Below are 230,686 nucleotides of genomic sequence, written 5' to 3' on the forward strand. Positions count from 1 at the left end.
ATTTTGTTTTAACCGGCAACTTTTGAGCAGCTAACCTTAAAGCTTCTTTTGCAGTCTCAAGTGGTACACCTGAAATTTCAAACAAAATTCTACCTGGCTTAACTACGGCCGCCCAATATTCTACTGCACCTTTTCCCTTACCCATACGAACCTCAAGTGGCTTCTTAGTTATAGGTTTATCCGGAAAAATTTTAATCCATAAGGATCCTTCTCTCTTCATATAACGAGTCGCTGCAATACGAGCAGCTTCTATCTGACGCGAATTAATGAATTCAGAATCTAATGATTTGATACCAAAGGTACCATACGCTAGCTGATTACCGCGTCCGGAATTACCCTTCATGCGACCCTTCTGCTGTTTTCTAAACTTTGTCTTTCTAGGTTGTAACATCTCTAGCTATTATTTTCTACGACGGCGATTTCCTCCTCTGTTTCCAGAGCCACCATCTGATTTACTTTGTTTTTTAGATAAGCCTACTAACGGAGATAACTCACGCTTCCCATAAACCTCTCCTTTCATGATCCAGACCTTTACACCTAAACGACCGTAAGTCGTATGAGCTTCTACTAAGGCGTAATCAATATCAGCACGGAATGTAGATAAAGGAATCCTTCCATCTTTGTAAGACTCAGAACGAGCCATTTCAGCCCCATTCAATCTACCAGAAATCTGGATTTTTATGCCTTCCGCGTTCATTCGCATTGCAGCAGCGATAGCCATTTTGATTGCGCGTCTATAAGAAATCCTATTCTCTATCTGACGAGCAACACTAGCTCCTACTAAAAATGCATCAAGCTCAGGACGTTTAATTTCATGAATATTAATCTGAACATCCTTGCCAGTAATTTTCTTAAGTTCCTCTTTAAGACGATCTACCTCTTGACCACCCTTACCTATAATAATACCAGGCCTAGCAGTAGTAATTGTTACTGTAACAAGTTTAAGCGTACGCTCAATAATAACTCGTGAAACACTAGCCTTAGAAAGACGAGCATGTATATACTTACGTATTTTATCATCCTCTGCAAGCTTATCTCCATAATCATTACCACCATACCAGTTAGATTCCCATCCTCTGATAATACCTAAACGATTTCCTATCGGATTAGTTTTTTGTCCCATATCCTTTTTTAGTTAACCTCTGTGTTATTAGTTTGACCTAACACAACAGTAACGTGGTTCGATCTTTTTCTTATTCTATGTGCTCTACCTTGTGGCGCTGGACGCAACCTTTTCAACATAGATCCACCATCAACTCTTATCTCCTTAATAAAAAGACCAGCCTCAGCGACATCAGAATCCTCATTCTTAGCCTGCCAATTAGCAATAGCCGATAAAACAAGCTTATCCAGTCTACGCGCAGCCTCCTTAGAAGAAAACTTTAAAATATTTAAAGAATCTTCAACCTTTTTACCTCTGATAATATCAGCTACTAACCTCATCTTACGAGGACTTGTAGGACAGTTATTAAGCTTAGCAAATGCGACGCTCTTTTTCTCCTCCTTAAGCCTTTCAGCCATTTGTTTTTTACGAACTCCCATAGCCTAGATTACTTTTTTCCTTTATTCTTAGCTCCTGCGTGACCTCTAAAAGATCTTGTCGGAGAGAATTCACCTAATTTATGACCTACCATATTCTCAGTAACATAAACAGGAATAAATTGTTTCCCATTATGAACACCAATTGTCTGCCCCACAAAATCTGGAGTAATCATTGATGCACGAGACCATGTTTTAATAACAGTCTTTTTTCCGGACTCAACATTTTGAGCCACCTTAGCTTCCAACTTATGGAATACATAAGGTCCTTTTTTTAATGAACGAGCCATAATTATTTCTTTCTACGTTCTAAAATATATTGAGTACTTGCTTTATTTTTATCTCGTGTGCGATAACCCTTCGCAGGAATACCATTACGAGAACGTGGATGCCCACCTGAAGACTTACCTTCACCACCACCCATTGGGTGATCAACTGGATTCATAACCACCGGACGAGTTCGAGGCCTTCTACCTAACCAACGAGATCTTCCAGCTTTACCACTAACCACTAACTGATGATCACTATTAGAGACAGCACCAATTGTAGCTAAACACTCCTGCAACACCAATCTAGTTTCACCAGAAGGCATTTTAACAGTAGCATACTTACCATCCCTAGCCATTAACTGCGCGAACGAACCAGCACTACGAGCTATAACAGCTCCTTGACCTGGATGTAACTCAATACAACTAATAATACTACCTAATGGAATATTTGATAACTTCATTGCATTACCGACCTCAGGAGCAACAGAGTCTCCAGAAACTATATTCTGACCTACCTGCAAACCATTCTGAGCAATAACATAACGTTTCTCACCATCCTGATAATTCACTAAAGCAATAAAAGCAGTCCTATTAGGATCATACTCAATAGAAGCGATAGTAGCAGGAACACCTTGCTTATCTCTTTTGAAATCGATAATACGGTAGCGTCTTTTATGACCACCACCTTTGTAACGCATAGTCATACGACCACTTGCGTTACGACCACCTGAACGTTTTTTCGGAGCAAGCAAGCTCTTCTCCGGCTTATCAGTTGTTATGGCATCATAACCATTAACAACTCTAAATCGCTGTCCAGGAGTAACAGGTTTTAATTTTCTAACTGACATCTTTTGTCTGTATTATTTATAGATTACTATAAAGGTCGATGGTATCTCCATCTTGCAGCTGTACAAAAGCTTTTTTACCAGCCTTAGTTTTACCAATCTGCATCCCTGATTTTGTAAATTTAGTCTTGCGCTCAACACGTACATTCATAGTCCTTACTTTAGTAACAGTAACTCCATATGTAGCTTCGACCGCGTTTTTAATTTGAATCTTATTAGCAGTAGGCATAACCTCAAACCCATAACGATTCAATAGCTCACTATCGCTAGTAGCCTTTTCTGTAATGATTGGTTTTATCAAGATATTCATGTCCTATTTGCTTAAAGTTTCCTCAATTCCTTCTAATGAGCTCTCCAACACTACCACACTATTAGCGTGTAAAATTTTATAAGTGTTTAATTCTGAGTTAGTTACTACTTCAGAACCCTTGAAATTTCGAGAAGACAAATATACATTATTATTTGAACCACCCAACACAAAAAGAGATTTTTTATTATCTAATCCTAAAGACTTTAAAACGTCAATAAAATTCTTTGTTTTTGGAGCATCAAAACTAAAGTCTTCAACGATATGCAAATTACCTTCAGCCATTTTTTGACTAAGGACAGATTTACGAGCTAAACGCTTTTGACCTTTATTAAGCTTGAAAGAATAATCTCTCGGAGTTGGACCAAAAATACGTCCACCACCTCTAAAAACACCAGACTTAATAGATCCAGCTCTAGCTGTACCAGTACCTTTTTGCTTCTTAATCTTACGGGTACTACCAGTAATTTCGGCACGCTGTTTTGCCTTATGTGTACCTTGACGTTGATTTGCTAGATATTGCTTAACATCTAAATAAATCGCATGATCATTAGGCTCAATTGCGAAAATGCTATCAGATAACTCTACCTGACGACCAGTTTCTTTTCCTTTAATGTCTATAACTGATACCTTCATTACTTCTGTAAGATTACGTAAGAATTCTTATGACCAGGAACACAACCCTTAACAACTAAAAGGTTTTTCTCTGGAACCACTTTAAGAACTCTTAAATTTTCAACTTTAACTTTTGCATTACCCATCTGTCCAGCCATGCGCATTCCTTTGAATACACGTGCAGGATAAGATGCTGCTCCAATAGATCCAGGTGCACGCAAACGATTGTGCTGACCATGTGTAGCTTGACCTACACCAGCAAAACCATGACGCTTTACTACACCTTGAAATCCTTTTCCCTTTGATGTTCCAGAAACATCTATAAATTCACCTTCTGTGAATATATCTACAGAGATTGAATCTCCTAATTTGTAAACCTCATCAAAACCTTGAAACTCTACAACTTTTCTCTTGACACCAGTACCTGCTTTCTTAAAATGACCTTGAGCCGCTTTAGATGCATTTTTGTCTGATTTGTCATCGAAACCAAGTTGAAGGGCAGTATAACCATCCACTTCTTCAGTTCTGACTTGGGTAACAACGCAAGGACCTGCTTCTATGATAGTACATGGCATATTTTTACCATTTTCATCATAAATACTAGTCATTCCGATTTTTCTTCCTATTAACCCAGACATATTTATTATTTATTATATTAATACTATTTTAAGACCTACGCTTTCGCGAAAGCGTAGATCTTAAAAACTTTTTTATTACACTTTAATTTCAACCTCAACACCACTTGGCAACTCCAACTTCATTAAAGCATCAATAGTTTTACTTGAAGAACTATAAATATCTAACAACCTCTTATAAGAGCTTAGTTGAAATTGTTCACGTGACTTTTTATTTACGTGAGGTGATCTTAATACTGTAAAGATCTTTTTGTGAGTTGGTAATGGAATTGGACCAGTTACAACCGCACCTGTACTCTTTACTGTTTTAACGATTTTTTCAGCAGATTTATCTACCAGCATGTAATCGTAAGACTTTAACTTTATTCTGATTTTTTGACTCATCTTTTGAAAATTAATTAGTTGCACCTTTAGCTGCTGCGATAACTTCTTCACTAATGTTAGAAGGCGTTTCAGCATAGTGTGAAAATTCCATTGTTGATGTCGCTCGACCTGAAGATAGAGTACGTAACGTAGTCACGTAACCAAACATTTCAGATAAAGGCACTTCAGCTTTAACAACTTTTGCGCCAGCACGATCACCCATGTCGTTCACTTGACCACGACGACGATTTAAGTCACCAACTATATCACCCATGTTTTCTTCTGGTGTGATAACTTCAAGTTTCATGATAGGCTCAAGAATTACAGCACCAGCAGATTTTGCTGAAGCCTTATAACCCATCCTAGCCGCAAGCTCAAAGGAAAGCGCATCTGAATCTACAGGGTGGAAAGATCCATCCTTTAGTGTAACTTTCATGCTATCCATTTCAAATCCTGCAAGCGGACCTGCCTTCATAGCTTCACGGAAACCTTTCTCGATAGCTGGAATAAATTCCTTAGGAACATTTCCACCTTTAATTTGGTTTACAAACTGAAGACCTTCTTCTACCTTGCCTTCTTCATTCTCCTCTGCCGGCTCAATGGTAAATACAATATCACCAAATTTACCGCGACCACCAGATTGTTTTTTATACGTTTCTCTATGATCAGCAGCTCTAGTAATCGCCTCCTTGTACTCAACTTGTGGAGCACCTTGATTAAGCTCAACCTTAAACTCGCGACGCATACGGTCTACGATAATATCTAAATGAAGCTCACCCATTCCAGAAATAATAGTTTGACCAGAAGCCTCATCAGTTCTCACTTGGAATGTTGGATCTTCTTCTGCAAGTTTTGCTAAAGCCATACCCATTTTATCAACATCAGCCTTAGTCTTAGGTTCTACCGCAATACCTATTACCGGATCAGGGAAGTCCATTGACTCAAGAACTATAGGATGCTTCTCATCAGACATAGTATCACCAGTCTTGATATCTTTAAATCCTACAGCTGCACCTATATCTCCAGCTTCGATAAAGTCGATAGCATTTTGTTTATTAGAATGCATTTGATAGATACGAGAAATACGCTCTTTCTTACCTGAACGATTGTTCAAAATATAAGAACCTGCATCTAAACGTCCAGAATATGCACGGAAGAATGCTAAACGTCCAACGAAAGGATCTGTTGCAATCTTAAATGCAAGAGCAGCAAACGGCTCTTTTACATCTGGCTTTCTTATCTCTTCTTTCTCAGTATCTGGGTTCATCCCTTTAATACCTTCCTTATCAGTAGGTGAAGGTAAATAACGACATACAGCATCTAACAAGAACTGAACACCTTTATTTTTAAAAGCCGAACCACAAATCATAGGAATTATAGACATATCCATTACGGCAGCACGAAGAGCAGCATGCACTTCATCCTCAGTAATAGAATCCTCGTCTTCCATAAATTTCTCTAGAAGATTTTCATCATAAGCTGCAACCTCTTCTATAAGTAAAGCACGGTATTTTTTAGCTTCTGCCTTCATATCCTCAGGAATATCAATCACATCAAATGTGGACCCTTGAGTATTATCATGCCATACTATAGCACGGTTTTTCACTAAATCTACGATACCTTTAAAATCTGCCTCATCACCGATATTCAATACAATCGGCACAGCATTAGACTTCAACATATCCTTCACTTGTTGACATACTGCCAAAAAGTTAGAACCTTGACGGTCCATTTTATTTACAAAACCTATACGAGGAACCTTATAGTTATCTGCAAGTCTCCAGTTAGTTTCCGATTGTGGCTCAACACCATCAACAGCACTAAACAAGAACACTAAACCATCTAAAACACGTAATGATCTATTCACCTCTACAGTAAAATCTACGTGACCAGGTGTGTCTATAATATTAAAGTGATAATCCTTTGTATCAGGTGTAGGCTGTGCATTTTCTAAAGGAAACTTCCATGTACATGTAGTTGCAGCAGAAGTAATTGTAATACCACGCTCCTGCTCTTGCTCCATCCAGTCCATGGTAGCAGCACCATCATGCACCTCACCAATCTTATGAGAAACTCCAGTATAGTAAAGAATACGCTCTGTTGTAGTCGTTTTTCCTGCATCAATATGCGCAGCAATACCTATATTTCTTGTGTATTTTAAATCTCTAGCCATTGTTTCTTAGAATCTAAAGTGAGAGAATGCCTTGTTTGCCTCGGCCATCTTGTGAGTATCTGTCTTCTTTTTAACAGCAGCACCTTCTTCCTTTGCAGCAGCTAGTATCTCAGAAGCTAATTTTTGAGAAAAACTTTTCTCATTACGCTTACGTGAGTATCCTATCAACCACTTCATTGCAGTAGATATTTTTCTGTCTGGACGAATTTGCATTGGAATCTGAAAAGTAGCTCCACCTACACGGCGGCTACGAACCTCTACATGAGGCATTACATTAGATAATGCATCTTTCCATAATTCAAGTGCCGTTTTCTCGTCATCTTGTTTTTTCTCTTCTACAATGTCAATAGCATCATAAAAAAGCTTAAAAGCTGTTGACTTCTTTCCGTGTAACATCATCATGTTCACAAAACGCGTCACTAGCTGGTCGTTAAAACGTGGATCCGGAAGGATAGGACGTTTCTTGGCCTGTCTTTTTCTCATTTCTTCTCTTTGAGTTGTTAATTAAAGCCCCTGAACTGAGTATAGCTCATAGCTTAATAAAAATTTACTTCTTAGGGCGTTTTGCACCATATTTAGATCTACGTTGTGTACGGCCTGCAACACCTGCTGTGTCCAGTGCACCACGCACTATGTGATATCTAACTCCTGGCAAATCCTTTACCCTTCCACCTCTAACCAATACTATCGAGTGCTCTTGTAGATTGTGTCCTTCTCCTGGAATGTATGCATTTACTTCCTTACCGTTAGTAAGTCTAACCCTTGCAACCTTTCTCATCGCTGAGTTAGGCTTCTTAGGTGTAGTTGTGTAAACACGAGTACATACTCCACGACGTTGAGGACAAGAATCTAAAGCAGCCGATTTACTCTTCTTGGTTATTTTGGCTCTTCCTTTACGTACTAATTGTGAAATCGTTGGCATATTGTTTTACGCTAATAAATTAATCCCCTATTTTAGGGTCGGCAAAGGTATAAATAAAATTGAGTTATTCAAACCTCAGTTTCAAGTTTTTACAATATCTTTTTTGACAAATAAGAATCGCATCATTTAAAACGTTATTTAGAGACGTACAACCCCACTAACAACACAATATATTGAACAACAAAATAGTCCTTATTATCTATATACTATCATGTTTTTATGGTAACGCACAGAATTTGCGCTTAATATACAAAGCAGGCAACTTAAAAAATCAAGCTAGTTTAGATAGCCTAACGACATTCAATAATTTTAAAGATTACAAAACATTAAAAAAGTCAAACGACAGTACAATTAATGAATTATATCAAAAAGGTTATATAAATCTATTGACTCAACCTTTAAAAAAAATAAATGAAAACACTTATACCCAACTTATAATTCTCAATAAGAAATACAACACTATAGAATTAATTGCAAATCCATTAAATACAGAAATCGACAGCTTAATTGAAATTGCGCTTTCGCGAAAGCGTAACCAAAATTATATACCCATATCGGACATAGAAAAAAAATTAAATGAAATCCATTCATTCATAATAAATAAAGGCTTTTCATTTCTAAAAATAGAATCGCAACTTTATCAACCTAAAAAAGGAGACACTTTAACTTTATATATAAATTTATCTGTAGAAGGAAAAAGAAAAATTAACAAAATAAAAATAAAAGGCTATGAAGACTTTCCAAGAAAATACCTCAACAGAATCAATCGTCAACAACTTTTACTTAACAACAAAAATCTTGATAACATTACAACAGACATAAAAAAAATCCCTTTCATTAAAATAACGAAAGAACCCGAGATTCTTTTTAAAAAAGACTCGACAATAGTATATATATACCTAGAGAGAAAAAACAACAATACAGCAGACGGGTTGATAGGCTTCAACAATTCTGTTAACGGTAAATTAGAACTAAATGGATATATTGATCTGTCGCTTCACAACAATCTAAACAAAGGTGAGAAACTAACCATTGTATACAGAGGTGAAAATGAAGACCAAACAAGATTAGATATCCAAACAGAATACCCTTATCTTTTCAAAACCAACATAGGAGTTACGGCAAGCCTAAATTTATTAAGAAGAGACAGCACATACCAAAACTCAACTATTACAACGGGATTATTCTACACTATCAATCCACTAACTAACCTAGGTCTATCATACAAAAAAACGAATCCACTGTCAATGAAATAAGCCAGACTTCTAATAACTTCACAAGCGACAATATATTTCTAGGCATCTCGCACAAAAAACCTAGCAACGAAGATATCTTTACTAACGACTTTATAGCATCGATACAAATTGGTATCGGAAATCGAACATTAGAAAACAACACAAGTAGACAAACATTTATAAATTCCACTGTGCATCAAAACATCTATATAGACCCTAAACAAAGTATACATTTAGAAAACCATATAAAATATATCGGTAGCAAGAACATACTTTTTAACGAGCTTTTTCAAGTTGGTGGCAATAATAGCATCAGAGGATTTAATCAAAATAGTATAGACACTTCTTTCTTTACATCAATTAATACTGAATATAGATACCGTCTAGCTAACGGAATTTACCTACACAGCATCGTTGATTATGCTGTTTTTGAAGACTACAACACAAAACAAACACAAAATTTATACGGAATTGGCTTTGGTACAGCAATTTTAACACAGTCCGGTATATTGAGATTGAGTGTAGCAAACGGATCATTTTCTGGAGCTAACATGGACTTTTCCAGCACAGTAGCTCATATAAACCTCCAAATTAAATTCTAGAATGTTACCTTAATGTTAACTATCACTTAATTAATTGCATAATTTGATAGGATAAAAGTTGTTTTATTAACTATTATTTGTGACTTTTGGCTTTGGCTAATTCAAATAAATCAAAAATGAAAACAAAATTAAATGGAATTTTGACGCTGTTCTTAGCGTTAGTTGTGCAATTTGCTATTGCACAGACAGTGACCGGTAAGGTTACTGATTTAGCAGGTGAACCAGTATTAGGAGCGACCGTCTTGATTAAAGGTAGTTCAAACGCTACGACAACAGATTTTGATGGTAACTATTCCATCAACGCAAGTAATGGCGATGTATTAGTTTATTCTTTTGTAGGCTATGAAGCCCAAGAAATAGCTTTTACAGGTCAATCTACAATCAATGTTACTTTAAAGGCTTCCTTAGACACTGTGGTTATCACGGCTTATGGTAGTCAAAAAAGGGAAGACCTAACATCAGCGGTAACTGTAGTTGGTGGTGAAGCGATTGAACAAGTGCCAATTGCATCTGTTGACCAAGCTTTACAAGGTTTAGCACCAGGTGTAGATGTATCTGTTTCTTCAGGACAACCGGGACGTAGAGGTAACGTTATTATTAGAGGTAGAGCTTCGATTAGTGGAGGAGTTAACCCTTTATATATCATTGATGGTGTACCTGTAGATGCTGATACTTTTAGAAGTATTAATAATAATGACATCGAATCTCTTTCTATTCTAAAAGATGCTGCCGCGACTGCTCCTTATGGAAACAGAGCAGCAAATGGTGTTATTTTGATTACCACTAAACGAGGTAAATTTAATTCTCCTTTAAAGATTCAATATAGAGCATTATCAGGATTTTCAACCTTAGTATCACCACAGTTTGAAGTTATGAATAATGAGCAGTATTTAAGATTTTCAAGAGATCAGTTAGGATCTGGATTTGGTGTAGGATTATCAGATGCAGATATTGCAGCTACTCCAAACGCAAATTGGTTAGATGTACTAACAAGAGATGGAAACACTAATAGCCATGAGGTTAATTTCACACAAGGAACTGACAAAACAAGAAGCTATACATCTTTGGCTTATTTTAATCAAGAAGGTGTAACTAATAGAAGTAAATTAGAACGTTTTTCTTTTAGAACTAATTACACTAATCAGTCATCTGATAAGTTTCACTACAACACTCAATTAAGTGTTAGTTATAGTAAAAACGACTTTGTAGTTGATAGAGATAGATCTTCAAGTTTATTTGGAGCAAATAGTGGAGGTCAATTAGACAACCCTTTTATTGTACCTTACCTAGCCTTACCATTCTTAGACCCTTACAATGCAGATGGATCTATTAATTATATAGGAACTCAACAAAGTGGTGCTCTTGATGCAAATGGAAATATTAATCCTGATGGAGCGAATGGATTTGTAAACACTCCATATCTTGCATTAAATACACAAAGATTTAATACAGACCGCGAGTCTGAATTTAAAGCAATCGGTACTGCTGATGCGAAGTGGTTAATAAATGATAAATTTGATCTAGGTGCAAGAATTGGACTAGATTACAATAATTCTCAAGAATTAAATATAGTGTCTCCAAACAGCCTTAGAGGTTTAGTTTCACCAGACGTTACTGCAGAATTTAAAGGTTCTCAAACAGAAGGTTATATTAGAAGTTTTGTTGCTAACGTAAATCCTTATTTAAGTTATAATGACCAATTTAATGATGTTCACAATGTTAACGCATCAATTAACACTGAGTATAATTACACTAATTTTCAGACTGCGTTTTTCCAAGCATTTGGATTAAATCCTAACTTACCAGGTAGTGGTAGCGGTTTTACTGATGGAAACGTGGACCCATTGTATATTCCTAATGTAGGTTCTTCTGAGTCAGAATTAGCTTTATTTAGTGCTTTTATATTAGCTAACTATAATTATGATAACAAGTATGGTCTTAATGTAAACTTAAGACGTGATGGATCATCTAGATTCTCTGAAGAAAACAGATGGGGTACATTCTGGTCAGTTGGTGGATATTGGAATGCTCATAAAGAAGACTTTATGCAAGACCAAGATTTATTTAACACTTTGAAACTTAGAGCCTCTTACGGAAGAGTTGGAAATCAAGCAGTAGGCGGATTCTATGTAGGATTAGAGCGTGTATCAAATGTAACAGGTTACCAAGGACTACCTGGATACCGACCAACATCATTAGTTGCAGATGATTTAGTATGGGAAATCACTAAGCAAGCCAATTTAGGTGTTGAATTTGGTATGTGGAAAGATAGATTAACAGGAGTTGTTGAGATTTATAGAAATCAAACTGACAATCTTTTCTTTGCCTCGCCAGTTAGTTTATCTTCTGGATTTGCCACTGTTACTAAAAACGTTGCTGGATTAAGAAACGAAGGTGTTGAAATCGGATTAGATTATAAGTTGATAAACAACGATGATTTAAGATGGAGTGTATTTGTTAATGCTGCATTTAATCAAAATGAAATTACAAGTTTAGCTCCAGGATCTGAATTTTTAGATCAAGGAACTACAGCATTACAAGTTGGTGAGTCTTTAAGAACATTTCACTTAGTTGAATGGGCAGGAGTTAACCCAGCTACTGGTAATCCTCTGTATCGTGATATTGATGGTAACTTAACCGAAACATTTAATGAAGGTAGAGATAAGAAATTTACTGGAAAAACAGCAGATCCAAAATGGACAGGTGGTTTCGGTACAAATATTTCTTATAAAGGATTCCAACTTAATTCTTTATTCTCATTTGTAACTGATAGATGGAGAACTAATGGATCATTGGGTATTTTAGAGGATGTTAGCTTAGCTGGATTTGCTAATCAATCAACTAGTATGTTAGATGCATGGCAACAGCCAGGAGATATCACTGATACTCCATCAATTGCTTCAGGATCTACACGTTTACAATTACATGACAGATATCTAGAAGATGCATCTTATTTAAGATTAAGAAACGTTACTTTATCTTATTCTCTTCAAGATAACGCTCTAGATAAAATTGGATTCTTAAAAGGATTAAGAGTATATGCACAAGGTACTAATCTCGTTACATTTACTAAATGGAGAGGATTTGATCCAGAATCAACATTCACTTCTTCGTTCTTTGACTATCCTGCTGTTAGACAATACACTTTCGGTCTAGATATAACATTATAAAAAAGCAAAATGAAAAATTTAATTAAATTATTATTTGTTGCCGCAGCTCTAGTGAGCTGTGACGACTCATTAGACAGATTGCCTGTCGACCAACTTGTTCCTGCAACTGCTTATAATACAGTTGAAGATTTACAATTAGGTGTTTCAGGAATGTATGATACTTACCCTACATTCTCAGAGCTATTGGTAAACTCACTAGCTACAGATAATACGGTAATTGGTGAAGATAACGGTGGACAAGATGTTCAATTACACAATCTAAACCTGAACCCATCTGGTGGAGATCAAGGTATCTATTCAAGCTATAGTAGATTAGCTAATCTTGCGTCACGTGTTATTGAAAACGCAAGCTTTTTAAACATCGATTCAGCAAATACTGATGACATAGCTACAAGAGATAATCTTGTTGGACAGGCATATGCAACTAGAGCATTTGCACACCTAAAGATGTTTGAATACTTTACACCTGACTACACAAATCCAAGTGGTCTTTCTGTACCTTACGTTGATTTTGTAGCTTTAAGTAGTGATTTCCCTGCAAGAGAAACTGTTGCTGACTTTGCAGCTAAAATAGATGCAGACTTTACCCAAGCTGAAACTTTATTAGCTGACAACAATGGAATCGATGTATTCAATAAGAATTCTGTAACTTTCATGAGAGCAAGATTTGCACTAGCTACTGGAGCAAATATCGATGCTATCAATTTTGCAACTACATTGATTTCTAATTCTGGTACTTCTCTAGCAAATCAAACTGCTTATGTTAACATGTTTTCAGATTTAGATCAGTCTGAGGTTATATTCCAAAGAGTATATACTCAAGCAGATGCTGCGAGAATAGCTGGCCCATGGTTCTTTACTGGTACTGGAGGAGAGAAATGGGAAGTTTCTAATGATCTATTAGCTGAAATTGACCCTATTAATGATCCTGCGAGAGCACAAGTTTTAGTTTTAAACGGAGCAACTAGCGCACCATTCGGAGTTGGAAAATATCCTGGAAGTAATGGATTGAACTTCTTAAACAACATGAAAGAAATGAGAATATCTGAACTTTACTTGATACGTGCAGAAGCTCATGCAAGAGAAAATCAACTAGGACAAGCAGCTAGCTCAATTCAATCTTTAAGAGATCAGAGATTAGTGTCTAGTCCAGTTGTAGCTTATACTACTCAAGCAGAGGCTTTGGATGATATCTTGGCTGAGAGAAGACTTGAATTAGCTTTTGAAGGACATAGATGGAAAGACCTGAAAAGATTTAACCAAGGATTTACAAGAAATGCTATGGATTGTGGTGGAGCTACACCTTGTCAATTAAACGCAGGTGATTTTAGATTCACGCTTCCTCTTCCTCTAACTGAAGTACTAAATAATCCTAACATCACAGAAAACAATCCTGGATACTAAAACTTATAATTATGAAAAAAATAAAATATATATCACTTGCTCTAGCTTTTATAGCTGCATTGAGTAGCTGTGATGAAACAGAACCAATTATATATAACGGTGGAGGTGATGCCTTAATTACCTTTAGTCAATCTCAATATAATCTTGAGATAGTTATTGATGATGTAGGTGATTTAGAGGTGCCAGTGAACGCCTCTACCCTTTCTTCTGAAGATAGAACATTCAATATAGAAGTAGTAATGGATGGGACAACTGCTCTTGACGGTTCATACAGCGTAGCAAGTTCTGTTACCATTCCTGCAAATCAATATCAAGGTACATTTACTATTAATGGAACTGACATCGCAGGAGTTGATACAAATCCTTTAGATTTAGTTATAGGTATTACTGATGGAGATGGATACGTAACTGGAAGTAATTCAATCGTAAAAGTTTTACAAATTTGTCCAGTTGATGAAACATTCTTTACAGGTGATTATCAGATGTTACATTTAGTTTTTAATGGTTTTGGTGTACCTACTTTTGGGTCTGGCAAAATGGTTGAATTAGAAAGACCTGCTGGTAATACTAGAACTTTTGACGCTCCTTACGGACCAGATCTAGGAACATTTAGCACGGTAACTTGGGAATTCAATTTATCTTGTAATGAAATTGTATGGTCAGCTAGTCAGGATGCTTTAGTAGGCTGTGCTGCAACAGCTGCAAACATAGAACTTAGTACTGCTGATCCTGCTTTTGGTAATGGTACATATGACCCACTTAATGATGCTACATTTACAATGAATTTTGTTGATGATGATGTAGATGACTGTGGAGCAAGAACAAACGTTTCTATTCTTATGACTAAAATCTAGTCTTAGATTTATATTTATCAAAACGCCTCAACCATTGGTTGGGGCGTTTTTTATTTACATACATTTGCAATATGGAAAAGACTACATACATTTATGGCTTGCGTGCGATTATAGAAGCTATAGAAAGCGGACAAAACTTAGGTAAGATCTATTTACTTAGAGAGGCTGAAGGTGTTCTAATGGGACAACTAAAAACGTTAGTAAATAAACATAAAATAACCAACTCTTTTGTACCGGCAGAGAAATTAGATAAGATATCAAATCATGGAAATCACCAAGGTGCTGTAGCCTCCATATCTCCTATAGATTTTGCTTCACTTGAAGAGATTCTAGAAAAACGCAATGTTGAATCTAAAGAAATCTACCTTCTATTAGATGGCGTTACAGATGTAAGAAATTTTGGTGCTATCATAAGAACAGCAGAGTGTACTGGCGTTAGCGCTATAATTATTGGAGAAAGTGGATCGGCACCAATTAATCCAGCTACGATTAAAACTAGTGCAGGGGCTGTATTTAATATACCCATCTGTAAAGTCTCACATATAAAAGATGCCGTTTTCCTAATGAAAGCTTACGGTATTACCACCATAGGCGCCACTGAAAAGTCAGCCAAAGTAGTATATGATGTTGACCTTAATCAATCCATAGCACTTATCATGGGAAGTGAAGATCGTGGTATTAACCCTTCAACTCTGAAGGTGATTGACGAGCCTATTAAACTACCTATGAAAGGAGATATCGCCTCTCTTAATGTATCAGTAGCATGTGGAGCAATCTTATATGAAATTGTAAGGCAGCAAGGATAGGATAGGATACTATTCTTCTTCATCCAATTCAATGAAGTTGCCATTCTCGTCAAATTGCCGCATGAATGGATCATCATCTATATTAAAGTCAGGATTCTCCCATTGGTATTTCATTTTTTCGGGCAATTTATTTTTAGTCACAATAGCTAGAATTATTCCTACTACTCCACCACTCAAATGGCCTTCCCAAGAAATACCCGTTTTTAACGGCAATACATACCATACCATACTACCATAAAAAAAAGTAACTACAAAACTTAATGCAAGCATTCTATAGTGCTTAGTAAATACGCCTTTAAAAAATAAGAAGCTAGCTAGCAAGTATATTAAACCACTTGCTCCTATATGATATGATGGTCTACCGATAATCCAAGTCATTAAACCACTAAAGATTAAACCTAAGCATAAAACTTTAAAACTAATACTTCTATAAAAGTAACTGAGTGCAGTAACTAAAACTAAAGATGGTAACGTATTGCTCCATAGGTGTCCCAGATCTGCATGTATGAATGGGCTAAAAATCACTCCTTTTAATCCACTCCATTTACCAGGTCTAATACCTAAATTTGTGAAGTTAAAATGATATTTAACCTCGATAGTATAAACCAACCAGATCAAAATTATAAACACTAGTGCTGGTAAAACGGTATAGATATCAAATTTAAAATATTGAGAATCTTTCATACTTAAGAGATATCAAGAACACAGCCAAAAGGAAATCTAGAAAAAGTGTCATGACAATATAGTTTTTGGATTTAAATCGTAATAATAAATTACAGCTATTCCTATCTTCGTACAATGCTTAATTCACCACTTGCCGAACGTATAAGACCTCAAAATCTTAATGACTATTTAAGTCAAAATCATTTAATAGGAGAAAAAGGTACACTGAGACAACATATTCTTAATGGGACTATACCTTCATTAATTTTATGGGGACCACCAGGCACAGGTAAAACAACACTAGCAAACATCATCGCTCAAGAAAGTAAACGTCCGTTTTACACTCTCAGTGCTATTAATAGCGGTGTCAAAGATGTTAGAGAAGTCATAGACAAGGCAAAAAATTCTGGAGGTTTGTTTACAGCAAAAAACCCAATATTATTTATAGACGAGATTCATCGTTTTAGTAAATCACAACAAGATTCTTTGCTAGCAGCTGTTGAAAAAGGATGGGTTACCCTAATAGGCGCAACGACTGAGAATCCAAGCTTTGAAGTCATCCCTGCATTATTATCCAGATGTCAAGTTTATGTATTAGACGCTTTCGCGAAAGCGGACCTAGAAGAACTACTACATAGGGCTATAAAGGTAGATGAAGTATTAAGTAATAAAGATATCACACTTGCCGAAACAGAGGCTCTACTGCGCATAAGCGGCGGTGATGCTAGAAAGCTGCTCAACATATTTGAATTAGTGATTAACAGTCAACCATTAGGCCCTATTGTAATTACTAATGAATTAGTTTTTGAACAAGTACAATCTAATCCTGCTAGATATGATAAGACTGGAGAACAGCATTATGACATTATAAGTGCTTTTATTAAATCTATAAGAGGAAGTGATCCCAATGCTTCAGTATACTGGCTAGCAAGGATGATTGAAGGTGGAGAGGATTTAAAATTTATAGCACGACGTATGCTTATTCTTGCCAGTGAAGATATAGGGAATGCAAATCCAACAGCTCTTATTATGGCTAATAACGCATTTCAAGCGGTCTCTACGATAGGTTATCCAGAATCTAGAATCATCTTGAGTCAATGTGCTATTTACCTCGCAACATCAATTAAAAGTAACGCTTCTTATCTAGCCATAGGACAGGCTCAACAAATTGTTAAGCAAACAGGTGACTTACCAGTTCCATTAGGCTTAAGAAATGCTCCTACAAAGTTGATGAAAGAACTAGGATATGGTCAGGAATATAAATATGCTCACGATCATCCTGGCAACTTTGCTCAGTATGACTTTTTACCTAAAGAGATTAGTAAAACAAAATTTTTTGAACCAGGTAATAATCCTAGAGAGCAAGCTCAAAGAGAGTTTTTAGAGAAACGCTGGAAGGATCATTATGATTATAAGCCTAATAAAGGTTGAATAGACATTAAATCGTGAACAACGACCTCATCTTGTGGTATTTGTTGATTTGTAGTATGAAACCAAATCGTTTTTAAACCTATGCGTTGAGCTCCTAGTATATCTGCTGCATAACTATCTCCTATCATTAAACTATTTTCCACACTTGCTCCAGCCATTTCTAAAGCTTGATAGAAAATTTGAGGCGCAGGCTTTTTATATCCGGCAGCCTCTGCAGTGAGAACAACATTGAAATAATCACTCAACCCAGCTTTATCAATCTTATTTTGTTGTACGCCATTAAAACCATTAGTTATTAAATGCATTTTAAACTTACCTTTAAGATTATCTAATAGTTCCGTACATCCAGGAAAGAGATGATTATTATTAGGCAAGTATTGAATGTATAAATCTGCAAAAAGATTTATTTGATCATCATTTATAGTATAGTTACAAGCCTCAAAAGCAGTTTTTAATCGTTGATAACGCAATTCTTCTTTTGTAATTAGATTTTCCCTAAATTTTCTCCAAAACTCTAAATTGAGAGGTTCATAAATATTGATGAATGTATCTAAATCGAGTTTAATATCATGTTCTTCAAAAATTTGTTTGTAAGCTAACTTACTATTCAAGTCAAAATCCCATAACGTGTGATCTAAGTCAAAAAAAAGATGCTCTATATTTTTAAACATGATATGTCAATAATTTTTAATGATGGTGTATATATGAGACCGCTTTTTTAAATCCAATTGAGCGTTATCAAAAATTACTATAAAATTACCCGTGACAGAATGTGCATATTTGAGTAGCTTATCAATAATGGCTTGCTGACCATTAAGCATAAAATGTTCTATGCTTCTATAATGTAACGCATATGGATAAACCCTTAAAGGAGTTTGCACCTCATAATCTAAATCATAAAAGTAAAACGAATGACTGGTACTAGCTCTATAACCTGGTATGTTTGTATATCCCATACTATAATCTTCTATCGTATCCATATCTACTAATTGTTTGTAATGTCCAGGCATTGAGATCTTAGAAAATGCAGTCATCGTTTTAGATAGAGGTCGATTAGTAATGCTCTCATATCTTTCTGTTTCATTAGTAATTTTATTTTCTCCATTTGCATAAGAGAACCTCAACCCTATTTCTACATAGTCTGATATATGCTTAATAAGTTCGCGATGAATTCTAGAGCGATATGAGACTCCATTATCAATATAATTGTAATCTCCTAGATGAAATAAAAACAGTACTCGCCTGCTGTATTTAAGCCTTTTGGGGAGTTTAGCTATGCTTTCTCTGTAAATCCTGAGAATGATATCATAAACATCATAGGGATCCTTAGTAAGTCTTAAATGAACTCCTATTTGTCTAAATAATTTCCTTAACCTTAACTGACGTAAATTTTCATATAGGGAATGGATGACGGGTACAATCGCTCTATTTTTATATTGAAAAATGCTAGCCGTTTCAAAGGCAGTGATGATTTGTGTTTCTCGCTTTCGCGGAAGCGTAATGTCAAATCGCTTTTCTAGTTCTTCACCAAGTCGATTAACCCATAAGTCTAATAGTGGTACTTCTAAAAAGTGATGTTGTGCAGCGATACTAGCTGAGGCTGTAAAACGACCTAAACTATCTTTTACTTGAGGTAAATATTCTTCATACCTAGTTAGTAAATAAAAACTAGCCGCAAATACATCAAATGGTAAATCACTTCTGTCTGGCGCCTTAAAAAATATGGGCAATTGACCCCATTTATGTACTTCTATTTTATGATCGTCTATACCTACCTCATTTAAAAGTCCATAGGACCATATAAAAAATTCATCACCTAAAGGCTTTTTACCATAAGAAAACTTAGGTCCTTCATGTGCTATAAATTCACTAAGATCTGATGTGAAATCAAACGGTATCTCTAGCAATCTTTTAAAGATATGCTTAAATATATATTGTTTGCGAGAAGATAATTTATTAGTAAAAATTAAAACCATTACATCAAATTATGATCTGCAAAACTGTAAAAGTTCTCGCAAGTGATTATAAGATGATCGAGTACTTTAACATCCATTATTTTACCAGCTTCTATCAACTTTTGTGTGAGTCGCTTATCATCCATGCTAGGCATTAATTTCCCGCTAGGATGATTGTGCGCTAGAATCATTGCTACGGCAGCTTCTTCAACCGCTTTTTGAAATACAATGCGTGTATCTACCATAGTACCTGTAAAACCACCTTTACTTATTTGATGTTTTGCTAATACTTTATGGCTATTGTTAAGATATAAGATCCAAAATTCTTCATGTGGTAAATCACCTATAATAGGTTGTAATACATTAAAGGCATCATCACTGCAGGTAATAACAGGTTTAGAAATAGGTATTTCACTAGCTCGTCGTTTACCTAACTCCATGGCAGCGGCTATAGTTATTGCCTTTGCCTCTCCTATTCCCTTAAACTTCATTAATTCTTTAACACTCAATTTTCCTAATTTATCAAGTGAATTACCTGCATGATTGAGGATTAACCTACTTAATTCTACCGCACTCATTTCTCTACTACCACTACCTATTAAAATAGCTATTAATTCTGCATCTGATAATGCACTACTACCATTAACTAGTAATTTTTCACGTGGTCTATCATTTTCAGACCAATTTTTTATAGAGAATGAAGTGGATTCTTGAGTCATGCTATAAATATAGCGCTTACCTTATAAATACAGGCTCATTTTCCTTTATAGTGTCTTTTTCTGAATAACGATAATCATCCATTTGAAAAGCTAAAACATCTGATAAACTACTAGCCTTACTCTCAATTAAAAATCGTGCCATGGTACCACGAGCTTTCTTTGCAAAAAAAGAAATCACTTTAAGTTTATCATTTTTATAGTCCTTAAAAATTGGACTTATTAAATGTCCATTCAAAGACTTCTTTTCTATCACTTTAAAATATTCATTACTTGCTAGATTCACTACTACTTCATCTTCTTTTATCTCTTTATTAAGTGAAGGAGTTACAATATCTTTCCAGAAGGCATAAAGGTTTTTATCTTTTCCTATAGAAAGTTTAGTTCCCATCTCAAGTCGATATGGTTGCAACAAGTCTAGTGGCCTTAAATATCCATACAACCCAGATAGTATGCGCACCATGGACTGCATGTCATCGATGTGATTTGATTGTAATGTATAAGCATCTAAACCTGTATAAACGTCACCAGCAAATGCATATACTGCTGGCCTGCTATTAGCGGCAGTAAATTCTACTTCAAAGTCTTGATTACGTTGGTAATTTAAATCTGCAAGCGTATCTGAAATATGCATTAATTCACCTATTTCTTTAGCAGACATTTTTTTTAAAACTTTATTAAGTTTTGTAGCTTCTTTTATAAATACAGGCTGTGTATGATCTTTAATAGGAAGTTCTGTTTTATAATCAAGGGTTTTTGCTGGCGATAGTAAAATTTTCATGGCGCTTAAATTTAAGACTCAAAAATAAGAGTAGAAATTTCTTTTATCACATAAAGGCTAGTTAACTTATCAATACAATAATTGATAATCCTTATCTAATAAAAAAGTCCAAATGACATAATGATATCATTTGGACTTTTTTTAAGCATCCTTAGAATTTGCAGCATACACACGCCATTTTTCGATACAATTTTTCATATCATCTGGTATGTCGCAATTAAAACTCATCCATTGTTTAGTTACCGGATGTTCAAAACCTAGTGTTTTTGCATGAAGTGCCTGACGTGGTAATACCTTCATGCAGTTATCTACAAACTGTTTATATTTAGTAAAACTAGTTCCTTTTAAAATCTTATCTCCGCCATAGCGTTCATCATTAAATAACGTATGACCTATGTGCTTCATATGAACACGTATTTGATGTGTTCTACCAGTTTCAAGTTTGCAAGAGATCATAGTTACATAACCTAGTCCTTCAATCACATTCCAGTGTGTAACAGCTGGCTTTCCTTTGTAAGCTTCTTCACCAGACCAGACATAGTTTTGCAATCTATTTTTAGGATGTCTACCTATATTACCTTCGACAGTTCCACTTTCTTCATCAAAATTCCCCCAGACTATAGCAATATACTCACGTTCACTTGTCTTTGCAGCAAATTGAGCACTTAAATATGACATCGCGTTTTCTGTCTTTGCAACGACTAGTAGTCCACTGGTATCTTTGTCTATACGATGTACTAGACCAGGACGATTACTGCTATTATTAGGCAGGTTTTCAAAATGATGTATCAGCGCATTGATAAGTGTCCCAGAATAGTTACCATGACCAGGATGAACAACCATACCTGCAGGTTTATTTACAACAACTAAAGAATCATCTTCATATACGATGTCTAATGGAATATCTTCAGCAACTAATAAATTCTCATGTGGTGGATGCTTAAATAATACACGTATGCGATCACCAGCCTTAACCTTATAGTTAGATTTTACAACCTCATCATTTACTCTTACAGCACCATCTTTGATACTTTGCTGTATCTTACTACGAGTCGCATTTTCTATAAAATTCATTAAATACTTATCGACTCTTAATGGCTCTTGTCCATCACTAGCAGTAAATTGATGATGTTCAAATAAATCATCGTCGTGAGCGTCATCCAGCTCTTCTGTATTAGTTACCTGTGGCATCTTCTGTTGTATCTTGAGCAGCTGGCTCTTCTCTATTGAGTAATGATTTATCTCCTAGTACTAAATCTATAACTGACGTTTTCATGAGAGATGCACCTGGCTCTATTTTATCACCTTTATAGCGCAACTCCAGTACCATATCAGTAGCTATATGTGGTCTGTAAGTAACATTACCTACCTTAAACCCTAAAGCTTTTAAAGTTGGTTCAGCTTGTCTTCTTGTTCTATTAATCAGGTTAGGTATTTTAACCTCACCATATCCTGATGGATTTAATTTTATATAAATCTGTCTATTCTCTTTAACAAATTTTCCAGCAGCAGGATCTTGTTCGATAACACTACGCGGTGGAAACTCTGGATTATAGCTTGAACTATCAATTAATTTACGTCTCAAATCTAATTCTTCAAGCTGCTCGTCAACTTCAACAAGTGATAACTTTGCGAGATTAGGAACTTGAATTTTTTGACCATGATTCGTGTAAGAACTCAACCAAAATAAATAGACAAAGCACAAAGCAACTATTAAAGCTATCGCTAATAATAAATGCTTCAAAAATGTTTTTGTAAAAAGAAATTTAATAAAACTCATGTAATTAATTCAAATCGTTTAAAAATGTCGTAAAATTAATACTAACTCTTTTAGAACCATTAGTTTGTAAATAATAACGATCTCTAGCCGCATTCATATTCCCTATCTCTAACATAAATGCCGGTGCATTAACCTTTTCTAATAACGCTGTACCATTCACTTCAGTACGTATAGTAGAAAAATAAGCGTCTTTAGTCAAATGTGTGATTAAAGAACTAGCATGCTCTTTACTTTTTGCAAACTCCATGTTTTTATCATTAAGTACTATAGCAGCTTGTCTAGGACCATTATTTGAAAAACCCATGTGTATGGAAATGACTAAATCAGGTTTTAAAGCATTTATCTGGGCTGCACGTTCTTCTATAGATAAATGTACACCTGTAGGGTTATGATAAATAACATTTACATCACTAGTTAATTCACCAGTAATCTCGGCGACCAAAGCATAAAGTATTTCAAACTCGCTTTCATCCTCGACTATTGCTCCTCTATCGACATCATCATGCCCACGATCTATTACAACCGTAAAAGTTTTAACATCATCATCACTTGCTTTCACCATAATACTAACGGTGCAAAACAGTATAAAAAGAAGATATTTTTTCATCTTAAATATTTGTTCAAATATAATCATTGAAAACATACTTAGAACCAGTTCTTTTTTAACTTTGTTGTTCACGCTTTTGCGAAAAGTTAATCTATGAAAAACATTGCGGTATTAATGGGCGGCTATTCTAGTGAGTGGCAAATCTCTATGAAAAGTGGAGCTGTAATCGCAGAGCACCTAGACCGGAACTTATACAATGTATTCCCAATTGCTATTTTACAGGAAGGTTGGTATTATAAAGATACTTCAGGTAAACGCTATGAGGTGGATAAAAATGATTTTAGCATTACCGTAGACGGTAAACATATCACCTTTGATTGCATATACAATACCATACACGGTACACCAGGAGAAGATGGGAGAATCCAGGCTTATCTTGAATTGTTACATATACCACAAACTTCATGCGACTCTTATCAAAGCGCCATAACCTTTAATAAAAGAGATTGTATTGCCGTATTAAAACCATGGGGTATTTATACTGGTAAACACATCTACCTTAACAAAGGCGCAGATTATAATGCAGAAGATATCTCTAAAAGACTAGGATTACCTTACTTTGTAAAAGCAAATCGTAGCGGCAGTAGCTTTGGGGTTTCTAAAGTATATGAAACAAGTGAACTAGAAAAAGCCCTGGAAGTTGCCTTTGCAGTTGATGATGAAGTAATACTAGAATCCTTTTTAGACGGTACTGAAGTATCTGTAGGTATATATCAAATTGACGATGAAATAATTGCGCTACCACCTACAGAGATTGTAAGTGAGAACGACTTCTTTGATTATGAAGCAAAATATCAAGGTAAATCTCAAGAAATAACACCTGCTAGAATATCTCTAGAACTTACTCTCGCGGTACAAGAACAAAGTAAAAGAATATATAGTGTACTCAAATGTAAAGGAATCGCCAGAGCTGACTTTATCTTTCATGATGGTACACCACATTTTATAGAAATAAATACTAATCCCGGAATGAGTACAGAAAGTATTATTCCTCAACAAATAAAAGCTACTCATAAAACGCTTCAACAAGTATTTACAGACGTTATAGAGAACACCATAAAACACCATTCATGAAAAGAGCCGTATTCCCAGGAAGTTTTGACCCTATAACATTAGGCCATTATGACATTATAGAACGTGGTCTAGGCCTTTTTGATGAAATTATTATCGCCATAGGTGTTAACGCAGATAAAAAATACATGTTCTCTCTTGAGCAACGTAAAGAATTTATAGAAAAAGCTTTCATTAACCAACCCAAGATTAAAGTCATGACCTACTCTGGATTGACTATTGATTTCTGTAAAGAAAATGATGCCAGCTTTATTTTACGTGGACTACGTAATCCTGGTGACTTTGAGTTTGAAAAAGCGATTGCACATACTAATCGTAAATTATCAGAAATAGAAACCGTGTTTCTATTAACTAGCTCTGGTAAATCATACATATCATCATCAATCGTTAGAGATGTGATAAGAAATAATGGAGACTTCACTAGTCTCGTACCAGATACCGTAAAGTTATGAGACTACTCACCTACTTCTTATTAATTACCATAGTTATATCGTGCCAGCAATCTGATAAGCAAATCGCCGAGGAAATAAAAGACTGGCAAACACCTTTTGAAAAAGGTAACGGAAATCAAACGGCTACATACCAAGAAGTAATTACGTTTTATAAAGATTTAGCTTCATCATATTCTACAATAGAGATAGAAGAAATAGGATTGACCGACAGCGGTTTACCACTTCACCTTATTAGTTTTTCAAAAAGCAATATAGATTGGAAATCCGTTAATGAGGACAAGATTAAAATACTCGTTAATAATGGTATTCATCCAGGAGAAAGTGACGGTATAGATGCTACCATGATGTTGATGAGAGATCTAGCTACTGGTAAAATCGACGCGCCAGATAATCTCATTTTTTCGGCCATCGCGATTTATAATGTAGGAGGCTCTTTAAATCGTAACAGTCATACTAGAACTAATCAAAATGGACCAGAATCATACGGTTTTAGAGGTAATGCTCGCAATTATGATTTAAATAGAGATTTCATAAAAGCAGACAGCCGCAATGCTCAATCTTTTTATCAGGTCTATCATAAAGTAAACCCAGATATATTCATAGACAATCATGTAAGTAATGGCGCAGACTATCAATACACATTAACACACCTATTTACACAACATAACAAGCTGGGCAAATCTGCAGGAAACTACCTTTACAACCATCTTCAAAAAGATCTAGAACAACGCATGCAAGACCGTGATCATTCTATGACGCCTTATGTAAATGTTTATGGTGTATCACCAGAAAACGGATTTTCTCAATTCATGGATCATCCACGTTACAGTACTGGATATACCACACTGTGGAACACCTTAGGCTTTATGATAGAAACACACATGCTTAAGCCGTATAAAGACAGAGTTCTGGGTACAAAAGCTATAATGGAAGAAACCATTGCTCTAGGTACTGAGAATATAAACGCCATAAAAGCAGCCAGATCTTCATCTTTTAAAGAATTTAATGACGCTAGATATTATGCACTTAACCATATAGTAGACAGAGATAAAGCAGACACGCTACTTTTTAAAGGCTATAAAGCGCAACGCAATATTAGCGAGGTAACTGGACAGGAACTACTCACATATGATCGTAATCAACCTTTTGAAAAAAACACACCATATTACAATCATTTTATCGCCACAGATTCAATTAAAATACCTTCCTTTTATGTGATACCACAAGGGCAATGGGAGATTATCGAATTAATGCGCATGAATAATATTCAAATGGAAGTTTTACCTAAGGACAGTACAATAACGGTCACACAATACCGCATAGAAGATTTTAATACGTCTAGTAACGCTTATGAAGGACACTATCCTCATTCTGACGTTGTTTTAAGTAAGAAAAATATAGAATTACGCTTTCGCGAAAGCGATATCATCATTCCTACTGCACAACCAGGAATAAGATACATTATTGAGACTTTAGAACCGCAGGGACAAGATTCTTTTTTTAAATGGAACTTTTTTGATACAATTCTACAGCAAAAAGAAGGCTTTTCTTCATACGTATTTGAGAATACAGCAAAAGGAATGCTATCAAGTAATGCTAATCTCAAAAAAGAGTTTGACTCTATTAAAAAATCAAACGATAATTTTGCACAAAGTAATTATGCACAATTAAAGTGGCTGCACGATCGCTCTCCTAACTATGAAAAAGCTCATTTAAATTATCCAATCTATAAAGTTCATTACAATGATTAAAAATATTCTTATTCTTTTAATAGCATGCGCATTTATCTCTTGTAAAAAAGATAAAGAAATTATCGATTTAAATGTACAAGGTGCTGTAAAGACAACGCGTCTTATTGCAGACTTTAATTGCAATAACATCTCTTATGTTTTTCAAGTACCATTTTATGAAGGTGACACCGATACCCAAAAACGACTTAATAAAGCAATAAAAAATCTTATTACTCAAGACTTTATTGATGTTACATACAATAAAGATGCAGACCTAGAAGAAATATGGTCTATTTTCATATCTCATCGCGAGCAAAAGATATGTAGTGGTGATATGAGTGGTATATCAAATATTAATATAGAACATACTACACAAACAGATGCACTAATAAGTTATGAGCTTACCTATACTAGAAATGGTCAACATAAAAGATTGATCAATACGTTTAAAAAGCCAGAGCTTACTACTTTAACAACCCTAGACCTTACTAAAGATCAAAAGGAAGATGACGTGAGAACTATTTTTGACATTAATTTACAACAGTCTGTTGCTAATCTTGCTCTTGAGGTAAAAATGGATGACCAGACTGCTTTTAGAAACTATGTGCAAAACAAAGTTTTCAAATTTGAAAAAGAAGAATTTGAAAACGCGACTATAGGTATTAAAGAACTAGGTGTAGATTCTTTAACACTACAGTTAACAAAGCACATAGAGCTACCAGAAACGTTTATGTACTTGAATCCAGATGTAAAAGTGGAGATTAGAGCTAAAGAGATGGAATATTATCTAGACCTATCGCCTCTTAAAATTTAAAGTCTGATCTGGAAACAGTTCCTTAATATTACTATAGGAAGATTCTAGAGCCTTCTCTGCCTCTTCTTGATCAAGCCATGTGGCAATATCAATTCCTTCTTCTTCTTGAGGCGCTAGTTTACCCTTATAATTGGTCTCTAGGAGGTACCAGTGTGTAAGCTTTAATTTTAGAGAGGATTTTCTATTAAATACATGGTAAGTACATCCCAGCTTATCAACGATTTTCAATTTCTTTACACCAGTTTCTTCTTCTATTTCCCTTTTTGCGGTTTTTTTCATTCCTTCAAAACGATTGGACTTTCCTTTTGGGAGATCCCATTTACCGTTGCGATGTATGAATAAAAACTTATTCTCTTTATTAATTACAAGGCCGCCACCAGCTTTCACTAGTGGTAACTTTTTATGTAATCTTTTTAATATTTTTTTTCATTTTTTGAATAAAGCAATACTTTTTTAAGCTTGCCCTTCTCAATTTTCTTAATAATCTTGAGCAAGTCAACATCTTTAAGAGAAAAAACTCCATAATCGGGATAATCATCCCTATTTGATGTCACGATAATTGCGACGTCTTTCACAAAAACTTTATACATTTGCGCCATGGTTATAAATAAGGATATCGCAATTAAAACGGCTGAATTATTATTGCAAATTAAAGCAATAAAATTGCAACCACAAGAACCTTTTACATGGGCTAGCGGCTGGAGATCACCAATCTATTGTGATAACCGCGTAACGCTTTCATACCCAACGATTCGCAATTTCTTAAGAGAACAACTCTCAAATCAAATTGAAGAATTATACGGTAAGCCAGATGTTATTGCTGGAGTGGCAACAGGAGCTATAGGTATAGGTATGCTAGTAGCAGACTACTTAAATCTTCCATTTGTATATGTTAGACCCGAAGCAAAGAAGCATGGCCGTCAAAATCAAATTGAAGGACATCTAGAAGCAGGTCAATCAGTAGTTGTTATAGAAGATTTAATAAGCACTGGTAAAAGCAGTTTAAATGCCGTAAACGCACTTAAAGAAAGTGGTGCAACTGTGAAAGGTATGTTGGCATTGTTTTCGTATGGCTTTGAATTTGCACAAGAAAACTTTGAAAAACATGATTTGAACTTACACACATTAAGTGATTATAACCACTTAATATTACAAGCTCAAAATACTGGACATTTCTCAGTGCAAGAAATTGAATTATTAAAAAGCTGGAGAAAAGATCCTAGCGCCTGGACAGGTAAATAAAATATTATGAATTTAGAAAGCCGTACGGTACAGACACAAAAAACACCGCAAGAGTTATTTGAATTTTTAACCCAAGTTGAAAATTATAAGCAGTTAATGCCAGATGACACAAAATTTGAAACTCATGGAGATGACAAATTTTTGTTCGGTCTTAAAGGTATGCCAGAAATAAAACTAGGTCTTCAAGAATCCATACCTTTTACTAATGTCACACTAGGCTCCACTAGTGACAAACTAGCATTTACATTAAGTTGTAATATTGAACAAGTTGCAAATGGCTCTCAAGCGCAATTAATCTTTAATGGAGAATTTAATGCAATGATGGCCATGATGATTAAAGGTCCAATAAAAAAATTCCTAGAACAACTGGCTAGTGGCCTAGAGAAACTCTAGTAGTTCCACCTCACTTGTTTTAAATCATAAGCGGTGATTTGCCCTTCTTTTTCAAGGAGCAATTCACCGTTTTCTGTTACACCATATACCATTGCAACGATATCTTGCCCATTAATTTTAAAACTCATTTGTTGACGATACTTAAATAGATATTTAAGATACTTTTCAATAGTTTGATTCTTATTTTTAAGAGCCTTATCTAGATGAGAAAGAAATTGCACTAACAACACTTCTAGCTTAAAAGTTTGCCCGGTAAGATTTTTTAAAGAAACTGCTCGCGGTAGATCTTCAAATTCTTCTTGATTAACATTAAGACCTATTCCTACTATCGAGTGCGTCCATTTACCTTTTTGATAAGTATTTTCAATAAGAATGCCTGCTAATTTCATTTGAACTGACAGGATGTCGTTAGGCCATTTTATTTTGGCCTGTACATTTAAATCCTTTTTAAGCCACTGCACCATCGCAACAGACACAATTTGATTAAGCTCAAAAGGAGTTATTCCAGAAATATTTTCTGTTACTAAAACACTAAATGTCAGGTTTTTACCGTTTTCAGAAGACCACGTAGATCCACGATTACCACGACCTTGTGACTGCGATAAACTATAAATAGCAGTGAGGTGTTGTGTTTCGCTTTCGCGAAAGCGTGCTCTCAATTCATCATTAGTTGATGTAGTGGCATGTAATTTGACTATTTGCAAGAGACTATTTATCTAGAGATTAAGTTTTATTTTGTAAAACCACTGGTAAAAAAAGAATAAATTTGTCATAACAAAAAATATTTGATGACTAAAGAAAAAGTTTCTACTGATGCGTTAATCGCTCAAATGATCGCTGGAATAGAAGATGTTAAAGGTAATGACATCACTATCATGGATTTAAGAGAAATTGAAAACACCGTAACAAGCTATTTTATTATCTGCAACGGTAACTCCAATACACAAGTAAACGCAATCGTAAACTCCATACAAAGAAAAGTAAGTAAAGAATTGCAAGAAAATCCATGGCATGTTGAAGGTTCTTCACAAGCAGAATGGGTTCTAATGGATTATGTTGATGTTGTTGTACATGTTTTTCAAAAACATGTAAGAGAATATTATGACCTAGAAGGATTATGGGGCGATGCTAAAACTACCGTTATAGAAAGCACTTACTAATAACAAGATTATACAAGCTAATGTCTGAACAAAATAAATCAAATCAAAAACCTGGAAATGGGAAACCTATATTACCAGGAGGCGGAAAACCTAAATTTAGTGTATGGTGGATTGCAGTACCTATTGTACTAGCTTTTCTGGCTTATTCACTGATAAGCGATGCCGTTAACTCTCCAAAAGAAACTAATAAGTCTGAGTTCTTTAATTATCTAGAAGATGGAGATGTAAAAGAAGTCATCGTTTGGAATGGCAGGTATGCTGAAGTATTTCTTACTAAAGAAGCCTTAAGCAACGAGACAAAGCACAAAGATGCTTTGAAGCCTAGTGCTATGAATCAAGGTAAAGTACCGCAGTATAAATTTGAATTTGGTGATTTAGAAATTTTTCAACCACAACTAGAAGAAGCCGTTCAGAACAACAACCTAGAGACTAAAGTTTTATATAAAACACAGGATAACACGTTCATGAACGCGATATGGAGTTTCTTGCCTATTATTTTATTAATAGGTGTATGGATTTTCATTATGCGTCGCATGAGTGGTGGCGGTGCTGGTGGTGGCGGTGGCCAGATATTTAACATAGGAAAGTCTAAGGCAAAACTTTTTGACCAAAAAACTGATGTAAAGACAACTTTTAAAGATGTTGCCGGATTAGAAGGTGCAAAAGAAGAAATACAAGAAATAGTAGACTTCTTGAAAAACCCAGAAAAATACACGTCTTTAGGTGGTAAAATCCCTAAAGGTGCCTTATTAATAGGTTCTCCAGGTACAGGTAAAACGTTACTTGCAAAAGCTGTTGCTGGTGAGGCAAAAGTTCCATTTTTCTCATTAAGCGGATCGGATTTTGTAGAAATGTTTGTAGGAGTAGGTGCCAGTAGAGTGCGCGATCTTTTCAAGCAGGCAAAAGAAAAGTCCCCATCCATTATTTTCATTGATGAAATAGACGCCATAGGACGAGCAAGAGGTAAATCTAATTTTTCTGGTTCCAATGATGAACGTGAAAACACGCTGAATCAATTACTAACTGAAATGGATGGTTTTGGCACAAATACAAACGTAATTGTACTTGCAGCAACAAACCGTGCAGACATACTGGATAAAGCATTAATGCGCGCTGGTCGTTTTGACAGGCAAATTTATGTTGACCTTCCAGACGTAAATGAACGTGAAGAAATTTTTGAAGTGCACTTGCGACCTCTTAAAAAGGTGGATAATGAATTAGATACCTCATTCCTAGCAAAACAAACACCTGGATTCTCAGGTGCAGACATTGCTAATGTGTGTAATGAAGCTGCTCTTATTGCCGCTAGAAAAGGTAAAAAGGCTGTTGATAAGCAAGATTTTCTAGATGCTGTGGATCGTATCGTAGGTGGACTAGAAAAGAAAAATAAACTTATCACACCGTCAGAAAAGAAAACTATTGCATATCATGAAGCTGGTCACGCTACTGTAAGCTGGATGACAGAACATGCTGCGCCATTAATTAAAGTTACTATTGTACCGCGTGGTCAATCTTTAGGTGCTGCATGGTACTTACCAGAAGAGAGGCAAATTGTACGACCAGAACAAATGCTGGATGAGATGTGTGCCACTATGGGTGGACGTGCTGCAGAGAAAGTTATTTTTAATAACATTTCTACAGGTGCTTTAAGTGATCTAGAAAAAGTCACTAAACAAGCTCGTGCTATGGTTACTATATATGGGCTTAATGATAAAGTAGGTAACATTACATATTATGATTCTAGCGGACAGCAAGAATATAGTATGTCTAAGCCTTATAGTGAAGAAACAGCTGTGATCATTGATCAAGAAATTTCTAAAATTATTGAAGCACAATACCAAAGAGCAATTAAAATTCTAGAAGAAAATAAGGATAAATTAACGCAACTTGCAGAAGTTTTACTTGAAAAAGAAGTAATCTTTAAAGATGATTTAGAAAATATCTTTGGAAAAAGACCTTTTATAAAAGAAGAAGCAGTTGCATTAAAATCATCAACTAGAACTATTGCACCAGTAACTAATTCAAAGGAGGAAGAAGAATAGTTTGTAACTACTATAATTAGTAAGTATATTTACCTTATCCCTAATATTAATGCGTCTAACATAGATGAGTATTTTTAAAAAACTCTTCAAAAAATCAACTGATTCTGAGTCTTCTCAGAACAAGGATGCTGGGCGCTCTAAATATATGCCAGAGGAAAAACTGCCGCTGGATGAGAGGTTTATACACAATTTCACTACTCAAGGTGGTAGGTTCCTTTACTCACTAGATGAATCTGAAGTGCAAGCTAATTTTGAGGACGTACTTGTAGAACATGACTTTTTTGAAACTAAAGTACTTTGTACGGATTCTAATTTGAGAAATAGATTTAACAGTTATAATCTTCAATTTTCAGACATTCATGATGATTGCAGTTTTTTCTTAACTACTTGCGAATACATCATTGCTGATAATGGTGCTATTTTATTTTCTTCTAATCAATTAAAAGAAAAAAAGCCCGTTGACTTCCCAGAAACTATGATTGTACTAGCAACAGCAAGTCAAATCGTTGAGTCTATAGGTGAAGGATTAAGAGGAATTAAACATCGTAGTGGATCTAATATACCTACTAATATTACTACTCTTAAGAATTTTGAGGAACCTAAGGTTCAAGAGAAAAAAGACCTAATGAATTATGGAGTTCCTAACAAACGTGTCTACCTCATATTATTAGAAGATTTATAAGATGCGTGAATTATTAGTACGTTCCGTCTCAGGAATCATGTATGTTTCATTAGTAGTTCTAAGCGCCTTATATTCTAGGGATGTTTTTATTCTCCTATTTTGTGTTTTTGCATTTATTTGTTTAATCGAATTAATGCCCATGATACGCTTGAAGCAATGGTTAATATACCCTATGCTGCCTATCAGCTATATTCTGTTAGTATGGTATGACTGGCCAGCAACTTATCAACCTTACTACAGTTATGCCATATATAGTTTATTGGGCGCTACCCTATTAGTAAACCTCTATTTAATTAGAGATTTAGTTTTATTAAATAGGATACCCTTATTTAATACTAAAAAGCACATTATAGCATTGTTATATTTAATAGGCAGTAGTTTATTTCTGGCCTTAATACCAGATGTCGTGGAAGAGTACAAACCAGAATTATTGATAGGCATCTTTAGCATTATATGGGTTAACGACAGTTTTGCTTATATCACAGGGAAAAACTTTGGTAAGCACAAATTACTAGAACGTATTTCTCCAAAAAAAACAATAGAAGGATTTTTAGGAGGTTTATTCATGGCATTACTAGCCGGTGTAGCACTACATTTTTATGTAGGTGTATATGGATTATGGCAGTGGATTATGTTAGCATTTATCGTTGCATTTTTTGGCACGATAGGCGATTTAATACAATCTAAAATAAAACGTCAAGCTGCTGTTAAAGATAGCGGTAGTATCATGCCTGGTCATGGAGGTATCTTTGATAGAATGGACAGTATTATATTTGCAGCTCCATTTGCTTATTTATTCTTTACAATACTTAACTATGTTTCATAAAGAAGGAACCGTTTCTATACTTATAGGAATAGCCGTTGCAGGTATACTTACCGCAATAGCCACACAAATCAGTATGCCTAACTGGCTATCGTATATATTAATTGGATTAGGTTTAATTTTTTTAATTATAATCTTACAATTTTTTAGAAACCCTAAAAGAATAACAATACTAGATGACGCAACTATTGTATCTCCAGTTGACGGTAAAGTAGTAGTTATTGAAAAAGTGCAAGAAAACGAATATTTTAAAGGTGAACGGCTAATGATTTCAGTATTTATGTCACCTATTAATGTACACGTAACTCGCTACCCTATAGGTGGCCAGGTAAGTTATAGTAAATACCATCCAGGCAAGTACCTTGTCGCATGGCATCCTAAAGCTAGTGAAGAAAATGAGAGGACTACTGTTGTGGTTGATCACAAAAACGGACAACAAGTTATGCATCGTCAAATTGCCGGCGCATTAGCAAAACGTATTGTAAATTATGCCGTAGAAAACGAATCAGTAGGTCAAGGCGGTGAAAGCGGCTTTATTAAATTTGGATCAAGAGTAGATGTCTATTTACCAGTGGACACACCTGTTAATGTTGAACTTAATCAAAAGGTAAAAGGTGGTGTTACCGTATTAGCACAGTTTTAATGACAAAAGAAGAACTCGATAAAAAGTTTCAAGAGGCCTTTGAAAAAGCCAGTAAAGAAGAACAGTCATTAGTTCCTCTAGAGCTTCAATTGCATCTTTATGCCTATTATAAAAGAGCTATTGATGAGCCTTATGTCAATAATCGCAGCTTTGAAACAAACGATTTACGCAGTGCTTTTAAAATGAATGCCATTATACAAGTCCAACAAATCTCTAAAGAAGAAGCTAAACAACGATACGTTAAGATTATAGAAGACCTATATCCTAAACCATGGTAAATTAACTATCTTTCTTTTTACCCTTATGAGGCTTTAAAAGATAACGCATAAGCCATATTGATGCTTTTATTAACAGGACTAGAACAACGATTGCTGTCACCAGAATAACGATAGGGTGCTCCATAAATGAGCGTATTATTATCATAACGACATATATTTAATATTCATATTTACGATTATTCATGAACAATCTTAAATATAAAAAAAACGACCTTCATGGGAAAGTCGTTTTTTATTTGATATAATTAAGATGCTTTATCCATTTAAAGCCTTCATGCTGGCCTGTATCGTCTCGATTTTTGCTAGAGTATCTGCTTCTTTTTGTTTTTCTTTCTCAACAATCTCTACAGCTGCATTATTTACAAAACGTTCATTACCCAGTTTCTTTTGAACACCTATTAAAAATCCTTGAGCTCTTTTCAATTCACCAGCAAGTTTTTCAAGTTCAGCAGCAACATCAATATTGCCTTCAAGAGGTATAAAGTATTCATTTGATTTTACACGATAACTAGCTGCACCAGCAACTTGTTCTTTTACAATTTCAATTTGAGATACGTTACCCATCTTCATAATTAGACTATCGTACTCACTAGACAGCTGTTCATTATTAATAACACTTAGGGAAATCTCATTTTTAAAAGCGATTTGTTTTTCTTTACGAACTGTACGTATTCCAGAAATAACATCTTGAACGAGTATAAAATCGTTTAGTAAATCTACATTCATAACATCAGCAACTGGCCATGTGTTTACACACAATGCATCATTTACATCTCTAACTGCAATCGATTGCCATAACTCTTCAGTAATAAAAGGCGTAAATGGATGCATTAATCGCAAATTATCTTCAAATAGTCTAATCACCTGATGAAGGGTTTTAGGATCAATAGGTTTTTGATATTCTGGCTTAATAATTTCTAATAACCATCCACAAAAGTCATCATATATTAACTTATAGCTAGTCATCAATACATCGCTTATTCTATATTTAGAATAATGATCCTCTACCTCATTTAAAACTTGGGCAAATCTAGACTTATACCAGTTTAGACCTTGTAGTGCATATGTAGGTTGTGATAGTGTCTCATCAACTTCCCATCCATCTATTAACCTATAGGCATTCCACATTTTATTTACAAAACCTTTTCCTTGTTGACATAAGTCCTCATCAAACATAATGTCATTTCCTGCTGCTGCGCTTAATAAAAGGCCTACTCTCACACCATCTGCTCCATAATCATCTATTAACCCTAGTGCATCGGGAGAATTCCCTAAAGACTTAGACATCTTGCGACGTTGTTTATCACGTACTAAACCAGTAAGGTAAACTTTATCAAATGGCTTTTCATCTCTCAATTCATATCCCGCAACAATCATACGTGCTACCCAGAAAAACAGAATATCGGGCCCAGTAACTAAATCTCTTGTTGGGTAATAATAATTGATTTCTTCGTTTTCTGGCTCCAGCACACCATTAAACACGCTTATTGGCCATAGCCAGCTCGAGAACCATGTATCTAGAACATCGTTTTCCTGTCGTAGATCTTTGGCTTGCAAGTTTTCGTTTTTAGTTCGCTTTCGCGAAAGCGTAACAGCATCTTCAATACAAGTAGCTACAACAAAATCCTCTTTACCATCACCATAGAAGTATGCTGGTATGCGTTGTCCCCACATCAATTGACGTGAGATATTCCAGTCTCTTACGTTTTCCATCCAGTGAAAGTAAGTACTCTTGAATTTTGCTGGCAATAGCTCTACTATATCCTCGCGTACTGCTTTAATTGCAGGCTGGGCAAGATCTTCCATTTTTAAAAACCATTGATCACTCAATCGTGGTTCAATAACGGCACCTGTGCGCTCGCTCGTACCTACTTTATGAACATGATTTTCTTTATTAATTAAAAAACCTTTTTCTTCTAATTCATTAGAAATTTCTTTACGAACTACAAAGCGATCTTTGCCTTCATAATGTAATCCATAGCTATTTAATGTCGCATCTGCATTAAAAATATCTATTACCTCAAGATGATGCGTCTCTCCTATTTTCTTATCATTTTCATCGTGTGCAGGTGTAATTTTAAGTGCTCCTGTACCAAACTCCATATCTACATACTCATCAGCTATTATAGGTATCTCACGATTAACAATAGGAACGATTACAGTTTTGCCTACTAGGGCCGTATAACGTTCATCTTCTGGATGTACACAGATCGCAGTGTCTCCAAGTATAGTCTCAGGTCTTGTAGTAGCAATTGAAATATAATCATCGCTTCCTTTTATTTGATATTTTAAGTGATATAGATGACCGTTACGTTCTTCATAGATGACTTCTTCATCACTAAGAGTAGTCTGTGCCTCGGGATCCCAGTTAACCATACGGAAACCACGATAAATCATATCCTTATTAAATAAATCAACAAATACTTTTATCACAGATGCTGACATGTCGTCATCGAGAGTAAACTTAGTGCGAGACCAATCACAACTGGCGCCTATTTTTTTAAGTTGATCTAAGATAATACCACCGTACTCATCAGTCCAATCCCATGCATGTTTTAAAAACTCTTCTCTAGTTAAATCATTCTTATCAATGCCTTGTTCTTTAAGTTTTTTAACAACTTTAGCTTCAGTAGCAATGGATGCATGATCTGTACCTGGAACCCAACATGCGTTGAAACCTTTCAAACGTGCTCTTCTTATAAGTACATCCTGAATAGTATTGTTAAGCATATGCCCCATATGCAGTACACCTGTAACATTAGGTGGCGGAATAACAATCGTGTAACTCTCACGCTCATCTGGGACTGACTTAAAAAAATCATTCTCCATCCAGTACTTATACCACTTATCTTCTGTGGTTTTAGAATCATATTTTGCTGCTAAGGACATTTTTGGCTTAGTTTTTGAAATTTCATCGACAAAAGTACTATTTACTTAAATTATACACATCATTAACAGAGGCTTTAAGTAGTAATAATTACTTTTAATCACGATAAAGAATAATGGACATGAAAAATATCTTCTTATTATTAATAGCAATTGGATTTGGACAATTTTTAAATGCGCAAGATGAGTCTACGCTTGATAAAAATACCTCCGTAAAATTTGTTGAAACTACAATCGATTATGGAAGGATAGAAAAAGGCAGTGATGGAGTACGCACGTTTACTTTTACTAATACTGGCGACCATCCTTTAAAGATTTATAATATCTATTCGGCATGTAATTGTGATATAGTAGCACAACCTGAGGAGCCTATAGCACCTGGAGAAAAAGGTGAAATAAAAGTGAAATATGACACTGAAAAGGTGGGACCTATTGTTAAAACAATAACGGCCAATACAAATACTAAAGAAAAACTTATCCCTTTAAATTTAATTGGAGAAGTGCTACCTGCGAGTGCAGACAACAAGGATGAGGAAGAAAAAATGAAGATGTAAAATTATTCTATTAATGGGATAAGTTGCAATTTTGTTTTATATACTATTCCATTTCTCACATACTTAATTTTTAAAATGCTATAAGGGTTTTGGTAAAAATAATTGGTGGCACTTTTAAGTGTCAAGCTTAAACCTGTCCTAGAATTTATTTTAACGATTTGATCACCTATTTTAAGCCCAGCCCTAGATGCAGGTGAATTATAGTTCACTGAAGACACTATTAATTTTGGTGATAGTCTTAAACTATTCTCAACACTAGAAGAATATATTTTTATCCCTTTTTGATTTTCAAATTCGATATTATTATTATTATTAAAATTTGAATATTTAATATCAAAACCTTTTGATTTTATTTGCATGCCAGACATGTTATAATAAAATTCATTTTTAAAATATTTATTTGGTATTAAGACTAGTTTTTCATTTTTATAATCAAACAAAATTCTAAATCGCCGTAACATCCCTCCTCCTATAGAGCCGTTTGAAAAATCATCTTTTAGATAATTGAGATTCTCAGTCGACAGATTGGGATATGAGACAGTAGGTCTGGTTAATGAAAAATCGCCTATTTGAAAAGAATGAAGTTTTGATCTAAGCCCATCAATCTCACCCAGCAATCCATATCCCAAATAATCCTTAAAACCCTTATCAGGTAATGATACCTTAATCTTATTAGATGAATACAACCATAATGCATCACTATTACCAGTGTCTATCATTAAATTTAAACTAATCGAATCGTTATTTATCAAAGAATTGACATAGGGCTTGTTTTCAACAATATTCAATGGTATACGATCATATTTTTTAAATCTTCTATAATTTTTTTATTAGATCTATAAAAAATGAGTTGTTCTCTTTGATAATCAACTTCTACGAGTAATTCGTTAAATAAATCTGAACCTATCAATCCATGTATAGGTATTCCTATTTGAGCACTAAGATCAAATTTATCATCAGTTAAAATTAAAAGCTCTGAGTCATTATTAAATAAATCATTATTCAACGAAATTTTATTTCCTTTACTTAGATAAGCCTCAAAATAACCATCTCGATCAGCACCTTGATACCTCATAAGTTTACCTCGATTAACTTCGATTGAATCAACGCCTACAAAACCAAAAATTAAAGTTCTATCAGATCCCGTATCTACTATGAAATTAAGTGGCACATTATTGAGCTCAGCTTTAACGATTATCAAATTTGCACTCGAAACGAATGGTACTTTAACTTTATCTACTTTATTAGACAAATCGAAGTATGACTGAGCAATTACTGTTGAACTAAAGAATAAGATATAGTAAAAGATTAGTTTACTTTTCATAAAACATAAATATAAGGAAATCATAATCACTTTTATATAGAGCTTAGTCGTATTACATTTGCAAAACAAAATAGAAATTCATGCCAGCAATATCTCATAAGGGTGCCATAATGCCCTCATCACCGGTTAGAAAACTAGTTCCATTTGCAGAAGCAGCAAAAAAGAGAGGAATTCATATCTATCCTTTGAACATAGGTCAACCAGATATAAAAACTCCTAGTCAAGCTATACAAGCGGTTAAAGACACTGACATGGAAATTTTAGCATATAGTCATAGTGCTGGAAATGAGTCGTATCGCACAAAATTAGTTACCCATTATAATAAAATAGAAATGGGATTAACTATAGATGACGTGATTGTATCTACAGGTGGTAGTGAAGCATTACTGTTCACTATGGGTAGCATATGTGATTATGGTGATGAGGTAATCATACCAGAACCATTTTATGCAAACTATAATGGTTTTGCAACAGCAAGTGGAGTTACCGTTAGACCGATACCTACAAAAATTGAAAATAATTTTGCATTACCTTCTATAAGTGATTTTGAAGAGCTCATCTCTGATAAAACTAAAGCAATTTTAATTTGTAATCCTGGCAATCCAACAGGATATCTATATACACAAGAAGAAATGAATCAACTAGCAGCGCTGGTAAAAAAACATGATTTATTCCTTGTGGCAGATGAAGTTTATCGTGAGTTTGCATATGATGGTCGTGAGCACTTGTCAGTCATGAATATACCAGGTTTAGAACAACATGCCATCATGATAGATTCTGTATCTAAAAGGTATAGTATGTGTGGTGCTCGTATAGGATGTATGGTTTCTAAAAACAAAGAAGTTATGGCTACCGCAATGAAATTTGCTCAAGCTAGATTAAGTCCTCCAACATTTGCTCAAATTGCTGCCGAAGCTGCACTAGATACCCCACAAGCTTACTTTAATGAAGTTATAGGAGAATACATAGAACGTAGAGATATCCTTATAGCAGGTCTAAAAAACATACCAGGTGTCGAGGTTGCAAATCCAGGTGGCGCATTTTATTGTGTCGCTCAATTACCTGTAGATGACACAGATGCATTTGCCCAATGGATGCTAGAATCTTTTCAACTAGATAATGAAACTATAATGGTGGCTCCAGCAGCTGGTTTTTACAGCACTGCTGGAGTAGGTAAAAATCAAATCAGAATAGCTTACGTTCTCGAAAAAGAATCTTTAATAAAAGCAGTTCAAATCTTAGCAGAAGCTCTTAAAGCATATAACGCGTGATTGAAATAAGATCACACTTCTCTCTTAAGGAGCATAACACCTTTGGAATATCTGCTTTTGCAAAAGCATATACATCTGTATCCACTATACAGCAACTTAAAGAAGCTCTTGCATATTATCACAACGAGGAAGTATTTCTTCTAGGTGGTGGCAGCAATATGTTATTACTTAATAATATTGAGAGACCTGTTGTACATGTAAACATCAAGGGTATTAACCTTTTAAAGCAAGAGAATCAACATGTATATATAACAGCAATGGCAGGAGAAAATTGGCACGACTTTGTCATTTTTTGCATTGAAAATAATTGGGCTGGAATTGAGAACATGGCTCTCATACCTGGTAATGTAGGCACCTCTCCTATTCAAAATATAGGTGCATATGGCGTGGAATTAAAGGATACATTTGTTTCATGCACCGTTATGAATATTAAAACAGGTGATGTAACAACACTCCATTTAGAAGATTGTAAATTCGGTTACAGAGATTCCATTTTTAAGAATGAAGCATTAGGAAAATATGTCATTACCTCTGTAACATTTAAATTGACAAACCTCTCAAAGAAAAATGAGTATCAACTAAAAACTAGTTATGGTGCAATAAAAGATGAATTAGAGAACCTTCAAATAGAGCCATCCATACAAGCTGTTGCACAAGCTGTAATTAATATAAGAAGTAGCAAATTACCTGACCCAAAAGTGATAGGTAATAGTGGTAGTTTTTTCAAAAACCCTATTATTGAAAAAAGTTATTATGAAGACCTTATAAGAATGCATCCATCTATACCGCATTACCCAGTAAATGAAAAGCAAGTAAAAGTACCTGCCGGCTGGCTTATAGATCAATGTGGTTTTAAGGGTAAACGACGTGGTGATGCTGGTGTGCATGATAAACAAGCGCTAGTTCTTGTAAACCATGGCAACGCTACTGGACAAGAAATTATTGCTCTCGCAAAAGAGATTCAGGCAATGGTTCAAGACAGATATGGGATCACTATTGAAACAGAAGTGAATTTAATCCAGAATTAAGAATACATCACTTATTATTATTAAATTTGCACTATGGAATTACTCTTTATAACGATAGGATTATTAGCTCTCGCATTTGGCGGTATTGCAATAAAAATCTGGGGAAAAAAAGACGGTAAATTTGCGGGCACTTGTGCTAGTCAAAGCCCATTTCTTAATAAAGAAGGTGAAGCTTGCGGTATGTGCGGTAAATTACCAGAAGAGCAAGATTGTAAAAACCCTTCTTTAGAATCTTAATTAGAAGATGGAAATAGGCATAGCGTTCATAGTCCTAGCTGGATTTGTGCTTATTAATATAATTTATCATTTCTTTTTGGCACGAGTTGGTTTTTACAAAACAACCCAACAAGTCAAGTCACAGGATGCCGTTTCTATAATTGTATGCTCAAAAAACGAACAAGAAAATCTTAAAACTCTTGTTCCCTTACTGCTTCAACAAAATCATCCCAATTTTGAAATTATATTAATCAACGATGCTTCAATTGACAACACTCTGGAAGTCATAGAAGAGTTTCAGGCAATAGACGATAGAGTAAAAAAAGTTGATGTTGTTAATAATGAGAGTTTCTGGGGCAACAAAAAGTATGCGCTCACTTTAGGTATTAAAAAAGCTATTAACGATAAACTTATTTTTATTGATGCAGATTGTAAACCGGCTAGTAATAGCTGGCTACAAATAATGGCTGATGGTTTTGCCGAGAACAAAAGTATAATTTTAGGCTATGGAGCTTATGAGAAAAAGAAATACTCCATTCTCAATGCCTTAATTAGATATGAAACTGGTATCACTGCAATACAATATATGAGTTATGCACTACATGGAAATCCATATATGGGTGTAGGTCGCAACCTAGCTTATACTTCAAAACAATTTTATGATGTGAGTGGCTTCATAGATCATATGAAAGTTTTAGGTGGTGACGATGACCTCTTTGTTAATCAAGCAGCTACTAAAGACAATACTACGGTAATTATTGAACCAGATGCCTTCACAATAAGTAAACCTAAAAACACTTGGTCTAATTGGTGGACTCAAAAGCGACGTCACATTAACACCGCATCACATTACAAGGCAAAACATAAATTCTTATTAAGTCTTTACTTTATATCTCAGATAGGCTTTTTAACAGCAGCAATTCTTGGCTTTATCATAGGTATGAATTGGATGTTTATATTGGGATTAGTTCTTTTAAGATATTTAATTGTGTGGCTAGTCATAGGGAAAGGTTTATCTCGCTTTCGCGAAAGCGATATCATACCATTCATTCCATTACTAGAGATAATTTTAATATTTACACAATTGGGACTGTTCCTTGCTAATGCGGGAAAACAACCAAAACGCTGGAAATAGTCAGTTTGACAGATTTTTAACGACTACATCACTGCTCACAGAAGCATTATACCTAAATTTGTAGTATGAATACAGTAAAAGAATCCATCGCTCCACCTGCAAAAGGAAAACCTAAATGGTTGCGCGTTAAACTTCCTGTAGGGAAGAAATATAAAGAATTACGTGGTCTGGTTGATAAATACGACTTGCATACTATATGTACATCTGGTAGCTGTCCTAACATGGGCGAATGCTGGACTGAAGGGACTGCGACCTTTATGATATTGGGTAACACTTGCACAAGATCGTGCGGTTTTTGTGGTGTAAAAACTGGTCGTCCGGACGATATTGATTGGGCAGAACCTGAAAAAGTTGCTCGTTCTATAAAATTAATGGGTATAAAACACGCCGTTGTAACCAGTGTAGACCGCGACGACTTAAAAGATATGGGATCAATCATATGGAAAGAGACAGTCGCTGCGATACGTCGCATGAATCCAGAAACTACTCTAGAAACATTAATTCCAGATTTTCAAGGCAACAAACGCAATATAGATCGTATTGTTGAAGCAAATCCAGAAGTAGTATCACATAACATGGAAACTGTACGACGTTTAACTCGTGAAGTAAGAATCCAGGCTAAATATGATACCAGTCTAGAAGTATTGCGTTATTTAAAAGAGCAAGGAATTAATAGGACTAAGTCTGGTATCATGCTAGGTTTAGGTGAACGTGAAGAGGAAGTTATACAGACTATGCAAGATCTACGAGATAATAATGTAGATGTTGTTACGATAGGTCAATATTTACAGCCTTCTAAAAAACATTTGCCTGTAAAAGAATTCATTACTCCAGAGCAATTTAAAAAATACGAAACAATAGGTCTGGAAATGGGTTTCCGTCATGTGGAAAGTGGCGCTCTAGTTAGAAGTTCTTATAAAGCACATAAACACATCTTATAATCTTTTTTAGATTGTAATATCAAAATAAGTAACTTATTCCATTCAACTTGCACTAATACATCAAACTATATTGATGATGAGCCTAGAAGAAGCACAACTGACTATAAACTCTTATCGAGTATTAACTACTGATCGTAAGTCATTAAAATTACTTGATAAATGGAATGAACTTCTTATAGAAGTTAAGAATCTAGATTTAAAACAAAACGAATTAGACATTCTTAACCAAGAACTAGAAGTTCAATTCTGTCGTATCAATGACTCTAATATCAATAGAAAAGTTATTAAAGAGAGTTTGAAATCTACTCTTCTATTAATGCAAAATATGCTAAGAATTAAAGATTCATATCAGTATACCACTATAGGATGTTTTGCAGGATTATTAGTACCATTAATATCAAACATAAGCATCATATTTGGGTTTTTAATAGGCATGGGAATAGGCTTTATCTTAGATAATTATTTCAATAATACTCAACGCAACATCAAGACCAATCTGCACGACACATGGTAAGAATTAAAGTAGCTATTAATGGGTTTGGTCGCATAGGTCGCACATTTTTAAGAACAGTTTTAGACAACGATGATATCGATGTTGTGGCTATTAATGATCTAGCGCCTACAAATGTGATGGCACATTTATTAAAATATGATTCTATACACGGGACCTTATCACACGATGTAACCTATACTAAGGACTCAATTGTTATAAACGATAAATCGATATTATTTACACATCATAAAAATTTAGAAGATCTTGATTGGACAGGAGTTGATATCGTGATAGAATCTACAGGTAAATTTAAAACGCTAGCGCAACTACAAAAGCATCGTGATGCTGGTGCAAGAAAAGTGATTCTAAGTGCTCCACCAGTTGATGATGATATAAAAACAGTGGTACTAGGTGTTAATGACCATACAATAAATGAAGATGATGTAATATTATCTAATGCAAGTTGCACAACTAACAATGCAGCTCCTTTTATTAAAGTATTAGATGAATTATGCGGAGTTGAACAAGCATATATCACCACGGTACATAGTTACACGTCTGACCAAAGTCTACATGACCAACCGCATAATGATTTAAGACGTGCTAGAGCCGCTGGTCAGTCTATAGTACCTACTACAACTGGTGCCGCAAAGGCACTTACTAAAATTTTCCCACATCTTAGTGAGGTTATAGGTGGCTGTGGCATACGTGTCCCTGTACCCAATGGTAGTTTAACAGACATGACTATCAATGTAAAAAGAGACACTAGCATTGAAGAAGTAAATGCTGCTTTTCTAGCTTTTGCAAATTCAAATCCAAGTACTTTCTCCTATACTGATGTACCATTAGTCTCTATTGACATATCAGGTAGTCCATATTCTTGCATCTTTGATTCACAAATGACATCTGTAATAGGCAAGCTTATCAAAGTGATAGGCTGGTATGATAATGAAAGTGGATACAGCAATAGATTAAAAGACCTTATTTTAAAAATTAGTTCTCTAGACTAAATTTCAATTGCTTATTCTATATCCTGTTAACTACTTGTAATTTCACAGTAAAATGTATTACCTATGTTAAATTGCCAGATACCGTTTCATAGAAAATATCGACGAAATACATAGTTAAGTAGCTAAATCGACAGTTTTTAAGGCTTTTAGCTAGCGTAATTCTATATTTGTTTGTTAGCAAATTAAATAATTGATCTCTCCAATTAATAAAATACTTCTAATATTCGCCATTATTATGGGTGGATTGTGCGTCGCTCAAAGCGATGATGACGTCTCTTTATCCATTAACAGTCAACAGATTGCAGTTGAAGCGATGTTAGAAAAAGCACGTTTAGCACTTCAAAAATCAGACTACGATAAAGCTCAAAACATAGTATCTAGCGCTATAGAAATAGCAAAAGATTCTTCGTTATTTGCAAGCACTCAACTAGTGCAAGCTGAATATCTTCTTATATGTAATCAATTAGACCTTGCGAGAATCAAATTATCTGACATAGAGCAACTGATACAAGATAAGTCAGACAGCCAGATTAGATTATACTTATTAAAATCTGATTTATTTATAAAAAACAAAAAATTCGTTGACGCTGATCAAACCCTTAATAGTGCCAAAATATTAATACAAAACTCTACAAATCAAGAGTTAAGAGCACTGCATTTATTTCTACGAGCTCAACTTAATCTAGAAACAAACAACTTATATGAAACCGTTAATGGTTTTAGAAATGTAATTCCATTACTTCAAAAACAACAATTGTATTTTTATGAATCGCGTGCCACACTAGGTCTGGCCAAAGCTTATTTTGAAAAACAGGAATTAGATGAAGCAAACGCAGCTACAAATGAAGCCATAAGAATTAGTAAAGATTATAGCTTTATATCTACAGAACTAGAAACTTACAGCCTTAAATCCTCTATTGCTCGCGCTCAAGGCGATTACCAGAAAGGTCTAGAATACATGGATCGCTATATAGAATTAAAAGAATCTATTGTTAAAAATGGAGATAGTGGTAATGCTCTTGCCATAAGAAATAAAGAAAATAAAAGTCTTAAGGAAGAACTTGCAAAAAAACAAAAGGATCTAGACAGGCACGATTACACTAATATCTTATTTTTTGTACTTCTTACTTTATTGTCTTTGTTAACCATGTCACTCTTTAAAAACAATAAATTCAGATTAAGAGCTAACAAAACATTAATCGTAAAGAACAAGTCTTTAATAGAAGAGCGCGATAGAGCACAAGATGCTGCAAAGATTAAAGCAGATTTTCTATCTACAATAACTCACGAACTTAGAACACCTATGTATGCGGTGACTGGTCTTACTCATTTATTATTAGAAAACACACCTAGGGCAGATCAAAAAGAACACTTAGAAACATTGCAATCTTCTGGTGAATACCTACTTTCATTGATTGACAACATTCTTAACTTTAATAAATTAGAAGCAAATAAAGTAGAACTAGAATCTATTCCTTTCAGCCTCAAAAAACGCATACAAGACCTTACCACATCATTAGAAAGTCAGTCCAAAGATCGTAATAATAAACTACAATTAGAATTTGATGATGCGATCCCTAGTCGCATCAACGGTGATCCAGTTAAAATCACTCAAATTTTGATTAATCTAATAGGTAACGCTATCAAATTCACTCAAAACGGTAATATATGGATAAGAGCTAATCGCTTAAAACAAGCAGACAACCGTTGTTTAATTAGATTTGAAGTTGAAGATAATGGTAAAGGTATATCTGATGAAAAACAAGTCGCTATTTTTGAAAACTTTGCGCAAGAAGAATCTAGTACAACTAGAGAATACGGAGGAACTGGGCTAGGACTAGCCATAGTAAAGAATCTAGTAGAATTAATGCAAAGTGATATAAAACTAGATAGTAAACTAGGCCGTGGTAGTATATTCTCATTTGACATCTGGTTTGATCTACCTGATTCTAATAAGTTTTATGACGATTATCAACCACTACAACCTATTTCAAAAACACTTACATCTAATCATGAGGAAATAGTTTTCCCTTCTGAACCAGTTGAACCTATAGAAGCTGTAAAATCCAATTCGATAAGTGAAGTACTAACAGAAAAACCACTCGCTCCAGGAGAACACTTAGAGAAAAAAATCTTAGTCGTAGAAGATAATAAAATCAACCAGATGATTACTCGCAAAATTCTTGAAGGAAAAAATTTTAATTGCGACGTCGCAAACCATGGAGCCGAAGCCTTGCAAAAAGTCCAAGAAACAGAGTATGATTTAATTTTGATGGACATACACATGCCTGTAATGGACGGTAAAAAGGCCACGACCGAGATCCGCAAATTAAACAGAGAAATCCCAATAATTGCACTTACGGCAGTCACCTTAAATGATTCTGAAAAAGAACTTTATCAAATAGGTTTTGATGATATTATTCCTAAACCTTTCAAAATGGATGAGTTTTTTGAAAAGATTCAAAAAGCCTTTACTAATTATCAGGTACTATAAATCAGGTGCATCACCTTTAAATTTCACTTTAATAGGTAAATAGTAAACGTTTTGTAATTTCCACTGAGACAATCTAGTAAAATCTTTTTCTGTAGTAACAACGACCTTATGAGACGCTATAGTTTTAATTTCGCTTTCGCGGAAGCGGTGATGATCACTATACTCTATATGATTAACAGTAAAATATTTTTCTAAATGATTGATGAAAGGTGCTGGTTTTGCAATTCCAGTAACCGCTGTGACGCTATTAAATCTCATATGGACTAAAGACATCGATTTACCTGACTGATATATTTTCTCATCATAGACGATGGTAGAAAAATAAACTTTTTGATTACTTAATGGATGTAGGCGCTTGGTAATCAACTTCATTTCTGATTCAGAAATACAGTCAGGACATTTAGTTACAACTATAGTATGTGCTCTATTAGCTCCTTTCCTAGACTCTCTTAAATTACCAGCAGGCAACAAGTAGTCGTTTGAATATAGCTTATCATAACTGGTAAGCAAGATATAATGACTGGCTTTTACATACCGGTGTTGAAAAGCGTCATCTAGTAAAATAACATCTAGTTTGTGATCTTTTAATAACTGCTCTATTCCATTGACACGCTTTTCACAAACAGCGCTAGTAATTATATCTCCATACTTAAGTTTAATCTGTAAGGGCTCATCTCCTACTTGCGCTGCCGTATGATTTTCATTAATTTCAATATAACCTTTGGTATCACGGCCATATCCACGACTTAACACTGCAATACGTTTACCTTGATGATGTTCAATTAGCCACTCAATCATGGGTGTTTTACCAGTGCCACCTGTACTTAAATTACCTACAGCTATAATAGGAATATCAAATGAATGTTGCATAAGATATCCTTTATCAAAAGCCCAATTACGGACTCTTGTAACTCCATCATATAAGACTGAAAACGGAAATAATAATTTTCTAAGCGATTGCATGTTTCAAAAGTAGGTTAATTTTATCTTTAGCTTTTTAAATCACATACATGAAAATCCAAGAAGTTCTATCCTACATTGAACAATTAGCTCCTAGACATTATGCAGAAGATTTTGACAATACAGGCTTGTTAACAGGCAATTCCCAAGAAGAGGTTAAGGGAATATTAGTAACCCTAGATTGCTTAGAAAATGTGATAGATGAAGCTATATTGAAAAAATGTAATTTAATAGTCACCTTCCACCCTATTATTTTCAGTGGGCTTAAAAACTTAAGACCAGATAATTACGTAAAAAAGGCTGTGATAAAAGCCATCAAAAATGACATTGCGATTTATGCAACACACACCGCACTTGATAACGCAAAAAATGGTGTAAGTTATCGTATGGCTCAAGAATTAGGATTGTGCGACATCAAAACATTAATACCTAAAAAAGAGCTTATTAAAAAACTAATCACTTATATACCGCATGATGATTTTGAAACAGTGAAGGAAGAACTGTTTAAAGTAGGTGCTGGACAGTTAGGTAATTATAAAGAATGTAGTTTTACAATCAATGGCACAGGTACTTTTTTAGGTGGTGAGAATAGTAATCCCGCTATCGGTAAAAAAGGAAATCGAACAACCGTTGAAGAAAAGCTTTTATCAATCACATTTTTACCGCATCTAGAATCTCAGCTACTTAAAACACTATTCAAATGTCATCCATATGAAGAAGTCGCTTATGAAATTACCACCTTAAATAATCAATATGATCATATAGGCATGGGCGCGATAGGAGAATTTAAAAAAGATTTAAGCATTAATGAATTTTTAAAACTATCTAAAGAAAGGTTTAAAACAGGTATTGTTAGACATTCTAATTCTAAAGTCAAAAAAATAAAAAGAGTTGCATTATTAGGTGGTTCGGGAGCATTTGGAATTAAAAATGCAATCCAATCGGGTGCAGATGCTTACATAACGGCAGACTTAAAATACCACGACTTTTTTCTAGGTGATTCCATTCTATTGTGTGATGTTGGGCATTTTGAAAGTGAACAGTTTACAAAAAACCTTTTACACGAATATCTTAGCAAAAAATTTAGTAATTTTGCAATCCTTTGTGCAGATGCGCAAACAAACCCTGTAAACTATTATTAAACAGATGGCAAAAAAGACTGAAGCTACTGTAGAAGATAAGCTTAGAGAGCTTTACAATCTACAATTAATCGATTCCAGAATAGATGAGATTCGCAATGTGCGCGGTGAATTACCTCTTGAGGTAAAAGATCTAGAAGATGAAGTGGAAGGATTAAACACACGTGTGGTTAAGCTTAGCGCTAAACTTGAAGAACTGAACGAATCTATCAAGGATAAGAAAAATAGAATTGAAGAATCTAAATCTCTTATCAAAAAGTATACAGAACAACAAAAGAATGTACGCAACAATCGTGAATTCAACTCTCTATCTAAAGAAATCGAATTTCAAGAGTTAGAGATTGAACTTGCAGAAAAGCACATTCGTGAGTTCAAAGCTCAAATAGAGCAGCAAAACGAAGTTGTAAATGCTAGCAAAGAGCGTATGTCACAACGTACTGAGCATTTAAAGCACAAAAAATCTGAGTTAGAAGAAATTCTAAAAGAGACAGAAAAAGAAGAGCAAGCTCTTATGAAAATGTCTCAAGATCATGCAACTACTGTTGAGCCTCGATTGATCAAAGCTTATACACGTATTAGAACTAGTGTACGTAATGGTCTTGCTGTTGTGCCTATTGAGCGTGGTGCCTCTGGAGGTTCTTATTTTACCATACCACCTCAAGTACAAGTGGAGATTGCTAGTCGTAAAAAAATTATTACTGATGAGCACTCAGGACGTATCTTAGTAGATGCTGCTCTTGCAGAAGAGCAAGTTGAAGCTATGGAAAAAGTATTTGCTAAACTGTAACTTCTTAGTAAACTACATAGAAATCCCTTATCTAAGCATAGTTAAGGGATTTTTTATTTAACGAGGTTTTAATATATATACTTTCCTCAAAAGGTAATTTTACTCTTTAAAACATTAAATCATGAAACTAATAAGCACATTAATTTTAATAATTTTAGCTTCTACCTGTAATACACCAGTTGAGAAAAAGACAGATAAAAAAGAAGCTATACCAGTTCAAGTTAATACTCAAGATGGATTAGAGAGAGCTTACTTTTCTAGCGGCTGTTTTTGGTGTGTTGAGGAAATATATGAAAGCGTTGTAGGAGTTCAAGAAGCTATCTCTGGTTATAGCGGCGGCACTACTGAAAATCCTACATATAGAAATCATTCTGACCATGCCGAGGCAAATGAAATTATATATGATCCTAAAATCGTAAGCTTTAAAACATTGGTAGATGTTTATTTTGCCTCTCAAAATATAGAGCAAGTCAATGGTCAAGGTCCAGACATAGGTGAATCGTACCGCAGCATTATTTTCTACCAGAACCAAGAGCAAAAGAAAATAATAGAAGATAAAATTGCCGCATTAACTAATGATGGTTTTAAAGTCGCTGCAGAAGTAAAGGCATTTGAAAAATTCTGGATAGCCGAAGATTATCATCAAGACTATGCAAAATTGCACCCCAACCAAGGCTATATACAAGGCGTATCTATTCCACGGTGGAGAAAATTTGCTTCTAAAATGCCCGATGTAATTAAACCTACGGTAAGTCATTAACAGTTCTAAGGTAAATTGTAGAATACATATTTAGAAATTTAAATTTGTTTCTTAAAAGAATTTATATACATTTACAGTATTATGATAAAAAATAATAATATCAGCTTCAATAATAATTCTTTACTGACGTAAAGTAGTATCTGGTATTTTAAAAAATTCAAAAGGTCTACTTCACAGTAGGCCTTTTTTCATTTAAACAATTTAATTATGTGTGGAATAGTAGGGATGTTTCAGCTGAAGAAAGACAGCCAAGAGCAACGAGAAAAAGTTTTAGAACTTTCAAAAAAATTAAGACATAGAGGACCTGACTGGTCGGGAATCTATTGTGGCGACAATGCCATACTTGCTCATGAACGATTAACCATTGTAGATCCTCAATCTGGAGGTCAACCTTTATATAGTCCAGACGGTAAAATCGTACTTGCCGTTAATGGAGAGATCTATAACCATCAAAAAATACGCGATCATTATAAAGATAGTTATGATTTTAAAACTAAAAGTGACTGTGAGGTCATATTAGCGCTTTATCAAGATAAAGGTGTAGACTTTATGGATGAGCTTACAGGAATGTACGGCTTTGCACTTTATGACAGTGAAAAAGATGTTTTCCTTTGTGCAAGGGACCATCAGGGAATTATTCCTCTTTACTACGGTACAGATGAACTTGGGCAATTCTATGTTGCAAGTGAGCTTAAAGCTTTAGAAGGAACTTGTAATCAAATCAATCCATTTCCTCCAGGGCACTATTATTATAGTAAGGATAATAGTTTTACAAAGTGGTATGATCGCGAGTGGAAAAATTATGATGCCGTAAAAGGCAATACAAGCTCTGTCGCAGATCTTAAAAAAGCCATGGAAGATTCTGTTCATAGACATTTAATGAGTGACGTACCCTATGGAGTATTGCTATCTGGTGGATTAGATAGCTCTATAGTTAGTGCAGTTGCAAAAAAATATGCTGCAAAACGTATAGAAACTGGTGATAACAGTGATGCTTGGTGGCCGCAACTTCACTCGTTTGCTATAGGTTTAGAAGGATCACCAGATCTAGCAGCTGCACAAAAAGTTGCTGATCATATAGGAACTGTACACCACAGTGTAAATTTTACAATTCAAGAAGGATTAGACGCCATTAAGGATGTGGTATATTTCTTAGAGACCTATGACGTAACAACCATTAGAGCTTCAACTCCTATGTATTTACTAGCTAGGGTCATAAAATCTATGGGTATCAAAATGGTACTTTCTGGAGAAGGTAGTGATGAAATTTTTGGTGGATATTTATACTTTCACAAAGCACCTAATGCCGAGGAGTTTCATAAAGAAACAGTTCGTAAACTTGACACATTACATCTTTATGACAACTTAAGAGCAAATAAATCGCTGGCTGCATGGGGAATAGAAGGTCGTGTACCTTTTCTTGATAAAGAATTTATTGATGTTGCAATGCGACTTAATCCCCAAGACAAAATGTGTGGTGGTGGCAAAATGGAAAAGCACATACTTAGAGAAGCTTTTGAGGATTATTTACCTGAAAGTGTCGCATGGCGTCAAAAAGAACAATTTAGCGATGGTGTAGGCTACAGCTGGATAGACACCTTAAAAGAAGTCGTAAACGACGTTGTTACTGATGAGATGATGGAAGCAGCTCCATATAAATACAAAATCAATCCACCACAAAATAAAGAAGAGTATTACTACCGCAGTATTTTTAGTGAACACTTCCCTAGTGATACGGCCGCAAATTGTGTCCCTTCTTTAAAATCTGTAGCCTGTTCAACACCGGTTGCACTGGAATGGGATGAGGCATTTAAAAACATGAATGACCCATCTGGACGTGCTGTAAGCGGTGTACATGATGAAGGTTATTAAAAAAATGTTAGATACTTGTAGGATTTAAAATGCCTACTTACATTTACAACTTCTATGAGAAACGCAAATCATACTTGGTGGTGGAATTATACAGCTCAACAGCCGTAAAGTCACCCGTATGTTTATATAACTAAAGGTCTGCTTAACGGCAGACCTTTTTCTTTTACCCATTTTTAGAAGTCATAATGCAAAAACATAAAGCAACTACCACACAAGAATCTATTCTAGCAGACATGCTTACTCCTGTAGCCATATACATGCGATTGCGTGATAAATATCCTGGTAGTATCTTACTAGAAAGTAACGAGTATGGAGAACGCAGTAATAGCTATTCTTTTATTTGCTGTAATCCAGTAGCTCAATTTTCAGTCACAAATTCTAGTATAGATAGCCAGTTTCCAGATGGCACTTTTCAACAATCATCTTATGATTCAGGCTATGATTTAGCAGCTGGACTTACACAATTTAAGGATTCATTCTCTCATACACTCTCAGATTTACCATTTCCTAATCACGGCCTCTTCGGTTATTTAGGATATGATGCTGTGCAGTTATTTGAGTCATTAGAGTTTCGCTTTCGCGAAAGCGAAAACAACATACCTCTTGCCCATTATCAAGTATTTCAAAATGTAATGGTATTTGATCATTACCACAACCAACTACATATTTTTGAACATCTTTATGATGGTAAGAATTCTAAAATGAATGAACTGCTTAGTGTCATCAAACATAAAGATGTTGCGCAGTATAGTTTTAATACTACTGGCGCCGAAACATCAGAAATGAATGATGATGCCTTTAAAAATTTAATTGAAAAAGGAAAAGAACATTGTCGACGTGGTGATGTATTTCAAATTGTATTATCTCGTAAATTTTCTCAAGATTTTCAAGGAGATGATTTCAACGTATACCGTGAATTAAGAGCCATTAATCCTAGTCCATATTTATTCTATTTTGACTACGGTAATTATAGAATATTTGGATCTTCACCTGAAGCTCAATTAATTATTAAAGAAAATCATGCCAGCATTCAACCTATTGCCGGAACTTATAAAAGAACAGGTAATGACAGTGCCGATCTAAAAGCCGCCGAGGAATTGAAAAAAGACCCTAAAGAAACTGCAGAACATGTAATGTTAGTTGATCTAGCGCGCAATGATCTAAGCAGACACGCAAGAGATGTTTCTGTTACTGATTATCAAAATATTCATTTCTACTCTCATGTTATACACATGGTTAGTAAAGTTACAGGATTAATTAACGAAGAAGATAAAATACGTTTAATAGGTGATACCTTTCCAGCTGGCACCTTGAGTGGCGCTCCTAAATATAAGGCCATGCAACTCATTGATCAATATGAATCATCTAGTCGCAGTTTTTATGGTGGAGCCATAGGATACCTAGGATTTGATGGTAATTTTAATCATGCCATTATAATACGCAGTATTTTATCACAAGGAAAGACTCTTAACTTTAGAGCTGGAGCAGGTGTAGTTGTACACAGTAATATTGATGACGAGACACAAGAAGTATATAATAAAACTAACGCCTTGCGGAAGGCCATTAATCAAGCAACTCAAAACCATTCTATAAAATGAGAACAAAAACATTAAAATTTTTATCAAGCTTAATCCTCGCTGTAATTTTTATTTCTTGTGATTCAAACGATGTTATTTATGAAGCCTCACCATCAACAAAGAATTTAAAATTAAACGTTACTGATGCTATTGATTTTAAAACAAATCATAAAAACATCAATGATTATCTAACATCATCAGAGGCTTATAACGCTACGGCTGTTCAATATCGTTTGGGAAGTACTATAGGATTTAAGGAACTATATTTTATCAAACCTATGATGAAAAATTTCAAAGCAGAAGAAGGTATGAGGACAGTACTAACTTTAAGAAGTTATAACCATTCAAATGCCTTAATTGACGAATTAGTTTTATCTAGAACTGATAATGACACTATTTTTTCAGGTAAAGTTTTTAAAGACCTCACTATTGAAAAAATGGTGAATCAAAATAAAACAAGGTATTCTATTGACTCAAAAGGTAAATTTCAAATTATTAAATAATGAAAAGCATTCTTATCATAGATAATTACGACTCTTTTACCTTCAATCTAGTTCACTATTTAGAAGATTTAGATGTAAATGTCACCGTAGTACGTAACGATAAAATAACACCAGAAGAGTGTGTTAATTATGATGCTATCGTACTATCTCCAGGACCAGGAATACCAAGTGAAGCTGGTAATCTTATACCCATCATTGATTTTTTAAAAGATAAAAAGCCGCTACTAGGAATATGTTTAGGACATCAGGCCATTACTGAAGTCTTTGGTGGAGAAATTATTAACCTTGATAAGGTATATCATGGGATTTCAACACAAATGACACACACGGGTAATGAGCTTTTTGAAAACATTGACACTAATTTTGAGGCTGGACGTTACCATTCATGGGCTGCTCAAGCCAGTAGTTTTCCAGATGTTTTAGAAATAACTGCAACTGATGAAAATGGTCAAATTATGGCTTTAAAACATAAAGAACTACCTATTTACGGACTACAATTTCATCCAGAAAGTATCATGACTCCGCAGGGAAAAACGATGCTCAAGAACTTTATAGACACCTTATAGCATGAAAGAAATTCTAAATGAATTATTTAATCATGGCACGCTTTCGCGACAAGCGGCATACGATATCCTTACTGCTATCACAAGTGGTGCTGTAAATGATGCGCAAATTGCTGCCTTCTTAACTGTTTATGGCATGCGCAGCATCACCGTAGAAGAATTAGCAGGCTTTAGAGATGCCATGTTAGAACAAGCAAATCTTATAGACCTTTCAGAATTCAATCCTATAGATTTATGTGGTACTGGTGGTGACGGAAAAGACACTTTTAACATCAGTACTTTAGCGAGTTTTGTAACCGCTGGAGCTGGTGTACCAGTTGCAAAACACGGTAACTATGGAGTCAGTTCTGTAAGTGGTTCTTCTAACGTTATGGAACATCTAGGATTTGTATTTACAAATGATCATGAAGTTTTAAGAAAACAAATAACTGAGGCTAACATCACTTTCTTACATGCACCTTTATTTCATCCTGCGATGAAGGCAGTGGCACCCATAAGAAAGCAATTAGGGGTAAAAACCTTCTTTAATATGTTAGGCCCATTAGTAAATCCAGCCAAACCTAAATTACAAAGTGTAGGCGTTTTTAATTTACAACTAGCTCGTAATTACGAGTATCTTTTTCAATCAGAGACTGATAAAAAATATGCCATATTACATGCGCATGAAGGTTATGATGAAGTAAGCTTGACAGGTAAAGTACGCTTGGCTAGAAATAATGGAGTTAGCGATCTATCGGCTAGTGATTTTGATATGATACCTCTTAAACAATCAGATATTTATGGCGGTGATACCGTAGAAGATGCTGCGTTGATTTTTATGAAAGTACTTGAAAATAAAGCGACCGATGCACAAAAGAATGTAGTTATAGCAAATGCAGCAACCGCAATAGCCGTTGCAAAAAGCATTTCTATTAAAGAAGCAGTAGTTGTAGCTAGAGAATCATTAGAATCCGGAAAAGCCTTAAAAAGCTTTCAGAAACTTATGGAGCTTAAAGTTTAGAACTACAATCCATTCATAATTTAATTTAGAGTTCAATTTTACTTCTCATGGAAGATATTCTTAAGAAAATAACCAATCAAACTGCTCAAGACTTAAAAGTTAGAAAAAATAAAACATCTCTTTCTCAATTAAGAGAGATGCCATTCTATTCTAGACAAGCTTTTTCATTACATAATGGTTTAAAGAATGGCAGCGGTATTATTGCCGAGCATAAAAGACAAAGTCCTAGTAAAGGCTCTTTCAATTGCCCAGCGAGCATACAAGAAGTCGTTAAAGGATACGAAAAAGCTGGTGCGAGCGCAATTAGTTGTTTAACAGACCAGCCTTTTTTCGGTGGAACCCTACAAGATTTACTTGAAACAAGATCAGAAGTTAATATACCTATCCTGCGCAAGGATTTCATGATTGACTTATATCAAATTCATGAAGCCAAAGCCTATGGAGCAGATGCTATCCTACTTATCGCAGCATGTTTGAATAATGAAGAATTAAAAACCATGTCTTTAGAGGCGATGAATTTAGGTCTTGAAATTCTTTTTGAAGTCCATGATCTAGATGAGTTAAACCGTATTAAAGAAGTAACCGCTTCTTTTAATTCCTCAAAATTTATCATAGGCGTAAACAATAGAGATTTAAAGAGGTTTAAAACTGATATTCAAAACAGTAAAGACCTTTTACCGCATTTTCCAGAAGGCGTTCTTGCTATATCAGAAAGCGGTATTTCTAATCCAGAAACAGTTAAAGAACTTAAAGAGCTGGGCTTTCAAGGATTTTTAATAGGTGAAAACTTTATGAAAACGGACTTACCAGGAGCAAGTTGCGAGCAATTTATAAAAGCTATAAAATCATGATGATTAAAGTGTGCGGCATGCGCGACATCCACAATATCAACCAGCTACAAGAATTGGACATCGATTTCATGGGAATTATACGTTACTCAAAGTCTAAGCGGTTTGTAGACAATTCTCAAAAGCAAGAAGTAGCACAACAAACCATGAATAAAGGCACTGTAGGTGTGTATGTGAATGAAACTGTTGACAATATTTTAAAAGACATTATACCATTACAACTAGATGTGGTTCAACTACATGGTGATGAGAATCCCGCTTTCGCGAAAGCGTTACTAGAAATAGACATCAAGATATTTAAAGCATTTCAAATCACCGAAGACTTTAATTTTGATACCTTAAAAGAATGGGAAAAGCTTGCATCGCAATATGTCGGCAAACTTTTTTTCGTATTTGATACTGCTACACCTAATTATGGTGGTAGTGGCAAGAAATTTAACTGGTCTATTCTCGACTCTTATAAGGGAGAAGTTCCGTTTTTATTAAGTGGTGGCATTTCAAAAAATGATGTCACCATGATAAAAGAATTTAAACACAACATGTTTTTAGGCATTGATCTTAATTCAAAATTTGAGACAGAGCCTGGTGTTAAAAACATAGAAGAAATAAAAACATTCATAGAAAAATTAAGAAAATGAGCTATCAAGTAGATGAAAAAGGATTTTATGGAGAATTCGGTGGTGCATTCATTCCAGAATTGCTCTATCCTAACATTGAAGAACTTCAAGAAAACTATCTTGAGATAGAAAAATCTCCAGAGTTTCAAGAAGAGTTTCATCAATTGCTTAAGGATTATGTAGGTCGCCCTACTCCTCTGTTTTTGGCAAAAAGGTTATCAGCAAAATATGGAGCAGAAATCTGGTTGAAACGTGAAGACCTATGTCATACTGGCGCTCATAAAGTAAATAACACCATCGGACAGATTTTACTTGCCGAAAAGCTAGGTAAAAAAAGAATTATTGCAGAGACTGGTGCAGGACAGCATGGTGTTGCAACAGCCACTGTTTGTGCACTAAAAGGACTAGAATGTATCGTTTACATGGGTGAAAAAGATATTGAACGTCAAGCTCCTAATGTAGCACGTATGAAAATGCTAGGTGCTACAGTACGTCCAGCAACTAGTGGTTCTAAAACATTAAAAGATGCTACCAATGAGGCCATGCGCGACTGGATCAATAATCCAGAAGATACTCATTACATTATAGGTTCTGTAGTTGGACCTCATCCTTATCCAGACATGGTAGCAAGATATCAATCTGTGATTTCTGAAGAGATCAAGAAGCAAATGGATGGTTTACCAGATTATGTGATTGCTTGTGTAGGTGGTGGATCTAATGCCATGGGTGCTTTTTATCACTTTTTAGATGATAAAGAAGTAAAATTAATAGGTGTAGAAGCGGCTGGTTTAGGTATAGATACTGATAAGACTGCAGCTACATTAACTCTAGGAACTCCAGGTGTTTTACACGCAAGTCGTTCTATAATGATGCAAGATAAAGATGGACAGGTTGTAGAACCTCATAGTATTTCGGCAGGACTAGATTATCCTGGAATCGGACCAGCACATGCATGGTTAAAAGTGTCAGATCGAGCACAGTATATGGCTGTTACAGATGCTGCTGCATTAGAAGCAGCTGTAGAATGTAGTCGCCTTGAAGGTATTATTCCTGCACTAGAAACAGCACATGCTTTTTCAGTTTTAAAAGATCTGGATCTAAAACCTACAGATCGTGTTGTGATCAATCTATCTGGTCGCGGTGATAAGGACATGAATACATATATGGAGGAATTAAAACTAGTTTAAAATTAAAATAACATAAGGAGCAACGCGAGTCTGATAAGGTTTCCCCATTGGGGGAAATGTCCGCAGGACAATGGGGCTTGTATAAATCAGTCGCAGGTGATAATCTTAAAAGAGATTCCTGCCTGCGCAGGAATGATATGAACAACAAACTCACAGAACTACTTAAAAACAAGCCTCAAAACTTGTTGAATATATTCTTTACCGCTGGATATCCACAACTAGAAGATACCACTACTCTACTCACGGCTTTAGAAAATGCAAAAGTCGATTTAGTAGAAATAGGAATTCCATTCAGTGATCCGCTAGCAGATGGGCCTACTATTCAAGAAAGCAGCAAAATTGCTTTAGAGAATGGAATGTCTATTGAAAAGTTATTTTCTCAATTAAAAAATCATACGCCTAAGGTTCCTGTTTTATTGATGGGATATTTGAATCCTGTGATGCAATATGGATTAGAGAATTTTTGTAAAAAATGTCAAGAAGTAGGCGTTGATGGACTAATAGTTCCAGACTTACCTATGTATGTATATCAAACTGAATTTAAACAGATCTTTGAGAAATATAACATCAGTAATATATTCTTAGTAACACCACAGACTTCAGAAAAACGTATTAGAGAAATCGACGAAAACTCTAACGGTTTTATATATGCAGTTAGCTCGGCTAGTACTACAGGATCTAAAGCAGATTTCTCTGCAGCAGCAGATTACTTAGGTAAACTGAAAGACATGAAATTAAAAACTCCTATTCTAACTGGCTTCAATATTAAAAATGAACAGAATTTTAAAGATGCTTGTAAGTATGTTAATGGTGCGATTATAGGTAGTGAATTTATCAGACAAATAACTGATGTAGATGACATTGCAAATGCAACTGCAAACTTTGTAGCAAGTATTAAACAATAACAGAGGAAAAGACTAAACAAGTAAGTACAGAATTTTAAAATAAAGTTAAATCCTATTAATAAAGTAGGATTAATTTTCAGCATTCAATTTTCAGACTTATGTTTGCACCACAATGAAAGCACAAAACGTACATCATCATCATTTTTTCACTTACCGTCAGGCGAGCTAAAAATGTATTGATGTAACTCAAACATATTTTAAAAACCGTCTGTTTCAGGCGGTTTTTTTTGTTTGTAATTCCCACGAAAGTGGGAATCTCTGACCCAAAAAGCGCATGCAAATGGATTCAGACATAAATAACAACAATGAACAAGGACACAAATTCAAACGAAGTGAATAACAAGAAACAGATACCTGCCTTCGCAGGTATTCGCATAGCTGTACAAAAATCAGGAAGATTATCAGATAAATCTTTGCAACTCTTAAAGGATTGCGGAATCAAATTTGACAATGGTGGTCGTAAATTATCCACTCAAGCAAAAAACTTTCCTATGGAAATTCTTTTCCTAAGAGATGATGATATACCACAATACGTTGCAAATGGCGTTGCAGACCTTGGTATTCTAGGACTTAATGAAGTAGAAGAAAAAGACCAAGAAGTAGACGTGATCAAGCAACTAGGTTTTGCAGGTTGTCGTTTAAGCCTTGCTGTTCAAAAAGATGTTAATTATACAGGACTAGAATGGTTCAATGGTAAAAAGGTAGCTAGTAGTTATACCACTATCGTTAAAAAATTCTTTGCAGATAAAGGTATTAATGCTACTACTGAAGAAATAGGTGGATCTGTAGAGATTGCTCCAGGAATAGGCCTAGCAGAAGGTATTTGTGACATCGTCTCTACCGGTTCAACTCTTATTATGAATGGCCTTAAAGAAGTAGAAACGGTAATGTATAGTGAAGCCGTTTTAATTTCTAATCCCAACTTAAGCGTAGAGAAGAAAGAAATACTTGACAAGCTAACTTTCAGAATCGATGCGGTACAAAATGCACAAAAAAGCAAATACATCTTATTGAATGCACCTAATGATAAGATTGAAGAAATATCTGCCTTGTTACCTGGTATGAAGAGCCCAACCGTTTTACCACTAGCTGAAAATGGTTGGTCCAGCCTACACTCTGTAATCGAAGAAAATGATTTCTGGAATGTCATCGACCAATTAAAAGATGCTGGTGCACAAGGCATTTTAGTGAGTCCAATTGAAAAATTGATCGCATAATGAAAATCATTTCTAATCCAGATTATTCTCAACAACAAGAATTGCTAGAACGTCCTCAACAAGAACGTGCTAATGTAGAAACTGCTGTAAATGATATTATACAGCTAGTTAAGGAAAATGGTGATCAAGCCTTATTTGCTTTTGCAGAAAAATTTGATAAGGCAAAATTAGACACTCTTAGAGTTACAGAAAAAGAGATTGAACAGGCATCTACACTTATTTCTCCTGAATTAAAAGCAGCAATACAAACTGCTTATCAAAACATTTACAAATTCCATGAGGCTTGTTACACTCAAGATTATCCTGTAATAGAAACCATGCCTGGGATGACTTGCTGGAGAAAATCTTTACCTATCCAAAAAGTAGGTCTATATATTCCCGGTGGCTCTGCTCCTCTTTTTTCTACAGTATTAATGCTCGCTATTCCGGCAAAGATTGCTGACAACAAACGTGTCGTTCTTTGTAGTCCTACAGACTCAAATGGAGATATTAATCCAGCGGTATTGTACACGGCAAGTCTTTGTGGAGTTACTGAAATCTACAAGGCTGGAGGCGCTCAAGCTATCGCTGCCATGACTTATGGTACAGAAAGTATTCCTGCCGTAGATAAAATCTTCGGACCTGGAAATGCCTTTGTGACTAGGGCTAAAGAATTAGCACAACAGCAAGGTGTCGCCATTGACATGCCTGCTGGACCGTCAGAAGTTTTAGTTATTGCAGACCAAAAAGCAAACCCAGTATTTGTAGCAGCAGATTTACTCGCACAAGCAGAACATGGTCCAGACTCTCAAGTAATCTTACTCACAGATTCTATTACTCTAGCCGAGGCTGTAAATGAGCAATTAACTATTCAATTAAGCACGCTTTCGCGAAAGCAAACTGCAGAAAAGGCTATTGAAAACAGTAAAACTATTGTTCTAGAAAACATAGCAGAATGTATCAAATGGTCGGATGCATATGCACCAGAACACTTGATCATAAATACAGAAAATGCTGATGAAGTTGCAGAGCAAATTCAAGTTGCTGGATCTATTTTTATAGGTTCATATACTTGCGAGAGTTTAGGTGATTATGCTAGTGGTACTAACCACACCCTACCTACCTATGGATATGCACGTAATTATAGTGGAGTATCTGTAGATAGTTTTGTAAATAAAGTGACCTATCAAAAAGCAACACCACAAGGGTTGAAAAACCTAGGGCCAGCCGTTGAAATAATGGCTACTGCCGAAGGATTAGATGCGCACAAAAATGCGGTGAGTGTACGATTAAATAGCATAAAAGCCAACCCTAAATCCCTTCCAGAGGAAGGGACTTTTAAAGGACGTCAAAAATACTCGTACGAAACTGCTCGCAAATCAATTTACGGTACATTAAAAGAAAGAGCCTCTCAAATGCGTAAAAACCCAACTGAAACTGAAGCGTTGGTTTGGGAAGAATTGAGAAATAAAAAATTAGACATTAAATTTAGAAGACAGCACATCATTGATAAATATATAGTTGATTTTGCATCTGTTGAAAAACGTCTAATCGTAGAGATAGATGGAGACATACATTTAAATCAAATTGAAGAGGACAGATTAAGACAAGATTTTTTAGAATCACAAGGTTTTAAAGTCATAAGGTTTTCAAATGACAATGTACTAAACGACTTAGAATCAGTAATTGAAACAATAAAAAACACGAGCACAGCGAGACCCAATTAGTTTCCCTTTTGGGGAAATGTCCGCAGGACAATGGGGCTTAAACGAAATAAACATGGAATTTAACTTAGAAAACATAGTCCGCAAGAACATCTGGAATTTGAAGCCTTATTCTAGTGCGCGCAGTGAATTTGATTTGTACGGTAGCGATAAAAATGAGCTAACTTTACTAGACGCAAATGAAAATCCTAAAGGCGATTTAAACCGTTATCCAGACCCATTACAGTCTGCGATAAAAGAAGAACTCGCAAAACAAAAGGACATTTCACCAGACCAAATATTTGTAGGTAATGGTAGTGATGAGGCTATTGATTTGCTATATCGCATTTTCTGTGAACCTGGAAAAGACACAGTAATTACTTGTCCACCTACTTATGGAATGTATGAAGTTAGTGCAGCGATTAATGACGTTAGTGTTTTAAAAGTGCCATTGAACAAAGATTTTTCATTAGATCTTGATGAAATTTTAAAAAGTTCCGCTTTCGCGAAAGCAAAACTATTATGGATATGTTCTCCTAATAATCCTACTGGAAACGTATTGCTCAAAGCCGATTTTAAACACGACTGGCAAGCACAAAATTACACTCGTGGCGGGATGATGGATATGCCATTTGCTCCAGAATTTGAAGCAGAAATGCTAGAAAACCAAAGACAATTAGATAAATTGTTCGGTAGTTTTAATGGTATTATCGTGGTAGATGAGGCTTATCAAGATTTTACAGAGAACATGAGTTTTATAAAACGACTAGAAGATTATCCTAATCTTGTGGTGTTACAAACCATGTCTAAGGCTCATGGAATGGCTGGCGCTCGAGTAGGATTTGCCTTTTCTTCTCCAGAAATTATTGAATTATTCAATAGAACAAAGCCACCATATAATGTGAACGAATTGTCTCAAAAAGCAGTTCTAGAGGCTTTACAAGACGAAGAAAAAACAAAAAGTGAAATACAAGAAATTATCAATAACAGAGATTTTCTTGTGGAGCATTTAAACAGTTTTGACTTCATAAAAGAAGTTTATCCTAGTGAGGCAAATTTTGTACTTGCCAAAGTAGATAACGCTACGCAAGTTTATAATTACCTACGTGATAAAGGAATTATTATACGTAATCGCAGCAGTCAGATTGAAGATACCTTACGATTTACCGTTGGGACAATGATGGAATGTAAAGCGGTGATTACAGCGTTAAGAGAAATTAAAGAGATTTAGATTAATTAAAACCGAAGCCGTTCTGCAACGGCTTGACCTATGAAAAAAGTATTATTTATAGATCGCGATGGTACCATCGTAAAAGAGCCACCAGTAGATTATCAACTGGATAGTTATGAAAAGTTGGAATTCTTGCCTATGGCGATTACTCAGCTACATCGCATCGCTCGAGAGCTGGATTATGAACTAGTTATGGTGACTAATCAAGACGGATTAGGAACAGATAGTTTTCCAGAAAACACCTTCTGGCCAGTGCATAACTTAATGATGAATGTTCTAGAAAATGAAGGTATTCACTTCAGCGAGGTTTTAATCGATCGTTCTTTTCCTGAGCAAAATGCACCTACTCGTAAACCACAAACTGGTTTATTGACGCATTATATAAAAGGTAATTACGACCTTGAGAATAGTTTTGTAATAGGTGATCGCAATAGCGATATGCAACTGGCTAAGAATTTAGGCTGTAAAGGAATACAGCTACCTAGTATTACTGACGACTCTACTTTTGAAGATGAACTAGTTGTTCTTAAAACGGATTCTTGGAAAGATATTTTTGAATTTTTAAAAGGACAACCTCGCAAGGTCACGGTAAGTCGTAAAACAAATGAAACCGATATCAACATCGTTTTAAACCTTGATGGATCTGGAAACGGAAAAATAGACACCGGTTTAAAGTTCTACGATCACATGCTAGAGCAGTTACAACGTCACGGCTCATTAGATCTAGATATTAAGGTAAATGGCGATCTAGAAATAGATGAACATCACACTATTGAAGATACGGCGATTGCTTTAGGTGACGCTTTCGCGAAAGCGTTATCCTCAAAAAAAGGAATCAATAGATATGGCTTCTTGCTACCAATGGACGACTCGTTAGCACAAGTAGGAATAGACTTCGGTGGTAGACCATGGATCGTTTGGGAAGCAGATTTTAAACGTGAATATGTGGGCGATATGCCTACAGAATTGTTCTTTCACTTCTTTAAATCATTCAGCGATGCGGCAAAATGCAACCTGAACATGAAAGTAGAAGGCGATAACGAACACCACAAAATAGAAAGTTTATTTAAAGCGTTTGCAAAAGCGATAAAAATGGCGGTAAAACAAACTGGTGATGGTAAATTACCGAGTACAAAAGGAACTTTATGATTGCCATTGTAAAATATAACGCAGGTAATATAGGAAGCGTCACTAACGCGCTCAACAGACTAGGAATAGAAAATAAAGTTACTGACGATCCTGAAGAATTAAAGGCGGCAGACAAAGTTATTTTCCCTGGTGTAGGTGAAGCTGGTACCGCGATGAATTATTTGCGTGAACGTGGACTAGATCAAGTCATAAAAGAATTAAAACAGCCTGTACTAGGAATATGCCTAGGAATGCAACTCATGTGCAGTCACAGTGAAGAAGGTGATACAGAATGTCTAGGGATTTTTGACACTACCGTAAAGAAATTTCCGGCTACTGCAGGAATGAAAGTGCCTCACATGGGATGGAATAGTTTAAATACTGTGGTTGTTAATCAACAATCTTCCATCTTGCAAGGCTTACAACCAGCAGCAGATGTTTATTATGTACACTCGTACTATGCTGAAGTTTGTAAGGATACAGTTGCGGCTTGTGATTATATTTTACCTTTCAGTAGTGTGTTGCAAAAAGACAATTTTTATGCTACGCAATTTCATCCTGAGAAAAGTGCTGGAATAGGTGAGCAGATATTAAAGAACTTTATAGAATTATAGTATGCGTATTATACCAGCAATAGACATTATAGACGGTAAATGTGTGCGTCTATCACAAGGCGATTACAACCAGAAAACGGTTTATAATGAAGACCCACTAGAAGTTGCAAAAGAATTTGAAGCAAATGGAATAAAGCACTTGCATCTGGTTGATCTAGATGGAGCAAAAAGCAGCCACGTCGTGAACTGGAAAGTGCTGGAGCGCATCGCTGGACAGACTGGTTTGCATGTAGATTTTGGCGGTGGTGTGAAAACGGACGAAGATATTAAAGTTGTTTTTGAAAGTGGTGCAAAACAAGTTACCGGTGGTAGTATTGCTGTGAAGGATGCTGCAACCTTTGAAGGTTGGATTTCGACATATGGAACAGATAAGATTATCTTAGGAGCAGATGCTAAGGATGGAATAATCGCCACACATGGCTGGTTAGAAAGTAGCGAGTTAGAAGTGGTAGAATTCATCAAAGAGTGGAATAAAAAAGGAATTGAATATGTAATTTGTACCGATATTGCAAAAGACGGTATGCTTGCTGGAACTAGTAATGAGTTATATGAGCAGATTCTTAAAACGGCACCAGTTAAGTTAATAGCTAGTGGTGGTGTTGCTGTGGTAGAAGATTTATATCGCTTGCGCGAAATGAATTGTGAAGGAGCCATAGTAGGAAAAGCATTTTATGAAGGTAGAATTACATTTAAGCAATTAAGAGAATTTGTATAGTGAACGATTAACATATCAGCTTTTAGAGGCCAGCGATTTAAACGAATTGCATGAATTAAATTTAATACCTGAGGTTGATGAATTCAATACTATGGGAATACCTGACAGTATTCAAGTAACTAAAGATTTACTAGATGCAAAAATCAAAGATCATCAACAAGAAAATATTAGTAAACTCACCTACTCTATTCGTTTAAAAAATGGCAATGATTTTATAGGGATTTGCGGAATATTATTCGGTCAACCTAAATATAAGAAAGCAGAGTTATGGATGAAGTTTAATCCTAAATTCTGGAATCAAGGCTATGCCACAGAAGCGATAACTCGATTATTAAAATCTTGTTTTAAAGAACACCAACTTCATAGAGTTGAGGCTGGATGTGCTGTTGAAAATCATGCTTCAAAGAGAGTACTGGAAAAGTGTGGTTTTATAGTAGAAGGAATCCAGAGAAAGAACTTACCCTTAAAAACAGGATGGAGCGATAACTATGAGTTTGGCTTATTAGTAGAAGAATGGAACAAATAATTCCTGTGAAAACAGGAATCTGGCTAGATAATGAACTGGCTTTTAATGTAAATACAAACCGGTTCCGCTATGCAGCGGAATGACAAATAAACCAGTCGAAGGTGTTGGACTCATAGAGATCTCCGCCTGCGCAGAGAATTATGCTAAAAAAAAGAATAATACCATGCCTTGATATCAAGGATGGACGTACGGTAAAAGGAATCAACTTTGTTGGATTGCGAGATGCTGGTGATCCAGTAGAACTTGCAAAGCAATATGCTGAGCAAGGTGCTGACGAGTTGTGTTTTTTAGACATCACCGCAACGATAGAAAAACGTGACACTTTAGTACCATTAGTGCGTGAAATAGCTGCCGTTTTAAACATACCATTTACAGTAGGTGGCGGAATTAACGACGTAGCTCTTGCCAAAGAAATCATCAAAGCTGGTGCTGATAAAATTGCTATCAATAGCGCTGCCGTAAAAAGACCAGAACTAATTAGTGAACTCGCTGCAGAGTTGGGAAGTCAGTGTGTGGTGGTTGCGGTGGATACCAAGCATTCCCACGAAAATGGGAATCTAGCTGATTCAAAAAACAATCCTAGCGAGTCAACACCATCAGATTTCCGCCTGCGCGGAAATAAAGTCTATGTAGCCGGTGGACGTGTAGAGACAGAACTAGAAACTATTTCTTGGTGTCAAGAAATTGAACGATTAGGTGCTGGAGAAATCTTGTTAACGAGTATGGATCACGATGGCACAAAGAATGGTTTTGCTCTAGAACTTACAGATGCCATATCTAGAAAATTAAGTACTCCTATTATTGCATCTGGTGGTGGTGGAACTAGTGCTCATTTTGAAGAACTATTTAAAGACACAGAAGCAAGTGCTGGACTTGCAGCGAGCATCTTTCACTTTGGAGAATTACCAGTTCCTGAATTGAAAAAACAACTGAATGCGGCTGGAGTTGCAATGAGAATTCCTGCGAACGCAGGAATCTAATTGGTTAGTGACTGGCATGACGATTAAAATTAAATATTTCCGCCTGCGCGGAAAATAAAAGCGAAGCCGTCCTGCGACGGCTTGACATTAAAAATGATTGCGGTGGGGAAATGAAGATTTCCGCCTGCGCGGAAATTATAGATATGAAACTAGACTGGAATAAAGGAGAAAACGGCTTATTACCTGTAATTGTACAAGATGCAACGAGCAAAGAGGTTCTAATGCTAGGCTACATGAATGAAGAAGCTTTTGAAAAAACAAAAGCAGAAAATAGAGTGACTTTTTTCTCACGTAGCAAACAACGTCTTTGGACTAAAGGAGAATCTTCTAATAATTTTCTGGATGTGGTAGCTATAAAAATCGATTGTGATCAAGATACTATTCTTATAAAAGCAAATGCACATGGTCCTACTTGTCATACGGGAACGGTAAGTTGTTTTGATGATGGTGATGAATCTCGCTTTCGCGAAAGCGAGAACAATTTCACTATAAACGATCTTGAAAAAACTATCCACCAGCGTATTGACGATCAAGTAGAAGGCTCTTACACTTACTCTTTGATTCAAAAAGGAATTAATAAAGTTGCTCAAAAGGTAGGTGAAGAAGCTGTTGAAACAGTGATCGATGCGATTAACGGTAAAGAAGAAGATTTTATTTATGAAGCTGGTGATCTTATGTATCACTATCTGGTTTTATTAAAAGCAAAAGGATTATCTCTTGCAGATATTGAGAAAGAGCTCGCTAAAAGACATCAACAGTGATATAAAGAATCATCTTTAATTTTAAAAAACGGTGTTATCTTCTTGATGCATAGCACCGCTTTTTTATGGTTGTAGAAATTCTAAATAAATTCTAATTAACGACCATTTAACCTTATTCTGCTGGCCTCATATTATCTTTAAAAGAAAAAGATATGAGTACTAGACAACCACTTTTAGAACCTATAACGATAGGAGCTGTAGAATTAAAAAATAGAATCGTAATGGCACCTATGACTAGATGTAGAGCCACTAACGAATATCAAGCACCAGATCAAAAACATGTAGATTATTACACACAACGTGCAGGCGCTGGATTAATTATCACAGAAGGTAGCGAGGTTTCAGAAAAAGCGCGAGGTTATCCTTTTGTCGCAGGAATTTTTAACGACGCTCAAGTAGAAGGCTGGAAAAAAGTTGTTGATAGTGTACATGAAGCTGATGGGAAAATTTTCTTGCAATTATGGCATGTAGGACGTACATCATTACCTGATTACCATGATGGACAACTGCCATGGGCGCCAAGTGCTGTTAATCCTAATACAGAATTGCGCAATCAGTACGGTGAAAAAAAGCAAACAGTAGCGCCACACGCCATGTCTGTAGAAGAGATTGAGCAAACTGTAAAAGAATTTGGAGATGCCGCGGCAAATGCTAAGAAAGCTGGATTTGATGGTGTGGAGATACATAGTTCTAACGGTTATTTAATCCATCAATTCTTTAATAATAAATCTAACGTACGCACTGATCAATACGGTGGTAGCAATGAGAATAAGGCACGGTTTTTCTTTGAAGTTCTAGAGGCAGTCGCACAGTCCTTTCCAGAAAACAGAATAGGTTGTCGATTAAATCCATCCTTAAATGGTGTTTTTGGAATTGAAGGAACTCCAGATACCATACCATTTTTTGATTACTTAATAAACCGTCTTAATGAGTATGATCTTGCTTACCTACATCTATCAGAACCGTTTACAGATGTTAGCGATATTGAGTTTTTAGAAAGTGATATTGCAAAACATTACCGTCCTATATACAAGGGTAATTTAATGATCAATAATGAATTTGATCGCGAGTCTGGTAATCAGGTTATAGAAAACGGACATGCAGATCTAGTCGCATATGGGAAATTATTTATCTCAAATCCAGATCTAGCACACAGATTTGAATTAAAAGCAGAAACAGCAGACTGGAATCAAGAAACATTCTATACTCAAGGTCGTGAAGGTTATACAGACTATCCTACTTTAGAAGAAGAAAAAGCTAAGAGCTAATGCCCTTAAGTAATATTTGAGGCAACTCTTTTTTAAGGTCGGCTACTTCGGTAGTCGACTTTTTTGGTATCCATAAATAGATAGATCTTAACGTACTTAATAAGTTAAATAGCATCGTTTCCACACTTATATTTTTAAACTCGCCCGCAGAAATTCCACTTTGTAAAATCTTTTTAAAATCTAGCTCATAAGTCTTACGCAGCAATATATATTCTTGGTAGGCTGCTCCTTCCAGGTGCATCCAGTCGGTATTCAAGACAGCTAATGCATTAGTGTATTCCAATGCTATTTTTATGTGAAGAAGTATGAGTTGTTCCGCTTTCGCAAAAGCGGACTTATCATCCATCTCTACTGCATCCATACCAGCTGTAAACTCATGAGCTACCTCTAGAATGAGTGTCGCCAGTATCTCTTGTTTCCCAGAAATATGATTATACAAACTGGCAGCTTTCATATCCATGGCAGCAGCAAGATCACGCATAGTAACCGCACTATATCCACGTTCTTTAAATAGTTGAGCTGCGGCTTTGAGAATTTGATTTTTGCGAGTCATAAGATGCAAATATAATAGATGAAGGCTATCTTAAAATTGATTAAAAATCTTTAGTGAGTATTAAGAATAATTACTTTTAGACTAGCTTTGAACTTTACCCTACAACAATGCTAGACAATATAGAAATTAATCCTCTTCTAGAGCGATTACCGCCGCACTTGAAACAGTTTATAAAGCCACAAAACTATGAGCTTTATACCTTTCAAGATCAAGCAGTATGGCGTCATGTCATGAGAAAAAATGTTGATTTTTTAAGTAAAGTAGCACATGGATCTTATCTAGATGGATTAAAGAAAACTGGTATTTCTATAGATAACATACCATCTATGTACGGTATGAATCGTATTCTTAAAGAAATAGGCTGGGCTGCTGTGGCTGTAGATGGTTTTATTCCACCAGCGGCATTTATGGAGTTTCAAGCATATAAAATATTAGTGATCGCGGCTGATATCAGAAAACTAGATAACATTGAATACACTCCAGCGCCAGATATTATTCATGAAGCGGCTGGTCATGCTCCTATTATTGCAAGTCCAGATTATGCTGAATATTTGAGACGTTTTGGCGAGATAGGTAGTAAGGCGATCTCTAGCGCACACGATCATGAGATGTATGAGGCTGTACGTAAAATCTCAATTCTTAAAGAAACACGTAGCGATAAACAAAATCCAGCATTAGACAAAGAAATTGCCGCTGCCGAGGCTGATATAGAACGCCTTCAAAATAAAAAAGTAGAACCTAGTGAAATGTCTTTAATAAGAAATCTACACTGGTGGACTGTTGAATATGGTCTAGTAGGGACTTTAGAAAACCCTAAACTATATGGCGCTGGTCTATTGTCTAGCCTAGGTGAAAGTAAAAGCTGTCTAGAAGCTGAGGTAGAGAAAAGACCGTACACCATTGAGGCTGCTTACCAAGATTTTGATATCACACGCAAACAACCACACCTATATGTAACGCCTAATTTTGCACATTTAAGTGAAGTACTAGAAGAGTTTGCAAACACGATGGCAGTGCGTAAAGGTGGACATCGAGGATTACAAAAATTAATTAATTCAAAGTCCTTAGGAACTATAGAAATAAGTACTGGATTACAAGTTAGTGGTGTTTTCACTCGCATGATTACTAATGACGATAATGAGGTAGTATTCTTTGAAACAACTGGTGAAAGCGCTCTAGCTTATCGTGAAAAAGAACTGATAGGTCATGGTCGTAACACTCACAAAAATGGCTTTTTAAGTCCGCTAGGGAAACTTAAAGGAATCAACCTTGCCATAGAAGATATGGGACCTCGCGACTTACAGGCATATAATTTTTATGATAACGAGCGTATTGAATTTACCTATGAAAGCGGTATTAAAGTAGAAGGATTAAACGTGACGGGACAACGTAATATTAATGGAAAATTAATGTTGATACAGTTTATAGATTGCACGGTAACTTATAAAGATGAGATTCTATTCTCACCAGAGGATGGAATGCTCAACCTCGCGGTAGGTAAAGAAATTGTAAGTGCTTATGCTGGTCCTGCGGACTATTATAGCTTTGAACTCGTATTTCATGAAAGTGACACTAAAACGATAAAACCAGTATATTCAAAGCGTGAAATAGCGATACAAGGATTGTATGAGAAAGTACGCAATTATAGAGAAGAAGATAAGATTAATAAACCTTTACTTGAGAAATTAAAGACACAAATTCAAAATGATTATCCTGAACAGTGGTTACTTATTGAGGAAATTGATGAGTTGATAGGCTAATTAAAAACGGTCGATTGGTATTTGAGCATTGACTACCGTGCCATTACCTATGGTACTCGTTAATTCTAAAACACCATTTAGCTTTTGAGTAACTTTCCTTAAAGTTTGAATTCCATCACCATTTGGAACAAGGTTACGATCGTAGCCCATTCCATTATCATGTGTGATTAGATTTAAGTTTCCATCTTCAATGGAAGCGATATTGAAAATATAATTTGCATTTGAATAAAGGGCTGCATTATGTAGCCCTTCATTAATTATAGTCAATATCGATAATGTTTCTCGTGGCTCAAAGCTTAACAATTCCTTATCAGGAAAATTCATTTTAAAAGTAGAATTACTTTCCAGAGCAGATTTGTAATAATTTTGAATTTGCTTAGTTGCAACTTCAACGTCTTTTAAGGTAAAAAGGTTCTTGCTAGCCGCAAATTGATAAGTTAATGCAACGGCATCTTCTTTAATTTTAGTTTTTTCTGACACTTTTAATTGCAATTCTTTAGTGATTTCATCACGCTGATGTTGTAGCCTTGAAAGTTCGCCATTTTTATTTATTAGAGAATTATTATATTGTTTTCTATCCAATTCAGATAAAAAATATATAACCATAAGACCTACTAAAATACCAACGCTGACTAATCCCAAAATTTCTTCCATATTTCTAAAGTAAGAATAAAAGTTGTACTAAGTAAAATAGCATTTACTAAAACAATTTAAAAAAAGTATTTACTACTTTGCAGGTAAGTAATTCAAAAAGAAACGTCTCAAGAAAGAAAATATGTTCGGCCTATTCAAAAATAAAAAGAAAGAAATCATTAAAAAATACCTAGAAGAAGGTGCACAATTATTAGATGTACGCACCTCTTCAGAGTTTAATGGTAGTCATATAGAAGGATCTAAGAACATACCCGTTCAAGTTATCGATCAAAAAATGAAAAGTCTTGATAAAGAAAAGCCTATCATTGTTTATTGTGCGATGGGTGGACGTAGTAATGTAGCGGCTAGCAAATTAAAAGCTAATGGTTTTAAAGTGGTTAACGCTGGTGGTATAGGATCTATGAGAAAACATTTAAAACCGTGATACTTTAGTTATATATTCTTCCTACTTTTAAATCATGAAATTAGATTACCATAGCATAAAGGATAACGGAAGGCTGACTATTACCAGTTTTCAATGTGGACCATCATTACAACTTTTACAAGAAAAAGGACTTTATAAAATTGTATGGTGTACTGAAGGCGAAGAAACATTAGTAGTTGATGGATATGATGTGATTCTTAAAAAAAATCAGGTCCTATTTTGTACACCAGTTAATATCGTAGATATTCCTAAGGATAACTATGGCCTAATTGCATTTGTTTTCAATAGAGAATTCTATTGCATACAACACAACGATCCCGAAGTCTCTTGCATGGGACTTCTTTTCTATGGATCATCTAATGCACCTATTATCAACTTATCAGTAAAAGAACAAGCCAGCTTTAACGCTATGCTAGTTCTCTTTCAAGAAGAGTTTGAAACCAGAGATCATATTCAAGGTGAGATGTTGCGCACATTATTAAAAAGAATGTTGATCACCTCTACTCGATTAATTAAACAAGATAGTAATCAAGCAAGCCTTTCAGTTAAACAAGTAGACTTAATTAGAAAGTTTAATATACTCGTGGAGCAGCATTATAAAGATAAACACCAAGTAGCTGATTATGCAGACTTGCTATTTAAATCTCCTAAGACTCTATCAAATTTTTTTAAGAAACACGATGTAAAATCGCCATTAAAAATTATTAATGAACGTATCACTGCGGAGGCGAAAAGACTTTTACTCTACTCAGACAAAAGTGCTGAAGAAATAGCTTATGAATTGGGTTACAAAGAGCCTAGTCATTTCTCAAAATTTTTTAAAACACAGGTAGGTACATCACCACTATCGTTTAGAAAAGAGCATCAATTCATTTCATAGAATTAAAAAAACAGGGCTGTTTATAATAAAACAGACCTGTTTCAACCAACCAACTATGAAAAACTAATTTTTTAACTTAATAAACATTAAGCCTTTAATGGTGCCACAGCAGGAAAATCTACAGGCACTTGTGTTGTATTATGTAGATAATTTGAAATAGTTTTATCACCTACTAACACAATAGTATCAACTAAATTTTCTTGAGTATAACCAGCTGCTAAAAAAGCATCAACTACAGCCTGATCTGCTTTACCTCTATTTTCTGTGATGTTTTTTGCAAGACCTGCTAGCGCATTATAACTAGATTGAAAAGTTGCCTTACCTGCTCTCAATTCTAATATTTGCTCTTCAGTAAAGCCATTCATTTGAGCAATTGCAGTATGTGCAGCAAGACAGTAAGAACAGCCATTAACCTCACTTACAGCAAGATTTACAACTTCTTTCTCTTTATTATTTAAAGAGGTTTTAGATCCAGCAAAAGAAAGATAATTATTCAATGCATTATTTGATAATGCATAGGTTGCATATAAATTAGGAACAAAACCTAATTGCTTTTCTAGGTTATCAAAGATTCCTTGATTCACTTCGTTTACTTCACTTCTTTGTGGTACATTAAATGTTGCCATGATATAATATTATTTTAATTATTGTTATTTTCTTATCCCTTAGGACACTACAAAGATGCGATGGTGATTAGGTTCAAAATGTATTAGCTTTTCCCGTCTACTATTCTATTATTCCCGATACAATAATTTACTAATGGTGTAGTATCTTTATAGGAAAATTTCCTACCATGAATAAGTTGTATTATATCCTATTGACACTTGTTGTTCTCGCTTTCGCGAAAGCGGAATCTCAACAGTTACCAGAACCACCAGAAGAGCAGAAATTCTATGAATCACAGGAGTTTAGACTCTTGGGACCATTCCGTGGTGGACGTAGTGCTGCGGTTACAGGAGTACCTGGAAAACCTAATTTATTCTATTTTGGTAGTACAGGTGGTGGCGTGTGGAAAACTGTAGATGGTGGACGTACCTGGAGCAATATTTCTGATGGATTTTTTGGTGGATCTATCGGTGCTGTAAGTGTTGCACCTAGTGATCACAATGTGATATATGTAGGTGGTGGCGAGAAAACGGTGCGTGGTAATGTATCTAGTGGCTATGGAATATGGAAGACAGAAGATGCTGGTAAAACATGGACAGAAGCTGGATTACCTAAAAGCCGTCATGTCCCTAGAATCGTTATCGATCCCAACGACCACAATACCGTCTATGCCGCTGTATTAGGTAACATCTATAAACCTACTTCAGATCGTGGCGTTTATAAAAGTACTGATGGCGGTAAAACATGGAGTAAAAAACTATTTACTAATGATCTTGCTGGCGCGGTAGATTTAATCATAGATCCTAGTAACCCACGTGTGTTGTATGCAAGCACATGGCGATTACAACGTACACCATACAGTCTATCTAGTGGTGGCGATGGCAGTGCTTTATGGAAAAGTAACGATTATGGAGAAACATGGAAAGAGATCTCAAAAAATGAAGGTTTTGCAAAAGGAATTTTAGGTATTATGGGAATTACCGTTTCACCTGTAGATTCTGACAGACTATATGCTATTGTAGAAAATAAAGATCAAGGTGGATTGTACCGTAGTGATGACGCTGGTTTAACTTGGAAAAAAACTAATGATGACCGCAGTTTAAGACAACGTGCGTGGTATTATACACGTATATATGCAGACACAAAAGATGTCGATAAAGTTTATGTTGTTAATGTCAACTATCATAAAAGTACAGATGGTGGTAAAAACTTTTCTAGCGCAAGAGCACCACATGGTGATCATCACGATCTATGGATCGCACCAGAAGATTCTGACCGTATGATTATGGGAGATGATGGTGGCGCACAAATCACTTATGATGGTGGCGAGACCTGGAGCACTTATCACAACCAGCCTACCGCACAATATTACCGTGTGACTACAGATAATTCATTTCCATATAGAATTTATGTAGCACAACAAGATAATGGTACGATAAGAATACCTCATCGTACGACTGGACGTAGCATTACAGAAAATGATTGGGAAGGAACAGCTGGTGGCGAGAGTGCACATATTGCGGTAGACCCTAAAGATAATGATATTGTATACGGTGGTAGTTATGGCGGTTATCTAACTCGTTATAATCACAAGACTAAATCACAACGTGCGATTAATGTATGGCCAGACAACCCAATGGGACATGGTGCCGAAGGAATGAAATACCGTTTTCAATGGAATTTCCCTATTCTATTTTCTCAACATGAGCCTAATAAATTATATGCATTTTCAAACAATGTGCATGTAACCACAAACGAAGGTCAGAGCTGGGAAACCATTTCACCAGATTTGACTAGAAACGATCCTACAAAACTAGTTTCTAGTGGTGGACCGATTACACAAGACAACACCAGTGTAGAGTATTACTGTACCATTTTTGCCGCGGCAGAATCGCCTTTAAAAGCTGGCGAGCTTTGGGTAGGAAGTGACGATGGACTTGTGCACCTTTCTAAAGATGGTGGTAAAAACTGGAGCAATGTTACTCCTAAAGGTTTGCCAGAATGGGCACAAATCAATAGCATCGAGCCTAGTCGTTATGATGCGGCAACATGTTACTTCGCTGCAACTCGTTACAAATTGGGTGATTTTGCCCCTTATTTATATAAGACTACCGATTATGGAAAGTCATGGAAAAAAATAACCGATGGCATCCCATCAGAACATTTTTCTAGAGTGGTAAGAGAAGACGATCAAGTAAAGGGCATGTTGTATGCCGGTACAGAAACTGGACTGTATATCTCTACTAATGATGGAAAAACATGGAAATCTTTCCAGATGAATTTACCTATCGTACCTATTACAGACCTTGCTGTAAAGGATAATAATTTAGTCATCGCAACCCAAGGAAGAAGTTTATGGATACATGATGATCTAGGATTAGTGAGAGAGGCTTTTTCTAGTTCGCTTTTGCGAAAGCAAGACGTAAACAAACTTTTCAAACCTAAAACAGCTTACCGTATGGCAGGAAATGGTCGTGCAGGTTCACTTACTGCAGGAGCAAATCATCCGGCAGGAGTACAAGTACATTTTTATATTCCGACGTTGAAAGAAAAAGACAGTGTATCACTTTCTTTTTATGACTCTAAAAACGAATTGATTAAATCCTATGCTACCTATGATAAGAAGAATAAATTAAAAGTAAAACAAGGTGCTAATTCCTTTAACTGGGATACAGTTTATGACGGTGCAGAAAAATTACCAGGCATGATTCTATGGTGGGCAAATATGTCTGGCCCTAAAGCCGTACCTGGATCGTATAAAGTAGAATTATCAATAAACGGCGAGCAGCAATCTCAACCTATTACTATTATCTCTTCGCCTAATAGCGAGGCTAGTGATGCAGACATGCTGGCACAATTTAATTATGTAAATGAAGTAAATGCTACCGTCGACAAAGCTCATAAATCTATTAAAAATATACGTGCATTTAATAAAAAACTAAGTGCTTTTGAAACGTTATATGGAGATAGAGAAGAACAAGGTATTAAGGAAATGATTGCTCTGTCCCAAGAGATGAAAAAGAAATTTAGCGAGGTAGAAAAAGCGCTTTATCAAACTAAAAACCGCAGTGGTCAAGACCCTTTAAATTTCCCTATTAAATTAACTAATAAACTGGCTCACTTGAATAGTCTGGCACAAATAGGTGACTTTGCCCCTACCTCACAAAGTATAGAAGTTAAAGATGAATTAACTACTGAGATAGAAAAGCAACTGGCTATTTTTGACCAAGTTTTACAATCAGATATTAAAAAATTTAATGATCAATTTAATGCCTTGAATTTAGATTACTTAGTGATTGAAAAGGAAGATTAATTATGGAAGAGTTGAGTGGATACTGGGAAGGTTATTTTATCTATGGCTTAGGGTTTGACCTTCCTTTTTTTGGTGAAAAAGTTAAACTGTTTGCTCAAATGGAATTTAAAGATGGCATCATTACCGGACATCAAACTGAAGAAAAAGGTCCATTTTCAACTGGTAAAACAGTTAACTTTAATGGGTTCTGGGAAGAGGATTTAGTATCATTTACAGTTCAGTATACTAACAATCACGTTATATTAGAGGATGGTTTTAGCACTGAAGAAATAGGTCAGGTTTTTGAGATAACTTATAATGGCACGTTTAATCCAAAGAAGAAAGCCATCAATGGATTATGGTTTATGGAGAACGTGTTAGACTCACATATCGATCTAGAAATACCACCAGCAGAAGGTTTATGGATGTTGAAAAAAGCTAAAAAGCCCATAAGTGATTTTGATTATTCCTTATTAGGTTTACAATAACAATCTTGATTTAACGATAATTTTCAAAAGCTGATGGTTGTCATATTTTAAGGTTCAATAGGAGATTAATTTTGGCATCGTTAAACCAATTAACCTATTTATAATGAAAACCATTTTAATTCCTATTGATTTCTCAAAGACCAGTCATAAAGCCCTAGAAGTAGGTGCTACAATTGCAAAACGTATTAAAGCAAAACTGGTATTAATACATATGGCAGGCCTAGAAGAAGGGCTTAATGAAAAAAATAACAGTTTTGAACAAGCTATTTTCTACAGTAAGTATATAGGTGGCAAATTTGAAGAACTAATAAAAGAACCATATTTAAAAGATGTTCTGGTAGAACCTATATTGCAAAAACATTTAGATTTTGAAGGGATTAATGAATTAGCAAAAGAAATCAACGCATCATTAATCGTTATGGGTTCTCATGGTAGTAAAGGTCTGACTGAAATCATTAAAGGTAGTAATACAGAAAAAGTAGTACGCCATTCAGAAACGCCAGTTCTAGTTGTGAAAAATAATGAAATTAATTTTGCTCCAGAGCGACTATTATATGTGAGCGATTTTAATATAGAGACTATTAAAGCATATCATAGAATGGTAGAAATTGCTACTATGTTTAATGCGCGTATCGAGTTCTTATATGTTAATCTGCCAGGTAAACAATTTAGAAGCACCAATGAGATGGATGAAACGTTACTCAACTTTTTTAAGGAAGTTAAACATCCAGATCCTGTAAAAGCTATCAATACTGTAAATCGCTATGCAGATTATAGCGTTGAACAAGGCGTGATGAACTTTGCTTCTCTATCAGGCACAGATATTATTGCGATTCCTACACATGGTCGTACTGGAATCTCGCATTTATTACAAGGCAGCATCAGTGAAGACATAGCTAATCATGCGGTGATGCCAGTTTTAACAGTTAAAATGTAGCGATACGCTTCCGCGAAAGCGTATTTCATACATACCATAAATTCTTTAAGATTTTGTCTGTTTTACGACTACCATTATATGGAACTTAACATTATTACTCCAGCCGAAGCTGTAAAAAATATTTCATCTGGTCAACGTCTGTTTTTTCAAGGAGCAGCCATGACGCCTAATCTTTTAATAGATGCTTTATGCCAGCGCTATAAAGAATTAAAAGATGTAGAAATCATTCAAGTACATACTGAAGGTAATGCACTATACACACAACTACCCTATCGAGACAGTTTCAATATCAATAGCTGCTTTGTAGGCGGTAATGTACGTGGAGCTGTAAATGGTGGAAATGGAGATTATATTCCGATTTTCTTAAGCGAGATCCACTTACTGTTTAGAAAAAGTATTCTACCCATAGACGTTGCTTTTATTCAAGTATCGCCACCAGATGTTCATGGTTATTGCTCTTTAGGAACATCAGTAGACATTACTTTACCTGCTGTTCAAACTGCAAAAACGGTCATCGCACAAATTAATCCTAACGTGCCACGAACCCATGGTGATGGTATTATTCATATAAGAGATATAGACTTTGCTGTTGAAGGAGAACGTAGTTTAAGTATCTCTAATACTGCTATTATTTCTGATATAGAGGCTCGTATAGGAGCAAACGTTGCTAATCTAATTGAAGATGGAGCTACCCTGCAAATGGGAATAGGAAATATCCCAAATGCTGTATTAAATAATCTAAGCAACCACAAAAGATTAGGTATTCATACTGAAATGTTTTCTGATGGGATTTTACCACTGGTAGAGAATGCTGTAATCACGGGTGAAGAAAAAGAAGTGAAAACAGGGAAAATAGTAACTTGTTTTGCAGTAGGATCTCAAAAGCTATATGATTTTGTAAATGACAATCCGCTAGTTCATTTTAAAGAGGCTGCTTATACTAATGACACTGCGATAATAAGACGTAACCCAAAAGTGACTGCCATTAACAGTGCCATTGAAATTGATCTTACAGGGCAGGTTTGTGCTGACACGATAGGTAACAGACAATATAGTGGTGTAGGCGGACAAATGGACTTTATAAGAGGCGCCTCTTTATCGCGAGGTGGCAAACCTATTTTTGCAATGACTGCGGCAACTGCTAAAGGTATTTCTAAAATAACACCATACTTAAAACAAGGTGCTGGTGTCACCACAACGAGAGCCCACGTCCATTATGTAGTTACAGAATATGGCGTTGCTGATCTCTTTGGTAAAAACCTAAAACAACGAGCAAAGGCTTTAATTGAAATTGCACACCCCAATTTTAGAGAAGAATTAAATCGTGAAGCCTTTGAACGATTCGGAAGTAGTTTTCTTAAACAAGGCTAAATAGTCTTGTTTTTGTACTGAATTTATGACACTCAATTAGGAATCTATGTAACCTATGTTACACATAAGAGAGGCTGCAATAACTAGCTTTGGAATAAAAAGATGTTTAAGAGATCTATCATACACAGTATCCTTTTTCTGAAGTGTCCACAATGTAGACAAGGAGAGTTTCTTGAAGCAAGTCCTTATAATTTCTCTAAAATGAATAAGGTTAAAGAACGCTGTCCTAAATGTGAATTAAAGTACAGCATAGAACCCAGTTTTTATACAGGTTCCATGTATGTTTCTTATGCCGTAGGAATAGCATTTGCCGTAGCGACTTATGTTTTATTACTTATTTTTGATTACGCAAGTAACCCATTGACTATATTTATATCAATAGTTGCTGTACTAGCAGTAAGCTTTCCATACATAGGTGCTGTTTCTAAGTCTATATGGGCACACTTTTTTTTCAAGTATAATAAGTCAATCGCTAAGAAAGTAAGAAATGATTCAAGAACTTAAAGAATACTATGGTTCGCAATTTGAGCTAGCCCTTATAGAAGATATTAATAGAGTAGCTACCTTTATGGAAGTACCTGCTGGCCAAGATTTGATTAAACCAGGTCAATATATTAAATCTATGCCATTGCTACTTTCTGGTAGTATTAAAATAATGCGACCAGATGCAGACGGAGATGAATTACTACTTTACCATCTTGAACGTGGTAACACTTGTGCCATGACTATGACTTGTTGTGTAGGAAATACTAAGAGCGAAATTCATGCTGTTACAGAAACACCTGTAAAACTACTAATGATACCTGTTGCTAAAATGGAAGAATGGTCTTCTAAATATAAGACTTGGCGCAATTTTGTCTTCACCAGTTATCATACACGCATGATGGAATTACTAGAAAGTGTGGATAATATTGCTTTTAATAATATGGATGAACGTTTAGAAAACTATCTGAATGATAAAATCAAAATATTAAATAGCAAACATATCTATACAACCCATAAAGAAATAGCAGCAGATTTACACACAAGTAGAGTAGTTATTTCTAGACTACTCAAAAAAATGGAAAACATCAATAAAATTAAACTTCACCGCAGCTTTATTGAAGTCATGTAACAAGTGTTACAAACTTGCTTTAATGCTCCTTCTATATTTGAGTTCTTTAAATATATAGCATGGAAGCAATAGAAATAATAGGTTATATAGGAGCTCTCTTAATAGGTCTAGTACTAGGACTTATAGGTGGTGGTGGTTCTATTCTTACAGTACCTATATTAGTCTACGCATTAACTTTAAATCCTGTACTAGCCACTGCATATTCTTTATTTGTTGTGGGAACAACATCTTTAGTAGGTGCCATTAAGAATATGATGAAAGGAATGGTAGACTTTAAAACAGCTATCATATTTGCCATTCCTGCTTTTATAGCAGTATATCTTACCAGAGCATATTTAATTCCAGCCATTCCAGATGAATTATTTACCATAGGTACAATAGTCGTCACTAAAAATCTGGCGATTATGTTATTCTTTGCCATAATAATGTTATTAGCGTCCATTTCTATGATACGTAATAACCGCAAAGAAAGTGATGAAGAAAGTGTGATCACATACAATTATCCACTGATAATTGTAGAAGGTTTAGTAGTTGGTACTATAACCGGAATTGTAGGTGCTGGTGGCGGATTTTTAATCATTCCAGCATTAGTACTTCTCGCAAAACTACCTATGAAAAAAGCAGTCGCCACTTCCCTATTTATAATAGCGATTAAATCGTTAATAGGATTTTTAGGCGATGTGAAAAATCTTGAAATAGATTGGGCATTTTTATTACCCTTTACAGCACTTTCTATAATTGGAATCTTCCTAGGCATCTGGCTTAACAAGTTTATTGATGGTAAAAAATTAAAAAAAGCTTTTGGATGGTTTGTCTTAGTTATGGGAATATATATCATTTACAAAGAGCTAGTTATGTGACAAATGTTACCGTTTTAATTGATAAGAGCTTATAATTTTAAATCAGAAATAATATCATTATGAAAGTAGAACAAATTTATACGGGATGCATCGCTCACGCTGCATATTACATAGAAAGTAATGGTGAAGCTGCAGTATTTGATCCATTAAGAGAAGTGAATCCATACATCGAAAGAGCAGAAAAGGATAATGCAAAAATTAAATATGTTTTTGAAACACATTTCCATGCCGATTTTGTAAGCGGTCACCTTGACCTACGTGAACGAACTGGAGCACAAATCGTTTTTGGACCTACGGCAAAACCTGGCTATGACGCTTTGATTGCAAAAGACGAACAGGTTTTTGAGTTAGGTGATTATAAAATAAAAGTAATCCATACTCCTGGTCACACTATGGAAAGTACTACCTATTTATTAATCGATCAAGATGGTAAAGAACACGGTATTATCACAGGAGATACTTTATTTATCGGAGATGTAGGACGTCCTGATCTAGCTCAGCATGTTGTAGAAGATCTTACAGAAGACAAACTAGCTGGTTACTTGTACGATTCGCTGCGTAACAAAATTTTACCTTTAAGTGATGATTTAATTGTGTACCCTAATCATGGCGCTGGATCAGCATGTGGTAAAATGATGAGTAAGGAAACTACAGATACTTTAGGGAACCAGAAGAAAACCAATTATGCATTGCAGGAAATGAGCAAAGAAGAGTTTAAAAAAGCACTTCTTACTGGTCTCACACCACCACCAGGTTATTTCCCTCAAAATGTAATGATGAACATTAAAGGTTATGAAAGTTTAGACACCGTTATGGATAGGGCTACAAAAGCTCTTTCTCCAGCAGCATTTGAAGCTGCAGCAAATGAAACTGGAGCCATTATACTAGATGTAAGATCTCAAGAAGAATTTGCAGACGGTCATATCCCTAGATCCATATTTGTAGGTTTAGATGGTAATTTTGCACAATGGGTAGGATCGCTAATTGCAGATGTCAAACAACCATTACTACTCATCACCACAAAAGGTCGAGAAAAAGAAACTCTAACAAGACTTTCCCGAGTAGGCTTTGACCAAACAATTGGCTATTTAAAAGGCGGATTTGACGCATGGAAACAAGCCGCTATGGAATATGATAAAGTTACCTCAATAACGGTAAAACAATTTGAAGAAGAGCAATATGTGCGTCACCTACCTGTTTTTGATGTACGTAAAGAAAGTGAGTTTTTATCAGAACATGTCGTGGACGCTCACAATACTCCACTAGATTACATTAATGATCACCTAGCATCATTTCCAGAAAACACTTTTTTCATTCACTGCGCTGGTGGTTATAGAAGCATGATTGCAGCATCGATATTAAAAAGTCGAGGCATACATAATTTAATAAATGTAGAAGGTGGATTTAACGCTATTAAAGAAACTGATATCGAGGTTACTAACTATGTCTGTCCATCGACACTTTAGTAAGATATCAAATTATGGTTAGTTGGTTGAAAGCGGCAAGAAATTGCCGCTTTTTTTATTTACTAAACAGTAGTGTAGTCATTGCTCTTTCATCTTGTACATTAGTAGTTTTTACTGGCTCTAATAAGTTAAGATCAAATTCTAATATTAATTGATCTATACGTTCTCTGGTTAAATAATAAGTCCCTATTTGTCCATTTTCCTTAAATCGTACTATTGGAGCATTACCATCTAGCCCGATGTTTGAGGCCATTCTAATGAGTAAAGTTCCATCAGACTTTAGCACCCGTATTAATTCGGCAAACATGGCTGTAAATTGTTTTTCACTATTGGCAAAATGTAAAACAGCACAACATATAATGTGATCAAAACTACTATCCATATACGGTAGTTCATCTAGGCTTGAATTTATAAAATTAGCTTTACTCTTTGGGTATTTCGCTTTCGCGAAAGCGAGAAAATCAGAGTCTACATCATTACCATAGATCGCAAAATCATTGTCATAGAACCATTTTAAATTTCTTCCTTTACCACAACCTGCGTCTAATATAGATTGGTTAGATAGATAACGATTTTTTAAAATCTGATCGATAATATAGATGTCGACGCCACCTATTAAATTGTGTAATTGCTCCAAATTCATAATTATAAAATTACAATTTCTTTCTCTTAGAATTATATCTTACTTCTGTAACATAGGTTACTTTATTCAATGAGATATGTACATACTTTTATAGTGAAAACAGATTAAAAAACATCATATGTCATTCTTAAGTAGCCTTTTTGGCACAAAATCATCGTCTGATCAAATAAAGAAATTATCTCCTGCAGATTTTAAGCAAGCAATTCAAGGTATAAATAAAGCAAAACAACTTATAGATGTAAGAACACCTAGCGAATTTAAGAGTGGTCACATTAAAGGTGCCGTTAATATTGACTTTTTTAACACGTCTAAATTTATGGATGCGTTACAAAAATATGATAGAGAAAAGGCTATCTATTTATACTGTCGTTCTGGTAATCGCAGCGGCAATGCCGCTAGAAAACTAGAAAGTCTAGGTTTTAAAGAAATCTATGACTTACAAGGTGGTTATATGAATTGGAGATAGAAAAGGCTATATATTATATTAAAAACGGGAAGTCATTGGACTTCCCGTTTTAATTTTAATGAAAACAGTCCTTAAAATAACTTATAAAACATCTGTCTTCTGTGACTTAGGTTACCTATGATCATCTTATAAAACCTTAACTTTCTTATAATAAAACAAACATTATGAAAACATCGATTATAGTCCAGAATTTAAAATGTGGTGGATGTGCAAACACTATTACATCAAAGATTACAGCATTAGACAACATCACAGATGTGACTGTAGATACAGGCACCTCTACAGTATCGTTTTACGCGCTTTCTGCAAGTGATGCTCTGGTAGCAAAGGAAAAATTAAAATCCATAGGTTACCCATCAATAGAAGAAGACAATAACACTTTTACAAAAGCAAAGTCAATTGTAAGCTGTGCCACTGGTAAAATAACATCATAATGAAAAGTTTAATTTTAATTCTTCTTGCATTAATGACATTAACCAGTTGTAGTCAAGAATCTAAAAATATAAAAATGTCAGGATCCAATCTAGCCAGTCAAATTGAATATGCTGATAAGGTTAAAAATAAAGTGGTTTTTGAAGGTGAGAAATACAAAATGATTCTTTTTGCAATGAGAAGCGATCAATTATTAAAACCTCATACTTCACCTGTAGACGCACCTCTTTTAATGATTGAAGGTAGTGCAAAAGTGACTATAGGTAATAAAGAACAAATTGTCGTTGCTGGCGATATGATTACTTTACCTAAGAATATTTTACATGGTGTATATCCTCAAACAGATTGTAAATTTTTACTTTCTAAATAATTCCTGCGATGAAAAATGTCATTTTTAAAGTCCTTAGCTTACTTCTACTGGTTTTAGTTAGCAGTTGTAGTGATAGTAAAAAATCCACGTACAATAGTCAAAAAGATGTGGACATGAGTAGCGATTATACAGCTATAAATCATCCTGGTAAAAAACTATTAGAAAATCAGTGTTATGTATGTCACAATCCTAGCACTAATCACAATGATCGCATCGCACCACCTATGGTTGCTGTTAAATCACATTATTTAAATGATGATATCTCAAATAAAGAATTTGCTGATGCTATCTGGAATTTTGTAGAAAAACCAACAGAAAAAAAATCTAAAATGAGAGGTGCCGTGAAACGTTTTAACCTAATGCCTTATCAAGTATTTAAGGAAGAAGACATAAGGCTTATTGCTGATTATATGTATGAATTTAAAATCGATGAACCAGAATGGTTCAAAAAACATATAGAAGAAGAAAGTAAAGGCAAGGTAAAATACCGCAATGATGGTGCAAAATTAAACGACACATTAATCAGTAATTATCAAACACCTGAAGAGAAAGGTCTACAATATGCCTTAAGCACAAAAAAAGAATTGGGTAAAAACTTAATGGGAACCATTCAAAAAAAAGGAACTAAAGAGGCTGTGACATTTTGTAATGTAAAAGCCTATCCTATTACAGATAGCATGGCAATAGCTCAAAACGCAAGAATCAAGAGAGTTAGTGATCGTCCTCGCAATAGTAATAATCAAGCCAATAAAAAAGAGTTAGCAATTATTGAACAATTCAAAAAGTCAATAGCCAGTAATAAAGATTACAAACCAGTAACAGAATTAATTGACGGTGTAAATCATTTTTATTATCCTATCACTACAAACTCTATGTGCTTGCAATGTCATGGTGAACCCAATAAAGATATCAATGCAGATGTTTACGCTACCATATCACAATTATACCCAACCGACAAGGCAGTTGGTTACGATGTCAATCAGGTTAGAGGTATATGGAGTATTACATTCAATAATTAATTACCGCTTTAAAAAACCTTTCCCTTTTTATTTAAAAAAAGAGCAGATCAATAAATCTGCTCTTTTCTATTTAAATGCAATTCAACCAGCTATTAAGCAGTCATTGATACTAAAACAATCTTAAGTAACAATAGTTACAAAACTGACATTTTGTAAATCCTACATTTAAAGACACCAATAACTAACAATATGTCAACACATTTTCAAGTCCTAATAATCGGCGGTGGTACCGCCGGAATTATGACAGCAGCTCAACTTTTAAAGAAAAACCAATCGATAAGCATTGGAATTATAGAGCCTGCTGAAACGCATTACTACCAACCTGCCTGGACGCTTGTAGGTGGTGGAACTTATGACTTTAAAAAGACAGGAAGACCCATGGCTAGCCTTATCCCTTCAGGAGTAAACTGGATTAAAGATTATGCAACAGCTTTTAATACGGAAAATAATTTTGTAAAAACCAAAACATCTGGTCATATAAAATATGACTATCTAGTTGTAGCTCCAGGATTAGTAATGGCACCAGAAATGATTGAAGGGCTTCCTGAAGCTTTAGAAAAAGGTGTCGCCTGTAGTAACTATACCGATCCTGAACATACATGGAATTGTATTAAAAACTTTAAAGGCGGTAATGCCCTATTTACTCAACCTATAACACCTATAAAATGTGGTGGTGCTCCTCAGAAAATAGCCTATCTCGCAGCCGATTATTTTAGAAAAAACAATCTGTCTAACAAATCAAATGTCATTTTTGCTACACCTGGCAGTGTCATTTTTGGTGTAAAGCCTATACGAGAAACTTTAATGAAAGTTATAGGTAGGTATGGAATGCATTTTAAACCATACTATGCTCCTATTAAAATTGATGCCGATCATAAAGTAGTTTATTTTAAGCATACAGCACCTGAAGAAAACATGTGTGTGATTAATGAAGATAATGAATTAGGAGAAACTGCTACAGGTGATGAAATTATTAAAATTCCATTTGAATTACTACATATTGCTCCTCCACAAACGGCACCCAAATTCATACGTGAATCCAGCTTGGTTAACGATGCAGGATGGCTAGATGTAGACCACCATTCTTTACAGCATAATTCTCATGCAAATATCTTCGGATTAGGAGATGTCGCGGGCTTACCAACCGCAAAAACCGGCGCTGCCATTAGAAAACAAGTTCCTGTGGTGGTGGATAATATTATTAAGTTAATGACTACACAAATGAAAGGTGATTTAAGTTATAATGGTTATTCCTCTTGCCCACTAGTTACCGGATATGGTAAAATGACGCTGGCAGAGTTTGATTATGAAGGTAACTTTACTCCTGATCCTAAATTAAAACGAATGTTTGTTTTTAATAGTGAAAAAGAGCACTGGCGTCTATGGATGTTCAAAAAATTTGGACTACCCTATCTATATTGGAATAAAATGATGAAAGGAAAAGAAGTTTAAAATCAACAATAAAAAGAGGTTATATCATTTAACCTCTTTTTTCAATTCATATGATGAGTAAGCTTTCCTTTAAAGATTATGTGCTGGTAGCATTGCAAGGCCTTCTATTTATATTCTATATAATTGATATAGAAATACTACCCATAAAATTATCTAAAACTATTAGTTTATTAGGTTTTCTAACTGCTATTGTAGGCGTTATAACTCTGGCGATAGCCCTTTTACAACTCAACAATAATCTATCACCTTTTCCTACACCTAAGACTGGCTCGCAATTAATTACCGTTGGACTTTATAAATATATAAGACATCCTATATACACAGGTATTCTATTTCTGTTTTATGGATATGCCTTTTATAATGAGTCCGTATATAAGTTTTTACTAGCTTCTTTATTATTCGTTTTATTTCAAGTAAAAACTAGCTATGAAGAAAAGAAATTGATTCAAAAATTTAGTCTGTACAAGAACTATAAATTAAAGACAGGTAAATTCTTACCTAAAATATTAGTTAAAAAAAGTTAAATAGAGAGCTTTGTAACCTAGGTTACCTACCTAACAATAATGATAGCTTAAATTTATCATGTGAAACAAAAACAATAAATTTATACTATTATGGAAAACTCAAATGTAACACCAGAACAAATAATTTCAATGCCTAGAATTGGTGATACAGCACCAGATTTTAATGCAGTAACTACTAAAGGAAACATCAAAATGTCTGATTTTGCAAAGGACAAATGGATTGTCATGTTTTCTCACCCAGCAGATTTTACTCCAGTTTGCACCACTGAAATGAGTGGCTTTGCAGAGAGAAAAGCAGAATTTGATGCGCTTAATACAGAATTATTAGGCTTAAGTATCGATAGCATTCACGCACACCTAGGTTGGGTTCAAAATGTAAGAGAAAACACAGGAGTTTACTTTGACTTCCCGATCATAGCAGATATAGACATGAAGGTTTCAAAACTTTATGGAATGCTACAACCTAATGAAAGTGAAACAGCAGCAGTTAGAGCAGTATTCTTCATTGATCCTTCAAAAAAAATAAGACTTATCATGTATTATCCACTTAACGTTGGTCGTAATATGGATGAAATTTTAAGAGCCTTAGATGCGTTACAGATGTCTGATAAGCACAAAGCAGCAATGCCATTAGACTGGAAAAGAGGTGATCAAGCCATCTGTCCACCGCCTAAATCATTAGATGCATTAAATGCAAGACTAGCAGATGATTCTGTTGAAAAAATCACTTGGTATCTTGCAAAAAAAGATATTTAAATCAAATAAATAAGGACTTTATTTATCTTTAATAAAGTCCTTAAATAAATTAAAAATACAGCTATGAACATTAAACAATTTGAATACAAACCGTTAGCACATTACTCCTATGCGATAGTTAGTAATGGCGAGATGGCTATTGTTGATCCAGAACGTGATCCTAGTCAGTATTACGCTTTCGCGAAAGCAAACAACGCTACCATCAAAGCAGTCATAGAAACACATCCTCATGCAGATTTTGTAAGCTCACATCTAGAGCTGCACAAAGAAACAGGTGCTACTATCTATAATAGTGAAAAGCTAGGTGCAGACTATCCGCATCAATCATTTGACGATGGTGATCATATTACGATAGGCGATATAACTCTTAAAGCAATCAACACGCCAGGACACTCACCAGACAGTATTACAATCGTTGCCACAGATGGTGATGATACAGCTTTGTTTACAGGTGACACTTTATTTATAGGCGATGTAGGTCGTCCAGATTTGCGTGAAAAAGCCGGTAATATGCAAGCAAAACGAGAAGAGCTTGCGGGAATGATGTATGATACCGTAACTACTAAGTTTACTGATTTGCCAGATGATGCTGTAGTTTATCCAGCACACGGTGCAGGATCCTTATGTGGCAAAAATTTAAGCGATGCAGCGAGTAGTACATTAGGAGATGAACGCAGAGATAATTGGGCTTTTAAAACGCAGTCTAAAGAAGACTTTATGTCAACTATACTGGATGGACAACCTTTCATTCCATCTTATTTTGGGTATGATGTTGATATTAATAAAACAGGTGCAGACAGTTTAGAACCATCCATATCTGAAATACCGTTTGAAGAAAATGCAAGTGCTACTGGACTTATAGTAGATATGCGAGATGAAGCAGCTTTTAAAAAAGGCCATCTTAAAGGTAGTTTTAATATTCAGGCCGTTTCTGAAAATGCCAAATTTGAAACTTGGTTAGGTTCCATAGTCACTCCAGAAGATACATTTACTCTTGTGATTGATACTGAAGAAAATAAAGATGCGTTGTTGCATCGAGTGGCAAAAATCGGATATGAAAAATTACTTACTAAAGTAATCACCCTTGCTCAGGAAAACCTAGAACAAACACCTTCACTAGATCTAGCCGATTTCAAAGAAAATCCAGATAATTATACCATAGTAGATATACGTAATACCAGCGAGGTAGAAGAAGAAAAGTTTTTTGAAAATGCCTTACCTCATCCATTAAATGAATTGAGAGATACAGCAAGCGAGATCCCAACCGATAAACCTATCGTTGTACATTGCGCAGGTGGTTATCGCAGCGCTGCAGGAAGTAGCATTTTACAGAAAAAACTAGCAAGTGCCACCGTGTATGATTTAAGTGATAACATAGAACAATTTAAATAATATATTATGAAAAAGATGAACAACATAGGACTAGATATTAATGCATCTCAAAACACAGCAGTAGAGCTTAATGATCTTCTTGCAAACTATCAAATGTTCTATATGAACTTAAGAGGTTTTCACTGGAACATTAAAGGAAAAAAATTCTTTGAACTACATCTTAAATTTGAAGAACTTTATAACGATGCCTTAATCAAGGTTGATGAAATTGCAGAGCGTGTTCTAACCTTAAGCGCGACACCTTTACATACTTTTAATTCATACTTAGATGCATCAGAGATAAAATCTGCAGAAAACGTAACAGATGGTGAAATTGCTATTAACAGTATACTTGAATCCTTAAAAATTCTTTTAAGCAAAGAAAGAGCCATTTTATCTATTGCCGGCGATGCAAACGATGAAGGAACGGTAGCGCTTATGAGTGATTACATAGTGCAACAAGAGAAACTGGTATGGATGCTGTCTGCTTACCAAGACTAATAACCCAATTTTTAATATTTATAAAGCCCTTTTGTTTTCTACATAAGGGCTTTATAATTTATACACTTTAAAAATCATGACTTTCAAAATCTCAGAAAATCTTTTTCCCAAATACAACCGTTACAACTAGGTAAAATGGTTGATATCATTGCTTTCGCGAAAGCGTAATTTTAAAAATTATAAGCTTTTAAGTGACTATTGTAACATAACAAAATAAGCCTAGAACCTATTTTTGTAAGACAAAATTATATCATGATGGATACAGAAATTCTAGCCCGTATACAATTTGCCTTTACCATTGCCTTTCACTATATCTATCCACCACTTAGTATTGGATTAGGTCTAATTATGGTGTTTATGGAAGGAATGTATTTAAAAACTGGAAATAAACAATATGAGATTCTTACACGTTTTTGGTTAAAGATTTTTGCAATCACCTTTGGGATAGGTGTTGCAACTGGTATCATCATGGAATTTGAGTTCGGGACTAACTGGGCTGTATATTCTAGATATGTAGGAGATATTTTTGGAAGCGCTCTAGCTGCCGAAGGTTTGTTTGCTTTTGGGTTAGAAAGTGCCTTTTTAGGAATACTCCTTTTTGGCTGGAATCGAGTATCTCCTCGAGTGCATTTCATTTCTACCATAGGTGTATTTCTGGGATCTATGTTTTCTGCAGTCTGGATTGTTGTTGCAAATAGCTGGCAACAAACGCCAGCTGGTTATCATATTGTAGGTGAAGGTTTTGATGCGAGAGCAGAAGTTACTGATTTCTGGGCAATGGTTTTTAATCCATCTAGTGTAGATAGAATCATTCACGTGTGGCAAGGAGCCTTTCTTGCTGGAGCATTTTTAGTTTTGAGTGTCCACGCTTATTATTTATTAAAAGGTCGATACATAGAAATTTCTAAAAAAGCTTTTAAAATCGCTCTAGGGCTAGCTACAATTATTTCTCTCACTCAACTTATTTCTGGACACAGCTCTGCAGATGGTGTTGCCGTTAATCAACCAGCAAAACTGGCTGCTATGGAAGGACATTATGAAAAATCAGCTCCGGCAGATTTGTATCTTTTCGGTTGGGTAGATGATGAGACTCAAGAGGTCACTGGTATCAAATTACCTGGTGGATTATCCTTTCTAGTACATCAAGATTTTGAAGAGCCTATTACTGGTTTAAACGCTTTTCCTAAAGATGAACGTCCTGGACAGGTAAATGCAGTATTCCAGTTTTATCATATCATGATTTCTATAGGCATGTTTCTTATAGGTCTCACGCTCTATGCAAGTTTTCTATGGTGGCGTGGCACCTTATTTGAGAAAAAATGGTTGCTTAAAATATTTGCATTCTCTGTGCTTCTTCCACAAATCGCTAATCAGGTAGGCTGGTTTGCAGCTGAGATGGGTAGGCAACCATGGATTGTCTATGGTCACTTAAGAACTGATGAAGGTTTCTCTCAAGAAGTTTCTTCTAATCAAATACTGTTTTCGCTCATCTTATTTCTAATAGTGTACGCGATCTTATTTTTACTCTTTATCTATTTTGTAAATAAAAAGATCAAGCACGGTCCTTATGATGAGGCACAAAATCCTAATGAATTTTTAAAATACGTTTAAAAGAATACTATGGAATATTTTTTAGGGATCGATTATCCCACACTTTGGTTTTTAGTAGTAGGCTTATTGTTTTCAGGTTATGCCATTTTAGAAGGCTTTGATTATGGTGCTGGTATGTGGCATTTATTTTTTAGAAAAGACTTAAGCAGGCGCATTGCCATCAATGCTATAGGTCCATTATGGGATGCAAATCAGGTATGGTTTATCATAGGTGCAGGTGCTTTATTTGCAGGTTTCCCAGTGATGTATGCGACCATGTTATCTGCAATGTATATTCCATTTATGCTGTTTTTATTATTGCTGGTTCTAAGATCATCTGCCATTAAATTTAGAAGTTCTGAAGAGATGAAATGGTGGCGCACCACTTGGGACATCATCTATTTTATATCCAATACATTAATCGCATTTTTATTAGGAGTCGTTTTAGGTAATGTTTTACAAGGTTTTGAAATAGGAGAAAACTATACTTATAAAGGTGGTATTTTCTTTGCTTTTCTAAGTCCTTATGCTATCATGGCTGGATTTACAACCTTATCATTATTTATGACCCAAGGTGCTATTTTCTTATTGCTTAAAACAGAAGGCAGACTACACAGCAGATTAACTTTTTTACTTAAAAAAGGGATGATTTTCTTTATCACTAGTTTTGCAGTAACCTCGTTATACACACTGATATTCTTACCAGGTGTGACTGATCGATTTAAGGAACAACCATTATTTTTTGCACTTCCTATATTAGCATTTCTAGCAGTGGCAAATGTGCCTCGATTGGTCTCTAAGAAAAAATATTTTCAAGCATTGATCTTTTCTTCTTTAACGATGGCCTTTTTATTAATGTTAGTAGCTTTTCAACTATATCCAGTATTATTACCATCAACGATAGATCCGGCTTTTAGCGTTACAATATACAATGCAGCATCTTCTCAAAAATCATTAGGAATCATGCTTACTATGGTAGTCGTAGGAGCTCCACTTCTTGCTGGATACCTTATCTTTTTATATAAAACATTTAATGGTAAAGTTCAATTAGACGATACCAGTTACTAGTCATAAAGTGTTATAATTACGCTTTCGCGAAAGCGAGATAAATCAACAAAAAGCCACCCATTAAAGGTGGTTTTTTTGATTAATAATCAGTTGCGTAACACAGGTTACAGTATTCACATTACAAGGCGATTACCTTTGATACAAAGCCTTAAAAAATGTCAAAAATAGTCATACTAGGAGCAGGGATTTCTGGACACGTTGCGGCATCGCATTTACGTAGAAAACTGTCTAAAGAGCATGAAGTAGTCGTGGTCTCACCTAATAGTAATTATCAATGGATACCATCTAATATATGGGTAGGAATAGGAAGAATGAAATCAAAAGAAATCTTATTTCCGCTTGCACCATTATACCGCAAAAAAAACATCACTTTTTTACAAGCCAAAGCAGTCTCCTTTCATCCGGAAGGAGATATTGAAGAAGTTAAACCCTATGTATTATCTGAATATGTGGTAGGAGAAAAAAAAGGCACTCAAGAAAAAGTAACTTATGATTATTTAATAAATGCCACAGGTCCTAAACTTAACTTTGAAGCTACAGATGGATTAATTCCTGGATCAAATAAAACTTATTCTGTTTGTACCTATGGTCATGCAGATCATGCCTGGCATGGATTAAATGAGCTGATTCAAGACATGAAAAAGGGTAAAAAAGCAAAGATCCTGATAGGTACTGGACATGCTAAAGCCACTTGTCAAGGCGCTGCATTTGAATACATTTTAAATGTAGAGCAAGAATTGCGCAAGCATAAAGTGCGTGACATGGCAGAAGTTACTTGGATTTCAAACGAATATCAACTAGGTGATTTTGGTATGGATGGTATGTTACTATCCTATGGCGGTATGACGATGAAGTCTAGTGAGATGGTAGAAATGATTTTTGAAGACCGTGATATTAAATGGATTCTAGGTGCTGGTGTAGATAAAATTGAAGATGGAGTTGCACATTATGAGAATCTGGATGGTGAATATAAAACCGAATCTTATGATTTTGCGATGCTTATCCCAGCCTTTTCAGGTCATGGTTTTAAGGCATTTGATAAAGATAATCAGGACATCACAAATAAACTTTTTAAAGGCTTTATGATTGTTGATGCAGACTATACATCAAAAACTTATGAAGAATGGTCTGTACAGGACTGGCCAGAGACTTATCAAAATCCTTATTATAAAAATATTTTTGCACCTGGTATTGCTTTTGCTCCACCACATGCCATCTCAAAACCGCGTAAAAGTAAAAATGGCACAGACATATCACCAGCACCACCACGTACCGGTATGCCATCTGGTATCACCGCAAAATTAGTAGCAGATAATATTATTGATTCCATAAAAAATGGGAAAGAATCATTAGATCATAAAGGTAGTTTAGGAAATATGGGTGCTGCTTGTATAGCATCTGCCGGATATGGTCTTACACAAGGTAGTGGTGTAAGTATTACCACCTACCCTATTGTACCTGATTATCATAAATATCCTAAAACACAAGGCCGACAATTGGGTAAAACCTTTGGAGAAATAGGACTTGCTGGTCACTGGCTCAAACTAGCATTACATTATGCATTTATTTACAAGGCAAAAATGAAACCTTTCTGGTGGTTAATTCCAGAATAAAAAATAGAACTCATGACAGAAAGAATATCAAAATCTCAAAGATTTAAGATGATGAATCCCATCATTCAGTTTTTTAAATTTATCTATCTCAGTATTAAAATTATGATTGTAGTAGCAGGCGGACATGGAGGAACACGTGAGGTAAAATAACAATCATAACAATTTATTGAAAGCCATCTATTAATAGATGGCTTTTTAAATTAAATAAGGTTGAGTAACATAGGTTACTCTACTCAGGAAAATAGAGGACTAAATTTGCTTTACTAATCTCTTGTAATGAAGAAAATCTTATTATTTATAACCTTTAGCATTGCGATATTAACGCAAGCGACAGCACAGCAAACTACTCTAATTTCAAAAGAAGAAGTTGCTGAAAAAGTGGTTAAAAACAACAATTCTATAAAAATATCTGAGCAAGAGTTTCTAGAAGCAAAAGCAGATTTTGATCAGACTAAAGCTGTTTTCTTGCCTAATATAACCGCAAGTCATACCGGTATTATTACCACTAATCCATTAATGGCCTTTGGTTCTAAATTAAATCAAGGAATCTTAACTCAAAACGACTTCAATCCAGATCTACTCAATAATCCAGATCAGGTTCAAAATTTTGCTACTATAATTGAAGTACAACAACCCTTAATTAATATAGATGGTTTGTACCAACGTAAAGCTGCAAGAGCCTCAATGGAAGCTGTTTTACTTAAAAAACAGCGCACAGAAGAATATCTATCCTTTGAAGTAGAAAACGCTTACATGCAATTACAACTAGCATACAAAGGAATTGCGGTGCTAGAAAAAGTTCAAAAAGCAGCTCAAGAAAATTTAAAACTAGCACAAAACAGATTAAAGCAAGGATACCTGCAACGTGCAGATGTATTAAACGTAGAAGTAAGACTTACAGAAGTTCAAAACCAATTACAAACTGCGCGTAGTAACGTGCAAAATGCGTCAGATTATCTTTCTTATTTAATGGATGACGATGGTTATACCATATACCAGCCTAGTGATAGCTTAACGATTAAAAACATCACTATAAAGGACAATAACTTTTCTGAAAACAGATCAGATATTAAAGCCATGCAGCTTGCTACTACTGCTTATGAAGCAGCAAACAAGGCAGACAAGATGGCTTTTCTACCTAGACTTAATGCATTTGGATCTTATGAGTTGTATGATGAAAATCTATTTCAAGCAAGTGCAAATGGATATGTGGTAGGTGCACAATTGAGCTGGGATCTTTTTAAAGGTTCTCAACGTATCGGTCAGGCAAATAAAAGTAAAGCTACTTTAGAAAAGTCAAAACTTGAATATGAGCAATATGTTTCAAAATCAAAATTAGAAATTAATAAAGCGCAGCGCATGCTTAATGATGCCGAAAATAAATTACAACTAGCACAACTAGCACTAGATCAATCTAAAGAATCATTACGCATACGTACCAATAGGTTTAAAGAAGGTCTTGAAAAAACATCAGATCTATTAAATGCCGAAACGCAATTTGCTCAAAAACAACTAGAATATTATCAAACGGTTTTTGAACTTAATTATGCTCAGGCGTATATCAACTTTTTAACTAAGTCAGAATAATAAACCCATTTAATAAAAGAGGCTAAGCTTTTTATTTATAAAATATAAAAAATGAAAAAATCATATATCCTATTCACTGCATTACTAGCCTTACTAACAATAAGTTGTGGTGATAAAGAAACACAACCAGCGGTGGACAATACTCCTGCAATTCCTGTAACGGTACAAGCTGTAACTGATAATAATAGTAGTCCTTTTCTAGCGGTAAGCGGTAAAGTTCAAGCAGCAAATAGCGCACAATTAAGTACTCGCATGATGGGGTTTGTCAATGACGTTCCTGTAAATGTAGGTGATCAAGTTAAAAAAGGTCAGTTATTAGTGGCTATTAATAATGCCGATTTACAGGCAAAAAAAGGACAAGTAAACGCTAGTATTACCGAAGCTACTGCAGCATTTAATAACGCTCAAAAAGATTACAACAGATTTAAAAATCTCTTTGCAGATAATAGTGCGTCGCAAAAAGAACTAGATGACATTACGGCAAATTTTAATATGGCCAAGGCTCGTCTAGAAGGTGCACAGCAAATGAAAAACGAAATCAATGCTCAGTTTGCTTATTCTAATATAACCGCGCCTTTTAATGGTGTTATTACTAGCAAAAACATTAAAAAAGGTGACATGGCAAATCCTGGACAGCCGTTACTTTCTATAGAAGCGCCTGGCGATTTTGAAGTAATGGCTATGGTACCTGAAACTGAGATCTCTCAAATTAAAAAAGAAACAGAAGTACAGGTAACGATATCTTCCATTCAACAAACATTAACTGGTAAGGTAAAAGAAGTAAGTACATCTGCACAACAAACTGGTGGTCAGTATCTAGTAAAGATAACGATAGATAAAACAGATGTACCGGTTCTATCAGGCATGTTTGCCACTATTGCTTTCCCTGTTGAAAGAAAAGCTGCAAATCATAATGTTTTAATACCTGCCACGGCACTTATTACAAAAGGTCAACTTACTGGTGTGTACACCATCAGTGAGAATAATACAGCTATGCTACGCTGGTTGCGATTAGGTAGAACTCTAGGTGATCAAGTAGAAATATTATCAGGACTTAATGCAGATGAAAAATACATTACCTCATCAAATGGTAAGCTATTTAACGGTGTAAAAGTGACTATACAATAATTCAATATTGCGTTAAGGATAGTAGTGAAAATCCTTTTTGTGGTTTTTTTCGCTTTCGCGAAAACTGCCTTCAAAAAGATTGTAACGGATAGCCTGTTAAAACGCCCAAAAAATATATCTAATGAAAGAAGGATTAGCTGGTAAAGTTGCCAAAGTCTTTATGAATTCAAAGCTGACTGTGCTCTTAATGATCGTCTTTATGGCCGTAGGAGTATACAGCTCATTTTTAATACCACGTGAAGAAGAACCACAGATCGATGTACCTATGGCAGATATCTTTGTAGGATATCCAGGTGCTAGCCCTACTGAGGTGGAATCTCGTGTTATTAAACCACTGGAGCAACTTATTTCTAACATCAAAGGTGTCGAATACGTCTACTCTACTTCTATGAAGGAACAAGGAATGGTGATTGTGCAGTTTTATGTGGGCGAGGATATTGAACGCAGTTTTGTGAAACTCTATAACGAGATCAATAAACACATGGATCAAATGCCTGAAGGCGTGACCATGCCACTGGTAAAAACACGTGCCATAGATGATGTCCCGATGCTAGGCCTTACTTTATGGAGTGAGAATTATAGCGATTATCAACTAGGACAGATGGCTCATGAATTAGAGGCCGAAATAAAGAAAATAAACGATGTCGCTATCACACATAAAATAGGTGGTAGAGAACGTCAACTAAGAGTTGTTTTAGATAAGGATAAACTAGCCTCTAGTGGTCTAGACCTTATGCAAGTCTCTCAAATGATTAAGGCTAATAACGCCCAACTTAACGCTGGAAAATTTGATAAAAACGACACCGAGTTTATCGTTAACACTGGTGATTTTCTAGCCAGTACTACTGATGTTGAAAACCTTGTAGTTGGTGTGCAACAAAATCAACCTATCTATTTAAAACAAGTCGCTCAAATAATTGATGGACCAGAGGTACCTCAAAGTTATGTGAGTTTAGGCTTTGGTCAAGGAAGTGATAAAAAAACCGATTTCTTATCTGAATATCCAGCGGTAACTATATCTGTTGCAAAACGTAAAGGTGCAGATGCTATGAAAATTGCAGATGTCATTATTGCCAAAGTTGAACACCTGCGCAAAACCTTAATACCAGATGATGTGCAAGTAGAAATTACACGTAATTATGGCGAGACGGCATCTCATAAAGTGTCAGAATTATTATTGCACCTTATAGGTTCTATTATTGCTGTAACCTTTGTTGTAATGCTAGCGATGGGCTGGCGTGGTGGACTCGTTGTATTTCTTTCTGTACCGATCACGTTTGCTTTAACTTTATTGAGTTATTACATGCTGGACTACACCTTAAACAGGATCACCTTATTTGCATTAGTGTTTGTAACCGGTATTGTAGTAGATGATTCCATCATTATAGCAGAGAATATGCACCGGCACTTTAAAATGAAGCGATTGCCTTTTAAAGATGCTGCCTTATATGCTATAAACGAAGTAGGGAACCCTACTATCCTAGCAACCTTTACGGTAATCGCATCTGTATTACCTATGGCTTTTGTATCTGGATTAATGGGACCTTATATGGCACCTATGCCTATAGGAGCTTCCATTGCCATGATTATATCTTTATTTGTAGCCTTAACCATCACTCCATACTTAGGTTATATATTCTTAAGAGAAAAGACAAAAAAGGTAGAGTTGAAAAAACAGAAAAACCACTTGAAGAAACTCTTATTTATAGACTGTATAATAAATTTGAGCGTCCTTTAATGGAAAATCGTTTCAAACGATGGTTATTTCTAGGTGGTACTTTTTTGATTTTACTAGTTACCATGGGATTGTTTTTCACAAATTCTGTTGCGGTAAAAATGTTGCCATTTGACAATAAAAACGAGTTTCAAGTGGTCATAGATATGTCTGAAGGTACAACACTAGAACGCACTGGTGTGGTCGCTCAAGAAATATCTCAGTATTTATCTACTAGACCAGAAGTAGTCAATTATCAAAATTACATCGGGACATCTGCACCTATCACTTTTAACGGACTAGTGCGTCATTATGATTTGCGTGGTGGAAGTAATATGGCAGACATTCAAGTTAATTTGATTGACAAGGAAAAACGTAGTGCACAAAGTCATGATATCGCTAGCTTATTGCGTCCTGATATTCAAAAAATCGCTGCGAAGTATAATGCTAATGTAAAACTAGTTGAAGTACCGCCAGGACCACCAGTGCTATCTACAATTGTTGCAGAAATTTATGGTCCTGATTATGAGCAACAGATTATTGTAGCAAATGAGGTTCAAAATATTTTAAAGAACACGGATGATGTAGTTGATATAGACTGGATGGTAGAAAACGACCAAACTGAATATCAATTTACTATCAACAAAGAAAAGGCAATGTTATATGGCGTGGCACCGCAGCAAATAGCATATACCATGCATCTAGCATTATCTGATAGACCTGTAACTAATTTATATGATGAAGATGCAGTACAGCAAATAGGTATCGTACTAGCACTAGATGAAAAAGAGAAGTCAACGATTCAAGACATTTCACAACTTAAAGTTGCTTCTAATCAGGGAACCATGGTACCTATTGCAGACTTAGTAGAGATCAGTGAGTCTATAAGTGCAAAAAGTATTTATCGTAAAAATCAAAAAAGAGTCGTTTACGTCATGGCAGATATGGCAGGAGAACTAGAAAGTCCTGCATATGCTATCCTAGGCATGGAAGAAAAATTAAAATCAATTCCTATGCCTGAAGGCTACAGTATTAGCGAAATGTATTTAGGTCAACCAGATTTTGAAGATGATTATACGGTAAAATGGGATGGCGAATGGCAAATAACATTAGAAGTATTTAGAGATCTGGGAATTGCATTTCTAGGAGCCATCATCTTAATCTACATATTGATTGTAGGATGGTTTCAAAATTTTAAAGCACCTATCGTTATGATGGTGGCCATACCGTTATCCCTAATCGGTATTATTTTAGGTCACTGGATTATGGGTGCTTTCTTTACCGCAACATCTTTTATAGGAATGATAGCCCTAGCCGGCATTATGGTTAGGAACTCTGTACTATTAATAGACTTCATTAATTTAAGAACTGCCGAAGGTGTGCCTCTTAAACAGGCTGCTATTGAAGCTGGTGCGGTACGTACCACTCCTATCTTGCTTACAGCAGGTACAGTTGTTATAGGAGCATTTGTCATACTATTTGACCCTATTTTTCAAGGGTTGGCAATATCATTAATGGGTGGAACTATTGTGTCTACTGTATTGACCTTACTGGTAGTACCATTAGTTTATTATATGATAGAAAAGAAAAATTATAAATAATAAAATCAAGCAATGTTAAATACATATTTTAGAGTAATCGTAGGTACCATGGTACTTTTAAGCGTGGTGTTAACCGTTTATGTAAACCCAAACTGGATGTGGTTTACGGTATTTATAGGTGTTAATCTTATACAGTCTGCATTTACAAAGTGGTGTTTACTAGAAACTATTCTAGTAAAATTAGGAGTTAAGAAAGAAGCAAAAGGTTGTGCTGTTAATCCATAACAGGATTTAAAGAATATGCGATAATAGATTTTTATAGATTCACTTCAAATAAATTCCCTATTAATGCTGTAATTCCCATGGCCAGTGTACCCCATAAAGTCACTCTAAAAATGGCTTTCAAAACACTAGAACCACCTGCACGCGCAGCAACAACACCTAACAAGATTAAAAACACTATAGCAAATACATACTGAACATATTCCATCAGATCAAGAGGTGACATATAAGCAACAACCACTGGCAAGAAACCACCGACTGTAAAAGCAATACCTGAGGACAAAGCTGCCTGTAAAGGTTTAGCTTCGGTCTGTTCTGATATCCCTAGTTCATCTCTTGCATGAGTTCCTAGGGTATCATGTGCTGTTAACTGCTTTGCGACTTCTATTGCTGTAGCTGGATTTAAACCTCTTTCTTCATAGATTTTAGCAAGCTCTACTAACTCTTGCTCTGGCATATCTATCAGCTCTTGTTTCTCGCGTTTTAAATCAGCTTGCTCTATATCTGTTTGAGAGCTAACAGAAACATATTCACCAGCAGCCATAGATAAAGCTCCTGCCACTAACCCAGCGACACCAGCAAGTAAAACTGGTTCTCTCGTAGTGCTCGCTGCGGCAACACCTATGATGATACTAGCCGTAGATAAAATCCCATCATTTGCTCCTAACACAGCAGCTCTCAACCACGCACTACGATTGATATAATGTTTTTCTTTAGTATGCATAGTTTTTAATGATCGTGACTACCAGATTCTCCGACTAGATTAAAAGCACCTTTAATTAAAAAATTAGTTTCATCGTTGAATTTAGAATCGGTTACTATTTCAATATACTGATTTAATTGTTGACCTATTTCAACTTCAACTTGTGTAAAATAATAGCCTGCATTAGTAGTTTCATCTAGTATCAACACATAATTTTCATTGTCCATATTTGCAACAGCTGTTTCTGGTAACGCTTTCGCGGAAGCGGAATCAATCACAATTCCTGCCTCAACAAACATACCTGTTAGAAAATGTATTTCCTTTTCATTATTTATGTGTCCATGAACCTTTATAGTTCTATTATCTTCAATCGTGGTACCGATAAGATGAACGTCGGCAAGGAAAGTTTCATTTGATGACTCTGGGATTTTAAAATTAATCTTTTGTCCTTTTTGAAGTTTCAGAATATCTTTTTCAAAAACCGATAATTCTAGATGTAAGTGATCATTATCGATTATTTCTAGAATTGCTGTTGCAGGTGATACATAGGTGCCTCTAGTTACATTAACTTTAGTAATACTTCCAGAGATAGGTGCATAAATATTAACTACAGATACAATCGTACCTGCTTCTACATTAGAAGGAGATATATTTAACATTTGTAATTGCTTGCGCAATCCAGTGTATCTAGCGTTTATAGTTTTATAAGAACTTTCTGCTTTTAAGAAACTTTTTTGAGAGGTAATGTTTTCATCCATCATAGTTTGGTGTCTCTCATACTCCACTCTCAAATAAGTCATTTGCTCCTTAACTTCCAGATACTCTTGCTGGATCTTAACAAAATCTGGATTCTCAATTGACACTAAAACCTGTCCTTTACGCACCTTATCACCTATTAATAACGGAGTTGATTTAATATAACCGCCCATAGTTGCATTTACGACCGCTCTATTTTCTGGTGGCACATCTATCATTCCGGTTGTTTTTACAGTTATAGGAAAAGGTTGCTGGATCAGTTTTCCCAGTGTCATATTACTATTTTCAAACTGTGCTGTAGATACAAATATCCTATCATCATTGCGATGAGTGTCTGACGTTTGACTATCTAAACTTGTAGATTCTTTTTCACCACAACTGGCTAGAACCAGTAATAGAATTATAAAAGTGTATTTATTTATAATGCGTTGCATGTCTTTAATTTTATAAGGTTAAGTAATTGATTTCTATTACTACATTATTGTATTGATTTAACTGCTCTAGATAATCTAGTTTGATCTCATAGGCTCCTTCTAGGCTTTGTATAAATTGATAAAAATCAATCTCACCATTCTTAAAGCTTCCTTGCGCGGTTTTGAGGATTTCATCAGACAGCGCGGTGCCTTCTTGCTCATAATATAATAGCGCATTATTTAATTGATTTCTTCTTACCATAAGAGCTTCATATCGAGCCTTTAATTGAATATCATATTCATTATACTCTTGAGATGCAATTTGCTGCGCTATACCTGATGCTTTAATTCGTGAGGACTGTCCTCCAAATAGAAGAGGAATTTTTAAACCTACCTGATAACCATATAAACTACTATTCAGTTCAGAATTAGTTCCTTGAAAATAATGAAGACTGATATCTGGTAATAATTGTTTTTTCTCTAATTGCCTTTGTGCATCTAATAAAGAAATTCGGTTGCGATAATAATCCAATTCTACACTAGACTCAACATCGATCCTTTCTAGAGGGATTTTTAGATCTTTTTCTGCAACCAATATAAGAGTATCAGATGACTGCACTAGCTTCTTTAACTCGTTATAACTTAACACAACATCTAGCCTTGACTCTAGATATTTAGTATTGATCTGTTTCTGTTTTGAGGCAGCTGTTATTTTTTCTAAATAATTAGTCTCACCTAGTTCAAAGCGTCTGGTCGCCATACTTGAAAAGTTAGTATATAAACTATCGAGAGTTTTAAGTGCCACCTCTTTTTTTCTAGCGATTTGATACTGATAATAAGCAATGGTTACTTTTCTTTCAATATTCTTTTTATTGATATCCTTTGCACTGGTTACCAATGCTAAATTTGCTTCATTCACTTTCTTTTGAGTAAAATAAACCGTTGGAAACTTAAAATCTTGTTGAATACCTAAAACTCTCAACGGCTTATTATTAATCGCGAGGTTGTTTTGATCAAACTCATAATACAACTGGGTTTTATCAAAACTAAATGCACTATTAACTAGCTCATTAGACTGATCCACTTGTAATTCTTGTGCTTTGATACTGGCATTATTCTCCAACGCCATAGGAATCAAGGTTTCTAAATCTATAGGCTGTTGTTGTGCCTGACCCATTGCCGCGATTGAAAAAATCATTAAGCTAGTCGTTACTATTCCATTACGGCTTGTAGCTGACTTAACTTTAGGCTTATTAAAATAAGCATATAACACTGGTAGTACTATTAGGGTAAGTAAAGTTGCAGTTATCAAACCACCTATAACAACGGTTGCAAGTGGTCGTTGTACCTCAGCACCAGCATTGGTCGATATTGCCATAGGTAAAAAACCTAATGCAGCAGCCATAGCGGTTAACAATACTGCACGTAACCTATCTTTAGTTCCCTGTTTTATAAGATCATTAATATTGTTAAACTGACCTTCTTTTTTCAACTCTTTAAAATGTTCTATTAAAACGATACCATTTAACACTGCAATACCAAACAATGCTATAAAACCTACTCCTGCAGATATACTAAAAGGCAAATCTCTTATCCACAATAGTAAAACACCACCTACCGCAGCCAGTGGTATAGCCGAGTAAATAATCAACGCCTCTTTAACCGATTTAAATGCAAAATAAAGAAGTATAAATATTAAAATTAAGGCAATAGGTACTGCTACCAGTAGTCTGGACTTTGCGCTCTGTAAATTTTCAAACTGACCACCATATGTGATGTTATAACCTACTGGTAATTCTACATTATCATCAATTAATTTTTGAACATCATCTACCACAGACTGTAAATCGCGGTTACGTACATTGACACCTACTACAATTCTACGTCTAGTATCATCTCTAGAAATTTTTGCAGCTCCTTTTTGATAGGTTATCTCTGCAAGTTCACTTAAAGGAATCTTGCCGCCATTAGGCACATCAATGTAAAGATTTTTTAAATCTTCAATATCCTGTCTATTTTTTTTATCTAGCCTGAGGACTAAATCAAATCGTTTCTCACCTTCAAAAACGCTACCAGCCTGGCGACCGGCAAATCCCATAGCAATCATGTCATTTACTTCTTGAATGTTAAGACCATATCGAGCTATTTTTAATCTGTTGAATTTCACATTCATTTCAGGCAATCCAGCTATCTTCTCTACAGACACGTCTGCAGCCCCAGGAACGTTTTCTATTAAGGTTCCTATTTCATTACCTTTTTTAGTTAACACATCCAGGTCGTCGCCAAATATTTTAATGGCAATATCTGCTCTTACACCTGTAATTAACTCATTAAAACGCATCTCAATAGGTTGTGTAAATTCAACTTCCATTCCTGGAATAATGGCTAGCGCTTCTTTGAATTTGTCTGCTAATTCATCTTTTGTAGATGCAGATTTCCATTCACTTTTTGGTTTTAAAACTATAATAACATCGCTTTCTTCCATAGACATAGGGTCTGTAGGAACCTCTGCAGCACCTATACGAGTTACCACTTGTTTCACCTCAGGAAATTCATCTAGTAATATAGATTCTATTTGTGTTGTAATCGCCACCGTATTACTTAATGAAGTACCAGTTTTAAGTACTGGTTGTATAACAAAATCACCTTCATCTAGTGTAGGTACAAATTCACCGCCCATCGTGGCATATAAATAAATAGATAAGGATAATAAAAGAACTGCGATAGATAGGACGATGCGTTTACTTACTAATGCCCATTCAATAACAGGTTCATAAATTTTATGCAACCACTTCATTAATCGCACAGATATATTTTTATCTGATATTGTGGATGGTTTAAGAAAGATGGACGCTACTACTGGCACATATGTAAAACACAAAATCATCGCGCCTATCAATGCAAAACTAAATGTGAGTGCCATCGGTTTAAACATCTTGCCTTCTACACCAGATAAGGAAAGGATAGGTATGAAAACAATCAATATAATGAGCTGCCCAAACACTGCAGAGTTCATCATTTTTGATGCACCATTAATGGTAATTTTATCTTTAATGTATTGTTGATCCGCTTTCGCGAAAGCGAGAATCTCATCTTTCTTTCTGGTGATCTCAAAAGCAATAAATTCTACAATAATCACTGCTCCATCGATGATAATACCAAAGTCTATCGCTCCTAAACTCATAAGGTTTGCGTCTACCCCAAAAACGTACATAAGAGATAATGCAAATAATAAACACAACGGTATCACCGATGCTACTACAAGGCCTGATCGCCAGCTACCTAGTAATAAAACAACAATAAAAATGACGATTAAACATCCTAATATTAAATTCTCTGAAACGGTAAATGTAGTCTTAGCGATTAATTCACTGCGATCGAGGAAAGCGTTTATATAAACACCTTCAGGCAATGACTTAGATATTAATTCTACTCGTTCTTTAACAGCATCGATGACTTTTTTAGAGTTTGCATCCTTAAGCATCATGACCTGTCCTAGCACTTTCTCGCCTTCACCATTACCTGTAATGGCTCCAAAACGTGGTGCGCTTCCATAATCTACAGTCGCTACATCTTTTATGTAAATGGGGAAATTATCACTATTCTTAACGACTATATTATTAATATCATCGATGGAGGATATTAATCCTTCTCCTCTTATAAAATAAGCCTGATTTACTTTTTCTATATAACTACCACCAGAAATACTATTGTTCATTTCTAGGGCTATAAATACTTCTTGCGATGTGATATCCATCGCGTTTAATTTTTCTGTATTAATAGCAACTTCATATTGCTTTAAAAATCCACCCCATGTATTGACCTCTACCACGCCAGGTATACCAGATAATTGCCTTTTTACTATCCAATCCTGTATGGTACGCAGGTCTTGTGCAGTATACTGATCTTTATAACCTGGCTCTACATCAAGTATATATTGATATATCTCACCTAGTCCTGTGGTTATAGGTCCCATTTCAGGTGTTCCAAAACCTTCTGGAATTTTCTCTGTTGCAGATTTTATCTTCTCGGCAATAAGCTGTCTGGGAAGATAGGTTCCCATATCATCATCAAAGACAATAGTAACCACGGATAATCCAAATTTTGAAACCGAGCGAATTTCCTGCACACCAGGTAAATTTGCCATTTCTAATTCTACAGGATATGTAATGAATTGCTCCATATCTCGTGTAGATAGATTACGAGATGTGGTAATTACCTGTACTTGATTATTAGTAACATCTGGTACGGCACCTATGGGAATTTGAGTAAGAGAATATAAACCGAATCCAATAATGAATACAGTAAATAGAAGAATAATGAGCTTATTCTTGATGCTGAAATTGATAATATTTGATAGCATTTTTCATAAATAATAAATGTTATTATCCTCTATAACACAATTGTGCAAGAGAATGAAATGGAATTAACACGGATATTTATTAAAACTTAGGCGGCTGGAATAGTCCATCACAATGCAATGATGAAGATGGTGCCTGATAAAAGAAATTATGCTTTTTATACTCTAATGGTTCTAATAATTTTAACTCTGACCTTTGAGTATTAAATACAATAGCTGTAATTGAAGTTAATTGAGACTGCTGTTGAAAAGGTAATTCTTCATGTTCCTCTTTTTCTTCTTGATGGTCTTGAGCATGTTCTGCCTTTAATTCTCCATAATGCTTTGCTATAAAGACGATAATATTATCTCCATATTCCTCATTATGAAATTGAGCGTGTTCTATAAATTCATCAATTTGTGAGATATCATTAATTTGTATCCCGAAGCTTTGCATCAGGATAATAATAGAAATAGATATACTAATTAATTTACTCACAATGGTAAATGTATAAAATTTAATTATATGGTTATGTAACATTTATAACCATAGGTATAAATTTAATAATTATGACTTACTATACCTGATTTTACTGGCTAAGATTATTACTTAACTACAGCTTATTATTAATCACAGCATTGTGATCCTGCCCATCATCTCAATCGAACTAATTATATACAATAACATATCGACCCATCACTTAATATAACGATTGTAATGAAAAATGGTATCCCACTTACATTCCAAATTATGTAAAAATTACTTATTTCAAATTTAAAATTACTGAGCTTTATATAAAAAAGGTCAAAACAAATTTTGAGCTAACTCAATTCCCTTTGACCTTTTTCAATGTATTCGTGACCTCGAAGAGACAGAGTTCAAACTTTTTGAATGATGATATTAACTTAATTCTCTCAAAATCAATGATTATGAATAATGCTTCCTCGCAAAGATTTAACCCCACTTCATCTTCTGTAATCTAACAGCATTTAAAATTGCAAGCAAGGCAACACCTACATCTGCAAAAACGGCTTCCCACATTGTGGCTAGTCCACCAGCTCCTAAAATGAGAACTATAATTTTTACGCCAAAGGCTAGAACAATATTTTGCCAAACAATACTTCTGGTAGAACGTCCTATTTTTATGGAGCGCGCAATCTTTGAAGGTTGGTCATTTTGAATAATAACATCTGCAGTTTCTATAGCGACGTCACTTCCTAGACCACCCATTGCCATACCAACATCACTTGCTGCCAAAACTGGTGCATCGTTGATACCATCTCCTATAAAAGCGACTTTTGTATCCGGTTGTGCTTTAAGCTTTTCTACTTCGTTAAGCTTATCTTCTGGCAACAAACCACCTTTTGCCCAATCAATGCCTAATTCTTTAGCAACCTGTTGGGTAATTGAATCCTTATCGCCAGAGAGCATTATAATTTTTGAAATTCCAGATTCCCTGATCTGTTTAATCGCTTGATGGGCATCTTCCTTCAGTTCATCGGCAATGGTAACATAGCCAGCAAATTTGCCATCGATACCCACCATCACGATGGACTCAATAATGCTATCGGTTTCAGCAGGAACATCTATGCTATTTGAAGTCATCAATGCTTTATTTCCTACCAAAACGGTTTTCCCATTTACACTTCCTTTTAATCCCTTACCAGCAATTTCAGATACTTCTGTAGCTTCATAGTCGGCACCTTCTGCCTTGTATTCCAGAATTGCTTTTGCAATAGGATGTGTGGATTGTTCTTCCATCGCCATCAGGTACTGCATAAATTCAGCTTCCGCAAAAGTGGATTTATTTACCACTTCCTTAATCTTAAAAACACCTTTGGTCACCGTTCCCGTCTTATCCATTACCACGGTATTCACCTTAGTCATTGCATCCAAAAATGATGCGCCTTTAAACAGGATTCCGTTGCGAGATGCAGCACCCAATCCACCAAAATATCCTAGCGGAATGGATATTACCAAAGCACAAGGACAAGAGATAACTAGAAAGATTAAAGCTCGATATAGCCAGTCTCTGAACACATAATCATCTACAACGAAATACGGTAAAAAGGTCAGACCTATGGCTAAGAAAACTACAATAGGCGTGTAAACACGAGCAAATTTTCTAATAAACAACTCGGTTTTAGATTTACGAGCGGTGGCATTCTGCACCATATCTAGAATACGTGCGATAGAGCTGTCCTTGAACTCCTTAGTAGTTTCTACCTCAATAACTCCATCAAGATTGATACTTCCTGCAAATACAGATGCTCCTTTCTGGACGGTATCCGGTTTACTTTCTCCGGTAAGAGCAGCGGTATTGAAAGAACCTTTATCTGAAAGTAATATTCCATCAAGAGGCACTTTTTCTCCTACGCGTACTTGAATTTTTTCGCCTATCTCAACCGTCTCAGGATTAACCGAAATGAAGTCGCCATTTCGATATACTAACGCCTCATTAGGTCGCACATCTAATAAAGCCTTGATATTTCCTTTTGCTCGGTTAACCGCTGCTTGTTGAAATAATTCGCCCACGGCATAAAACAACATTACAGCTACACCTTCTGGGTATTCTCCTATGGCAAATGCGCCCAAAGTTGCAATGGACATTAAAAAGAACTCCGTAAAGAAATCTCCATTCATAATACTGTTCCAACCTTCTTTTATTACAGGGAAGCCAACAGGGATATAAGCTACGGTGTACCATACGATTCTTACCCATCCTTTAAAGAAGGGAAAAGTGTCAAAATAATCAACTGCAATACCTATTATAAGCATTACAAAACTGAAAATCGCAGGAATATATGTTTTCAAATTAGACACTTCGTCTGGACTACTATGATTGTGACCGTCATCGTGGCTGTGCTCGCCAGAATGTTTTTGCGTGTCTAAGTCTCTTAAGTTTACTTTTTTCTTTTTCATTTACTATTGAATAAATTAATTATGTCATTTGGCATAGGCATACGTTTTAATGGTGGCACATTTGAACCTCCTGTATTTCCTAGTGGCACGTGATTAATAAACGACTTCCAACCACCAACAACTAATCTGATTATTTGACCAAATACTTCTTTAGTATTCTTTTGCATAAACCCAAATTTCAACATTAACCAATGTGAATAGGTATGTTCAATGGGATAAGATTGACCTATAATATGACTCCTTTCTAAATGATGCCAGGCAATATCAAATTGTTCCATTTTTAAATTATTGCGGTACAACTCTAATTCTTTACAATATGCCTGTTTTAGATGTCTTGGTATTTTAATATTTAACGTCATATCCAATGATTTTTTATAAAAGTAGTTTAATAACTAGTGCAACAGAAGTGCATTTATTGCCCACTACATTTCTCGCATATTCCCTTTACAACAAGGTTTACATCTTCGGCTATATAGCCGTCAGGTACTTTGATTTGTGGAATTTTATGTTCCGTAAGACATACTGTTTCATTGCAATTGTTACAATGAAAATGTAAGTGTAAATCTTGTTCAATCTCACAGTTACAACCCTTTTCGCACAAGGCATACTTTGAAATGCCTGTGCCATCATCTATTTGGTGTACAATTTTCTTTTCTTCAAAGGTTTTGAGCGTACGATATAGTGTGGTGCGTTCCGCTTTCGCGAAAGCGGACTCAATATCTGTTAGTGCTACTGCAATTTCCTTTTCAGCCAAATACTTATAAATCAAAATGCGCATCGCCGTAGGACGTACTTGATAATTTTCTAATGTTTTTTCTATTTCTGTCATTTGATACTTTTTAATGGCTATGTTCTGCTTCTCCTTTTTTCATTTCTGCCATTAGGTAATAGGCATTATTCATAGCATATTGCTCATCTTTTTTATTTGGTCCTAAAAAGCTAACGGCTACCCAATCTCCATCTTTTGCTCCTGTTACAATTTCTATAGGAACAAAGCTCCAGTCATTACCTTCTTTCATCGCCTTAAAAACAAAAGCTTTTTCTCCTTCAATAGAAATTGCACTTTCTGGAAATGCCGTGGTGGTTGCATTATCTGTTTGGATACGTCCTTGAATATACATTCCGGGAATAAGGTTTCCAGCCTTATTTTCTATTTCCGCGTGCACGTGCAATGCTTTTGGGTTTTCCTCAAAAGTTTTGCTTATCGAGTAAATTTCTGCTGAGAGTTGTTTTCCAGGAATGGACTGGACATTGAACGTTACTTTTTGTCCTTTCTCAATTTTATAGACATCTTTTTCAAAAACCATCAAATCTGCGTGTACGTGAAGCGTGTTTACTATATCCATTAAGTCTGTTTGTGGCTCTACATACTGACCGGTTTTTATTTCTACTTTTTGCACAAATCCTTCAATGGGACTGCGTAGCGCTACACGCTGATAAATCGTTCCATTTCTGACACCTGAAGCATTTATGTTAAGTTGTTTTAACTGAGCTTCCAGACCATTTACCATCGCGAGCGAGGCTTTGTATTCGGCTTCTGCACTTTGAAAATTAGCACCGCTACCTACACCAGCATCATAAAGGGTTTTCTGTCTGTCAAAAGATTTTTTAAGAAACTGACTATTGCTGTATGCGTTAAGATACATCGTTTGTTTCTCAATAATGCTGGGATGTGATATGTAGGCAACAACTTGCCCTTTCTTAACTTCATTTCCTTCTATAACCTCGATAGAAACGACGTTTGCACCTATTACAGTTGTAATAGTTGCCTCATTTTGTGGTGGCACTTCTAGCTGTCCATTAGCCTCTACATAACCATTCATACTGCGCGTTTGTAATGTATCTATAGACATCTGCAAAGCCTCGAACTGTCTTGTAGTCAACATTACTTCTTCGCCTTCAGCGTGATTTTCTTCATTATGTTCACCATCGCTATGTTTAGATTCAGATTCCGAATGTTCATCACCCTTTTTAGACGTTTCATTTTTTGTGTCTCCACAAGCTGTCATTGTGATAACAATCAATAGCAGCCCAATCCATTTATATGTTTTTAAGTTTTTCATTTTATAAGGTATAATATTCAAGTTTGAACAATGCAGTTAAATACTGGTCTAGCGCTTCTAGCGCATCCATTTCTGTTTGTATGGCATCACGAATAATCTGGGTAAATGCAGCGTAGTCTACCGCACCTTCTCGATAAGCCAGTAATGCTCCTTTACGTTGCTCTTTTGCAAGTGGTAAGGATTCATTTTTGTAAAATTGCCAAGCTTCTTCCCACTTCTGATAGGCTTGAACCGCTTGTTGATATTCTGATTCAATCTGTCGCTCTTTAAAATCTGCATTAGTGCTGACTATTTGGCTTTCAATTTTTGCAGCTTTAGCTCGACTTCTATCGGAACCAGAAAAAAGAGGTATGGATATACCTGCTTGATAGGTATAAAACCCACTATTTCCATTTACTTGCTGTATGCCGCCTTGTAAATTAAATGTAGGTAACAAATTTGCCCGTGCTACATCATAATTAGCTTCGGCTTCATCCACACGCTTTCGCGAAAGCAATAATTCTGGATGCTCATTTAAATCCTTATTATAATTAAAACCAAGGACATTAGATTGATAGTCATCGGGCACCGTATAAATAATCTCCGAACCTAACCAAAGATTTAGTTTCTGCAATGCTATGCTATAATCTCGTTGTGCTTGATGATATTTATTTTTAATTTGCAATGCTTGATTTTTTGCAGAAGCAAATTCTAATCGTGAGATGGCTTCTACTTCCAAATTTAGTTGGACTGCTTTTGAAAACTGACTGTAAATCGAGTCTAGTTCCTTGTACAATTTCATCTTACGTTTTTGCTGAAAAGCTTCTGACCACGCATTTTTTACCTCTTGAGTAACTTGAAGTTCGGTAAGATTATAAGCCGCTTCAGCTAGAGCGATACGTTGTTTTTGCAATCGCTTTTTTGCGCCAATACCTAGTAAATCAATATTTTGCTGTCCGATTCCTAATAAGGTATAAATTCCCTGACCATTTGCTACTTCTTCTCCACCAGTAAAAACTTGTGTACTTCCCAATTCGTAAGCACTAGCCTTGAGCACATTTTGACGTCGTATTTCTAATTTACCAGTTTGCAATGATGGGTAATTCTTTTTTGCAAGAACTACAGCACTATCTAGGGCAATCTCTGGATAGCCTTGTTGCTGCAAAATAGTTGTATCCAATCTTCTCGTCATTTCTTGTGCTCTTGCACTTGGTATGAAAAAGAACAAACAGAGAACTGCTGTGGCAGTTACATAATGTGGATTGAGCTTCATTTTGCGTTCCGAACGCTTTTCTACCCATTGATAAAATATAGGAAGAATAAAAAGTGTAAGTAAGGTAGAGGTCAATAATCCACCTATAACTACGGTTGCAAGTGGCCGTTGTACTTCTGCACCAGCAGATGATGATATGGCCATAGGCAAAAACCCAAGAATATCTGTAAATGCGGTAAGCATAATAGGTCGTATCCTGCGCTTTGTTCCTTCTACAATTCTGTCTCGTAAGTTTGTGACACCTTCTTCTTTTAATTCATTAAGACCGCTTATCATTACAAGTCCATTGAGGACCGCAACCCCAAAGAGCACAATAAAACCAACACCTGCCGAAATACTAAATGGCATATCACGTAACCATAGTGCAAATACACCACCTATAGTTGCCATAGGAATTGCGAGATAAATCATTAACGTCTGCGGAAATGATTTTAAGGCAAAATAGATAAGTATAAAAATAAGTAGGAGCGCAATAGGCACGACGGTTTGCAATCGATTACTAGCACGTTCCAAATTCTCAAAAGCACCACCATAGCGCAAGAAGTAACCAGATGGTAATTCAAATTGCTCATCCAGTCTCACTTGTATATCCTCTACAACAGATTTTACATCACGACCTCTAATATTAATACCTACATAGGTTCTTCTATTTGTATTGTCGCGACTTATTTGCATAGGTCCAGGTTCATAAGAAACGTTTGCCACTTCCTTTAAAGGGATTTGAGCTCCTGAAGGTAAATTGATAAATAGATTTTGAATGTCATTGATGCTAGTTCTGTTTTCAGCTTTTAATCGCACAACAAGGTCAAATCTTTTTTCTCCTTCAAATATGACACCTGCTTTACCACCAGCAAATGAGGCTTGTACCACGCTATTAAGCTGATTGATTTCTAATCCATATTGCGCTAGTTTATTCCGATTGTAGTTTACAGTTATTTGAGGCAAGCCGTCTGTTGCTTCCACCTTCATATCTGCCACACCAGGAACGCTTGCAATAATTCTACCCATCTCTTCGGCTTTGCTAGCCAGTATATCTAGGTCTTCGCCAAAAAGCTTTATAGCAACATCTTCACGCACACCTGTGAGCAACTCATTAAATCGCATTTCTATAGGTTGAGTGAATTCAAAATTTACACCAGGCACAATGCTCACGGCTTCCTTCATTTTATCCAGCAGTTCTTCTTTTGAACTAGCAGATGTCCACTCGTCACTAGGTTTTAAAATCACAAATACATCTGCAATGTCCATAGGCATTGGGTCTGTAGGAACATCTGCAACACCTATACGGCTTATGATGGTTTTTACCTCTGGAAACTCAGATTTTACAATACGTTCAATCTTTGTTGTGGTTTCGATAGTTTCAGTAAGTGAACTTCCCGGTTTTAAAATAGCGTGAAATGCTAAATCACCTTCATCTAATTGTGGTATAAATTCTCCACCCATTCTTGTAAAAGCAAAAATGGCAACCGCAAAAAGTGCAACGGCAACACTTACAATTATCTTTCCTTTGCTTAGGGATTTAGTGAGAAGCGGTTCGTACTTACGTTCTACCCAATGGACTAATTTATCTCCGTATGATTTTTTATCGTTCTTAGGCACTCGTAAGAATAATGCCGAAACCATTGGGACATAAGTAAGACACAATATCATTGCACCTATCATTGCAAAAATGAATGTGAGCGCCATAGGCTGAAACATTTTACCTTCAACTCCTTCTAGAGCTAGAATAGGAAGAAACACAATAAGTATGATGAGCTGACCAAAAAAGGCTGCATTCATCATTTTTTTGGATGCCTTTGCAGCTATTTCGTCATTAAGTGATTTTCTGTTTTCCGCTTTCGCGAAAGCGTCACTCTTATCAACTTCCTGTTTTTTAACGATGTATGAATACATCAAAAAAACGGTGGCTTCTACAATGATTACAGAGCCATCTACAATGATTCCAAAATCAATAGCTCCTAAGCTCATTAAGTTTGCCCATACATCAAAAACGTTCATCAAAATGAATGCAAAAAGAAGAGATAGTGGAATGGTAGAGGCCACAATAAGACCACCACGCCAGTTTCCTAATAAGAGCACTAATACAAAAATCACTATTAGTCCACCTTCCAGTAAATTACCAGTTACCGTTCCAGTAGTTTCTGCAATTAATTCACTACGGTCTAGAAATGGAACAATGCTCACGCCTTCTGGTAGAGATTTTTGAATTTGCTTCATTCGAGTCTTCACATTCTCGATAACCTCATTAGAGTTTGCTCCTTTGAGCATTAGAATCATTCCGCCTACGGCTTCGCCTTTACCGTCCTTAGTTAGTGCACCATAACGTACAGCACTTCCTATATTCACTGTCCCTACATCTTTAACTTTGATAGGAATACCATTAACGGTTTTTACTACCATATTCTCAATGTCAGAAGTAGTTCTTGCTAGACCTTCGCCACGTATAAAGTTTGCTTGATGATTACGCTCTATATAAGCGCCTCCCGTATTTTGATTGTTGTTTTCTAAGGCAGAAAAGACGTCAGATATTGTGATACCTATGGCACGGAGCTCATTAGGATCTACAGCCACCTCATATTGCTTTTGATTACCACCAAAGGCATTGACTTCTACCACACCTGGCACCATAGACATCTGGCGACGTACAATCCAGTCTTGTATCGTACGCAGTTCTGTTGCGGTATATGTATCACGCATTTTATCATCTACCTCAAGGGTATATTGATAAATCTCTCCTAATCCAGTAGATATAGGCCCCATTGCTGGTTCTCCAAATCCTGCTGGTATCTGTTCTTGTACTTCGGGCAGTTTTTCGGCAACTAACTGTCGTGGTAAATAGGTGCCAATATCGTCATCGAATACGATAGTAACCACTGATAGCCCAAAACGAGATACAGAGCGTATCTCTTGAACATTAGGTAAATTACTCATCGAAATTTCGACAGGATAGGTTACAAATTGCTCAATATCTTCAGTCCCTAGATTAGGTGATTGAGTGATTACCTGTACTTGGTTATTTGTAATATCGGGCACAGCATCAATAGGTACTTGTGTCATACTCCATATACCTGCACCGATAAGTACAAATGTGAGTAACCCAATAATAAATTTATTATTGATTGAAAAATCAATGATTTTATTAATCATATAATTGTGGTATTAATTCAGTTAATAAATGGGTGTACGCTTTCGCGAAAGCGAAAACATATAATATCTCCCAAAGGGAAACATCACTACAGGATATAGCTATCCTATAAAAACTGAATTATGCCCGTGGTGGTTGGAATAGGGAAAGGGAAATATCCTTACCTATACTGTCAAAATAAACTGTAGAAAGTTTATAGTCTGCAGGATGGTATAGGTCTAAGACATTTAACCCAAAATCCAACGTGTGAACGTGACAGCAATGACAATGACAAAAAGGAGAACACATATCAAGTAGGTTGTGGTCGTGATCGTCAGTATCATTTTGTGATAATTCTATTTGCGTGCTATACTCAGAAGAGTCAACATTTGCATCACTACAAGGCGCAAAATTAAGCGCGAGCAGATAAAATGAGAATATGAGCGTAAAAATTTTCACAACACAAAGATAACAGAATTATAATGCAACTGGTGTGCAAAGGTTTTTATTTGATTTCCTCAATAACACTACCACAAGTAAGCATCGCATCGCCATAATAAGGATTGCGTATGTCCTTTTCAGCACTTAGCCAGACCGCGCCTTTATTATTATTGGCCATTGGACACTTCTGAACGTATAGCATCTCATCGGTTCCATTTATACTCATCGCAATGGGCACCATATTTTCATTTAATATCACAAAATGGTCGCGTTTATTTTCAAGATCGTCATTCGTTGCAATGGCGTCAAGCATTTCGATACTTTTCTTGATATGTGATTGTTCCATACTACCGAGACTCTTAATATCTACGGATTTTAAGGATACTGATGTCGCTTTCGCGAAAGCGGAAACCTGATTTGCGTCGCTTGCTACCAAAGCATCTTTCATCTGTAAATACGGCTTGAGGGCCTTTTTAAATTGCTTTTGAAAATTCTCTGTAAATTCCATTTTCATTTGAGACATAGGCATCTCAGATGCCTGTTCTTTTCCCTGATTCATCATAGATTTTTTGCCTTGTAGCTGGGCTGTTGCGTCTACTGTAAAGGTTCCGTTTGTCACAATCTCGTCGCCAGTTTGTAAGCCTTCTATCACAGCATAATTTTCGCCATTTCGGTTTCCTATGGTCACTTCACGCATTTCAAAAACAGGTTCGTTGGGGTTGGTTTTTATATAGACCAGTGAGCGTTCGCCTGTCCACATTACGGCACTTGCAGGAACTGTTATTATTTCATTAGTCATCATCATTTCCCCTTTAAGTTTGCCAGTTACAAACATACCTGGTTTAAATAGGTCATCTGTATTTTTAAGGGTTGCTCTTACGGTAACCGTTCTTGTTGCATTGTTCAATATCGGGTCAATAAAAGAAACCGTGGCGTCAAATTCTTTATCGGCATAGGCATTGGTTACTACCTTTATTTTCTGACCTACTTTTAAATCTGAAATCTGATTTTCATAGGCGTCAAATTCTGCCCAAACTGAATTTAGATTGCTTACCTTCAAAATGGGTTGACCTTGTTTTACATAGTCGCCTTCACGTGCCATCACTTCTGAAACCGTTCCTGAAACGGTGGCATAAATTGGAAAATTATCTCGCACTTTTCCTGAAGTCTCAATCGCATTAATTTGGGCTTCTGAAAGTTTCCATAGTTTCAATTTGTTGCGCACTGCTTTATACAGTTCAGGCTGCGATTCTTTTAATGAAGCGGTTGTGAGCAATTCTTGCTGTGCAGCGACCAAATTTGGCGCATAAATTGTAGCCAGCAATTGACCACGATTTACTTTTTGGCCTTCATAATTGACATTCAAACGCTCAATACGCCCATCGAAATAGCTTGCTTGTATAGCGTTGTTTTCTTCGTTGGTCGCGATTTTGCCGGAAAGCGTAATCATTCCATCGTCTTCTGATATAGTGCCATTACCCACAATAGTAGTTTGAATGTTGGCCAGCGCCATTGCGTTCTCTGTCATTTTAATCTCATTCATTGCAAGACCATCTGCACCAGATTCAGCAGGTATCAAGTCCATTCCACATATAGGGCAGTCGCCTGGTTCGGGCTGCATAATCTGTGGGTGCATTGAGCAGGTCCACATTTGGTTTGGCGACTCGCCAGAATGGTCGTGGGTATCTGACATTTCAGAAACGCCCTTGTTTGCCTTGGCATCACTACCTGAACTACCAAAAATGAGCCATCCACCTAGTAGTCCCACGATTAGTGCAAGTGCGATATATAAAATGTTCTTGTTCATACTATTATTTCTCGTTTTGTAAACGTTCGATCATCGCATTCATTTCTTCAATCTCTTTTCGTTGTGCTTTGATAATTTCCTCTGCAAGTTTTTTTACTTCTGGATCTTGTATATCTGCACGCTCACTGGTTAAAATTGCTATTGAATGGTGTGGTATCATTGCTTTCATCCAGAGTATATCGCCTACAGTAGATTTTTGCTCACGCACTAATCCTAAAGCTCCCAGAAATAACACGGCACTTCCCACCAAAATGGCAATATTCTTCTTCTTATTTTTATACATATTAAGCATAAATAATAGCATTATTACAGCCATAGTAGAAATACCTAAACAGACCATATAAAATCGAGTAAGACTAAATCTTACGTGATCAAATTCATAAGTATTTAAATACATTGTAATGTACATTGCTATAAATGATGCTCCCAGCATCAAGAAAAACTTAGTGTACTGGCTCATTCCTTCTTTGTTGTTGTGTTCGTTTGAATTCATAATTTTTGGTTTTTAAGTTATTTTTAATTAATCGATTTTGTTCTTAATCTAAGTGCGTTTGCTATTACTGAAACGGAACTAAAACTCATTGCCAAAGCTGCAATCATAGGCGATAATAGAATTCCGAAAAATGGGAATAATACACCTGCCGCAATCGGTACACCCAGCGTGTTGTATATCATAGCAAAAAATAGATTCTGCTTGATGTTCCGCATAACTTTGTGGCTAAGGTTTCTTGCTTTTACGATACCGTGCAAATCGCCCTTTACCAAGGTTATCATCGCGCTTTCTATAGCGACATCTGTTCCTGTACCCATTGCGATACCCACATCACTTTTAGCCAGAGCAGGTGCGTCGTTTATACCATCGCCTGCCATCGCTACTACTTTGCCTTGCTCTTGTAGTTTCTTAACCTCGTCCAGTTTGTTTTCAGGTAGCATACCCGCTTTGAAGTCGGCGAGATTGAGTTCGCTGGCTACCGCTTGGGCGGTGTCTTGATTATCTCCCGTAAGCATTATCACTTCGATGCCTTTATTCTGTAATTCTTTGATTGCTTTGGCGCTCGTTTCTTTTATTTTATCGCCTATTACCACATAACCTGAAACTTCGCCATCAATGGACAAATAAGAAACCGTTTTTCCCTGTTTCTGAAAGGATTGTGCTTCGGTTTCCATTTCAGGTGATAGCTTGGCATTTGCATATTCCATCATTTTATCGTTTCCTAAATCGAGCTTCTTGCCCTCAACTGTTCCTTCTACGCCTTTTCCAGTTACTGCGCTAAAGTTTTCAGTTTTTGATATTTCGACTTTCTGCTCCTTTCCATATTTCACGGTGGCTTCGGCAAGGGGATGCTCACTGGAACTGTTTAGGGATGCGATAAGATGTAGAATTTCGCTTTCGCGAAAGCGAGATTCATCAAACGACCCAACTTTCTCAACCGTAGGTTTTCCTTCGGTAATGGTTCCGGTCTTATCTACGATAAGGGTGTCCACTTTGTCCATTTTCTCTAAGGCTTCGGCATTTTTAATCAAGACACCATTTTGTGCTCCTTTACCAACACCTACCATAACGGACATAGGCGTTGCCAATCCCAATGCGCAAGGACAGGCAATAATCAATACGGCAATGGCATTTACCAACGCATAAACATAAGCTGGCTCTGGACCCCATATTGCCCAGACAATAAAGGTGATGACCGCAATGATAACCACTACAGGTACAAAATAGCCTGAAACAGTATCTGCCAGTTTCTGAATGGGTGCACGACTACGACTGGCATCGTTGACCATATGTATGATTTGGGAAAGCAAGGTTTCGCTACCTACTTTTTCGGCTTCCATCAAGAAAGATTGATTCCCATTAATGGTACCGCTACTTACTTTGTCATCTACAGTTTTATTAACTGGGATAGGCTCACCCGAAATCATTGATTCATCAACGGTAGTTTCGCCTTCGGTAATTTTGCCATCCACAGGGATTTTATCTCCTGGCTTTACTCGTAGTATATCTCCTTTTTCAATTTGGTCAATGGAAACTTCTTCCTCATTTCCATCGACTACACGTACTGCTTTGTTAGGTGCAAGTTTCAAGAGTTCCTTAACTGCTGAATTAGTTTTGCTATGCGCACGGGCTTCCAAAACCTGACCCATCAATACCAACGTGAGAATCACGGTAGCGGCTTCAAAATACACGTGAACCGCACCGGATTCTGTCTTAAATTGCTCAGGGAAAAAGTCTGGAAATAGCATCCCGAAAACACTGAATAACCACGCCACGCCCGCACCTATACCGATTAACGTAAACATATTGAGATTCCACGTTTTGATACTTCGGTAGGCACGTTCAAAGAACATCCAAGTGGCATAAAACACTACTGGAATGGAAAGCCCAAACTGAATCCAGTTCCACCATTTCTGTTCCATTACATCGTATAGCGGATTGTTGGGAATCATCTCGCTCATAGCGATTAAGAAAATAGGAAGCGTAAAAGCTACTGCTATCCAAAATTTCTTAATCAGCTTATTGTAGGTTTTTTCTTCTGCTGATAAATCAGGTTCCATCGGCACTAAATCCATTCCGCAAATTGGACAAGCTCCAGATTCGTCTTTTACGACTTCTGGGTGCATTGGGCAGGTCCATTGTTCTGAAGTCGTTGCTGACAAATTTTGTTCTTCGACTAAATCCATTCCGCATACTGGACAATCTCCTGGCTTGTCGTAGGTTTTGTCGCCTTCACAATGCATTGGACAGTAGAAGGTTCCTGTTCCTTTGCCTTTAGGTTTTTGCTTTTTCACGGAAGCGGAATCATCTTTATGATGATGCTCGCCCGGTTTGTGAATACTGTATGAACCGCCATCTTCTTTCAATGCTTTCTGAAATGTGTCTATTGGAATATGGGATTCCATTTCGATAGTTGCCTCTTCTTTTTCTAAATTGACCGAAGCATTGATTACACCTTCCACTTTAGAAAGTGTCTGCTCAACGTGATTTCTACAACCATTGCAGGTCATCCCTTGTATGTGATAGGTGTGTTTCATTTTTATTGAATTATGAATTTTATAATCAAACCTCCTGCAAGCCATACATAACAAATGAATGCTGCATATTTTAAGATGGTTTCCAACAATTGGCTTTTTGGTGCCATCTCGCTCATAGAATGCTCCACGTCTTTTTTCTTATAAAAACCCAGGTAAATTAGGTAGGCCGAAATAGCAAGAAAGGTAATGTTCAAAAAGAAGGTGTAGTCAATCTTAAAATGTTCTTTATCCTGAATTTTTACCTGCGATGGGTCTGGCAGTATACTAAGCAAGTCGAAACTATAGTGTAGTGCCAGTGATGTACCAATCAAAGCCGTAAACAGCAGGAATAATATGAACAATGACATCTTCCATCCGTAATATTTTGCATTGATTCGCAATACGGGAAATACGACCAAATCGCTAAAAATAAATGCCATAACCCCTGCAAAACTTACGCCCTTACCAAAGAGTAAAGCTGCCAAAGGAATATTACCCATTGAGCCGATAAACGTCAAAAACGCAGCAACAGGTCCGACCACGATATGTTCCAGAATTTCGAGAAAAGTAAAATCTGTATTGCCTTGACCACTATTGATGAACAAGGTCTGAAAAAAGGAATCGGGAACGAATGCCGCTACGATTCCAGCAATGGTAAAGCCTACGGTTACGTCTTTCCAGACCATCTGCCATTCCATCTTATATTTTTTAGCCACACGCGCCCAGCTCTCTTCCTTTTTAATCTGTTTTTTCCAATTCTTGGAATCGTCCATCGCATCATCCTCTTCACTTTCAAGATTTTTTCGTGCTTTCTCAATAAGCTTTTTAGGATTGATAATGCGAATCAAAATCCAGCAAATGAGGATTAGCATTATTCCACCTACATACTCGCCCACAACAAATTGCCATCCCAGAAAAATGGAAATGATGATACCCAATTCAATTACGAGATTGGTCGATGCCAGTAGATACGCTATGGAAGATGAAAAACTTGCACCTTTCTTGAAGATGGATTTAGTTCCCGCCAGCGCGGCAAAGCTGCACGAGCTACTTATAAAGCCAAAAAATGTACCCAAGAGCATACTTTTGCCTTCCTTTTCTCCCATTGCTTTTTGCATCCGCTTTTCGGTTACAAAAATCTGTATCATACTACTGATGATGTAACCCAATATAAACGCCCATAATGCCATCCAGAAAAACCCGGTAGTCGTATAGGCCGCTTCGCCCCATTGTTTTAGAAAATCATTCATTTACATTTTATTTGATGGTTTCTGACACTTTTCCACATTTCAGCATCTTGTCGCCGAAGTAAGGATTACGTATTTCTCTTTCAGTTGATAACCAGTAACCGCCTTCGTTGTTAAAAGCCATTGGGCAAAACTGTTTATACACTTCTCCATTTTTGATAGATTCATCTACGATGGCAGTCATTTTCTCAGTAACGCTGGAAAAAATGGTACGTTGCTCTTCGATATCTCTTGCATCTGAAATTTTTGAAAGCATATTTTTCAATTGTGCGTCATCGGTATTTTCCATTAGCATTTTAGCACCTGATTTAGCCTCACTTACATCTGAATTTACCAAAGCTGTCTTGAGATGGATATAATGCCGAAACTGATTTTTCACATCAGGATTGCTAAAGGTTAATTCTGTCTTTGAGGTCTCAACAGTTTCCTCGTTAGCATTTTTTGTTTTCGCTTCGTTCTTACAAGCTATTAAGGTTGTGATAGCAATAACGGTAAGGACAGTTTTGAATAGTTTTTTCATAATTGAGATTTTAGATTATTGATTTATTAAATAGTTGATGATGGATTGTTTCGCGTAATACATCTGTACCGACTCTATCTGATTCATCTGAAATTTTAATTGCAGTTCCTGTATGTCCAGCACGTCATTAAAGTCTATAGTTCCCGTTTCATAATTCTTGATAAGAATTTGCTCGGCATCTTTCGCCTGCTTTAAATTTTTAGCTTGGGTATTAAATTTAATTCGGGCTTGGTTGCGTAGGGATATCGCTTTCGCGAAAGCGGATTCCAACACATTCAATCGTTCCTCTTTTTGAGTTTCGATTTCCTGTTGGCGTAACTCATTTTGCCTTGAAATGGACTTATATCGATTATTAAAAATGGGAATGGAAACCGAAACCATTGGCATCAACACATCCTTTCCATTGTCTATTGGGTTCATATCGGTACGCTCGCTTACGGGTAGGTAATCAATACCAAAACCAATCATTGGCAAACCTTCACGCTGATTGAGCAGTTCCGATTGTGCTACGGATTCGTATAATTTATCGTACTTGAGCAGTTCAGGATTGAGCGATAGTGCGTCTGTGCCGTATATAGGGTCATTCTCTGGTATTTTCATTGCTGCAACTATATCAACCGTCCTATTTTCATCCCGATTTAAGAGATTATTGAAGGTTGTTTGTTCAGCGCTAAATTCCTCTTCCAATACTTCTTTTTGTTGCTGCAATTCATTTTGACGAATCTGCAAACGCAATACATCTACCGCAGATGCCTTGCCTACTTCTACAGAGGTCAGGGCAAGTCGCTCATAGGTTTTTAATAGTTGGATATTCTCGTCAAGTACCTTTTGCTTTGCTCTTGTTTCATACAATCTGTAATAGGATTGCGCTACTGAAAGCGCCAATTTTCGTTTGGCGATCATTAATTCTACGTATTCGGCTTCGGCCATTGAAGTCGCATAATTTTCACGTGCGGTAACGGTTCCAAACCAAGGCAACATCTGTTTTACGCCTATCCGTGCTAGTTGTGCGCCCACCCTTGTTTCTGGCTCACTTACAAAATAACCTGCGCTTACTTCAGTATTGGGTAGCCAGTTTGCTTCATTGATTTTTTCTTCGGCAATATTGTAACGCAGTTCAAAAGCCTGAATTTCTGGGTTATTAGCTTCAGCTTCTTCAATATAGCTTTGTAGTTGTTGCGCCTGCCCGCCGATTGAAATCAGTCCAATGCTTATAATTAGTAGTGCGTTCAGGCGGGCTTTCGCACTTCGTCTTCGCTCAGCATAAACTTCAGCGGAAACAAACAAAAGACAGATTATGATTTTTATATTTTTCATTTGTTTGCTCTTTTAAGTTGGTATTCTTTTTTCCAGCTATATAAAACTGGTAAGAGAAAATAGGATGTGACGTCGATTATCATTCCGCCAAAAATTGGAATGGCCATCGGTATCATAATGTCGCTTCCCTTTCCTGTAGATGTGAGTACTGGCAATAATGCCAAAACCGTGGTCACGGTGGTCATCAAACAAGGACGTATGCGTTTGCCTGCTGCTTCCAATGTGGCGAGACGTATGCCTTTTTTACTGTCTGGCCCGTTGCTTTTGAAAGATTGGTCTAAATAGGTTGCCATTACAACACCATCATCAGTCGCAATACCGAAAAGGGCAATAAAACCGACCCAAACGGCCACACTTAAATTGATGGTTTTCATATTGAACAAGTCCCGTAGGTTCTCGCCAAAAAAGCTAAAATTGAAAAACCAATCCTGACCGTATAACCAAATCATTATGAAGCCACCTGCAAAGGCTACGGCGATTGCTGTAAAAACCATAAGCGACGTAGAAACCGACTTGAACTGGAAATACAAAATCAAGAAAATGACCAGCAAGCAAAGTGGCACAACTACCGATAACGTTTTTTCTGCTCGCAATTGATTTTCGTACGTTCCCGTAAATCGGTAACTGATTCCTTGTGGCACGACCAAATTGCCATTATCGATTTTCTGTTGAATGAGCGCTTGGGCATTTTCCACCACATCGACTTCGGCAAAACCATCAAGCTTATCAAACAGCACGTAGCCAATCAAGAAGGTGTCTTCACTTTTAATGACCTGCGGACCTTGCTCGTACCGAATATCCACTAGTTCGCCCAAAGGAACCGGACTTCCAGTTGATACCGGAACATAGATACTTTTTAAGTCTTCTGGATTTGCACGCAATTCCCGTGGATAGCGTACTCTTACACCATACCGCTCACGTCCTTCTACCGTTTGGGTAAGTGGCATACCGCCCACAGCTACTTGAAGTACTTCCTGAACATCCATTATTGAAATCCCATAGCGTGCCAACTGGTCTCGTTTAATGTCAATCAACAAATAAGGTTTACCCACGATGCGGTCTGCAAAAACGGCTTGTTCTTTGACACCTTCGGCTTGTTTTAGGATGTCTTCCAGTTGAAGTCCAAAGTTTTCTATGGTTTTTAAATCTGGCCCTTTCACTTTTATTCCCATAGGTGCACGCATTCCTGTTTGTAGCATCACGAGTCGTGTCTCGATGGGCTGCAACTTGGGCGCAGAAGTCACGCCTGGGAATTTGGTCACTTTTACGATTTCATTCCAAATGTCATCAGGACTGTTTATTTCGGGTCGCCAGTTTCGGTAGTATTCGCCATCGTCGTCTTCAATCAAATCATTGCGTGTTGCGGTTGTCTTCAATTTTGAAGCCTCATAATTGGCATCTTCATCAACTTTATTATTCGGGTTGATAATGAACTTGTCATTTTTCAGCACAAATAGACCATCATCGTTTACACGGTAGCGTTGTCTTTCTCCATTCCCATTTCGCATATATTCAGACTTGTACTGAATCACGTTTTCATACATTGAGAGTGGCGCAGGGTCGAGGGCAGATTCTGTCCTTCCCGCTTTTCCAACTACGGTTTCAATTTCTGGTATGCTCGCCACAGCCATATCGAGCTGTTGCAAGACACGCTTGTTCTCTTCGACACCAGCGTGCGGTAAGGATGTCGGCATTAAGAGGAATGAACCTTCATTGAGCGCAGGCATAAATTCCTTCCCAGTGTTACGCATTATGACCACACCTAAAATCAGCACCGTGGTTGGAACAATTAAAAACAGGTATCGGTTTTGTAGTGCCCAGCGCAAAATGCTATCATAGTATCTTCGGAAAACAGTAAATACACTAAGCAGTCCGAAGCAGATAATCGCTACAAAAATTAAATTCATTAGAATACTGCGGTCAAAACCAAGTGGTCGCCAGTATTCGGCTAACAGCACGACGATAGCAATACAGGAAATGATGATATTTACTACATTTTGATTGATGCTGAGCCCGTAGCCAGCAATGGTATGGTTGTATTCTTTTTTCGCTTTAAGCGAAAAGAGTAAACCACTACATCCAAAAGCTATCAAAATCAACCCAAGCCAGTAACCAAATACAAATGCAGAGATACCGAGTGCGATTAAAAGACCATTCAAAAGCAATTTAGATCGCTGGCGAATGTTTGTTTTTCTGAAAAGGAATGCGGCAAATGGCGGTATTAAAAACAGCGCGATTACAAGCGATGCAGAAAGTGCCATTGTCTTTGTAAAAGCCAATGGTCTGAAGAGTTTTCCTTCGGCACCTATCATTGTGAACACAGGTAGGAAACTGATAATTGTTGTGAGAACAGCGGTTAAAATTGCACCAGAAACTTCCGAAGTTGCATTGTAAATAATTTCGTTTGTGGTGTATGCCTGTCCATTTGCCTTAAGACGAAGTTTTTCATCTTCCAGATGCCTAATCATATTTTCGGCGAGTATGACGCCCACGTCCACCATTGTACCGATAGCAATGGCAATTCCTGACAAGGCAACAATATTGGCATCTACATTAAAGAGCTTCATTGTTATAAAAACCATTAAAACAGCAACAGGCAACAGACCAGAGATGAGTATGGATGCACGTAGATTGAACACCATTACGATGATGACCAAAATGGTTATCAGGATTTCAAGTGTAAGGGCTTCATTGAGTGTGTGAAGTGTTTCCTGAATAAGTTGGGTACGGTCGTAAAAGGGAACAATGGTCACTTGTGAAGTACGACCATCTCCCAAGGTTTTTGTGGGTAGTCCGGATGATAATTCCGCTATTTGGTCTTTTACATTATTGATGACTTCCAATGGGTTAGCACCATAACGAGCCACAACTACACCGCCTACCACTTCGGCACCTTCTTTATCTAAAATACCACGTCGCGTTTGTGGTCCCAAATGAACATTAGCGATGTCTTTGATTCGGATAGAAGTAAAATTTTCCGAAGCGACCACCGCATTTTCGATATCTGTAACAGATTTCACATACCCTAAACCACGAACCAGGTATTCGGCTTGATTGATTTCCAAGGTCTGCGCACCGATGTCTTGATTGCTTTCTTTAACAGCCTTTACAATATCGGTCAAACCGATGTTGTACTGTCGCATTTTTTCAGGGTCAACATCCACTTGGTATTCCTGGACGTAACCACCAATTGACGCCACTTCTGAAACACCGCTTGCCGAAGACAATCCGTATTTCACATAATAATCCTGTATGCTGCGTAATTCCTGTAAATCCCAACCGCCAGTTACGTTGCCGTCTTTGTCACGACCTTCCAGCGTGTACCAAAAGATTTGACCCAATCCCGTGGCGTCTGGACCCAATGCTGGGTTAACACCATCGGGTAATAAGTTTGCAGGTAGTGAATTGAGTTTTTCGAGAATACGGCTGCGTGACCAATAGAATTCTACATTTTCTTCAAAAATGATATAGATACTGGAAAAACCGAACATTGAAGAGCTTCGGATGGTCTTGACCCCAGGAATTCCCAACAATGAAGTTGTAAGTGGATAGGTAATCTGGTCTTCGATATCCTGGGGTGAACGCCCTTGCCATTTGGTAAAAACAATTTGCTGGTTTTCGCCAATATCAGGAATGGCATCCACGGCCACAGGATCAGTTGGTAAAATGCCTGTTTCCCAATTGAAGGGTGCGTTAACGATTCCCCAACCCACGAATAGGGCGAGTAGTATAACGGCAACAAGTTTGTTTTCTATGAGAAATTTTATGCTTTTATTTAGCATACGATATGATTATTAAACAGTTATAGAAATATGCTTTAGTTTGCTCACAGTACAAATGAGAAACAACAAAGCGTGCCCAAAACGAATGTATCGCTGGGCTTTTCCAGTTGCAATTAGATTACTACTGGTACTGTTTAATAAATCAAATTAAGAATGTCTGGTGCAATAGCTGCAAGTCCCGCCTAATAAATGGGGGCGAGTGGTCTAAGAAAGAGATCTCTTTAGATTTAGTTCCTTCAAAGAGACTAATATATGAGTAAGCAAAAGAGGCAACGAATATTTGTTGCTCAAAAGTAAGTTGTGAAAAATCCTGCTTTAAATCGTCCTGACCTTCAATAATCAATTGTTCATCTGAGCAACAAGATTTTTTAGAAATCATTGATTTAGAGCAACTCTTAGCAGGTTCAGCTTTTTCCATTCCGCAAGTCTTGACATCTTGGATGAATGAAAAATCTACTAACGTATCTCCACAATAATGCATATCCACAGTAAACGACATTGTGGTCAGTAGAACCACAACAGCCATTACCATTGCAATTGATTTGTGGATAATTTGTTTCATTTATACAAAGTTAAAAATTAATTTAACATTGAGGTTGTATTTAACGAAACATTGCTTTTTCACATAATTTTGTATTGCCTTAAAAATTATTAATAGTTCAAACCTTTATTTGTTTAAACATCAATATATTAATAGGAATCAAAGATCTTCAGGTAAAATAAAAAAGCTCTTTAAACAGTTCGTTTAAAGAGCTTTAGATGAAATTGTGACCACGACAGGATTCAAACCTGTGACCGCTGGAGCCGAAATCCAGTGCTCTATTCAGCTGAGCTACGTGGCCGTTTAAAGTCTATGTTAATTGATCCTTTACTATAGTGCTTATAGTTCTACCATCTGCCTTACCGGCTAGCTGTTGATTTGCCATTCCCATAACTTTTCCCATATCTTTCATTCCAGCTGCACCGGTTTGAGATATAATATCTGCTACTACTTTTGCAATCTCTTCCTCACTTAATTGCTCTGGCAAAAACTGTTCTAACACCGCAGCCTGTGCTAGTTCTGGTTGTGAAAGATCTTCTCTATCTTGTTCAGAAAAAATACGTGCACTATCCTTACGTTGCTTAACTAGCTTTTGAACTAGTTTAATCTCATCTTCTTCAGATAAATCACCATTATCACCAGATGTTTTTGCAAGCAATATTTCACTTTTTACCGCACGCAATGCTGCAAGAGCCGTTTGATCTTTTGCCTTCATGGCCTCTTTCATAGCGGTCATGATATCTTTTTCTAAACTCATAATATGTATTCTTTAAGATTATAAAAATAAGGCATATAATGACCTTACACAACAAACTGGATTTCAAAACAAATCATAAAAAAGCTCGAATTCTATTTAAAGAATTCGAGCCTATCGCTTTTAGGGAAAGCAATTATTAATCTACATTATCATGTAAAAATGAGTTATTGTTTGTTCTCAATTGTATATCATCATTTTCATCAGTAGAAAGTGTTGTTCTAGAACGATCAGACTCACTAGGCAATTCATCTAGCTGTACTCCATGTCTCTCAAAAGCGGGCTTTTTTTCTATTTCTTCTAGTCTATGTGAATTTTTAAATTTGAAGTTATAAGCATGCATTTTACGCTTACGTTCCTCGGCCCTAAGCACTAACATCTCATTGATAGGCAGATCTGTAAGATCAACATCTTCAGTAAGGTTTTCTTTAACTACATTACTATTTAAAGGCTCAGTAGGCTCAGTTTTAGTTACTATCTGTATTTTTTCTTCTGCAACTTGCGTTGGTTGCTTGCTTACAGGTTTTGCCTGGTTCATGGTTTCTTCCACCTCCATATAATCATCTAGTGAATACTTTGTGACACCGTTTGAAGAAACTTCTGTTACTGGTATTACATTTATAGGATCAATAACTTCTATATCTTCTAGATTATGTACAATCGGCTTTTCTGGTTCTATCGTTTCCTTATTAGAAACTGGCATATCAAAGTCTAGGAAAAATTGATCTTTCTCTTCTTCAACCTCTTCTTTTATAATTGAAACCTCAGGTTGCGCTTCTCTTATAACAAAATCTTCAGGTTTTACCTTATCCAGCACTTCTTCATAAACTACATTTAAATTAGAAATAAATTCTGTCGTAGGGATTAAAGTATTCTCTTCTTTAATGGCAGGCATTTCCGGTTCAGGCTCTTCCTCTCCTAAAGTGTGTATGATTTTAACAGGCTCAACTGGTTGTGGTGCTACAACAGGTGATGATGTATCCGCTTTCGCGAAAGCGTTATCCATATCTCCTGCAGTCTCAACACTGTCATCTATATCCATGATTACTTTTCCTGAAGCGGCATCAGTCGTTTTCTCTTGCAAAACAGCACTAGCGCGCTGCTCATCTTCTAAAGTATGGATGATACGTTTTGCCTCAGTATTTGAGATATCGTTTTGCTGTTCTTTATTAAATCCCGTAGCGATTACAGTAACCGAAATAGCATCACCTAATGACTCATCTTCACCTACACCCATGATAATATTTGCACCACCACCAGCTTCTGTCTGGATTAAATCGTTGATTTCACCTATTTCATCTATGGTAATTTCTTCTGACCCAGAAACGATTAGCAGCAATACATTTTTTGCTCCCGTAATTTTATTATCATTTAAAAGTGGTGAGTCTAGTGCTTTAATAATTCCTTCTTGGGCACGGTTTGCACCAGTGGACTGGGCACTTCCCATTATGGCTGTTCCAGAATTAGAAAGAACGGTCTTTGCATCACGCAAGTCAATGTTTTGCGTGTAGTGATGCGTTATAACCTCAGCAATACCACGCGAGGCAGTAGCAAGTACCTCATCTGCTTTTGAGAAACCTGCTTTAAAACCTAAGTTTCCATAAACTTCTCTAAGCTTATTATTATTAATTATTATTAAAGAATCTACCTGTGAACGGAATTTTTCTATTCCCAGTTGTGCTTGCTCGTTACGTACTTTACCTTCAAAATTAAAAGGTGTGGTAACGATTCCTACTGTAAGAATCCCCATCTCGCGTGATACTTGAGCAATCACTGGCGCAGCACCAGTTCCTGTTCCACCACCCATACCGGCGGTGATAAATACCATTTTAGTATTAGTATCTAACATACCTCGCAATTCTTCAATACTTTCTTGCGCAGCACGCTCACCTACCTCGGGATTTGCTCCAGCTCCTAGTCCTTCAGTTAAGGTCACACCTAGCTGTATTTTATTAGGCACTGGACTATTATCTAGCGCTTGTGAATCTGTATTACAGATTACAAAATCTACTCCTTTTATTCCTTGCTGGAACATGTGCTTGATGGCATTACTACCGCCACCACCGACACCTATTACTTTAATCACGTTAGACTTATTTAAAGGCAAGTCAAACGCTATACTGTTAAAATCTTCATTACTCATATCGCTGCTACTTTATGGTTTAAGCTCTCTTAATTCTATTTCTTTAATTCTATTTTCTAGTCTACAATTACTCTGCATTATCTAAAAAATCCTTCAATTTTGTGGTCCAATTTTCAAAGAATCCACGTTTTTTACTTTCTTGAACTTCAGGTTCTGGTTGATCAATTTCTTCAACTTCTACAATGGGTTCTTCTATTACTTCTTCTACCGGTTGCTCTTCTAATTTAGCATTGAGGTAGCCGTCTTCTAATCCTTTCATTACTAATCCTACTGCAGTTGCAAAAACTGGACTTGTACTTTCTGCATCGCTATCACCAGCTAGATGTTCATTAGGATATCCTATACGGCTAGGCATTCCTGTAACATACTCTGCTAGTTGCTTGATATGCTTTAACTGGCTACCACCACCGGTAAGCACAACACCTGCAATAAGTTGCTTTTTAGGATCATCGTGACCGTAATTTTTAATTTCTACAAACACGTTTTCTAAGATCTCAATCACTCGAGCATGAATAATTTTACTCAAATTCTTAAGTGTGATTTCTTTAGGCTCGCGACCACGTAATCCTGGAATAGAAACAATTTCATTTTCTTTATTCTCACCAGGCCATGCACTACCAAATTTTGTCTTCAACAATTCTGCCTGCTTTTCTATAATAGAACAACCTGCTTTAATGTCTTCAGTAATAATATTTCCTCCTTGAGGAATGACCGCTGTATGACGTATGATGCCATCCTTAAATATAGCTAGATCTGTTGTCCCACCACCTATGTCGATAAGTGCCACTCCAGCTTCCTTCTCTTCTTGACTCAATACAGCATCTGCACTAGCTAGTGGTTCAAGTGTAATTTTCTTAAGATCTAAATCTGCACTCTTTACACAGCGATAGATATTTTTGATAGACGCTACCTGACCAACAACGACGTGAAAATTTGCTTCTAATCGACCACCATACATACCTATAGGCTCTTTAATCTCTGACTGACCATCGATTTTATATTCCTGTGGCAGTACGTGAATAATTTCTTCACCAGGCAACATGACTAACTTATGAACCTGACCACATAAGGTATCTATATCTGATTGGTCAATAACCTCTTCAGAATTACCTCTAGTGATATAATCACTGTGCTGTAAACTGCGTATGTGTTGACCTGCAATACCTACCGTTACTTCCTTTATCTTGATACCACTTACAGCCTCTGCCTGATCAACAGCTTGCTGAATAGACTGAATAGTCTGTGTAATGTTATTGACAACACCTCTATGTACTCCAAGGCTTTTTGATCTTCCTACACCTAGAATTTCAAGTTTGCCGTACTCATTCTTACGACCTATCATGGCCACAATCTTTGTGGTCCCAATGTCCAGTCCTACTGCATATTCTTGTAAATCCATTTCCTTACTTTTTAATACTAACGACCTGATTTTTATACCTCAAGTCGATCGTTTTAACTTGATTTAAGCGATTATCTTTTTCCATTTTTGCAATAAACGCTTTATAGTTCATCGCCTTGTGTTGTAAATCTTCTATTTTACCTAATAAGATGTCATGATCATGAGCTCTTATTTGCATAGTAACTTCTCCTTTTTTATCAAAAGAAATTTGTGTTATGGCAGGCTTTAAAAACGGATCTTCATTTATAAAATTGATCAGTTTAAAAAGTTTTTCATTAAATATTTCTTTATAACCATATACCAGCGGAACAAAAGCTGTATGCTCTGGCGATAAAGGCATAATTTTATTATCTGCATCTAGATATACTTGAGAAGATAACATTAACCTTGCGATAGGCATGCGCTGCTCTACTAGCACATTTACTTCACCTTCTAAAGAAACGGAAACCTCTGCACCTCTGATCATTGCGTTATCAATCAAACGCAATTCACCTTCATTCAAATCTAAATTTTCTAACGCTATAGATTCCACACTGTCAATATTTTGTATCAACAATTTATTAACGTTTTTTTCAGAGATGAATAACGCCTTACTATCTGTAAAAGAAATAGTTACATCTTTAACCGTTCTTTTCTCAAATCGATGACCCGCAAAAGCATATGCGCTGAATATCAACACCATACACAAACCATATTTGATTACGCTTTTAATGCTCATTATTCACCGGTTTAATTATCAACTTTTTTATCTCTACACCTATATCTCCTGCACCTATCATAACCACTACTCGAGTATTCATTTCTTCAATAAACTCTGCTATATCATCTTTTTCTAGAACAGTGATGACCGTAGGCTTTTCATCTAATTTTTGAATTTTACTACACAGTACTTGAGAAGTAACACCTTCCATAGGTAACTCTCTAGCCGGATAAATATCTAGTAATGCTACTTTATCAAATTGAGCTAGACTAAGCACAAAGTCATCCATAAAATCATTAGTTCGAGAAAATAAATGAGGCTGAAAAATAGCTAGTACCTCTTCTTCTGGATACATCTCTCTAACGGCTTGATGAACGGCATTTATCTCTGTAGGGTGGTGGGCATAATCATCAATAAGAACTCTATCATCTGTGTTTATTCTATATGTAAACCTGCGCTCCACTCCTTTAAAAGTTCCTAGTACTAGTTTTAATTTATCGATAGAGACGCCATACTCGATAGCCATTGCAAGGGCTAGAAGCGCATTTGATAAATTATGCTTGCCTGGCAATTGTAAGCAAAATCCTTTGTAAACATCTCCTTCAATTTGTAAATCAAAATGATAAGCTCCACCTGCAATTACTATGTTAATCGCTTGATAGTTGCCATGTATTAACCCTACTTTTATACCATCTATAGCAACCTGTTCATTTACTAAAAGCTTCTTATCTTTTAATAATGCGGCAAAGTCATGGAACGTTTTTTCAAAAGTCGCCACGTCGCCATAGATATCTAAATGATCTGCATCTATAGCGGTTATACCAGCAATATCTGGGGATAATTGCATGAATGACCTATCGAACTCATCTGCCTCAACAACCATAACATCTGTACCAGAACATAAATAGTTAGTATTATATTCTTCTAGAATACCACCACAGAATGCGGTTACCTTAACATCACTTTTATAAAGCAAATGCGCAAGAATCGCACTAGTTGTAGTTTTCCCGTGTGTTCCAGCAACCGCTAGACAGGTCATCGTTTGTGAAATCTGTCCCAATAATTGAGCACGTTTGAGGATAGGTACTCCGCTTTCGCGAAAGCGTAATAATTCATCCATCGTGGCTGGAATAGCAGGTGTAAAGATTACTTGAGCCGTTTCAGGATTTTTAAATTCAGCTGGGATACTATTGAAGTCATCATTGTAATGGATATCAATTCCTTCTTCCTCTAATTGTTTTGTGAGCGAAGTGATGACCTTATCGTAACCTGCCACTGTTTTACCTTGTTCATTTAAATAACGCGCGAGAGCACTCATCCCGATACCACCAATACCGATGAAATAAAAATGTGTGATATGTTGTAAACTAGTCATTAATGATAGATTCTAACTGGTTAACAATACCTATAGTAGCATGTGGTAATGCCAGTTGTTTAATCTGTGACGACAGATTGCTTTGCAAACCAGAATCTGTAATCAAACCTTTCCATATGGTATTGAAATTTTGATCTATATCTGTTTCTTTAACTAGCAAACCAGCACCTTTTTCTACTACGGCAAGTGCGTTTTTTGTCTGGTGATCTTCTGCAACGTTAGGTGACGGAATAAAAATCACTGGTTTCCCGACAATGCACAGTTCTGAAATCGTTCCTGCACCAGCTCTAGAGATTATAAAATCTGCGGCACTGTATGCGAGATCCATCCTGCTTATAAAGGCATGGATCTGTACGGTTGCAATAGCTCTATTCTTATACTGATCATAATAAAATTTACCGCATTGCCATATGATTTGTACATCGCTTGAGATACTTCCTAATTGATTGTCTATAAGTTGATTGATCCGACGAGCTCCTAAACTACCTCCTAAAACCAATAACGTTTTCTTTGAAGCATCAAGGTTAAAGTGTTGAAGCGCCTGTTCTCTTTTTGAATCTATATCTAATAAATCTTGACGAACAGGATTACCAGTAAGAACAATCTTTTCTTTAGGGAAGAATCGATCCAGCCCTGTACTGGCAACACAAATCTTCTGTACTTTTTTAGATAGCAGTTTATTAGTAATTCCTGGATAAGAGTTTTGTTCTTGAATTAAACATGGAACACCTTTCATACTAGCCATTTGTAATAATGGTCCACTAGCGTATCCACCAGTTCCTATGGCTGCAGTAGGTTTAAACTTATTGATAATGCGTCTAGCGTCCCATAAACTTTTTGTGACCTTTAATGGAAATGCAAAATTATCTAGGGTAAATTTGCGTTGCAAACCACTAATCCATAGACCTTTTATATCATAACCAGCCGCTGGAACTTTTTCCATTTCCATACGATTACTGGCTCCTACAAAAAGTATCTCGCAATCTGGCCAGCGACGCTTGCATTCATTTGCAATAGCAATCGCTGGATATATATGACCGCCTGTGCCGCCACCTGATATGATAAATTTATAAGGCTTCACTTAATACATCTAAAGGGTTCAACTCTTCTTCATTTAATTCTGCTTCCTGTTTGCGCAGTGTTTGTCTTTTTGAACTCACACTTAAAACAATACCTACGGCCATACAGGTCATCCATATGGAAGTACCACCACTACTGATGAGTGGTAATGTCTGTCCTGTTACAGGAAATAAATTAACCGCAACACCCATATTCATCAATGCTTGGATGACTATAGGCAACCCTACTCCAATGACGAGTAGACTACCGAAAATGGTTTCGGCTTTATTTGCGATGACGACTACTCTAAAAAGAAAAAATAAATAGACAGCAAGAACTACTAAACCACCCATTAAGCCAAACTCTTCTATTATAATCGCATATATAAAATCACTTGAGGATTGCGGTAAAAAATGTTTAGTAGAACTTTTCCCTGGGCCTACACCAAAGGGATATCCATTTGCAATAGCCGTTTTTGCTTTCTCGACCTGATAGATAGAATCACTATCTCCATCACCAGCAAAACTGGCAATACGAGAAGCCCAAGTATCTACACGATTAGGCAGTAAGCCTGGAAAAGCCTTTGCTGTTAATACAAACAATCCTAGTCCTATAATTCCGGCTCCTATAATGGCTAGCAAGTATTTCCATGGATAACCACCTATAAAACATAAAATCAACACCATTAAAAAGATCAATGCTGTTGTAGAAAAGTTAGATGGTAGAATCCATATCAAGGTGAAACCAACAGGAAACCATAACGGCCAAAGCGACTGCTTAAATGTGACCACTTTATCTTTAATACCACTTAAATATTTAGCAACGTATGTCATTAAGACAACAGAGGCAAGTGTACTAGTTTGAAAACCTACACCTATAACCGGTATGCGTATCCATCGACTAGCATTTGCTCCATCCATTGTTGTCCCTTGTAATGCTGTATAAATAAGCATTAAAATTACAAACGGTAGCAACATAACACTTAAACCTTTAAACCAATTGTATGGTATTTTATGAACCGCATAAGCAATGCTTAATCCTAAGACTAGATGCACAAAATGTTTTATGATATACTTTGCCGTATCACCTTCTCCACCATTAAGATAGGCAAGGTTACTACTAGCACTATACACTGGTAAAAAAGAAAATATAGCAAGCGCCAGGACTAGTGCCCACAAAAATAAATCACCTGATATGTATTCTTTGATTTTCATTTACAATGCTCTCACCGCATTTTTAAATTGTCTACCACGATCTTCATAATTTTCAAAAAGATCAAAACTTGCACATGCAGGAGAAAGCAACACATTATCACCTGGACCAGCGAGTTTATAAGCCACACGCACAGCATCTTCCATTGATGATGTTTCCACCATGTTATCGACACAACTACCAAATGCCTCAACAATTTTTGAATTATCAGTTCCTAGACAAACTATAGCTTTCACATTTTTATTTACTAATGCATACAACTCGCTGTAATCGTTACCTTTATCAACACCACCTACAATCCATACAGTAGGTTTTTCCATACTATCTAACGCATAATATGTAGCGTTAACATTTGTAGCTTTAGAATCATTGATATACTGCACCTTATTGATTTTAAGCACTTGTTCTAGACGATGTTCTACTCCTTGAAAAGAAGCAAGACTTTGTCTTATAGTTTCTTTACGTATTTGAAGCAATTTTGCAGTGGTAGCCGCTGCCATTGCATTTGCAGTATTGTGCTGTCCTTTAATTGATAAATTTTGAATAGGCATAGTAAATGAGTTTGTATCTAGGTTAATGTTGATGTTTTGATCTTTTATATAAGCTCCATATTCCAGCTGTCTTTGCATGCTAAACGGAACTAATTTTGATTTGGGTTGATAAATTTTAAGAGCTTCAATTATAGCAGGATCATCTGCGTTGTATATCAAATAGTCTTGCTCATCTTGATTCATAGCAATGCGCATTTTACTTGCTACATAGTTTTCAAATTTGTAATCATATCTATCAAGATGATCTGGTGTAATATTTAGTAAGACAGCGATTTTAGGCTTAAAGGTTTTTATACCATCTAATTGAAAACTACTTACCTCTAGGACTCTATATTCTGCAGGCGCTTCTGCAACTTGCGCGGCATAACTTTGCCCTATGTTACCACCTACAGAAACATTAAAATCTGCTATTTGTAGTATGTGACCTATTAAACTAGTCACCGTAGTCTTACCATTACTACCAGTTATGGCAATTTCTACCTCATCTGTAAATCTTGATGCAAATTCAATTTCAGAAATAACAGGTATATCAGCTTCTAGGATTTTTTGAACAATAGTTGCTGTATCAGGTATACCAGGACTTTTTACTACAACATCTGCATTTAGAATCTGCTCCATATCGTGTCCACAGGTTTCATGCGGGATATGTTGATCTAGTAACGCTTTCGCGAAAGCGTCTTTCAAAACACCACCATCGCTTAAAAAGACATCATGACCACGTTGAGTTGCTAGCATAGCGGCTCCTACACCACTCATGCCGCCACCTAATATGACAATGCGTTTTTTGTTATTTGTTTGAAGCCAGCTCATTACCTTACTTTAAGTGTTACAATACTGATAATAGCTAGCAAAATCCCAACAATCCAGAATCTTACAACGATTTTACTCTCATGAATTCCTTTCTTCTGATAGTGATGATGTAGCGGTGACATTAAGAAAATACGTCTTCCTTCACCATATTTTTTCTTTGTGTATTTGAACCAACTCACCTGCATCATTACAGATAAATTTTCCATTAGAAACACCCCACAAAGTATAGGGATTAATAGTTCTTTACGTGTAGCGATGGCTAGCACCGCGATAATACCACCAATAGTTAAACTACCCGTATCTCCCATAAATACTTGTGCTGGATAGGTATTATACCATAAGAAACCGACTAGCGCACCGGTAAAAGAAGTAATAAACACTACCATCTCACCAGAATTAGGAATATACATGACGTTTAAGTAATCAGAGAATATAATATTACCCGATATCCATGCAAAAAGAGCTAAAGTAATAACCGCAATAGCACTAGTTCCTGCTGCAAGACCGTCGATACCATCTGTCAGATTTGCACCATTTGAAACCGCTGTAACAATAATTATGACAATAGGAATAAATATTAACCATGCCCATGCCGCAAGACTAGGATCGATCCAATCTATTAAAGAACTGTATTCAAATTCATTATTTTTAAGAAAAGGAATTGTTGTTTTAGTAGATTGAATAGCTTCACCAAAAGCTACTGGCAAATCTGTACGTTCCATAATTTCTTGAGCGGCAATAGGGTCAGTAATTTCTTCTTTGATAGTTATACCTGGATGAAAAAACATAGTTGCTCCCACGATAGCACCTAAACCTACCTGACCTAATACTTTAAATTTACCCTTTAAACCGTCTTTATCTTTTTTAAATACTTTTATATAATCATCTGTAAACCCAATTAATCCCATCCATATGGTGGTAATGATTAATAAGACTACATAGATATTATCCAGTTGTGATAATAAAAATACTGGTATTAATGTCGCCAGTATAATAATCACTCCACCCATAGTAGGTGTTCCGGCTTTTTCTGATTGCCCTTCAAGACCCAAATCTCTAACCGTTTCCCCAACTTGTTGTCGTTGTAAAAACTTAATAATGCGCTTTCCATAAACTGTAGATATCCCTAAGGATAGTAAAAAGGCTATAGCTGCTCTAAACGTAATGAAACCAAACAAGGATGCTCCAGGAAACTGGAACTGCTCTTCTAGATATTTAAATAAGTAGTATAACATTTATGAATGGTTATTTATTAAGTTGTTTTAGTAAGTCTGCTACAATCAGGCGGTCATTAAAATCTAATCGCACACCGTTAATCTCTTGATAAGTCTCATGACCCTTTCCAGCGATAAGAATTATATCATTTTCTTGTGCCATTTGTACTGCTGTTTTTATGGCGTTTTTACGATCAGTAACGGTTAGTGTTTTTTTAAAATCTATAGGTTCCACTCCAGCCTCCATATCTGCAAGAATGACATCTGGATTTTCAGTACGAGGATTATCGCTTGTAAAAATTACCTGATCACTAAGTGATGCAGCAATATTTGCCATTATTGGTCTTTTAGACTTATCTCTATCACCTCCACAGCCCACAACGGTGATTAATTTCTCATTGCGAGTACGGATGGCGTTGATCGTCTCCAGCACATTTTTTAACGCATCTGGTGTGTGAGCATAATCTACAATCGCAGTTATGCGTTGTGCGGCAGTAGTGAAGTATTGAAACCTTCCAGAAACTCCATCGAGTTGAGAAATCGCCTCTAACACCTCTGTTGAATCAAGACCTAGTTCAATTGCACATCCATAAATCGCCAATACATTATATGCATTAAACTCACCAATCATCTTAGTCCATAGTTCCTGATTGTTGACTTTTAATTGTAAACCACCGAATTGATTTTCAATAATCTGAGCACGATAATCTGTATAAGTTTTAAGAGCATAGCCCAGCTTACGTGCCTTTGTATTTTGCAACATGAACTCACCATTTTTATCGTCTCGATTAGTAATTGCAAATGCCTGAGAAGGCAGCATATCAAAGAAACGTTTTTTTACATCTCTATACTCTGCAAAGCTGTTATGATAATCTAGGTGATCATGTGTTAAATTAGTAAACATACCACCTACAAAATGCAGACCGGTAACTCGTTCTTGATCGATACCGTGACTACTCACTTCCATAAAACAATAATCAACACCAGCATCTCGCATGCTCGCAAGATGACTATTGATAGTTAACGGGTCTGGAGTTGTGTGTTTAGTAGGAACAACTTTACCGTCAATTAATATCTCTACAGTTGAAATTAATCCTGTTTTAAAGCCTAGTTTTTTAAATAACTGGTATAATAAACTAGTTGTAGTTGTTTTACCATTTGTACCTGTAACACCAATTAATTTTAAATCTTTAGAAGGATTGTCATAATAATTTGCGCCTATAAGTGCCAAAGCTTCATGAGCGCTATTTACTTGTACATAAGTCACATTTTCTGACCGGTAATCTGGCAAGTCTTCTAGTATAACAGCCTTTGCACCATGAGCTACTGCTTTTTCAATAAATTGATGACCATCTACTGCTGTACCTTTGAGCGCTATAAAAACATCTCCCGAATTTATCGCTCTAGAGTCAAAGTGCACTTGGGACACAGCAATATCTGTAGGACCAATGACCAACTCCAAGCTCACTTTATACAATAAGTCTTTTAAATTTCTCATGACAGAGTTAATATTATTTGATCATTAGTCTTTACTCGAGTGCCTGGTGCAGCACTTTGTTCTTTTACCTTGCCTTTACCTTTAAGCACTACTTTAGCTCCTAGATTCTCAAGTAAGGTAAGTGCGTCCATAGCATCCATACCTTTTAAATTAGGTATCTTATTTGACGTTGATTGAGCTTGTGTGTAAAATGCTTCTTGAGACTTTATAATATCATCTGGAGCAATTTCTGGCATAGGCACTTCATCAAGCATAGGGTTATTTGCATAAATCTTTTGAGCAATTTTTTTAAATACTGGACCAGCGACTATATTACCATAGTAGCCTTTGGTTGTATTGGGTTTATGTATAACAACTATGCAGCTATATTTGGGCTCATCTGCAGGAAAGTAACCTGCAAAAGAAGCTATATATTCTAATTTTTTAGTCTTATCACCATAACCAGTCTGACAGGTCCCAGTTTTACCTGCCATAGAAAAACTTTCAGAGTAAAGATTATCGGCTGTACCACGTTTTACAACATTTTCCATCATCACCTTAACCTTGCTTACAGTCTCTTGAGAACAGATAGACGGATTTAAAATGCTGCGATCGTACTTTTCAATTAACTGATCTTTAGAACGAACTTCTCTTATCAAACGCGGCTTAACCATCACACCATTGTTAGCAATTGCGTTATAAAATGTCAACGTTTGTAGAGGCGTTATATGGACACCATAACCAAAAGCCATCCACGGCAACGATATACCATTCCAATTTTCATCTTCGGGATGTGGGATTCTAGGAACTCCTTCTCCAGTAATTGATAAATCGAGTCGTTTATTTAACCCCATACTATAAAGACGATCCACATACCTAGCACTTGCATCTTTTCCTTTATAATTATCAGTCACCATTTGGACCAATGCTGTATTTGAAGAAACTTCAAATGCTCTAGCGACACTTATTTTACCATAACCGCCATATTTAGAATCTGTCACGTTACGACCATAATAAGATATTTTTCCTCCTTTAGTATCAAAAACAGTACTAGTATCAACAACTTTATCTTCAAGCGCTGCAACTACACTCATTAACTTAAAAGTTGATCCAGGCTCGTGGGATTCCCATACCGCATAATTGCGTTTTTCAAAGTATTTACCACTTTCTCCACGACCTAGATTAGAGAGTGCTTTTATCTCACCTGTTGCTACTTCCATAACCACCGCCGTCCCATGCTCTGCTTGAAAATATTCTAGCTGTTCCAATAAAGCATGGTGAGCTACATCCTGCATGTTAACATCTATAGTTGTGTAAACATCAAACCCATCCTGTGGTTCAATCTCATTAGCACCGCTGATAGGCTTCCATTGATTTTGAGAAATCTTTTGTTTTTGACGGACGCCGTTACTACCTCTCAGATATTGAGAAAATGCTCCTTCCAGTCCTACGGGCGCACTACCAGGTCGATCATAACCCACAATACGCTCTGCCATTTTACCTAAAGGATGCTCTCTTACAACACGTTGTTCTACAATAATACCACCACGAAAAGGTCCTTTTCTAAATAGAGGAAAAGACTTTATTTGAATGTAATCACTATAATTTAAATTCTTAGTAATCATTAAATATCGATTACGATTATTGCGTGCAGTACGCAACTTTTTAGAGAAATAAGATTTTGGGCGGTTTAGCTTTCGCGAAAGCGAATCACTCAATGCTCCTATGTATTCATTAAAATCTGCCTCGCTAGGCGCGACTGCATCAAATCTGATATCATACTTTGAGATAGATGTCGCTAATAATTGCCCATTTGCATCATATAAATTCCCACGATTCGCAGGAATGGTGTCATTCTTAAAAATACGCTGCTCTGCATTGGCGCGATACTTATCACCATCAATGAATTGGATATTTATAATCTTAACAACAATTCCTAGGGCAATGATTAAAAGCACTGCACCTACCATGTAGATTCTATTCAGTATGCTTTTTTCAGTTGTTGCCATCTGTTGTTGATTTAACGATTATTTTTTGCGGTGGGTTTTTTGCTGGTGCAATACCGCGGTTTTTTAATTTAGTAGCAATAGTGGACTCCATTTGCAGAAACATCAACTCACGCTGACCATCTACATACTGACTACGCAATTCATTTTCTTGCTCTGCAAGCTGTCCTATGTAATGCACTTTTTTCTCAAAACTATGTCCAGTGTAGATCATGACAATAGACAGAAATACTGCAAAAATGATGAAGCGCCAGTTTTTAAACGCATCATCATTAGTCAGGAAACTACCCTTTAATATGTCATAAACTTTAAACGCCATAACTACTCTTCAATACGCTGCGCGATACGCAATTTTGCACTACGCGCACGATTATTTTCTTTAATCTGAGCTGCTGTAGGAACTATAAGTTTACCCACTTTTTTAAAGGGCACACTCACTCTACCGAAAACATCTTTTTCTGGCTCACCTTGAAAAAGACCATTACGTATAAAACGCTTTACCGGTCGATCTTCTAAAGAATGATAGGATATAACACTAAGCCTACCACCTACTTTTAATATTTCTTTGGACTGTGTTAAAAACTCTTCTAACACGTCCATCTCTTGATTCACTTCAATGCGTATTGCTTGAAATACCTGAGCTAACATTTTATGTTGTACACGTTCAGGCACAAAAGGCGCACATATTTCTTTTAATTGAGCCACTGTTTCAATAAGCCCTTCATTGCGCTTTGCCATTATCGCTCGTGTTAACTTTGGAGCGATACGCAATTCCCCATATTCTTTAAAAATACGGTTGAGGTCGTCCTCGTCATAATCATTAACAACTCTTACCGCGTCTAATTCATTTTCTTGATTCATACGCATATCTAACCTAGCATCAAATCGAGTAGAAAAACCGCGATCTGCCTCATCAAATTGATGAGAACTAACACCTAGATCAGCAAGAATACCATCCACCTCTTTCACACCATACATGCGTAAGAAACGTTTCATGAATCTAAAGTTTTGATTAATCAATGTAAATCGAGGATCATCAATCACATTCTCTAAAGCATCCAGATCTTGATCAAAAGCAAACAATCTACCGTGCTCACCCAATCTAGAGAGTATCTCACGTGAGTGACCACCACCACCATATGTTACATCAACATATACACCTGATGGATTAATCGCAAGCCCGTCAATGGACTCCTCTAACAATACCGGACTATGATAAGAACTCTGTTGTGTCATCTCCCATTACTTCTTCTGCGAGATCAGCAAAATCTACTGCAGCCTCATCAATAGCCTGCTCATAGCTCTCCTTATCCCATATTTCTATAATATTAATCGCACTCGATACGGTGAGATTTTTAGTGATACTAGCGATTTGTATTAAATCCTTAGGGATTAATAATCTTCCATTTGCATCTATTTCTACGGTTTTTACACCAGCAGTAAAACGACGTATGAAGTCGTTATTCTTTTTCTTAAATCGATTGAGCTTATTCATACGCACCATCATTTCATTCCACTCTTTCATGGGATACAACTCTAGGCAAGGCTGGAACACAGAACGCTTGAGCACAAAGCCCTCTTGCAAGACTGGTGCTAGCTGCTTTTTCAATGAAACTGGCATCATAAAACGCCCTTTAGCATCGATTTTACACTCGTATGTTCCTAAGAAATTGATCAAACCTAATGAGTTATTAATTCAAATATAAAATTAATACTCCACAATTTACCACTTTTTACCACATTGTTAATAAAACGACCTTTTTCTGAATAACTACGGGACTTATGAACAATTTACATGAATACGCGTAACTAATAATTCACGGTTTTTTAATTTCGATTTTATAGAAACACGTCTTAAAAATCACAAAATGTGTCACAAAGTGGGATTCTAAAAAAATACCGCTATCCACATTTACAATGCATGCATTATATAATGCAAATAAGCTATATTTGCTTACTGTACTAAATACAGTATATGACGCAAGAGCTGATTACCGAAGGAAAATTTGAATACTTTGCCACTGGCGAAGGAACACCTATAATCATTTTACATGGTTTAATGGGAGGATTAAGTAATTTTCAAGGCGTGATCGACTATTTCCCATCTAGTGGATATCAAGTTGTAGTACCGTCACTGCCATTATACAGCATGCCATTATTAAAAACCAGTGTAGGCACATTTGCAAAATACATCAATGAATTCATTGACCATATGGGCTGGAATGAAGTTATTCTCTTAGGAAATTCTTTGGGTGGCCACATAGGCTTAGTGACTACAAAGTTGTTTCCAGAAAAGATAAAAGCTCTAGTGATAACAGGTAGCTCTGGACTTTATGAGAGTGCTATGGGTGAAAGTTATCCTAAACGCGGTAACTATGAATACATTAAGAAAAAGGCTGAAGGCGTTTTTTATGACCCAGCGGTTGCTACTAAAGAAATCGTCGATGAGGTTTTTGGTGTTGTAAATGATCGCAATAAGTTAATCAAAACACTTGCAATCGCAAAAAGTGCCATACGTCACAACATGGCCAAAGACCTTCCTAAAATGCCTACTCCTACTTGTATTATATGGGGAAAACAAGACAGCGTAACACCACCAGAGGTGGCTACTGAATTTCATGAAAAGCTACCTAATAGTGACCTTTTCTGGATTGATAAATGTGGACACGCTGCGATGATGGAGCACCCAGACGAATTTAATAAAATACTTGCTGGCTGGCTGCAAAAAAGAGAATTATAGAGAATTTATAACCTCTACTCTTTACACTTACTTCATTTACCTATTCTATTAGTCTAAAAAACTGAGGACTAACTTATCTTTGACACATGAAAATAACTAGTTCAGAATTTGTAATTTCTAACCAAGACGTTAAAAGATGTCCTGATAGCAAGTTACCGGAATATGCTTTTATAGGACGCTCTAATGTGGGCAAGTCTTCTTTAATCAATATGTTGACTAACAAAAAAAGCCTAGCCAAAACATCTGGCCGTCCAGGAAAAACACAGCTGATTAATCATTTTTTAATTAATAAAACCTGGCACCTTGTAGATTTACCAGGTTATGGATATGCTAGAGTATCTAAAACTAGTAAGGCAAAATTTCAAAAATTTATTACTAATTATTTTCAACAAAGACGTCAATTAGTTTGCGCTTTTGTACTAGTTGACGTGCGCCACGAGCCGCAACCTATAGACACAGAATTTATGGAGTGGTTAGGTGAGAATGGCATTCCCTTTGGGATTGTATTCACTAAAGCTGACAAGCTCAAACCCAACGCCCTAGAACGTAATGTTGAAGCTTATAAGAAGCAATTACTAGATGGTGTGTGGGAAGAAGTACCTCCTTACTTTGTGACTAGCTCCAGCAACGGTACTGGTCAAGAGGAACTACTTAACTACATAGGTGAAATTAACAACAGCTTAAATTAATTAGAACACGGGTCGATCATTAACCGTTTTGCGACGTATTTCTCTTAAAATATCTTCAATACCATTGACTTTCATGTCATATACGGTTGTCATATAACGTCCCAACTTACCAGCTGGAAAGCCTTTTCTATTGAACCATACATAATACGGCTCTGGCAATTCACTTAAGTATCTACCTTTATGCTGACCGAATGGCATTTTATACCAGGCCAGTTCTATCAATTGTTTATGATCAAAGAATGGTTCCAATTTAAAATATATAGTATCCTAGGGAACATAGATATGTAAAACCCATGAACTAAATGATATTATTAAAGATAAAAACTTCTAGGTTTGGTAATAAAACCTCTAAAAGCACACTACTTCTTCTTCAATTCTAGCTTCTCTGCAAAATAATCACAAAAATCAATCATCGTATCTCTCATCTTATCATCATTAGTAGCACGGTGATAAGAGTCTGCCATAGAAACTAGTGTTTGATGAAAGAATACTCTCATTTCATCAACTGGCATATCTTTAGTCCATAAATCAATACGGAAACTTTCTTTCTCTATAGAATCCCACATAGAAACCATCATTGCTTTAGCCTCTGCACCAGTAACGCCACCATCTGGCGCACTCCATCTAATTTGTTCTGGGACACGATTCTCATCTAATTCTATCCCTATTTTTATCTCTGATCTATGATTTTGAGCCATTATTGTTTTGGTTTATATCCTGATTTATTAAAAATAACATCTGCTGGTAAAGTAAGCATCGCGTCTAGTGGAGTATCATTATTCTCCATATAAGCTTTAACAATGCGATAACCTATGTACTGTCCTACTCCACCTGGAGTGTTTTGATCGACTTCTAAGTAAAATTTTGAGAATGGAGCTGGTAATATAAAACGGGATTGCAGCTTAGGATCAGTACTATACAACAGGTTCTCGTCAACAAAAAAACTCCACATTTGAGATTCATTATTAACTGTAAATTCATATTTCTCTGGCGCATATTTAAAAATCTGGTCTCCCGTAGACTGAGGTGCAAACAATTGTTGTAAGTAGTGCAACTTACCATAATACACCATAGACCCTAGTAATGTTCTATCCATAGATGGTGGGACAAAAAGATAAGCATATGCTAGACCTATGTCTGCCGGTAAATGATCAATTTCTAAACCTACCTTTTGATACTTATTGATACCTGCATAAAGATCATGATCTTCCCCTAAATACGTATCAATTGCAATTAGTAATTGCGATTGAGTAGGTGTTATTTTACGCCTATAATCCACTTCAGAAAGCACCGTTACAATATCTGGAGTTGCAAATTCTGGAAAATAATACTCTACATGTCTAAAAACATTATCAACCTCATCATGTAATTTTTGATAGTCAAATTTGCGATCGTTAACAGCATTTTCAAGCACAGTTTGTATAGTGTCTACACCTGTCAACTTTGCAATCCACACACTATCTGCATATTGTTGCGGGAACAACATGGGATAGGTTTGTTTTAGATCATTTAAATCATCGATAGTCGATTCAGCAAATTCTTCATGAAACAATTTGAGTTCAGACTTTACAGGTATAGCCGCTATTTCTTGCTCTAACCTTGATGAATCGTTGCACGATGATAGTATGAATAACGCTTTCGCGAAAGCGAGATATTTAAAACCTCTATAAATCTTATACTTCATAGTCCTATAACGACGCTTTTTTTAATTAATTTTAAGGCTGCAAAAATACAGCTAATCTATATCAATTAAAGACTATGAAAGTAGATAAAGTAACAGATCACATTGTAACATGGCTTAAAGACTACGCTACTAAAGCTAGAGTTAAAGGATATGTCGTAGGAGTAAGTGGTGGAATCGATAGTGCGGTTACCTCAACCCTATGTGCTATGACTGACCTAGAAGTATTATGTGTTGAAATGCCTATACACCAGCATCAAGATCATGTTACTCGTGCTCAAGAGCATATTAAACAATTAAAGTCGAGGTTCAATAATGTAGGTGATGTGCGTAGTGATTTAACTCCTGTTTTTGACACATTTATAGATAACATGCCAGCTATAGATGATAGCGCATTAGTAGATTTAACTCGTGGAAATACACGTGCCCGTTTAAGAATGACCACCTTATACTATCATGGTGGTGTAAACGGTTTGCTAGTAGCTGGGACCGGTAATAAGGTTGAAGATTTTGGCGTTGGATTTTACACAAAATACGGTGATGGTGGTGTAGATGTAAGCCCTATTGCAGACTTAATGAAGAGCGAGGTTTATAAAATAGGTCAACATGTATTAGTACCAGACAGCATTATGAATGCTGCTCCTAGTGATGGCTTATATGGAGCCGAGCGCACTGATGAGGATCAAATAGGCGCGAGTTATGACGAGCTTGAAATGATAATGAATGAGATTGATAATGGTAAAACAGCAGCTGATTTCTCTGGCAGAAAACTAGAAGTATTCAATCTATATTCACAATTGAACAAAAAAAATCAGCACAAAATGAACCCGATACCAGTTTGTACCATACCAGAAAAACTTAAGTAATCAGACTTAACAGTCTAATAAGCAAGGAAATACTTACATACAAATAGATTGTAAAGCATAATTAAACGTTGTATATTTGTACTTACAAATACCCCTATAAATGAACGTTTTATTAGCAGACCATCATCCTGTGTTCCGTAGAGGAATAAAAAGTTTGATGAAGGACAGTAAGCGTTTACGCTTCACAGGAAAGGTTGAAGATGGAGAGATGCTCTTATCAGGCATCAAGGAGCATAAACCCGAATTACTTATCCTAGAAATTGACTTACCTAATTCTAACGGTGCTGGTGCAATAAGAGAGATAAGATCTCACTTTCCAGACCTTAAAGTACTTATCGTAAGCTGTCACCCAGAAGAGATATATGCCATTAGTGCCATTAAAGCTGGCGCAAACGGCTATATCTCAAAAACAAAATCTTCTAAAGAGATTAAAAAAGCGATTGAAACTGTGATCAGTGGAGAGACCTTCTTATCTGACTCTATTAAAGAAGTAATGAACTCAAAAAGTAAATCTGGTAAATCTGTAACCTTGCGTTACAAAAAACTATCTGCCAGAGAGATTGAAGTTCTTAATTTGCTTTCAAGAGGAAAGAGAAATAAGGAAATTTCACAAATCTTGAGTATCAATGAGAAAACGGTTAGTACTTATAAAACCCGTTTACTTAAAAAGCTTAATGTAGATAATATTGCAGACTTGATACACCAGTCGCGACTTCTACAAATCACCTCCTAGACAACACGATTTAGGCGTCTCCCCAGATATCTACTCAATTTATTATAGTCCCTAACGGTAGATAATACATCAGTATTATCTACTGCGGGATCTTTAGAAATACTCTCAAAAAGAGCTTTTATCTTCTCTTCTATCATTAATCTACGGAAATTAAGGATTGCATCCATGGTATAGGTAGAAACAGTTTCATCTTTAGACTTTACAAAAATCATTTTCCCATCCCATTTATGCAGTTGATATTTATCTTCTTGCATCACCAGATCTGCTACTAACCTAGCCTCGTGCTCATTAAGTGTAGACATGACATGGTTAAGATCTACTTTACCTTGCATCAATAATAGATCAACAATTTTGGGGTATAGAGTTTTAAATATAGTATTAGAAAACTCTATCTCATCATTTTGAAGATCGAGATAAACTTTTTCATAAACCGGCATGGTTACCTTAACAGGCTCAACGACTAGTTCTCCATCTTCTGACTCTTGTAGAAATTCTTCTTGAAAATCTTCAACTTTATCACCGTATAATAATAAGATTTTAATAATGGCGTGCTCTAAAACGGATCGCCTATCCACTTTAACAGCAGCCTCTGCACTTTCAACTTTTTTTAATGGTTGTGATTGTTGATCACGTCTCTCTTTCTTGCGTTGCTCTGTTATACCTGCATTACGATTTTGGGCTAGTGAAGAAAACAATACATCTTCTCCTATGTCCAGTATAGCTGCACTTTCTCTTACATAAATCTCTCTAGAAATATCATCAGGCACCTTGGCAATACTTTGCACAATATCCCTGATCATCTCTGCCTTTTTTATAGGATCACCTGCCGCTTCTTGTTTTAATAAGTTAGACTTAAAACTTATAAAATCTACTGAATTTGCTTTTAAAAAGTCCTCAATTTCAGTCTGTGTATGTGCTTTTGCAAAACTGTCTGGATCTTCTCCTTCTGGAAAGGTGCAGATACGTACATTAAGTCCGGCTTCAAGTATGAGATCTATACCACGTATAGCGGCACGCATTCCAGCGGCATCACCATCATAAAGAACTGTAATATTTTTAGTAAGTCTTTGTATAAGTCTAATTTGCTCTTTAGTTAAAGCGGTACCAGAACTGGACACTACGTTTTTAACGCCAGCTTGATGAAGCTGTATCACATCTGTATAACCTTCTACTAGATAGCATAAGTCTTCTTTAGCAATTGATTGCTTTGCTTCATAAATACCATAAAGCACTTTAGACTTATCATATATATCACTTTGCGGTGAATTAAGATACTTTGCCGCCTTCTTTTCATTAGTAAGTATTCTACCTCCAAAACCTAAAACACGACCAGATAAACTACGTATAGGAAACATTACACGACCTTTAAATCGGTCAAATTGTTTCTGTTCTTTAACTATGGTAAGACCTGTTTTCTCTAGAAACTCTAATTGATAACCAGCTTTTATGGCTGCATCTGTAAAAGCACTCCACTGGTCTGGTGAGTAACCTAGTTGAAAATATTGAATAGTCTCATCAGTAAAGCCACGTTCTTTAAAATAACTATAGCCTATAGCTTTACCCATTTCAGTTTTGAGTTGGGACTGCATCCACTCTGCGGCAAATTTAGAAACTAAAAACATGGACTCTTTTTGATCCTGTGTTTGCTTTTCCTCGTCTGTTTGTTGAGTTTCTATAATCTCAATTCCATATTTATTAGCTAACCATTTGATAGCTTCTGGAAAAGTAAAATGTTCATGTTCCATTAAAAAGGTAACCGCATTTCCACCTTTACCAGAACTGAAATCTTTCCATATTTGTTTTACTGGTGACACCATAAAACTAGGTGAACGCTCATCAGAGAATGGACTCAAACCTTTAAAGTTTGAACCTGATTTTTTGAGTTGCACAAAGTCACCGATTACCTCTTCTACTCGAGCGGTTTCAAAAACATTATCTACAGTAGTACGTGATATCAATTTATGGAATTTCTAATTTATAGTAACTTTTATTCTATAGTAAAATTAGCTTACTGCTTTTTACTGTACTTGGCCTATGAATGAGCATGTAAAAATAAGGATTAAGCAGCATAAGTAGATGAAACGGCCTGACAGTAATTTCAATATTCTATATAAGAGATACGCTTTCGCAAAAGCGCATAAAAAAAGCTCTTGCGATTACAAGAGCTTTATAAACTTTATAACTAATTACCTAAATCGCACACCTAATGTAACATATTGTTGTTGCACCGGAGAATCTTTAAAGATTTCATTTAAACCATAAGTTGCAAATAATTGCGTATCATTCCATCCAGCATAAGCACTTAGACCATATTGAAAATTATTCACTTCAAAGTCATTAGTTAGTGTGTTAGTCACATCACGACCTTCACGCTCATATTTAATTTCTTGAGAAGAAGTTGAAACCAATCCTATATATCCACCTATACCTACTACAAATGGTTTATGTCCTCCATAGCGTTTGAGCCCATCTTCATAATCTATTAAATCGCGTCTTCCAAATTCTAAGTGAACTGGTGCTAGTACACTAACTTGTGTAAACCTAGACCTATCGACATCAAATCCAGCATCCTCTAATCTAGTTACATTATTAAAGGTTGTAAAAACCTTATTATCATTAATCCTTAAACTTTGAATGCGCATAGTAAGACCATAATTGAACCTCAAAAAATCATCTTCTTTCTTAAGTCTCGTTGAGAATTCTAGTCCTACATCAAACATACCAGATCCCCAAAAACGATAATCATCTCCTATTCCATTACCATCACCTAAGGCCTGATTGAATCCAAAACCGATATATAGTTTTGTATTAGTCATGACCATTTCTTTATCTCTTCTAGATTGATCAAACATGTCAAGAAAATCATAAGGCGCGTCAGACAACTCCTTTTCTTCTTGAGCATAACCCAAATTAAACATCGCAAAAATTGCAGCAATTAAGAGTAAATTATTTTTCATAAATCATTTTTATTTAAATTTAATGTAGTGATTATTAAACAACTACTCATTAACTAATCTTTAACCATAGAAACTGCTCTTGTTTCTACACAAGAGCAGTTTCACTGGCTAACTTAAAAGTGGTATTACTGAATTCTAATCCCGAAGGTTACATATTGTGCGTCTACAGAATTGCTTTTAAATACATTATTGAAATTCATACGGCCAAAGAACGTCAAATCGCCTCTACCTACATATGCATCGACACCATATAAAAGAACTTCATTATCAAAATTGTTAATACGTGTTTCTTTAATTTCACGACCATCTAGATCATACTTCAACTTCAATCTTGAACTCATATTGAATCCTGCAAATCCACCGATTCCAAATTTCCATTTATCATATTCTTGAAAACGCACACGTCCATCTTCATATTCTTTGCGTTCACTACCGCCAAACTCTAAGTGAAGAGGAAACACCAATTGATCTTGACGGAATTTTGCTTTCTCTGTACTGAAACCTATATCTGTAATTTGTGTCTCATCGCCCTGTGAAAAGAATCGATTACCATTAAGCTCTGTACCTTGGGTCTGATATTCTACACCATATAATAATCTAAAATTATTGTTTTTATCTAAGGTCGTTTTCCATTGGTATCCTAAAGAGAAATAATTATTATTAGGATAACTAAAATCATTGATTCCTAGATCATCACCATTCATATAATTATATCCAAAACCTAGGGTAAATCCAGACGTCGTTTTGATATACTTTTGACTTTGCCTATTGTTCTCAATATTTATACTAATTCCTTTTTTAGTAGAAATCTCAAGTGTCGATGTCGCACGATCTTCAAGTCTGTAATCATAAAATGCAGAGGTGCGATTAACCTTTATCAAATTAATTTCGGCATCTGTTTTTGCTCTATGCTGTGTAATAATTTCTGCAAGATCTTCAGCAAATTTTGCTTTAGATTCATCAGCCTGTTCTTCTGTAATCTTATTGTCTTCTAAAGATTTATTAACTCGTTCAATCATCGTTTTAAATTGCGTCTTTTTATCTGAAACGTATAGACTGTGACTTTCTTCTAAGGCAGCTATAGCAGACTCACTACCTCTTATGATTTCGTCATGTGCTCCAGGTGTGCCATCTATGTATTTAACAACTTTACCATCTACTGTGTCTATCTGAACAGGATATTTTTCTCGCATGTTTGCAGCTCTAATGGAGTCTCTTTTAGTTTGCTTTTTTTCAGTTTCTTGAGCTTGAGTAAATAAGCCTAATAATAGACTAAAAACTAAGCTTACAATAAGTACATGTGTTTTCATAATATTTGGTTTTAGATATAAGTATGGCTGTCCGTTTTATTTAAACAGCTGTTTTAAAGGTTGTTAAATTGTTGTTGTTTATCTATTACGATCTACGATTGCAACAGCTTCGGCTCTTAAGAAATTAAGACCTCCTTGAATACTGTTCTGCAATTTGCTTCTATTATCAGATTCGATATCCCATTCAGTTTCTCTTAATAATTTATCTGGATTAACTGTCTTAACAGCTACTTCTGTAATCTCAACTTTACCCATCGCTTTATTCAGTAAAAGCTCCATTTCTTCTTCGGCAGTAAGTTGTTTTTCTATAATGTGCTGATCAGGTACGCTAGCCATTGCTGTATCTTCATTTACGTTTGATAATGGCTCATCTATAACAATAGCAGATGCAGAGTTTTGAACAGTCTGTATATCGTTTTTTAGTTTAGAATTTACAGTTTTAGGTTGCTTGTTATTTTGAGCAATCGACTGATTTTTTATAACATTATTACTAGATTCATCATTAATATGGACATCAGTATTAACCGTGCTAGCTACATCACTATTTTCAGTTTCATCTAGTTTAGGCTCAACAAACATCATGTCATTGCTATTAATATCTTCATCTAATGGTAAAGTATTGACTACTTCATTATTATCACTATCCATTAGAGCGTCATTAGTTAATGAAGGATATAATAGTAAAGCAGCTATAAATATGGCAGCAATGGCACTTAACCAATAAATAACCACTGGCTTTTTACTCTTCTTATCATCTTCATCTAATCGAGCAGACAGCGCATCCCAAGAACCAGCACTAGGCTTTATCTCTCTCTTCTCAAAAGTGTTTTTTATATTATTAAGCTTCATAATGCTTTTTTTTCATCATTTTTAATTCTTCCTGCAGCATCAATCGCGCTTTACGGAACTGTGTTTTTGAGGTACTCTCACTAATTTGAAGTACTTGAGCAATCTCACTATGTTTAAATCCATCAACTGCATACATGACAAAAACAGTTTTATACCCTACTGGCAATCCGTCAATCGCTTCTTGTAGAACGTTCATATCAATACTATCCTCGGCATCTTCATCAATACAGGCAGGTTCTTTCTCTTCATCAATACTAGAGGAATATTTAAAAGGATCTTTCTTGCGCAGGTAATCAATACATTCTCTTACCATAATACGTCTTACCCAACCTTCAAAACTTCCCTGATGTGAAAAGCTGTCCAGTTTTGTAAACACTTTAAAAAAACCGTTAAGCATCAATTCTTCTGCCAGCTCTACTGGCGATACATATTGTCTACAAACGCTTAGCATTCTAGATGCATGCTTTTCATAAAGATGCTTCTGGGCTTTTCTATCACCAGTAGCAGCTTTTTCAATAAGCTTTTTTTCGTTAGTATAGAGTTGTATCACTTTCACAATTTACAGACTTTCTATTAACATAGACGAGATGTTTTTAAAAAGGTTGTCTATGTCATGAAAATAATTTTATTTTTTTCTCGCTTTCGCGAAAGCGCACAAAAAAACCTCCTCTAATCGCATTGATTAAAAGAGGTCTTAAAGTAATTATTAGGGATAATTACTCTTTAGGAAGCACTACTTTATCAACGGCATGTATGACACCGTTAGTAGCTTCAATATCTGTTACTGTAATAATAGAAGTATTGCCATTTGCATCTTTAAGAACTACCTTACCATCTACAAGACTAGCATAAATGGGCTGACCTTGCACTGTAGTAGCCATAAAACCACCGCCATTAGTTTCAATATTTTCAACAATCTTTGCAGCCGTCCATTCTCCCGGAACTACATGGTAAGCAAGAATACGCTCTATTTTATCTTTATTTTCTGTCTTTAATAAGTTAGCGAGTGTTCCCTTAGGTAATTTATCAAAGGCACTATTAGTGGGCGCAAAAACGGTAAAAGGCCCTTCACTTTGTAAAGTCTGTACTAAATCTGCAGCTTTTACTGCAGCTACTAAGGTTGCAAAACGTTTATCTGATGCTGCCACACCTGTAATATCATCAGCCATTACTTGTGGCGTTGCTGATTTTACAATAGCTGGCTGTGCAGGGCTTGTAGAGGCTAGTTGTTGATCTGATTGTGCATTAACACTCATTCCCAATCCTAAGAATGCAAGTGCTGTAAAGACGTTTGTTAATTTCATTTTCAAATTTTATTTTGTTAATTATTTGAAAGTTGGATGCATCTATGGGTAATACGCCCGTAACTTTGAAATGGATTTTTAACAAGTACTAAATAAAAGTTAAAACAAAATTGACTCCTATTCTAGAACAGCATATCGTTGAATTAATTAGGCAAGGCGACCAGCGAGGCATGAGTTTACTCTATGATCATTATGGTCCCGCTTTATATGGTTGCGCTTTAAAACTTACTAAGGATAAAGACGCATCCAGTGATATACTACAAGATGCATTACTTAAAATATGGAATAATTGTAACTCCTATAATGCAGATAAAGCGAAATTCTTTACCTGGTGTTATGGGATTACTCGCAACACAACAATTGACTATTTAAGAAAAGTTCAAAAAAAACAGTCCAAAGAAATCCAATTAAAGGATCGAGACGTATATCCTATAGAGGACACTATTAATCAAGATGATAAAGAAAGTCTTAAAAGGCAAATTAGTACCTTAGATACAAAATACATATCTGTATTAGATGCTGTCTTTTATAAAGGTATGACGCATATGGAAGCAGCTGATTATTTAGATATTCCTCTAGGAACTTTTAAAACCAGAATGCGTGCTGCTTTAATAGAATTGCGCACTATAAATAAAGGGATCACCGTTCTAATATGGATTTTAACAATATCATGAAAATAGAGAATCAACACATAGAAGAGTTTTTGCAATCTGGTTTACTAGATCGATATGTCATAGGTGATACGACTGATGCTGAAAATGTTGAGATAGAGAATATGATAGCTCAACATCAAGAAATTCAAACAGCTTATGATAAATTACAAGAAGAGCTATTCTTATATGCTCAAACAAATGCTGTTACTCCACCTTATGATTTAAAAGAACAAATTGTAAATAAAGTACTAAAGCGAGAAGAATCCGTAAATAGCAATCATGAAAACTGGTTGAGCATCGCTGCTGTTATAGTTGCTTTACTTGCTTTATCTGGTCTAGGTTACTTATACCAGCAAAATACTGGTCTTAAACAAGAGATTGTAGAAACGACTACTCAATTTGAAAACCTAGAACGTGATTATGAGCTCAATGATACTCAAAAAAGAATATTAGAAATGCGTCTTGCATTTATAGAAGCTGGTGATACTGAGAAATATTTAATGCGAGGTTACATAAAAGAAGAACCGTTACGTGTTATTGCATATTATAATCAACCAGCTGGTAAAGCTCAAATAGAAATTGCCGCGCTGCCAGCCTTAGAAAAAGGAAAGGATTATCAATTATGGGCAGATGTGGATGGAGAGATGGTTTCTCTAGCAGTATTAAATGACTTAAAACCTAAAACCATAAGTGCTGAGATTCTTAAAAAAGCATCAGATTTAAATATCACTATCGAAAAAGCTGGAGGAAGCAAACACGCAAGTGTTGAAAATTTAGTGTCATCGATACCATTAAATACGATACCATAATCTTTTATAGATTTTAAAATACTCTTTTCAAAAGTAAAGCCGATGTTGATTTGACAACATCGGCTTTATGATTTTATATAATTGAAAAGAGTTATTTATTCTCTCCTTTATAACCAAAACGTCGCAGTTGTTTCTCATTACTACGCCAGTTTTTATTCACTTTTACATATAACTCTATATGAACCTGCTTGCCAAAGAATTTTTGTAAATCCTTGCGTGCCTCAGTCCCTACACGTTTAATAGCAGCACCTTTGTGACCTATAATAATTCCTTTTTGCGTCTCGCGCTCTACCATAATCACTGATCGTATTCTTATGATATCTTCATCTTCAAAAAATTCTTCTGTATCAATCTCTACAGAGTATGGAATCTCTTTTTTATAATGTATTAAGATTTTCTCGCGTATGCTTTCATTTACAAAAAATCGTTCTGGTTTATCTGTTAAAGCATCTTTAGGATAAAAAGCTGGTGAAGCTGGCAATATTTCAACAATACGTGCCATTAATTGTGGAACACCAAAATTCTCTAAAGCACTAATCGCAAAAATCTCTGCATTAGGCAATCTTTCTTTCCAGTGCGCCACGGCATCTTCTAGTTGAGACGCTTGACCTTTATCAATCTTATTAATTAATACGATAACCGGAACCTCGGCAAAGGTTAATCGTTTTTCAAACGCTTCATTTTTAAGTTCCTTTTCACCTAGTTCTACCATATACAGAATACAATCTGCATCTTCAAAAGCATTTTTTACAAACTCCATCATACTTTCTTGAAGCTTGTATGCTGGTTTAATAATACCAGGCGTATCACTCAATACCATTTGAAAATCCTCACCATTTACAATACCTAATATACGGTGACGTGTGGTCTGTGCTTTTGAAGTAATAATAGATAAACGTTCACCTACTAGAGCATTCATCAATGTAGATTTCCCAACATTAGGATTCCCTACTATGTTAACAAAACCTGCTTTATGTTCTACTTTCTCTTCCATGTGACAAAGGTAGCCGTTTTAAAATTGTGGCTTTTCAATTAAAGCTTTTAAAAATGTAGATTCGACGTTTTTCACATCATTTTCCATTATAGCAATTTTAGTCTTTGAAGCGATTGCCGGAAATCCCTTAAAATTATATGTTAACCACTCTACATTCTCACCATCACGATTTGTAACATCTTCAATAGTGAAAGCATTTTGAGCCATCTTTTCAGCCTCTGGAAAAAAGAACAGCTGGTCACTTGCAGTAAGATTATAATTTTGAATGGCTTTTATAAAACGCGCTCCATTTTCTGATGGTTGATCACCATTAAACAATAATTGATCAGTGTCTTCATCCATCTTTTCAAAATCACCTGATTCACCTACCTGATCATTAATTAAACCTCTTACATGTTGTAATTCAGTCAGTAATCGTTCTGACTTGGTATGAAACTCATTCATATGGTTATAGGCACTTGCATATACCGCTGGGTTTGCCATGGCGCTATCTGTTATCGTTTTCATTAATGCCTCGATTTCCTTGGACTTGTCAACTGTATCTGCCTCTACATTAAGCTCTATCGTATCAAATGCTTCCGTAGTTTGATTGTTAAAAAAGTTACATGCCGTTATGGTGAATAATAATGATATTGTGAAGAAAATATATAAGTGTTTTTTCATGGTGATTTGGTTATTATTACGCTTTCGCGAAAGCGAAATTATACTATTATTCCTTAATTAATTGTTTTACCGTTTTGGAACCTTGCACATCGATAATGGTTAGAAAGTATATTCCTGAAGGAAGTTTTGAAGTATTGATAACGTTACTATTTAAAATAGAACTTACTGGCTGACCTAAAGCATTATATAAGGTTAATTGCTCAGTTTCAACCTTTCCTTCAACTTTAACTTGATCTCGAAACGGATTAGGAAATACAGATGGCACAATATTATAGTTTACTGAATTAGATAAAGTAAAAGCATCTTTAAATCGCACAAGCATGGTCCTTCTAGTAGTCGCGTCAGTAGCCATACCTACAACGATCACTTTTCCATCATCCTGCAATAAAACTTGTCTATTATAATCTTGATGGGTACTACGTGGCAGAATGTATCTCCCACTATTACCGAAGCCATTAATTAAAGCACCATCAACTCCTATATTAAGTAGTAATAAATCATAATTATTATTACCTATAACATCTGCCTGCGCGATAAATGAGCCGTCTGGCAGCTCAACGACACTGTAGGCAAACGTGACTCCATAGTTACTAGAACCATGGTTAAAATACGCTACCCCAGTAGTGTTAAATGTGGTATCTAAAAGACCATTTGCTGTGATTTTATAAAGTGCAAGTTGCGTGTCTATGGAGTTATTACCTGCTGCTCCGGTAATTAATAATCCACCGTCAGTAGTAAAAATCATGTCTCTGGTTGTGTAATTCTCTAGAGTATCAATTATGATTACTACGCCGTTAGTCCCATAAGAAGTAATCAATGATCCTTGAAGATCAAATTTCATAACCGTTGCATCATACTCATTTGTAGCAGTATTAAGTATAGTACCGCTTAAAAAAAGTTCATCTTGGTCATTAATTATCAATTCATAGAAACGAGAATCTGCGGGAACTGGCAGGTCCAAAACTCCGTTAGTACCAAAACTAGTATCTAACACTCCGGTATTATTATATTTAAGCAACTTGTTAACTACAGCAGCATTTTGAGTGGCTGCTAGAACAAATATTTCTCCAGTGCTGGTAACAGCTACTTCCCATACCTCATCATCATTTGTTCCTAGATTAGTTTTTACATGTCCATTTGTCCCAAAGGTTGTGTCCACAGAACCATCAGGCATCAATCGTGATACAAAAACATCCCAATAAGTTCCAAAGAGTGAAGCATCACTATCTGATGTTCCTGCGATAATAATTTTTCCATCTGACTGCACTTGAATTGCATTTGCATTATCCTTAGAATTTGTATTAATATTTACTAAGACTAAACCATTGGTCCCAAACGTAGCATCTCTAGATCCTGTATCTAAATATTTCTCTAAATAATAACTGGTGTTAGAACCTGGATTTCCCGCCACGAGAACTTTATTACCTGGCAGCATAGTAGACACGTTTAAAAATGTTCCATTAGTTGCTCCATTTGCATAGCCATTAACACCATAAGTTAGATCAATAGAAATATTTTGAGCTATCGAACTACTCAAACTTACCAATGTCAACAGAGTTGAAAACCATATTTTTCTCATAACTCTAAAGTACTATTTTATAAATGATTATCCTTTATCAGTAGATTCATCTTAATTTAAATGTTAAATTTTAAGGATATTGAAAATAAATTTTGTTTTTATTAAGGATACCTAGTTAAACCATGTTAAATAACCAATTAACACTGTTAAAGAACTCTATTTTTATAAATAATTAAAATCAACCCAATTAATAATTTATGATATTCCAACAGGAAAACACAGAAGAAATAGCAGCTGCTGCCGCAAAGGCTGCAAAAGCAGAAGCGAGATCTAACATGACTACAACTGAATTGATTTTAGATCAATTAGAATCATGGTATGAAACTCTTATCACCAACTTGCCTAGTATGGCAGTTGCACTAATTGTATTAATAGTAACTTATTTTATATCAAAATGGGTTAGTCGAGGTGTACAAAAACTAATACAGCATAAAGTCAATCAAGTATCTGTGCGCAAACTAATAGGTAAAGTCGCTGCAGCCGTAGTAATTGTAGGTGGTTTATTTATTGCACTAAATGTTCTTGATTTAAATGAAACGGTACAAGCCATAATTGCTGGTGCTGGTGTATCAGGTCTTGTCATAGGTCTTGCTTTACAAGGTACTTTATCTAATACGTTAAGCGGTGTACACTTAAGTTTTAGGAAAATGGTAAGCGTTGGCGATTGGGTAGAAACCAATGGCTATGAAGGTGAAATTATTTCTATAGATTTAAATAAGTTCATTATGCGTGAAGCAGATAATAATACTGTGATTATACCTAACAAATTAATCATGGAAAACCCTATGAAAAACTACGGTCTAACTAAAACCATGAGAGTTATTGTGCACTGTGGTGTAGGCTATGAAAGTGATCTAGATCACGTAAGGGAAGTAGCTAAACAAGCGATTCTTGACAATTTTGACCAAATCAAATCTAAAGACGACGTAGAGTTCTATTATAGAGAATTTGGCGATAGCAGCATTAATTTCATGTTGAGGTTCTATTATGATATAGAAAATGGATTACAAAAGTTAATCAATACTAGTGAAGCTATTATTGTAATCAAAAAAGCATTTGACAGAGAAGGAATTAACATCCCATTCCCGATAAGAACACTACAGTTTGACAATCAATTACAAATGCAAAATGTTCCAGAGCAACAAAGTTAGAGTAGTTTAGATTTATAGATTGAGAATCCCTAGATCATTAATGATTTAGGGATTTTTTATTGGTATTATCCCAGGCTTTATACAGTAGGATGATGAGCATAATCTCAAAAGCTAATGTTGCTAGAATGCCTAATGGAAAAAAAATAATCATACAAAAAGACACTCCGCCTATAATCCCTACAATTCCGGTCCATTTTGCAAGTTCTCCTAATTGATCTCTATGAGTAAAAAATCCTAAAGCAAGAAATAAGTAAATCAAACCATAAAAAAAAGAGAAGAGTAAGATAGCACCATACCTATTCCTTCATTTTCATCCAGCAAATTTGAATAAAACAAGAAGTCAATTATATAAAATATTGCAAGTAAGGCTATAGCGCCATACGATGCATTTTTAATTAATGTGCCTTTATTAAGCAGACCATAGTGCGCAATAGCTATTAGTAAAACAGTTAACGTTAGATATTCAATAATTATACTTACCCCATAAATACTAGGTGGCATAAGCTCAGTATTAAAAGCTTCGTTTATACTCACTAATACATTTAATGTTCCTAATATTAAATAGATAATACCAGCAATCATTCCCCAACCTAGTAAAGACTTATTATAATTAATGGCTGGCAAAACATCGGGTTGTTTTTCTGAAGTTTTAAAAACCTCATCAATGGATTTACCTAAAGCTTCAAGAATATTTTTAACTGTGTAACTTCTAGGAGTTACATCTCCATTCTCAATGCGTTGTATGGTGCGTACATTTATGTTACACAGCTCAACAAGCTCTTCTTGAGTAAGTCCTTTTTCCTTTCTTAATTGTGCAATGTAGTTTCCTAATTCTGGCTGATTCATAACAAATAGTTTTTAAATTCTTGCCGCAATAATACTGGAGACAATGGGCTAGGTCAAAATTTTTTAAGCTACTTAAACCCGACATTTACACGGCAAAGCCTTGAATAGCCTATAAAACAAGTAAATCAATCGTTTGATTGTCTCGTAGAATGCATTAACTCTAATTTCCAAACAGAATCTTTTTTAACAGCTACAACACTTTCTAACCAGCTACTTTTAAAACTAACGGTATCTAATTTGAACGTACCGTAATTGTGATATGCTAGCCATAATTTATCGCCGTTACGTTTTGCCGCAATTCTTTCAAAGTTGTTGATTCGTTCAAATTGGAGCTCTCTTTTCTTAGCATTTTTACACCAGTTTGCAATAGTGTCATTATTCCATACTTCACCATGTTCTAATAGCAAGAAATCATCTGTTTGATACCTAGTTATTGCAGTCTCATCATGACCTGACCAGACCTCATCAAATAAGTCTTGAACCACTTTCTCTACAGCTATTGTCGCTTCCTCATCAGTTTCTTGAAGTTTTTCGGTTGTTGCGGTCGAGCAAGCATACACGATTACTATTAAGAAAAATAGTGTCGTTAGTTTAATAATTTTCATAAGTATAGATTTTGAGTTAAAGTTAATACGCTTTTGCGGAAGCGTAAACAAATAAAACACAAGTATTTAAAAATCACAGTAATGTTATATAAACGTGACACCTTTAATACAAATGAATTCTAATTTTAATCTAAATAAAAAGGTTATGAAAAATACTGTAAATACAATTATAGCTATAAGCTTAGCACTATACTCAATAATTTCAAGCGCACAAAGAACAGACCCAAAAAGTCAAGATAAAGAATTAGGCGCTGTAAGCTGGTATAGAGACTATTCAACCGCATTAAAACTATCTAAAGAACATAATAAACCAGTTCTTATTTTATTTCAAGAAGTTCCTGGATGCGCTACCTGTCGTAACTATGGTCACAATGTATTGAGTAACCCATTGATGACTGAGGTTATTCAAAATGAATTTATTCCCTTAGCAATTTTTAATAATAAAGGTGGTAAGGATAAAGATGTATTAAAGATCTATAAAGAACCTGCATGGAATAATCCCGTGGTACGTATTGTAGACTATGATGGTGTAGATATCGTAGATCGTGTGGGAAATGATTACAGTGCCCAAGGTTTATATCGCGCAATGGAAAATGCTTTAAAAGTTAGCAAAATAGAGATCCCGCAATACATGATGATTTTAGCAAAGGAGCTTTATGGTAATATCAATTCTAGGAATAAAGAAACCTACTACAGCATGTACTGTTTCTGGAGTGGTGAGAAGCTATTAGGTACTCAACCTGGTATATTAAATACTGAAGCAGGATTTATGAATGGTTATGAGGTAGTAAAAGTAACCTATGACAGCACTGCATTAAACATTAATGATTTAAACAGTTATGCAAATAGTCAAGAAATGCGTCCTATTAAAAAGGATCAATCTTATAGAATCAGTTCTAAAGATGAAGATTATTATTTAAAACATAGCAACTACCAGTATTTACCTTTATCTCCTCTACAGCGCACATTAATAAATAGTGCTTTAGGAAATAGGAATGATGCACAACAATATTTAAGTCCACAACAAATGAAATGGTATGCACAATCTGGTAAAACTGATAAAATTCTGTATTTATCACCCTTTGGACAAGCTTGGAAAGAAAGGATGTATAGTTCTTAATTTAAGTTAACTAGAGACTTTCCCTTAAAAAAACTAATACTAAAACACCTAACAAAATGGTGAATTTACTAGGTGTTTTTCATGTTTATATTGATTTAATTACAGTACATCTGGTAAGGCCTCTATCCTACCATAAAATGTTGCTGGTCTAACCTTATCATACATATCTACATAAGAAGCATCTGATTCAATAACTTCTTTTAAATTTGGTAATTCAGCACTTAATTTAGCAACAAACTCTGTTGAATCACTACTTTGATTTGCCGTTCTTCTAATCAGTTTTAAGTACTCTACTTCTGTTAGTGCTAGACGATATTTATCACTCATAAATACCAAGCTATCTTGTCCATTTCTAGCGGCACGAAGTGCTTTACTAAACTTAAATCGATCACTGTTACTTATTTCACTATTTAGCAGTATAAAATCATTCAACTCTGCTTTTGCTGAACCTAAATAAATTTCATCTAACTGATCTTTAAAAACTTGTGCATTACTTTGAATTGATAAAAGAAAAACTAGGGCTGCTGTTATATTTATATATGTTTTCATGATTATGAATTTTACTTATTATTATAGTGCAAATTTAAAACCTATAGATAGTAAAACATGTGAACATCTTTCACCTAAAATGATAGATTATTCCCAATAAATAACCGCATAAATAACATTTCTGTTTTTTATGCGGTGATATAGTTAGATACGCTTTCGCGAAAGCGATATCTAATAGATTTTAGTATTTACACAATAGCTTCCTCCATAATATCTTCAACGACTTCTGGATTAAGAAGTGTGCTTATATCGCCTAAATTAGAGGTGTCTTTACAGGCAATTTTTCTCAAAATGCGACGCATAATTTTACCACTACGAGTTTTAGGCAACCCATTTGTAAATTGAATTTTATCCAGCTTTGCGATGGCACCAATACGATCTGCAATGAGTTGGTTGATTTCTTTACGCAGGTTATCATGATCTCTACCTTCACCGGTTTCTTTTAATGTGATGTAACCATATAACGCGTTTCCTTTAATATCATGTGGGAAACCTACTATAGCACTTTCTGCAACAGCTGGATGCTCATTTATCGCATCTTCTATAGGCGCTGTTCCTAAGTTATGACCACTAATGATGATCACGTCATCTACACGACCTGTGATTCTATAATATCCCACAGCGTCTCTTAAAGCGCCATCACCTGTAAAATACATGTTTTCAAAACTATTGAAATAGGTGTTTTTATATCTTTCATGATCACCATAAATAGAACGCGCCATGGATGGCCATGGATACTTAATAGTCAATCTTCCTTCAACTTGATTACCTCTTAATTCTTTACCTTTTTCATCCATTAATGCTAGTTGAATACCTGGTAACGGTAAAGTTGCATAAGTAGGTATGGTAGGTGTAGAGTATGGTATAGGCGAGATCATGATTCCACCAGTCTCTGTTTGAAACCACGTGTCTGCTATAGGGCTATTTTTCTTACCTACATGGTCGTTATACCAGTGCCACGCTTCTTCATTAATAGGTTCGCCCACGGTACCTAGAACTTTTAAAGAGCTTAAATCATGATTTTCTACAAAGCTTATATTTTCTTTAGCGAGCGCTCTAATTGCGGTAGGCGCTGTATAAAACTGTGTGACTTTGTGTTTTTCTACTATTTCCCAGAATCTACCATAGTCAGGATATGACGGCACGCCTTCAAACATGACAGATGTGGCACCATTTGCTAGCGGTCCGTACACAATATAACTATGACCAGTGATCCAGCCTATGTCTGCAGTACACCAGTAGATGTCATTTTCTCGATATTGAAATACATTTTTAAAAGTATATGCTGTATAAACCATGTAACCTGCCGTGGTATGCACCATTCCCTTAGGCTTTCCCGTTGATCCAGATGTATATAAAATAAATAAAGGGTCTTCTGCATCCATAACGGTGGCCTTGCAGGTAGGACTTGCTTCATCTAATAAAGGTTGTAACCATATGTCACGTCCTTCTTTCATCACTACATCACTATTGATTCGATTAACAACAAATGATTTTTTGATACCTGGACAGGTTTCTAAAGCTTGATCTACAATACTTTTAAGGTCTATTGTTTTTTTACCTCTATAACTACCATCACTACATATAATAGTTTCACAATCACAATCATTAATACGTGTCGCTAGTGCCGTTGAACTAAATCCTGCAAATACTACTGTGTGTACGGCACCTATCCTTGCACAGGCCAGTATAGATACAGCAAGCTCTGGTATCATAGGTAAATAAATACAGACACGATCTCCTTTTTCTATTCCTTGCGATTTTAAAACATTAGCAAATCTAGAAACACGTTCATGCAATTCTCGGTAAGTAATGTGTTGAGCTTCCTCATCTGGATTATTCGGTTCAAATAGAATAGCTGTCTTATCTGCTCTAGTAGCAAGATGTCTATCGAGACAGTTCTCTGTAATATTGAGTTTTGCTCCTTCAAACCACTTCACTTCAGGTTTTGAAAAATCCCAGCTTAATACTTTATCCCATTTCTTGCGCCATAGGAAATGTTCTTCGGCTATTTCTTCCCAGAAACTTTCTGGATTGCGCACTGATTTTCTATAGACTTGCCAGTATTCTTCGAGGTGTTTTATGTGATAATTACTCATTTTAAAATAGCTTTAGACATTATAAAAATAATCTATTAGTCAGTAAAACTGATTGCAAATGGATAGTTGTAAATTTGCAGACTTTATAAATTACTATATTGAAATATCTTTTCTTAATATTTATAGCCTTTTTAGGATTTAACAGTGTTGCACAGCAAGAAAACGCCGCTCAATCCACAAGTCGCAAAGGAGACTTTTATGTTTATTGGGGTTGGAACTTATCTGCATATAGTAAATCAGATATTACATTTTCAGGCGACAACTATGATTTTACTCTTGAAGATGTAGTTGCTTATGATCGTCAATCTGATTTTGACCCTAAAAAATATCTGAATCCTGGTAGCATTACCATACCACAATACAATTTTAGAATAGGATATTTTATAAACGACAAGTATAACATCTCTATAGGAGCAGATCATATGAAGTATGCTATGCTAAGAGATCAAACCGTGCGTATTAATGGTCGCATAGACGATACCTCTACCCTATATAACGGCGTTTATGATTATGAGGAAATATCGCTAGATCGCTCGTTTTTACAGTTTGAACATACTGATGGGCTTAACTATGTTAATATAGGATTGCGTCGCATGGACCATTTGTGGGATTATAAATTCTTTAGTCTTCAAGCGGTCACTGGTCTTGAAGGAGGAATCATTATTCCTAAAACAAATACTAAATTATTAGGTCGCCAGCGTTATGATGAGTTTCACGTATCTGGATATGGCTTAAGTGCCGTGCTAGGTCTTAATTTTGAGTTTTTTGAGCACTTCTTTGTTCAAACAGAATTAAAAGGTGGTTATATCAACATGAATGATATTAGAACTACTGCTGACACTTCAGATTCTGCGAGTCAGAGTTTTCTATTCCGTCAAGTGAATATGGTGTTTGGCGCGCGTTTTAAGTTGTGGGATTAGTTTTATTACGCTTTCGCGAAAGCGATATTAACACAAGCACCATCACAATTATTAAACCTATGGCTAGATAATAATACCAGGGTGTGGGAAAATTAATAGGACTGGTGTCGCCTGTAATTATAAATCCTGCCCAATAATAAGGATGCTTTAAATCTTCTTCTACCTGGTTTTCTAAGTAATCTTGTTTGGCCTTTTTAAGCGCCAGATCCTTGCGATCTCCATCCTTAAGATAAGTATAAAAGCTTTTCATAATAATAGAGGTCTCTCGATCTGGAACGCGCCATAAACTGGTGAGTGTAGAACGTGCACCAGCATATTGAAACGCTCGAGATAGACTCAAAGTACCTTCAATAGGATCCACTTTTCCATAAGCTGTGTTACAAGCGCTAAGAGTAACTAGTTCAGAATCTAAGTTAAGGTTGTAGATCTCATTAAGTTTTAAATAATCTTCATCCTTGTCTCCTTGGAAAAGTAGTTTACCTTCATTGTCATTTTCTGGATTTACCACAGCATGCATAGCTAGGTGATGCATGTTGTAATTAGGAGCCTCATTTAAAAAGTTTTGTTTAGTTGCATTTGCGGCCTCCATATTTCTTGAATTAAATATTTTATTAATATGGGAAGTCTCTTCTTTTGCATAGGGCAATTCAAGTCTGCCTGATCTAACAAGAGTTTCTGCTATGTGATTACGCTTTTCGTTATAATCAGGTCTAAAAACAATTGCTTTAAGAGTTTGATTTTCATTGTGTTTACTAACAGCGTTTATGGATGTAATATAACTTCCTACTTGTTCAGGACTAACTAGGTACTCCACTGGCATTGGGTTTAATGCAATATCTGGGATTATTTTTATAAAGTTTTTGCCATTTGTTTTAGAGGTAACTGTTTCAGATAAAAGATTTTGTTTTTTAAAATTGAAATCTGAATTTCTACTATGTTTTAATATGTTTTCATAGTCTTTTTTTGAAGCCACGTAGCATATATCGATATTATTTTTGGTAAGAACGAAAGCGTAGATATCCTTTTCATCACTATCTAGTTTTATGATAGCATCACTTTGATCCATGTCTTTTAAAAAGCTATCCATATCTAAATCGGTATTTTGTACCATATGGAAGTTTGGAGCTTTGACACTTATAGAATCAACTAAATTTTGTAACTCTCTTTGGTGCAATGCGTATTGAGATTCCCAAAAATCAGTATCACTATCTAATGTTTTATTATTTAATCTTTCTAAGTCAATTTGAATTTGATTTTTTAAATATTCTAAAGTTATTCCTAAATGGGAAATGTCGTGTTTTTTTAAAAGATCATTAATACTTAGTTTTTTATGAAGTAAAGGCTGTTGAAGTTCTTGAATACTTAATAAAACCATTTTTAAATGATCTTTGGTCAGTTTATTGTTTGTGTATGCTAATCGTAATAGGTTTTCTTTTATTTCATTTTGAACTTCAATATCTTGATCACTTGGTTGATTACCGATATAACTTTTTAGTATAGCAGATGCCAAAAAATACAAAGGCAATACCTCAATGGTGTGTTCAGGATTTTGCTCATTATAACGCTTAATGGTATGTGCTATTTTTAGACAGTCAGAAACGTTTTGGGGTATACCGTTCACTTTAGAATAAGCATCGCGGCTAGTATTTATGTCGTAGCCGTTAATATTATAAGATTTAAATAATTCTTTTAGACCTCTATCTGCTTCCTTTTTTGTGCCATAATTCAAAGCATATCGTATTTCATAACCTAACAGAATTCTATCTTGACTTATTTGAGATATTTTTTCGTTGTAAACAAAAAATTGATCTAAATAGAATCTAAGTTTTTCTGGATCTTCTTGCTTCTCATAATACATTAGAAGTTTGTTAATACTAAATAGAGGATGAGTTTGTTGATCAGTTTGTGCATCATCCACCAATTTAATGGCTTTTTTATACCATGCAACTGCTTCTTTACTATCTCCAAATTTACGGTACGCATATCTTGAAGTTATCTCACTTAAAATACCCAAACATTTATTTTCAATATAATGTTTCTTCTCTATCTCCTTAAAATTACTGTTTTTTTGAACCAAATTATTGTGGAATAAAGCTTGACGATACATACTGTCTATTTCTTTTTCATCTAATTTTTGCTTAGATCTAAATTTTCTAAGGCAGTAAACTAGATTTGCATAATTATCTACAGGATGGTAGAAGGCTTTGAAGTGATTATTATAGAAGATAGCTTTATCCTGTTGATTATTAATAAAATAATATTCCGATAGTTTAAATGCTAGGTTTGATAAATAATAGTTAATTTCAAAATCGTAGTACGCATTTTTTGGAGTTGATGAGTTTTTTTTATAGTTGGATACAGACTCAATTTGACTAATAAAAAAAGGTTCAGCTTCAGCAATCCATTTTTCAATAGCAGCAAAATCGCCTAGTTCTTGATATATAGAGTATTCAGAACTCATGGCGTTAAGCAAATACTGTAAATATTGTATACTCTGTTCATTTACTTCAGAAAAGGATTCTAGTTGCTTGCTTGCTAGATCTTTTTGCGGTCTTACGCCTTCGTAAAGAGCTTTTCTTAAAAGACTATTGTCCAAAGAATATCGAGAAATAAAATGATAGTCAGAAAGAAGCTTTAAAGTATCGGTTTGTGAATATGACTTTTGTAATAAAATAACTTTTTCTAATTGACTTAGTGACTCATCCATCTTTAGATTTAATCCTTTGAATTGAGCGTCATATCGGTAAAGTCTAATTAAGAAAGCCGTGTCATGTTTTTTAATAGAATTAGTGATTGATAATGCACTATCTAATTTTTGACGAATTTGTTTATTTGAATATTTTGTAAAGTCAATAGTAGTTTCTTTATAAAGTTTTTTAGCTTTTTCGAGCTCTTGAGAAACTTCAGTTTTTAGTAATTCTTTTTCTACCTCTTTTTTCTCACAACTACTAATTAGTATGAAGATAAAGGTGATTAAGATGAGTTGACTTAGTTTCATAAAATAGATCACTATTCCTTTATAAATTTAATAACTTCTTTTCTTTCAGCCAGTTCTATTTCTATAAAATATAAACCCTTAGAAAAATCAGTTATAGAAATGGGTTGATCACTACTATGATTTTGCTTTTTGAAAACCTGCTTCCCTATAGCATCATAAACAGAAAAGGAAAAAATATGATCAAGACCCGTGATATAAATTTCATTTAAGGCAGGATTAGGATATAGATTTATCGCTGTTAATTCCTGTTCAGCCTCATTAAAGGTGGCAGTTCCATAAAACTGACCGTAAATTTCAAATTCACCGTTTACCATCATGCTTTGAGTAGAAGTGTCTTCGGCTTTGTAAACCGTAAGTAAAGCACCATCTCCATTACTGACTATTCTAGGTTGCGTTGCGCTTCCTGCAGCAGCCACAGGCGCTTCAGATACTCTAAGTAAATTTGCGCCTACGGTTCCCGTTGAAGATACGGAGCGCATAAATATTTCTCTTTCATTTCTATCACTAAAGAATGGATTAGCTTGAAAAACAACATAAAACATATTGTCTGCTGGCAACCACTCAACGTGAGGAATCACTGCATCTAATCTGGTATCGCTGCCACCTACTTGACTTATTTCAAATTCAGGCACTAGTAGGTTCATAGCAGCATCGTAAATCACTCCAAAAACGTCATATTCTCCTGCAGTAGAATTATCTGCTTCATAAACAAACAGATAAGAATTATCTATAATACTATGAGCTGCTCTAACCGATTTATTTACAAAACCTGAATTATCTATTGCACCTCTATTACTCAATCGTACGGTATTACCTACGACACCTGTTTGACTTACTATTGTTGCATAAGCCTCTTCTTCATTTGTTATAGGAGAAGTGACATAGGTAACAAGATATTCATTAGAAAGCGGATTAAATATAATGTCTGGAATTGACCCATTAGTTTGCGCACCAGCAGTGATTGAATTGGTGATATCAAAAGCATTCCCTAATAATACACCTGTATTAGAGATTCTCTGACCCGTAATTTCTACTCGAGCAGGCGTTGTGCTGGTCGATAAAATCCTAGAAATAAATATGGCCAAATATTCATTCAAATTTGGATTATAAGCTATTGCTGGAGACCTACCATCTTCATTTGCAGCCGTAAAACTTATTCTAAAATCGGTAGTATTTAAAGTCCCATCTTGGTTAACGATTACTCCATAAGCTTCAGTTTTATTACTATTAAAATCACCTTGATATACGACCAAATAGTTATTGTCTGTAGTATTAAAAGTTATTCTAGGATGAAGATTACGGCGCTGATTATTTCCTAAGTTTAATGAAGATATTAATATGTCGTTACCTTGAATATTACCATTGAGGTCTGTAAAACGACCTATTATTTGATTATTGTTATTTACAACTCCATTTTGATCAGTATCATCGCTATCCCATACTACTAGGTAATTTTGAATTGTAAAATTATAAGCTAGATCTGGAAAGTCAACTTCTGTAATTGTACTGCCAAATCCACCAGCATCACTAATTCTAAAATCATTAGGTCCATAGAATTGTGCACTAGAAAATTGAATGGCAATAAATAAAAGTAAATAGGTTGTAAAGTTCTTCATGAGAGGTCATTTTCCTCTTAATGCAAACACGTTTGTAAAGGTTAACATGTTTGTAGATATTTTTTATGTAGTTCACGCTTTCGCGAAAGCGAAACTTCTACAAATCTTCTAAACTTAATAAAAGCTCTCTAGCCTTAACGTAGTTGTAAGACTCGACTTTAGAAATTCCCTCCAGAACAGCTATACTTTCTTGTATTTGATCATTCTTCAAATATGCCAAAGCAAGATACCATCGGGATCGTGCATAAAAATCATCTTGTACATTCTGATGTTGTTTGTATAAAGAAATGGCTTTTTGCGTATTTCCCTTTCCTAATTGAGCATTTGCATGATAAAAGAGGTACATGCTTTGTTGATCTGTTTCATATAACTGTTCAAACAATATAGCTGCAGTGGTATAATCTTTTATTTCATAAGTATAAAATGCCTTACTTATTAAGTCTTCTTTGATTTCTTCACCGCGCTCTATACCACCCATTACATTCCTGTATGGTTCGTAATTAGATTCAAAAAGCTCTAATGTTGTAATACTATTACCGAATAGATTCAATGAAAAAATAATGATAGCAGCAGCGGCTACAGCTGGAATTAAATATTTAAAAACACTAGTCTTTTTAGTTATTGTAGAACCTTCAGATGCTGGTTGATTTACTTTTCTTTCTTGTTCTTGTAATAGGTTTTTGAGTTTTGATTTTTTCTGTTCTAATGCAATTGCCCTTATATCTAGAGACTCTTCATAAAGCGCTTTAAATGCAGGGTCTTTTTCCAGACGATTTTGAAATTCTATAAACTCAGCTTGAGAAGCTCGATTATGAATCACGTTTTGTATAAGGGTAAGGGAATCCATATTAGTTTTTTGTGAGTTCTTTAAGTTGCTTCATGCAGCGGCTTTTTTGGGCTTTTACTGTATTTTCACTAGTATAATTTTCTACGGTCATTATTTCTTTAATAGTTAGGCCGTCTAAGTAAAATAGTGAAATGATATTTTTACAACGTTCTCCTAGTTGATCAAATGCCACATGTAGGACTCGTTGATTTGAAGTTAAGACTTGCTCTTCCAGATCTAAATGTGTTATTTCTTCTTTTATGTAGGATAGATCATCAAGGTTAACAGTGTTTTGATCTTTTCTTAGAACCTCGTAGATTTTATTATTTGCAATGCCAAAAATGTAGGTCTTTAAACTGCTGGTTAGTGATTGTAATTTTCCAGAGGCTGCATTCTCAAATAAAATTACAAAGGAGTCTTGATAGATATCTACAGCGGCTTCTGGATCGACTCCTTTTTTCAAGGCATATCCTATAAACTCTTCTCGATACAGACTGTATTGTTCCTTAAAAAAAGCAGCCTCTCCAGATTTTAGTAATTCAATAATAGGTTGGTTTTTCATAGAAAAGTCACGTCTAGAGCTTCAGTAAAATTACAAATATCTATGCAACTGTGTTAACCTTTAAAGATACAACTCATTAAAAGGCAACAAACTATTACGATCGAATTATGAAAAAATCAATACAATGGATGTGCATTATCGCTTTATCCTTCTCCACAGTTGCAAACGCGCAACTATTTAAAAAACTTAAAAAGAAGGTGGACAAAAAACTTAAACAAACCGAACAAAAAATAGAACAGAAAGTTGATAAAAGTGTAGATGATTTATTATTCTCAAGCGACTCAACTACCACTAATTCCACGAGAATCAGGAATGACGAATATCCTACTATGGAAGATGCTCCTATGGGAATGGATCAAGACCAATCTATAAATCAAATGGATGTTCCTTCTCAACAAGAAAATCTTTTTGAATCGTATACTAAATATGATTTTATACCAGGAGCTGATCTTAAAGTCATGGAGAATTTTACAAGCACTTTTATAGGGGATTTTCCTTCTACATGGAATACTGATAGTAGTGCTGAGGTAGTAGAAATGAATGCGCAACCTGGTAAATGGCTACAAATAGGTAATGGGTCAAAAACGCTGGTTATGAATGACATCATTGATAACTGGCAAGAAGATTTTACTCTTGAATTTGATATCGCTCATGATTTCCCTCAAGAGTCTGCATTTAAAAGGCATTTTGATATCATTCTTTCAGACCTTAAAGATGCAAACTCTTATCTGTCTGATGCCTATGAAGGCAAAGCCTATACTTACCTAAGAATAGGTGCTGGCGGTGGCAGTGGCTACGGAATCCTAATTAATAAAAAAGCTAAAACACCTGGTCTTAACGCTACTTCAAAAACTAGTTATGATGCTTTCTATAATCAGTCCATAATAGATAAAGTGCATCACGTCGCTATTGTTAAAAAAGGACTGCGCATCAAAATGTATGTTAATGAGGAAAAGGTGATTGATATGATGAGAGCCTTAGATCCAGCAGCAGTTTATTCCACGCTCAGATTTGGAACTAATATATCTCCTGATGATCAACATTTTTACATTAGTAATATCAAGTATGCTGGTGATGTCGAAATCCCACAAAGTTTATTTAAAAACGGTTCTTATCAGGCACACGGAATCACTTTTGATACCGGCACTACGATTATAAAACCTGAGTCTGCTGGAGTATTGAAAAGACTTTCGCAAGAAATGGCAAAATCATCAAATACTTATGAAATTATAGGTCATACAGATACTGATGGAGATGAATTAATGAACCAGCAACTCTCAGAAGAACGAGCAAATGCTGTAAAATATGTTTTGATCCATCAATACGGCGTCGACGCCAGCCGATTGACAACCTCAGGAAAGGGAGAAAATGCACCAATTTTTCATGGAGAAGATCCTGTTTCTAAAGCTCAAAATCGCAGAGTAGAAATTAAGCAATTATAAATCATGAAAATATTCTTTACCACTTTACTGGCCGTATTGCTATGCAACACGGTTCTGGCTAACGATAAATTAAAGGATGGCGTTTTTACTTCTCCACATGGAGAGGTCCATATTCTTAATTCAAAATCTGGTAATAAAGCTGTTGGACTATATAATCAATATGGGCATATTTTGTTATCGCCGTTTACCATAACAGGCAGAGGAACAATTTATACAGGCGCCTTCTCAAATAATTGCAGGAATGGACTGGTGTCATTTTCACCCAATTCGACAAATGGATGGAATGGCAACTATAAATGGAAAACTACCACAGGATTTAATAAGTGGGATGGCGGCTGGAATGGAACGTTACAATCAACCAATTTCCCTAATAATGAATTGACTAAAACCTTTCAGACTAAACTAGGAACAATGCAACTGATTCAAAACTCTAATGGTCGAGTTGCTGGGTTTTTATATACTAACAACAAAGAGTTTTATGTCTATGGAGATTATAAAAATAAGCAATTTAAAGGTTACATCACATCAGATGAGAATACCATAAAATGTAACACTGGATTTACATTATCATTTGATTGGAATCATGGGATTTATGGTACCGTTACTGTTCCAGGTTTTTCTAAACAAAATTTCAGAGGTTCTGAATCTAGAAATCTATTAGAATTAAAATTTCAAACAATTAAAAACTATGCCAATAAAGGCAGACCTAGAGATAAAGAATGGGGAAAAATTAACATCACAATGATTTTATATGATGATATAGGAACTCTTTTTACAAGAGATTTGTACACAGATCAAACCAGTAAAAGATATCAAGAAAATCAATTTTATGATGTAAATAGAACCGTCTCGGGAGATATCTTTTACAGTCTTGTAGGTCCAGCAGGATACTATAGTAATCCTCGTTTAGGATTTTCTTTTTCACACAGAAGAACTAGAGCAAGTAATGCAGAAGATCGTCTTAGATTATCTACTATATCACTTAAATCTATTCTAGAATACCTCAATTTTCAGCGAGATGCTTCCAGTTTTGTCAACGGTCCTGATGGTCGTAAAATTATTCCAGATTCAGATCATACTTTCTGGCTTACGGAGGAAAATGGAAAACGTACAGTTCGTGGTTATGCCTTTATAAAATATGACGATGACGATAAATGGGGCTATTTCTATACTCTAAAACTTAAATAATTAAAATCATACAACATGAAGAATTTAAAATATGTAATAATGTTAATAGCATTGACGATGGTCAATTGCGCTTTCGCGAAAGCGGAAACAAAAAACTCATCCTGTATAGAAACACTTGTAACGGACTGGTCAGGAACCTGGGACACGTCATTTGGGCAGGTAATTTTAAACCAGAAAAATCAATATGTAGTAGGAACTTACAGAGAATTAGGCGCCATTAGATCACTTACCACCATGGGAACAGCTTTTTATGGAGAGTTTGACAACAATGGACGCGTGGGCTATTTCAAATGGATTAAATCTGGTAATTCTTTTACAGGAACATGGGGATGGACTGCAAGCCACGAACAAGGCGTCTGGAACGGAACAAAAACTACCGATGCTGCCCAAAACTACATCAAAGGAAAATGGACTACGACATATGGTGAGCTAGATTTTATAAATAGCAAGACGGGCATTATGGTTGCTCATTATGGAAATAATGGTGGTATGGTATGGGGCAAAATGAATCATACTACAGGAATTTTTACTGGCAAATACAGAAGAAAACTAGGTGCTGTTAATGAAACTTGTTCTTTCATTTTTAAGAATACCACGTTCCAAGGTAAATTCAATAATCGTGCTTACGGTAGCTGGAATGGACATCGTAAAACGGCTAATATTTCTACAGCAGCTGCGGCTTCATCAACGGTTGGCAATTCAAATAATATCCTAAAATTTAAAATCACTTTGAACACTTTTAAATGCAATAAATCAGACAACTTGCGAAATCGAGAAATAGGCTCAATGAATATTTTTTTTAGGTTACAAAATAAAAATGGGAGCTATGAAACATCAGATGAAAGTTCATTATCAAACCCTTGTTATAATGGGTATTGTAAACTTTATAGAGATAACAATCCAAATAGATATGCCGTAGGTACAAATACCGATGTGCAAAATTACTTAGTCTTTGAATATCAAGAAAGCGATTATAAGAAAAGCTATATTGATTTTCAATTCTCAGAGGAATACCCAGGAATACAACGTGTTAAAGAAGAAAACGAGATTTATCTACCTCAAATTTTAGATTTTCTGACAGGTAAAACAAACGCTTCTGATTACCCATTAGTATCGGGACATAATGGTCGCCGAAGGATTCCAAACACGCACAATTCCTTTTGGTTAGAAACAGTAGGAAACAAAAGATATGCAAGAGGTTACTCTGACGTAAAAGAAGTTAATAAAGGGAAAATAGCATTCGGCTATCACTATACCATTGAACTAGTAGATTAATAAAAATAAAAACCAACAAATCATGAAAGTACTATTTATAACCATCACATTACTATTCACAACTTTTTGTTGCGCACAAAGAATAGATGGAAAACTACTCATAAACAATTCCTCAAAAATTGAAATCAAGCTCAAAGATGGCAACGCAGTGGAACTTTTTAAACAATTCAAAATAGGCACCTACCAAGTGAAATTTATTTTTGAAGGCAAAGGACTTCCTTTAGATGAACAAAACCGTCAAGTAGCTTTAGTAGAATTTGAAACCACTCTTTTTAAAGACGGAAAACAAATTGGGACTGTAAAAAGAAAGCCTATGCCGTTTTTCCCTGGTGAAATGCTAGAGCCAGTAGAATCTTTTGACATCATTCATTTACTTTCTAAAACAGGAAGCAAATTATCCCCATCTGCCTATCCAGGTAAAGTACCACCAGGTAAGTATGAAGTGCAAATCTCAGCAAACGTGATAGGTGGTAAAGGAAGTATAGCGCCTATTTCAATAATCATTTTTATATAATTAACATGAAGAATCTATCGTACCTAAGCATCATTCTATTAATATTAATAGGTTGTAAGCAAACTAACACATCAGATGATGTCTCTTTTGATTCAGGTAATGCTGTAACGAGTACAGATCGATATGATGGTCCATTATTAAAAGTCAGTGATATTCCTTATGCCTGTGATCATCTCAACGTAGAAAATATTAAAAAATGGTACAATCTGGAAAAAGTAGTATGGCTGGCAAAACCGAGTAATCAAGGTCTTGAAAATTCATGTAGCGCAGCTTTTTATGCTGGTTCAACAAATACAAATGTGAGCATACAAGTTTATGACTATCGCTCCTTAGAAGATTTGAATACTGATATACAAATACTGAATAAAATGAATTTTGAAAAGCTTGATATATTTAATTATCCGGCATACTGGTCTGGTGGTGAAGTATATCAAAAGGCACTAACCGTCTTTTATAAAGGATTGAAAATTGTGGTCACACAACCTGCTAGAGATTTTTTTGATGAAGCTACCCATAGAAAAAGATCTATTATAATAGCAAAAGAATATCTAGAGACATTTCAAAACTAGAATTATGAATTCAATATTTATAAAGTAGGCCTATAGTTTTTTGGTGATGAAATTTTGTTTTAAATACGCTTTCGCAAAAGCGTAAACTACATCATCACTAGTACATTTTAAAAGTTAAATCTTTAAGATTTTTAATTACAAAAGCATAAAATAGTCTTAAATAAGCTTTTTATTTTATCATAATAAATCCAATTTATTGATTTACTCGTATCACCAGCATGAGTCAAAAAATCAAATAAATCAAAAATGTATATTATGAGAAAATCAAATTTATTCATAGCGGTAACTGCCGCTGCAGTACTAGCCAGTTGTGTATCTAAAAAGAAATATGTCGAATTAGAAACTAATTATAACGATACCAGATCAGAACTTCAAAAAACTAGGGTTGCAAAGGAAGATCTTGAGAATAAAATGGAACAAATAGAGATGCGTGTAGAACGTTATAATGCTAAAATAGCATCTCTAAAATCAGATCAAGATGGTATGATGGTATCCACTGATGGAGGATCATTAGTGCTATCAAAAAATAACAAAAAGGCGATGCGCAAAACATTGCAAGATGTGCCTGCCGCAAAACTTGCTGGAGCAACTACCTTAAAAGATTCACTTAATATAGCCATAGCACACAACATCGCAAAAAAGATGGGCTCTACCGCTAGCGATAAAGATCTTAACGTATCCATAGAGGAAACAGTAGTAATGATCAATATAGATGATGACCTTTTATTTAAAGATAGTAGCTATAGAGTAAGTAATGATGCCGATGAAATTCTAGCTAAAATAGCTGAGGTCGTTGCCTCTGAACCGTCATTAGAAATCCTAGTAGAAGGACATACAGATAGTCGCACGGTAAAGCAAGGTAGTTACATTAAAGATAACTGGGATTTAAGTACAGAACGTAGTGCCGCTATTGTTAGAAGGTTGGAAGAAAAATTTGGCGTTGCTCCAGAGCAATTAATAGTTGCAGGTAGAGCTAGTTATGACCCTATTGTTGCAAATGACAGCAAAGATAATATGGCTAGAAATCGCAGAACACAAATCGTTATCATGCCTAATTTAGATAAGTTTTTTGCGATGTTAAATAACAACGAGCAACTACTTAGCGAGAACGATAAGTAAAACAATAACCATCCAATTTTAAAAAGGCTCTCTATTCCTAGAGAGCCTTTTTTTTATAATTATTCTTAAGTATCCTTACTTTTTAAGTTCTGTTGTATCTGGATTAAGTAATATAGGTGCTCCATACCCTAAATCCTTCATGCGGTTCATTTGACTAGCCGCATCACCTACGATTAAATAAATCATTTGATCAGGATTTAAGTAGTCATTAGTCAGTCGTTTTACGTCTTCTATAGTCATGTTTTCTACTTCTTGCTCGCGTTTCTTAAGGTAGTCCTTATCAAAACCATATGAGCTCATATTGTCTAACATACCTAGTTTTGCAGATGCTGTTTCTAGTCGGCGAGCGTTACTTTTTATCATATAGCTCTTAGTCACTTCTAAATCTTCTTCTGTAAAACCTGCACCATATTGCTCTATTATTTCTTTTACCAAAGCTGCAGATTCATAAGTCACATTAGTACGCACACTACTGGATATGCTAAAAGAACCTGCAAGATCAGTTCCACCGAACCTAGAACCTATCCCATAAGTATATCCTTTACCTTCACGCAATTGTTGAGTTAATTGAGAAGCAAAACTACCACCTCCTAGACGATAATTCATTACCTGTGCAGCATAGAAATCTTTATCTGTCACTTTTAAAGCAGGATATCCAAAGTTAATGACCGACTGCTTTGCACCTGGCACATCATAAAAATAAACGGCTGCTTTCTCAGGCCTGTTGACTTCGGGTAATTCTGGGAAGACAACATCTTTACTTGGCCAAGATTCATTTAAAGATTTTAAGCTTGACGCTGCTTTAGATTCATCAATAGCACCCACAAATTTAAAGGTGGCTAAATTTGAAGCTATATAATTATTATAATAATCTTTTAAATCTTGAATAGTAATTGATTGAACACTTTGTTCTGTACCAGCACCATTTCTAGATAAAATATTATTCTCGCCATACAGTAATTTAGAAAATTCGTTTGAAGCGATAGCATTAGGGTTTGCTTTACGTTGCTCAATCTGACTGAGAACATCTTGTTTTAATAAATTAAATTCAGTCTCGTCAAATCGTGGTTCTAAAATCATTTCTTGAACTAGCGCCATTGTTTTATCATAGTTGCGCGCAAGAGTCGTACCTGCAACAGTGATAGACTGGTCACCAGCATAAAAATAAATACTAGCACCTAATGATTCAATAGCGTTTTCTAACTCTTCTGGTGTTTTAGTAGCTGTACCACGCATCATTAAATCTGCAAGTAAATTTGAAACACCAACTTTATCGATATTCTCTAATAGCATTCCACCTTTAATATCCATACTAAACTCGACTAAAGGAACTTCATTGCTAGTAATACCGTAGTATTTCATACCAGATGATAATTCATCTTGCCATACATCGGGAGTTTTTAAACTAGGAGCTTCTCCATAAGACGGTTCTACAGATCTATCAAAAGTTGATGGCGTTTTCTCATATGTAGCTTTAATGCTCGCGTCAAAACTCTCTTCGGCGCCAGGAATAATCTGCTCTTCAACAACCTCAGCAAGTGTAGAACCTGTAAGGATTAAGTCTTTTTGATCACGAGGCACAAAGCTAGTAGCGATATAAGGTTTTCCCTTTATATATTTCTCATAAACACGCATAACATCTTCTCGTGTCACGTTCAAAATATTCTGAACATCTTGCGACACAAAACCAGCATCGCCAGCAAACATTTCATATTGCGCTAGCTGGAAACCTTTCCCTAGCGCACTACTTAATCCTCTATAAAAACTTGTTTCTTGACCAGCTTTAATACGTTCTAAATCTGCTTGAGATATACCATCTTTTTCAAATAAAGCAAAACCTTTATCCAATGCAGCAGCAACACTATCCAGTGCAGTTCCATTAAATGCGTTTATAGAAATTGTTGTTTCACCAGCTAGTTCAGACCCATAATTATACATGGTTACATTACTAGTTAATTGTTCTTGGTCCACCAGCATTTTATTAAGAGGAGCCTTTTTACCAGATGAAAGATACTGTGTTAAAATATCTAGTGCATAAGCGTCTTTATCATAATCTGCAACTGTAGGCCATGTGTATGTTAATTGAGGAACTCGAGCAAAGTTATCTTCATAATATAACTTTTTTGTTGCCTCAATAGTAACGGGTTGCTTTGCTAATGGTGCCACTTCTTCTCCTGCAGGAATTTCATCAAAATATTTATGTACCCATGCTTTAGTTTGCTCCATGTTAAAGTCACCAGCGATAGTCAATACGGTATTATTAGGCGTGTACCAGCGACGATAAAATTCCTTTACATCATCTAATGTTGCATTCTGTAAATCTTCTAGTGAACCTATCACTTGCCAATTATATGGATGATCTTTAGGATATAGATTTTTACCTACCACGTATCGCACATGACCATATGGTCTATTATCTACGCTTTGTCTTTTTTCATTTTTAACGACCTGTTTCTCCTTAGCAAGAACAGGATCCGTAACTGTGTTGACAAACCATCCTAACTTATCAGCCTCAGCCCATATCATTTTTTCTAGCGCATCTTTAGGCACCGTTTGGTAATAATTTGTACGATCTCGACTCGTAGATCCATTTGCACCAGATCCACCTATACGAGCACTCATTGCATCTAGTCCACCTTTCCCTAAGTTTTCAGATTCCAAGAATAATAAATGTTCAAAAAGGTGTGCAAATCCTGTACGACCTTCTTTTTCTCGCGCACTACCTACGTGTACAGTAAGCGCTACAGCAGCTACAGGATCTGAGTGATCTTGATGTAAAATAACGGTAAGACCATTATCCAGCGTCATTTTTTCAAACGCAACATCTAATGTCACCTCATCATTATCTTGGGAAACTACCTTGTCATTCTTACATGATAGTAAAAAAGCAACCATACATAAGGCCGCAAAAAATCTGATATTCATGGTTATTGATTTAAGGCCATGAAGTTAATCAAATCTCTTATTATCTATGGTTAAGATATTGAAATTTGGTCATCTTTATAATTACGCTTTCGCGAAAGCGTAACTAAAAAACATACTTCTATTCTTGAGCACTATCTTCACTAGCAATGACCTCTTTTTTAATGAATAAGTAGTAAGCATTAATCAAAATGATTGCAAGGTTAGTAATTACAACCGGAATACTATCTAGCATAAATCCATAGATTACAAAAAGTAAACAGCCTAAAGAATTGAACCAACGTAGTTTTTTGAGGTCTTTGCGTGTAAATGAGAATAGCAATACGGCACTAGCTGCATAGCCTATGAATTCTGTTAGAGTAATGTCCATGGAAATAATATTAAAGCTGTAAAGGTAGTTTTAAAGAAACAAAAAAGCCGATTCAAAAATGAATCGGCTTTTACTTAGTAGCGGGAACTGGACTCGAACCAGTGACCTTCGGGTTATGAGCCCGACGAGCTACCTACTGCTCTATCCCGCGATGTAACGTTTTGTTATTCTTGGCTTTTAACCTTCGAGTAATAAGCTCGACAAACTATCCGTTTTTATGGATGGCAAATATACATCTAATTTAGAGTTCTCACAAGAAGAAATCTTAAGATATTTATAAATCATGTTAAGCTCTTCTCAATTGAGGTGATATTAAGAACTTAAGCAACTCTTATATAGTATCTTAAATAAAAAAATCAATATGAAAACTACAGTCCAAACAGAGAAATATTTAAACGATTTACTTGAAAAAACCTATGATGCCCAACGTGGATATGCTAATGCGGCAGAAATTACTGAGCATGCACAGCTTAAAAGATGGTTTGCAGAGCAAGGAGCAAGAAGGACACATTATGCTGCGTCTTTAACTAAAGAGTTGAAAGCAATGAACCAAGATCCTGAACTGGATGGAAGTTTTAAAGGCGATATGCACCGTGGATGGATGAACTTAAAAGCGGCTTTAAGTATCAATAAAGACGAAGCTATATTAGAAGAGTGTATCACAGGAGAGAAGAAAGCTATTGAAGAGTACACTGCAGTACTAGAGAACAAATCTGAGTTACCACCTACAGTAGTTTCTATACTAGAAGCACAGAAAGATGAGATACAATCTACAGTGAATACAATTAGACGATTAGAAGATATTGCAGATGATCACAACCTGTAATCAAAAAGAATAGTCAATAAAAAGCGGTGTAAGACCGCTTTTTTTTATTGACCTATTTCTCTAGCTTCAAAAGAAGTTAATTCTCCGTCATCAAATCCTACCTGTAACTCAATGGGATTACAACACACTTCACAGTCCTCTACATAAGTTTGAGAGTATGCAGAATCTAATAGCATAGATATTTCTTGCCAGCAGTGTGGACACATGAAAAAATGTTCTATCATAAAGGCATGTTTAAAATTTGCCCTACTAGCTGTAGTAATTGATACTCTGCAAGTTTTGCATCATATTTTGCCAGATTTTTAATAGTGACCGCGTTTAATAGATTAAGTTGTGCCTGTCTAAATTCTACACTACTTACTTGACCTATTTTAAACTGTTCTTGAGTACGGTTAAAATTATCATCGTTAGTAAGGACGTTTTGTTCTTGCATTTTATAAATAGCTAGTGCATTTTCATAATTTCCTTTTGCATTTGCAATATCACGAGCGACCTCTTGTTCTAGCTGGCTTTTAAATAAAGCTTCATTTTTATAGGCAATTTTAGCATTACGTAAATTATTTAAGGAACTTCCTCCATCAAAAATATCCCAAGTCAAATTTGCTCCAACGGCTATATTTGCACTAGTCCTGGTAGTGGAAGGAAAAAATGCTGTTGGTGGATTTTCAGATTGATTCCACCCATAAGAACCTGATAAGCCTATGCGCGGTAACAATAAAGCTTTTGTCGTTTTTATATCATAATCACTAATTTGTAAAGTACTTTCAGCTTGTAGTAAGCTAACGTTATTTTGCTTTACTTTTTCTAAAAAACTGTCAATTACCAAAATATTTTGGAAGGTCACAGTTGTATCCACCACATATTGTTGATTCAGGTCACGGTTTAGTAAAAGGTTTAAATCACGCTTTGTATTGCGCAATTGTTGTCTAGCATTTAATAAATTAATACTATCTGCATTAATATCTACTCGAGCATTAAGCACCTCAAGCTTATTTACTTGACCATAATCAAATTGATATTGGGCTCGTTGCTCACGCTGTTTTGATATTTGTAGGTTTTCTTGAAAAATCTTTTCATTCTCAGTTAACCTTGCTATCTCTAGATAAACACTCATTAATTGAACTGTAGTAGTTTCTATAGTAGACCTGGCTTGCAATTGACTTAATTGATATTGTTCTTTAAGTCGTTTAAAATTATATAATCTACCTAACCCATCAAATAAAGTATAATTTAAAGACAACCCAGCATTATACTGTGTGGTTTGTGCATTATTAATTTCTATGTCGTCTCTAGGCACACCATTACCGTCTAGCGCTCCATTAAAATCTGTTTTTGAATCATTCTCATCAATAGAGGCACCTGCAGTTCCCTGCAAACTAGGCAGGTAACCAGAATTTAATATACTGGTATTATTCTCTGCAATTATCTCAGAATTTCTTGCTATTTGGATTCCGTAATTATTTTCTAACATGAGCTCTACAGCCTGCTCACGAGTTAATAATGACGCGTCAGGTTGCTGTGCATATGCTTTCGCGAAAGCGAGATACACCAAAGCAATAAGACTATATATTACTTTATGCTTCATCATAATGCTTTTCTTCTTCTAGTTCTTGTGCGACACTTGTTAAATCTCTTTTTACTGCTTTTTTACCAGTACGTAACCAATAAATTGCTGCCTTTCCATTATTACCGAAACTGAGAAATAATGGTAACATAAGTAAGGTTAAAACTGTTGCCATTCCTATACCATAAGAAATTGAAATAGCCATAGGTTTTAAAAATTGCGCTTGTCTACTTTTTTCTAATAATAAAGGAGCAAGACCAGCTATAGTAGTAATAGAAGTTAGGAAAATAGCTCTAAAACGGCTCTTTCCAGCTTCAAAAAGTGCTTGATCAAAGCCCAGCCCTTCTTTAAGTAAAGAATTGAACTTACCTATGAGTACGAGTCCATCATTAACCATTATACCAATTAAGGCAATGATACCTAAAAGGGACAAGATATTTACCGGAAAACCATGTATCCAGTGTCCCCAACCTACAGCTACAAAGCTAAAAGGAATTAGCAAAATAAGCATAACTGGTTGTATCCAACTACGGAAGGTGAAGGCAATAACAAAATAAATAAGTAATAGAATTATAGGGCCTGCCACTGCGGCACTTTGGGAAAACTTATCTGCCTCACGTGCTTGTCCACTTAAATAATTAGGTGATATGGTCGGATATTTATTTTGTAGTTCTGGAATAATTTCTGACCTTATATTAGCTAATATATCTGTTGCACTGCCAGATGGATCTTTGAGATCTGCACTGATAAGCACTTCTCTTCTACCTTCTAGGTGATTGATGACAACGTCACCTCTTTCAATCGTATAATTTGCTATGTCTCTAAGTGGCACTCTATCACCTGATGGAGTTAATACTCTAAATTCATCAAGATCTTTTATACTATTACGATTCTCACGATCATAGCGCACCCAAACTCTAATCTCATCCTGACCACGCTGAAAACGTTGCGCCTCAGTCCCAAAAAACGCTGATCTCACTTGTGACATTACCGTTCTAGTGGTAAGACCTAGTGAATAAGCTGTTTCTTTGAGCTCTAGGTTAATCTCTTTAATCCCTGCTGGGTCATTATCTTCTATATCCTTAAGCAATGGATTGTTACTTAAAATCTCTTTAAACTCTGCTGTAGCGGCTTTAAGTTCTTTTATATCATTACTTAATAGTGAAACGGCTACTGGACTACCACCAAAGTTCCCACCAGAACCAAAGGTAAGTGTCTCTGCACCTGGAACCTCACCAACTAACTCTCTTAAACGATTTGCTACAATTTCAGAATTAACTTCTTCTGGTCTACTCTCTCCTGGTAATAAGTTAATTGATAAACTGGCTGCAGAAGATGATGTTTGCGACTTGATAATATTTTCAAACAACATTATTGTGTCACCGTACTCATCGCCTTTCAAATATTCTTCAGTTAATTGTTCATTTACAATCATTGCCTTTTTTTCAATAGAGTTGATAATAGAATCTGTGATAAATTCTGATGTACCGTTAGGCATTGCAAGATTAATACTTACCTGGTCACTAGATATTCTAGGAAAAAATGCTGTTTTAATAATCCCACCACTCATAGAACCAAAGGTTAATATAAGCGCTGCAACAAACAGAGCAAAGGTGAAAAACTTATTTGCTAATGAAAATCGCAATACTGGAGCATATAACCTATCTCTCATCCAGTTCATAGCTTTATCACCATAGTCATTTACAATACGCATTTTTTGAAATGCTTTAGCGAGACCTTTTTTAGGCTTATTGTTACGTGGTTGTAAAGCTTTAGAGTGAGCTAAGTGAGCTGGTAAGATAATAAGTGCTTCTACTAATGATACTAGAAGCGTTAAAATTACTATGACTGAAACCTCTCCAAATATGTCACCTATCCTACCTTCTAGAAATAAGAATGTTGAAAAAGCTAATAATGTAGTAATGATTGCACTTAATATGGGCGGAATAACTTCCATCGTACCATCTATAGCAGCTTGAACTGGCGACTTGCCATCTTCATAATGCTGATAAATATTTTCTGCAATTACAATTCCATCATCTACCAGTATCCCAATTACGATGATCATACCAAATAAGGACAATACATTAATAGTGACATCAAACTGACCAGCAAATATGAACATCCCTAAAAACGCTATAGGTAGCCCAAAAGCAACCCAAAAGGCTAATCGCGTATTGAGAAAAACAGAAAGAAATATCAATACCAAAAGCATACCTACTATTGCGTTTTCAGTAAGCAATGCTGTACGTTGATTTAAGGTTACAGATAAATCTCTTACAATGTCTAATTGAACATTTGTAAAACGCTGATTATAATCTTCAATATATAATTTTACTTTATCTGCTGCATCAATTAAATCCTCAGAGTTTGTACTAGTAACTGTTATAGTAACAGCTAGTTTATTGTCATAATAGGTTGCATTAGGCGTTTCAGAAAAACGATCTCTAATAATTGCAACATCTTTTAAGAGTACACTGGTCCCATCTGCCAGAGTTTTTACTGGGATGTAGCTTAATTCATTACCATAATATGACCTACTATTTGCCCTGATTAAATATTCTTCTTGATCTGTTTTAATATTACCACCTGTAGTAAGTATGTTTGAACTAGCTACTGCATTAGATATTTCTTCAAAACTTATATCATACCCTAGTAAGGTATTTTCATTAACTGCTATTTCTATCTCTTCATCAGGATAGCCTGATATCGCAATTTGCGAAATTCCGTCAATACCTCGCAGGTCATTTTCAATATCTCTAGCAAGTTGCTTTAAAGTTAAAAGAGGCACATTTTCACCGCTTAAAGCAAATGAAATAGTTGGTCTAGACTGTTCTTGTTTAGAAACCACTAATGGTTCCATACCTACTGGAAAAGAAGAAACACGATCTACTGCATTCTTTACCTCAAGAAGCATAAAATCAATATTATAGCCCTTAAGAATCTCAACTGTAATAGAGCCAGAATTTTCTCTAGAGGCAGACGTTACACGATCAATTCCTTCTATACCTTTAAGATTATCTTCAATTTTAAGTACTACACCTTCTTCTATCTCTTGTGGAGATGCGCCAGGATAAGTCGCATTGATATTAATGATTTTAGAATCTGTAAGTGGAAAGAAAGAAGATTTAAGAGAAAGCATCCCAAAAACCCCAAAAATCACAAACCCAACCACCACTACATTAACGGCGACACTATGCTTTATAAAGTAAGCTATAACTTTTCTCATCTTGCTTATTTAAGAGCTGATTGATCAGTTGTGGATTGTTTCTCTTTTTCTCGAGCAGCTTGCTGTTCTGTTTTCACAATCATTCCCTCATAAGCACCAGGGACTGATTGAGCAATGATCACCGTGCCATTTTCTAAACCTTTTACAACCACTTTTTTATCTGAAAAATGAACTGGCTGAATCGTTTTTAAAACCAACTTTCCATCTTCTACTGCAAATAGTTGATTTTCATTTTGTAATAAACTCCTATTAATCTCTATTGCATTTTCAATCTTCTGCGCATCTAGATTTGCTGTTAAATACATACCTTCTTTAAGATTATCATCTTTAACCTCTATTACAGTAGTAATTGTTTGAGAAGCTTGATCAACTTTACCATTAATACGAGAGACTTTACCAGTATATATTTTTGCGTCAGAGATATTTTTAAGTTCTACAGACTCTCCTATTTTTAAAAAACCAGCAAACTCAGAACTGATAGCTACCTGAAGTTCATAAGTGCCTGTTTGAATAAATTCTCCTAGCTGTTGTCCGCTTCTTATTAAAGTACCTTCTGTAACCATTGCCTCAGTAAGGACACCGTTAAAAGGAGCACGTATTCTATATTTACCTAATCTACTTTCTAGATTTTTAATATTAAAATATGTCGTGTAAATATTACGACCGGTAATAAAATACTTTTCTTTATCATCTACAGGTTGAGGCAAGGCTGGTGTTAAAGCATTCATATCCCACGAGTCTAGGTAAGATTGCCATTGTTGATATGATGATGGATAATCTAATCGCAAATCTGGCATTATTGCAGTAATTTGATTGTTAAGATTACTACGAGCACTTTGCACCTGTGCATAGAATTCTGAATTCTCAATGATAATCATGCTTTGTCCAGCGCGATATTCCTGACCAGTTTTAAATAGAATTCCAGTAGGTTTGAAGACACCTGTAACCTCTGCATAAAGCTCTACACGGCGTTTTGCCTGTAAATTTCCATTTGCCGGTATAATTATAGATACAGTAGAATTTGTAATCGTATCAGTAGTGATAATTTTCACCTCTTTTTTTACTCTCGGCTTAGGCGCTGTTTTACTATCAATAATGACTTTTGATGCATATATTGCTCCACCTATAATGAGCAAAGCAAGTATGCCTAATATAATTTTACGCATGAAATAGTTTTAGTTGCTACTTAGACTTGTAAAACTACTCAAGGTATAACCTCAAGAGGTTAAAATTTCCTTAAAGGTATTTAGAAATTATCGAGCTTCTCAGAAATATCTTCCCACTTCAACATCCAATCTTCTAGTGCTTTTTTCTTAGCCTGATAAGCATCAAAAAAACCTGGTTGCGCTGCTAGTTCATCATAATTTGCAGCGAGTTCTTGATCTAATTTTTTAATCCCGCGTTCCAGATTATTGATTTCGGCTTCTGCTTTTGAAAGGCGATTATTTAAAGATTTTTGCTTTTTCTGATCCTCATAGGAGAGCTGTTTTTTTTCGGTATCCTGCTTTCGCGAAAGCGCATCCACAGGTACCTCTGTAACTTTTTCAATCTCACGCATGTCTTGAGCCTTACGCTGTTCTAGGTAATAATCTATGTCCCCTAAGTGTAAGTTTAGTTTATGATCACGGAATTCATAAACAACATCTGTAAGTCCTTGTAAAAATTCTCTATCGTGCGACACCACAATAAGTGTCCCGTCAAATTTAACTAAAGCTGCTTTTAAAACATTCTTGGACTGAATATCTAAGTGGTTAGTAGGCTCATCCATAATAAGGACGTTAAACGGCTGTAATAGTAATTTACAAAGCGCTAATCTATTGCGTTCTCCACCACTTAATACTTTTACTTTTTTCTCTGCCTCATCACCACGGAACAAGAAAGAACCTAACATGTCTCTTACTTTTACACGATTTCCATCATCTGCAGCGTCAATCATAATATCCAGCACGGTTTTCTCACCATCTAAATACTCTGCTTGATTCTGGGCAAAATATCCCAACTGCACATTATGACCTAGGTTAACCGTTCCTTGAGCATCTTTTATCTCACCTACGATTATTTTTGCAAGGGTAGATTTTCCCATCCCATTTTGACCTACAAAAGCGACGCGAGCGCCACGTTCTATCATTAAATCTACCTCGCTAAGAACTTTTTTATCACCATAAGATTTACTAACCTTATCAATTTCTAGAACCACTTTACCTGGCTGTACAGATTTTGAAAAATTGATATTCATAGCAGCATTATCAGTTTGTTCAATCTCTACCACATCCATGCGGTTCAATTTTTTAACAAGAGATTGAGCCATTGTGGCTTTACTTGCTTTGGCTTTAAATTTTTGAATTAATTTTTCAGTACGTTCAATTTCTTTTTGTTGGTTCTTAAAAGTTGCCTCTTGCTGCTCTCGCATCTCTGCTCTCAACGCTAGAAATTGCGTGTAAGGCTTAGGATAATCATAGATGCGTCCTAGACTGATTTCAATGGTACGGTTAGTCACATTATCTAGAAACATTTTATCGTGACTTACAATTACTACAGCACCTGGATAAGTTTGCAAGAATTGTTCTAACCATAGAATAGAATCGATATCTAAGTGGTTAGTAGGCTCATCAAGCAGTAGTATATCGTGATTTTCTAATAATAACTTTGCCAGCTCTATACGCATGCGCCATCCACCAGACAACTCATCGGTAAGCATTCCGAATTGTTCTGGTTTAAAAGCTAATCCTTTTAAGATCTTTTCAGTTTCACCTTTATATTGATATCCACCTATAATTTCATATTCATGAGTTAATGTACTCATGTCCTCAATAAGCTTTGAATAGGACTCAGATTCATAATCTGTTCTTTCAGCAAGTTGAATGTTTATTTGATCCAACTCGGCTTCTATTTCTCTCGCTTTCGCGAAAGCGGTATATGCTTCCTCTAGTACTGTACGACCTTTTTCAAAATCTATATCCTGACGTAAGAAACCGATACTGGTTCCTTTTTCCATAGCCAGTTGTCCTTGATCATATTCTAAATCACCAGCGATTACTTTTAACAAGGTGGATTTACCAGCTCCATTTTTTCCTATTAGCCCAACGCGATTACCACCATTAAGCCTAAAGGTTATCTCTTCAAATAATGGCTCGCCGCCAAAACTAACATGTAAATCGTGAATATTGAGCATAGTGGTTTTTGTATCTTTGCAAAGATGCGTAACTGCGCGTAAACACTAAAGCTTTCTTATGCTAAAAGGCACAAAATTATACAGTATTATCACGGGAACTTGTCCAGTATGTCAAAATGAATCGATGTACACGAGTTCAAATTTGTATAATCCGAGTAAGACGCAAGAAATGAATGAAAGATGTTCCCACTGCGGTACAAAATATAAGATTGAACCTAGCTTTTTTTATGGGTCTATGTATGTAAGTTATGGTGTCGGTATTGCGATTGCAATGGCGGCATTTGTTATTTGTTATTTCTTGCTAAATCTATCAAGATGGAATATTTTTCTAGTGATTACATCTATTTCAGTTTTGAGCTTACCTATTGTAATACGCGTCTCCAGAAACATATGGATTAATATTTTCATGGACTACGATAAGGAAAAAGCTAAGAAAAACTAGGGTCTTATTTTAAGTAAATCTTTTTATATCCATTTCTTCATGAATGGACTGACCTTTAAAGATGCGCTGTATGAGTTGTGACGATGCCCATGGCGCTATAAGTACTGCTCTACTGCCCATTCCATTAAATACCCAGACATTTTTATGCTGTGAATGCTGCCCAACAAATGGACGTCTATCAATAGTCGTAGGTCTTATACCATGTTTGTGCTCAACTACCTCATAGGGTAACTTCAAGAATCTTTCTAATCGAGTCGTTAAAAAATCTTTACCAGCTGCAGACGGTACATCTTCAAGATCATCTCTATCATAGGTAGCGCCCACCCAAAACAAGTCATCTTTATATGGCATCAGGAACACCGATGATTTAACAATATGTTTTAATTCAAGACTAGGAACTTTTATTAATAGAACTTCTCCCTTATTACCTTGAATAGGCAAATACTTAAAATAAGGATTATCAAGAATACGATAACCTTCGGCAAAAATGATGTGAGATGCCTTTATCTCTTTATACGTGACGAAATTAACGTCACTTATTAAACTACTATAATCAAACTCTTGCAATATCACAGATTTCATATTTGTAAAATACAATAGTGTGACAGACATAAACTCTAAGGTATCAACCCAACCGGTACCATTTACAAATCCATAGCCTGATAAGGCATCTATACCTTGAACATCTAATTGATGGATTTGCGGATTCATAAAATCCTTTAGATCATCACGTTTAGACTTTTTTACCCAAGTTTGAGATTCTTTATCGTCGTGAAATCTACGCGCTACTGTAATAGGCTTACGCAAGTCAACAGCTGTACATTTTAAAATGTAATCAAACAGACTATTGAGCTCATTAAGTTGGTCTGCAGCCTTCCACACCGCTGTAAATCGCTTTAAAACCATGGGATTGTATAGACCTGCAGCAACAGAACTGCTTCCCTTTTTACGATCAGTGATCATAACAATCGTTTTACCTTGTTGATGTAATTGCCATGCCAGTGTACAAGCTGCAATACCACTACCTACTATTATAACATCTTTCATAACCCAAAGGTACTACGTAAATAAAACTATTGAATAAAAAAAACGCCTTGCAAAGCAAGGCGTTTTCAATATAAAGTGATTCAGAACTTAATAGTTCCACATATCAATTTCTTTATTTCTGATGATATCTTTTAAACGTTCTGACTCTAAAAGTTGCATCATAGAATTATCAGCTATATATGCTTCAATCTTTCGATCACCATGCACGTTATCCATTTTATAGATAACACCACTAAATCTTCTTGAATTCAAAATGTGATCAAATGATATAGGTTTAGCAGAGTTTAATGTATTAAAAGCTTTTGCATTGTGCAACAACTCTCTTACATCTGGATAGTAAATCCAGAACAATTCGATTCCTTTTGGATCATCCATGAAGTTAACATCTGGCGTAACCGGAGCTATACCTAAAATACGATATCTCATTTCGCCTTGACGAGTATCTAAGTACCATAATCCTCTTACATTGTAAGCAGACACATTATCTGCACCTATAGAGGTTTTAGTAATATACTCAGCATCAACACGACCTTCTGCATTAAACTGCTCAATACCATAGTCTGAAGTATCTACTCTAGAGAGAGAAGTTTCAATATCTGCAAATTCTCTTTTTTCATTAAAATAAGAGTCTGAATAAAGGTCTATTTCACCATTTCTTGCAGCAGCAGCTATCACGTGAAATAATGCACGACGCTCCTTACCTACATAATTAGTATCAATAGGATAATACAATGGAAAGTTTACTCTTTCATCAAGATCTATCTTTTCCCAAGTAGTTCTTGACCAAAGCACGTCACGATCACCAATGAAACCATAAGGTAACGGTGTATCGTTATCGTTCTCCGTTTGAGAGGCAGTTTTCTTACCTATCTCATTAGGGTCCTTTGCATTAAGTATATTGTTTTGAGCAAAAGCTGACGAAGTCAACATTAATCCCAATACAAAAACAAATAACTTATTCATATCTCTTTTTTCAATAATTAATCTAATAACTCTACCGCTACTGGAGTAACTGTTTTAAGCTTTACTCCTGGAACAGTTGCCTTAATACCAGCAAACTGTACGATATCTCCTTTACGTGCTTTTCTCAAGTTACCTTGGGCAGCACTATTTAATTTAGTTCCAGAAACCTTTACAGAAGGCGCTCCAGGAACTTTAAATAAAAACTCTGTTACACGTGGTGTTAATTCAAAATCAAAATCATCACCAAATGTCGCTCCCACAGTAGAAACTGCAAGGTTAGATCTGTTCTTCTTAACATCAATGTATTCTCTACTAATAGTACCGATAGGTCTAGGAAGATCCTTGATACGGAAAACACCAGAATCAGAAACTCTTTCACCACTAGGCAATTCACCAGTAACCGTAATCTTTACTTCTTTACCTGAAGTAGGCTTCATGATATAACCATTACCACTTCTTGTTAAACCAGGTGCTGATGCATTTACCTTGTTACTAGGAACACCTGCAAAAGTAACTGTCATAGGGTTTTCAACACCACGATAAACAACATTCATCTTGTCTGCAGATATAGTTGCTGAGTTAGGTTTTGGGATAACTGCATACTCAGAATTGATATCGATCTTAATAATAGAATCGTTTTCAACAAATTCCATATAACCAGTAATCTTCTTCTCACCTACACTACCTGATCCTAATTTTAATGGAATTTGGCCATTAACGATGTCTGCTTGAGGTATTTCTTGACCATTAATAACAACTTTATTAGGAACAGTTGTATCATCATAACGACCTAGAACAACAGTACCCGTAACAGTTTCACCATTAAAGAAAGCTGTTTTGTCAAGATTTACAATAGACTTATAATTATTCATTGAAGCAATCTTGATAAGTTCACCTTGAACTAATTGACCCATTACATCAGATTCGATATTTCGAATCTCGTTTTGTAACAATGTCAATTTTGTTTTAGAAGCGATCAATGGATAACCTTTATAATTATATTCCATGTACTCACGATCGATGTTTTCACGATCCTTTACATCACCAGTGCTGAATTTTTTATTCAATTCTGCTTTTACATCGTCATAACCTTCGCCTAATGCAGCAATCATATCTGCCTTATAACTAGTCATCTTAGATTTAAACTCTTCTCCAGCTTCACTAAGTTTATCTCCTTGGAAAAAAGCGTTATCAAGAATATCCGTTTTATCTTGAACTTGATAATCTTTCTCTGATCCAGGTTCAATAGTTGAAGTAAGCATTTCTTTAATACCTTCTAAATAGGCATTATAATCATTACTTAACTTAGAAACTTGTTGAGCTCGATCAGCAGCAGCCTGGTACTGTGCTGGCTTTTCTTTTGCCTTCTGATTCAAATCCAATAATGAATTTGAATTTACTGCAGCTAGTGCAGTATTACTTGAACTTAAATTCTCCTCTATAAGACCAAAAGCTTGAAGAACCTCTTTACTCATGTTTAATGCAAGCATCGCAATAAATACAAGGTACATCAGGTTAATCATCTTCTGCCTTGGGGACTGTTTTCCTCCTGCCATAATATTCTAATTAGCTGTTATTAATTGTTTTATAATAATTATTGCTAATTATCCTTTCATTGCACCTAACATGTTTCCATAAACGCCGTTTAGAGAAGACAAGTTGTTAGTAAGACCAGCCATTTGCTCTTGAAGCTTTGTTGCATTTTCAGCAATCGCCTCATTAGCTTGAGCTTGACGTGTAGAACTTTCTACCTGTACTTTATATAGACTATTTAATGATTCCATTTGCGCTGCAGCAAGAGCCATTTCTTCAGAATATTTTTTAGTTGAAGACATTGCTTCAGCTGTTGGAGCGATACCTTTTGCAGCTCCTTCAAAAGAACGGATGCTATTACCTAAACTAGACATTAATTCTCCGTCTAACTTTGCTTCTTTAAGCATTTCATCTAATTTTTTAGAAAGCAATCCTTGCGCATCTTGTGGCTCTTCTTTCTTTCCTTTTTTAGCGACAGCTTGACCTCCAGATAATTCAGGATAAACGAGTGACCAATCTAGATCATCTTCTACTGGTTCAAAAGCTGAGATAAAGAAAATTAATGCTTCTGTTATCAATCCAATAGCTAGTAAAGTTCCTCCTGTTAATTTAGTAAATCCTAAATCAAGTTCCCAGTGAAGAATTTTAAATAATGCTCCAATGATTACTACTGAGGCTCCGATACCGTAAGCCATGTTAAATAATTTCTTTGTTGTTTTAGACTGTGCCATTTTAATAAGGGTTTAGTTAAGTTAGTAGTTAAATTTTATTTTAGTTAGTAGCTGCGTTAAGAGTAACGTCAGTTCCCATATAAGATTGTACGGTACGGAAACCAATATAGCTCCTTGCAGAATCAGCGTACTCATAATCACGAGTTCCTACTTGTAAGAAATAAGAAATATCTTTCCAAGATCCACCGCGAACACCTTTACGCATGTTGTTCTCATCATTTACAACAGGACTCATAGAAGACATAAATTCATAAGAACCTGCGTCATAAGAAGAATTCACCCATTCTGCAACGTTACCAGACATGTTGAATAAGTTATACTCATTAGGCTCATAAGAACGAGCTTCAACAGTATATAAAGCTTGATCTGCTGCATAATCACCACGTAATGGTTTGAAGTTAGCTAAGAAACAACCTCTATCGTTTTTAGCATAAGGTCCACCCCATGGGTAAGTAGCTCCTTCTAGACCACCACGAGCAGCATATTCCCATTCTGCCTCAGTAGGTAGACGGTATGCATTTACATTATGACGTCCACGTTCTTTTCTGAAAGCATTGTGATATAAGGTTCTCCACTGGCAGAATGCTTTAGCCTGCTTCCAGTTCACACCTACAACAGGATAATCACTGTAAGCTTCATGCCAGAAATAATCATTGTGCATAGGCTCGTTGTAAGAATAATTAAAATCACGTATCCAAACTGTAGTATCTGGATAGATCTCTACAGGAGTTTGAGTGATATACTTACTTCTTTTATCCTTAGGATTACGAGCGGCTTTTTGTATATCCATTTCAGAATATGTAAATACAAGTTTCTTCACATCAAGTGTACGTTGTCCGTTGTACATCTCTTCAAAAGGAATATACATAGAGTCATAAACCTCTGCATAAAATTCATCTGGAATATCTTCAGTATCCCAAATTAAATCAACATCGTGATTCAATTTACGACCTTCATATCCAGTTTCTCCCATGCCAGCATAGTTATCTTGATAATATTGTTCCCATGGAGTTAAGTCTGCACTATCATCGGCATCTAAGAAAGCAAATTCTCCAATTCCATCATCACCTGGTGTAGCACCATTATCATCTGCCATAATTGCTAGACGAGTTCTGAAAATAGAATCTCTTACCCAGTATACAAACTGGCGATACTCTGCATTTGTAATTTCAGTTTCATCCATGTAAAATGAAGGAACTGTAACTGTTTTGGTAGGCGCATTATTAGTAGCGGCAAAATCATCATCACTCTTACCCATGATAAACGCTCCACCTGGTACTAACGTCATACCGTAGGGCTTTTCTGGATGCCATGCTTTTCCTTTAGCTCCAACTACCATTCCGCGATCTCCTCGACCACAACTTGCTAGAAAAGCAACCACTGCTGCTAGGACAAATAACTTTTTCATAAGGGTATTTTATGTTTTCTTTATGAATTAAGGCCGTAAACCTATCTAAAATATATATATCTGGCAACTTTTTTTTACCAAATAAATTTAGTTTGACAAATTACGCATTAATACGCTATACTTCATTCTTTCTTCTCGCTTTTAACCATCTTTCTGGCAAATTTTGATCACATGCCAGCTCATAATCTTTGCGAGTACAAGGTAATAACGTTTGTTGTTTTAGTTTATTATTAACATTTGAAAGAAATGGTAATTCTATCCACCATCTCCCAGTTTTATTAGATTTATAGAAGGTTAGAACCTCATCTTCAATAGGTACACGATACTTCAAGCAATCGTTTTCGACATTAATAGGATGTTCTTCTGCTCTATAATTATAGCCTTCTATAAAATACCAAATCATTTCTGCAATCAATTGCGCACCGGTTGGACTAGCATCATTTGGAATTTCAAATATCCCGAACACCTGTGTACGATCACTTATACCGGCATATCTCGATAAACTACATATTTGTTTACCATTAAGTCCATTTGGATTCGCTTTCGCGAAAGCGGTATCTCCAGCTTTAACTACAGCCATATCAATACCTACCACGTCTGCATCTCGCATAACTGGCTCGGCAAGTTTAATATCCTCATCCAACATACCTAACCGAGTTGCATCAAAATACATACGTTCAAGCAACTCTATTTCTTCCTGACTATTGAAGTAGGTTTGAAAACCTAGATTGCTGTAATTAAAAAGATTATAGGGCTGATCTGCCACCATTTTACCTACATAACTTCTTGAGCTTATAGGCATTTCTATATCACCTATATCAAATCTACAATCGACATTAACTACATTAATCATGTATTTAATCTCATCAAACGCTCTATAAATAGGATACATTAAGTCTTGACTACCGCCTAGATAAATAGGTATAATTTTCTTTAATAAAAACTCTGCCGTTAATTGCTGAAGGACGTAATATGTATCTTCAACAGTTTCGCCAGGATGAATATCGCCCATATCAACAATATTCAATGCCCAATTTCCTGGATATAGCTCATAAAACTGCTTCCTAGCTTGATCTAAGTTTTTAATTTGCAACAACGCATTCTCATCTCGTCTGTTTTCTAAAACGCCTACGAGAACCATTTGAACACCATTTAACTGCGGTAATCCGGTATGTGCAGTATGTATATTAATTACATTTCCTATCGCATGTTGCGGTTGCAACATAGCATGGGCTTGCACCTCATCACTTACTGGTTTAAGAAACTCAAATGCCATGGAAAATTACTTCTTAGTCGTTTTTTTCTTTGCTACTGGTTTCTTTTTTGCTGCAGATTTTTTCTTTGCTGCTGCTTTCTTTTTAGGTGCTTTTTGCGCAATTAACTCTATTGCTTTCTCTAAGGTAATTGATAAAGGATCGATAGTTTTAGCAAGCTCTACCTTAGTTTTCCCTTTTATAATGTTATGCCTTCCCCATCGCGCCTTTTCAATTCTAATTCCTTCCTCTTCCCAATCAATTATAAGTTTATCTTTTTCTTTCTGAATCTTATCTTTAATTAACTGTTCGATATCATTGTTTGAAAGATTATCAAAATCATATTTTTTATTGACTGATATAAACATACCTGCCCATTTTATAAATGGACCAAAACGACCTACACCTTTAGTAACTGGCTGTTCGTCATACATGTATATAGGAGCATCAGCCTTCTCTTTTTGCTGTATCAACTCTGCAGCTCTTTCAAAAGTAAGTGTCATTGGGTCGTCGCCTTCCTCAAGAGACACAAAGGTTTTCTCGTTAAATTTCACATACGGACCGAATCGACCTTGGTTTACCTCAACCGGGAAACCATTGTATTCACCAACCGTTCTAGGCAATTTAAATAAATCCATCACCTCTTCTAAAGTGATAGTATTTAAGGATTGAGAAGGTAATAAACTTGCAAATTGAGGCTTCTCCTCATCCTCTACCGTACCTATTTGTGCCATCGCACCGAATCGCCCTAAGCGCACACTAATAGGCTTACCTGTTTGAGGATCTGTCCCTAATACTCGTTCACCTACCTCTCGCTCAGCATTTTCTGCAACATCTTTGACCGTAGGATGAAAATCTTTATAAAAGTGGTTCATCATATCAGTCCACTCTTCTTTACCTTCGGCTATATTATCAAATGACTCTTCAACTTTTGCAGTAAAGTTATAATCTAAAACATTGCTAAAGTGCTCTACCAGAAAATCATTAACAACTCTACCAACATCTGTAGGTATTAATTTCCCTTTATCAGATCCTGTTTTTTCTGTGAGTTCTTTTTCCTTTACGACATCTTTTGTTAGTGATAACTGCACATATGCACGTTCCTCTCCTAGTGAAGTACCTTTTTCAATATATTTTCTATTTTGAATAGTAGTAATTGTAGGAGCATATGTAGATGGTCTACCTATACCTAGCTCTTCTAATTGCTTTACCAGAGAAGCTTCAGTAAACCTATATGGAGGTCTAGTAAAACGCTCTGTAGCTGTAATCTTTATATTTAAAAGATCTTGACCTACTGATAATGCAGGCAATAAACCTTGTTGTTCTAAATCTTCATCATCAGTACTTTCTAAATAAACTTTTAGAAAACCTTCAAATTTCACAATCTCTCCACTAGCTGTAAAATTCTTATCATGAGTGTTTGCACTTATAGAAACATTAGTACGTTCCAGCTTTGCATCACTCATCTGACTCGCTATAGCTCTTTTCCATATCAATTCATAAAGACGAGTTTGATCTCTATCTAGTCCCGCACTATGAACTGCAAAATCTGTTGGTCTTATCGCTTCGTGTGCCTCTTGAGCGCCTTTAGACTTACCTTTATAATTACGTTCTTTATGAAATTTTGCTCCATAGGCACTTTCAATCTCTGCTTGAGCGCCTTTTTTTGCTTCATTACTTAAATTAACAGAGTCTGTTCTCATGTAAGTAATTAATCCAGCCTCATATAATCGCTGTGCTAATTGCATGGTACGACTTACATTAAAGAACAGCTTACGAGAAGCTTCTTGCTGTAAGGTTGAAGTTGTAAATGGTGGCGCTGGACTTTTAGACGCAGGCTTCTTTACTAGATCTGCAACTTCAAAATGGGCTCCTTTATTTAACTCAAGAAAACTTTGGGCTTCTTTCAGTGAGTTTAAGTTTCCAGGTAATTTTGCTTTTAAAAGACTACCATCCTTGGTTGTGAAATCTGCATCGATTCTAAAAAAATTATCACTTTTAAAATTGATTATTTCATTCTCACGCTCTACAATTAATCTAACTGCTACAGACTGCACACGACCGGCACTGGCACCACCTTTTACTTTCCTCCATAATATTGGAGATATTTCATAACCTACAATACGATCTAAAATTCTACGTGCTTGTTGAGCATTTACAAGATCATAATCGATCTGACGTGGATTTTCAATTGCTTTTTGAATTGCGCTTTTTGTAATGGCATTAAAGACAATGCGTTTAGTCTTATCTTTTTTAAGATCTAACTGCTCTGCAAGGTGCCATGCAATAGCTTCTCCTTCTCGATCCTCATCACTCGCTAACCAAACCATTTCTGATTCGGCTGCCATTTTCTTTAGCTTTTTTACCAGATCCTTCTTATCTGAACTAACGATATATTTAGGAGTAAAATCATCATCTACATCAACACCTAACTCCTTTGCAGGAAGATCAGCTATATGACCAAAGCTGGATGCTACTTTATAGTCTTTACCTAGGAACTTTTCTATGGTTTTTGCCTTTGCCGGCGACTCTACAATTACAAGATTCTTTGCCATTCAGATTTGAATTTTTGGAATGCAAAGGTATGCGTATTTTTTTTTAATTCTGCAAAAGTCTAATTTCCAATTAATTAAAGCCTTCTTTAAAATCTCAATACCTTCACTATAGGCAGGTTATATATTAAGGACAGCATACAACACTTCAAAAATACCATTTTATGAGATTTGAATTACTCACTTAATATTGATGTATACGCTTACGCGAAAGCAAAATAAAAACGTATTTATATGACAATATGTCACAAAACAAGTAAAATTAGTATCTTTGCACGCTTATTAATGAGGTAACGTAGATGGAAAAGATCATAGAAGAAGAAAAACAAGGAACGACCGTACAGCTAGAAATCAATGGCAAGAATAGTCGTAAATTATATATAGAAAGTTATGGCTGTCAGATGAATTTTTCAGATTCTGAAATTGTAGCCTCTATACTAGCACAAGAAGGTTTTAACACTACTAATGTATTAGAAGAAGCTGATCTAGTATTAGTAAACACATGCTCTATTAGAGACAAAGCAGAGCAAACCGTACGTAAACGCTTAGAAAAATATAATCGAGTAAAAGAACGACAGAATCCTAACATGAAAGTAGGTGTGCTAGGTTGCATGGCTGAACGTTTAAAATCTAAATTTTTAGAAGAAGAAAAGATTGTAGATATGGTAGTAGGACCAGATGCCTACAAAGACCTACCTAATCTAGTGGCCGAAATTGACGAAGGAAGAGATGCTGTAAATGTTATTTTATCTAAAGAAGAAACTTATGGTGATATCGCACCTGTAAGATTAAATAGTAATGGCGTTACCGCTTTTGTATCAATAACACGTGGCTGTGATAATATGTGTACTTTTTGTGTTGTTCCTTTTACACGTGGTCGTGAGCGCAGCCGTGACCCACAAAGTATTCTTGAAGAAATAGGTGATTTAACGTCAAAGGGTTTTAAAGAAGTAACTTTATTAGGACAGAATGTAGATTCTTACCTATGGTATGGTGGTGGACTTAAAAAAGATTTTTCAAAAGCAACACCGATGGCACAAGCCACCGCTGTTGATTTTGCACAGTTATTAAATCAAGTAGCAACGGCATACCCTAATTTAAGGGTACGTTTTGCAACTAGTAACCCACAAGATATAAGTGATGATGTACTGCATGCTATTGCAAAACACAGAAACATCTGTAATTATATACACCTACCCGTACAATCAGGAAGTGACCGAATTCTAAAAGAAATGAATCGTTTACATACTCGTGAAGAATACATGAGATTAATTGATCGAGTTCACGCTATAATACCAGAATGTGCAGTTTCTCAAGACATGATTACTGGTTTCCCTACAGAAACAGAACAAGACCACCAAGACACACTGAGCTTAATGGAATATGTAAAGTATGATTATGGATTCATGTTTGCATACTCAGAACGTCCAGGAACTATGGCTGCTCGTAAAATGAAGGATGATGTACCCGAAGAGGTTAAGAGCAGACGACTAAATGAAATTATAGCAGTACAGCGAAGAACTGGACTAGAAAGGGCTCAATATTTTATAGGAAAAACGGTAGAATGTCTAATAGAAAAAGAGTCAAAAAAATCAGACACTCAATGGGCTGGCCGTAATTCTCAAAATTATGTTGCCGTATTCCCTAAGGAAAACTACAAAGTAGGTGACTTTGTTAATGTGAAAATTACAGATTGCACAAGCGCAACATTAATAGGTGAAGCCGTTGGCTACTCAGACATGAATGGCCCATTAACTATTGATACTGAGTAATTATGGAAAGTGTACAATCTATTAAACAGCGGTTTGAATTAATAGGGAATGATCCAGGTTTCAATCGAGCTATAGAGAAAGCGATTCAGGTTGCTCCTACAGACATATCTGTATTAGTTACGGGAGAAAGCGGTGTAGGAAAAGAAAGCATACCTAAAATCATACACGCTCAATCTCACCGTAAACATGGTAAATACATAGCAGTTAACTGTGGTGCTATTCCTGAAGGAACCATAGATTCAGAGCTTTTTGGACATGAGAAAGGCGCTTTTACTGGAGCAACGTCTACTAGATCAGGATACTTTGAAGTAGCTGATGGGGGTACCATATTCCTAGATGAAGTTGGTGAATTACCACTACCTACACAAGTACGATTATTACGTGTTCTTGAAAACGGTGAATTTTTAAAGGTAGGATCATCGACTACTCAAAAGACTGATGTCCGTATCGTTGCAGCGACTAATGTACGCATGACTGATGCTATCGAGAAAGGAAAATTCAGAGAAGATCTTTTTTATAGATTGAGTACTGTTGACATTCACTTACCACCATTAAGAGAAAGAAAAGGAGATATTCACCTACTCTTCCGCAAGTTTGCATCTGACTTTGCAATGAAATATAAAATGCCAACATTGAGACTAGATGAAGGCGCAATTTCCTTATTAGAAAGTTATCGATGGAGTGGTAACATCAGACAACTGCGCAACATTGCTGAACAAATAAGCGTTCTAGAAAAAGAACGTAATATTAACGCGGCCGTTTTACGCAATTATCTACCCGACGCTGGAAAAAATCTACCTGCAATTATAGGGTCTGATAAGAAAAGTGATAGTGACTTTGCTAATGAGCGTGAGATTCTTTACAAAGTACTCTTTGATATGAAGAATGATTTAAACGATCTTAAAAAATTAACTAACGAGTTAATGATTAAAGGTGATATCAACGATGTTCAAGAAGAAAATAAAAGTCTGATTAAACGTATTTATGGAGATGATGCAAAAGGTGATGATTATGAAGATGTTATCGACCAGGCCTATGAAGTCACCCAAGTTGAAACTCCATCATTTGAAGCACAACCACAATCTAATTTTGTAGAACCTGTTGCTCAAAATGACCGCTATGATTTTGCTCAAGAAGTTCAAGAAGAAGAATCTTTATCATTAATGGATAAAGAAATTGAGCTTATCAAGAAATCTTTAGAACGACATAAAGGTAAACGTAAGGCCGCAGCAGATGACTTAGGAATTTCTGAGCGTACTCTTTATCGTAAAATCAAGCAATATGATTTATAAAATCCTCAAAACTATAATTGCTTTAAGTCTTTTGCTTAGTATCACATCTTGTGGATTTGGTTATAGTTTATCTGGTGTATCTATACCAGATAATATCAAAACATATCAAGTAGATTTTTTTCAAAATCAAGCCGCTTATGTAGAGCCTGGTATTGAGAGAACATTTACTTTAGAACTTCAAGATTTAATCTTAAATCAAAGCAGCTTAGATCTAGTCAATAAAAACGGAGACTACATATATCAAGGAGAAATCACAAGGTTTTACATCGCACCGATGACAGCCACTGCTAGCAATACAGCATCACAAAACCGTGTTACGATAGAGGTAAACTTAAGATTTACAAATACTAAAGATGATGAGGCTAGTTTTGAAAAAAGATATAGCTTCTTTTATGACTATCCAGCAACAACCCAATTACAAGGCGCAGCTCTAGACACTGCTCTAGAAGTCATTTTTGATCAAATCACTCAAGATATATTTGCAGACACACTTGCCCAATGGTAGAAAAATACTCACGTATTAATGAACTGCTTAGCGCACCTCATGAAATGATGGTAGATGATATGCCTATACTTGAAAACACCATTAAAAAATTCCCTTGGTTTCAAGCAGCACGCAGTGTATACCTTAAAGGTTTACACAATGAAAGTAGTCCATTATATAATAAAGAACTACAAATAACAGCCACACACACTGCAGATCGCGGTGTTCTATTTGACTACATTACTTCACCTGTATTTATTCAAAATAGAATCAGCGAGCAAATTAAAAAACAACAGGACTATTTAATAGAAATATCAGTAGATGCAGAAACTGTTCAAATTAAGGAAGAGGATCTCAATAGTAGTGTTAACTTTAACAACACACTCGATACCGATTTATTTGAAAGACCTAGCGCAACAAAAAGCATCGTTGATAAGCCTCTTACATTCAACCAAAATGAGACCTACAGCTTTGCAGAATGGTTAAAATTAACCACATTAAAACCTATCGATAGAAATCAACAACAAACTATTGAAAAAAGCGATAGCATTGTTGATCCTATAAACCCAATTGATGATGAAAGAGCAGAAAAGATGGCTATCATCGATCAGTTTCTTGCAGAAAAACCTAAAATAAAACCTAGAAAGGATAAAGTTTCTAATACAAACATTGCAGATTTACAAACGCCGGCAGACCAGTTAATGACTGAAACTCTAGCACAAGTATATCTCGCTCAAAATAACTATCCTAAAGCTATTCAAGCTTATCAAGTATTAGTTTTGCAGCATCCAGAAAAAAGTGGTTTCTTTGCAGACCGAATTCGTGAAATTAAGAATTTACAAAGCAATATATAAATGAGCACATTATTTTATCTTTTCTTAGGATTAATCGTTGTTGTAGCCTTTTTACTCATAGTAGTAATTATGGTTCAAAATCCTAAAGGTGGCGGACTTTCATCAAGTTTTGGTGGTGGTGGCACTCAACAATTAGGTGGTGTTAAAAAAACTGGAGACTTTTTAGATAAAAGTACTTGGGTTCTTTCAACATTACTATTAGTATTAATCCTAGCTGCAAGTTCTGTATTAATCACAGAAAAAACATCTGCAAATAGAGATATCATAGATACTAATAATGTTGAAACTCCTGCAGCTGCTCCAGTTCCTACAACTACTGACGATACGGCAACTCCGCTAGATGGAGAATAGTCATAACGACATTTCAATACTGACAAAATATCCAGCCATTACGGTTGGATATTTTTTTTTATGATGTTTTGTCATGCTATTTTAAATGGCATACTTATGGAAGATTGCACATCAAAATAAATCAATTAAAATTCTAATATAATGGCATTAAAAATTCAACCTTTATCAGACAGAGTGCTCATCGAGCCTATGGCAGCTGAACAAAAAACAGCATCTGGTCTTTACATTCCTGATACTGCAAAAGAAAAACCTCAACAGGGAAAAGTTGTAGCGGTAGGAAAAGGAAAAAAGGATTATGACATGACTGTTAAAGTAGGAGACACTGTTCTTTACGGAAAGTATAGTGGTACAGAGCTTAAACTAGATGGCGCTGAGTATTTGATGATGCGAGAAGATGATATTCTAGCTATCGTTTAATTTATGAAATACGCTTTCGCGAAAGCGTGATTCACAACTCATTACATTTTTCAAATTAGAATACTAATTAAAAAATTAAAGTGCTCTTATAGTACTTTACAAAACAACACAAAATGGCAAAAGAAATAAAATTTGATTTAGAAGCAAGAGACGGCATCAAACGCGGTGTAGATGCTCTAGCAAATGCAGTTAAAGTAACCTTAGGTCCTAAAGGACGTAACGTAATTATAGGCAAATCTTTTGGAGCACCAGTGGTAACTAAAGATGGTGTATCTGTTGCAAAAGAAATTGAACTAGCAGATGAACTAGAGAACATGGGTGCACAAATGGTTAAAGAGGTAGCCTCTAGAACTAACGATCTAGCCGGTGATGGTACAACAACTGCAACCGTTCTTGCTCAAGCTATTGTAAAAGAAGGCTTAAAAAATGTTGCTGCCGGTGCAAATCCTATGGATTTAAAACGTGGAATCGACAAAGCTGTTGAAGCTATTACTGCTGATCTAGATAAACAATCTAAAAAAGTAGGTGACTCTAGTGAGATGATTAAACAAGTGGCATCGATATCTGCAAATAATGATGATGTCGTAGGTGATTTAATTGCAAAAGCATTTGGTAAAGTAGGTAAAGAAGGTGTTATCACTGTTGAGGAAGCTAAAGGAACTGAAACGTATGTAGATGTTGTAGAAGGTATGCAGTTCGACCGTGGTTATCTTTCACCTTACTTTGTTACCAACTCAGAAAAAATGACTACTGAGTTAGATAACCCTTACATTTTATTGTTTGATAAGAAAATTTCAACAATGAAAGAATTAATGCCTGTACTAGAGCCTGTAGCTCAAACAGGAAAACCACTTCTTATCATCGCTGAAGACGTAGACGGAGAAGCGCTAGCGACCTTAGTAGTTAACAAACTAAGAGGTTCACTTAAAATAGCAGCTGTTAAAGCACCAGGTTTTGGAGACCGTAGAAAAGCCATGTTAGAGGACATTGCAATTTTAACTGGTGGTACGGTAATCTCTGAAGAAAGAGGATTCACTCTAGAAAACACAACTCTTGAAATGCTAGGTACTGCTGAAAAGGTAGACATTAACAAAGACAACACAACAGTTGTTAATGGTAGTGGAAAAGCTGCAGATATTAAGGCTCGTGTAGGACAGATTAAGTCTCAAATCGAAAACACAACATCTGATTATGATAAGGAAAAACTTCAGGAACGTCTAGCAAAACTTGCTGGTGGTGTTGCTGTACTTTATGTAGGTGCGGCGAGTGAAGTAGAAATGAAAGAAAAGAAAGATCGCGTAGATGATGCCCTACATGCTACACGTGCAGCTGTAGAAGAAGGTATTGTTGCTGGTGGTGGTGTTGCTTTAGTACGTGCGAAAGCTGTACTGAGTAAAATAAAGGCAAACAATTCTGATGAGGAAACAGGTATTTCTATTGTTGCTAGAGCTATTGAAGCTCCACTAAGAACAATCGTAGAAAATGCAGGTGGTGAAGGAAGCGTTGTGATATCCAAGATCCTAGAATCAAAAGGAAGCCAAGGATATGATGCTAAAAATGACACCTATGTAGATATGCTTAAAGCAGGTATTATAGATCCTAAAAAAGTAACTCGTGTTGCTCTTGAAAATGCAGCATCAGTTTCAGGTATGATCCTTACTACTGAATGTGCTCTTGTAGAAATTAAAGATGAAAATGCAGGCGGCGCTATGCCAGGAGGTATGCCAGGCGGCATGGGTGGAATGATGTAATTATCACTTTATAATTTATTTGAAAAGCCAGCTTATAAGAGCTGGCTTTTTTTGTTTTTATATTTTAACGATAAAAACGTGTTAATTTTCCTTAAAATTAAACTTTACATATGTTAACTTGATTTAGCTGTAAATCAATTAATTAAATAGACAACTGCAAATTATTATTAACAAATGTTTATTACTTAATATGGAAATGTTACAAAAACCTTAAATAAATGTTATAAGTTTATTGCTTAATCAAATCAAATTAATCAAGTATGAAACTATTTCTACACAAAATGCTATTAGGTATATTCCTACTAGCGGCGCAGTTAACTTTTGCGCAAAGCAATCAGATTTCTGGTACGGTATCAGACGAATCTGGAGAACCTTTATTAGGTGTGAGTGTTCTAATTAAGGGATCAACAACAGGAACACAAACAGATATAAATGGAAAGTACAGTCTAGTAGCATCATCAGGAAATGTCATCGTATTTTCTTATTTAGGTTTGAAAGATCAAGAAGTCACCGTTGCTGAAGAAACAACTATTAACGTAACACTGGTGGAAGATGCTGAATCACTAGGACAAGTTGTAATTGTAGCACAAGGTGTAAAGGCTAAACCTAGATCTTTAACTTATTCAGTTCAAACGGTTACTTCAGACGAGTTAGATAGATCAAAGGAAACTAATGTGGTCAATGCTTTAAGTGCAAAAGCTGCAGGTGTTCAAGTAACTGCCTCTTCTGGATCGGTAGGAGCTTCTGCAAATATTCGAATTAGAGGAAACTCATCAATACTAGGAAACAATGGCCCTTTATTTATTGTGGATGGTGTACCTATTGATAATTCTTCAACCAGTGAAGATCCATCAGATCCAGGAAATTCTCCATTAAGCGGTACTGATTTCTCTAATCGCGCAGTAGATTTAAACTCTGCAGATATTGAAACCGTTACTGTTTTAAAAGGTTTATCTGCTCAAGCACTTTACGGGATTCGTGCTGCAAACGGTGTGATATTAATTACTACGAAAAAAGGAAGGTCTGGAAAAACGAAAGTATCCATAACTTCTAACACATCATTCTCACAATATAATAAGGTTCCAACTTTACAACGTAAATACTCCCAAGGTGGTGTTGTAGGTGGCGTTCTTACTTATAGAGGTCCTGAAACATTTGAAGGTGATTCTTGGGGACCAGCAATTTCAACTCTTGAATTTGATGGCGCAACTGACTATCCATTTGATAGTAATGGTCGACTTGTACCTGTTGGAACAGGTAATGGTCAAGCAGCAAATGCGTATGACCATTATGACTTTTTCAAAACTGGAGTATTACAAGAAAACAATTTTTCAGTTAGTGGAGGATCTGAAAAAGTACAATTCAGAGGAAACATAGGTAGATTAACGCAAACAGGTATATCACCTAATGAGGAATTTGATCGTAACACTTTTAGAGCAGACATAAATGCTCAATTAGATGATAAGTTTGACTTAGAACTTTCAGGACAATATTCAGAATCTGGTGGTAATAGAGTACAAAGAGGTTCAAACATTTCAGGAATTATGCTTGGACTTATAAGAAGCACACCAACTTTTGATAATGGTAATGGATTAACTGGTCAAGATGCGGCAGATAATCAATCATCTTATTTTTATGATATCGCAGGTCAAGAATTACCTGGTCAACGTAGCTATCGAGATGGAATTTACAATAATCCATATTTTACAGTAGCTCAAAATAAAAACCTAGATGATGTAAGTAGATTTATAGGAAAGATGGCTCTATCATATAAAATTAACGATGAAAATACTTTAAAAGGATCGTTATCTGTAGATAAGTACACTGATGTACGTAAGTCAGGTTTTAATTTAATTGATGCTTCATTTGGAGAAGGACGTGTTTTAAATGATAACATCTCTAACCAAGATCTTAACTGGAATTTAATTTTAACGGGATCTAAACAAATAAGTGAAGATCTAGGAGTATCTTATCTAGCTGGTTATGATGGTTACAGAACAAGATTCTCTAGAAGAAGTGTAATAGGAGATGGATTAACAATACCAAGCTTCTTTGATATTAGCAATGCAGGTTCTATTAATGCTTTTGAATCAGGTGAATATGGTAAAACGTTAATTGGTGCTTTTGTTCAAGGTACTTTTAACTATAAAGATTTAATATATGTAACGCCAACATTCCGTAATGACTGGTCCTCAACATTACCTGTAGATAATAATTCCTTTCAATCTTACTCTTTAGGAACAAGCTTTGTTTTCACCGAGTTAATGGACAATGAAGAATCATTTCTTGATTACGGTAAATTTAGAATGTCATATGGTAGTGTAGGTAGTGATGCTCCATTATTTGCTACCGGAACTGTTTTTGGCGGAAGCTTTATAGGAGGTGATGGATTTATTCAAGGAACTCAATTCCCTGCCTATGATACCGTTTCTTATGAGCGCTCAGTTGTAGCTGGAAATCCAAATTTAAAGCCAGAGAGTCTCACAGAATTTGAAACTGGTATCGAATTAAAAATGCTAGATAATAGATTAAGAGTAGATCTAGCGTACTACAGTAAAACTTCTAAGGATGTAATCATTCCTGTAAGTGTGTCGTCGGGATCTGGATTTACAAGTAAATTTGAAAACATTGCAGAAATATCAAATAAAGGTGTAGAGGTTGTATTATCCGGAACACCTATAAGAACTGAGGATTTCAAATGGAATGTAGACGTAAATTGGACAACATATGAAAATATGGTCGAAGAACTTGCTCCAGGTGTAGAAGAAATTACACTAGCTGGTTTTTCTAGTACAAGATCAACTGCTGTAGCCGGTCAACCTTATGGCGCAATTTATGGAAGTCGTTTTCAAAGAGATGAAAACGGAGACTTTTTAATAGATGCAGATGGATACCCTTTAGCAGAAGCTACTGATGGTGTAGTTGGTGATCCTACTCCAGACTGGCAAGCAGGTATAAGTAATACATTTACTTATAAAGATCTTTCTCTTTCTTTTCTTATCGATATCAGAAAAGGTGGTGATGTATGGTGTGGAACATGTGGGATAATTGACTATTTTGGTACTTCAGATCGTACACTAGCTAGAGAAGACAGTAGAGTTTTTCAAGGAACTGTAGCTGCTACAGGGCAACCTAATACCCAATCCGTAGCATTATATGACACTACAATATCTGAAAATAATAACTTCTGGAGAAGATATGGTTTTGGTGGTTTATCAGAAAGTAATATCTACGATGGATCTTGGGTTAGACTTAGAGAAGTAACCTTAAGTTACTCACTTCCATCTAGCTTGTTAAGCAAAACCTTTATTGACAACGCTTCTATTTCAGTATATGGTAGGAACTTATGGTTAAGTACGGATTATCCAGGTGTTGATCCAGAAACAAATTTAGCCGGAGACAGTAATGGTATTGGTCTAGATTACTTCAACCAACCTAACACAAAAAGTTATGGTGTTAACTTACGACTTAACTTCTAAAAAGCAACATTATGAAAAAACTAAATATATTAATAGGGTTATTATTCTTATCTACAGTATCATGCACTATTACAGACGACAATATAGACCCTAACAATCCTAACGAGACACAAGTCAATGCAGGAGCAATTTATCCTGGGATGATAGCTCAATCTCACAAGAATCTTGTAGCTATTAATGCAAGAGTAGCTGGCATAGTAGTTCAACATTATGAAGGGTTAGATGCTCAACAAATAGCCTACGGTCAATATAACATTACAGAAAGCGATACCGATGATTATTGGGATGGTGGTCTTTATGGTGGTGGTGCTATGTCTGACTGTTTTGTAATCATGAATAATAATGATGGTGATGTATCTGCATTAGCAAAATTATACATGGCAGCAAATTTAGGAATGGCTACATCTATGTGGGGTGACGTACCGTATAGTGATGCTTTCACTGGTGATCAAGGTAACTTCACACCTACCTATGATGTTCAAGAAAACATATATACTACTATACAAACATTATTAACAGAATCTATTAATGATGGTGTAAGTGCTGGAGTAGGTGAATTTTACGGTGCCGGATCTTCAAATACTGACTGGGAAAAAACAGCACACGCGCTTAAGGCCAGATACTTTTTACACTTAACTAAAAAACAAGGTAATACAGCTGCAGCAAGCGCTCTGGCTGAAGTTCAACTTGCATTAACTGATAATAGCGAAGCTCCTGTTTTTACTTTTACAAATCCAGTTCAAAACTCAAATCCATTATATGCATTTGAGAGCCAACGTCCAGCAACGCTAGGCATAGGAAGTACACTAACAACAATGATGACAGGTGATCCTAGACTTCCATTTTACACAACTAATGGAACTGACTTTGCAGACGCTACTGGATTATTTTGGGGACAACCAGATAGCCCTACTCCATTAATATCTTACTGGGAAGTAAAGTTTATTGAAGCAGAAGCTATAATAAAAACAGGTGGTTCTGACGCTGATGCATTAGCCGCTCTTCAAGATGCAGTAGAAGCTAATATGTTATTTGTAGGTGTTTCTCAGGCAGACTCTGATGCATATACTTCATCAATTGCACTTTCAGGAACTACTGATGATAAAATCGAGACTATAATTAATGAAAAATACAAGTCAATGTATGGAAATTCTTCAACTGAAGCATGGAACGATTATAGAAGAACTGGTTTCCCAACATTAGTTGCAAGTCCAGATGCCGTTGCGAGTGTTAATCCTAGTTTAGTAGTTCCTCGTAGATTTTTATATCCAATATCTGAAAGACAGACCAATCGTGAAAATTATGAAGCAGCAATCAGCGCACAAGGCGGTCATCTATTAGATAACGACATATGGGTTTACGAGTAAAATAATTAGCCAATTTAGAACTATATATTTTAAAAGTTTTAAATAATTCAGAACTCAGTTATCTCTTTGGATAACTGAGTTTTTTTATGACATATCAAATTGTAGTGTTAACGCTACATTAAGATTTTATTATACCAATAGACAATATCTTGTAACCACCAAAAATCTATAATAATGCGTATAATAAAACTATTGACGTTACTCGTTTTTGCAGCTACTATAACTACCAGTTGTGGTTCGCAAAAATCAAGTAAAAAATCAGCAACTGCAGGAGCTGAGAAGAAAAAACCTAAAAAAGGTGGTATCCAACCTTACACCAAGGTAATCACTAAAGATGCTAAAAGTGATGAAGGATTATTCACCGTCCATCAAGTGGAAGATAAATACTTCTATGAAATACCAGACAGTCTTTTTAATAGAGAGATGTTAATGGTAACTCGTATTGCTAAGACTGCCGCAGGATTAGGTTTCGGCGGAGGAAAGCAAAATACAGAAACACTAAGATGGCAACGTAAAAATGATAATGTTCTTTTAAGAGTTGTATCTCATCAAGTCGTAGCGGCAGACTCTTTACCTGTAAGCATGGCCGTAGAAAACTCAAATTTTGAACCGATCCTCTACTCTTTTCCTATACAAGCTATTAAAAAAGATAGCATTAATAACAACATAGTAATCGATGTAACAGACTTCTTTACTAAAGATGTTCCATCTATAGGATTCCCTAAGAGATCACGTACAAGATATAAAGCCACACGATTAGATGAGAAACGTTCTTACATAGATACATTAAGGTCTTATCCTTTAAATATAGAATCTAGACATGTAAAAACATATCTAGCTAGTTCTCCACCTTCTAACAGCAGTACTGGATCCATTACTTTAGAAATGAGTAACTCTATGATTCTTTTACCTAAAGAACCTATGAAGAGACGTTACTTTGACCAGCGTGTAGGATGGTTTGCTAGAGGTCAACAAGATTATGGCCTAGATGCCCAAGAAACTAAAACCGTACGTTACTTAGATCGCTGGAGACTTGAGGTTAAAGATGAAGATATCGCAAAATTTGAAGCAGGTGAACTTGTAGTGCCTAAAAAGCAAATCGTTTATTATATAGACCCAGCAACACCAGTTCAATGGAGAAAATATATTAAGCAAGGTATTGAGGACTGGCAAGTAGCATTTGAAGCTGCAGGATTCAAAAATGCAATTATCGCTGCAGATGCACCTACAAAAGAAGAAGATCCAGATTGGAGTCCAGAAGATGTACGCTACTCAGTAGTACGTTATTTAGCATCACCTATTCCTAATGCAAATGGTCCTCACGTCTCTGATCCACGTAGTGGTGAGATTCTTGAGTCTGATATCAACTGGTATCATAATGTAATGACCTTGTTAAGAAACTGGTTCTTTGTACAAACAGCAGCAATCAACCCAGATGCACAATCTACAGAATTCGATGAAGCTGTAATGGGACGTCTCATTAGATTTGTAAGCTCTCACGAGGTAGGACATACGTTAGGTTTACCACACAACATGGGAAGCTCAATAGCCTATAATGTAGAAGACTTAAGAGATCCAGAATTCACTAAAAAATTCGGTACTGCTCCGTCTATTATGGACTATGCACGTTTTAATTATATCGCACAGCCTGGTGATGGTGACGTTGCCCTAATGCCTAATATAGGACCTTATGATAAATACTCTATTGCATGGGGCTATCGACCTATATTGAATAAAACAGCTCTTGAAGAGAAAACTATCCTAGATCAATGGATTCTAGAAAAAGCAGGTGATCCAGTATATCGTTTTGGACGTCAACAATTTGGCGTTGTTGACCATACTAGCCAAACTGAAGACTTAGGTGATGACTCAATGAGAGCAAGTTCTTATGGGATTAAAAACCTACAACGTATCATTCCTAATTTAGGGAAATGGACAGGTAAAGAAGGTGAGAATTTTGATAACCTAGAGACTATGTATGGCCAGGTATTAGGACAGTACAATAGATATATGGGACATGTAACAGGTAATATAGGTGGAGTAAAAGAAACCTATAAAGCATATGGACAAGAAGGCGCGGTATATGAGCATGCTTCTAGAGATAAACAAACTAGGGCTATGAAATTCTTACAAGAAGAATTATTCAGCACACCAGAGTGGTTAATCGACCAAAACATTTTTAACAAATTTGAGTCTGATGGTGCTATTGAACGTATACGTAGCACACAAGTTCGTACTTTAAACAACTTACTAGACTTTGGACGCATGGCGCGTCTAATGGAAAATGAAGAAGTCAATGGCACTAGTGCTTATGGGCTTTTGGAAATGATGCAAGATTTAAGAAAAGGGATTTTCAGCGAGCTTTCTAAAGGTCAGACAATTGATAGGTACCGTCGTAACTTACAACGTGCTTATGTGGAGCGTCTAGAATTTATTATGAATAATGAACAGCCTAGAAGTCGTTTTGGTGGTAGTTCTATAGATGTTGAACAAAGTGATATACGTCCAATTGTACGTGCAGAATTAAAGCAGTTAAGATCAGATGCAAAAAGAAGCATAGGCCGCACAAGAGACCAACTTTCTAAAATACATTTAGAAGATTTAGTAGAACGTATTGATTTAATTTTAGACCCTAAGTAAAAGTTTTATTTACGCTTTCGCGAAAGCGTGTAAAACTATATTAATTTATAAAGAACTGCCTTCTCAATTGAGAAGGCAGTTTTTTTTATTGCTGTTTTATAAAAGTTTATATTGCACACATGAACATATTACTTTATCTAGATCCAGGATTAGGAATGATGATTGCTCAAGCAGCGATTGCAGCGTTTGCTGGATTTGTCCTTTTTTACAAAACTGTCGTCGCAAAAATTAAAGGCTGGCTAGGGATTAAAAATAAGAATGAGGACTCTAATTTTGAAGATATGTATGATGATAACGATTTAAAGAATTAAAAATGCTTAGGCATCCTGCATCATATAGAGACCCATCAGGTTTTATATATCAGTACAATGGCAAATACTTCAGGCAAATAAACCCCTCCTATTTTGAGGAATACCATGCTATAAAAAATAAAGGAATTTATAAGCAATTATGGGATAAAAACTGGTTAATAAACCATGAGGAAATTAGCATTGATAATGATAAAATTATTCTCAAACCTGCTCAATTAGATTTTGTTTCATATCCTTATGAATGGTCATTTACTGCTTATAAACATGCCGCACAACTGACCTTGCGATTGCAACTATTTTTGTTAGAAAATGGTTTTTCACTTAAAGATGCCAGCGCTTTTAATATTACATTTCAAAATGGTAAAGCTCTTTTTATAGATACTTTAAGTATTGAAAGATACCGCGATAACGAACCATGGAAAGGTTTAAAACAATTTAACGAGCACTTTTTTGCTCCATTGTTACTCGCTCAAAGACACGGCAGTTATTACCTTAAGTCTTTACAGCATCGTATTAATGGCTTCCCGTTAGATGAGGCCTCTAAACTATTATCATGGAAATCTAAATTGAGCCCGACGATTTATTCTCATATTCATTTTTTAGGTAAACAGAAAAATGAAACTATAGGTCAAGCGTCGAATGACTCAAAAAGTAAAGGGCTAGACAAAGTTTCACAAATTAAAATGCTAAAGACTCTAGAGATGCATATCTCTAAGATGAACCTACAAGAAAACACAGAATGGAGTTCTTATTATAACCAAACTAATTATGATGAGCAGGCCTTTAATCTCAAAAAGGAATTCATACAAAAATGGACTGCAGAAATAAATGCAAAAAAGATTGTAGATCTAGGTGGTAATGATGGTACGTTTAGTAAAGTCGCGCTTTCTAATGCAAATCAGGTAATTGTTTGCGATATCGATCAGAGTGCTATTAATGATTGCTATATTAACAATATTAAAAATAAAGAGTATAATATCATCCCTATAGTATCCGATTTAATGCAGCCCGCAGCAAGTTTAGGATTCCATAATCAGGAACGAGATTCGTTTATTACTCGCATACAAGATTACGGTTCAGATTTAAGTATGGCGTTAGCTCTAATACATCACATGACTCTATCTGGCAATGTACCATTCGAAATGAGTGCTTTATTTTTCAAATCCTTGAGCCCTTATTTAATTATTGAGTTTCCTGATAGAGAAGATAGTTGGGTGCAGTTTATTTTAAATAGTAAAAGAGATGCTATTCACTTATTCGATGATTATAATCTGGCAAACTTTGAAGACGCTTATAAAAAGCACTACTCGATTATTAACAAGGCAGCAATAATAGGGACACATCGCACTCTCTTTTTAATGAAAAGATATGAAAGATAAGATACTATCCTATCTTAATAACAATAACCACTACTGGTGGACGGTAGGTTTATTACCTGGCATGTATGCTATGACCTATTTATATACTAACAATTATACATTAGTAAATTCTTGGACTCAATTTTCATACTTAGTCTTAACAATGACCATTATACCTAGCACAATAACGATCCTAGGTAATTTTTTATTAAGAAACAAAAGCCAAAGAATTAAGACAATATTTAATTCAAGTGTTTTTATCATAACTGCAGGTATAACACTATCGTTAGTTATCTATTTCAGATACAGATGGAAAGGTATTATCTTACTTATAGTAGCTGCAATTGTCGTAAGTTGGCTAATAGGTAAACATTATAAAAAAGGAGTACTCTTTCTTGCATTGATGACCTTGATAGGAATTGCTCAATTCAATTATTATTATTTTACAAAAATCATCAATAAAGAACAGTGGATCACCGATAATAATATTGCTGAAACTACTTTTACTAAAAAACCTAACATTTATTTAATTCAACCAGATGGGTATGCTGGTAAAATAGCTCTACTTAATGAGTATTATAATTATGATAACAGTTTATTTTACGATCAAATGTCTGAATTAGGCTTTAAATTTAATCACAATTATAGAAGCAATTACCCATCTACTTTATCATCTAACATCACACTATTTTCAGGCCAGCATCATTTTTATGAAAACGGAACTATGATTAATGAACCAATAGATGCACGTGAAATTATAATGGAAAATAATCCCGTTTTAAAAGCTTTTAAAAGTAACGGTTACTTTACTACAGCAATATTACAACATCGCTATTTACTAATGAATCATCCAGCGATAGGATATGATCGTATAAATATATCTGAAGATGAACTAGCTATAATCCCTAATCACGAGTTGAATAAAGATTACATTAGTGAGCTAGAAAAAGCCCTTTCTACTGAAAACAGTCAACCACAGTTTTATTTTATTGAAATACTAGAACCAGGACACATTCCTAATGAAATGGGGAAAGACACTTCAATAAAAAAAGAAAGAGATAAATATATTGAGAAACTAAAATCTACAAATGAGGATTTGATACAGATGACATCTATGATCACTAACCATGATCCTAATGCAATAGTAGTCATCGCTGCAGATCACGGAGGTTTTGTAGGTTTTAATTACAGTACAGAATGTTTTATTGAGCCCAGTAATAAAACTTACCTACATCAAGCAATATTCAGTGCTTTATTGACTATAAAAGCTCCTACTGAATTTCAATCATATCATAACAATATTAAAAGTACTATAAGTGTTTTCCCTACTCTATTCAATTACCTTGCGCAGGATTCAGTAACAAAGAACAAATTAGACAACAGTAGTTATCAATTAATTAAAAGTGGCACTCAACGTGGTATTTATAAATATTATGATGAAAATGGAATTCCTGTCACAGAAAAAATACAGTAAATCACTTATTGTTTTACTATTGTCATTAACTAGTTTTATATCGCAAGCACAGTCTTGTGTTTGCTATCAAAATCATTTTTTAAATGATTATAAGGAAGCTGATTTTATAGCACAAGTCACAGTGACTAACGTGGAATCTGACTTTAGAATAGAGAATGAAGATTTGATTGAATTTGACACATCAATAATATTTAAGGGTTCAGAATCAAAATCATTATTTATACAACAAGAAGTGGGGAATAGCAGTGATAATTCTAAGTGCAGACTGTTCTTAAAACCTGGTGATGAACTTATCGTTTTTGCCCAATTAGTGAATGGAGCAATAATCACTACACCATGTCATAGGAATAGTTTTATTTATAAAGATGATCCTAAATTCTTGCTAGCAAACAAGAATCTAATAGGCACACTTAATACGCTTTCTTTATTCAATGAACAAATTGAGGCTTCATCAATTAATTGTACTTCATTAACAAATGATACTGATATAATTAGTAAGGTAGGCAACCTAGATTTAAAGGACTCACAGTCTTATTTTGGTCTATACAACATTAAATTTTCTGAAGATAATTTAATCAACTACATAGGTGTTATATCATCTTTTAATAAAGAGATTGACAAGAAAATTAGGATCATGCTCATTAAGAAAAAATGGGAAACATGTGAACTCAACGAGAATAAAGAATTATTAGTTGCATATTTTTATCATCCTGCGACATTCTATAGGAAAGAGTATTTAAGTACATACTAGACAAGTTTGTTCCCTTTTGTTTTTAAGAAGTAAAAACCAGCCACCAATATGAATAATAAAATGGGCTGTATTAAAAAACGACGGATATAAAATAATGCCATTTTCATAAAACTAGAATCTGCATCTAAAAGTAAAGTGAAAGCAAATATTAATATAATGTAAGCAAACAAATACACCCATAACGCTGCATGGATATAACTTTCTCTTTTATACAAAAACCACAGTATCCATAAGGAGAGAACCATATTAAGTAGGTACCTCAAACTAGTACCTGCAAGTACGTTCCACACATTTAGGTCAGGAAGATCATATAATTGAAAGTTTGAATGAAAATAATTATACAATGGATCGTTAAACAATGGAATCTCATATAATCTTACTAATATTAGAGAAATGACTAGTATTATTATAATTAAAGTAGAAAAACTCTTAGCAATTATCATGTTTGTTTTGGCTTTTTAATCCATAACAACCAGAGTAAAATCACTGAACCGTAAATCACTGCAGGAAACAATATATCATGTGAAATATGATCATACTGAGGATATTTATATTTAATAACAGCTAAGGCAACTAACCTAGACAAATTAACTAAGTATATAAAAATAACGCCAGTTATAATGAAAAGGACTGTTTTTTTCCACGCTTTCGCGAAAGCAAGAACAAAAGCCACAAACAATATCATCACACTTATTGCATTACAACCTTCTATCACCCGATAGACAACCGTTTTATCTAAATACATATAAACTGATGGATGATGCGGCACATTAGATATTTGAGCGTCATATCCTAAAGCTATTAATAATTGCTGGGTTTGAAATGATACTTGAGATGTTACGGGATCTGGATAGTTTGATGAATTATAATCCTGTTGTAAATACAGATAGTAAATCAATGATAGAACGATATAAATAATACCAAAAGTAGCCACAAACTTAAAAACCGGTATGTAGGTACGTAATGCTCCCATCATTAATTATTTTATGACAAAGTTAAATATTTAATCAAAGGCATAACTTAATTTTACCTTTTTAAAATATATCATGACACTAGAAACATTAAAACCAAAAGTTACTGAAATAGTAAATCATCCAGACTTAACGACACGTCTTAAAATGCAAGGTGTTTGTGATTTATTACAGTCTAGTATAGGCTATTATGACTGGGTAGGTTTTTATATGGCACATGCTACTGAGCCTACATTACATCTATGGTCTCAAGCAGGAGAACCTACTGATCATACTGTTATACCTTTTGGGAAAGGAATATGTGGTCAAGTCGCTGTTTCAAATCAAAATTTTGTTGTAGATGATGTGCATGCTCAGGACAACTATATTGCCTGCAGTATCCATGTTAAAAGTGAGGTTGTCATCCCTTTATTCAAAGATGGTAAAAACATAGGCCAGATAGATATAGACAGTAATACTGCAAAGGCTTTTTCTCAAGAAGACGAAAAGTTTCTTGAATGGGTGAACGAGCAAGTGGCTACGATTCTTTAATATCTACAACATTTTGCTGCCATTTCCAGGCACTTTTAAGGGCGTCTTTTAAGGTAAGTTGTGCTTTCCAACCCAAGACATTATTTGCTTTGGTAGTGTCTGCATATGCAGCGGTCACATCACCATCTCTACGCTGTACAATTTTATAATTCAGAGATATTCCTGATGCATTTTCAAAAGCATGAACCACTTCTAAAACAGAAGATCCCGTACCTGTTCCTATATTAAACGTTTCAAAATTAATAGCTGCGCTTTGATTAATCAACCTTTCTAGCGCAACCACATGGGCTTTAGCAAGATCCACTACATGAATATAATCCCTAACAGCGGTTCCATCCTTTGTAGGATAGTCGTCACCAAAAATGGATAGTTGCTCTCTTAAACCTATTGCGGTTTGAGTAATATATGGAATTAGATTTTGAGGCGTACCCAATGGCAATTCACCGATTAATCCAGAGTCGTGCGCACCGATTGGGTTGAAATAACGCAAAGCAATAGCGTTTAAAGAAGGGTCAACCTTACAAACATCGGCTATTATTTCCTCGCCTATTTGCTTAGTATTACCATAAGGTGATTCTGCCGGTTTTACTGGTGATATTTCAGTAATAGGAAGCTCATCAGCCTGTCCATAAACAGTACATGAAGAACTGAATATAAGATTAGATTTTGGTAACTTTTGAAGCTCTTTTAAAAGATACACTAGGCTATTCACATTATTTTCATAGTATAATAGAGGATTTTGCACACTCTCACCTACTGCCTTAGAAGCTGCAAAGTGTATCACGCCATCGATATCATGATTTCTAGTAAAAAAATCACTTACTGACTGTTGATCTCTTAAATCTAACTTTTCAAACACAGGCTTTTTATTAGAGATTACTTGAATTCTTTCTAACACATTTATCGATGAATTAGAAAGATTATCCAATATAATTACCTGATAATCTGTATTTAACAATTCTACAACAACATGTGAACCTATAAAACCTAATCCACCCGTAACTAATATCTTCATGAATAAAAAAATCTTTAGTAAAAATACATCATTAGGTTGTAAAATTCAGTAGAGAAGCAACGCTTTAATCTAAATAAAAAGCATAAAAAAAGGTCTTCATTTCTGAAGACCTTTTCGTGGGCGCTAAGGGATTCGAACCCCTGACCCCTTGGGTGTAAACCAAGTGCTCTGAACCAACTGAGCTAAGCGCCCTAAAAGCGGATGCAAATATAAAACCATTCCTGGAATTTACAAGCCTTTTTCAAAAAAAAATTAAATTATTTCTGCAACTACAAATACACTGCCGGTCACCACTATCAAATCATCGCTGTGAGCCAGACTTTTAGCTTCATAAAGAGCCTCTGGAATGGAATCAAATTTTCTAAAATTAAATTTATGCTTTTTAAAAAAACTAGAAAAAACATCTAATTCCATTCCACGAACGACATTAGGCTTTGCTATATAATAAGAGGCATCTTTAGGCATAATAGACAAAACAGTATCAACTTCCTTATCTGAAACCATACCCATCACTATATGCAAATTGTTATACTTTTCGTTTTGTAATTGCTTTATTAATGTCCTAATACCAGCTTGATTATGCGCCGTCTCAGCAATTACTCTTGGATTTTCTTGTAATAACTCGAATCTACCCCTTAAACTTGTATTAGAAACTACTTTCATTAAACCAGACCTTATTTGATTTGGTGAAATAATAAAATCACTAGATTCCCTTAAAACGCTTAATGTTTCACAGGCAACCCTAACGTTATCTTTTTGATACTCTCCTTTTAAATCAGTCGTTAATGCTTTTGAGCGATGATCCACTTGATGATAGGTAGCATTATTTAATATTGCGCTTTCGCGGAAGCGTACTCTCAAAGAACTACGCCTCTCTCCTACAACTACTGGCACATTCTTTTTTATTATCCCAGCTTTTTCTCTAGCAATTTTAACTAAGGTATTCCCTAACATCGCAACATGATCTTTATCAATAGTTGTAATAACGGAAACTAATGGAGTAATAATGTTAGTTGAATCTAATCGACCTCCTAAACCTGTCTCTATAATAGCAATATCAACATTGCTATCTTTAAAATATTGAAAAGCCATACCAACCGTCATCTCAAAAAACGACAGTTGATGACTTTCAAAATACAATTTGTGTTTATTTACAAAATCTACCACGTATTCCTCAGAAACCATTACACCATTAATTCTTATGCGCTCTCTGAAGTCTTTAAGATGTGGTGAGGTATACAAACCTACTTTATAACCAGCCTCTTGTAATACACTTGCTAACATGTGACAAGTACTACCTTTACCATTTGTCCCAGCTACATGAATGGTCGAAAAGGAAAGGTGAGGATTCCCTAAATAATTATCTAATAATATAGTGTTATTTAGATTTGCCTTATAGGCTAGTTTTCCCACACGTTGATACATGGGTAATTGATTGAAAAGCCATTCTAGTGTCTGTGAATAGTCCAAAACTACTCTCCTACTTTAAAAATAACTTCGACAAAACCTATTTGAATATCTTTGGCTTTAGAAGCAGCACTGAATCTATATGTTTCAGCACTTTTTTTTGCGGCAACTAATAAACAATTTGCTCTATTAGTTGTTCCTTTTTTACCTGGAATAGCTTGCACGACCTTACCACTTCTGTCAACATGAATTTCTACAATTACTGTACCTGTTTCAAAACAATCTGGCTCAGCTCCTTTACCAGAAAGCGCTTTTCTTCCACCTAATCCAGCTCCACGACCACTTTGCCCAGATCCTGGCGCACCGTAATAGGTATTTGCATAAGGATCACCGTTAATATCACCTTTATTTCCTGGACCATCTCCAGGACCTTCACCGCTATTATCTGCACCATCAGTAGGTGTTGCTCCTGTAACATTATTAAGCATATCTGTTACTGATTGATCTGGTTTAGGTTCTGGTTTAGGCTTTGGTTTTTTAGCAGGCTCAGTTACTGGTTTTGTTACTGGCTTAGTTGTATTAGGATCTGAATTGATAACGGGCGCATCAGTATAATCTTGTGTGGCGACATTATCAACCTGGGCAGCTGATTGATCTACCGGTGAAGGATTAGCCTCTGGAGTAACTTTAGTAGCTTCTGCAGGTTCCACAGGACCAGAACCTACGGCAGTATTACCAAAGTTAATAGCAATTCCACTATCTTCTTCTTCTGGAATTTCATCTAGTACTGAAACAAAAACAAATAACAACAGAAATACACTCATCAATACAGTCGTAATGATGAATGATTTCTTTTTTTCTTTAGTATCTAGAAAACTCATTTTTATTCTGGTTTTACGGCAAGAATGATGTTAATTTTATTACGATTTGCTATATCCATTACCTTCACTGCTTTATTAAGAGCTATATCTCCGTCTGCTCTTAAAATTATGGTAGGCTTTTCTTGACCTTCCATAGTCTTAATAATCATAGATTCTAATCGCTCTTCTTCTACTTCTACCGCATCAACAAAAAACGCGCCGTCTTTAGTAATACTTACTGAAGCCTGTTGTTTATTTTCACTGCGACCACTAGCACTAGGCAAGATTAAATCTAATGCTTGTGGAGTGATACTAGGTGAGGTTAGTAAGAAAAATACAAGCAACAGAAATACGATATCAGTCATGGACGACATCGAGAAATCCGGGCTTACTTTATTTCTGCTTCTTAAATTCATATTATGCTGGCTCGTTTAAAAGGTCTAAGAAATCAACAGCGTTAGACTCCATTTGATGCACTACTTTATCTGTCTTAACCACTAAATGGTTATAACCTATATAAGCAATTATACCTACTATAAGTCCTGCAACAGTGGTAGTCATTGCGGTATAAATACCTTCTGCTAGTGTCCCCATTTCTGGAGCACCTTCACTTTCGGCAAGAGTTCTAAAAGCAATCACCATTCCTATAACGGTACCTAAGAATCCAATCATAGGCGCAGCTCCTGCAATAGTTGCTAGAATACTAACATTCTTTTCTAACTTATATACTTCTAACTTACCTGCGTTCTCGATAGCTCCATTAATATCCTCTAATGGTGAACCTATTCTACTTATACCTTTTTCTGTCAATCTTGCTACAGGAGAATTCTCTTGAGCACACAAAATTTTGGCTGCGTCAATACGACCATTACTGACGTGATCTTTTATTTGCAACATAAATTTGTCATCAATTTTTGAACTACCTTTTATCTTAAATAATCTTTCAAAATAGATATACAGTGCTACAAAAAGTAATAGAATTAAGATACATATAATAACAGTTCCAGATGGATCACCTGATAATATAATATCAAAAACAGTTTGAGTCTCCTCTTCTACTAATGGTACAGTAGACTCAACAATTTCGCTTGTCTCTTGAATAAATGAATTCATTAATTTTCTTCTTAGTTAGGTTAGTAACGTTTATTGTATGTTAAAGATTGTATAGAGCATTAGGGCTTTTTCTTCACGCTTCCGCGAAAGCGTGAAAAACAAAAGCTATACAATATTACTGATTTATTATAAGAACATAATCACACATGCAAGTCCTACTAATGTAAGAACTACAGTATATGGAAATGCCATTTTAACCATCTTGCCGTAAGAAAGATTGATTACTGGTGCAAGAGCAGACGTTAATAGAAATAAGAATGCCGCCTGACCATTAGGTGTCGCAACACTAGGAATATTAGTTCCCGTGTTAATTGCAACTGCTAGATGTTCATATTGCTCTAAAGTTATTTTTCCAGCGTCATATGCATTACCCACTTCATTTATATAAACTGTTGCCACAAAGACATTGTCAGATATCATACTTAGGACACCATTTGCTAGATAAAATATTGCTGGTTGACTACTAGGATCCTGGCTTAATGCCCATTCAATAATAGGTGCAAATAAATGCTGGTCATGGATCATCGCAACGATCACAAAAAACACAACTAATAGTCCTGTAAATGGAAGTGCTTCTTCAAAGGCTTTTCCAAGACTGTGCTCATCTGTAATACCCATAAATGCAGTTTGAATCACAATTAATGCAAGACCTATAAA

At 35.6% G+C, this 230,686-nt stretch carries 215 protein-coding genes, 3 tRNA genes and 1 pseudogene (2 of these 219 running past the window's edge); 110 read left to right on the plus strand and 109 right to left on the minus strand.

The window, feature by feature from the left end; translation table 11 throughout:
- The 12 genes from rplP to rpsL form a co-directional block, all read right to left on the minus strand.
- Positions 1–391 carry the 5' portion of a 50S ribosomal protein L16 gene (gene rplP, locus BST92_RS02210; protein WP_105069982.1) on the minus strand. It extends 29 nt beyond the left edge of the window, so the window shows 391 of its 420 coding nt (coding positions 1–391); its start codon is at positions 389–391; its stop codon lies off the left edge, out of view.
- 9 nt (positions 392–400) lie between these two features.
- Positions 401–1,123: a 30S ribosomal protein S3 gene (gene rpsC / locus BST92_RS02215; RefSeq protein WP_006795807.1), complete on the minus strand. Its 723-nt coding sequence runs from the start codon at positions 1,121–1,123 to the stop codon at positions 401–403.
- A gap of 8 nt (positions 1,124–1,131) precedes the next feature.
- A complete protein-coding gene (gene rplV / locus BST92_RS02220) occupies positions 1,132–1,542 on the minus strand; it encodes a 50S ribosomal protein L22 (protein ID WP_042288577.1) in 411 nt (136 codons plus the stop codon).
- A gap of 8 nt (positions 1,543–1,550) precedes the next feature.
- On the minus strand, positions 1,551–1,829 hold the full coding sequence (gene rpsS / locus BST92_RS02225) for a 30S ribosomal protein S19 (RefSeq protein WP_040002784.1): 279 nt from the start codon (positions 1,827–1,829) through the stop codon (positions 1,551–1,553).
- 2 nt (positions 1,830–1,831) lie between these two features.
- Complete coding sequence (rplB, locus tag BST92_RS02230) at positions 1,832–2,656, minus strand: 50S ribosomal protein L2 (protein ID WP_105069983.1); 825 nt, start codon at positions 2,654–2,656, stop codon at positions 1,832–1,834.
- Positions 2,657–2,672: 16 nt separating this feature from the next.
- Positions 2,673–2,963: a 50S ribosomal protein L23 gene (rplW, locus tag BST92_RS02235; protein WP_105069984.1), complete on the minus strand. Its 291-nt coding sequence runs from the start codon at positions 2,961–2,963 to the stop codon at positions 2,673–2,675.
- 3 nt (positions 2,964–2,966) lie between these two features.
- Entirely contained in the window at positions 2,967–3,596 is a 630-nt protein-coding gene (rplD, locus tag BST92_RS02240; RefSeq protein ID WP_105069985.1) for a 50S ribosomal protein L4, read from the minus strand.
- Entirely contained in the window at positions 3,596–4,213 is a 618-nt protein-coding gene (gene rplC / locus BST92_RS02245; protein WP_105069986.1) for a 50S ribosomal protein L3, read from the minus strand. Before rplC ends, rplD begins: the two co-directional genes overlap by 1 nt.
- Before the next feature lie 75 nt (positions 4,214–4,288).
- Complete coding sequence (gene rpsJ, locus BST92_RS02250; RefSeq protein WP_006795812.1) at positions 4,289–4,594, minus strand: 30S ribosomal protein S10; 306 nt, start codon at positions 4,592–4,594, stop codon at positions 4,289–4,291.
- A 10-nt stretch (positions 4,595–4,604) separates the two neighbouring features.
- Entirely contained in the window at positions 4,605–6,746 is a 2,142-nt protein-coding gene (fusA, locus tag BST92_RS02255) for an elongation factor G (RefSeq protein WP_105069987.1), read from the minus strand.
- 6 nt (positions 6,747–6,752) lie between these two features.
- Positions 6,753–7,229, minus strand: coding sequence for a 30S ribosomal protein S7 (rpsG, locus tag BST92_RS02260; protein ID WP_105069988.1), 477 nt, complete (start codon positions 7,227–7,229; stop codon positions 6,753–6,755).
- A gap of 64 nt (positions 7,230–7,293) precedes the next feature.
- Positions 7,294–7,668: a 30S ribosomal protein S12 gene (gene rpsL, locus BST92_RS02265; RefSeq protein ID WP_006795815.1), complete on the minus strand. Its 375-nt coding sequence runs from the start codon at positions 7,666–7,668 to the stop codon at positions 7,294–7,296.
- A gap of 173 nt (positions 7,669–7,841) precedes the next feature.
- Here rpsL and BST92_RS02270 point away from each other — a divergent pair, with 173 nt between their 5' ends.
- The 6 genes from BST92_RS02270 to rlmB all read left to right on the plus strand — a co-directional run bounded on the left by BST92_RS02270 (position 7,842) and on the right by rlmB (position 15,739).
- Positions 7,842–8,924: a BamA/TamA family outer membrane protein gene (locus BST92_RS02270; protein WP_146105084.1), complete on the plus strand. Its 1,083-nt coding sequence runs from the start codon at positions 7,842–7,844 to the stop codon at positions 8,922–8,924.
- Positions 8,925–9,094: 170 nt separating this feature from the next.
- Positions 9,095–9,505: a BamA/TamA family outer membrane protein gene (locus tag BST92_RS02275; RefSeq protein WP_105069990.1), complete on the plus strand. Its 411-nt coding sequence runs from the start codon at positions 9,095–9,097 to the stop codon at positions 9,503–9,505.
- Positions 9,506–9,621: 116 nt separating this feature from the next.
- Positions 9,622–12,675: a SusC/RagA family TonB-linked outer membrane protein gene (locus BST92_RS02280; protein WP_105069991.1), complete on the plus strand. Its 3,054-nt coding sequence runs from the start codon at positions 9,622–9,624 to the stop codon at positions 12,673–12,675.
- 9 nt (positions 12,676–12,684) lie between these two features.
- On the plus strand, positions 12,685–14,079 hold the full coding sequence (locus tag BST92_RS02285; protein WP_105069992.1) for a RagB/SusD family nutrient uptake outer membrane protein: 1,395 nt from the start codon (positions 12,685–12,687) through the stop codon (positions 14,077–14,079).
- A gap of 11 nt (positions 14,080–14,090) precedes the next feature.
- Positions 14,091–14,933 (plus strand): hypothetical protein, encoded by an 843-nt coding sequence (locus BST92_RS02290; protein WP_105069993.1) that lies wholly within the window; start codon positions 14,091–14,093, stop codon positions 14,931–14,933.
- 71 nt (positions 14,934–15,004) lie between these two features.
- A complete protein-coding gene (rlmB, locus tag BST92_RS02295) occupies positions 15,005–15,739 on the plus strand; it encodes a 23S rRNA (guanosine(2251)-2'-O)-methyltransferase RlmB (RefSeq protein ID WP_105069994.1) in 735 nt (244 codons plus the stop codon).
- Positions 15,740–15,748: 9 nt separating this feature from the next.
- On the opposite strand, the gene BST92_RS02300 is transcribed toward rlmB, so the two are convergent.
- Positions 15,749–16,423, minus strand: coding sequence for a rhomboid family intramembrane serine protease (locus BST92_RS02300; protein WP_105069995.1), 675 nt, complete (start codon positions 16,421–16,423; stop codon positions 15,749–15,751).
- Between the two features lie 114 nt (positions 16,424–16,537).
- On the opposite strand from BST92_RS02300, the gene BST92_RS02305 reads away from it, so the two are divergent.
- A complete protein-coding gene (locus BST92_RS02305) occupies positions 16,538–17,833 on the plus strand; it encodes a replication-associated recombination protein A (protein WP_105069996.1) in 1,296 nt (431 codons plus the stop codon).
- Here BST92_RS02305 and BST92_RS02310 read toward each other — a convergent pair.
- The 7 genes from BST92_RS02310 to BST92_RS02340 form a co-directional block, all read right to left on the minus strand.
- On the minus strand, positions 17,812–18,504 hold the full coding sequence (locus tag BST92_RS02310) for a YjjG family noncanonical pyrimidine nucleotidase (RefSeq protein WP_105069997.1): 693 nt from the start codon (positions 18,502–18,504) through the stop codon (positions 17,812–17,814). The genes BST92_RS02305 and BST92_RS02310 overlap by 22 nt on opposite strands.
- A gap of 6 nt (positions 18,505–18,510) precedes the next feature.
- Positions 18,511–19,809, minus strand: a complete 1,299-nt coding sequence (locus BST92_RS02315; protein WP_105069998.1) for a DUF7033 domain-containing protein — start codon at positions 19,807–19,809, stop codon at positions 18,511–18,513.
- Positions 19,809–20,507 carry a RadC family protein gene (gene radC / locus BST92_RS02320; protein WP_105069999.1) on the minus strand — a complete coding sequence of 233 codons (699 nt, stop codon included), beginning with the start codon at positions 20,505–20,507 and terminating at the stop codon, positions 19,809–19,811. The genes BST92_RS02315 and radC overlap by 1 nt, the downstream gene beginning before the upstream one ends.
- Before the next feature lie 16 nt (positions 20,508–20,523).
- Positions 20,524–21,285, minus strand: coding sequence for a peroxide stress protein YaaA (gene yaaA / locus BST92_RS02325; RefSeq protein ID WP_105070000.1), 762 nt, complete (start codon positions 21,283–21,285; stop codon positions 20,524–20,526).
- Positions 21,286–21,426: 141 nt separating this feature from the next.
- A complete protein-coding gene (locus BST92_RS02330) occupies positions 21,427–22,476 on the minus strand; it encodes an RluA family pseudouridine synthase (protein WP_105070001.1) in 1,050 nt (349 codons plus the stop codon).
- Entirely contained in the window at positions 22,460–23,065 is a 606-nt protein-coding gene (locus BST92_RS02335; protein ID WP_105070002.1) for a PASTA domain-containing protein, read from the minus strand. The genes BST92_RS02330 and BST92_RS02335 overlap by 17 nt, the downstream gene beginning before the upstream one ends.
- 4 nt (positions 23,066–23,069) lie before the next feature.
- The gene (locus BST92_RS02340; RefSeq protein WP_170061695.1) at positions 23,070–23,672 is read right to left on the minus strand and encodes an N-acetylmuramoyl-L-alanine amidase family protein; all 603 of its coding nucleotides are present in this window, start codon (positions 23,670–23,672) and stop codon (positions 23,070–23,072) included.
- A gap of 93 nt (positions 23,673–23,765) precedes the next feature.
- On the opposite strand from BST92_RS02340, the gene BST92_RS02345 reads away from it, so the two are divergent.
- The 4 genes from BST92_RS02345 to BST92_RS02360 are packed head-to-tail and all read left to right on the plus strand — an operon-like array spanning position 23,766 to position 27,739.
- Positions 23,766–24,746, plus strand: a complete 981-nt coding sequence (locus BST92_RS02345) for a D-alanine--D-alanine ligase (RefSeq protein ID WP_105070004.1) — start codon at positions 23,766–23,768, stop codon at positions 24,744–24,746.
- Positions 24,743–25,195: a pantetheine-phosphate adenylyltransferase gene (gene coaD / locus BST92_RS02350; RefSeq protein ID WP_105070005.1), complete on the plus strand. Its 453-nt coding sequence runs from the start codon at positions 24,743–24,745 to the stop codon at positions 25,193–25,195. Before BST92_RS02345 ends, coaD begins: the two co-directional genes overlap by 4 nt.
- Entirely contained in the window at positions 25,192–26,946 is a 1,755-nt protein-coding gene (locus tag BST92_RS02355; RefSeq protein ID WP_105070006.1) for a M14 family metallopeptidase, read from the plus strand. The genes coaD and BST92_RS02355 overlap by 4 nt, the downstream gene beginning before the upstream one ends.
- Positions 26,939–27,739 carry a hypothetical protein gene (locus BST92_RS02360; protein WP_105070007.1) on the plus strand — a complete coding sequence of 267 codons (801 nt, stop codon included), beginning with the start codon at positions 26,939–26,941 and terminating at the stop codon, positions 27,737–27,739. The genes BST92_RS02355 and BST92_RS02360 overlap by 8 nt, the downstream gene beginning before the upstream one ends.
- Here the strand turns inward: BST92_RS02360 and BST92_RS02365 are convergent.
- Together BST92_RS02365 and BST92_RS15420 are read right to left on the minus strand one after the other, a co-directional pair.
- A complete protein-coding gene (locus BST92_RS02365) occupies positions 27,719–28,126 on the minus strand; it encodes an NUDIX hydrolase (protein ID WP_342747822.1) in 408 nt (135 codons plus the stop codon). The genes BST92_RS02360 and BST92_RS02365 overlap by 21 nt on opposite strands.
- Positions 28,127–28,152: 26 nt before the next feature.
- Complete coding sequence (locus BST92_RS15420; protein WP_342747823.1) at positions 28,153–28,329, minus strand: hypothetical protein; 177 nt, start codon at positions 28,327–28,329, stop codon at positions 28,153–28,155.
- Positions 28,330–28,336: 7 nt separating this feature from the next.
- Between BST92_RS15420 and pyrE the strand changes: the two genes are divergently transcribed.
- Together pyrE and BST92_RS02375 are read left to right on the plus strand one after the other, a co-directional pair.
- The gene (gene pyrE, locus BST92_RS02370; RefSeq protein WP_105070008.1) at positions 28,337–28,981 is read left to right on the plus strand and encodes an orotate phosphoribosyltransferase; all 645 of its coding nucleotides are present in this window, start codon (positions 28,337–28,339) and stop codon (positions 28,979–28,981) included.
- A gap of 6 nt (positions 28,982–28,987) precedes the next feature.
- Positions 28,988–29,374 carry an orotate phosphoribosyltransferase gene (locus BST92_RS02375; protein WP_105070009.1) on the plus strand — a complete coding sequence of 129 codons (387 nt, stop codon included), beginning with the start codon at positions 28,988–28,990 and terminating at the stop codon, positions 29,372–29,374.
- Here BST92_RS02375 and BST92_RS02380 read toward each other — a convergent pair.
- Complete coding sequence (locus tag BST92_RS02380) at positions 29,371–30,078, minus strand: biotin--[acetyl-CoA-carboxylase] ligase (RefSeq protein WP_105070010.1); 708 nt, start codon at positions 30,076–30,078, stop codon at positions 29,371–29,373. The genes BST92_RS02375 and BST92_RS02380 overlap by 4 nt on opposite strands.
- A gap of 84 nt (positions 30,079–30,162) precedes the next feature.
- On the opposite strand from BST92_RS02380, the gene rsfS reads away from it, so the two are divergent.
- The 6 genes from rsfS to BST92_RS02410 all read left to right on the plus strand — a co-directional run bounded on the left by rsfS (position 30,163) and on the right by BST92_RS02410 (position 35,002).
- Complete coding sequence (gene rsfS / locus BST92_RS02385) at positions 30,163–30,534, plus strand: ribosome silencing factor (RefSeq protein ID WP_105070011.1); 372 nt, start codon at positions 30,163–30,165, stop codon at positions 30,532–30,534.
- 20 nt (positions 30,535–30,554) lie between these two features.
- Positions 30,555–32,576, plus strand: a complete 2,022-nt coding sequence (gene ftsH, locus BST92_RS02390) for an ATP-dependent zinc metalloprotease FtsH (protein ID WP_105070012.1) — start codon at positions 30,555–30,557, stop codon at positions 32,574–32,576.
- A gap of 64 nt (positions 32,577–32,640) precedes the next feature.
- Positions 32,641–33,258 carry an LUD domain-containing protein gene (locus BST92_RS02395; RefSeq protein ID WP_105070013.1) on the plus strand — a complete coding sequence of 206 codons (618 nt, stop codon included), beginning with the start codon at positions 32,641–32,643 and terminating at the stop codon, positions 33,256–33,258.
- Positions 33,259–33,295: 37 nt separating this feature from the next.
- The gene (locus BST92_RS02400; RefSeq protein ID WP_245910971.1) at positions 33,296–34,084 is read left to right on the plus strand and encodes a phosphatidate cytidylyltransferase; all 789 of its coding nucleotides are present in this window, start codon (positions 33,296–33,298) and stop codon (positions 34,082–34,084) included.
- Positions 34,074–34,724: a phosphatidylserine decarboxylase family protein gene (locus BST92_RS02405; protein ID WP_105070015.1), complete on the plus strand. Its 651-nt coding sequence runs from the start codon at positions 34,074–34,076 to the stop codon at positions 34,722–34,724. The genes BST92_RS02400 and BST92_RS02405 overlap by 11 nt, the downstream gene beginning before the upstream one ends.
- Positions 34,724–35,002 carry an acyl-CoA-binding protein gene (locus tag BST92_RS02410; protein ID WP_105070016.1) on the plus strand — a complete coding sequence of 93 codons (279 nt, stop codon included), beginning with the start codon at positions 34,724–34,726 and terminating at the stop codon, positions 35,000–35,002. Before BST92_RS02405 ends, BST92_RS02410 begins: the two co-directional genes overlap by 1 nt.
- Positions 35,003–35,257: 255 nt before the next feature.
- On the opposite strand, the gene BST92_RS02415 is transcribed toward BST92_RS02410, so the two are convergent.
- Positions 35,258–37,891, minus strand: coding sequence for a valine--tRNA ligase (locus BST92_RS02415; protein WP_105070017.1), 2,634 nt, complete (start codon positions 37,889–37,891; stop codon positions 35,258–35,260).
- Between the two features lie 119 nt (positions 37,892–38,010).
- Here BST92_RS02415 and BST92_RS02420 point away from each other — a divergent pair, with 119 nt between their 5' ends.
- Complete coding sequence (locus BST92_RS02420; protein ID WP_211292426.1) at positions 38,011–38,442, plus strand: DUF1573 domain-containing protein; 432 nt, start codon at positions 38,011–38,013, stop codon at positions 38,440–38,442.
- Between the two features lie 2 nt (positions 38,443–38,444).
- On the opposite strand, the gene BST92_RS02425 is transcribed toward BST92_RS02420, so the two are convergent.
- Positions 38,445–39,161 carry a PDZ domain-containing protein gene (locus BST92_RS02425; protein WP_105070019.1) on the minus strand — a complete coding sequence of 239 codons (717 nt, stop codon included), beginning with the start codon at positions 39,159–39,161 and terminating at the stop codon, positions 38,445–38,447.
- Positions 39,162–39,226: 65 nt separating this feature from the next.
- Positions 39,227–39,766, minus strand: a complete 540-nt coding sequence (locus BST92_RS02430; protein ID WP_105070020.1) for a pepsin/retropepsin-like aspartic protease family protein — start codon at positions 39,764–39,766, stop codon at positions 39,227–39,229.
- 80 nt (positions 39,767–39,846) lie between these two features.
- On the opposite strand from BST92_RS02430, the gene BST92_RS02435 reads away from it, so the two are divergent.
- The 8 genes from BST92_RS02435 (at position 39,847) to BST92_RS02470 (ending at position 48,354) form a co-directional block, all read left to right on the plus strand.
- Positions 39,847–41,037, plus strand: coding sequence for a pyridoxal phosphate-dependent aminotransferase (locus tag BST92_RS02435; protein ID WP_105070021.1), 1,191 nt, complete (start codon positions 39,847–39,849; stop codon positions 41,035–41,037).
- Positions 41,037–42,065: a UDP-N-acetylmuramate dehydrogenase gene (gene murB, locus BST92_RS02440; protein WP_105072180.1), complete on the plus strand. Its 1,029-nt coding sequence runs from the start codon at positions 41,037–41,039 to the stop codon at positions 42,063–42,065. The genes BST92_RS02435 and murB overlap by 1 nt, the downstream gene beginning before the upstream one ends.
- Before the next feature lie 33 nt (positions 42,066–42,098).
- Complete coding sequence (locus tag BST92_RS02445; protein WP_105070022.1) at positions 42,099–42,302, plus strand: membrane or secreted protein; 204 nt, start codon at positions 42,099–42,101, stop codon at positions 42,300–42,302.
- Positions 42,303–42,309: 7 nt separating this feature from the next.
- Positions 42,310–43,416 (plus strand): glycosyltransferase, encoded by a 1,107-nt coding sequence (locus BST92_RS02450; RefSeq protein WP_105070023.1) that lies wholly within the window; start codon positions 42,310–42,312, stop codon positions 43,414–43,416.
- 65 nt (positions 43,417–43,481) lie between these two features.
- Positions 43,482–44,357, plus strand: coding sequence for a lipoyl synthase (gene lipA, locus BST92_RS02455; protein WP_105070024.1), 876 nt, complete (start codon positions 43,482–43,484; stop codon positions 44,355–44,357).
- Between the two features lie 76 nt (positions 44,358–44,433).
- Positions 44,434–44,871 (plus strand): hypothetical protein, encoded by a 438-nt coding sequence (locus BST92_RS02460; RefSeq protein WP_146105086.1) that lies wholly within the window; start codon positions 44,434–44,436, stop codon positions 44,869–44,871.
- A complete protein-coding gene (gene gap, locus BST92_RS02465; protein WP_105070026.1) occupies positions 44,865–45,860 on the plus strand; it encodes a type I glyceraldehyde-3-phosphate dehydrogenase in 996 nt (331 codons plus the stop codon). Before BST92_RS02460 ends, gap begins: the two co-directional genes overlap by 7 nt.
- A 235-nt stretch (positions 45,861–46,095) precedes the next feature.
- Complete coding sequence (locus tag BST92_RS02470; protein WP_105070027.1) at positions 46,096–48,354, plus strand: tetratricopeptide repeat-containing hybrid sensor histidine kinase/response regulator; 2,259 nt, start codon at positions 46,096–46,098, stop codon at positions 48,352–48,354.
- Here BST92_RS02470 and lpxK read toward each other — a convergent pair.
- Entirely contained in the window at positions 48,349–49,317 is a 969-nt protein-coding gene (gene lpxK, locus BST92_RS02475; protein ID WP_105070028.1) for a tetraacyldisaccharide 4'-kinase, read from the minus strand. The genes BST92_RS02470 and lpxK overlap by 6 nt on opposite strands.
- A gap of 47 nt (positions 49,318–49,364) precedes the next feature.
- Here lpxK and BST92_RS02480 point away from each other — a divergent pair, with 47 nt between their 5' ends.
- The 22 genes from BST92_RS02480 to BST92_RS02585 all read left to right on the plus strand — a co-directional run bounded on the left by BST92_RS02480 (position 49,365) and on the right by BST92_RS02585 (position 71,194).
- Complete coding sequence (locus tag BST92_RS02480) at positions 49,365–50,456, plus strand: Nif3-like dinuclear metal center hexameric protein (protein WP_105070029.1); 1,092 nt, start codon at positions 49,365–49,367, stop codon at positions 50,454–50,456.
- A 4-nt stretch (positions 50,457–50,460) separates the two neighbouring features.
- Positions 50,461–51,240 carry a zinc ribbon domain-containing protein gene (locus tag BST92_RS02485; protein WP_105070030.1) on the plus strand — a complete coding sequence of 260 codons (780 nt, stop codon included), beginning with the start codon at positions 50,461–50,463 and terminating at the stop codon, positions 51,238–51,240.
- Between the two features lie 121 nt (positions 51,241–51,361).
- Positions 51,362–52,000, plus strand: coding sequence for a peptide-methionine (S)-S-oxide reductase MsrA (msrA, locus tag BST92_RS02490; RefSeq protein WP_105070031.1), 639 nt, complete (start codon positions 51,362–51,364; stop codon positions 51,998–52,000).
- 207 nt (positions 52,001–52,207) lie between these two features.
- Positions 52,208–53,872, plus strand: a complete 1,665-nt coding sequence (gene asnB / locus BST92_RS02495; RefSeq protein ID WP_105070032.1) for an asparagine synthase B — start codon at positions 52,208–52,210, stop codon at positions 53,870–53,872.
- 185 nt (positions 53,873–54,057) lie between these two features.
- Positions 54,058–55,470, plus strand: coding sequence for an anthranilate synthase component I family protein (locus tag BST92_RS02500; RefSeq protein ID WP_105070033.1), 1,413 nt, complete (start codon positions 54,058–54,060; stop codon positions 55,468–55,470).
- Positions 55,467–55,952 carry a hypothetical protein gene (locus BST92_RS02505; RefSeq protein ID WP_105070034.1) on the plus strand — a complete coding sequence of 162 codons (486 nt, stop codon included), beginning with the start codon at positions 55,467–55,469 and terminating at the stop codon, positions 55,950–55,952. The genes BST92_RS02500 and BST92_RS02505 overlap by 4 nt, the downstream gene beginning before the upstream one ends.
- Positions 55,952–56,518, plus strand: coding sequence for an anthranilate synthase component II (locus BST92_RS02510; protein ID WP_105070035.1), 567 nt, complete (start codon positions 55,952–55,954; stop codon positions 56,516–56,518). Before BST92_RS02505 ends, BST92_RS02510 begins: the two co-directional genes overlap by 1 nt.
- 1 nt (position 56,519) lies before the next feature.
- Positions 56,520–57,515, plus strand: a complete 996-nt coding sequence (gene trpD / locus BST92_RS02515; RefSeq protein ID WP_105070036.1) for an anthranilate phosphoribosyltransferase — start codon at positions 56,520–56,522, stop codon at positions 57,513–57,515.
- A 47-nt stretch (positions 57,516–57,562) separates the two neighbouring features.
- A complete protein-coding gene (trpC, locus tag BST92_RS02520) occupies positions 57,563–58,366 on the plus strand; it encodes an indole-3-glycerol phosphate synthase TrpC (protein WP_105070037.1) in 804 nt (267 codons plus the stop codon).
- Positions 58,367–58,383: 17 nt separating this feature from the next.
- Complete coding sequence (locus BST92_RS02525; protein WP_245910842.1) at positions 58,384–59,001, plus strand: phosphoribosylanthranilate isomerase; 618 nt, start codon at positions 58,384–58,386, stop codon at positions 58,999–59,001.
- A complete protein-coding gene (gene trpB / locus BST92_RS02530) occupies positions 58,998–60,167 on the plus strand; it encodes a tryptophan synthase subunit beta (RefSeq protein WP_105070039.1) in 1,170 nt (389 codons plus the stop codon). The genes BST92_RS02525 and trpB overlap by 4 nt, the downstream gene beginning before the upstream one ends.
- Positions 60,168–60,304: 137 nt before the next feature.
- The gene (gene trpA, locus BST92_RS02535) at positions 60,305–61,072 is read left to right on the plus strand and encodes a tryptophan synthase subunit alpha (protein WP_105070040.1); all 768 of its coding nucleotides are present in this window, start codon (positions 60,305–60,307) and stop codon (positions 61,070–61,072) included.
- Positions 61,073–61,377: 305 nt separating this feature from the next.
- The gene (gene hisG, locus BST92_RS02540; protein ID WP_245910845.1) at positions 61,378–62,289 is read left to right on the plus strand and encodes an ATP phosphoribosyltransferase; all 912 of its coding nucleotides are present in this window, start codon (positions 61,378–61,380) and stop codon (positions 62,287–62,289) included.
- Complete coding sequence (hisD, locus tag BST92_RS02545) at positions 62,289–63,995, plus strand: histidinol dehydrogenase (RefSeq protein ID WP_105070041.1); 1,707 nt, start codon at positions 62,289–62,291, stop codon at positions 63,993–63,995. Before hisG ends, hisD begins: the two co-directional genes overlap by 1 nt.
- A gap of 52 nt (positions 63,996–64,047) precedes the next feature.
- Entirely contained in the window at positions 64,048–65,202 is a 1,155-nt protein-coding gene (locus tag BST92_RS02550) for a pyridoxal phosphate-dependent aminotransferase (protein WP_105072182.1), read from the plus strand.
- Between the two features lie 39 nt (positions 65,203–65,241).
- Positions 65,242–66,351 (plus strand): bifunctional histidinol-phosphatase/imidazoleglycerol-phosphate dehydratase HisB, encoded by a 1,110-nt coding sequence (gene hisB, locus BST92_RS02555; RefSeq protein WP_105070042.1) that lies wholly within the window; start codon positions 65,242–65,244, stop codon positions 66,349–66,351.
- Positions 66,348–66,944: an imidazole glycerol phosphate synthase subunit HisH gene (gene hisH / locus BST92_RS02560; protein WP_105070043.1), complete on the plus strand. Its 597-nt coding sequence runs from the start codon at positions 66,348–66,350 to the stop codon at positions 66,942–66,944. The genes hisB and hisH overlap by 4 nt, the downstream gene beginning before the upstream one ends.
- Position 66,945: 1 nt before the next feature.
- A complete protein-coding gene (gene hisA, locus BST92_RS02565; RefSeq protein ID WP_105070044.1) occupies positions 66,946–67,659 on the plus strand; it encodes a 1-(5-phosphoribosyl)-5-[(5-phosphoribosylamino)methylideneamino]imidazole-4-carboxamide isomerase in 714 nt (237 codons plus the stop codon).
- Complete coding sequence (locus BST92_RS02570; protein ID WP_105070045.1) at positions 67,652–68,185, plus strand: GNAT family N-acetyltransferase; 534 nt, start codon at positions 67,652–67,654, stop codon at positions 68,183–68,185. The genes hisA and BST92_RS02570 overlap by 8 nt, the downstream gene beginning before the upstream one ends.
- Positions 68,186–68,325: 140 nt before the next feature.
- Positions 68,326–69,165 carry an imidazole glycerol phosphate synthase subunit HisF gene (gene hisF / locus BST92_RS02575; RefSeq protein WP_105070046.1) on the plus strand — a complete coding sequence of 280 codons (840 nt, stop codon included), beginning with the start codon at positions 68,326–68,328 and terminating at the stop codon, positions 69,163–69,165.
- A 110-nt stretch (positions 69,166–69,275) separates the two neighbouring features.
- Positions 69,276–69,926: a bifunctional phosphoribosyl-AMP cyclohydrolase/phosphoribosyl-ATP diphosphatase HisIE gene (gene hisIE / locus BST92_RS02580; RefSeq protein WP_281256969.1), complete on the plus strand. Its 651-nt coding sequence runs from the start codon at positions 69,276–69,278 to the stop codon at positions 69,924–69,926.
- A 152-nt stretch (positions 69,927–70,078) separates the two neighbouring features.
- Complete coding sequence (locus BST92_RS02585; protein WP_105070047.1) at positions 70,079–71,194, plus strand: alkene reductase; 1,116 nt, start codon at positions 70,079–70,081, stop codon at positions 71,192–71,194.
- Here BST92_RS02585 and BST92_RS02590 read toward each other — a convergent pair.
- The gene (locus BST92_RS02590; protein WP_105070048.1) at positions 71,184–71,747 is read right to left on the minus strand and encodes a TetR/AcrR family transcriptional regulator; all 564 of its coding nucleotides are present in this window, start codon (positions 71,745–71,747) and stop codon (positions 71,184–71,186) included. The two genes, BST92_RS02585 and BST92_RS02590, sit on opposite strands and share 11 nt — an antisense overlap.
- A gap of 107 nt (positions 71,748–71,854) precedes the next feature.
- Between BST92_RS02590 and BST92_RS02595 the strand changes: the two genes are divergently transcribed.
- Positions 71,855–73,507: an aromatic amino acid hydroxylase gene (locus BST92_RS02595; RefSeq protein ID WP_105070049.1), complete on the plus strand. Its 1,653-nt coding sequence runs from the start codon at positions 71,855–71,857 to the stop codon at positions 73,505–73,507.
- Here BST92_RS02595 and BST92_RS02600 read toward each other — a convergent pair whose 3' ends face one another.
- Positions 73,508–74,161: a sensor histidine kinase gene (locus tag BST92_RS02600; RefSeq protein ID WP_105070050.1), complete on the minus strand. Its 654-nt coding sequence runs from the start codon at positions 74,159–74,161 to the stop codon at positions 73,508–73,510.
- A gap of 121 nt (positions 74,162–74,282) precedes the next feature.
- Between BST92_RS02600 and BST92_RS02605 the strand changes: the two genes are divergently transcribed.
- Positions 74,283–74,585 (plus strand): rhodanese-like domain-containing protein, encoded by a 303-nt coding sequence (locus BST92_RS02605; protein ID WP_105070051.1) that lies wholly within the window; start codon positions 74,283–74,285, stop codon positions 74,583–74,585.
- A 34-nt stretch (positions 74,586–74,619) separates the two neighbouring features.
- Positions 74,620–75,465: a helix-turn-helix domain-containing protein gene (locus tag BST92_RS02610; RefSeq protein ID WP_105070052.1), complete on the plus strand. Its 846-nt coding sequence runs from the start codon at positions 74,620–74,622 to the stop codon at positions 75,463–75,465.
- A gap of 86 nt (positions 75,466–75,551) precedes the next feature.
- Here the strand turns inward: BST92_RS02610 and BST92_RS02615 are convergent, their stop codons facing one another.
- The gene (locus tag BST92_RS02615) at positions 75,552–76,091 is read right to left on the minus strand and encodes a carboxymuconolactone decarboxylase family protein (protein ID WP_105070053.1); all 540 of its coding nucleotides are present in this window, start codon (positions 76,089–76,091) and stop codon (positions 75,552–75,554) included.
- A gap of 167 nt (positions 76,092–76,258) precedes the next feature.
- Here BST92_RS02615 and BST92_RS02620 point away from each other — a divergent pair, with 167 nt between their 5' ends.
- The 8 genes from BST92_RS02620 (at position 76,259) to BST92_RS02655 (ending at position 85,599) form a co-directional block, all read left to right on the plus strand.
- Positions 76,259–79,384 (plus strand): WD40/YVTN/BNR-like repeat-containing protein, encoded by a 3,126-nt coding sequence (locus BST92_RS02620; protein ID WP_105070054.1) that lies wholly within the window; start codon positions 76,259–76,261, stop codon positions 79,382–79,384.
- 2 nt (positions 79,385–79,386) lie between these two features.
- On the plus strand, positions 79,387–79,851 hold the full coding sequence (locus tag BST92_RS02625; protein ID WP_105070055.1) for a hypothetical protein: 465 nt from the start codon (positions 79,387–79,389) through the stop codon (positions 79,849–79,851).
- A gap of 103 nt (positions 79,852–79,954) precedes the next feature.
- Positions 79,955–80,788 carry a universal stress protein gene (locus BST92_RS02630; RefSeq protein WP_105070056.1) on the plus strand — a complete coding sequence of 278 codons (834 nt, stop codon included), beginning with the start codon at positions 79,955–79,957 and terminating at the stop codon, positions 80,786–80,788.
- A 78-nt stretch (positions 80,789–80,866) separates the two neighbouring features.
- On the plus strand, positions 80,867–82,159 hold the full coding sequence (locus BST92_RS02635; protein WP_105070057.1) for an acetyl-CoA hydrolase/transferase family protein: 1,293 nt from the start codon (positions 80,867–80,869) through the stop codon (positions 82,157–82,159).
- A 201-nt stretch (positions 82,160–82,360) separates the two neighbouring features.
- Complete coding sequence (locus tag BST92_RS02640) at positions 82,361–82,663, plus strand: DUF983 domain-containing protein (protein ID WP_245910847.1); 303 nt, start codon at positions 82,361–82,363, stop codon at positions 82,661–82,663.
- Complete coding sequence (locus BST92_RS02645) at positions 82,647–83,273, plus strand: Crp/Fnr family transcriptional regulator (protein WP_105070059.1); 627 nt, start codon at positions 82,647–82,649, stop codon at positions 83,271–83,273. The genes BST92_RS02640 and BST92_RS02645 overlap by 17 nt, the downstream gene beginning before the upstream one ends.
- A 59-nt stretch (positions 83,274–83,332) precedes the next feature.
- Positions 83,333–84,133: a sulfite exporter TauE/SafE family protein gene (locus BST92_RS02650; protein WP_105070060.1), complete on the plus strand. Its 801-nt coding sequence runs from the start codon at positions 83,333–83,335 to the stop codon at positions 84,131–84,133.
- A 59-nt stretch (positions 84,134–84,192) separates the two neighbouring features.
- Positions 84,193–85,599, plus strand: coding sequence for an MBL fold metallo-hydrolase (locus BST92_RS02655; RefSeq protein WP_105070061.1), 1,407 nt, complete (start codon positions 84,193–84,195; stop codon positions 85,597–85,599).
- Positions 85,600–85,654: 55 nt separating this feature from the next.
- Here BST92_RS02655 and BST92_RS02660 read toward each other — a convergent pair whose 3' ends face one another.
- Complete coding sequence (locus BST92_RS02660; RefSeq protein ID WP_105070062.1) at positions 85,655–86,242, minus strand: class I SAM-dependent methyltransferase; 588 nt, start codon at positions 86,240–86,242, stop codon at positions 85,655–85,657.
- Between the two features lie 118 nt (positions 86,243–86,360).
- On the opposite strand from BST92_RS02660, the gene BST92_RS02665 reads away from it, so the two are divergent.
- From BST92_RS02665 to BST92_RS02740, 17 genes and pseudogenes are all read left to right on the plus strand, one after another.
- Entirely contained in the window at positions 86,361–86,708 is a 348-nt protein-coding gene (locus tag BST92_RS02665; protein ID WP_105070063.1) for a rhodanese-like domain-containing protein, read from the plus strand.
- A gap of 164 nt (positions 86,709–86,872) precedes the next feature.
- Positions 86,873–87,142 carry a heavy-metal-associated domain-containing protein gene (locus BST92_RS02670; RefSeq protein WP_105070064.1) on the plus strand — a complete coding sequence of 90 codons (270 nt, stop codon included), beginning with the start codon at positions 86,873–86,875 and terminating at the stop codon, positions 87,140–87,142.
- Positions 87,142–87,510, plus strand: a complete 369-nt coding sequence (locus BST92_RS02675; protein ID WP_105070065.1) for a cupin domain-containing protein — start codon at positions 87,142–87,144, stop codon at positions 87,508–87,510. Before BST92_RS02670 ends, BST92_RS02675 begins: the two co-directional genes overlap by 1 nt.
- Positions 87,511–87,518: 8 nt before the next feature.
- Positions 87,519–88,529, plus strand: a complete 1,011-nt coding sequence (locus BST92_RS02680) for a Tll0287-like domain-containing protein (RefSeq protein WP_105070066.1) — start codon at positions 87,519–87,521, stop codon at positions 88,527–88,529.
- 189 nt (positions 88,530–88,718) lie between these two features.
- Positions 88,719–89,981, plus strand: a complete 1,263-nt coding sequence (locus tag BST92_RS02685; RefSeq protein ID WP_105070067.1) for an NAD(P)/FAD-dependent oxidoreductase — start codon at positions 88,719–88,721, stop codon at positions 89,979–89,981.
- Positions 89,982–90,034: 53 nt separating this feature from the next.
- Entirely contained in the window at positions 90,035–90,505 is a 471-nt protein-coding gene (locus BST92_RS02690) for a methyltransferase family protein (protein ID WP_042288681.1), read from the plus strand.
- A 90-nt stretch (positions 90,506–90,595) separates the two neighbouring features.
- Positions 90,596–91,261 (plus strand): peroxiredoxin, encoded by a 666-nt coding sequence (locus tag BST92_RS02695; RefSeq protein WP_105070068.1) that lies wholly within the window; start codon positions 90,596–90,598, stop codon positions 91,259–91,261.
- A gap of 63 nt (positions 91,262–91,324) precedes the next feature.
- Positions 91,325–92,653, plus strand: coding sequence for an MBL fold metallo-hydrolase (locus BST92_RS02700; protein ID WP_105070069.1), 1,329 nt, complete (start codon positions 91,325–91,327; stop codon positions 92,651–92,653).
- 6 nt (positions 92,654–92,659) lie between these two features.
- Positions 92,660–93,133: a Dps family protein gene (locus BST92_RS02705; RefSeq protein ID WP_105070070.1), complete on the plus strand. Its 474-nt coding sequence runs from the start codon at positions 92,660–92,662 to the stop codon at positions 93,131–93,133.
- Positions 93,134–93,388: 255 nt separating this feature from the next.
- Entirely contained in the window at positions 93,389–94,744 is a 1,356-nt protein-coding gene (locus BST92_RS02710; RefSeq protein WP_105070071.1) for a cytochrome ubiquinol oxidase subunit I, read from the plus strand.
- Between the two features lie 9 nt (positions 94,745–94,753).
- The gene (gene cydB / locus BST92_RS02715) at positions 94,754–95,791 is read left to right on the plus strand and encodes a cytochrome d ubiquinol oxidase subunit II (RefSeq protein WP_105070072.1); all 1,038 of its coding nucleotides are present in this window, start codon (positions 94,754–94,756) and stop codon (positions 95,789–95,791) included.
- A gap of 155 nt (positions 95,792–95,946) precedes the next feature.
- The gene (locus BST92_RS02720) at positions 95,947–97,404 is read left to right on the plus strand and encodes an NAD(P)/FAD-dependent oxidoreductase (protein WP_105070073.1); all 1,458 of its coding nucleotides are present in this window, start codon (positions 95,947–95,949) and stop codon (positions 97,402–97,404) included.
- 12 nt (positions 97,405–97,416) lie between these two features.
- Complete coding sequence (locus BST92_RS14965) at positions 97,417–97,554, plus strand: hypothetical protein (protein WP_170061696.1); 138 nt, start codon at positions 97,417–97,419, stop codon at positions 97,552–97,554.
- 126 nt (positions 97,555–97,680) lie between these two features.
- Complete coding sequence (locus tag BST92_RS02725; RefSeq protein ID WP_105070074.1) at positions 97,681–98,991, plus strand: TolC family protein; 1,311 nt, start codon at positions 97,681–97,683, stop codon at positions 98,989–98,991.
- 51 nt (positions 98,992–99,042) lie between these two features.
- Positions 99,043–100,119, plus strand: a complete 1,077-nt coding sequence (locus BST92_RS02730; RefSeq protein ID WP_105070075.1) for an efflux RND transporter periplasmic adaptor subunit — start codon at positions 99,043–99,045, stop codon at positions 100,117–100,119.
- Positions 100,120–100,240: 121 nt separating this feature from the next.
- A pseudogene (locus BST92_RS02735) lies at positions 100,241–103,434 on the plus strand (efflux RND transporter permease subunit).
- 12 nt (positions 103,435–103,446) lie between these two features.
- The gene (locus tag BST92_RS02740) at positions 103,447–103,659 is read left to right on the plus strand and encodes a YgaP family membrane protein (protein ID WP_036580099.1); all 213 of its coding nucleotides are present in this window, start codon (positions 103,447–103,449) and stop codon (positions 103,657–103,659) included.
- Positions 103,660–103,690: 31 nt separating this feature from the next.
- Here the strand turns inward: BST92_RS02740 and BST92_RS02745 are convergent, their stop codons facing one another.
- From BST92_RS02745 to mraZ, 33 genes are all read right to left on the minus strand, one after another.
- On the minus strand, positions 103,691–104,380 hold the full coding sequence (locus BST92_RS02745; RefSeq protein WP_105070076.1) for a VIT1/CCC1 transporter family protein: 690 nt from the start codon (positions 104,378–104,380) through the stop codon (positions 103,691–103,693).
- A 5-nt stretch (positions 104,381–104,385) separates the two neighbouring features.
- The gene (locus BST92_RS02750) at positions 104,386–105,549 is read right to left on the minus strand and encodes an efflux RND transporter periplasmic adaptor subunit (RefSeq protein ID WP_105070077.1); all 1,164 of its coding nucleotides are present in this window, start codon (positions 105,547–105,549) and stop codon (positions 104,386–104,388) included.
- Between the two features lie 10 nt (positions 105,550–105,559).
- Positions 105,560–109,891, minus strand: a complete 4,332-nt coding sequence (locus tag BST92_RS02755) for a CusA/CzcA family heavy metal efflux RND transporter (protein WP_105070078.1) — start codon at positions 109,889–109,891, stop codon at positions 105,560–105,562.
- Positions 109,892–109,970: 79 nt separating this feature from the next.
- A complete protein-coding gene (locus BST92_RS02760; protein ID WP_105072184.1) occupies positions 109,971–110,366 on the minus strand; it encodes a hypothetical protein in 396 nt (131 codons plus the stop codon).
- Positions 110,367–110,822: 456 nt separating this feature from the next.
- Positions 110,823–112,790, minus strand: coding sequence for a heavy metal translocating P-type ATPase (locus BST92_RS02765; protein WP_105070079.1), 1,968 nt, complete (start codon positions 112,788–112,790; stop codon positions 110,823–110,825).
- Positions 112,787–113,149, minus strand: coding sequence for a DUF3703 domain-containing protein (locus BST92_RS02770; protein ID WP_105070080.1), 363 nt, complete (start codon positions 113,147–113,149; stop codon positions 112,787–112,789). Before BST92_RS02770 ends, BST92_RS02765 begins: the two co-directional genes overlap by 4 nt.
- 53 nt (positions 113,150–113,202) lie before the next feature.
- The gene (locus tag BST92_RS02775) at positions 113,203–113,619 is read right to left on the minus strand and encodes a Fur family transcriptional regulator (RefSeq protein WP_010178186.1); all 417 of its coding nucleotides are present in this window, start codon (positions 113,617–113,619) and stop codon (positions 113,203–113,205) included.
- A 10-nt stretch (positions 113,620–113,629) separates the two neighbouring features.
- Entirely contained in the window at positions 113,630–114,853 is a 1,224-nt protein-coding gene (locus BST92_RS02780; protein ID WP_105070081.1) for an efflux RND transporter periplasmic adaptor subunit, read from the minus strand.
- A gap of 1 nt (position 114,854) precedes the next feature.
- The gene (locus tag BST92_RS02785) at positions 114,855–119,252 is read right to left on the minus strand and encodes a CusA/CzcA family heavy metal efflux RND transporter (protein ID WP_105070082.1); all 4,398 of its coding nucleotides are present in this window, start codon (positions 119,250–119,252) and stop codon (positions 114,855–114,857) included.
- Positions 119,253–119,370: 118 nt separating this feature from the next.
- Positions 119,371–119,688: a DUF6660 family protein gene (locus BST92_RS14915; RefSeq protein ID WP_146105087.1), complete on the minus strand. Its 318-nt coding sequence runs from the start codon at positions 119,686–119,688 to the stop codon at positions 119,371–119,373.
- A gap of 46 nt (positions 119,689–119,734) precedes the next feature.
- Positions 119,735–121,477, minus strand: coding sequence for an efflux RND transporter periplasmic adaptor subunit (locus tag BST92_RS02790; protein ID WP_105070083.1), 1,743 nt, complete (start codon positions 121,475–121,477; stop codon positions 119,735–119,737).
- 4 nt (positions 121,478–121,481) lie between these two features.
- Positions 121,482–121,970, minus strand: a complete 489-nt coding sequence (locus BST92_RS02795) for a DUF305 domain-containing protein (RefSeq protein WP_211292427.1) — start codon at positions 121,968–121,970, stop codon at positions 121,482–121,484.
- A 23-nt stretch (positions 121,971–121,993) separates the two neighbouring features.
- Complete coding sequence (locus tag BST92_RS02800; protein ID WP_105072186.1) at positions 121,994–124,507, minus strand: heavy metal translocating P-type ATPase; 2,514 nt, start codon at positions 124,505–124,507, stop codon at positions 121,994–121,996.
- 2 nt (positions 124,508–124,509) lie between these two features.
- Positions 124,510–125,736, minus strand: coding sequence for a permease (locus BST92_RS02805; protein WP_105070084.1), 1,227 nt, complete (start codon positions 125,734–125,736; stop codon positions 124,510–124,512).
- Positions 125,737–125,743: 7 nt separating this feature from the next.
- The gene (locus BST92_RS02810) at positions 125,744–126,253 is read right to left on the minus strand and encodes a DUF3347 domain-containing protein (protein ID WP_105070085.1); all 510 of its coding nucleotides are present in this window, start codon (positions 126,251–126,253) and stop codon (positions 125,744–125,746) included.
- A gap of 15 nt (positions 126,254–126,268) precedes the next feature.
- The gene (locus BST92_RS02815) at positions 126,269–127,570 is read right to left on the minus strand and encodes a TolC family protein (protein ID WP_105070086.1); all 1,302 of its coding nucleotides are present in this window, start codon (positions 127,568–127,570) and stop codon (positions 126,269–126,271) included.
- Positions 127,567–131,352 (minus strand): efflux RND transporter permease subunit, encoded by a 3,786-nt coding sequence (locus BST92_RS02820; protein ID WP_105070087.1) that lies wholly within the window; start codon positions 131,350–131,352, stop codon positions 127,567–127,569. Before BST92_RS02820 ends, BST92_RS02815 begins: the two co-directional genes overlap by 4 nt.
- A gap of 142 nt (positions 131,353–131,494) precedes the next feature.
- Positions 131,495–131,914 (minus strand): HYC_CC_PP family protein, encoded by a 420-nt coding sequence (locus BST92_RS02825; protein ID WP_105070088.1) that lies wholly within the window; start codon positions 131,912–131,914, stop codon positions 131,495–131,497.
- Between the two features lie 206 nt (positions 131,915–132,120).
- A tRNA-Arg gene (locus BST92_RS02830) sits at positions 132,121–132,194 on the minus strand.
- Positions 132,195–132,203: 9 nt separating this feature from the next.
- Positions 132,204–132,650, minus strand: coding sequence for a GatB/YqeY domain-containing protein (locus tag BST92_RS02835; protein ID WP_105070089.1), 447 nt, complete (start codon positions 132,648–132,650; stop codon positions 132,204–132,206).
- 136 nt (positions 132,651–132,786) lie between these two features.
- Complete coding sequence (gene ftsZ, locus BST92_RS02840; protein WP_105070090.1) at positions 132,787–134,790, minus strand: cell division protein FtsZ; 2,004 nt, start codon at positions 134,788–134,790, stop codon at positions 132,787–132,789.
- 67 nt (positions 134,791–134,857) lie between these two features.
- Positions 134,858–136,189: a cell division protein FtsA gene (gene ftsA / locus BST92_RS02845; protein ID WP_105070091.1), complete on the minus strand. Its 1,332-nt coding sequence runs from the start codon at positions 136,187–136,189 to the stop codon at positions 134,858–134,860.
- A gap of 4 nt (positions 136,190–136,193) precedes the next feature.
- On the minus strand, positions 136,194–136,907 hold the full coding sequence (locus BST92_RS02850; RefSeq protein WP_105070092.1) for a cell division protein FtsQ/DivIB: 714 nt from the start codon (positions 136,905–136,907) through the stop codon (positions 136,194–136,196).
- Complete coding sequence (murC, locus tag BST92_RS02855) at positions 136,897–138,264, minus strand: UDP-N-acetylmuramate--L-alanine ligase (protein WP_105070093.1); 1,368 nt, start codon at positions 138,262–138,264, stop codon at positions 136,897–136,899. Before murC ends, BST92_RS02850 begins: the two co-directional genes overlap by 11 nt.
- Positions 138,257–139,345, minus strand: coding sequence for an undecaprenyldiphospho-muramoylpentapeptide beta-N-acetylglucosaminyltransferase (gene murG, locus BST92_RS02860; protein ID WP_105070094.1), 1,089 nt, complete (start codon positions 139,343–139,345; stop codon positions 138,257–138,259). The genes murC and murG overlap by 8 nt, the downstream gene beginning before the upstream one ends.
- On the minus strand, positions 139,332–140,537 hold the full coding sequence (locus BST92_RS02865) for an FtsW/RodA/SpoVE family cell cycle protein (RefSeq protein ID WP_105070095.1): 1,206 nt from the start codon (positions 140,535–140,537) through the stop codon (positions 139,332–139,334). The genes murG and BST92_RS02865 overlap by 14 nt, the downstream gene beginning before the upstream one ends.
- Positions 140,538–141,896: a UDP-N-acetylmuramoyl-L-alanine--D-glutamate ligase gene (murD, locus tag BST92_RS02870; RefSeq protein WP_105070096.1), complete on the minus strand. Its 1,359-nt coding sequence runs from the start codon at positions 141,894–141,896 to the stop codon at positions 140,538–140,540.
- Positions 141,896–143,131, minus strand: a complete 1,236-nt coding sequence (mraY, locus tag BST92_RS02875; RefSeq protein WP_105070097.1) for a phospho-N-acetylmuramoyl-pentapeptide-transferase — start codon at positions 143,129–143,131, stop codon at positions 141,896–141,898. Before mraY ends, murD begins: the two co-directional genes overlap by 1 nt.
- A gap of 10 nt (positions 143,132–143,141) precedes the next feature.
- Positions 143,142–144,608, minus strand: coding sequence for a UDP-N-acetylmuramoyl-L-alanyl-D-glutamate--2,6-diaminopimelate ligase (locus tag BST92_RS02880; RefSeq protein WP_105070098.1), 1,467 nt, complete (start codon positions 144,606–144,608; stop codon positions 143,142–143,144).
- Complete coding sequence (locus BST92_RS02885; protein WP_105070099.1) at positions 144,605–146,596, minus strand: penicillin-binding protein; 1,992 nt, start codon at positions 146,594–146,596, stop codon at positions 144,605–144,607. Before BST92_RS02885 ends, BST92_RS02880 begins: the two co-directional genes overlap by 4 nt.
- Positions 146,583–146,912, minus strand: coding sequence for an FtsL-like putative cell division protein (locus BST92_RS02890; RefSeq protein WP_105070100.1), 330 nt, complete (start codon positions 146,910–146,912; stop codon positions 146,583–146,585). Before BST92_RS02890 ends, BST92_RS02885 begins: the two co-directional genes overlap by 14 nt.
- A 2-nt stretch (positions 146,913–146,914) precedes the next feature.
- Positions 146,915–147,829: a 16S rRNA (cytosine(1402)-N(4))-methyltransferase RsmH gene (rsmH, locus tag BST92_RS02895; protein ID WP_105070101.1), complete on the minus strand. Its 915-nt coding sequence runs from the start codon at positions 147,827–147,829 to the stop codon at positions 146,915–146,917.
- Positions 147,804–148,271, minus strand: coding sequence for a division/cell wall cluster transcriptional repressor MraZ (gene mraZ, locus BST92_RS02900; RefSeq protein WP_105070102.1), 468 nt, complete (start codon positions 148,269–148,271; stop codon positions 147,804–147,806). Before mraZ ends, rsmH begins: the two co-directional genes overlap by 26 nt.
- Positions 148,272–148,568: 297 nt before the next feature.
- Between mraZ and BST92_RS02905 the strand changes: the two genes are divergently transcribed.
- A complete protein-coding gene (locus BST92_RS02905; protein ID WP_105070103.1) occupies positions 148,569–149,333 on the plus strand; it encodes an alpha/beta fold hydrolase in 765 nt (254 codons plus the stop codon).
- A gap of 86 nt (positions 149,334–149,419) precedes the next feature.
- Positions 149,420–150,022: a ribosome biogenesis GTP-binding protein YihA/YsxC gene (yihA, locus tag BST92_RS02910; RefSeq protein WP_105070104.1), complete on the plus strand. Its 603-nt coding sequence runs from the start codon at positions 149,420–149,422 to the stop codon at positions 150,020–150,022.
- Here the strand turns inward: yihA and BST92_RS02915 are convergent, their stop codons facing one another.
- The 3 genes from BST92_RS02915 to gldB all read right to left on the minus strand — a co-directional run bounded on the left by BST92_RS02915 (position 150,023) and on the right by gldB (position 151,706).
- The gene (locus tag BST92_RS02915; protein WP_105070105.1) at positions 150,023–150,271 is read right to left on the minus strand and encodes a DUF3820 family protein; all 249 of its coding nucleotides are present in this window, start codon (positions 150,269–150,271) and stop codon (positions 150,023–150,025) included.
- Between the two features lie 110 nt (positions 150,272–150,381).
- On the minus strand, positions 150,382–150,720 hold the full coding sequence (gene gldC, locus BST92_RS02920) for a gliding motility protein GldC (RefSeq protein WP_105070106.1): 339 nt from the start codon (positions 150,718–150,720) through the stop codon (positions 150,382–150,384).
- Entirely contained in the window at positions 150,720–151,706 is a 987-nt protein-coding gene (gldB, locus tag BST92_RS02925) for a gliding motility lipoprotein GldB (RefSeq protein WP_105070107.1), read from the minus strand. Before gldB ends, gldC begins: the two co-directional genes overlap by 1 nt.
- Positions 151,707–151,780: 74 nt before the next feature.
- Here gldB and nadE point away from each other — a divergent pair, with 74 nt between their 5' ends.
- Together nadE and BST92_RS02935 are read left to right on the plus strand one after the other, a co-directional pair.
- Positions 151,781–152,569: an NAD(+) synthase gene (nadE, locus tag BST92_RS02930; protein WP_105070108.1), complete on the plus strand. Its 789-nt coding sequence runs from the start codon at positions 151,781–151,783 to the stop codon at positions 152,567–152,569.
- Positions 152,570–152,669: 100 nt separating this feature from the next.
- Positions 152,670–153,302, plus strand: coding sequence for a response regulator (locus tag BST92_RS02935; RefSeq protein ID WP_105070109.1), 633 nt, complete (start codon positions 152,670–152,672; stop codon positions 153,300–153,302).
- Here BST92_RS02935 and dnaG read toward each other — a convergent pair.
- From dnaG to BST92_RS02965, 6 genes are all read right to left on the minus strand, one after another.
- On the minus strand, positions 153,299–155,260 hold the full coding sequence (gene dnaG, locus BST92_RS02940) for a DNA primase (RefSeq protein ID WP_105070110.1): 1,962 nt from the start codon (positions 155,258–155,260) through the stop codon (positions 153,299–153,301). The genes BST92_RS02935 and dnaG overlap by 4 nt on opposite strands.
- Before the next feature lie 228 nt (positions 155,261–155,488).
- Positions 155,489–156,259: a hypothetical protein gene (locus BST92_RS02945; protein ID WP_105070111.1), complete on the minus strand. Its 771-nt coding sequence runs from the start codon at positions 156,257–156,259 to the stop codon at positions 155,489–155,491.
- 125 nt (positions 156,260–156,384) lie between these two features.
- Positions 156,385–157,569, minus strand: a complete 1,185-nt coding sequence (locus BST92_RS02950; protein ID WP_105070112.1) for a hypothetical protein — start codon at positions 157,567–157,569, stop codon at positions 156,385–156,387.
- A 78-nt stretch (positions 157,570–157,647) separates the two neighbouring features.
- Positions 157,648–158,418 (minus strand): hypothetical protein, encoded by a 771-nt coding sequence (locus tag BST92_RS02955; RefSeq protein ID WP_105070113.1) that lies wholly within the window; start codon positions 158,416–158,418, stop codon positions 157,648–157,650.
- On the minus strand, positions 158,408–158,968 hold the full coding sequence (locus BST92_RS02960; protein ID WP_342747824.1) for an RNA polymerase sigma factor: 561 nt from the start codon (positions 158,966–158,968) through the stop codon (positions 158,408–158,410). Before BST92_RS02960 ends, BST92_RS02955 begins: the two co-directional genes overlap by 11 nt.
- A 166-nt stretch (positions 158,969–159,134) precedes the next feature.
- Positions 159,135–159,722, minus strand: coding sequence for a fasciclin domain-containing protein (locus BST92_RS02965; RefSeq protein WP_105070115.1), 588 nt, complete (start codon positions 159,720–159,722; stop codon positions 159,135–159,137).
- A 110-nt stretch (positions 159,723–159,832) separates the two neighbouring features.
- On the opposite strand from BST92_RS02965, the gene BST92_RS02970 reads away from it, so the two are divergent.
- A complete protein-coding gene (locus BST92_RS02970; protein WP_105070116.1) occupies positions 159,833–160,396 on the plus strand; it encodes an RNA polymerase sigma factor in 564 nt (187 codons plus the stop codon).
- The gene (locus tag BST92_RS02975; protein ID WP_170061697.1) at positions 160,393–161,184 is read left to right on the plus strand and encodes an anti-sigma factor; all 792 of its coding nucleotides are present in this window, start codon (positions 160,393–160,395) and stop codon (positions 161,182–161,184) included. Before BST92_RS02970 ends, BST92_RS02975 begins: the two co-directional genes overlap by 4 nt.
- A 91-nt stretch (positions 161,185–161,275) precedes the next feature.
- On the opposite strand, the gene era is transcribed toward BST92_RS02975, so the two are convergent.
- From era to BST92_RS02990, 3 genes are read right to left on the minus strand one after another with little or no spacing between them, the layout of a single operon-like run.
- Positions 161,276–162,178: a GTPase Era gene (gene era, locus BST92_RS02980; RefSeq protein WP_105070118.1), complete on the minus strand. Its 903-nt coding sequence runs from the start codon at positions 162,176–162,178 to the stop codon at positions 161,276–161,278.
- An 18-nt stretch (positions 162,179–162,196) separates the two neighbouring features.
- Positions 162,197–162,841: a hypothetical protein gene (locus BST92_RS02985; protein WP_105070119.1), complete on the minus strand. Its 645-nt coding sequence runs from the start codon at positions 162,839–162,841 to the stop codon at positions 162,197–162,199.
- 46 nt (positions 162,842–162,887) lie between these two features.
- Positions 162,888–164,420: a T9SS type A sorting domain-containing protein gene (locus BST92_RS02990; RefSeq protein WP_105070120.1), complete on the minus strand. Its 1,533-nt coding sequence runs from the start codon at positions 164,418–164,420 to the stop codon at positions 162,888–162,890.
- Positions 164,421–164,617: 197 nt separating this feature from the next.
- On the opposite strand from BST92_RS02990, the gene BST92_RS02995 reads away from it, so the two are divergent.
- A complete protein-coding gene (locus BST92_RS02995; RefSeq protein WP_245910849.1) occupies positions 164,618–165,571 on the plus strand; it encodes a mechanosensitive ion channel family protein in 954 nt (317 codons plus the stop codon).
- 37 nt (positions 165,572–165,608) lie between these two features.
- Here the strand turns inward: BST92_RS02995 and BST92_RS03000 are convergent, their stop codons facing one another.
- From BST92_RS03000 to BST92_RS03010, 3 genes are all read right to left on the minus strand, one after another.
- On the minus strand, positions 165,609–165,830 hold the full coding sequence (locus tag BST92_RS03000) for a hypothetical protein (protein ID WP_105070121.1): 222 nt from the start codon (positions 165,828–165,830) through the stop codon (positions 165,609–165,611).
- The gene (locus tag BST92_RS03005; protein ID WP_105070122.1) at positions 165,827–166,417 is read right to left on the minus strand and encodes a helix-turn-helix domain-containing protein; all 591 of its coding nucleotides are present in this window, start codon (positions 166,415–166,417) and stop codon (positions 165,827–165,829) included. Before BST92_RS03005 ends, BST92_RS03000 begins: the two co-directional genes overlap by 4 nt.
- A 125-nt stretch (positions 166,418–166,542) precedes the next feature.
- Positions 166,543–167,022, minus strand: a complete 480-nt coding sequence (locus BST92_RS03010; RefSeq protein ID WP_245910851.1) for a nuclear transport factor 2 family protein — start codon at positions 167,020–167,022, stop codon at positions 166,543–166,545.
- A 145-nt stretch (positions 167,023–167,167) separates the two neighbouring features.
- Here BST92_RS03010 and BST92_RS03015 point away from each other — a divergent pair, with 145 nt between their 5' ends.
- Entirely contained in the window at positions 167,168–168,142 is a 975-nt protein-coding gene (locus BST92_RS03015; protein ID WP_170061698.1) for a VPGUxxT family thioredoxin-like (seleno)protein, type 2, read from the plus strand.
- Between the two features lie 99 nt (positions 168,143–168,241).
- Here BST92_RS03015 and BST92_RS03020 read toward each other — a convergent pair whose 3' ends face one another.
- Both BST92_RS03020 and acs read right to left on the minus strand, forming a co-directional pair.
- Positions 168,242–168,691, minus strand: a complete 450-nt coding sequence (locus BST92_RS03020) for a hypothetical protein (RefSeq protein ID WP_105070124.1) — start codon at positions 168,689–168,691, stop codon at positions 168,242–168,244.
- A 188-nt stretch (positions 168,692–168,879) separates the two neighbouring features.
- Complete coding sequence (gene acs / locus BST92_RS03025; RefSeq protein ID WP_105070125.1) at positions 168,880–170,790, minus strand: acetate--CoA ligase; 1,911 nt, start codon at positions 170,788–170,790, stop codon at positions 168,880–168,882.
- Between the two features lie 98 nt (positions 170,791–170,888).
- Here acs and BST92_RS03030 point away from each other — a divergent pair, with 98 nt between their 5' ends.
- On the plus strand, positions 170,889–171,710 hold the full coding sequence (locus tag BST92_RS03030; RefSeq protein ID WP_245910853.1) for a hypothetical protein: 822 nt from the start codon (positions 170,889–170,891) through the stop codon (positions 171,708–171,710).
- On the opposite strand, the gene BST92_RS03035 is transcribed toward BST92_RS03030, so the two are convergent.
- The 4 genes from BST92_RS03035 to BST92_RS03050 form a co-directional block, all read right to left on the minus strand.
- On the minus strand, positions 171,694–174,708 hold the full coding sequence (locus tag BST92_RS03035) for a CHAT domain-containing protein (RefSeq protein WP_105070127.1): 3,015 nt from the start codon (positions 174,706–174,708) through the stop codon (positions 171,694–171,696). The genes BST92_RS03030 and BST92_RS03035 overlap by 17 nt on opposite strands.
- 11 nt (positions 174,709–174,719) lie before the next feature.
- Positions 174,720–176,324 (minus strand): T9SS type A sorting domain-containing protein, encoded by a 1,605-nt coding sequence (locus tag BST92_RS03040; RefSeq protein ID WP_105070128.1) that lies wholly within the window; start codon positions 176,322–176,324, stop codon positions 174,720–174,722.
- A 97-nt stretch (positions 176,325–176,421) separates the two neighbouring features.
- A complete protein-coding gene (locus BST92_RS03045; protein ID WP_105070129.1) occupies positions 176,422–177,171 on the minus strand; it encodes a tetratricopeptide repeat protein in 750 nt (249 codons plus the stop codon).
- Between the two features lies 1 nt (position 177,172).
- Positions 177,173–177,712 (minus strand): RNA polymerase sigma factor, encoded by a 540-nt coding sequence (locus BST92_RS03050; RefSeq protein ID WP_105070130.1) that lies wholly within the window; start codon positions 177,710–177,712, stop codon positions 177,173–177,175.
- A 107-nt stretch (positions 177,713–177,819) separates the two neighbouring features.
- Between BST92_RS03050 and BST92_RS03055 the strand changes: the two genes are divergently transcribed.
- The 6 genes from BST92_RS03055 to BST92_RS03080 all read left to right on the plus strand — a co-directional run bounded on the left by BST92_RS03055 (position 177,820) and on the right by BST92_RS03080 (position 183,819).
- Positions 177,820–179,154, plus strand: coding sequence for an OmpA family protein (locus BST92_RS03055; RefSeq protein ID WP_105070131.1), 1,335 nt, complete (start codon positions 177,820–177,822; stop codon positions 179,152–179,154).
- A 3-nt stretch (positions 179,155–179,157) separates the two neighbouring features.
- Positions 179,158–180,342 carry a hypothetical protein gene (locus BST92_RS03060; protein ID WP_105070132.1) on the plus strand — a complete coding sequence of 395 codons (1,185 nt, stop codon included), beginning with the start codon at positions 179,158–179,160 and terminating at the stop codon, positions 180,340–180,342.
- 15 nt (positions 180,343–180,357) lie between these two features.
- Positions 180,358–181,617 (plus strand): hypothetical protein, encoded by a 1,260-nt coding sequence (locus BST92_RS03065; protein WP_146105089.1) that lies wholly within the window; start codon positions 180,358–180,360, stop codon positions 181,615–181,617.
- A 22-nt stretch (positions 181,618–181,639) separates the two neighbouring features.
- A complete protein-coding gene (locus tag BST92_RS03070; RefSeq protein WP_105070134.1) occupies positions 181,640–182,131 on the plus strand; it encodes a hypothetical protein in 492 nt (163 codons plus the stop codon).
- A gap of 5 nt (positions 182,132–182,136) precedes the next feature.
- The gene (locus tag BST92_RS03075; RefSeq protein ID WP_105070135.1) at positions 182,137–182,700 is read left to right on the plus strand and encodes a hypothetical protein; all 564 of its coding nucleotides are present in this window, start codon (positions 182,137–182,139) and stop codon (positions 182,698–182,700) included.
- 255 nt (positions 182,701–182,955) lie between these two features.
- Positions 182,956–183,819, plus strand: coding sequence for an OmpA/MotB family protein (locus BST92_RS03080; RefSeq protein WP_105070136.1), 864 nt, complete (start codon positions 182,956–182,958; stop codon positions 183,817–183,819).
- 75 nt (positions 183,820–183,894) lie between these two features.
- On the opposite strand, the gene BST92_RS03085 is transcribed toward BST92_RS03080, so the two are convergent.
- The 3 genes from BST92_RS03085 to BST92_RS03095 form a co-directional block, all read right to left on the minus strand.
- The gene (locus tag BST92_RS03085; protein ID WP_105070137.1) at positions 183,895–186,744 is read right to left on the minus strand and encodes a M16 family metallopeptidase; all 2,850 of its coding nucleotides are present in this window, start codon (positions 186,742–186,744) and stop codon (positions 183,895–183,897) included.
- Between the two features lie 118 nt (positions 186,745–186,862).
- Positions 186,863–187,111: a YgjV family protein gene (locus BST92_RS03090; RefSeq protein ID WP_105070138.1), complete on the minus strand. Its 249-nt coding sequence runs from the start codon at positions 187,109–187,111 to the stop codon at positions 186,863–186,865.
- Between the two features lie 78 nt (positions 187,112–187,189).
- A tRNA-Met gene (locus BST92_RS03095) sits at positions 187,190–187,262 on the minus strand.
- 210 nt (positions 187,263–187,472) lie between these two features.
- Here BST92_RS03095 and BST92_RS03100 point away from each other — a divergent pair.
- Positions 187,473–187,937 carry a ferritin-like domain-containing protein gene (locus BST92_RS03100; protein WP_105070139.1) on the plus strand — a complete coding sequence of 155 codons (465 nt, stop codon included), beginning with the start codon at positions 187,473–187,475 and terminating at the stop codon, positions 187,935–187,937.
- 44 nt (positions 187,938–187,981) lie between these two features.
- On the opposite strand, the gene BST92_RS03105 is transcribed toward BST92_RS03100, so the two are convergent.
- The 5 genes from BST92_RS03105 to BST92_RS03125 form a co-directional block, all read right to left on the minus strand.
- Positions 187,982–188,161, minus strand: a complete 180-nt coding sequence (locus tag BST92_RS03105; RefSeq protein WP_036579954.1) for a CPXCG motif-containing cysteine-rich protein — start codon at positions 188,159–188,161, stop codon at positions 187,982–187,984.
- Positions 188,158–189,522: a TolC family protein gene (locus BST92_RS03110; RefSeq protein WP_342747825.1), complete on the minus strand. Its 1,365-nt coding sequence runs from the start codon at positions 189,520–189,522 to the stop codon at positions 188,158–188,160. The genes BST92_RS03105 and BST92_RS03110 overlap by 4 nt, the downstream gene beginning before the upstream one ends.
- On the minus strand, positions 189,512–192,730 hold the full coding sequence (locus BST92_RS03115; protein ID WP_105070141.1) for an efflux RND transporter permease subunit: 3,219 nt from the start codon (positions 192,728–192,730) through the stop codon (positions 189,512–189,514). Before BST92_RS03115 ends, BST92_RS03110 begins: the two co-directional genes overlap by 11 nt.
- 5 nt (positions 192,731–192,735) lie before the next feature.
- Complete coding sequence (locus tag BST92_RS03120; protein WP_105070142.1) at positions 192,736–193,896, minus strand: efflux RND transporter periplasmic adaptor subunit; 1,161 nt, start codon at positions 193,894–193,896, stop codon at positions 192,736–192,738.
- An 80-nt stretch (positions 193,897–193,976) separates the two neighbouring features.
- Positions 193,977–195,902 carry an ABC-F family ATP-binding cassette domain-containing protein gene (locus BST92_RS03125; RefSeq protein WP_105070143.1) on the minus strand — a complete coding sequence of 642 codons (1,926 nt, stop codon included), beginning with the start codon at positions 195,900–195,902 and terminating at the stop codon, positions 193,977–193,979.
- Between the two features lie 169 nt (positions 195,903–196,071).
- On the opposite strand from BST92_RS03125, the gene BST92_RS03130 reads away from it, so the two are divergent.
- Positions 196,072–196,344 carry a DUF983 domain-containing protein gene (locus BST92_RS03130; RefSeq protein ID WP_342747885.1) on the plus strand — a complete coding sequence of 91 codons (273 nt, stop codon included), beginning with the start codon at positions 196,072–196,074 and terminating at the stop codon, positions 196,342–196,344.
- A 9-nt stretch (positions 196,345–196,353) separates the two neighbouring features.
- Here BST92_RS03130 and BST92_RS03135 read toward each other — a convergent pair whose 3' ends face one another.
- From BST92_RS03135 to topA, 7 genes are all read right to left on the minus strand, one after another.
- The gene (locus tag BST92_RS03135; RefSeq protein WP_105070144.1) at positions 196,354–197,391 is read right to left on the minus strand and encodes an NAD(P)/FAD-dependent oxidoreductase; all 1,038 of its coding nucleotides are present in this window, start codon (positions 197,389–197,391) and stop codon (positions 196,354–196,356) included.
- Between the two features lie 87 nt (positions 197,392–197,478).
- Complete coding sequence (gene porN, locus BST92_RS03140) at positions 197,479–198,354, minus strand: type IX secretion system ring subunit PorN/GldN (protein WP_105070145.1); 876 nt, start codon at positions 198,352–198,354, stop codon at positions 197,479–197,481.
- A gap of 17 nt (positions 198,355–198,371) precedes the next feature.
- A complete protein-coding gene (porM, locus tag BST92_RS03145; protein ID WP_105070146.1) occupies positions 198,372–199,910 on the minus strand; it encodes a type IX secretion system motor protein PorM/GldM in 1,539 nt (512 codons plus the stop codon).
- A 48-nt stretch (positions 199,911–199,958) separates the two neighbouring features.
- Positions 199,959–200,618 carry a type IX secretion system motor protein PorL/GldL gene (porL, locus tag BST92_RS03150; protein WP_105070147.1) on the minus strand — a complete coding sequence of 220 codons (660 nt, stop codon included), beginning with the start codon at positions 200,616–200,618 and terminating at the stop codon, positions 199,959–199,961.
- 40 nt (positions 200,619–200,658) lie between these two features.
- Positions 200,659–202,026: a T9SS ring complex lipoprotein PorK/GldK gene (gene porK, locus BST92_RS03155; protein WP_105070148.1), complete on the minus strand. Its 1,368-nt coding sequence runs from the start codon at positions 202,024–202,026 to the stop codon at positions 200,659–200,661.
- Between the two features lie 115 nt (positions 202,027–202,141).
- Positions 202,142–203,302: a formimidoylglutamase gene (locus tag BST92_RS03160; RefSeq protein WP_105070149.1), complete on the minus strand. Its 1,161-nt coding sequence runs from the start codon at positions 203,300–203,302 to the stop codon at positions 202,142–202,144.
- Positions 203,303–203,308: 6 nt separating this feature from the next.
- Complete coding sequence (gene topA, locus BST92_RS03165) at positions 203,309–205,834, minus strand: type I DNA topoisomerase (protein WP_105070150.1); 2,526 nt, start codon at positions 205,832–205,834, stop codon at positions 203,309–203,311.
- A 296-nt stretch (positions 205,835–206,130) separates the two neighbouring features.
- Between topA and miaB the strand changes: the two genes are divergently transcribed.
- From miaB to BST92_RS03235, 14 genes are all read left to right on the plus strand, one after another.
- Entirely contained in the window at positions 206,131–207,603 is a 1,473-nt protein-coding gene (gene miaB / locus BST92_RS03170) for a tRNA (N6-isopentenyl adenosine(37)-C2)-methylthiotransferase MiaB (RefSeq protein ID WP_105070151.1), read from the plus strand.
- A 2-nt stretch (positions 207,604–207,605) separates the two neighbouring features.
- Positions 207,606–208,895: a sigma 54-interacting transcriptional regulator gene (locus tag BST92_RS03175; RefSeq protein ID WP_105070152.1), complete on the plus strand. Its 1,290-nt coding sequence runs from the start codon at positions 207,606–207,608 to the stop codon at positions 208,893–208,895.
- Positions 208,885–209,400 carry an LPS assembly lipoprotein LptE gene (gene lptE, locus BST92_RS03180; protein WP_105070153.1) on the plus strand — a complete coding sequence of 172 codons (516 nt, stop codon included), beginning with the start codon at positions 208,885–208,887 and terminating at the stop codon, positions 209,398–209,400. The genes BST92_RS03175 and lptE overlap by 11 nt, the downstream gene beginning before the upstream one ends.
- The gene (locus BST92_RS03185; protein WP_105070154.1) at positions 209,394–210,233 is read left to right on the plus strand and encodes a hypothetical protein; all 840 of its coding nucleotides are present in this window, start codon (positions 209,394–209,396) and stop codon (positions 210,231–210,233) included. Before lptE ends, BST92_RS03185 begins: the two co-directional genes overlap by 7 nt.
- On the plus strand, positions 210,234–210,584 hold the full coding sequence (secG, locus tag BST92_RS03190; RefSeq protein WP_105070155.1) for a preprotein translocase subunit SecG: 351 nt from the start codon (positions 210,234–210,236) through the stop codon (positions 210,582–210,584).
- 141 nt (positions 210,585–210,725) lie between these two features.
- Complete coding sequence (locus tag BST92_RS03195) at positions 210,726–211,001, plus strand: co-chaperone GroES (RefSeq protein WP_036579909.1); 276 nt, start codon at positions 210,726–210,728, stop codon at positions 210,999–211,001.
- A gap of 113 nt (positions 211,002–211,114) precedes the next feature.
- Positions 211,115–212,752: a chaperonin GroEL gene (gene groL, locus BST92_RS03200; protein WP_105070156.1), complete on the plus strand. Its 1,638-nt coding sequence runs from the start codon at positions 211,115–211,117 to the stop codon at positions 212,750–212,752.
- Between the two features lie 260 nt (positions 212,753–213,012).
- A complete protein-coding gene (locus BST92_RS03205) occupies positions 213,013–216,231 on the plus strand; it encodes a SusC/RagA family TonB-linked outer membrane protein (protein ID WP_105070157.1) in 3,219 nt (1,072 codons plus the stop codon).
- A gap of 11 nt (positions 216,232–216,242) precedes the next feature.
- The gene (locus tag BST92_RS03210; protein ID WP_105070158.1) at positions 216,243–217,598 is read left to right on the plus strand and encodes a SusD/RagB family nutrient-binding outer membrane lipoprotein; all 1,356 of its coding nucleotides are present in this window, start codon (positions 216,243–216,245) and stop codon (positions 217,596–217,598) included.
- A 174-nt stretch (positions 217,599–217,772) separates the two neighbouring features.
- The gene (locus BST92_RS03215; protein ID WP_105070159.1) at positions 217,773–220,238 is read left to right on the plus strand and encodes a zinc-dependent metalloprotease; all 2,466 of its coding nucleotides are present in this window, start codon (positions 217,773–217,775) and stop codon (positions 220,236–220,238) included.
- Between the two features lie 119 nt (positions 220,239–220,357).
- Complete coding sequence (locus BST92_RS03220) at positions 220,358–220,549, plus strand: hypothetical protein (protein WP_105070160.1); 192 nt, start codon at positions 220,358–220,360, stop codon at positions 220,547–220,549.
- A 2-nt stretch (positions 220,550–220,551) separates the two neighbouring features.
- On the plus strand, positions 220,552–221,928 hold the full coding sequence (locus BST92_RS03225) for a class I SAM-dependent methyltransferase (protein ID WP_105070161.1): 1,377 nt from the start codon (positions 220,552–220,554) through the stop codon (positions 221,926–221,928).
- Positions 221,918–223,381, plus strand: a complete 1,464-nt coding sequence (locus BST92_RS03230) for an alkaline phosphatase family protein (protein WP_105070162.1) — start codon at positions 221,918–221,920, stop codon at positions 223,379–223,381. The genes BST92_RS03225 and BST92_RS03230 overlap by 11 nt, the downstream gene beginning before the upstream one ends.
- Positions 223,350–224,132, plus strand: coding sequence for a hypothetical protein (locus BST92_RS03235; RefSeq protein WP_146105090.1), 783 nt, complete (start codon positions 223,350–223,352; stop codon positions 224,130–224,132). Before BST92_RS03230 ends, BST92_RS03235 begins: the two co-directional genes overlap by 32 nt.
- Here BST92_RS03235 and BST92_RS03240 read toward each other — a convergent pair.
- Both BST92_RS03240 and xrtF read right to left on the minus strand, forming a co-directional pair.
- The gene (locus BST92_RS03240) at positions 224,129–224,575 is read right to left on the minus strand and encodes an exosortase F system-associated membrane protein (RefSeq protein ID WP_105070164.1); all 447 of its coding nucleotides are present in this window, start codon (positions 224,573–224,575) and stop codon (positions 224,129–224,131) included. The genes BST92_RS03235 and BST92_RS03240 overlap by 4 nt on opposite strands.
- Positions 224,572–225,108, minus strand: coding sequence for an exosortase family protein XrtF (gene xrtF / locus BST92_RS03245; RefSeq protein WP_105070165.1), 537 nt, complete (start codon positions 225,106–225,108; stop codon positions 224,572–224,574). The genes BST92_RS03240 and xrtF overlap by 4 nt, the downstream gene beginning before the upstream one ends.
- A 70-nt stretch (positions 225,109–225,178) precedes the next feature.
- On the opposite strand from xrtF, the gene BST92_RS03250 reads away from it, so the two are divergent.
- A complete protein-coding gene (locus BST92_RS03250; protein WP_105070166.1) occupies positions 225,179–225,634 on the plus strand; it encodes a GAF domain-containing protein in 456 nt (151 codons plus the stop codon).
- Here BST92_RS03250 and galE read toward each other — a convergent pair.
- The 7 genes from galE to nhaB form a co-directional block, all read right to left on the minus strand.
- Complete coding sequence (gene galE / locus BST92_RS03255) at positions 225,621–226,649, minus strand: UDP-glucose 4-epimerase GalE (RefSeq protein WP_105070167.1); 1,029 nt, start codon at positions 226,647–226,649, stop codon at positions 225,621–225,623. The two genes, BST92_RS03250 and galE, sit on opposite strands and share 14 nt — an antisense overlap.
- A 117-nt stretch (positions 226,650–226,766) precedes the next feature.
- Positions 226,767–226,841, minus strand: a tRNA-Val gene (locus tag BST92_RS03260).
- Positions 226,842–226,901: 60 nt separating this feature from the next.
- Positions 226,902–228,119, minus strand: a complete 1,218-nt coding sequence (locus tag BST92_RS03265) for a bifunctional folylpolyglutamate synthase/dihydrofolate synthase (RefSeq protein ID WP_105070168.1) — start codon at positions 228,117–228,119, stop codon at positions 226,902–226,904.
- 2 nt (positions 228,120–228,121) lie between these two features.
- Positions 228,122–228,937, minus strand: a complete 816-nt coding sequence (locus BST92_RS03270; RefSeq protein WP_105070169.1) for an ABC transporter permease family protein — start codon at positions 228,935–228,937, stop codon at positions 228,122–228,124.
- Between the two features lie 2 nt (positions 228,938–228,939).
- Positions 228,940–229,332 carry an ExbD/TolR family protein gene (locus BST92_RS03275; RefSeq protein WP_105070170.1) on the minus strand — a complete coding sequence of 131 codons (393 nt, stop codon included), beginning with the start codon at positions 229,330–229,332 and terminating at the stop codon, positions 228,940–228,942.
- 1 nt (position 229,333) lies between these two features.
- The gene (locus BST92_RS03280) at positions 229,334–230,029 is read right to left on the minus strand and encodes a MotA/TolQ/ExbB proton channel family protein (RefSeq protein WP_105070171.1); all 696 of its coding nucleotides are present in this window, start codon (positions 230,027–230,029) and stop codon (positions 229,334–229,336) included.
- A gap of 126 nt (positions 230,030–230,155) precedes the next feature.
- Positions 230,156–230,686 carry the 3' end of a sodium/proton antiporter NhaB gene (nhaB, locus tag BST92_RS03285; protein ID WP_105070172.1) on the minus strand. 1,020 nt of this gene lie beyond the right edge of the window, so the window shows 531 of its 1,551 coding nt (coding positions 1,021–1,551); its start codon lies off the right edge, out of view — the gene reads right to left on this strand; the stop codon is at positions 230,156–230,158.

Origin of the sequence: Nonlabens arenilitoris (genome assembly GCF_002954765.1) — a bacterium.
GTDB classification, from domain to species: domain Bacteria; phylum Bacteroidota; class Bacteroidia; order Flavobacteriales; family Flavobacteriaceae; genus Nonlabens; species Nonlabens arenilitoris.

Coding starts and splice junctions, on each gene's coding strand:
- rpsC (WP_006795807.1), bottom strand. CDS start 1,123: ATGGGACAAAAAACTAATCCGATAGGAAATCGTTTAGGTATTATCAGA.
- rplV (WP_042288577.1), bottom strand. CDS start 1,542: ATGGGAGTTCGTAAAAAACAAATGGCTGAAAGGCTTAAGGAGGAGAAA.
- rpsS (WP_040002784.1), bottom strand. CDS start 1,829: ATGGCTCGTTCATTAAAAAAAGGACCTTATGTATTCCATAAGTTGGAA.
- rplB (WP_105069983.1), bottom strand. CDS start 2,656: ATGTCAGTTAGAAAATTAAAACCTGTTACTCCTGGACAGCGATTTAGA.
- rplW (WP_105069984.1), bottom strand. CDS start 2,963: ATGAATATCTTGATAAAACCAATCATTACAGAAAAGGCTACTAGCGAT.
- rplD (WP_105069985.1), bottom strand. CDS start 3,596: ATGAAGGTATCAGTTATAGACATTAAAGGAAAAGAAACTGGTCGTCAG.
- rplC (WP_105069986.1), bottom strand. CDS start 4,213: ATGTCTGGGTTAATAGGAAGAAAAATCGGAATGACTAGTATTTATGAT.
- rpsJ (WP_006795812.1), bottom strand. CDS start 4,594: ATGAGTCAAAAAATCAGAATAAAGTTAAAGTCTTACGATTACATGCTG.
- fusA (WP_105069987.1), bottom strand. CDS start 6,746: ATGGCTAGAGATTTAAAATACACAAGAAATATAGGTATTGCTGCGCAT.
- rpsG (WP_105069988.1), bottom strand. CDS start 7,229: ATGAGAAAAAGACAGGCCAAGAAACGTCCTATCCTTCCGGATCCACGT.
- rpsL (WP_006795815.1), bottom strand. CDS start 7,668: ATGCCAACGATTTCACAATTAGTACGTAAAGGAAGAGCCAAAATAACC.
- BST92_RS02280 (WP_105069991.1), top strand. CDS start 9,622: ATGAAAACAAAATTAAATGGAATTTTGACGCTGTTCTTAGCGTTAGTT.
- BST92_RS02285 (WP_105069992.1), top strand. CDS start 12,685: ATGAAAAATTTAATTAAATTATTATTTGTTGCCGCAGCTCTAGTGAGC.
- BST92_RS02290 (WP_105069993.1), top strand. CDS start 14,091: ATGAAAAAAATAAAATATATATCACTTGCTCTAGCTTTTATAGCTGCA.
- rlmB (WP_105069994.1), top strand. CDS start 15,005: ATGGAAAAGACTACATACATTTATGGCTTGCGTGCGATTATAGAAGCT.
- BST92_RS02300 (WP_105069995.1), bottom strand. CDS start 16,423: ATGAAAGATTCTCAATATTTTAAATTTGATATCTATACCGTTTTACCA.
- BST92_RS02305 (WP_105069996.1), top strand. CDS start 16,538: ATGCTTAATTCACCACTTGCCGAACGTATAAGACCTCAAAATCTTAAT.
- BST92_RS02310 (WP_105069997.1), bottom strand. CDS start 18,504: ATGTTTAAAAATATAGAGCATCTTTTTTTTGACTTAGATCACACGTTA.
- BST92_RS02315 (WP_105069998.1), bottom strand. CDS start 19,809: ATGGTTTTAATTTTTACTAATAAATTATCTTCTCGCAAACAATATATA.
- radC (WP_105069999.1), bottom strand. CDS start 20,507: ATGACTCAAGAATCCACTTCATTCTCTATAAAAAATTGGTCTGAAAAT.
- yaaA (WP_105070000.1), bottom strand. CDS start 21,285: ATGAAAATTTTACTATCGCCAGCAAAAACCCTTGATTATAAAACAGAA.
- BST92_RS02330 (WP_105070001.1), bottom strand. CDS start 22,476: ATGCCACAGGTAACTAATACAGAAGAGCTGGATGACGCTCACGACGAT.
- BST92_RS02335 (WP_105070002.1), bottom strand. CDS start 23,065: ATGAGTTTTATTAAATTTCTTTTTACAAAAACATTTTTGAAGCATTTA.
- BST92_RS02340 (WP_170061695.1), bottom strand. CDS start 23,672: ATGAAAAAATATCTTCTTTTTATACTGTTTTGCACCGTTAGTATTATG.
- BST92_RS02345 (WP_105070004.1), top strand. CDS start 23,766: ATGAAAAACATTGCGGTATTAATGGGCGGCTATTCTAGTGAGTGGCAA.
- coaD (WP_105070005.1), top strand. CDS start 24,743: ATGAAAAGAGCCGTATTCCCAGGAAGTTTTGACCCTATAACATTAGGC.
- BST92_RS02355 (WP_105070006.1), top strand. CDS start 25,192: ATGAGACTACTCACCTACTTCTTATTAATTACCATAGTTATATCGTGC.
- BST92_RS02360 (WP_105070007.1), top strand. CDS start 26,939: ATGATTAAAAATATTCTTATTCTTTTAATAGCATGCGCATTTATCTCT.
- BST92_RS15420 (WP_342747823.1), bottom strand. CDS start 28,329: ATGTATAAAGTTTTTGTGAAAGACGTCGCAATTATCGTGACATCAAAT.
- pyrE (WP_105070008.1), top strand. CDS start 28,337: ATGGTTATAAATAAGGATATCGCAATTAAAACGGCTGAATTATTATTG.
- BST92_RS02375 (WP_105070009.1), top strand. CDS start 28,988: ATGAATTTAGAAAGCCGTACGGTACAGACACAAAAAACACCGCAAGAG.
- rsfS (WP_105070011.1), top strand. CDS start 30,163: ATGACTAAAGAAAAAGTTTCTACTGATGCGTTAATCGCTCAAATGATC.
- ftsH (WP_105070012.1), top strand. CDS start 30,555: ATGTCTGAACAAAATAAATCAAATCAAAAACCTGGAAATGGGAAACCT.
- BST92_RS02395 (WP_105070013.1), top strand. CDS start 32,641: ATGAGTATTTTTAAAAAACTCTTCAAAAAATCAACTGATTCTGAGTCT.
- BST92_RS02400 (WP_245910971.1), top strand. CDS start 33,296: ATGTATGTTTCATTAGTAGTTCTAAGCGCCTTATATTCTAGGGATGTT.
- BST92_RS02405 (WP_105070015.1), top strand. CDS start 34,074: ATGTTTCATAAAGAAGGAACCGTTTCTATACTTATAGGAATAGCCGTT.
- BST92_RS02410 (WP_105070016.1), top strand. CDS start 34,724: ATGACAAAAGAAGAACTCGATAAAAAGTTTCAAGAGGCCTTTGAAAAA.
- BST92_RS02415 (WP_105070017.1), bottom strand. CDS start 37,891: ATGTCCTTAGCAGCAAAATATGATTCTAAAACCACAGAAGATAAGTGG.
- BST92_RS02420 (WP_211292426.1), top strand. CDS start 38,011: ATGAAAAATATCTTCTTATTATTAATAGCAATTGGATTTGGACAATTT.
- BST92_RS02425 (WP_105070019.1), bottom strand. CDS start 39,161: ATGATAGACACTGGTAATAGTGATGCATTATGGTTGTATTCATCTAAT.
- BST92_RS02430 (WP_105070020.1), bottom strand. CDS start 39,766: ATGAAAAGTAAACTAATCTTTTACTATATCTTATTCTTTAGTTCAACA.
- BST92_RS02435 (WP_105070021.1), top strand. CDS start 39,847: ATGCCAGCAATATCTCATAAGGGTGCCATAATGCCCTCATCACCGGTT.
- BST92_RS02445 (WP_105070022.1), top strand. CDS start 42,099: ATGGAATTACTCTTTATAACGATAGGATTATTAGCTCTCGCATTTGGC.
- BST92_RS02450 (WP_105070023.1), top strand. CDS start 42,310: ATGGAAATAGGCATAGCGTTCATAGTCCTAGCTGGATTTGTGCTTATT.
- lipA (WP_105070024.1), top strand. CDS start 43,482: ATGAATACAGTAAAAGAATCCATCGCTCCACCTGCAAAAGGAAAACCT.
- BST92_RS02460 (WP_146105086.1), top strand. CDS start 44,434: ATGAGCCTAGAAGAAGCACAACTGACTATAAACTCTTATCGAGTATTA.
- gap (WP_105070026.1), top strand. CDS start 44,865: ATGGTAAGAATTAAAGTAGCTATTAATGGGTTTGGTCGCATAGGTCGC.
- BST92_RS02470 (WP_105070027.1), top strand. CDS start 46,096: ATGGGTGGATTGTGCGTCGCTCAAAGCGATGATGACGTCTCTTTATCC.
- lpxK (WP_105070028.1), bottom strand. CDS start 49,317: ATGCAATCGCTTAGAAAATTATTATTTCCGTTTTCAGTCTTATATGAT.
- BST92_RS02480 (WP_105070029.1), top strand. CDS start 49,365: ATGAAAATCCAAGAAGTTCTATCCTACATTGAACAATTAGCTCCTAGA.
- BST92_RS02485 (WP_105070030.1), top strand. CDS start 50,461: ATGGCAAAAAAGACTGAAGCTACTGTAGAAGATAAGCTTAGAGAGCTT.
- msrA (WP_105070031.1), top strand. CDS start 51,362: ATGAAACTAATAAGCACATTAATTTTAATAATTTTAGCTTCTACCTGT.
- asnB (WP_105070032.1), top strand. CDS start 52,208: ATGTGTGGAATAGTAGGGATGTTTCAGCTGAAGAAAGACAGCCAAGAG.
- BST92_RS02500 (WP_105070033.1), top strand. CDS start 54,058: ATGCAAAAACATAAAGCAACTACCACACAAGAATCTATTCTAGCAGAC.
- BST92_RS02505 (WP_105070034.1), top strand. CDS start 55,467: ATGAGAACAAAAACATTAAAATTTTTATCAAGCTTAATCCTCGCTGTA.
- BST92_RS02510 (WP_105070035.1), top strand. CDS start 55,952: ATGAAAAGCATTCTTATCATAGATAATTACGACTCTTTTACCTTCAAT.
- trpD (WP_105070036.1), top strand. CDS start 56,520: ATGAAAGAAATTCTAAATGAATTATTTAATCATGGCACGCTTTCGCGA.
- trpC (WP_105070037.1), top strand. CDS start 57,563: ATGGAAGATATTCTTAAGAAAATAACCAATCAAACTGCTCAAGACTTA.
- BST92_RS02525 (WP_245910842.1), top strand. CDS start 58,384: ATGCGCGACATCCACAATATCAACCAGCTACAAGAATTGGACATCGAT.
- trpB (WP_105070039.1), top strand. CDS start 58,998: ATGAGCTATCAAGTAGATGAAAAAGGATTTTATGGAGAATTCGGTGGT.
- trpA (WP_105070040.1), top strand. CDS start 60,305: ATGAACAACAAACTCACAGAACTACTTAAAAACAAGCCTCAAAACTTG.
- hisG (WP_245910845.1), top strand. CDS start 61,378: ATGAACAAGGACACAAATTCAAACGAAGTGAATAACAAGAAACAGATA.
- hisD (WP_105070041.1), top strand. CDS start 62,289: ATGAAAATCATTTCTAATCCAGATTATTCTCAACAACAAGAATTGCTA.
- BST92_RS02550 (WP_105072182.1), top strand. CDS start 64,048: ATGGAATTTAACTTAGAAAACATAGTCCGCAAGAACATCTGGAATTTG.
- hisB (WP_105070042.1), top strand. CDS start 65,242: ATGAAAAAAGTATTATTTATAGATCGCGATGGTACCATCGTAAAAGAG.
- hisH (WP_105070043.1), top strand. CDS start 66,348: ATGATTGCCATTGTAAAATATAACGCAGGTAATATAGGAAGCGTCACT.
- hisA (WP_105070044.1), top strand. CDS start 66,946: ATGCGTATTATACCAGCAATAGACATTATAGACGGTAAATGTGTGCGT.
- hisF (WP_105070046.1), top strand. CDS start 68,326: ATGCTAAAAAAAAGAATAATACCATGCCTTGATATCAAGGATGGACGT.
- hisIE (WP_281256969.1), top strand. CDS start 69,276: ATGAAGATTTCCGCCTGCGCGGAAATTATAGATATGAAACTAGACTGG.
- BST92_RS02585 (WP_105070047.1), top strand. CDS start 70,079: ATGAGTACTAGACAACCACTTTTAGAACCTATAACGATAGGAGCTGTA.
- BST92_RS02590 (WP_105070048.1), bottom strand. CDS start 71,747: ATGACTCGCAAAAATCAAATTCTCAAAGCCGCAGCTCAACTATTTAAA.
- BST92_RS02595 (WP_105070049.1), top strand. CDS start 71,855: ATGCTAGACAATATAGAAATTAATCCTCTTCTAGAGCGATTACCGCCG.
- BST92_RS02600 (WP_105070050.1), bottom strand. CDS start 74,161: ATGGAAGAAATTTTGGGATTAGTCAGCGTTGGTATTTTAGTAGGTCTT.
- BST92_RS02605 (WP_105070051.1), top strand. CDS start 74,283: ATGTTCGGCCTATTCAAAAATAAAAAGAAAGAAATCATTAAAAAATAC.
- BST92_RS02610 (WP_105070052.1), top strand. CDS start 74,620: ATGAAATTAGATTACCATAGCATAAAGGATAACGGAAGGCTGACTATT.
- BST92_RS02615 (WP_105070053.1), bottom strand. CDS start 76,091: ATGGCAACATTTAATGTACCACAAAGAAGTGAAGTAAACGAAGTGAAT.
- BST92_RS02620 (WP_105070054.1), top strand. CDS start 76,259: ATGAATAAGTTGTATTATATCCTATTGACACTTGTTGTTCTCGCTTTC.
- BST92_RS02625 (WP_105070055.1), top strand. CDS start 79,387: ATGGAAGAGTTGAGTGGATACTGGGAAGGTTATTTTATCTATGGCTTA.
- BST92_RS02630 (WP_105070056.1), top strand. CDS start 79,955: ATGAAAACCATTTTAATTCCTATTGATTTCTCAAAGACCAGTCATAAA.
- BST92_RS02635 (WP_105070057.1), top strand. CDS start 80,867: ATGGAACTTAACATTATTACTCCAGCCGAAGCTGTAAAAAATATTTCA.
- BST92_RS02640 (WP_245910847.1), top strand. CDS start 82,361: ATGAATAAGGTTAAAGAACGCTGTCCTAAATGTGAATTAAAGTACAGC.
- BST92_RS02645 (WP_105070059.1), top strand. CDS start 82,647: ATGATTCAAGAACTTAAAGAATACTATGGTTCGCAATTTGAGCTAGCC.
- BST92_RS02650 (WP_105070060.1), top strand. CDS start 83,333: ATGGAAGCAATAGAAATAATAGGTTATATAGGAGCTCTCTTAATAGGT.
- BST92_RS02655 (WP_105070061.1), top strand. CDS start 84,193: ATGAAAGTAGAACAAATTTATACGGGATGCATCGCTCACGCTGCATAT.
- BST92_RS02660 (WP_105070062.1), bottom strand. CDS start 86,242: ATGAATTTGGAGCAATTACACAATTTAATAGGTGGCGTCGACATCTAT.
- BST92_RS02665 (WP_105070063.1), top strand. CDS start 86,361: ATGTCATTCTTAAGTAGCCTTTTTGGCACAAAATCATCGTCTGATCAA.
- BST92_RS02670 (WP_105070064.1), top strand. CDS start 86,873: ATGAAAACATCGATTATAGTCCAGAATTTAAAATGTGGTGGATGTGCA.
- BST92_RS02675 (WP_105070065.1), top strand. CDS start 87,142: ATGAAAAGTTTAATTTTAATTCTTCTTGCATTAATGACATTAACCAGT.
- BST92_RS02680 (WP_105070066.1), top strand. CDS start 87,519: ATGAAAAATGTCATTTTTAAAGTCCTTAGCTTACTTCTACTGGTTTTA.
- BST92_RS02685 (WP_105070067.1), top strand. CDS start 88,719: ATGTCAACACATTTTCAAGTCCTAATAATCGGCGGTGGTACCGCCGGA.
- BST92_RS02690 (WP_042288681.1), top strand. CDS start 90,035: ATGAGTAAGCTTTCCTTTAAAGATTATGTGCTGGTAGCATTGCAAGGC.
- BST92_RS02695 (WP_105070068.1), top strand. CDS start 90,596: ATGGAAAACTCAAATGTAACACCAGAACAAATAATTTCAATGCCTAGA.
- BST92_RS02700 (WP_105070069.1), top strand. CDS start 91,325: ATGAACATTAAACAATTTGAATACAAACCGTTAGCACATTACTCCTAT.
- BST92_RS02705 (WP_105070070.1), top strand. CDS start 92,660: ATGAAAAAGATGAACAACATAGGACTAGATATTAATGCATCTCAAAAC.
- BST92_RS02710 (WP_105070071.1), top strand. CDS start 93,389: ATGGATACAGAAATTCTAGCCCGTATACAATTTGCCTTTACCATTGCC.
- cydB (WP_105070072.1), top strand. CDS start 94,754: ATGGAATATTTTTTAGGGATCGATTATCCCACACTTTGGTTTTTAGTA.
- BST92_RS02720 (WP_105070073.1), top strand. CDS start 95,947: ATGTCAAAAATAGTCATACTAGGAGCAGGGATTTCTGGACACGTTGCG.
- BST92_RS14965 (WP_170061696.1), top strand. CDS start 97,417: ATGACAGAAAGAATATCAAAATCTCAAAGATTTAAGATGATGAATCCC.
- BST92_RS02725 (WP_105070074.1), top strand. CDS start 97,681: ATGAAGAAAATCTTATTATTTATAACCTTTAGCATTGCGATATTAACG.
- BST92_RS02730 (WP_105070075.1), top strand. CDS start 99,043: ATGAAAAAATCATATATCCTATTCACTGCATTACTAGCCTTACTAACA.
- BST92_RS02740 (WP_036580099.1), top strand. CDS start 103,447: ATGTTAAATACATATTTTAGAGTAATCGTAGGTACCATGGTACTTTTA.
- BST92_RS02745 (WP_105070076.1), bottom strand. CDS start 104,380: ATGCATACTAAAGAAAAACATTATATCAATCGTAGTGCGTGGTTGAGA.
- BST92_RS02750 (WP_105070077.1), bottom strand. CDS start 105,549: ATGCAACGCATTATAAATAAATACACTTTTATAATTCTATTACTGGTT.
- BST92_RS02755 (WP_105070078.1), bottom strand. CDS start 109,891: ATGCTATCAAATATTATCAATTTCAGCATCAAGAATAAGCTCATTATT.
- BST92_RS02765 (WP_105070079.1), bottom strand. CDS start 112,790: ATGAAAAAGAAAAAAGTAAACTTAAGAGACTTAGACACGCAAAAACAT.
- BST92_RS02770 (WP_105070080.1), bottom strand. CDS start 113,149: ATGACGTTAAATATTAAAATACCAAGACATCTAAAACAGGCATATTGT.
- BST92_RS02775 (WP_010178186.1), bottom strand. CDS start 113,619: ATGACAGAAATAGAAAAAACATTAGAAAATTATCAAGTACGTCCTACG.
- BST92_RS02780 (WP_105070081.1), bottom strand. CDS start 114,853: ATGAAAAACTTAAAAACATATAAATGGATTGGGCTGCTATTGATTGTT.
- BST92_RS02785 (WP_105070082.1), bottom strand. CDS start 119,252: ATGATTAATAAAATCATTGATTTTTCAATCAATAATAAATTTATTATT.
- BST92_RS02790 (WP_105070083.1), bottom strand. CDS start 121,477: ATGAACAAGAACATTTTATATATCGCACTTGCACTAATCGTGGGACTA.
- BST92_RS02795 (WP_211292427.1), bottom strand. CDS start 121,970: ATGAATTCAAACGAACACAACAACAAAGAAGGAATGAGCCAGTACACT.
- BST92_RS02800 (WP_105072186.1), bottom strand. CDS start 124,507: ATGAAACACACCTATCACATACAAGGGATGACCTGCAATGGTTGTAGA.
- BST92_RS02805 (WP_105070084.1), bottom strand. CDS start 125,736: ATGAATGATTTTCTAAAACAATGGGGCGAAGCGGCCTATACGACTACC.
- BST92_RS02810 (WP_105070085.1), bottom strand. CDS start 126,253: ATGAAAAAACTATTCAAAACTGTCCTTACCGTTATTGCTATCACAACC.
- BST92_RS02815 (WP_105070086.1), bottom strand. CDS start 127,570: ATGAAAAATATAAAAATCATAATCTGTCTTTTGTTTGTTTCCGCTGAA.
- BST92_RS02820 (WP_105070087.1), bottom strand. CDS start 131,352: ATGCTAAATAAAAGCATAAAATTTCTCATAGAAAACAAACTTGTTGCC.
- BST92_RS02825 (WP_105070088.1), bottom strand. CDS start 131,914: ATGAAACAAATTATCCACAAATCAATTGCAATGGTAATGGCTGTTGTG.
- BST92_RS02835 (WP_105070089.1), bottom strand. CDS start 132,650: ATGAGTTTAGAAAAAGATATCATGACCGCTATGAAAGAGGCCATGAAG.
- ftsZ (WP_105070090.1), bottom strand. CDS start 134,790: ATGAGTAATGAAGATTTTAACAGTATAGCGTTTGACTTGCCTTTAAAT.
- ftsA (WP_105070091.1), bottom strand. CDS start 136,189: ATGGATTTACAAGAATATGCAGTAGGACTGGACATTGGGACCACAAAG.
- BST92_RS02850 (WP_105070092.1), bottom strand. CDS start 136,907: ATGAGCATTAAAAGCGTAATCAAATATGGTTTGTGTATGGTGTTGATA.
- murC (WP_105070093.1), bottom strand. CDS start 138,264: ATGACTAGTTTACAACATATCACACATTTTTATTTCATCGGTATTGGT.
- BST92_RS02865 (WP_105070095.1), bottom strand. CDS start 140,537: ATGAAAATCAAAGAATACATATCAGGTGATTTATTTTTGTGGGCACTA.
- murD (WP_105070096.1), bottom strand. CDS start 141,896: ATGAGCTGGCTTCAAACAAATAACAAAAAACGCATTGTCATATTAGGT.
- mraY (WP_105070097.1), bottom strand. CDS start 143,131: ATGTTATACTACTTATTTAAATATCTAGAAGAGCAGTTCCAGTTTCCT.
- BST92_RS02880 (WP_105070098.1), bottom strand. CDS start 144,608: ATGAGAAATTTAAAAGACTTATTGTATAAAGTGAGCTTGGAGTTGGTC.
- BST92_RS02885 (WP_105070099.1), bottom strand. CDS start 146,596: ATGGCAACAACTGAAAAAAGCATACTGAATAGAATCTACATGGTAGGT.
- BST92_RS02890 (WP_105070100.1), bottom strand. CDS start 146,912: ATGGCGTTTAAAGTTTATGACATATTAAAGGGTAGTTTCCTGACTAAT.
- rsmH (WP_105070101.1), bottom strand. CDS start 147,829: ATGACACAACAGAGTTCTTATCATAGTCCGGTATTGTTAGAGGAGTCC.
- BST92_RS02905 (WP_105070103.1), top strand. CDS start 148,569: ATGACGCAAGAGCTGATTACCGAAGGAAAATTTGAATACTTTGCCACT.
- yihA (WP_105070104.1), top strand. CDS start 149,420: ATGAAAATAACTAGTTCAGAATTTGTAATTTCTAACCAAGACGTTAAA.
- gldC (WP_105070106.1), bottom strand. CDS start 150,720: ATGGCTCAAAATCATAGATCAGAGATAAAAATAGGGATAGAATTAGAT.
- gldB (WP_105070107.1), bottom strand. CDS start 151,706: ATGAAGTATAAGATTTATAGAGGTTTTAAATATCTCGCTTTCGCGAAA.
- nadE (WP_105070108.1), top strand. CDS start 151,781: ATGAAAGTAGATAAAGTAACAGATCACATTGTAACATGGCTTAAAGAC.
- BST92_RS02935 (WP_105070109.1), top strand. CDS start 152,670: ATGAACGTTTTATTAGCAGACCATCATCCTGTGTTCCGTAGAGGAATA.
- BST92_RS02945 (WP_105070111.1), bottom strand. CDS start 156,259: ATGAAAAATAATTTACTCTTAATTGCTGCAATTTTTGCGATGTTTAAT.
- BST92_RS02950 (WP_105070112.1), bottom strand. CDS start 157,569: ATGAAAACACATGTACTTATTGTAAGCTTAGTTTTTAGTCTATTATTA.
- BST92_RS02955 (WP_105070113.1), bottom strand. CDS start 158,418: ATGAAGCTTAATAATATAAAAAACACTTTTGAGAAGAGAGAGATAAAG.
- BST92_RS02965 (WP_105070115.1), bottom strand. CDS start 159,722: ATGAAATTAACAAACGTCTTTACAGCACTTGCATTCTTAGGATTGGGA.
- BST92_RS02975 (WP_170061697.1), top strand. CDS start 160,393: ATGAAAATAGAGAATCAACACATAGAAGAGTTTTTGCAATCTGGTTTA.
- era (WP_105070118.1), bottom strand. CDS start 162,178: ATGGAAGAGAAAGTAGAACATAAAGCAGGTTTTGTTAACATAGTAGGG.
- BST92_RS02985 (WP_105070119.1), bottom strand. CDS start 162,841: ATGAAAAAACACTTATATATTTTCTTCACAATATCATTATTATTCACC.
- BST92_RS02990 (WP_105070120.1), bottom strand. CDS start 164,420: ATGAGAAAAATATGGTTTTCAACTCTGTTGACATTGGTAAGTTTGAGT.
- BST92_RS02995 (WP_245910849.1), top strand. CDS start 164,618: ATGATATTCCAACAGGAAAACACAGAAGAAATAGCAGCTGCTGCCGCA.
- BST92_RS03005 (WP_105070122.1), bottom strand. CDS start 166,417: ATGAATCAGCCAGAATTAGGAAACTACATTGCACAATTAAGAAAGGAA.
- BST92_RS03010 (WP_245910851.1), bottom strand. CDS start 167,022: ATGAAAATTATTAAACTAACGACACTATTTTTCTTAATAGTAATCGTG.
- BST92_RS03015 (WP_170061698.1), top strand. CDS start 167,168: ATGAAAAATACTGTAAATACAATTATAGCTATAAGCTTAGCACTATAC.
- BST92_RS03020 (WP_105070124.1), bottom strand. CDS start 168,691: ATGAAAACATATATAAATATAACAGCAGCCCTAGTTTTTCTTTTATCA.
- acs (WP_105070125.1), bottom strand. CDS start 170,790: ATGAGTAATTATCACATAAAACACCTCGAAGAATACTGGCAAGTCTAT.
- BST92_RS03035 (WP_105070127.1), bottom strand. CDS start 174,708: ATGAAACTAAGTCAACTCATCTTAATCACCTTTATCTTCATACTAATT.
- BST92_RS03040 (WP_105070128.1), bottom strand. CDS start 176,324: ATGAAGAACTTTACAACCTATTTACTTTTATTTATTGCCATTCAATTT.
- BST92_RS03045 (WP_105070129.1), bottom strand. CDS start 177,171: ATGGATTCCCTTACCCTTATACAAAACGTGATTCATAATCGAGCTTCT.
- BST92_RS03050 (WP_105070130.1), bottom strand. CDS start 177,712: ATGAAAAACCAACCTATTATTGAATTACTAAAATCTGGAGAGGCTGCT.
- BST92_RS03055 (WP_105070131.1), top strand. CDS start 177,820: ATGAAAAAATCAATACAATGGATGTGCATTATCGCTTTATCCTTCTCC.
- BST92_RS03060 (WP_105070132.1), top strand. CDS start 179,158: ATGAAAATATTCTTTACCACTTTACTGGCCGTATTGCTATGCAACACG.
- BST92_RS03065 (WP_146105089.1), top strand. CDS start 180,358: ATGAAGAATTTAAAATATGTAATAATGTTAATAGCATTGACGATGGTC.
- BST92_RS03070 (WP_105070134.1), top strand. CDS start 181,640: ATGAAAGTACTATTTATAACCATCACATTACTATTCACAACTTTTTGT.
- BST92_RS03075 (WP_105070135.1), top strand. CDS start 182,137: ATGAAGAATCTATCGTACCTAAGCATCATTCTATTAATATTAATAGGT.
- BST92_RS03080 (WP_105070136.1), top strand. CDS start 182,956: ATGAGAAAATCAAATTTATTCATAGCGGTAACTGCCGCTGCAGTACTA.
- BST92_RS03085 (WP_105070137.1), bottom strand. CDS start 186,744: ATGAATATCAGATTTTTTGCGGCCTTATGTATGGTTGCTTTTTTACTA.
- BST92_RS03090 (WP_105070138.1), bottom strand. CDS start 187,111: ATGGACATTACTCTAACAGAATTCATAGGCTATGCAGCTAGTGCCGTA.
- BST92_RS03100 (WP_105070139.1), top strand. CDS start 187,473: ATGAAAACTACAGTCCAAACAGAGAAATATTTAAACGATTTACTTGAA.
- BST92_RS03105 (WP_036579954.1), bottom strand. CDS start 188,161: ATGATAGAACATTTTTTCATGTGTCCACACTGCTGGCAAGAAATATCT.
- BST92_RS03110 (WP_342747825.1), bottom strand. CDS start 189,522: ATGAAGCATAAAGTAATATATAGTCTTATTGCTTTGGTGTATCTCGCT.
- BST92_RS03115 (WP_105070141.1), bottom strand. CDS start 192,730: ATGAGAAAAGTTATAGCTTACTTTATAAAGCATAGTGTCGCCGTTAAT.
- BST92_RS03120 (WP_105070142.1), bottom strand. CDS start 193,896: ATGCGTAAAATTATATTAGGCATACTTGCTTTGCTCATTATAGGTGGA.
- BST92_RS03125 (WP_105070143.1), bottom strand. CDS start 195,902: ATGCTCAATATTCACGATTTACATGTTAGTTTTGGCGGCGAGCCATTA.
- BST92_RS03130 (WP_342747885.1), top strand. CDS start 196,072: ATGAATGAAAGATGTTCCCACTGCGGTACAAAATATAAGATTGAACCT.
- BST92_RS03135 (WP_105070144.1), bottom strand. CDS start 197,391: ATGAAAGATGTTATAATAGTAGGTAGTGGTATTGCAGCTTGTACACTG.
- porN (WP_105070145.1), bottom strand. CDS start 198,354: ATGAATAAGTTATTTGTTTTTGTATTGGGATTAATGTTGACTTCGTCA.
- porM (WP_105070146.1), bottom strand. CDS start 199,910: ATGGCAGGAGGAAAACAGTCCCCAAGGCAGAAGATGATTAACCTGATG.
- porL (WP_105070147.1), bottom strand. CDS start 200,618: ATGGCACAGTCTAAAACAACAAAGAAATTATTTAACATGGCTTACGGT.
- porK (WP_105070148.1), bottom strand. CDS start 202,026: ATGAAAAAGTTATTTGTCCTAGCAGCAGTGGTTGCTTTTCTAGCAAGT.
- BST92_RS03160 (WP_105070149.1), bottom strand. CDS start 203,302: ATGGCATTTGAGTTTCTTAAACCAGTAAGTGATGAGGTGCAAGCCCAT.
- topA (WP_105070150.1), bottom strand. CDS start 205,834: ATGGCAAAGAATCTTGTAATTGTAGAGTCGCCGGCAAAGGCAAAAACC.
- miaB (WP_105070151.1), top strand. CDS start 206,131: ATGGAAAAGATCATAGAAGAAGAAAAACAAGGAACGACCGTACAGCTA.
- BST92_RS03175 (WP_105070152.1), top strand. CDS start 207,606: ATGGAAAGTGTACAATCTATTAAACAGCGGTTTGAATTAATAGGGAAT.
- lptE (WP_105070153.1), top strand. CDS start 208,885: ATGATTTATAAAATCCTCAAAACTATAATTGCTTTAAGTCTTTTGCTT.
- BST92_RS03185 (WP_105070154.1), top strand. CDS start 209,394: ATGGTAGAAAAATACTCACGTATTAATGAACTGCTTAGCGCACCTCAT.
- secG (WP_105070155.1), top strand. CDS start 210,234: ATGAGCACATTATTTTATCTTTTCTTAGGATTAATCGTTGTTGTAGCC.
- BST92_RS03195 (WP_036579909.1), top strand. CDS start 210,726: ATGGCATTAAAAATTCAACCTTTATCAGACAGAGTGCTCATCGAGCCT.
- groL (WP_105070156.1), top strand. CDS start 211,115: ATGGCAAAAGAAATAAAATTTGATTTAGAAGCAAGAGACGGCATCAAA.
- BST92_RS03205 (WP_105070157.1), top strand. CDS start 213,013: ATGAAACTATTTCTACACAAAATGCTATTAGGTATATTCCTACTAGCG.
- BST92_RS03210 (WP_105070158.1), top strand. CDS start 216,243: ATGAAAAAACTAAATATATTAATAGGGTTATTATTCTTATCTACAGTA.
- BST92_RS03215 (WP_105070159.1), top strand. CDS start 217,773: ATGCGTATAATAAAACTATTGACGTTACTCGTTTTTGCAGCTACTATA.
- BST92_RS03220 (WP_105070160.1), top strand. CDS start 220,358: ATGAACATATTACTTTATCTAGATCCAGGATTAGGAATGATGATTGCT.
- BST92_RS03225 (WP_105070161.1), top strand. CDS start 220,552: ATGCTTAGGCATCCTGCATCATATAGAGACCCATCAGGTTTTATATAT.
- BST92_RS03230 (WP_105070162.1), top strand. CDS start 221,918: ATGAAAGATAAGATACTATCCTATCTTAATAACAATAACCACTACTGG.
- BST92_RS03235 (WP_146105090.1), top strand. CDS start 223,350: ATGGAATTCCTGTCACAGAAAAAATACAGTAAATCACTTATTGTTTTA.
- BST92_RS03240 (WP_105070164.1), bottom strand. CDS start 224,575: ATGATAATTGCTAAGAGTTTTTCTACTTTAATTATAATAATACTAGTC.
- xrtF (WP_105070165.1), bottom strand. CDS start 225,108: ATGATGGGAGCATTACGTACCTACATACCGGTTTTTAAGTTTGTGGCT.
- BST92_RS03250 (WP_105070166.1), top strand. CDS start 225,179: ATGACACTAGAAACATTAAAACCAAAAGTTACTGAAATAGTAAATCAT.
- galE (WP_105070167.1), bottom strand. CDS start 226,649: ATGAAGATATTAGTTACGGGTGGATTAGGTTTTATAGGTTCACATGTT.
- BST92_RS03270 (WP_105070169.1), bottom strand. CDS start 228,937: ATGAGTTTTCTAGATACTAAAGAAAAAAAGAAATCATTCATCATTACG.
- BST92_RS03275 (WP_105070170.1), bottom strand. CDS start 229,332: ATGAATTTAAGAAGCAGAAATAAAGTAAGCCCGGATTTCTCGATGTCG.
- BST92_RS03280 (WP_105070171.1), bottom strand. CDS start 230,029: ATGAATTCATTTATTCAAGAGACAAGCGAAATTGTTGAGTCTACTGTA.